Below are 223,616 nucleotides of genomic sequence, written 5' to 3'. Positions count from 1 at the left end.
TGGACCTGTCGCTGGCGCAATTGCGGCTCCATCATCGACAGGGACGATGCCAGCGCCGCGCCCATGTCGACCGGAGAGAAAGCCTCCTGCCCCTTGCGGGCATAGGATTTCAGCTGCCGGGTGATCGCACCCATCCGTTCGATCAGATCGTCGATCCGCCCAAAGGACGACAGCGCCTCATCCTGCCGGTTGCGGTTGAGCAACAACCGCGCGCCCGCCAAATAGGTCTTCATCGCGGCAAGCGGTTGGTTCAACTCATGACTGACGGCGGCGGACATCTCGCCCAAGGCGGCGAGTTTCGATGACTGTTCAAGCGTTTGTTCGGCCACGGCAAGGGTCTGTTGCACGCGCTTTCGTTCGGCAATCTCACGTTGCAGGGCAAGGTTCAGCGCCCTGAGTTTTGCCGATTCCCGTTGGAAGATCGCCAGCCTTCCGGCCGTGCGGCGGCTGAGGAAGTAGAACGCCAAGGCCAGCAGGATCGCAAAGCCCATCACCTCAAGCGCCAGCACCCCGTTCACCTTTTCGCGCACGGAAGCATAGGTGGTGTAGCTGCTCATCCGCCAGCCCCGGAACGGAATCCGGTTTTCCAGACGCATCACCGCTTCGCCCTGCAAATAGGCATCGGGCGGCAGCGCGGTCCAATCGGTGGTGGCTTGGATGGCGCGCTCAATGGCGCTTTGCGGCGTGTGGTTGGCCAAGGCTTCGGGTTCGGTCAGGCCACGCCAGCGCGGCTCGGTGGCGAGGATGATCTGCCCGGTGCTGTCCATGACAATCACCGCATCGGAAATCCCGGCCCATGCGCGTTCGAACTTCTGCAAGTCGACCTCGACCGCGATCACGCCAAGGGTCGTGCCGCCCGACTGCATGCGCCGCGAATAGAGGAAACGATAGCCGCCCTGCTCCCGCTCAATCGTCGAAAAGATCGTCGCGTTGGAGCGGATGGCGTCCACGAAATAGGGCTCGGATTTATGCGCAGAGCCCAAACGGTTGCGGTCGGTCGCCGCAACGGTACGCCCGTCGATGTCATAAAGCATCAAAGAGGCCGCGCCAATCTCTTCCACGAAGGAGATAAGCCGCTGCGTCGATAGGGAATAATCCGCCGTTTGTAGCGCCCCGATCAAGGTTGGGTCGCGGGCCAAAAGCTGCGGGACGATGGCATTCTGGCGCAGTTCCGCCAACAGGTTGCCGCTATAAAGCGCGATGCGCAGTTCGGCGCGGTTGCGGGTGCTTTCGGTAAAACGGTCGGTCAGCAGTTTGTTGGTGATCGAAATGGTCACCACGGCGAGGATCATAAGCGCCGCGATGGCGAACCGCACCCGCCAGGATACGGCCATGCTATTGCCTTCGGAACCGGATGTATCACTCATCGCGGCAACCTACGCGCTCCGCGCGCCGCACTCAAGTCAGGCGGTTTGCAAAGCACCGGTCAATGCGCGGAAGAGCGCCGCCCCATCCGTATTGCCATGCGCCGCTTCCGCCGCCCGCTCAGGATGCGGCATCATGCCCAGCACCCGGCGGTTTTCCGACAGGATGCCCGCGATGTCATCGCGCGCGCCATTCGGATTCTCGGCATAGCTAAAGGCCACGCGATCTTCGCCGCGCAGTTTCGCAATCGTCTCGTCATCCGCGAAATAGTTGCCGTCGTGGTGGGCGATCGGAATGTCGATGACCTGACCGGCAGTGTAGCCGCTGGTGTAATCGCTCGCCGTAGTCTCGACCTTGAGACCCACGGTCTTGCAGATGTATTTCAATCCCGCGTTCCGCAGCAGCGCGCCCGGCAGCAGGCCGGTTTCGGTCAGCACCTGAAAACCGTTGCAGATGCCCATCACATAGCCGCCACGCTCCGCATGGGCGGCCACTGTGCGGCAGATCGGCGAATTCGCGGCGATGGCCCCGCAGCGCAGGTAGTCGCCATAGGAGAACCCGCCGGGGATCCCCACGATATCAACGCCTTGCGGCAGTTCGCTGTCCTTGTGCCAGACCATGGAGACCTTGGCACCCGCGGCTTTGAAAGCCACGGCAAGGTCGCGGTCGCAATTGGACCCGGGAAAGACAACCACCGCTGCGTGCATCAGGCCAGCTCCACCGAATAGGATTCGATCACCGTATTGGCCAAGAGCTTTTCGCACATGGCGTTCACATCAGCCTCGGAGGTGCCTTCGGCGAGGTCAAGTTCGATCACCTTGCCCTGACGCACACCGTTCACCCCGTCAAAGCCCAAGGCTCCGAGCGCGTGGCGAACCGCTTCGCCCTGAGGGTCGAGCACCCCGTTCTTCAGCATCACATGCACCCGTGCTTTCATGGCGCGACACCCCTTTGTAACATCTGCAAATTGAACGGCGAAGCCGCGTTAGTTGATCAGCGTCGGCTTGGTCACCGGCGCGTTGTTCTTGGGCATGACGCCAAGGCGTTTGGCCACTTCGGTATAGGCATCGGTGAGCGACCCCAGATCGCGGCGGAACACGTCTTTATCGAGCTTCTGGCCCGTTTCGATGTCCCACAGGCGGCAGCTGTCAGGGCTGATCTCATCGGCGACGATCAGACGCTGGAAATCACCGTCGTAAACGCGGCCAATCTCGATCTTGAAGTCCACCAGCTTGATGCCGACGGCCATCATAACGCCCGACATGAAGTCATTGACCCGCAACGCAAGGCTCAGGATATCGTCCATATCTTGCTGGCTGGCCCAGCCGAATGCGGCGATATGCTCTTCTGTCACAAGCGGATCGCCGAGCGAGTCGTCCTTGTAGCAATACTCGACAATCGGGCGCGGCAATTGCGTGCCCTCTTCGATGCCAAGGCGCTTGGACATGGAACCGGCGGCGTAGTTGCGCACGATCACTTCCAGCGGAATGATCTCAACCTGCCGCACAAGCTGTTCGCGCATGTTCAGGCGTTTGATGAAATGCGTCGGCACGCCGATGCTGTTCAGGCCAGTCATAAAGAACTCGGACAGGCGGTTGTTCAACACGCCCTTGCCTTCGATCGTGGCTTTCTTCTCGGCGTTAAAGGCCGTGGCATCGTCTTTGAAATATTGAACGATCGTACCGGGCTCGGGACCTTCATAGAGGATCTTTGCCTTGCCTTCGTAGATCTTGTTGCGCCGGGCCATGGGCATCCTTTCCAACAGGGGGCCGGGAACATCCCCGCCGCTTGCGCTTCTCTTAGTGCAAGCACCCCGCTGCTGCAAGCATGGCCCGCCACCTTTGCCCCGCCACTTGCGAGAACGGACCTGCGTTCGCATATCGAAAGGGTAACCGCAGCAATCGGAGACCCGCCATGAGCAACTTTGACGACCGTGCAAATGCCTTTGAAAGCAAGTTCGCCCACGACGCGGACATGCAATTCCGCGCCGAGGCGCGGCGCAACAAGCTTCTGGGTCTCTGGGCTGCTGAACTTTTGGGCAAATCCGGCAGCGATGCCGAGGACTATGCCAAAGAGGTCGTGAAATCCGATTTCGAAGAGGCGGGCGACGAAGACGTTTATCGCAAAGTCTCGGGCGATCTGGGCGACCGCGCGGATGAGGCGACGATCCGCGGCGAGATGCAAAGTCTGATGGCCGAGGCCAAGGCGCAATTGCTGAGCGAAACAAGCTGACACCCTGCGCCCCGGTCTTGGCACCGGGGCGCAGCCTTCCCGCCTGCCCTCATAATGAAGATGAATATTATGAGATTGCCCCCAAGTGGCCCGCGTGACATCAGGCGAAATTCCCAGACCCAACAGGAGCCCCCATGAGCAACGCATTCACCGATCTTCTCGCTGAAAAGGGCACATTGCTCGCCGATGGGGCCACGGGCACCAATCTGTTCAACATGGGGCTGATGTCGGGCGACGCGCCCGAATTGTGGAACACCGACGAGCCCGCCAAGATCACCAAGCTCTATCGTTTCGCGGTGGATTCGGGCAGCGATCTGTTCCTGACCAATTCCTTCGGCGCCAATGCCGCCCGCCTCAAACTGCACGACGCGCAGAACCGCGTGCATGAGCTGAGCCGCGTCTCCGCCGAACTGGCGCGCGAGGTGGCCGATACTGCCGAGCGTAAGGTGATCGTTGCAGGTTCCGTCGGCCCCACGGGTGAGATCATGGAGCCTGTGGGCACCCTGTCCCACTCCCTCGCCGTTGAGATGTTCCACGAGACCGCCGATGGGCTCAAGACAGGTGGCGCGGATATCGGCTGGCTAGAGACGATCAGCGCCCCCGAAGAATACCGCGCCGCTGCTGAGGGGTTCCAGCTTGCCGGTCTGCCGTGGTGTGGCACGATGAGCTTTGACACCGCGGGCCGCACGATGATGGGGCTGACCTCCGAAGGGATGGTCGACTTGGTGCATGGGCTCGACAACATGCCGCTGGCCTATGGTGCCAACTGCGGCACCGGCGCCTCTGACTTGCTGCGCACCGTGCTTGGCTTTGCCGCGAAAAACGGCACGCTGCCGATCATCTCGAAAGGCAATGCAGGCATCCCGAAATACGTCGAAGGCCACATCCACTATGACGGCACGCCCGAGTTGATGGCGCGCTATGCGGTGATGGCCCGCAACGCAGGCGCAAGCATCATCGGCGGCTGCTGTGGCACCCTGCCCGAGCATCTGGTCGCCATGCGTGAAGCGCTCGACAGCACCGAAAAAGGCCCGGCCCCCACGCTGGAGCAGATCCGCGAAGAGATTGGCGATTTCTCTTCCGAAAGCGATGGCACCGATGGCCAAGGCCCGACGCGCGCGCCGCGCCGCGGACGTCGCCGGGGCTGAGGCTCAGAATAAGCTCAATTGATCGCCCTTTTCGGAGGGCGGTCGAAACAGATCACAGCGCAGTGGCACGCCCGCGCGGGTCAGTCCCAGACGTTTGATTGCCAGATCAAAACGTTGCGCCACCATCTGCGCATATGGCCCCTCGCCCCGCATCCGCTTGTGCCAGCCCGCATCGTATTCCTTTCCCCCGTGCATATCGCGCAAGCGCGCCATGATCCGATCGGCCCGGTCGGGGTAATGAGTGGCGAGCCAGTCTTGCACCAGCGGCGACACCTCTCGCGGCAGGCGCAGCATGATCCAGCTTGCATGCCGCGCGCCGGCGTCGCGTCCGGCGGTCAGGATCGCCTCCAACTCCGGGTCGGTCAGCGCCGGGATCATAGGCGATGCCATGATCCGCACCGGGATCCCTGCTTCCGACAGCTTTCGGATCACCTGCAACCGCCGCTGCGGCGCGGGCGCGCGCGGCTCCATCAAGCGGCTCAGCTTCGCGTCCAGCGTGGTCACCGAAATGCCGACCGCCGCCAATCCGCGCCCTGCCATGTCGTCCAAGATGTCGATGTCGCGTTCAATCAGGCTGCCCTTGGTGACGATCGCCACCGGGTGATTGAACGCGGATAACACCTCAAGACATTCTCTCATGATGCCATGGGTCTTTTCGATCGGCTGATAGGGATCGGTGTTGGTGCCGATGGCGATGGGCGCGACCTGATAGCGCTTCGACCGCAGTTCCCGCGCCAGAACGTCCGGGGCTTCGGGGCGGGCGATCAACTGCGTCTCGAAATCCAATCCCGGCGACAGGCCGAGGTAGGCATGGCTAGGCCGCGCGAAACAGTAAACGCAGCCGTGTTCACAGCCCCGATAGGGGTTGATCGAGCGGTCAAAAGGCAAATCCGGCGAGCGGTTGTAGGTGATCACCCGGCGCGGCACCTCGATACTGGTCTGGGTGCGCAGCACCGGAAGCACCTCGTCACGCGCCCAACCGTCATCTTCGGCGACGCGGGTATGACGCTCAAACCGGCCCGCATCATTGCTGCCCGTCGCGCGGCCAAGCACGCGGAATCGCTGGTCTTCCCTATCCATGAAAGAAGGTTAGAACATTGCGCGAACATCGGCAAGTAACCTCGTGCAAACCCTTGTCCTTACACCGCAAAAAGCAGTAGTTTGCCCCCAAGGCGTCGCGCAAGGCGCGGCCGATGTCGCAAACCGCGACCCCGGCGCTAACATTCCGTGAGACAAGGGCTCAAGTGCCATGCACCTGCACGCCCAGCAGAAGGAAACACCATGTCGGAAGAAGACGATATCATCCTGGCCGAGTTGGACGACGAAGAACTGGTCCAGCAGATGTTCGATGACCTCTATGACGGTCTCAAGGAAGAGATCGAAGAAGGGGTGCAAATCCTGCTCGACCGCGGGTGGGAACCCTATGAGATCCTGACTAAGGCGCTTGTCGGCGGCATGACCATCGTCGGCGCCGATTTCCGCGACGGGATCCTCTTCGTGCCCGAAGTGCTGCTGGCTGCCAATGCGATGAAGGGCGGCATGGCCATCCTCAAGCCGCTGCTTGCGGAAACTGGCGCGCCGCGCGTGGGCAAGATGGTGATCGGCACCGTCAAAGGCGACATTCACGACATCGGCAAGAACCTCGTCGGCATGATGATGGAAGGCGCGGGTTTCGAAGTTGTCGATCTGGGCATCAACAACGCGGTTGAAGCCTATCTCGAAGCGCTCGAAGCGGAAAAGGCCGATATCCTTGGCATGTCCGCCCTGCTGACCACGACCATGCCCTATATGAAAGTGGTGATCGACACGCTGGTCGAACAGGGCAAGCGCGAAGACTATATCGTGCTGGTGGGTGGCGCGCCGCTGAACGAAGAATTCGGCAAGGCCATCGGGGCTGACGCCTATTGCCGCGATGCTGCCGTGGCGGTTGAAACGGCGAAAGACTGGATGGGCCGAAAACATAACTCTGCCAACGCCTAACCTACCTTCCCTGCTTTGCGTTGGCATCGCTGCCATGCGATGGTGACGCCATGAGCGACAGTAAACTGCCAGATGATCGGACCCTAACCCAAGACGGGCTCGCGCCAACCCGCGCGGGCCGTATCTTGCTAATCGCCTGTGGCGCGCTGGCGCGTGAGATTCTGGATTTGAAGGCCGCTAACGGTTGGACCCATCTGGACCTGACCTGCCTTCCGGCAAAATATCACCTCTACCCGGAAAAGATCACCCAAGCGGTGCGCGACACGGTCGCCAAACATCGCGCGGATTATGACGATTTCTTTGTCGTCTACGCCGATTGCGGCACGGGCGGCGGGCTGGAACGGGCCTGCGAAGAGATGGGCGTGCAGATGGTCGCAGGGCCACATTGCTACAGTTTTTTTCAGGGCAACGAGAGTTTCGCCAAAACCTCAGAGGATGAGATCACCACCTTCTACCTCACCGATTTTCTGGTGCGGCAGTTTGAGTCTTTCATCATCAAACCCATGGGACTCGACCGGCATCCCGAGCTGCGCGACATGTATTTCGGCAATTACGAAAAACTGGTCTATCAGGCGCAGACGGACGACCCGGCGCTGACCGAAAAAGCCCAAGACTGCGCCGCGCGGCTTGGCCTTGCGTTCGAGCGGCGCTTCACGGGCTACGGGGATTTGGAGAGCGCGTTGCGCGCCCTCTGAGCGTTACGCTTCCTGCGCTGCCGTCTCGCGCACCCGCTCGATCATCGCGCGCAACCCGTTTGAGCGCTGCGCCGAGAGGTGGTCGTTCAACCCCAGCCGCGCCAGTTCCGCCTTGGCATCGACGCCGCCCACTTCACTAGGTGTCAAGCCGTTGTAAAGCTTGCGTAAAACCGCAATTAGCCCTGAGACGATCATCGCATCGCTGGCGCCATCGAAATGCAGCTTCCCGCCCTCGAACTGTGCATGCAGCCAGACCTGAGAGGCGCAGCCATCGACCTTGGTCGCGGGGACGCGCAGCGGCTCAGGCAGCGGCTCCATCGCTTTGCCAAGGTCGATCACATGGCGATAGCGGTCTTCCCAATCGTCCAGAAACTCGAAATCCTCGACCAGTTCTTCAAAGGCGGGCGTGGCCATCTGTGCACTCTCTTCGGGTGAATTCCATTGCCTGACAGGTAGGATGCCCAGGGGCAAAGGTCCACCCCCTTCCCAAGGCTGGCGGGATGGGGTAGCACAAGGCAAGTAAACTTAACGGCGGTTCCCATGCGCAAGACAATCCTCGCTCTTTTGGCTTCGACCCTTTTGGTATCCGCCTGCGGCACGGTCCGTGACAGCCGCATCAACCCGCTGAATTGGTTCGGCCCCGCCCGTTCGGTTGAGACCGCCCCGGCGGAGAGCACGAACCCCCTGATTCCGCAGCGCAGCGGGCTGTTCGCGCGGCGCGCGGTTGAGGTCGACACCTATGAGGGGCGCCCCTTTGAACAGATCACCGATCTGACCATCGAGCCGGTGCCGGGCGGTGCGATTCTGCGCGCCACCGGGCTGGCGGCACGCCAAGGCATCTACAAAGTGCGCCTGACCCCCGCGACGCCGGATGAGATGCCCGTCGACGGTGTTCTGACCTATCGTTTGGAAGGGGTCCGCCCCGATAAGGCCACCCCGCAAGGCAGCCGCCCCACGCGCGAAGTGATTGCCGGGCGTCGCCTGACCGATCAGATGCTGGCCGGGGTGCGTGAGATTCGCGTCGAAGGGCAGCTGAACGCGCTGGTCTTTCGCCGCTAAGACGCCGCCTGCCCTCTATTGAGAAAGAGCCGCCCCTGATCGGGCGGCTCTTTTCGTTTCAGACTTTGACGGCCTTCACGTCATTTCCGTCAGCGGCCAAGGCGATCTTGCCTTCGCAGAGCAGCAGCGCATCGGCACCGAAGACCTCATGCCGCCAGCCGCGCAGCGCCTGCACGTCACGCTCCCCCGCCGAGAGCATGTCGAGATCGCTGGCCGAGGCGATGAGCTTGGCGGCAACGCCCGCGCTTTCGGTCTTGGCCTTGAGCAGCACGCGCAGAAGATCGGCCAAGGCCGGGTTGACTTGCAGCTTGTCGCGCTTGCGGTCGGGCTGGGGCATGTCGGCAGGCTTGCAGGCCACGCCTGCGGCGACCGCTTTCAGTATGCCTTCGGCAATTTCGCCTTTGCGGGCCTCGCGCAGCAGCAGCCGGGCGCGGTTCAACTCTTCGCCATTCGAGGGCTTGAGGCTCGCCAATTCGACCAGCGCGTCATCTTTGAACACCCGGTTGCGCGGGATGTTGCGGCTGCGGGCGTAATCCTCACGGAAAGCCGCCAACTCGCGGACGATCGCCAGAAACTTGGGCGAATTGGTCCGGGTTTTGACCCGTTTCCAAGCATCCTGCGGTTGGGTGACATAGGTGTCGGGGCTGAGCAGCGTCTCAAGCTCTTCGGCCACCCACCGCGCGCGTCCGGTCTGTTCAAGCTTGCGGGCCAGAAATTCGTAGATTTGGCGCAGATGGGTCACGTCGGCCAGCGCATAGGTCTTCTGCGCCTCGGTCAGCGGGCGGCGCGACCAATCGGTGAAACGCGAGGTTTTGTCGAGCGACTGATGCGCGATCTTGCGGACCAAAGTCTCATAACCCACCTGTTCCCCAAAGCCGCAGACCATCGCAGCGACCTGCGTGTCGAACAGCGGCTTGGGAAAGACCTTGGCATCGACATAGAAGATCTCGAGATCCTGCCGTGCGGCGTGGAAGACCTTGACCACCGATGTATCGCGGAACAGATCGTATAGCGGCTCAAGCGAGATGCCATCGGCCAAGGGATCGACCAGCACGGCGTTGCTGTCATCGGCACCCGGCATGGCAAGCTGGACAAGGCAGAGTTTGGAATAATAGGTCCGCTCACGCAGGAATTCCGTGTCGACGGTCACGTAATCATGGCGCGCAGCCTCTTCACAGAATTGCGCGAGGTCGGCGGTCGTGGTGATGGTTTTCATATATGCTCTTTGACATGTTGCACGCCCGGTCATCGGGCTTTGCCAAAGAGGTACATCACGCGAGAGGGTTTGACCAGCGTCAGCCCGTGAGCAGGACCGGCTCTCGCCCACCGGCGGCGAAACGGCGCAGCACGGCGGGGTAGAGGCGGTGTTCCTGCACCAGCACCCGCTCGGCCAAACTCTCGGCCGTGTCGCCGGGCAGGACGGGGATGCGCGCCTGACCAAGGATCGGACCGTCATCAAGTGCGGCGGTCACCTCATGCACGGTGCAGCCATGTTCGGTATCGCCAGCCTCGAGCGCGCGGGCATGGGTGTGCAGCCCGCGGTATTTCGGCAATAGCGAAGGGTGGATGTTGATCATCCGCCCCGTCCAAGCATCGGTGAACCCTTCGGTCAATTTGCGCATGAAACCGGCAAGGCAAATGATGTCGGGCGCATGGGCCTCAATCGCAGCGCTGAGCGCCGCCTCAAAAGCCGGGCGGTCCTTGCCGAAGGGGCGGTGATCGACCACTTCGGTCGCGATCCCCTGCCCCTGCGCCCAAGCGATCCCCCCCGCATCCGCGTTGTTCGACAGCACCAGACAGGGGCGGCCCGCATGGTCGCCAGTCATATCCTCGACCAGCGCCCGCATGTTGGAGCCGCCGCCCGAGACGAAAATCGCAACCCGCTTGGTCAAAGCAGCGCGCCGGAATAGGTGACGCCATTGCCAGTGGTGATGCGCCCGATCTCGATGGCGGCGTGGCCATCCTCGGCAAAGGCGGCTTTGGCGGCCTCGACCTTATCGGCGGAAACCACGGCGACCATGCCAATCCCGGCATTGAAGGTCTTGAGCAACTCGGCCTCGGCCATGCCGCCTTGGGCAGCCAGCCATTTGAACACGGGCGGCAGTTCCCATGTATTGAGGTCGATCTCAGCGGCGAGGCCCACGGGCAGCACGCGCGGCAGGTTCTCGGTCAGGCCACCGCCGGTGATATGCGCCAGAGCCGAGACGGCATCCGCGCGCAGAGCCGCCACAGCGCCTTTGACGTAGAGTTTCGTGGGTGTGAGCAGCGCATTGCCGAGATCACCTTCGCCCCATGGGCAATCGTCACCCCAGCCCAAACCGCTCCGTTCAACGATCTTCCGCACAAGGCTGTAGCCGTTGGAATGCACCCCGTCGCTCGGCAGACCCAAGAGCACGTCGCCCTCTTTCACGTCGCGCGGCAGCTCGGTTCCCCGCTCCATCGCGCCGACCGAGAAACCAGCGAGATCGAAGTCGCCCGCGTGATACATGCCCGGCATTTCAGCCGTCTCGCCGCCGATCAAGGCACAACCGGAATCGGCGCAGCCCTTGGCGATGCCTTCGATGATCCGCGCGGCGCTGTCGAGCTCCAGTTTGCCGGTGGCGAAATAGTCGAGGAAGAAGAGCGGCTCGGCCCCCTGACAGACCAGATCGTTGACACACATGGCGACCAGATCGATGCCGATACTGTCGACATTGCCCGTATCAATCGCGATGCGCAACTTGGTGCCCACGCCATCGGTCGCGGCGACCAGCACCGGGTCGGTGAAGCCTGCGCCCTTGAGATCAAACAGCGCGCCAAAGCCGCCGAGGCCGGACATCACACCGGGCCGCGCGGTGGATTTCGCCGCCGGTTTGATCCGCTCTACAAGCGCATTGCCTGCGTCAATATCCACGCCTGCTTCGGCATAGGTGATTCCGTTGTCGGATTTCGTCATGGTCATGGCCCCCGGCGCGCATTTTCCCTTGCGCGCGGAGTTAAAGTATTGCGCCGCCCACTGCAATCATTTGGTGCAGCTAATGTCTTGACGCTCGGCCTGCGGCGTCATACCCAAACGCCCATGGCGGGCCTGTAGCTCAATTGGTTAGAGCAGAGCGCTCATAACGCTTTGGTTGCGGGTTCAAGTCCTGCCGGGCCTACCATACTTCCGCCCCCCGCCTTTCGTGGCCGTCACCGTTTGGCGCTGACGTGCCAGTTCACCTGCATCTCGACCACCGTTTCACCCGCTTCGTTCTGGATGTCGACCGCCACGTCAAAGGCGACTTTTCCGTTTTCTTGCAGCGCGCTCAGCAGGTCGGACCCGGGGCGCGAGGTTTTGGCATGGGCGGTTAGCGTGCCTTCGGCGATCTTTTTAAAGGTGATCTGCCCCATGGCCGCCACGGGGCGCATGTCCATGATCACCGGCGCGATGGCCCCCGCCATGGCGGCCCCCGAGGCGGCTTCGCCCAGTGTGAACATCGCGCCCGCGTGCTGCGTGCCGATGTGGTTCGAGGTCTCATGCCGCTGCACCAATTCGGCGCTGGCGGTGCCGTCTCCGATCTCGAGCAGTTTCACCCCGACATGGGCGGCAAAGGGCACGGCCGTCTCGAGATGGGCTTTGATCATGTCATAGGGGGTCATCGCTGCGCTCCGTATTAGGGTCACCTCACTGTGACAAAGCCCGGCCCGCGGCACAATCATGCCGCCGGGTCACCGCGCGATGACGATATCGGCGCGCAGCCCGCCAAGGCGGTCCGATTCCCCAAGCCGCAGCACCCCGCCATGGGCGCGGGCGATGTCGGAGGCGATGGCAAGGCCAAGCCCCACGCCGCCGCCCTTGTCCTGGTTGCGCGCAGGATCAAGCCGCGAGAAAGGCCGTGTCGCCTCGTCCCGCCGCGCTTCTGGGATGCCGGGGCCGTCGTCTTCGACCCGGATGCGCAGGGTGCGATCGCTCAGCATGACCGAGACTTCGGCCTGCGTGCCATAGCGCACGGCGTTGGAAATAAGGTTGTCCACCGCCCGGCGCATCGCGACCCTGCGCAGCTTCACGATCCCCTCGCCCGCGCCCTCGGGCGGCAGCAGCGTGACCTTGCGCCCGGCCCGCTGCGCGTCTTCGACGATGGCGCTGACGAAACCATGCGGGGCCACCTCTTCAGGCACACCCTCGGCGGCGCCCTTGGCGAAGTTCAGGAATTCGTCCAGCATCCGCTGCATATCATCCACATCGGCCAAGAGCGGGGCTGCGTCCTCCTCGTCGATCATCGACAGGCCGAGGCGCATCCGGGTCAGCGGCGTGCGCAGGTCGTGGCTCACGCCTGAGAGCATCAGCGTGCGTTGCTCGATCTGCCGCTCGATCCGGGCGCGCATATCGACAAAGGCATTGCCCGCCGCGCGGACTTCGATGGCGCCGGTGGGGGTATAGGGCTCATGCCGCCCCCGGCCAAAGGCCTCCGCCGCGCGGGCCAGACGTTTGATGGGGCGCAGCTGATTGCGCAGATAGATCGTGGCGATATAGCTCAAAAGCACGCCGAAAAACACGGTGTAGACGAAGAGCTGATGCGGGTTCGAGGCCGATATGCGCCGCCGCTCGAACTGGATTCGCAGCGGCCCGTGCACGCTTTCGATATAGAGCACGACGAAATCGTCATCGCTGAGGTCGACCGCTTCGATCCCGTCCATCTTGCTGCGCAGCCGCGGGATGAGGACGCGCCCCGAGTAATCGTACCACAGCATGCTGTCTTCTTCGGGCAGCGGACGGTTGGCGGGGGTCACCACGAAATCAAGCGGACCCGCCCGTGCCTCAACCGCCGTGGGCACGGATTGCGCATCGGGGGCCGTGCCGACCGCCAGCATGACCAGCTCCAGTTCCCGCAGGACCGTATCGGTCATCTGGCCGGTGACACCTTCGAAATGCCTCTGCGCAAAGATTACCACGACGACCAACTGCAAAAACACCACTGGTAACAGCAGGATCAGCGCGGCACGTCCGTAGATGCCGCGCGGCACATATCGTTTGAGCCAGGCAAAATTCATGGCTAGACCTTAGCCAGCCCCCTGCCCCAGCGAAAGGTGAAACCATGCTGCCGCCCGACAACTTCGACCCCGAGATTGGCCTTGCCGAAACCTTGGAACCCGGGCTGCGGCGGATCGTGGCGCCGAACCCCTCACCGATGACCTATCGCGGCACCAATACCTATCTGTTGGGCGAAACCGACGTGGCGGTGATCGACCCCGGCCCCGACAGCCCCGCGCATCTTGAGGCGATTCTCGCCGCGATCCAGCCCGGGCAGCGGATCAGCCATATTATCGTGACCCATACGCATCTGGATCACTCCCCCCTTGCCCGCCCGCTGGCCGCGCGTACGGGGGCCGAGGTCTGGGCCTTTGGTGAGGCCACGGAGGGCCGTTCGACGGTGATGCAGGGGCTTGCTGAGGCGGGGTTGATGGGCGGCGGCGAAGGTGTGGACCACGGGTTTCGCCCTGATCACACTTTGGCCGATGGGGATGTACTGAAGGGGGACGGCTGGACGCTGAAGGTGCTGCACACGCCGGGCCATATCGGTAACCACATCAGCCTCGCTTGGGGGGATGCCTGTCTGACCGCGGATCACGTCATGGGCTGGGCGACCTCCCTCGTCTCGCCCCCTGATGGGGATCTGACCGATTTCATGGCCTCCTGCGATACGCTGGGCGCGCGGCAATGGCGGGTGTTCTATCCCGGTCACGGCGCCCCGGTGAGCGATCCCAACGCGCGGCTCGACTGGTTGGTGGCGCATCGTCGCGCGCGGGAGGTGTCGATCCTCGACGCACTGGCCGCCGGACCCGCGACGGCTGAGGACCTCGCCCGCGCCATCTATACCGAAACACCTGCCGCGCTTTTAGGCGCGGCCACCCGAAACGTGCTGGCGCATCTGGTCGATCTGACCGGCCGGGGGCGGGTGGCCCCAGAGGGCACCTTGCAGGCAGAGGCGCGTTTCACTCTCAACTCATAGGGGAATGCGGGCCCTTCCGTCGCAAAATCGCAACAAATGCCCCATTCTGGGCGCAATCTGGCCCCTTTATGGACCCGAACCGCGCCCAAGCTGGTTGCGGGGGTGAGAGACATCAAACCCCAGCGAGCAGCAAAGGAGCTACCCGATGGCCCGACTAGACAGAACGCCGCAACCGCAAAAACCGAAGCCCGCGCCGAAGCCGAACGGCACCTCGGCCCAACCACCGCAGCGTCCCACGCCGCTGATCACCGACTACGCCAGTCTTTGAACGGCGCTCCCCGCGCACCGGATGGGGCCGGTGGATGGGGGAACTTTGGGGCCGGACCATGCGTTTGCCGCCTAGAGCAACACGCAAGGACAGACATGAAACCCCATACCCCCTCTCACGAAGCTGACCTCGCCCGTCTGCGCCGTTTGGCCGTCAGCATGGACAGCGCCTATAAGCTGCCGATCGTCGGCGTGCGGATGGGATGGGATTCGATTCTGGGCCTGGTGCCGGTGGTGGGTGATACGCTCGCCCTTCTGCCCGCGGCCTACATCCTGAAAGAATCGCACCGCATGGGCGCGCCGAAAAGCGTACTGGCGAAAATGCTGGTGAACACCGGGGTCGACTATGTGATCGGCTCCGTCCCGCTGGTCGGTGACCTTTTCGATATCGGTTGGAAGTCGAAGCTGCGCAACGTCGACCTGCTGGAGCGTCACTTGAAAGACCAAGCTGCTAAAGCCCCGCCGCTGGGCAATGTCGAAGGGCGCATGTCCTCGCACCACCCGACGCTCAACAACTGATCGCCAAAGAAAAAGGGCCGCCCCAAGGCGACCCTTTCAGTCTTTCCGAAGAACGGGTGGCTTAGCCGACCAGCTCCAGACCGGAAAAGAAGTATGCGATCTCAACCGCTGCGGTTTCCGGCGCGTCGGAACCGTGCACGGAGTTTTCGCCAACGCTTTCAGCAAATTCTGCGCGGATGGTGCCCTCTGCCGCATCGGCAGGGTTGGTCGCGCCCATCACTTCGCGGTTTTTCGCGATGGCATTTTCACCTTCGAGAACCTGAGCCACGATCGGCGCGGAAGCCATGAACTCACACAGTTCGTCGTAGAAGGGACGCTCAGCGTGCACTTTGTAGAACTCGCCCGCCTGCGCTTTGGTCAGGTGGATGCGCTTTTGCGCCACGACGCGCAGGCCGGCGTCTTCGAATTTCTTGACGATGGCACCGGTCAGGTTGCGGCGGGTTGCGTCGGGCTTGATGATCGAGAAAGTGCGTTCGAGGGCCATTGGCTGTACTCCATAGCGGGTGTTGATTTGCGCGCTCCCTAGCATGGGGTCTGGCCCATGAAAAGCCGTGATTGACCTTCGGCCCCGCTTGCTCCAAACGGCTTTCATGTTACGCATTTCAGAAATCAACTACTCCGTCGAAGGCCGCCCCCTGTTCGAGGAAGCCTCCGCCGTGATCCCCGAGGGGCATAAGGTCGGCATCGTCGGGCGCAACGGCGCGGGCAAGACGACGCTGTTCAAAATCATCCGTGGTGAGCTGTCACTCGACAGCGGCGATATCTCTTTGCCCTCCCGCGCCAAGATCGGCGGCGTCGCACAAGAGGTGCCCTCGTCCGAGACCTCGCTGATCGACACGGTGCTGGAGGCCGACGTTGAACGCGCCCGGTTGATGAAAGAGAGCGAGACCGCCGAAGACCCTGCCCGCATCGCTGACATCCAGACCCGTCTGGCCGATATCGACGCTTGGTCCGCCGAAGGCCGCGCAGCGTCGATCCTGAAGGGGCTTGGTTTCGACGACGAAGAGCAGCAGATGCCCTGCTCCGCCTTCTCCGGTGGCTGGCGGATGCGCGTGGCGCTGGCTGCCGTGCTCTTTGCCCAGCCCGACCTGCTGCTTCTGGACGAGCCGACCAACTACCTCGACCTTGAAGGGGCGCTCTGGCTGGAAAGCTATCTGGCGAAATACCCCCATACGGTGCTGATCATCAGCCACGACCGCGGCCTGTTGAACCGCGCCGTGGGCGGCATCCTGCACCTCGAAGACCGCAAGCTGACCTATTACCAAGGCCCCTACGACCAATTCGCCCGCCAGCGCGCTGAGAAACGCGCGTTGCAGGCGGCGATGGCCAAGAAGCAACAGGCCCGGCGCGATCACATGCAGGCCTTCGTCGACCGTTTCAAGGCCAAAGCCAGCAAGGCCAAGCAGGCGCAATCACGCCTCAAGATGATCGAGAAGATGGACATGATCACCGCGCCCGAGGACGTGGCGCGCAAGGTCTTCACCTTCCCCGAGCCCGAGGAACTCTCGCCTCCGATCATCAACATCGAGAACGGCGCGGTGGGCTACAGCGACGACAACCCGGTGCTTACGCGGCTGAACCTGCGCATCGACCAAGACGACCGGATCGCCCTTCTGGGCAAGAACGGTCAGGGCAAATCGACGCTGGCGAAACTTCTGTCGGACCGCCTGCCCCTGATGGCTGGGCGGCAGATCAACTCCTCCAAGCTGCGCGTCGGTTTCTTCGCCCAGCATCAGGTGGATGAGCTGATCGTCGAGGAAACCCCGCTGCAGCACATGATCGCAGCCCGCCCCGGCGTGTTGCAATCCAAGCTGCGCGCGCAGCTTGCGGGCTTCGGCCTCGGCCCCGAACAGGCCGAGACCGAGGTCGGGCGGCTGTCGGGCGGGCAGAAGGCGCGGCTCTCGCTGCTCTTGGCAACGCTGCACGCGCCGCATCTGCTGATCCTCGATGAGCCGACCAACCACCTTGATATCGAAAGCCGTGAGGCGCTGGTGGAGGCGCTGACGCGCTACTCGGGCGCGGTGATCCTCGTCAGCCACGACATGCACCTGCTGTCGCTGGTGGCCGACCGGCTGTGGCTGGTGTCGAAAGGCACGGTCAAACCCTATGAGGAAGACCTCGAAGCCTATCGCAAAATGCTGCTGACGCCGGAAAAGCCGGTTAGCAAGAACCCCGCCAAGCCGAAAGAAGCGTCCAAGCCCAAACGCGCAAGCCGCGATGAGGTGTTGGCGCTGCGCAGCGAGGTCCGCAAGGCCGAAGCGCGGATGGAAAAGATCAACGAGATGCGCGACAAGCTCGCCAAGAAACTCGCCGATCCCGCGCTCTATGAGGACGCCAAAACCGGTGAGCTTGAGGTCTGGAACAAGAAATACGCCGAGGTGATGGAGGCGCTGGACCGCGCGGAATCGCTTTGGATGGGCGCACAGGAAAAGCTGGAGAAGGCCACGGCCTGACCCGGAAGCGTTCACTTTATCACATCGCAGGGGTCGCCTAAGGGGCGGCCCTCGTGCATTCTGGCAAGAAGCCCCGCGCCAAGGAAGTCCCATGACCCTCGACACCGCCTATATGATCACCGCCCTCGTCACGATGTTCGTGGTGATCGACCCCATCGCCATCGCGCCGGTCTTCCTCGCGCTCACTCGCGGGATGAGCAACGCAGAGCGGCGCAAGATCGCTTGGCGCGCGGTCGGCGTGGCCGGGTTGATCTTGCTGATCTTCGCAGCCTTCGGCGAGGCAGTGCTGGGTTTCATCGGCATCTCGATGCCCGCCTTCCGCGTCGCGGGCGGCATTCTGTTGTTCATCACCGCCCTCGACATGCTTTTTGACCGCCGCACCAAGCGGCGCGAAGACCGCGCAGATGAGGATGACCACGACGACCCTTCCGTCTTCCCCATGGCCATTCCTTTGATTGCGGGCCCCGGCTCCATCGCCTCGGTCATCCTGCTGACGGGGGAAAAACCGGGCGGCGAAGGGCTGTTGACCATCATCGTGATCACCGCGCTGACACTGGTGGTCATGGCGCTGACCATGCAGGTCAGCGGCGCGCTTGAGCGGGCGATGGGCAAGACGGGCATCAATATCGTGACCCGTCTGCTCGGCATGTTGCTGGCGGCGCTTTCGGTTCAATTCGTGCTCGACGGCTTGGCGGCCTTTGGCTTTGGCCCCGGCCCCACGTCCGGCTGACATTTCCGCGCGGCCTTCCTATATGAGATCTAAGGGGGCGCGTTCATGGCCGAAATCGACACAGCACATCTGATCTATCTCATCGTTCTTCTGGCGATGGTGGCGGGCTGGTTTTTCATGCACAGCCGCCCGAATATGAACAAGACCCTGCAACAGGCGGCGGTCTGGGGGCTGATCTTTACCGGCGCCGCGGCGGGCGTCGGCCTGTGGCAAGACATCACCCGCGACAGCGCCCGCAAACATCTCACCATCAGCGAAGAGGGTGACATCGTCCTGCCCCGCGGGCGCGATGGGCACTATTACCTGACCGCGCAGATCAACGGCGCGCCGGTGCGCTTTGTCGTCGATACCGGCGCGTCGGACATCGTGCTGACGAAATCCGACGCGACCCGCATCGGCATCGACCTCGAGGGGCTGGACTACCTTGGCCGCGCCGGCACCGCCAATGGCGAGACGCGCACCGCCTTCGTGCGCTTGGACGAGGTGGTGGTGGGCCATGCGGTCGATCACGACGTTCCCGCGGTAGTGAATGACGGGATCATGTCGCAATCACTGCTCGGCATGGGCTACCTGCAACGCTGGGGCCGGATTGAGATCAGCGGCGGAGAGCTACGCCTAAGCCGATGAGTGATTGAGGCAAGACCTTGCCGGAAATGCGCTGTAAAACATCAAACTCGCCGCGAAATAACGCCGCATTCGCCGCGAATTGAACAGGTTTCCGCCCCTTTGGCCGGATATCTGCAAGGCACAACTGTACCCAATTTTGGAGAAAGTGCTGCTATGCTGACGAACATTTTTGGTGGGTCATCTTCCTACCAACAAAGCAACAAACCCGCCAAGGCGGAGAAGGCTGAAAAGCCGGAGAAGGCCGAGAAGACCAAGGACAACAACGCGCAGGCGCAGGCGAAACCTGCCGGCGACGGGCAGACCACACAAAACAGCGCGGCGGCGCAAGAGGCGTCGAAACCTCAATCCGTGCAAGCGCCTGCCAAGACCGAAACGGTGCAAGCCGTGGCGCAGGCAAAATCGGTCGAGACGGCCCAAAAGGCCACGAGCGCGGATGACGAAGCCTTTGCCCGCGCCGCAGCACAGCGCAGCGTCGACAGCCAGCGCACCCGCGCCTTGCTGGATACGATCGCGCCGGTGAACAACAGCGCGGTCGAAGCCGCGAAGTCCTACGTCAGCAAGGTAGAACCCAAAGCGGCAGAGGCCGAAGCTGGCTCAGCCACCGGTGTCGCGAAACCCGCGCTCGACAAAGCGGCCTGATCCGCATTCAGGGGCGGCGGGCTTGCGGCCCCTGCCCCTGCACTGCCGCCCTTTAAGTCTCGGCCTTCTTTTCCCAGCGGCCGCTTTCCTCGGACCAATATTGGGCCGAGGCGCCGTCGGATTTCAGCCGCTTCCACAGGCCGCGCGCCTGATCCAGCGCGACGGGATCATGCTCGTCGAACAAGACGCAGACCCGCTGGTGCGCTGCCACTTCCGCAGCGGTGACATCGGCCCCATGCACCGTCATCAGACAATCCGCGCGATTGGGGGCACCATCCTCCAGCGTCAGCAGCACGGGCTGATCCGCGTCCTGCGGCCCGCCCGCCATGCCATGGGGCAGAAAACTGTCATCCGCATAGGTCCAAAGCGCCCGGTCCAGCGCCTGTAGCCCCGCCCGGTCCGTCCCGCGCAGGGCCACGCGCCAGCCATTGGCGAGCGACTTTTCCAGCAGCATCGTCAGCGTCTCGACCAGAGGTCGCTGGGTCAGGTGATAGAAGTAAGCCGCCCCCATCAGTCGCTCAGCCCTTCTCGAAACGATCGGCGACGAGACGGTTCAGCGCCGCCACGCCCCAGCCCGTCGCGCCCGCAGGCGCCAGCGTGCTTTCGGATTTCAGTGAGGCGACGCCGGCAATATCGAGGTGAATCCAAGGTGTCTCATCCTTGACGAAACGCTTGAGGAATTGCGCCGCGGTGATCGACCCCGCCGGACGCCCGCCGATGTTCTTCATGTCGGCCACGCGGCTTTTCAGCAGGTCATCATAGCCCTGCCCCAGCGGCATCCGCCACGCGCCCTCGCCTTCGCTCTCGGCGGCTTTTAGGAAATCGTTGCACAGCCCGTCGTCATTCGAAAAGACCCCGGCGTTCTCATGGCCCAGCCCGATGATGATGGCCCCGGTCAGCGTCGCCAAATCAATCATCGCCGCGGGTTTGAAACGATCTTGCGCGTACCACATGACATCGCAGAGCACCAAACGCCCCTCGGCGTCGGTATTGATCACTTCCACCGTATCGCCCTTCATCGTGGTGATCACATCGCCCGGGCGGGTGGCATTGCCCGAGGGCATGTTTTCAACGATACCCACAAGCCCCACGACATTCGCCTTAGCCTTGCGCAGTGCAAGTGTGCGCATCACGCCCGAGACGACGCCCGCGCCGCCCATGTCCATGGTCATGTCTTCCATGCCAGCCCCGGGTTTGAGGCTAATGCCGCCGGTGTCAAAGACCACACCCTTGCCGACCAGCGCCAGAGGGGCTGCGTCATCCGCACCACCTTCCCACCGCATCACGACCACTTTCGATGGGCTGTCCGACCCTTGGCCTACTGACAAAAGCGTGCGCATTCCGAGCTTTGCGAGTTCTTCCTCATCCAGAACTTCAACTTTCAGGCCCAAGCTCTCCATCTCGGCCAGTCGTTCGGCAAAATTGGTGGTGGTCAGGATATTGGCGGGCGCGTTGGTCAGATCGCGGGTCATGAAGGCACCCTCGGCCACGGCCATGAGCGGTGCGGCGGCCTCGCAGGCGTCATCGGGTTTGGAACACATGACGTCGACCGTGCCTTTGCGCGCCTTGGGCGCCGATTTGTGATCTTCGAACCCGTAGTCCCGCATTGCCAGACCAAAGGCCACATCGGCCACCCGGCGTGTCGCGGCGGCGAGCATCAGCAGATCGCTGTCACCCCGGCGCTTGGCCAGCGCGGCCCCGGCTTTGCGCGCGGTCATCACCTCGGCCCGGCGCGGCATATGAACCACGTCCACCGCCTCTGCCGCCATGCCTGCGGGGTAGCCCATGCTGAGAACCTCGCCGGGTTTCAGCGCCGCGAAACGCTCACTCTCTACCAGCCGCTGTAAAGCGCCTTTGGTCAGACGGTTCACCCGGCGCGCCCCGGCATCCAAACGGCCCTCAGGCTCCAGAAACACCGCAATCCGCCCGGAATGCCCCGCGATACGGTCGATGTCGGTCTCGGCGAAGGTGATGGGGGTCAGATCGGTCATGGCATGCCTCATGGTTGATTTTGCCCCAGACCTAGCGCGCCGCGCGGCGCATGGCCAGATAGCAGTTTTCCCGCCCCACGAATTGCTTTAAGATCCTCGCAAAGGCCGTCAGAGCATCTCGGGGGATCAGAGTGGCAAGAATTGACCGCTACATGCTGTCGCAACTTCTGGTTATGTTCGGCTTTTTCGCTTTGGTGCTGGTGGCGCTTTTCTGGATCAACCGCGCGGTTGTCTTGTTCGACCGTTTGATCGGCGATGGCCAATCCGCCTTAGTGTTTTTGGAGTTCACGGCCCTCGGCCTGCCGAAACTCATCGTCACCGTCCTGCCCATCGCGACCTTTGCCGCCTCGGTCTATGTGATCAACCGCATGTCGGGCGAATCCGAGTTGACGGTGCTCCAAGCCGCAGGCTCCGGCCCGTGGCGGCTGGCGCGGCCCGTCTTCGTCTTTGGCCTCTGCGTGGCGGCGATGATGACAGTGCTGAGCCATTTTCTGGTCCCCATGGCGCAGGGGCAGCTGAAGCAGCGCGAGGCCGAGATCTCGCGCAACCTCACCGCAAGGCTGCTGACGGAGGGGACTTTTCTGCATCCCTCCGACGATGTCACCTTTTATACTCGCGCCATCGACAGTGACGGCGTGCTGCGCGATGTTTTCCTGTCGGACCGGCGCAAGGCTGACGAAGGCGTGATCTACACCGCCGCCGAAGCCTACCTCGCCCGCAACGGCGACGACACGACGCTGATCATGCTCAACGGCATGGCGCAACGGCTGGACACCGAGAGCAACCGTTTGGCCACGGCCAAATTCCGCGACTTTTCGTTCGATATCTCCCCGCTGGTCAGCAGCGGAGACGAAATCGACCTGTCGGTCAGCGCAATGGTCACGCCTGATCTGCTTTGGGATTGGGACGGGGTCGCGGCGGCGACCGACACCTCGCCGGGCGTGGTGGCCGAAGAGCTGCACGGCCGCTTCGCGCAGCCGCTGTTCTGTCTCGTCGCCGCGATGATTGGCTTTGCGACTTTGATCCTCGGCGGTTTCTCCCGCTTTGGCGTCTGGCGCGAGGCGGTGATCGCTTTTGGCCTGCTCATCGCCATCGACGGGCTGCGGGGCACGATGGTCGTGCAAATCCGTGAGGCGGCGGCGCTCTGGCCGCTGGCCTATCTGCCCTCGCTCATCGGGGCCGTGCTGACGCTGGCGATGCTTTGGCAAGCCGCACATCCGCGCTGGATAAGGCGGCGTCTGCGTGGCAAGAGGGCCGCCACATGATCCTGCATTTCTATTTCGCCCGCCGCTTTTTTATGAGTTTTCTCGTCATCACCGGGGTGCTGGCCGCGCTGGTGATGCTGGTCGACGGTGTGGATCAGGCCCGGCGTTTCGCGGATGACGATGTGGGCTGGGATCAAGTGCTGGGCATGACGCTGCTGCACATGCCCCAGACCATCAACATGATCCTGCCGCTGATCATGATCCTCGCCACGGTGGCGCTTTTCATTGGGCTTGCCCGGTCCTCCGAACTGGTGGTGACCCGCGCCGCGGGCCGCTCGGCCCTGCGCGCGCTGGTGGCCCCGGTGGTGGTGGCCTTGATCATCGGCACGCTGGCCGTGGCCATGCTCAACCCCATCGTGGCGGCGACAAGTGAGCGGGCCGAGCAATTGACCCAAGAATACCGGTCCAATGGCCGCGCGGCGCTCTCGGTCAGTGACGAGGGGCTGTGGCTGCGGCAAGGCACGGAGGAAGGCCAATCGGTTATTCGCGCATGGCGCACCAACGCCGACGCCTCCGTGCTCTATAACGTCACGATTATCAGCTATGATGCCGAGAAGGGCCCGGTCCGGCGCATCGAAGCCGAAAGCGCAAAACTCAGCAGCGGCGACTGGGAGCTTACCGGGGCAAAGATTTGGCCGCTGGCGGCCGGGGTGAACGCTGAAGGCGCGGCGGAGGTGCATGAGACCCTGACGATCCCCTCTTCCCTCACCGTCGAGCGTATCCGCGAGAGCATTGGCCGTGTCGCCGCCGTCTCGATCTATGAACTGCCCGAGTTTATCCGACAGTTGGAACAGGCCGGGTTCAGCACGCGCCAGCATGAGGTCTGGCTTCAGGCCGAGCTTGCGCGGCCCTTCTTTCTGGTGGCCATGGTTCTGGTTGCGAGCGCATTCACCATGCGCCATACCCGCTTTGGGGGGACCGGCGTCGCTGTGCTGGCCTCGATTTTGCTGGGGTTCGGTTTGTATTTCATTCGCAGTTTCGCACAGATCCTTGGCGAGAATGGCCAGATCCCCGTGATCCTTGCCGCTTGGGCGCCGCCCGTGGCGGCGATCTTTCTGGCGCTAGGCCTGCTACTGCATGCGGAGGACGGCTGACATGCGCGCGGCCCTTGTTGGACTTGCCCTTTCATTCGCGCCTCTGAGCCTTGCCGCCCAGACCGCGCCTGCCAGCGACCGCCCCGCCGTTCTGGTGGCCGATCAGGTCTTCATTACACGCGATAAGGTCTTGGTCGCGCAAGGAAATGTCGAAGCCTTCCAGGGGGAGACGCGGCTGCGCGCCACGGCGATCCGCTATGATCAGGCCACCGGCGCACTTAGTATCGAAGGGCCGATTGTGCTGTCTGAGGGTGAGAATACCACGATCCTCGCCGATGCGGCCTCACTTGATGCGGGCTTGCAGTCCGGCCTTTTGCGCGGCGCGCGGATGATCCTTGAACAGCAGTTGCAGCTTGCCGCCGTGCAGATCAACCGGGTCGAAGGGCGTTATAGCCAACTTTACAAAGCCGCCGTAACCTCTTGCAAAGTCTGCGAAGATGGCGAAACACCACTTTGGCAAATCCGCGCGAAACGGGTGGTGCATGACCAAGTGGCGCAGCAGCTTTACTTTGACGAGGCGCAGTTCCGGATCAAGAACGTGCCCATTGCCTATCTGCCCCGCCTGCGCCTGCCCGACCCCACGTTGGACCGCGCGACTGGTTTTCTCGCGCCCACGGTCCGCTCGACCTCGCAACTGGGCGTGGGGCTGAAACTGCCCTACTTCATCAAGATCGGCGATCACCGCGATCTGACGCTGACGCCCTATCTTTCTGCCGAAACCCGCACGCTTGAGTTCCGCTACCGTCAAGCTTTCGTTTCGGGACGGATCGAGTTCGAAGGGGCGATCACCGATGATGAATTGGATCCCGGCAAGACCCGTGGCTACCTCTTTGGCACCGGCAGTTTCGATCTGCGGCGCGACTACAAACTGTATTTCGATATCGAGACCACGAGCGACAGTTCCTATCTGAGCGACTATGGCTATTCGGGTAAGGACCGTCTGACCAGCGAATTGACCGTCAGCCGCGCACGGCGCGATGAATATATGCGGGCAACCCTGCTGAACTACCAATCGCTCCGCGATGGTGAGGACAATGATCTGCTGCCCAACCTGGTCTTGGATGGTGAATTCCAGCGGCGCTATTTCCCGACTTCCGTGGGCGGCGAACTCCGCCTGACGCTTGAGGCCCATAGCCACCGCCGGTCGTCGGACCTCAGCACCGATGGTAATGGGGATGGCGAAGCCGACGGGCGCGATGTGTCGCGGCTTAACGGGGAGGCCGCTTGGCTGCGGCGTTTTACCTTCGGCAATGGTCTGGTGACCGACGTCGAAGCGGGGGCGAGCTTTGGTTTGTTCAACATCGCGCAGGATGCGGTCTATGACGGGCGCTACTCCGACCTCGTGCCCCATGCTGCCGTCACCATGCGCTACCCCATGCAGCGCCGGGAGGCCGCAGGCGTGGTGCAACAGCTTGAACCGCTGGTGCAATTGGGTTGGACCGGCGGTGATCGGCTCGATATTCCGAATGAGGAAAGCACGCTGGTGGAATATGATGAGGGCAACCTTCTGTCGCTCAGCCGCTTCCCCCGGCCCGACCGGCGCGAACGGGGTGCCGTGGCGGCCATCGGGGTGAATTGGGCGCGGCTCGATCCCAATGGCATGGATGCCAGCCTGTCTTTCGGTCAGGTGATCCGCGCCGATGTGGATGATGCCTTTAGCTTTAGCTCTGGCCTGCAAGGCACCTATTCCGATTTCCTGCTGGCCGGACAATTGCGCAGCGACAACGGTTTGGCGCTCATCGGGCGCGGGCTGGTCGATGATGACTTCGAGGTCGCCAAGGCCGAGCTACGCGGGGTTTGGGATTTCAAACGCGGGCAGATCTCGGGCAGCTATGTTTGGCTACACGAAGACGCCGCCGAGGACCGCAACGAAGACGTGTCTGAGATCACCTTCGACGGCAACTATTCGATCAACAGCCAGTGGCAGGCGTCCGCCGAATGGCGGTTCGACCTTGCTGACGAACGCGCGGCGACGGCGGGTCTTGGCCTGAGCTACAACAATGAATGCGTGCAGGTCGACCTTTCCGTGAACCGCAGCTATTCATCCTCAACAAGTGTTGAGCCCTCAACGGATATCGGTTTTAACATCGGCCTCAGGGGCTTTGCCGCAAACACCGGAACAGAAAGATACGTACGCTCATGTGGGAAGTAACGAAACAGACCGTCCGCGCCGGGATCCGTGGGACTGCGGCACTCGCCCTTGCTCTGGTCATCGGCCAATCCGCAGCGGCGCAGAACCTCTTTGCCCCCGTGGCCCGTGTCAATGACGAGGTGATCACCGGCTACGAAGTGCAGCAGCGCCAGCGCTTTATGCAGCTGATCGGCGCCCCCGGGGCCGATACCGACAGCGTGATCGACAGTCTGATCGACGACCGCCTGCGTGGGCAGATCCTTGATCAAGCCGGGCTTGAAGTCACCCCCGAGGGCATTCGATCCGGCATGGCGGAATTTGCCAGCCGCGCGGATCTGACGACCGAGGAGTTTCTGAAAGTCCTTGGGCAAGCCCAGATTTCCGAAGAAACCTTTCGCGACTTTATCGTGATCAGCGCCGCTTGGCGTGATCTTATTCGCGCGCGCTATAATGGCCGCGTTGACATCACCGACGAAGAGGTCGACCGCGCCCTTGGCAGCAGCCGTGGCAACAATGGTCTGCGCGTGCTGTTGTCGGAGATCATCATCCCCGCCCCGCCGCAGAACGCCGATCAGGTGAACGCGCTGGCCGAACGCATTTCGGAAAGCCGCTCTGAGGCCGAATTCTCGTCCTATGCCAGCAAGCATTCCGCAACCGCCTCGCGCGGGCGCGGGGGCCGGATGCCTTGGACACCGCTTGAAAAACTGCCCGCCAGCCTGCGGCCCATCCTCTTGGCCCTCGCCCCGGGTGAGGTGACAGCGCCGCTGCCGATCCCCAATGCCGTGGCCCTGTTCCAACTGCGCGGCATCGAAGAGACCGGCAAGCCGAGCGTCGAGTATTCCGAGATCGATTATGCCGCCTATTACATCCCCGGTGGCCGTTCCGAGACTGCCCTGTCGCGCGCGGCTGAGCTGCGCGGTCAGGTGGATCAATGTGACGACCTCTATGGCGTGGCCAAGGGCCAGCCCGCCAATGTGCTGGACCGTGGCACCAAGGCCCCGGCGGAGATCCCGCAGGACGTGGCGATTGAACTGGCGAAACTCGACCCCGGCGAAGTCTCCACCGCGCTGACCCGTGCCAATGGGGAGACTTTGGTCTTCCTGATGCTTTGCAATCGCACCACGGCGGCCAATGCCGATGTCAACCGCGAGGCAGTGGTCAGTTCGATCCGGCAGCGCAAGCTTGAGGGCTATGCCACACAGCTGCTGGAACAGGCCCGCGCCGAAGCCCGTATCACCCGCCAATGAGCCGCCCGTCCCGGCCGGTGGCCATCACCTGCGGTGAACCCGCCGGGATCGGCCCCGAGATCGCCGCCCGCGCTTGGGCGGCGCTCTCGAAGGACATCCCAATGGTCTGGATCGGCGACCCTCGCCATCTGCCGCAGGATGTCCCGCACCGCGTGATCGACAGCCCGGATGAGGTGAGCGCGCCGAGTGCCGATGCGCTGCCCGTGCTCCCCCATCCCTTCGACAGCGCTGCCCTGCCCGGCGTGCCGCAGCCCGGCCATGCGCAGGGGGTGATCGATGTGATCGCCCGGGCGGTCGATCTGGTGCAGACTGGCGCCGCCTGCGGCGTCTGCACCGCGCCGATTCACAAGAAGGCCCTGCAAGACGGGGCCGGTTTCGCCTATCCGGGCCATACCGAATACCTCGCAGCGCTGGCAGGTGTCGACGACGTGGTGATGATGCTCGCCTCTGACCAATTGCGCGTCGTGCCCGCCACGATCCATATCGCGCTCGATAAGGTGCCGCAGGCGCTGACCCCTTCGGGCCTGCGCCGCACGATTGAGATCACCGCGCAGGAATTGCAAAGCCGCTTCGGCATCCCCCGCCCCCGCATCGCCGTCGCCGGGCTGAACCCGCACGCGGGCGAAGGCGGCAGCATGGGCCGGCAAGAGATCGACTGGATCGCGCCGCTGATCCTTGAGATGCAGGGCGAAGGCTTTGCGCTGACCGGGCCGCTGCCTGCCGATACGATGTTCCACGCCCGCGCCCGCGAGGGCTATGACGCGGCGGTGGCGATGTATCACGACCAAGCGCTGATCCCGATCAAGACCTTGGATTTCGACCGGGGCGTGAACGTGACGCTGGGGCTGCCCTTTGTGCGCACCTCGCCCGATCACGGCACCGCCTTTGACATCGCGGGCCAAGGGCGCGCCAACCCGACCAGCATGATCGAAGCGATCAAATTGGCATGGCAGATGGGCAAGAAGACATGAGTGCAATCGACAATCTCCCGCCGCTGCGCGAGGTGATCAACACCCACGAATTGGCCGCGCGCAAGTCCCTCGGCCAGAACTTTCTGCTGGACCTGAACCTCACGGCCAAGATCGCGCGGCAAGCCGGGGATATGGCCGATTGCGACGTGTTGGAGATCGGCCCCGGGCCCGGCGGCCTCACCCGTGGGCTGCTGGCTGAAGGCGCGCGTCATGTGCTGGCGATCGAGAAGGACCGCCGCTGCCTGCCCGCGCTGGCCGAGGTGGCGGAACATTACCCCGGTCGCCTGACCGTGATCGAAGGCGACGCGCTTGAGATCGACCCGCTGAGCCATCTAACCCCGCCCATCCGTGTGGCCGCCAACCTGCCCTATAACGTCGGGACCGAACTGCTGGTCCGTTGGCTCACCCCGCCCGAATGGCCACCGTTCTGGCAAAGCCTGACGCTGATGTTCCAACGCGAGGTGGCCGAGCGGATCGTGGCAACGCCCGGCTCCAAAGCCTATGGGCGGCTGGCCGTGCTGGCGCAGTGGCGCAGCGATGCGCGGATCGTGATGCAGTTGCCGGCGGGCGCTTTCACCCCGCCGCCCAAGGTCTCGTCGAGCGTGGTGCATCTGACCGCCCTGCCCGAGCCGCGCTTCCCTGCCGATCCGAAGGTGCTGAGCCATGTGGTCGCGATGGCCTTCAACCAGCGGCGCAAGATGCTGCGCTCGGCGCTCAAAGGTGCCGCGCCGGATATCGAGGACCGTTTGACCGCCGCGGGGCTGAAACCCACCGACCGGGCCGAACAGGTGCCGCTTGAGGGGTTCTGCGCCCTCGCCCGCGAGATTGCCAAGAGGTAACCATGTTCTACCGACTATTGCTCGTCTTTGCCCTGTTGCTGGGGCTTTCCGCCTGCGCCCTGCCGCGCAACGGCCCACCGCCTCTGGGCACCGAGGGCGAGATCGCGGAACTCGCTCGCGCCATCGAAGACCTTTCTTCGGAGGTAAATCCCGAAGAGGCCGCCCGTGCCGCACGGATCGCTTACCGGCATACCCATGAACTGGCGATCGCCTATCAAATCACCGACCCACCGCTGATCCATAACGTGAAGGTCAACAATGGCAGCAAGCCGCGCGGCCTGTGTTGGCATTGGGCTGAGGATCTGGAGAACCGCCTGAAGGCCGAGGGTTTCGCCACGCTCGACCTTCACCGCGCCATCGCCAATGGCGACTCGCGGATCCTGCTGGACCATTCCACCGCCATCATCTCAGCCGGCGGGGCACCGATGCAGGCGGGGCTTGTCCTTGACCCTTGGCGGCGCGGGGGCGAGTTGTTCTGGTCGCCGGTCACCAGCGATCCGCGTTATGACTGGGCGCCGCGCGAAGAGGTGCTGCGGCGCAACGGGCGGATCAGATATGTGCAGGCGGGGATGGAAGGGTAAATCTGCCCCGCGCTGCCACCATCACCGCTTACGAAAAAGCCCCGCAAATCGCGGGGCTTTTCTTATTCTGCGACCTTTGCGGTGTCGCTCTTGCTGTCGCCACCCTCCTGCGGCTGTGCCTCCGCCACTTTCGGCTTGGGCTTGCGGCGCGGGGCGCGTTTCGGCTTTGGCTTGCTCTCGGGCGTGTCGACCAGCGTGCTCTCTTCGCTGTTCGGCTCGGCCTCGGCCTGCTGTTGCGCGGGCTCTTGCTGCTCGGGCTGTTTGTCGGCTTTCGGCTGCTCGCCCTGCGACTGGCCGCCCTGCTGTGCCTCGCGCTCCTGACGCTCGGCCCGCTCGCGATCCCGCTCGGCCTGACGCTCACGGTTCTGGCGCTCCTGCTCCTCGCGGCGCTGGTCCACTTCGCGCTGTGCCTCGCTCAGCAGGCGCAGGTAGTGCTCGGCATGCTGTTGAAAGTTCTCGGCGGCCACACGGTCATTGCTCAACTGTGCATCGCGGGCCAGTTGGTTGTATTTCTCGATAACCTGCTGCGGCGTGCCGCGCACCTTGCCCTCGGGGCCGGAGCTGTCGAAAACACGGTTGACGACATTGCCGCCGCCACCTTGCGACGAGCGTTTGCGGTTATTCTTCGACCGGGAGCGTGATCTGGGAGAATTCATGGAATGATGTCAGCCTTGTGTGCTGTGTGTCGTTCACCGGGGGTGCAAAGCACGTCTTGAACCCGGCCTAAGCGATATGTTGGGCATAGTGCCGCGCGGGACCGCCTGTGGCATCCACCGCTGCAACACCCCTGACTAACCATGCCAGAAAGGCTTGGGCAAGAAGAAACTGCCACTTAGCCCGCCAAATGGCGGTTTTTTCGCGATTTCACGCCGGTTTATCGGCTGAAACGACCCGTGGCCGCCCATCGAGATCATGCGCCAGCGTGACCCGGCCCCAGCCCGCCGCGGCAAAGATTTCCTGCACCGCTTCGCCCTGTTGCCAGCCGATTTCGACCATAACGCGGCCTTGAGCCGTGAGGTAGCCCTGCGCCTCGGCGGCGATAATGCGGTAGATGCTCAGCCCGTCTTGGCCATCGGTCAGCGCCATTTCCGGCTCATGCTGCCGCAATTCGGGAGAGACATCGGCCATTTCCTCGGCGGCCAAATAGGGCGGGTTCGACAGGATCAGGTCAAACCGCCCCTCAATGGCGCTGAACCAGTCGGACTGCCGGATATCGGCGCGGTCGGCCACCCCGTGCTGCACCGCATTGGCGCTGGCCTGAAGGCAGGCGGCTTCCGAGAGGTCCACCCCCAACCCCGTCGCCGCTGGCCGTTCTGCCAGAAGGGTGACGAGGATACAGCCCGAGCCGGTGCCGAGATCCAGAATGCGGGTGAAATCCTCGCCGAGCGCGAGGTCAATCAGGGTCTCCGTTTCGGGCCGCGGGTCAAGCACATCGCGGCTGATCGCGAAATCGCGGCCATAAAAGGCCCGCCGCCCGATCAACTGCGAGACCGGCACGCGCACGGCGCGCAGGGAGATGAGCTGGTCAAAGCGTTCGGCAACCTCGGGGGCGATTTCCTCGGGCGCGATGAGGGTCACGCGGGCGGCATCGACAGCGGCGGCATGGGCGAGCAACAGCCGCGCATCCCGCGCCGGATCCGGCACACCGGCGGCACGCAACCGTCCGGCGGCGGCGGCCATGGCTTGGGCGGCGGTTTGGGGGCTCACCCCTCCATCTCCGCCAGCTGACGCGCATGGGCATCGGCAGTGAGCGCGTCGACGATCTCATCCAGATCGCCCTGCATCACGGCTTCGAGCCGGTAGAGGGTCAGGTTGATCCGGTGGTCCGTCATACGCCCTTGGGGGAAATTATAGGTGCGGATCCGCTCAGAGCGGTCACCGGAGCCCACCTGCGCTGCGCGGTTGGCAGAGCGCTCGCTGTCCATCCGGCTGCGCTCCATATCATAGAGCCGTGCTTTGAGCACCTGCATCGCCTTGTCGCGGTTGCGGTGCTGGGATTTCTCTGACGAGGTGACGACGATCCCGGTCGGGATATGGGTGATCCGCACGGCGGAATCGGTGGTATTGACGTGCTGCCCCCCCGCGCCGGAAGAGCGCATCGTGTCGATCCGCAGGTCATTTGCGTTGATCTCGATATCCACGTCTTCGGCCTCGGGCAGCACCGCCACGGTCGCCGCCGAGGTATGGATACGCCCGCCGCTTTCGGTAGTGGGCACGCGCTGCACGCGGTGCACGCCGCTTTCGAACTTGAGACGGGCAAAGACATTCTGACCGGTGATATGGGCCACGACCTCTTTCACGCCGCCGAGTTCGGACATCTGGCTTTCGATCAGGTCGAACCCCCAGCCCTGCGCCTCGGCATAGCGTTGGTACATGCGCAGAAGGTCACCGGCGAAAAGCGCCGCCTCATCGCCGCCCGTGCCGGGGCGGATCTCCAACATCGCGGGTTTCGCATCCGCCGCATCGCGCGGAAGAAGTGCAAGTTGCAACCCCTGCTCGACCTCCGGGAGACGGGCGCGCAGGCGCGGCAGTTCATCCCGCGCAAGCTCGGCCATCTCGGGGTCTTTCAGCATCTCTTCGGCCTCTTCAAGGTCGCGCTGGAGCTGCTGGTAGAGGTCGATCTGATCGACCACGGGCTTGAGATCGCTGTATTCTTTCGCGAGGGCTGCAAAATCGGCCCCATCAGAGCCCGCAGACATGCTGGCCTCCAGAAACTGGAAGCGTTGCGAGATTTGCGCGAGGCGGTGCATCGGGATCATGGGGTTCCTGTCGCTTATGCAAATGCTTTGGTCAAGAGGCGGCTTGTGCTATCATCGGGTATGACACGTCTTATGCCGCTCATCTGCCTTATGGGCCTGACGGCCCTGCACCCTGCCCTTGCTGATGTCAAAGCGCCGGGCGGCAAGACAATTGATTGCTATTGCACCAACAGCAGCGGCGCCCGTGTGGAACTGGGTGAGACCATTTGTCTACAAGTGGATGGGCGCATGTTCATGGCGCAATGCCAGATGTCGCTCAACGTGCCGATGTGGCGGGAGGTGCAGCAAGGCTGCCTGTCATCGCGCCTCGATCTGATCAAGCCATCCGTTGACCCGCTTGGCGTTGACCCCCAGATCTGATCGGCCAAAGCGCGAGCGGCCATAGACTTCGACATAGCGCGGGTTGTCACCGTAGACGCCGATGGTGGTGAAATCAGGATAGCCCATCAATTTGGTGCGGGTGACATAGGTGACCTGCCCCTCGGCGAGCGATCCGGCGACGACTTCGGTGCGCGGCGTTTGCAGGATCACCCGGTCAAGCTGGGCCAAGGTCTCGGCCCCGTCGCCCTCGACGGGCACGCGCCAGATATAGCTGTTGGTGCCTTGGGTCTTGCCCATCTTCTGCCCTTCGGCCTGCGCATGCCAACGCGCGGTGTCGATGGGCGCAAGGCGGACATAGGCCACCAAGGCGACGAGGGCGATCACGATGATCCAGAACAGCATTTTAAGCACCTTTCAAAGCTCGGCGGTCAGGGGCGACGGAGGTCGCAGTAAGCAAGCCGGCCCGCCTTTCAGCGGACTGGCGCGTGATGTCGTGGCTCTCGCTCACGCGGTTCTCATGCGGTGACCCAGCAGCGACAGGATCTCGGTCGCGACATGGGCACCCGCCACCGCCGTGGCGCCGGTGGTGTCGAAGGGGGGCGAGACTTCGACAACGTCACCGCCCATGATGTTGATCCCCGCCAGATCGCGCAGCATGATCGACGCCTGCGCCGAGGTCAGCCCGCCCCACACCGGGGTGCCGGTGCCGGGGGCAAAGGCCGGATCCAGCGCGTCGATGTCAAAGGTCAGATAGCAGGGGCGATCGCCGAGGATCTCCTTGATCTTGGCAACGGTGGCCTGCGGCCCTTTCTCATGCACCTCACGCGCGTCGATGATATTGACGCCCATCGTGTCCTCATTGGTGGTGCGGATGCCGACCTGCACGCTGGTCGACGGGTCGACGATGCCGGACTTCACGGCCTTGTAGAACATCGTCCCGTGATCGATCCGGTCCATGTCGTCGTCTTGCCAAGTGTCCGTATGCGCATCGAACTGTAACAGGCTGATAGGCCCGTATTTTTCCGCATAGGCCTTGAGGATCGGGAATGAGATATAGTGATCCCCACCCAACACGACCGAGGCCGCGCCAGCATCCAGAATGGTCTTGATATGGGCGGTCAGGGCGGCGGGAAACTGGCTGACATGACCATAGTCGAAGGCCAGATCGCCATAGTCCGCGATGGCAAATTCGCTCAGCACGTCGAAATCCCAGCCATAAGGCGCGTCGGGCGCTTGCAGCGCGCTGGCCTCGCGGATGGCGCGGGGGCCAAGGCGCGTGCCGGGGCGGTTGGTCACCGCTTGGTCGAAGGGCACGCCGGTCACCGCGATGTCGACGCCGGTCAGATCCTTGGTGTATTTCCGTCGCAGGAAGGAGGTCGCCCCGCCAAAGGTCAACTCATAGCTCGGCCCTTTGAGGTCCTCGCGGGTAAAGGCCATATCCATCTGTTTGGCCGCGTCTTCCAATGCCATTACTTGCCTCCTGCTGGCTGTGCCCGCTCAACGATACGGGCGAAAAAGGATGCGCCAAGCGGCGCGATCTCGTCGTTGAAGTCGTATTCCGGGTGGTGCAGCCCCGCGCCTTCCCCGGCTCCGAGGAAGAGATAGGCGCCGGGGCGTTTTTCAAGCATGAAGCTGAAATCCTCCGCACCCATCTCGCGGCCATAATCGCCGTGCACTTGGGCCGCGCCCACCACTTCGGTCGCCGCCGCGATGGCGGCCTCGGCCTTGGCCGGATCATTGACCGTGGCGGGATAGCCGACCTCATAGTCCAACTCGGCGGTGACGTCATAACTCGCCGCCTGCCCGTCCACGATCTGCTGCATCCGGCGCATCACCATGGCCTGCACCTCACGGTCAAAAGTGCGCACGGTGCCGTTGATATAGGCGGTTTCGGGGATGATGTTATCGGCGGTGCCCGTGTGAATCTGCGTGACCGAGACCACCAAATCCTGCGCCGCGACATGGTTGCGGCTGACGATGGTCTGAATGGCCGTGGCGATGCCGCAGGCCGCCACAACGGGGTCGCGGCTCTCATGGGGCATCGCGCCATGACCGCCCTTGCCCTTGATATGAATGTGGAATTCATCCACCGCCGCCATGATCGGCCCCGGCGTGGTATAGAATGCGCCTTCGTCAAAGCCCGGCACGTTGTGGATGCCGTAAACCTGCGCGATCTCGAACCGCTCCATGATGCCCTCTTCGACCATCACGCCCGCGCCGCCGCCCGCCTCTTCGGCGGGTTGAAAGATCAGCGCCACCCGGCCTGCGAAATTGCGTGTCTCGGCCAGATATCGCGCCGCGCCCAGAAGCATGGTGGTGTGCCCGTCATGGCCGCAGGCATGCATCTTGCCCTCTCGCGTGCTTGCATAGTCCTTGCCCGTCGCCTCTTGGATCGGCAGCGCATCCATATCGGCGCGCAGGCCGATGGTCGGGCCTTCGCCCTGCCCCTCGATGATCGCCACGATGCCGGTTGTCGCGATGCCCTCGTGCAGCTCATCCACACCAAATTCGCGCAGCCGCTCGGCCACGAAAGCTGCCGTCTTATGGCAGTCGAACGCCAGTTCGGGAATTCCGTGCAAATGGCGCCGCCATGCTGTCATATCCTCCGCAAAGGCGTTGATGCGGTTCACCACGGGCATGGGCTGGACTCCTTGGGGTTGGTTTGGTCAGGGTGCATCTGACACCAGACATACGGGGCCTGCAATGCCGGACAACACAAAAGCCGATCTCATTCACGATTCAGATGCCGGGATCGAACGGTTGCTCGAAATCATGCGCCGCCTGCGCGACCCCGAGACGGGCTGCCCCTGGGATATCGAGCAAGATTTCGACAGCATCGCCCCCTATACTATTGAAGAGGCTTACGAAGTTGCCGATGCCATCGCCCGGCGTGATTGGGGCGAGCTTGAGGGGGAATTGGGCGATCTGCTGCTGCAATCGGTCTATCACACGGCGATGGGTGAAGAAGCGGGGCATTTCACCTTTCAATCCGTGGTGCGCAACATCAGCGATAAGATGGTGGCGCGGCACCCGCATGTCTTTGGCGACGAATCCCGCGATAAGAGCGCCGAACAGCAGACCGCCGATTGGGAAAAGATCAAAGCCGCCGAACGCGCGGGCAAGGCACAGAGGGGCACCTTGGACGGGGTGGCAATCGGCCTGCCGGCGCTGTTGCGGGCGATGAAGCTTCAAAAACGCGCGGCACGGGTGGGCTTTGACTGGCCCGAAACGACGCAGGTGCTCGACAAGATCACCGAAGAGGCCGGCGAACTGGTCGAGGCGAAAGACCAACTCAGCCAAGCGGAAGTCGAGGAGGAATATGGCGATCTCCTTTTCGTCATGGCCAATCTGGGCCGCCATCTGGGGCTGGACCCGGAGGCCGCTTTGCGCGCCGCCAATGCCAAATTCACCCGCCGGTTCGAGGGGGTCGAGGCCCGGCTCGCCGCCATGGGCAAAACCCCGCAAGACAGTGATCTGGCCGAGATGGACGCGCTGTGGGATGCGGTGAAACTGGCGGAACGCGGCTAATCCCCCGGGCAGCGGCTGGACAAAGACCCGCCCCTCCGGCAAGGCTCTGCCCCAAGCAATTTGACGAAAGTAAGCCCATGACCCCGCGCAAAATCATCATCGACACCGACCCCGGCCAAGACGACGCCGTCGCGATCCTCCTCGCGCTAGCAAGCCCCGAAGAGATCGACGTTCTCGGCATCACCTGTGTCGCGGGCAACGTGCCGCTGGATCTGACTTCGAAAAACGCGCGGATCGTTTGCGAATTGGCGGGGCGGGATGATGTGAAAGTCTTTGCCGGTTGCGACCGCCCGCTGGGGCGTGATCTGGTGACGGCGGAACATGTGCATGGCAAGACCGGCCTCGACGGCCCCGACCTGCCCGATCCAACCATGCCGCTGGTCGAAGGGCATGGGGTGGATTTCATCATCGAACAGGTCCGCGCCCATCCCGCAGGTAGCGTAACCCTTTGCCCCTTGGGGCCGCTGACCAATATCGCGACTGCCCTGCAAAAAGCGCCCGACATCGCCGAGAAGGTGCAAGAGATCGTGCTGATGGGCGGCGGCTATTTCGAGGGGGGCAACATCACGCCCACGGCGGAATTCAACATCTACGTCGACCCCCATGCCGCTGATATCGTTTTCAAATCTGGCATTCCGATCGTCGTGATGCCGCTCGATGTGACCCATAAGGCGCTGGTCACCAAACCGCGCAACGATGCCTTCCGCGCACTTGGCACCAAGGTCGGCGTCGCCGTGGCCGAGATGACCGATTTCTTCGAGCGGTTCGACAAAGAGAAATACGGCTCCGAAGGCGCGCCGCTGCATGATCCTTGCGTCACCGCCTATCTGATCAACCCCGATCTTTTCCAAGGCCGTCATATCAATGTCGAGATCGAAACCCAGTCGGAGCTGACCATGGGCATGACCGTCGCCGACTGGTGGCGCGTGACCGACCGCACACCCAACGCGCTTTTCGTAGGCGACCTTGATGCCGACGGGTTCTTTGCCCTGCTCACCGAAAGGCTGGCCCGCCTATGAGCGCCCATCTCACCCTCGGCGCGCCTGAGCATCTCGACAAGCTTGTAGCACTTGTCGCGGCATTCCACGCCGAAGCGGGGATCGAGATGAGCGATGAACAGCGCCGCCGCGGGCTGGCCCCGCTGCTGGATGGTATCCCCCATGGCGCCGCCTATCTGATCGGCCCGCCCCGCGCGCCTATCGGCTATGTGGTGATCTGTTTCGGCTGGTCGGTTGAATTCGGCGGGTTGGACGCCATCATTGATGAAATCTACGTCCGTCCCGGCGTGCGGGGTCGCGGCATCGCCTCGGAGGCGCTGATCGCGCTGCCCCGGGCGCTGGCGGCGGGCGGGCTGCGGGCCGTCCATCTTGAGGTGGATCGCAACAATGCCGCGGCGATGAAACTCTATACCCGGGCGGGCTTTCGCCCGCGCGAGGATTACATGCTTATGTCCCGGATCCTGTGATGCGTATTCCTTTCGATAATAGCTATGCCGCCCTGCCAGAGGGGTTCTTTACCCGGCTGGCTCCCACGCCTGTCAAAGCGCCCCAGCTTTTGGCATGGAACGCCGAATTGGCGGCGGAACTGGGTATCGAAGGGGCGGAGCCCGCGGAAATCACGCAGATCTTTGCCGGCAACGATGTGCCTGCGGGGGCCGATCCCCTGGCGCAGCTTTACGCCGGGCATCAGTTTGGCAACTTCAACCCGCAGCTTGGCGATGGCCGGGCGATCCTGCTGGGGGAAGCCGTCGATCAGAGCGGCCAGCGCCGTGACATCCAGTTGAAAGGCTCAGGCCCCACGCCCTATTCGCGGATGGGCGATGGCCGCGCATGGGTCGGGGCGGTGCTGCGCGAATATCTGGTGAGCGAGGCGATGCATGCCCTTGGCGTGCCCACCACCCGCGCCTTGGCCGCCGTCGCCACCGGTGAGTCGATCCTGCGCGAAAGCGGCCCCCTGCCCGGTGCCATCGTGACCCGCGTCGCCGCCAGCCACCTGCGCGTCGGCACCTTTCAGGTCTTCGCCCATCGCGGGGAGACCGAAGCGCTCAAAACCCTCACCGACTATGCCATCGCGCGCCATTACCCCGAGGCCGATGGCCCGCTTGGCCTTTTGCGCGCGGTCTGTGCTGCGCAGGCGGAACTCGTGGCGCAATGGATGTCGGTGGGCTTTATCCACGGCGTGATGAACACCGACAATTGCAGCATCTCGGGCGAGACGATCGACTATGGCCCCTGCGCCTTTATGGATGCCTTCCATCAGGGCCGTGTTTTCAGCTCCATCGACCGGCAGGGCCGCTATGCCTATGGGAACCAGCCGCAGATCGTGGTCTGGAACATGGCGCAGCTTGCGACCTCGCTTTTGCAGCAGATGGACGACAAAGAGAGCGCCGTCGAAGAGGCGACCGAGATCGTCCACGATATGCCCGACTTGATCGAAGCCGCATGGCTGCGCCGTTTTGCAGCCAAGGTTGGCATCTCGACACCGCGGGCCGAAGATGTCGACCTCATCAACGAATTGCTGGGGCTGATGCAAAAGGATGGTGCCGACTTCACCAATGCCTTCCGCGCGCTTCCCACAGATCAAGCCCGCGACCAGTTCACCGACCGAGACGCTTTTGACACATGGGCCAAAGGCTGGCGCGCACGGATCGAACGGGAACCCGATCCGCAAGCGGTGATGAATGCGGCGAACCCCGCCGTGATCCCCCGCAACCACCGGATCGAAGAGATGATCGAGGCCGCCGTCGCGGGCGACATGGCCCCTTTCGAGCGGCTGATGAGAGCGCTGGCCACCCCCTTTGTCGAGACGGACCCCGAGCTTCAGCGCCCGCCGACCGAGGACGAGATCGTGCCCGCCACATTCTGCGGCACCTGAGCTTAGTGGCTGCGGGGTTTACGATTAATCAGGTAAATCCCCGCCGCCACCAGCAGCAATGCGGCCCAAATGCTCAGCCCCACTTCTTCCGAAAGGATCAGCCAGCCCAGAAGCACGGCAAAGACCGGCGACAGAAAGCTAAACGAGGCGACAGAGGCTGCGGGATAGATTGTCAGCAGCCAGAACCACGCCAAAAAGCCGAAGCTCGCCACCGCGATGATCTGATAGGCAAGCCCCGCCAGATGCACCGGGGCCACTTCGCGCAGCAAGGGACCGAAGAGCGGCGCAAGCAGCAGAAGGATCGGGGCAGAAATCACCAGTTGCATCATCAGTTGCTGCGCGGGCGGCACTTTGGCCAGCGGCGTGACACGAACGCAAAGCGCGATGCCCGCCCAGCAGAGTGCTGCGAAAAGCGCCAGAAGATCGCCCAGCCAATGCGCCCCTTCGGTTCCGCCATCGCTCAACGCCAGCACCACGCCGCCCATGGCCAGCCCCATGCCGATGAGCCGCGCCCCGCTTAGCCGCTCTCCCGGTAGCCACAGATGCGCGGCGATGCCAAGCCAGACCGGCATGGAATAAAGCAGGATCGACGCGCGGCTGACCGTGGTCAGGTCGAGCGCGAGGAACAGGCAGACAAACTCTAGCGTAAAGAAAAGCCCCGCCGCCACACCGCCCCATAGCGCAGCACGTGGGATCGACAGGCTGACGCCCCGCCGCCGCATCCAGATCAGCAGCAAAAACACCGCCCCGAGAGAGCGCAGCCCGGCCAGAAAGACCGGGTTGAAGCCGCCAGTGCTGACCTTGATGACGACTTGGTTAAAACCGAGGTTCAGCGCGAAGAGCACCAGCGCCACGGCGCCGAATGTATCAATGTGTGATTTGCGTTCCATCCCGCCAGAAGCGCTGCCCGGATCAGATAAGTCAATGGCGCGCCGCGGTTTTCCGGGCGCGCCATTTCGCTGTCCTAGGGAGGTGCCTCGGCTCAGGCCGCCTGCTGGCCGCCCGGCTTGCCACCGCCGCCACCGCGCCTGCGACGCCGCCCGCCGCTTGGCTTGCCCGCGCCTTCACCACCGCCGCCGCCGCCACCGGGACGACCGCCACCACCACCGGGGCGGCCACCGCGTCTGCGGCCCCGGCCCTTGGGTTTCGCAGGCTCATCAATCACTTCCCAAGGACGGCCCGAGGCCACGGGGATCGAAATGCCCATGGTCTTTTGGATCGCCTTCAGTTCGCCCATTTCATCGGGGGCGCAGAAGGCCACGGCGGCCCCATCCTTGCCCGCCCGCGCGGTCCGGCCGATGCGGTGGACGTAGTTGTCCGGCACATTCGGCAGGTCGAAGTTATAGACGTGTTTCACATCCGGAATGTCGAGGCCCCGCGCCGCCACATCGGTGGCCACCAACACGGTGATGTCGCCATTCTTGAACCCCGCAATCGCGCGGTCCCGCTGACCTTGGCTTTTGTTGCCGTGGATCGAAGCGGCGTCAAACCCGGCCTTCACCAGCGTCTTCATCAGCCTTTCCGAGCCGTGTTTCGTGCGGCCAAAGACCAGCGCGCGTTCGCCCTTGTGCTTGGCCAGCAGCTCTTTCAGCAGTTCGGTCTTCTCGGCCTTGGCGATGAAATGCACCTCTTGCGTCACCTTATCCGCCGCCTTGCCCGGAGGCGAGACTTCGATGCGGATCGGGCTGTTGAGATAGCTGTTGGCGATCTCGTTCATCAGCTTGGGCATGGTCGCCGAGAAGAGCATCGTCTGCCGCTCTTTCGGGATCATGTTCGAGATTTTGCGCAGGTCATGGATGAAGCCCATGTCGAGCATCTGGTCGGCCTCATCCAGCACGAGGAAGGTCGTCGTATCGAGTTTGACCGCGCGCCGGTCGAGCAGGTCCAGCAGACGGCCCGGTGTGGCGATCAACAGATCGACACCACGCTCCAGACGCTTGATCTGCGTGTTGATCGACTGGCCCCCCACCACCATCGCCACTTTGATCGGCGTGCCTTCGGCATAGCCGCGCAGGTTCACGGCGATCTGCTGCGCCAGCTCGCGCGTAGGCGCAAGCACCAGCCCGCGCACGGAACGCGCTGCGGGGCGGCCCTCGATCTCCATCATCTGGGCCAGCAGCGGAACGCCAAAGGCGGCGGTCTTGCCGGTGCCGGTCTGGGCAAGGCCCATCACGTCGCGCCCGTTCAGCGCATGGGGGATCGCCTGTTTCTGGATCGGGGTCGGCTCGTTCAGCCCCATCTCTTTCAGTCGGGCCACCAGTTTGGCAGGCAGGCCCATCATGTCAAAATCGCTCATTCGTTCACTTTCCGGCCCGCGAAAACACGCGCCATGTTCTTTCGCCGCGCCACTCAACAGGCGCCACGGGGTCGCGCAAGCCAGATCGCGGGCGCAGGCCACATGCCTCACACCCGTCTGTCGCGCTTGGCCCCACGCGTGATTTTGGGAACATCGGCGGGCCTTGTCGTCAGCGTCCCAGAGACCCCTCATGGGGCTTGGCGCTGATACTGCTCACGCGGCAGAAGGCTTCGCTTGATCCTCACATGGGCGCTACGTGCGCAAAAGTCAACCGGCGCGGTCAATTCCGGTGGCGTCCGGCGGTGCTAAAATGCTAGGACCGTAGTCCGACGGACGAAGGGCGAGACGATGCGCAACCCGATCATCAAACGCTGCGAGGCGATGGGCCTGCGCATGACAGGTCAACGCCGGGTCATCGCTCAGGTGATTCACGACAGCGAAGACCACCCCGATGCCGAAGAGATCCTGACCCGCGCCAGCGTGATCGACAGCGGCATCTCCATCGCCACGGTCTACCGCACGGTGAAGCTGTTTGAGGAAGCGGGCATCCTCGACAAGTTGGAGTTCGGCGATGGCCGGGCGCGTTACGAAGATGCACAGCGGGCGCATCACGATCACCTTATCGACGTGAACTCGGGCGAGGTGATCGAATTCGTCGATGCGGAAATCGAAGAGCTTCAGGAACGGATCGCGCGCAAGCTGGGTTACAAATTACAGGGCCACCGGATGGAACTCTACGGTGTGCCGATCAAGAAGGATGACCCATGACAGAACGTGACCGCCCTTTGCTGGCCGTGTTGATCGACGCCGATAACGTGCCCGCAAAACATGCCGCAGCCATCATGCGGGAGGTCACGACGATTGGGGAGCCTGCCCTGCGACGGGTCTATGGCGATTGGTCGAATGACCACCTCAAGGGCTGGAAAGCGCCGATCCGCGAGTTGGGTTTGGTGGCGCATCAGGAAACCGCGAACACCAAGGGCAAGAACGCCAGCGACATCGGGCTGGTCATTCAGGCGATGGACATCCTGCACAGCCGCCGCTTCGATATTATCGTGATCGTTTCCTCCGACAGCGATTTCACCGCGCTGGTGAACCGCCTGCGCGAAGATGGGGTGACCGTTATCGGCATTGGCGAGAAGAAGACCCACGATTCGCTGCGCAATGTCTACAACCGCTTCATCCTGATCGAAAACCTCGACGAGGTAGAGCCCGACACCCCCTCGCGGGCCAAGGCCAAGGTGGGCGATGCCCTGCCCCTGTTCAAAGCCGCGATGGACAAGATCGACACCGAAGACGATTGGTATAACCTCGGCCAGATCGGCCAGACCATTCAGGCAGCGCATCCCGATTTCGACAGCCGTACCTATGGTCATGGCAAGCTGAGCGCCTTGGCCGCCGACCTCAAAGCCTTGGAAACGCGGAAGGACGGCAACCGCTTGATGGTCCGCCTAAAAAGCTAACGCCGGATCACTCGGCGGCGCGCTGCTCTTGCTTCGCGACGCGGGCGAGCATGGCCGGCAGCAGTACGCTCAGCACCACCAGACGCATGATGTGGCAGGCGGCGACAAAGCCCGGCACCACCGCCAGCACCGCGCCAAGGGCGATCATCGTCTCCAGCCCGCCGGGTGCGAAGGCCACCAGCACATGCCCCAGCGGCATGCCAAGCGCCCAGGCCACCGGAACGGCGCCAAGTCCCGCCAGCCCCACCGCAACGCCCGTGATCGCCAGCCCCGCGCCAAGCCCGCTTGCCAGACGCGCAGGCGTGATGCCGGAAAACCGCGTACCGATGAGGCTGCCGAGCACGAGATAGGCGACAAGGGTCAGCCAGCCCGGCAGAACGCCAGTCTCTAGCCCAGTCAGATGCGCGATGGACGAGACCACCATCGCCCCCATCAAAAGCGGCGCGGGCACGGAAAGACGGGCAAAGATCATTCCCACGACGACGGAGACGCCGATCATCACGAGGATCGACAGCAGGCTCATCCCCGCCCCCGCGGGGGCGATATTGCCGGTCATGTCGACGCCCATCAGAAGGGCGGCGAAAGGCACGACGATGGTCAGCGCCAAAAGCCGGACCGACTGCGTGATCGAAATGCGCGGCATGTCCGACCCGCTGTCGCTGGCAATCGCCATGACGAAACTCAGATGTCCGGGGGCCGAGGCCAGAAGCGCGGAACGTGCGTCAAAGCCAAAATACCGCGCGAGCATCCAACGGCAAAGCGCCATGATTCCCCAAATCACCCCGGTCATAAAGACAAAGGCCAGTGGCCAGCGCAGCATGGCGTTCACCGCATCTTGGTTGAACCCTGCCCCCACGGCGATGCCCAGCACGACGAAACAGGCATCCCGCAGCCGCGGATCGACCGCCGTGCGCACCCCCATCAGGCCTAAGACACTCACCGCGATCACCGGGCCAAGCAACATATAGACCGGCGCATTCAGCCACCAGAACAGCAGCGCACCAAAGCCCCCGGCCGCAAGGGTCAGCACTGTGTCGCGCGGGGCGAGCGAGGGGATCGGCCATCTCATGCGGTAGGGCTAGCACTCCGGTAGAGCCTGCGCCAGTGGCACACGCATGACGCGCATCGCGCGCCCTTGCCCTTTCGTCGCAAAAGGTTCATGGGCGACTGGCAATACCACGGGATGAAGGGGCGTGATCATGGACAATCTGCGCGGCGCGATGCTGATGGTGCTGGCCATGGCCGGTTTCGCGGTCGAGGACATGTTCGTCAAACTGACGAGCGATGCGCTCCCCGTCGGCCAGATCATCGCGCTTTTGGGCGCGGGCGGCGGGGCGATCTTTGCCGTGACCCTGCGCATTCAGGGAAAGCGCCTGTTCTCTGCCGATATGCTGACCCAGCCGATCCTGCTGCGTGCCGTGGGCGAAGTGCTGGGCACGCTTTGTTTCGTCACCGCCATCGTGCTGACGCCGCTCTCTTCGGCCTCAGCTATTTTGCAGGCGACCCCTCTGGCCGTCACCCTCGGTGCGGCGCTGTTCCTTGGCGAGCCGGTCGGCTGGCGCCGCTGGAGCGCGATCATCGTGGGCTTCCTTGGCGTGCTCTTGATCGTGCGCCCGGGGCTGGAGGGGTTCAACGCGCTGTCGCTTTTCGCCGTGGCCGGTGTCATCGGCCTCGCCTTGCGGGACTTGGCGACGCGCAAAGTTCCCAAAAGCATCAGCTCCATGCAGCTTAGCTTTCTGGCCTTTATCGTCTTGGTCCCCGCAGGGCTGATCCTGATGCTGGCCGCAGGCACGCCCGCCGCCATGCCCGGCGGGGCCGAGGTGCTCTATCTCGCCGGGGCGATGGTGATCGGGGTGCTGGCCTATTACGCCATCGTCGCCGCCATGCGTGTGGGCGAGGTGAGCTTTGTCACCCCCTTCCGCTATACCCGCATGCTCTTTGCGCTGGTGGCGGGGATCGTGGTTTTCGACGAATCCCCCGACACGCTGACGCTGGTCGGGGCCGCGATCATCATCGCCTCGGGGGTCTATACCCTGCTGCGCGAACGCAAAATCACCCCCCGGCCCCGCCGCGGTCTTTCCAAGCCGGGCCTGCCGGGGTAAACCGCCACAAACCCGAACATGAGGACAAAGCCCATGAGCACGATCATCGACATCCACGCCCGCGAAATCCTCGACAGCCGGGGCAACCCGACGGTCGAAGTCGACGTTATCCTCGAAGACGGCACCATGGGCCGCGCCGCTGTCCCCTCCGGTGCCTCGACCGGTGCCTATGAGGCGAACGAGCGGCGCGATGGCGACAAGTCGCGCTATCTGGGCAAAGGCGTGCTCGAAGCCTGCGCCGCCGTTAATGGCGAGATTGCCGAGGCGCTCGTGGGGGTCGAGGCGACGGAACAGGTCGAGATCGACGAGATGATGATCGAACTCGACGGGACCGAGAACAAATCCCGCCTCGGCGCCAATGCGATCTTGGGCGTGTCGATGGCCGCGGCCAAGGCGGCGGCGGACTACTGCGCGCAACCGCTCTACCGCTACATCGGCGGCACCACCGCCCGCGTTCTGCCGGTGCCGATGATGAACATCATCAACGGCGGCGAACATGCCGACAACCCGATCGACATTCAGGAATTCATGATCATGCCGGTCGCCGCGGAAAACATCCGCGAAGCCGTGCGCATGGGGGCCGAGGTGTTCCACACGCTGAAGAAAGAGCTTTCCGCCGCTGGCCTGTCGACCGGGATCGGCGACGAGGGCGGCTTTGCCCCCAACATCAACTCCTCGCGCGATGCGCTTGATTTTATTCTGAAGTCCATTGAAAAAGCGGGCTACAAACCGGGCGAAGACATGTATCTCGCCCTCGATTGCGCGGCGACGGAATACTACAAAGACGGCAAATATGTCCTCTCCGGCGAAGGCAAAACCCTGTCGAGCGCAGAGAACGCCGACTACCTCGCGGCGCTGGTGAACGACTACCCGATCATCTCCATCGAAGACGGCATGGCCGAAGACGATTGGGACGGTTGGAAGGCACTGACCGACCTCTTGGGCGGCAAGGTCCAACTGGTGGGCGATGACCTTTTCGTCACCAACCCTGCGCGTCTGAGCGATGGCATCCAGCGCGGCGCGGCGAACTCCATGCTGGTCAAGGTCAACCAGATCGGCACCCTGACCGAGACCCTCAAAGCCGTGGATATCGCGCATCGCGCGGGCTACACCAACGTCATGTCGCACCGCTCGGGCGAGACCGAAGATGCCACGATTGCCGACCTTGCAGTCGCCACCAACTGCGGCCAGATCAAAACCGGCTCGCTGGCGCGTTCTGACAGACTGGCGAAGTACAACCAGTTGATCCGTATCGAAGAAATGCTGGGCGAGACCGCTCAATACGCGGGCCGCTCGATCCTGCGCGGCTGATGTCGGACCTCACCATCCGCCCTGTCACCACCGCTGCGGACCTCGCGGCGGTGGTGGACCTCTGCTGGGCCTATCGCGACTTTCTCTATCACTTCGGCCCGACCGAACAGCGGATCGTCGAGACTTTCTACCCCCAAGACAAATACAGCGCCCTGATGGCACGCCTGGCCGAGGAACACGCCCGCCCGCGCGGCATCATCCTCTTGGCCGAGCGGGGTGGCATCCCCCTGGGCTGCGGCATGTCCCATGCGCTGACCGAGACGGAGAGCGAGATCAAACGCGTCTTCGTCGCCGACGCGGCCCGTGGCACCGGGGCGGGCCGGGCGATCTGTCAGCGCCTTGTCGATCAGGCGCGGGAAGATGGGTTCGAGAAGGTCTATCTTGATACCTCCGTGGGCTTTGCCCCTGCCCGCGCGCTTTATCGCTCGCTTGGGTTTGTTGAGCGCGGGCCCTATCAACCGATGCCGGATTTCACGCGGGATGCGATCTGTTTCTTTGAGATGCCGCTAAGGGATGTGGCTGCGCCAGCCGAATAACGCAAACGGGGCGGCCAGATTGCCGCCCCGTTTTTCATTGCCGCGCGGTTTACCCGGCGAAGAGTTGTAGGAACTTCTGCTTCGAATACCCCAGCTTCAGCGCCCCACGGTCCGACAGGCGCGGCGCGATGCGCATGCGGATGATGTCCCGGTCCGTATCGAGCGCCGCGTTGAGGCGCAGCACCGCGTCGACCTTGCCGTTTGGCCCCGGGGCGACCTCTTCGATCATGCCGACCAAGACACTGTCTTTGCTCCAGACCGGCGCGCCGATGAGGGTCGCGATGTTGATCGGCCTTGGGGTGGTGGCACTGTTGTCGCCGCCGGTGATCGCCCGGCCTGCGGTCGCCGTGGGGGTACTATCGGGGTCATCCGTCCCGCTGTGCCCGCTGCCCCCGCCGACCGAGACGCCAGCCCCGGCCCCCAGACCGTCACCGCCGCCCACCGAAGCGCCGACGCCTGCGTTCACACCGTCGCCCCCACCGACCGAAGCACCAACTCCGGCCCCGATGCCATCACTGCCGCCGACCGAAGCGCCAACTCCGGCCCCGATGCCGTCACTGCCGCCAACCGAAGCACCGACACCGACATCCGCGCCCCCATGGTCGCCATGGCCCCCGACGCTGACCCCAACCCCGAGGCCGATTTCGGCCTGCGCTGCGGGTGCGAGCATGAGCGTCACTGCCGTAACGGCGAGGCTGTTTTTGAAAGCACCTGTGTGAAAGATAGTCATAGCGAATCTCCTTCTCTAAGCCGGTCGAATGCCTTCGACCCTTGGCCCCCACAGGGAACCTACGCGGGAAGTCGCAACGATGTTTCAAGAAAATTGCGCTGTAGGTGTATTTTTCGCAACTTTGTTAGCAAGTTGGCGTTCTTGCCGATATGACGGCATAGCGGCTGCACGCTGGGGCCTTAAAATCCTTCTCCGGCACCTTTCCGTCAAAGTTAGGCAACGCCCCGGCCACCTCACTCCCGGCTGACGGTGCCCCCGCCCACGGCGGCGCGGACGCCTGTCGTGCCGGGGCACGAGGTGGGCAGCCCGCGCGCCACGCGTACTGCCAGATAGGCAAAGGCCTGCGCCTCCAGCATATCGCCATCGAGCCCGATCTCCTCCACCGGGGTGACGGGGCAATCGAGGCTGACATCCAACATCCGCATCAGCACCGGATTATGCCGCCCGCCGCCCGTCACATAAACGCGTTCGGGCGGGGCTGGGCAATGCTGCATCGCCTCGGCCACGCCAGCGGCGCACATGGCGGTGAGGGTGGCGCAGGCATCGGCATCGGAGAGCTCACCCACAAGGGCCACCATCTCGGCAAAATCATTACGGTCGAGGGATTTGGGCGGCATGCGTGCGAAATAGGGCTCGGCCAGAAATAGTTCCAAGGCGCCCTGCTCCACCCTGCCCCGCGCGGCCAGCTTGCCGCCTTCGTCATAGTCTTGGCCAAGGCGGGTCTGCATCAAATCATTGATCGGCGCATTGGCGGGGCCGGTGTCAAAGGCCAGCAGCGCGCCGTCCTCCTCCGGGCGGGCCACGCGCGGGTCGACCCACGTGAGGTTGCCCACGCCGCCAAGGTTGAGGAAGGCCACCGGCCCTTTTTGCCCGGCGTAGCGCGCGCAGGCGTGGTGAAAGAAGGGGGCGAGCGGTGCACCCTCGCCGCCCAGTTCAACATCGGCGCTGCGGAAATCCCAGACCACGGGCAGGCCAATCTCTCGCGCCAGCAGCGCCCCGTCTCCGACTTGCAGGGTGCCCTGCATGCGTGGGGCATGGGCGAGTGTTTGGCCGTGAAAACCGATGAGGTCGACCTCAGGCGCATATTTCAGCAGGTCGGCCAAAAGCGCCAGATGCGCGGCCTCCACCGCCTTGGCGGCTTCCTCAACCTCGGCCCCGTGCCACTTGCCGAAGCCCGCGGCGATCACGCGCCGCTCTTCGGCGGCATAGCTGCGGTAGCCGCTTTGGCCAAAGCTGGCGATGTCATGCCCATCGGTGCGCAAAATCGCGGCGTCCACCCCATCCAAAGAGGTGCCCGACATCATTCCCAAAGCCGTCACCACTTCGGTTCCGGCATCTTGCCTGTGCTTGGCCCTATTCATGGCCTTTTCCTTTGCCGCTCGTGCGCATATAGATTGCCCCGCAATACAGTTTTGAGGCAAGTCACCATGACATACCATCCCAAATCGGAGTTCATCCACACGATGATGCAGCGCGGCTTTCTGGCCGATTGCACCGATTATCAGGGGTTGGACGAAGCCCTGCTGAAAGGCGCGGCCCCGGCCTATGTAGGCTATGACGCCACGGCCAAATCGCTGCACGTGGGGCATCTGGTCAATATCATGATGCTGCGCTGGCTGCAGAAATGCGGCGGCAAGCCTATCACCCTGATGGGCGGCGGCACGACAAAGGTGGGCGATCCGTCCTTCCGGTCGGATGAACGCCCGCTGCTGACGCCCGAGGCGATCGACGACAATATCGAAGGCATCCGCCAGGTCTTTGCCCAATACCTCGATTACGGCGAGGGCGAGAATGGCGCCTTGATGCTGAACAACGCGGAATGGCTCGACGGGTTGAACTACCTCGATTTCCTGCGCGACATCGGGCGGCATTTCTCGATTAACCGGATGCTGAGCTTTGAGAGCGTGAAGTCCCGTTTGGACCGCGAGCAGTCGCTGTCTTTCCTTGAGTTCAACTACATGATTCTCCAAGCCTATGACTTCATGGAGCTGCACCGCCGCTATGGCTGCATTCTTCAGATGGGCGGGTCGGATCAATGGGGCAATATCGTCAACGGCATCGACCTGACGCGCCGGGTGATCGATGGGGAGGTTTACGGCCTAACGTCACCGCTCTTGACCACCAGCGACGGCAAGAAGATGGGCAAATCGGCGGGCGGTGCGGTCTGGCTCAATGGCGATATGCTGAGCCCTTATGAGTTCTGGCAGTTCTGGCGCAATTGCACCGATGCCGATGTGGGCCGTTTCCTCAAGCTCTATACCGAGCTGCCGGTCGATGAATGCGACCGTCTGGGCGCGCTGGCGGGGTCCGAGATCAACGAGGCGAAGGTGCGTCTGGCCAATGAGGTCACTGGCCTCCTCCACGGGGAAGAGGCCGCCCGCAACGCCGAAGCCACCGCGCGCGAAGTTTTTGAAAAAGGCGGTGTGGGCGATGACCTGCCCACCCTGACCCTGTCGGCGGCTGATGTGGGCGATGGGGTTTCCATCGTTCAATTGCTGGTGAAGTCGGGCCTTGCCGGCTCTGGCAAAGAGGCCAAGCGCCTGATTGCCGAGAACGGCGCACGGATCGACGACAAGCCGCTGACCGATGCGGGCATGATGCTGGATGCGGGCGCGTTGTCCTCTCCGGTCAAACTCAGCGCGGGCAAGAAGCGCCACGCGCTGGTGCAGGTCGGCTAATCTCTCACGGGGCGGGCTTCGGTCTGCCCCGTCTTCCCCACTCCCGCCGCCCTACAGCCGCCGCAACGGCATCCCTTGCATGGGGTGAGACTTCGTGCTGAACTGAACAAGTGTTCATATCGGGGGGGAGCCATCATGAAACTAGACAGTACAGCCGCCATCATCACCGGGGGCGCCTCGGGGCTTGGCGAAGCCACGGCGCGCTATTTTGCGTCGCAGGGCGCGCAGGTCACCCTGTTGGACCGTGACGCCACCCGGGGCGAAGCCATCGCGAAAGAGATCGGCGGCCACTACGTCCTAACCGATGTAACGGATGAGACCTCGGTGCAGGAAGCGGTGGACTATGCCCAAGAAAAGATGGGCTGGATCACCGCGGCGGTGAATTGCGCGGGCATCGCACTTGGGATCAAAACCACGGGGCGCGACGGGCCGCATCCGCTGGACGCCTTTCAACGCACCATCGACATCAACCTCGTCGGCAGTTTCAACGTGGCGCGGCTGGCGGCGGTGGCCATGGCCAAGAACACCCCCGAAGACGACGGCGCGCGCGGGGTAATCATCAATACCGCCTCCATCGCAGCCTTCGACGGGCAGAAGGGCCAAGCCGCCTATGCTGCCTCCAAGGGCGGGATCGCGGGCATGACCCTGCCGATGGCGCGGGATCTGGCCAAGGAAGGGATTCGCGTGATGACCATCGCGCCGGGCATCTTCAAAACGCCGATGCTGGCCGGGCTGCCGGAAGAGGTGCAGGCCGAATTGGCCAAGGATGTGCCCAACCCGCCGCGCCTTGGCGATCCTGCGGAATACGGGCGGCTGGCCGGGTTCATCGTCGAAATGGGCTATCTTAATGGTGAGGTGATCCGCCTCGACGGTGCGCTCAGGATGCGCTGATGCCGCTGCAAAACCGCGTCCAACCGGATGGGGAGATCATCGCCCACCCGGCGCGGGGCAGCTTCATGGGCAACCGTGGCATCCTGCATGACGATCACGGACTGCACCTCAAACGCCGTTGGGCGCATCAGAATTGGGTCTGTTGTCGGCTCAGTTTCTAGGGGCGTCGCCGCAAGCTGATGGCGCCGCGCCATTACACCGAGCTGTTCTTTCTTGACGAGGCCGTGGCCTTTGCCGCCGGTCACCGCCCTTGCGCGGAATGCCGTGCTGCGGATTATCGACGGTTTCGCGCGTGTTGCGACCTCCCCGGCCCCGCCGCGGATTTTGACCGTCAGTTGCACGCCGAACGGGCCGTGCCGCGCGTTTTTCGTCAGCGCCGCCATGGGGATGTAGAAGCGCAGGACCTGCCCGACGGCAGTTTCGCCTTGGATCGCGATGGCCAGAGCGGCATGCTTCTCGGCGATGCCCTTCACCCCTATGCGCCGGAGGGCTACGGGGCTGTGCAGCGACGCCCGCAGGGCCGCGTCACCCTGCTCACCCCGCCGAGCATCGTCGCGGCATTCCGCAACGGTTACCGCCCGCAGATCGCTTTGGCAGAAGCGCGGGGTTAGCCCTGCGCTTTCTCCTCAAGCGCCATCCACTCTTCTTCGGCGTTAGAGAGCTTTTCATGCCGCTGCACCAGCGCATCGGTGGCTTTTTGAAACTTCACCGGCTCACGGGTGAAAAGCTCCGCATCGCTAAGCAGTTCTTCGAGCTTGCCAATCTCGGCCTCCAACCGCTCGATCTCAGCAGGCAAGGCTTCGAGCCGGTGCTTTTCGGTAAAGCTGAGCCCGCCCGCGGATTGCTTTTTCTCCGCTTTCGGCTCGGGTTTGCTCGGCTTGGGTTTAACCACGCTTTGGGCGAAATCATCCTGCCCGCGCTGTGCCAGATAATCGGACCAGCCGCCCGCATAGACCGTGGCGCGGCCATCCCCCTCCATTGCGATGGTGGTCGCCGCCACCCGGTCGAGGAAGTCACGGTCGTGGCTGACCAGCAGCACGGTGCCGTCATAGGTGCCCAAGAGTTCCTGCATGAGGTCGAGCGTCTCAACGTCGAGATCGTTCGTCGGCTCGTCGAGCACCAAAAGGTTCGAGGAGCGCGCCATGATCTTGGCCAAGAGCAGCCGTGCCTTTTCGCCGCCCGAAAGCGAGCGGACCGGCGCGCGGGCCTGTGCCTCGTCAAAAAGGAATTCCTTGAGGTAGCCGACCACATGTTTCGGCTGACCCCGCACCAGCACCTGATCGGCCTTGCCCGAGACGCGCATTTCAGGATCGCCGGTGAGGCTGTCCCAAAGGGTCATGTCCCCGTCAAGCTGCGCGCGCGCTTGATCGAACAGCGCGAGTTCCAGATTGGTGCCCAGTTTGATCTCACCCGCGTCGGGTTCTTCTTTGCCGATCAGCATGTTCAGAAGCGTGGTCTTGCCCACGCCGTTTGGCCCCACCAGCGCAATCCGGTCGCCGCGCTGCACGGTGATCGAGAAGTCGCGCAGGATCTGTTTGTCACCGAATTTCTTGGCGATGCCGCTCGCTTCGATCACCTTGCGGCCTGACTTCGGCCCAGCCTCCAGCGCCATGGCCGCGGTGCCTTGCCGTTTGATCTGCGCCGAGCGTTCGGCGCGCAACTCCTGAAGCGCGCGCACGCGGCCCTGATTGCGCTTGCGCCGGGCCGAGATCCCCTCGACCGCCCAACGCGCCTCGGCCTTGATCTTCCGGTTCAGCTTGTGGCGCTGCATGTCCTCTTCTTCCCAGACCTGATCGCGCCATGCCTCAAACCCTTCAAAGCCGATGTCCTGACGGCGCACGGTGCCGCGGTCGACCCAGAGGGTCGCGCGGGTCAGCTCGCGCAGGAAGGCGCGGTCGTGGCTGATGATGACAAAGGCGGTGCGGGTGCCCTTTAGCTCGGATTCGAGCCATGCGATGGCTTCGATGTCGAGGTGGTTGGTCGGCTCGTCCAGCAGCATCAGTTCCGGCTCTTCGGCCATCAGCCGCGCAAGTGCCGCGCGGCGACGCTCCCCGCCCGATGCGGTGGCCACAGGGCGTGCGGGGTCAAACTTCAACCCCTCGCCAGCGCGCTCCACCTTATACATCTCACCCGGATCGAGCCCATGGGCCGCGAAGTCGCCAAGCGTCTCGAAGCCCGAGAGGTCCGGCTCCTGCTCCATATAGCCGACCGAGACGCCGGGCCCGGCCACAACCGCCCCGCTGTCGGGCTCTACCAGCCCGGCCATGACCTTCATCAGCGTCGATTTGCCCGAGCCGTTGCGGCCCACCAAGGCCAACCGATCGCCGGTCTGAACCACGAGGGAGAGGTCTTCGAAAACAGGATCGCCACCAAAGGTCAGCGAAATGTCGGTGAGTTGTAAAAGGGGTGCGCGTGCCATGCCTGCCAGCTATCTTTCGGCGCGGGCAAGGTCAATGTCCAAAGGCGGTGCGGCTTCAGGCCAGCGCCCGCAAAAGCCGCGCGCGGTTGGGCGGGATCCCGGCGATCTCCAGCCCGGTGAAGACATGCAGCGTGCCCATTTGCCGGTCGATCACGGCGTGGTCGCTGACCCAACCGCCCATCGCCAGATAGCTGCGCAGCAGCGGCGGGATTTGCTGGCGCGCGCGCCGGGGATCGGGGCTGTGGCGGTGCCGGGCATAGAGGTGGACCTCAGCTGCCCTGACGCGGGGGCGCCATTCCGCGGGGGCAAGATGCTGTTGTTTCAACAGGGCAAAGGCATCGCGGTAGCGGGTCGGATCGGTGCCCGTGAAAGAGGAACAGCCAAACAATAGCGCCGCCCCGCTGCCATCGACTTCCCGCGCCAACTGCCCCCAAGCGAGGCGCTGAATGTCGGGGTCTTGCCATTCTGGGTGGATACAAAAGCGGCCCAGTTCCAGCATGGCGCCTTGCGTACGCCCCAGACGGCTCAGATCGTAAAACTGTGCGGCATAGCTCTGGGCCAGCTCCGCGCCCTGAAACAGGGTCAGGCGAAAGCAGCAGACCAATGTGCCGCTGTCGCGATCCTCTATCAGAAAATGCCGTGCTGCCGCGTCGAATGCATCACGGTCGACGGTCCCGGTCTGAAAACACTGCGTCCGCAGCGTGTGCGCCCGGGTGATGTCCCCGGGCGTGAGGGCTTCGCGCGTCAGATATCGGCCCGGGGGCGCTTGGGTCATCTGCGAGGTCGCCTTCGCTTATCCGCGGCCCTGCCCCGCTGCCGGGGCATGGCAAGGGGAACTTAGCTGCCGAAGGCCGACGGGCTGAAGCGGCCGAGGTTGCCCAGAAGCTGGCGCAGGAAGGTGTTGTCGGCCACAGGCGATGTCGTCACGCGGCGCGACAGCGGCACAACCTGCCCGCGTTCAAGCCCGAAGCGTTCGACATTCGACACCACACCGGCCTCGTTGAAACTGACGGTCACCACCTCACGCTCGATCTCTTTCGGGGCCATGAAGCCAAGAGCGCGTTTGCGCATTTTAACGTAATAGTAACTATCATCGCTCAAAACACCCGAAACCGTGGGCACACCGATCTTCTGCGCGACGCTTTCCTTGGTATCGCTGCCCACAACGACCTGCTCAAGCTGGTCTTGCGGCGGCACATAGCCGTGGTTCTCATACTGCGGGCTACAGGCGGTCAGAAGCAGTGCAAGTCCCATACCCGCGATCCGGAGGTGCGTCTTGCCGGTCTGTTTGGTTTTGCGCATTTGGTCTGCCCTCTTGCCCTGACGGATTATGGCTTTTATTTCGCATACACCAAGGCACCCCAAGTGTACAAGAAACGAAAGTCGGATCTCATGTCGCGCAAATCACCTACGCCAACCGCTCTTCGGGTCGCGGACCTGTCCCAGACGGAGCCAAACGCGTTCGCGCTGCGCCCTGAGGCGGAAGCGCTGGCGCAGATCGCCGAGGAACTTGATCTCTCGGCCCTGCGCAAACTTAGCTTTTCGGGCAGCATCAAACCGCTCGGCAAACAGGACTGGCAGCTTGACGGGAAACTGGGCGCGACCGTGGTGCAGCCATGCGTCGTCACGCTTGAGCCAGTGACCACGCGGATCGACGCCGATATTGCCCGCCGCTTCATCCATGATTTCGAACTCCCCGACGAAGAGGAGGTCGAAATGCCCGAGGACGATACGACAGAGCCTTTGGGTCAATGGATCGACCCCGCGCAGGTCATGATCGAGGCGCTGGCGCTGGAAGTGCCGGAATATCCCCGCAAGGGCGACGCCGAACTGGGCCAGATGGTCCATGCCGAACCGGGGCAGAAGCCAATGACGGACGAAGACGCGCGGCCCTTTGCGGGGTTGGGCGCGCTGCGCGATGCGCTGAAGAAAGACGAAACCTAAGGAAACAAGCGGAAAACCGCGGAAATTCGCGCTTGCATCGCGCCGGTTTCGCGTTATTTTGCCGCCCTCACCCGAATTAAGGTTGGACATTGCGCGGCTGCGGCCCTAAAGCGTCGTCACGCCCGAAACGGGGTCCGAATTGAAACACGGTTGCGGCCTGCTTTGCCAAGTCAGCAACCCCGAAGGCAAAGGCACCAGACATGGCTGTCCAACAGAATAAAGTATCCAAATCCCGCCGCAACAACCGCCGCGCCCACGATTCGCTCTCTGCGGCGAACCCGAACGAATGTTCGAACTGCGGTGAGCTGAAGCGCCCCCACCACATCTGCGCGGCTTGCGGTCACTATGACGACGCCGAAGTTGTCGCCCTGACCGAAGAAGTGGACTTGGAAGACGACGCAGCATAAGCTGCGGTAGTTTTTAAGGTTTTCTCTTAGGCAGTGAGGCATTCGCACTGATGACGGCCCAGCCCGATCACCCCAACGCGAAAGCCGGACACACCCTGATCTCGGTCGACGCGATGGGGGGTGACGAAGGCCCGGCAGCAGTTGTTGCCGGGTGTGCGCTTTCTGCGACAGCAAATCCCGATATCGGTTTTATCCTGCATGGTCCCCGTGATCAGTTGGAGCCTTTGATCGCCAAACGTGGTGAGTTGTCGGACCGCTGCGAGATACGTCACGCCACGGATGTCGTCACGATGGACGACAAGCCCAGCCAAGTCGTGCGCACCGGCAAAGACAGTTCCATGTGGTCTGCCATCGAATCCGTGCGGAGCGGAGAGGCGGCTGTGGCTGTCTCTTGCGGCAATACCGGCGCGCTGATGGCGATGTCGATGATACGGCTGCGAAAATTGCCGGGCGTGAATCGCCCTGCGATTGCCGTGCTCTACCCCTCTTCCAACCCGCAGGGCTTCAACGTGATGCTCGACGTGGGCGCCGATGTGCGCGCCGACGCCGATGATCTGTTACGTTTCGCGCTGATGGGCACCTCCTACGCCCGCAACGGTATGGATTTGCAGCGCCCCCGCGTGGGGCTGCTGAATGTCGGCACCGAAGAGCATAAGGGCCGCACCGAACTCAAAGAAGCCTATGATTTGATTCGCGCCCAAGGTGATGCCACCGGGTTTGAATTCGTCGGTTTCGTTGAGGGGGGCGATATCTCGGGCAACCGCGCCGATGTTATCGTGACCGATGGTTTTACCGGCAATGTCGCGATCAAAACCGGCGAAGGCACGGCCAGCATGATTGGCGACAGGCTGCGCGAAGCATTCAAATACTCACCCCTGTCGCGGCTCGCCTCGCTGCTGGCCTATACCTCTCTGCGCCGTCTCAGCAAAAAGATCGACCCGCGCCGTGTGAACGGCGGCGTCTTTCTGGGTCTGAACGGCACGGTGGTGAAATCGCACGGCTCCGCCGATGCGACCGGCATCTCCGCTGCGATCAAACTCGCCGCGCAGTTGTCGCAGAATAAATTCAATGACAAGCTAGCCGCTCGCGTCGCCGCGACGCTGCCAGCTGAGGAGTCCGTCAAATGAGCCTGCGCGCCGTTGTCACTGGTTGTGGCCACTACCTGCCCGCCCGTGTCGTGGAAAATGCCGAATTTGAAGCGACCCTCGACACGAATGACGAATGGATCCGCTCGCGCTCGGGCATTGAACGCCGCCACTTCGCCGCCGAAGGTGAAACGACCTCTTCCATGGCCAGCGCCGCCGCACGCAAGGCGCTCGAAGACGCGGGGCGCGATGTCTCCGATGTTGACGCGATCGTCGTGGCCACCTCCACCCCCGACCTGACCTTCCCGTCGGCGGCAACCATGGTGCAAGCCGAATTGGGCATGACCAATGGTTTCGCCTTTGACGTGCAAGCGGTCTGCGCGGGCTTTGTCTATGCGCTGGCCAACGCCAATGCGCTTATCGTTTCCGGTCAGGCGCGCAACGTGCTGGTGATCGGGGCCGAGACCTTTAGCCGCATCATGGACTGGACCGACCGGTCGACCTGTGTGCTTTTTGGCGACGGCGCGGGCGCGCTGCTGCTTGAGGCGCAAGAAGGGCAAGGCACGCCAGAGGATCGTGGGATCCTCGCGACTGACCTGAATTCCGATGGGCGCTACCGCGAGTTGCTCTACGTCGATGGCGGCGTCAGCACCGGCACGACAGGCTATCTGCGGATGCAGGGCAATCAGGTGTTTCGCCACGCGGTTGAAAAGCTGGCCGCCACGGCCAATACCGCCATGGAGCGTGCCGGCGTCAGCGCCGAAGACGTCGATTGGATCGTGCCGCATCAGGCCAACATCCGCATCATCCAAGGCACCGCGAAGAAACTGAACCTGCCGATGGCGCGCGTTGTCGTGACCGTACAGGACCACGGCAACACCTCTGCCGCCTCGATCCCGCTGGCGCTGTCGGTGGGCCGTGAGCGTGGTCAGATCAACAAGGGCGATCTGATCGTCACCGAAGCCATTGGCGGCGGTCTGGCTTGGGGCTCTGTTGTCCTGCGCTGGTAAGTCCCTGAGCTAACGCGGAAAATCTCTGCCGAATCGTGCTCGATCCGGGCATTGATGTTGACTCTAAAAATCTGAGCAGCATATGCTATTGGAAAGCATGGGGGATATAATGCCGAACAAGACATTGACGCGCATGGATTTAAGCGAAGCTGTATTTCGTGAGGTCGGTCTGTCTCGCAATGAGAGTGCTCAGCTGGTCGAAGCCGTGCTTGAGCATATGTCCGACGCTCTGGTCGACGGGGAACAGGTCAAGATTTCCTCTTTCGGCACTTTTTCGGTACGCGACAAGACCGCGCGTGTGGGCCGCAATCCGAAAACCGGCGAAGAGGTTCCGATCAACCCGCGCCGGGTGCTGACCTTCCGCCCCTCGCATCTGATGAAAGACCGGGTTGCCGAAGGCAACAAGTCCTGACCCATGGTCAAATCGCCGGACGCTTTTCGCACCATCTCCGAAGTCGCTGACTGGCTCGGTATCCAGGCCCATGTTCTGCGGTTTTGGGAGAGTAAGTTCACCCAAGTGAAACCCATAAAACGGGCGGGCGGGCGGCGCTATTACCGCCCCGCCGATATGCTGCTGCTTGGTGGGATCAAGAAACTGCTGCATGACGATGGGCTGACCATCAAAGGCGTTCAGAAGATCTTGCGTGAGGAAGGGATGACCCATGTCTCCTCCCTCTCCGCCCCGCTTGATGAGTTGGATTTCGTGGAGCCGCGCCCTGCGCCGAAGCCCGACATTATCCGGCCCGAGACCGGAGTGGTTCTGAACTTCGGCGCGAAGACGGAAGCGCGCGGGGATGAAGTGAGCGCTGAGACGGTTGAGACGGTCCACACGCGGCAGGAGAACACGGCGGAGGTAGAAGAAACCGCCCCTGCGGTAGCACAGCGCCCCTCGCCCATGCCGCCCGCCGACGATCACCCACGGGCCACGCCCGATCCGCTGGCACCCTCTGACAGCAACACGCCCGACGCGCCGCAACTCCCTGCGTCCGAAGCTGAGCCCGAAGAGGAACCTGCATCAGAGACCGGCCTGCCCGAGTTCCTCAAGCGCCCACTGGCGGCTGAGCCGGAGGAGACCGCAGAGGTTTCACGCGCCCCTGCCGAAGCCGAGGCGGAAGACCCCGAAGACGACACGCCGAAACCCGCGATCATCGACCTTCCCGATTTCACCCCAGAAGCCGATTTTCCCGCCCGTCCGGGGCTGCTCAGCGTAGGTGCGCGTGTCCATCGCCTGCCCCGTGACGTGCAACCGCAGGTCGCCGGTCTGTTGTTGGATTTGGCTGAATTGCGCGCGCGCATGGCCGCAGAAGCCGGCGCGGAAACAAATTTCTAATCGCGATGAAAAGATTGGCAATTCCCTCTTGCACCCCCTGCGAGATCGGGTATGAAGCCCACGTAGTCGGGCTATGGCGCAGCCTGGTAGCGCGTCCGTCTGGGGGACGGAAGGTCGCAGGTTCGAGTCCTGCTAGCCCGACCAACCGACTACAACAAAACGCCCGCGCCGGTAACGCGCGGGCGTTTGTCATTTAAGAAGGCCGCGCCCGATGCCCAATGCGATGAACGGGGTGCTCCCCAACCAGCAGATTGCAGCGATGATCGAAAGCGGCGCCATTGCCGCCGATCCCGCGGTCACCTCTGCCCAGATCCAGCCCGCCAGTCTTGACCTCCGCCTCGGCAGCGTCGCCTATCGCGTCCGCGCGTCTTTCCTTGCCGGGCATGGGGCCAAGGTCTCGGATCGTCTAGCGGAATTTGAGATGCACCGCGTCGACCTCAGCGAAGGGGCCGTACTGGAAAAGGGTTGTGTCTATGTGGTGCCACTGATGGAGCAGTTGGCGCTGCCCGAGGGTGTCTCTGCCGTGGCGAATGCCAAAAGCTCCACCGGGCGGCTTGACCTGCTGACCCGCACCATCACCGATGGTGGCACCGAATTCGACCGCATTGCGCCGGGCTACACTGGCCCGCTCTACGCCGAGATCTGCCCGCGCTCTTTCTCGGTGCTGGTGCGGCCCGGGATGCGGCTCAATCAGATTCGTTTCGGCAGCGGGGATGCGACCCTCGACGACGACGCGCTGCGCGCGCTGCACGATAAGACACCGCTCGTTGACGGGACCGCCGTGATCGATGAGGGCTTGGGCTTCTCCGTCGATCTACGGCTGCCCGGCACCAGCCTCGTCGGTTACCGCGCGAAGCCGCATGCCGGGGTGATCGACCTCGACAAGATTGGCCATTACGATCCCGCCGCCTATTGGGAAGAGGTGCATAGCACCAACGGTCAAATCATCCTCGACCCCGGCGCCTTCTATATCCTCGTCAGCCGCGAAGCGGTGACGATCCCGCCTGCCTATGCCGCTGAAATGGCACCCTATTTGGCGATGGTCGGAGAGTTCCGCGTGCATTACGCGGGCTTCTTCGATCCGGGCTTTGGCCATGCCGAGGCAGGCGGCGCAGGCTCACGCGGGGTGTTGGAGGTGCGCTGTCACGAGGCGCCCTTCGTGCTGGAGCATGGGCAAGTCGTGGGCCGTTTGGTCTATGAGCATATGGCGCAGATCCCCAGCCAGCTTTACGGCGCCGACATCGCGTCGAACTACCAAGGTCAGGGGCTGAAACTGTCGAAGCATTTCCGCTCCGCGTAAAGACGCGGCGCCGGTCAATCCTCGAACAGCTCGCTCTGCCCTTCGGTCGCTTCCGGCTCGTCCTCGCCATCGCCCACGGTGGGCAACAGACCGGCGGGCGGACGGTTCTCCAACAACCCGGCAGAGCGCAGCTCTTTCAGCCCCGGCAGGTCCCGCGCGCTTTCCAAACCGAAGTGATCCAAAAACTCCTGCGTGACGACAAAGGTTACTGGACGGCCCGGGGTCATCTTGCGGCGGCCAAAGCGGATCCACTCCATCTCAAGCAACTGATCCACCGTGCCCCGCGACACCGATACGCCGCGAATCTCTTCGATCTCGGCGCGGGTGACGGGCTGGTGATAGGCGATGATCGCCAAAGTCTCGATCGCCGCGCGGCTGAGCTTACGGGTCTCGACCGTTTCCTTATGCATCAGGAAACCAAGGTCGGGCGCGGTGCGAAAGGCATAGGCATCGCCAACTTTCATCACCTGCACGCCGCGCCCCTGATACCGGTGCCGCAGGAAGGCCATCGCCTCGCCCACGTCTGAGCCGCGCGGCAAACGCTCTTCGAGTTCGCGCAGGGTGATCGGCTCGGAACTGGCGAAAAGCACGGCTTCGATCATACGCTCCTGCTCGGCGAGCGAGGGCGCGTCGAACAGTTTCTTTTCTTTGGTTTCAATCTCTTCCGACACGCATCAATCCTTCTTGCGCAGTTGGATGGGGGCGAAAATCTCTTTTTGCCGGATCTCCATATGCCCCTCTTTGACCAGTTGCAAAGAGGCGGCAAAGGTCGCCGCCGTGGCCGAGCGGCGGCGTTCTGGGTCGCTCTCCCAGCCCTCGGGCAGGTAGCTGTTCAGATCGCCCCAATCGCCCGCATAGCCGATCAGCCCGCGCATGCGGTCCAGCGCCTCTTCCATGGTGAAGACCTTGTCGCGGTCCATCACGAAGGGGCGGAAATCCTCACGCGTGCGGGTGCGCGCATAGCCCTGCATCAGGTCCAACAGGGTCGCGGTATAAGTGACCTTTTTGACGCTGGTGATCTCTTGGGTCTGGCCGCGGGCAAAGAAGTCCCGGCCAAGCTGATCCCGCGCCATCAGACGCGCGGCGGCGTCGCGCATGGCTTGCAAACGTTCCAGTTGGAAGGCCAGATGCGCGGCCATTTCCTCGCCCGATGGGCCCTCTTCGGTCGGGTCCGGGGGCAGCAGAAGACGCGACTTCAGGAAAGCCAACCACGCCGCCATGACGAGGTAATCCGCCGCCAGTTCCAGCCGCAGCTCCTTGGCACGCTCAACAAAAGCCAGATACTGCCGCGCCAGTTGCAGCACCGAGATCTTGCGCAGATCGACCTTTTGCGTCCGGCTCAGCGACAGCAGCAGATCAAGCGGCCCTTCATAGCCTTCGACATCGATGATGAAGGCTTCGGCGGCCAGCCGGTCGGCCACGGTGCTGCCAGCCCCGGCCCGGTCTTCCTGAAATGTCGTGTCAGCCATGCAATATCCCGCCCAGAAGCGTCTCAAGCTGGGCGCTGAGGGCGTCGATGTCAACGTCATCGGGGGTTTGCCGCGCATCCATCGCGCGCAGGGCGCGGGTCTGGGCGGCGGGGGTCATCTCGCCCGCGGCTTCGGCCACGGCGCGGCGCTCTTCGAGCGGCCCGTTGCAGAAAAGTGCCACGTCACAGCCCGCCGCGATGGCGGCGCGGGTGCTTTCCGCCGGGGTCATTTGCAGCGCTTTCATCGAAATGTCGTCGGTCATCACGAGGTTGTCGAAGCCGATCTCTTCGCGGATCAGCCGCATCACCTCGGGCGACAGGGTCGCCGGGGCATTGTCCAGCGCGTCATAGACCAGATGCGCGGTCATCCCCATCGGCAGGTCGCGGAGGCTGCGGAAGGGGGCGAAATCGACCGCTTCCAGATCGATCCGGCGGGCCGCTACCCGGGGCAGATCGTGGTGGCTGTCAAGCGTCGCGCGGCCATGGCCCGGCATGTGCTTCATCACCGGCAAGACCCCTCCGGCCAGCAGCGCATCCGCCACGGCGCGGCCAATCTCGGCCACCTGCCCCGGCGTTTCACCGTAGCAGCGATTGCGCAGAAAACGGTGGGTGTCCGGCCCGGCCACATCGATCAGTGGCGCGCAATTGCTGTCGATCCCGACACTGTGCAGCTCATGGGCGATGATCCGGTACATCAAGTGGAAGGCTTGGCGCGCTTGATCGCCGGCGCGGGCGGCGATGTCCATCGGCGGCATCCAATCCCGCCATTGGGGCGCGCGCATGCGTTGCACGCGGCCGCCCTCTTGGTCGATGGTGATGACGGCATCATGCCCCGCCGCCTCGCGCATCTCTTCGCAGAGCGCGCGGAGCTGGTCGGGGCTGTCGATGTTGCGGGCGAATAGGATAAAGCCAAAGGGCCGCACGTCCCGAAAGAACGCCTTTTCCTCGACGCTGAGCCGATGGCCCGTCGCGTCGAGGATCGTGGCCCCGAAGGGGGGCATCAGCGCATCACCACCGGGATGCAATCCGCGTTTTCGGCCACGAGGGCCGAGCAGAAGCGGCGCGCATCGGCGATGTCGTTAAAGCCCATGGCGCGCAGGCGGTAGAATACCCGCCCGCCGCTGGTGGCCTTTTGCACGACGCGGCTCTTGCCTTCGAGATAGGCACCGAAACGGCCCTGCAAACGGTCCCATTGTTCGCGCGCCACCTCGGGGCTGTCAAAGGCGCCAAGCTGGGCCATGCGGGTGCCAGCGGGCAGCGATGCGGGATCGACTTCTTGGGTGGCCGCGGCCACTGGATTAGGTTGCACGGCGGCGGGTGTCACAATGGCACCGCCCGCCGGGCGGCGGCGCGGGCGCAGGGAGTTGCGCACGCCGGGCGCGTTCAGCACGGCCTTGACCACCTTGGGCTGCACGGATGTATCGGCCAGCGCCATCGCCACGGCGGCATCGACAGGATCGCCAGCGGCGGCCTCCTCACCGGTGAGCGGTGCCACGCCATTGGTCAATTGCGCCACGAGGTCTTGCACATTGCCCGAGCGGATCGCTTCGGAGGCGTCGATCAGGTCGCCGTCATCCTCACGCGCCACGGCTGGCGTCGCCGTACCCTGTGTCTTCGCGGCAACCATTGCCACTTTGACAGGCTGGTCTTCGTCTTGCAATTCGATCTGGCGCGGCGCGAGACGCAGCTCATCCGCCGGGCGCCCGGCGCTGCCTTCGGCGGCGACCACATTGACCGAAAGCCCCTGATGACGGGCCAATTCACCGCCCGGCTCTTCGGGGCGCACGCGCATCTCGCCTTCGATCGCGCGGACCACCGGGATGCCGGTCACGTCGCGGACAAGCAGTTTGTAGCCCCAGACACCGATTCCCGCCACAAGCGCCAAGGAAACCACCGCGCCCGCAATATTTGTGAGCGTTGTCAGGGTCTTGGGCGCGCTGCCCACTGCGTAGCTATGCGCGGAATCGGGCGCATAGCCCGCCGTCGTCGGGGAAGACGTGAAATCTGCCATCTCTGCCTCTTTGCCCGGCGTGATACATCGCCACGCGGGTCTGGTCATGGGGTTGCCTGTTTTCGGCGCGCTGGTGCGGTTACCGCATCTCTTGCGCCGGTGTGACCCCGAGAATACCAAGACCCGCCGCAATTACAATCGCAACGGCACGCGACAGCGCGATTTTTGCCTGCGACGTGGCCGCGTCCCCTTCTTGCAACGCACGCAAGCCGTCTTCGGACCGGCCCAAGTGGTAGAGGCTGTGGAAGTCGGAGGCCAATTCATAGAGGTAGAAGGCCACCCGGTGCGGCTCATTGCTGCGCGCGGCGGTCTCGACCAAACGGGGCCATTCGGCAAGCTTGCGCAGCAGGCCAATCTCGGCCTCGTGGTCGAGCTTGGACAGGTCCGCGTCCAGCAGCGTGGCATCCGCCACCTCGATCCCCGCCTCTTCGGCTTTGCGCAGGATCGACGCGACACGCGCATGGGCGTATTGCACGTAAAAGACCGGGTTCTCGCGGCTTTGCTCCAACACCTTGTCGAAATCGAAGTCGAGCATCGCGTCGTTCTTGCGCGTCAGCATGACAAAGCGCGTCACATCCGGGCCGACCTGATCCACCACATCGCGCAGGGTCACGAAAGTCCCTGCCCGTTTGGACATCTTGAACGGCTCGCCGTTTTTGAAAAGCTTCACCAACTGCGTCAGCTTGATGTCGAGCGGTACATGCCCGTCGCTCAGCGCCGAAACCGCCGCCTTCATCCGTTTGACATAGCCGCCATGATCCGCGCCAAAGACATCGATCAGCATGTCGAAATCACGGCTAACCTTGTCATAGTGATAGGCGATGTCGGGGGCGAAATAGGTCCAAGACCCGTCGGACTTCTTGACCGGGCGGTCGACATCGTCGCCATGTTCGGTAGATTTGAACAGGGTCTGTTCGCGCGGTTCCCAATCGTCGGGCTTCTTACCCTTCGGCGGCTCCAACACGCCTTCGTAGATCAACCCTTTGGCTTCTAGCGAGGCGATGGCCGCTTCGATCTGACCCGTGCCATAGAGCGATTTTTCGCTATAGAACACGTCCATCTCGACACCCAGTGCCGCCAGATCGTCGCGAATGAGGTTCATCATCGCGTCGGTTGCGAATTCGCGGATATCGTCCAGCCATTCGCTTTCCGGCTGGTCGACCAGCTTGTCGCCGTACATCTTGGCCAGCGCCTCGCCCAGCGGGATCAGGTAGTCGCCGGGATAGGTGCCATCGGGGAAGGCCACCTCTTTGCCATTGGCTTCAAGGTAGCGCAGATAGACCGAACGGGCGAGCACATCGACCTGCGCACCGCCGTCGTTGATGTAGTATTCCCGCGTCACGTCATAGCCCGCGAAGTCCAGCAGGCTCGCCAGCGCATCACCAAAGACCGCGCCACGGGTGTGGCCCACATGCAGCGGCCCCGTCGGATTGGCCGAGACATATTCGACGTTCACCCGCTGACCGGCGCCAAGGATCGCGCGGCCAAAGTCGGTGCCTTGGTTCAGCACCTGACGGGCCACGTTCTGCCAGACCGAAGGCGCAAGGCGCAGGTTGATGAAGCCCGGCCCCGCCACTTCGGCGGAGGTGATGCGCGGATCGTTTTGCAATTGCGCGGCCAGTGCTTCGGCGATGTCGCGCGGCTTCATGCCCGCAGGTTTGGCCAGCACCATCGCGGCATTGGTGGCCATGTCGCCATGGGCCGCGTCACGCGGCGGCTCAGCGGTGATCGGGTCAAAGTTCAGGGTCGCAGGCAGGGCTTCCTGCGCGACCATCTGTTCCAGCGTCGCAATGATGAGATGGCGAATTTCGGCAAATAGGTTCATGTCGGGTATCCTTGTTCCCCGCCCGTTTATCATGTGCGGGGGTGCAGTCAATCAAGCGTCGGGCCGTCGCGGCCCAAGATGGGGAGTGGCGTTTGAAGCGGCGCGTTCAGCCGAGGTCCAAACGCCCAGATCGGAGCCGTCGACCCGCCTCGGAGCCGAGGAACAGCGCGCTTTCCGCTGCAAGCTCTGCCTGCCCCTCGGGCACGGTGATGAGGTGGAAATGCAGCCCCCGCGGCCCGAACACCTTGTCGAGCGCGGCATTGGCCGCTTCAAACGCACCGATCATGGCATGCCCGGCCAGCGCCAATGGTTGGCTTGGCCGCGAAAGAACAGTCACCACCGCCCCCTGCCCGGCCACCAGACCCCGGCCCAAGGCACGCATCATGGCTGAAAGCCCGCGGATCTGCGCATCCGTGCCTTTGCAGCAATCGTCGGGGTCGAGCGGCATCAGGTTTAGCACCATATGCAGCGGCGTGCCGCCCCAATTGCGGTGCAACGGCTCAAACCGCGCGACAAGATCGCCGGCCAGCGCCAGCGCTTCGACACGTTCTGTCGATTGGCTCATCAACCGCGCCAGGACCGTAGGGTCGCGGTCCATCGCCACGACTTCCGCCCCCAGTTCTGCCGCGCGTTTGGCCACCGCAGGCCCCGGCGCTTGCCCCGCCGAGAGGATCGCGAATGTCGCGTCACCGGCCAGACTTTCCGGCAGAACGGGGGTTTGTATCATGTCATCTCACCTATGGATCATCAAAAGAAGACTACCATGCCGCGAAGCCTAGCGGAAGCTGCGCAGGTCGCTGTCGAAGAGACGCGCGTGTTCTTGCAAGGCGAAACGGTCGGTCATGCCCGCAATGTAATCAGACACCATCCGCGCCAGCGCGGTTTCATCCTCTGCCGCCTCGATCGCCGCCGCCCAATGGCGCGGCAAGAGGCTGGGCTGGGACAGGAACAGCGGGAACAGGTCCTCGACCACCTTGGTCACCTTCTCGCGATTCTCCATCACCGAGGGGGCGCGATACATGCGGGTGAAAAGAAACTTGCGGATCTCGCGCAGGTCTTGCCAGACCGGGTCTGAGAAACGGATCACCGGGCGGCCCAGATTGCGGATGTCGTCAGGGGATTTCGCCCCCGAGTCTTTCAGCAGTTTGGCCGAGGTTTCGATCACATCGCCGACCATCACCCCAAAGACCCGCCGCAGCGCCTCATGACGGCGGCGGTAGCGGTCGGTCTCGGGGTAGAGCCGGTCAACCTCGGCATAGGCGGGGCCGACCATGGGCAGTTCGGCAATCTCACTTTCGGTAAACAGCCCTGCGCGCAGACCGTCGTGCAGGTCGTGGTTGTTATAGGCGATGTCATCGGAGAGCGCGGCGACCTGCGCCTCGGCGCTGGCATGGGTGTGCAGTTCCAGATCGTGCCGCGCGTCGTAATCGGCCAGCGCATGGGGCACCTCGCCCGTCACTGGCCCGTTGTGTTTCGCGATGCCTTCCAGCGTGTCCCACGTCAGGTTCAGCCCGTCGAATTCGGCATAGTGCCGCTCCAGCGTGGTGACGATCTTGATCGCCTGCGCGTTGTGATCGAAGCCACCGTAGGGTTCCATCAGCTTGTGCAGCGCATCTTCGCCGGTGTGGCCAAAGGGCGTGTGGCCCAGATCATGGGCCAGCGCCACCGCCTCGGTCAGCTCGCCATTCAGACGCAGCGCGCCTGCGATGGTCCGCGCGACCTGCGCCACCTCAATCGAATGGGTCAGACGGGTGCGGAAATAGTCGCCCTCATGCTCCACAAAGACCTGCGTCTTGTGCTTGAGCCGCCGAAAGGCAGAGGCATGAATGATCCGGTCCCGATCCCGCTGATAACAGGAGCGAAAAGTGCTTTCCTCTTCCGGCACCAACCGTCCCTTGGCGGTGTCCGGATCAGAGGCGAATTCTGCGCGCATCACGGCTGGTCCTCTCTCGCGGTCCTTGTGACCTGTCCTTGTGCTTTCTATATGTTAGAGGAACGCGAAAGAAAACCGATGCATCGGAGCCCGCAGATGAACCTGCCCCCCAAAGTCACCCCCCGCGCCTTTGAACGCCTCGCCGAGATCGGGGCCGCAGACGAAGGCAAGGCCCTGCGCATCGCTGTCGAAGGCGGCGGCTGCTCGGGCTTTCAATACGAAATCGCGCTGGACGAGCCCGCCGAAGATGATCTCATTCTCGAAGGCAGCGGTCAGAAGGTGGTGGTCGATAGCGTCTCCCTGCCGTTTCTGGCCGACGCCGTGATCGATTTCACCGAAGAGTTGATCGGCGCGCGCTTCACCATCGAGAACCCCAATGCGACGGCGGCCTGCGGCTGCGGCACGTCCTTTTCCATGTAAGTCTGTCGTGCGCGTTTAACCGCGCGCCCGGGCAAACCCGTCGAAGAATTCGTCGAAATAAGGCCCGGCGCGTTCGGCGCGCAGCAGGGTCGCGTGGCTTTCCGCGCAAAGATACGACAGCACATGCGGGCGCATATGCCCCCAGTCAGCCCGGCGGTTCGCCCCCATGTCGTTGAGGCAAGCCGCCAAGGGGCGCAGGGCCCCTACCCCCTTTCGGCCTTTGTGAAAACGCAATGCGCCTTTTGGGATATCGGTGGATCGCATCGGGCGGCCCGCAATTTGCATGGCCCAGCCAGTGACGAGCCATTCGTGGTAATCATCCTGCAAAGGCGCGCCTACGTCGGCGTAGACCCTCATGACACGGTGGCTGGCGGCAAGGGCATCCTCCCACAGGGGGATGGGGGCCTGCCCGGCAAAACACAGCGCGGCGCAGACCTCGGCCAGCAGGTCCATATCTTGATCGAGAAAAGCCAGCAGCCCCGTGAAATGCAGGCTTTTCAGCGCGGCCTCCGGCAGGTCTGGGGGCTGGCGGCCATAGTCCGACAGGTAGAAAACGATATGGGTCAACTCATAGGCCGCCTTCCGATTGGGCATGGCGAAGGTGGCACTGCGGGCGATAAAATCGCGCAACCGTTGACCGAGCGCCCCATCCTCCACCCGTGGCCCGACGCCCCGGCGACGCAGCAGACGGCGCGCCTCGGCCCGTTGTAGATCCGACAGTTCCGCCCCCTCCAACCCTGCCCGCGCAACCTTGGCGCAAAGGGCCGCGCCCTGGTGCTGTGGCAGTCCGAGGTCTTCGAGATCGAGGCAGATCGACAGGATGAAACGGTAATACTGCGGAAAATCGCGCAGCAGGTTCCGGCAGCCTCGATGGAAGGCCGCGAGTGGCTGAAGCGCCGCAGTGTTAAGCGTGGCCCCCGTGCTCGCCAGCGCCCCGAGCAGTTCGGCGTTTTCCTTCAGCCAAAAAACATCCCCCTGCGTGCGACGCCCCTCTGCAAAGGCTCGGATCAGCCGGGCCGTTTGCACGGTCGGGTCTTGGCTTTCGTCAGGTTTGAGCAGAACAACATTGGTCATCGCATGGCCTCCGACAGGGGGAACGGCGGGCGACAAAGCCGCCCGCTTGAAAGGGCTTCAGCCGCTGAAGGGCAGCACCTCAGCCGGGGCGAGGCCAGTGGTGAACAGGCCGACCCCGCCGCCTTGCGTGATGCTGCTGCCGTCCTGCTGTAGCCCAGTGGTGAAGATCTCGACCCCTTCGCCCAACAACATGTCACCGCCCCCACGGGTGAGGCCGGTGGTGAAAAGGCCAACACCGGCGCCAAGCGCCATGGGATTGTCCTCTGTCTGAGGGGCTGATACGGGGGCGAAGTCGCGTGCAAAAATAGCAGTCATAGTATGGTCCTTTTCAGAGGGCTTTGCAATTTAAAGATGTAGTTCTTCGACTGACGCACGTTAAGCGTGTCAATCCAAGCATTTTTCGGCTAACACATTGTACTGAAAGATTTTTCCACATTCAGGTCGCGCCGCAGTTTCGCCTGAATTCTCGAATTCTCTTGCGCCCTGTGGAGAAAAAGAAATGCCGCCCACAGGGCAGGATCGAGACAATACGGGCAACCGCCTCGCGGACTTTCTAAAATAGCGAGAAATCTGACCCGAGAATCACCTTAAGCGCGCAAGCCTTCCCCTTGCTCCGCGACGCCAATTGCGCGATAGCAGTCGGACGTCGAAAGAGGGCCGGATATGAAGATCGCGAGTTTCAACATCAACGGTATCAAGGCCCGTGCGGCGGCCCTTCCCGATTGGCTAGACGAGGCGCAGCCGGACGTTGTCGTGCTGCAAGAGATTAAGTCAGTGGATGAGGCCTTCCCCCGCGAAATGCTCGAAGAGCGCGGCTATAACGTCGAAACCCACGGGCAGAAATCCTTTAACGGCGTGGCGATCCTGTCGAAACTCCCGCTTGAGGATGTGACCCGCGGCCTGCCGGGCGATGATGCCGATGATCAGGCCCGCTGGATCGAAGCGACGGTTGTGGGCGACGATATGGCGCTGCGGGTCTGCGGGCTCTACCTGCCCAATGGCAACCCGGCGCCGGGGCCGAAATATGACTATAAACTCGCATGGATGGCGCGGCTGCAAGCCCGTGCCGAAACGCTGCTGGCCGAGGAAACGCCGTTCCTTATGGCGGGGGATTACAACATCATCCCGCAGGCCGAAGACGCCGCCAAACCCGACAGCTGGCGCGAAGATGCCCTCTTCCGCCCCGAGTCCCGCGCCGCGTGGCGGCGGCTGGTGAACCTTGGCCTTACGGACGCCTTCCGGGCGCGCACCCAAGGGCCGGGGCATTACTCCTTCTGGGATTATCAGGCCGGGGCGTGGAACCGCAACAACGGCATCCGCATCGACCACTTCCTATTGTCGCCCACCGTGGCCGACCGGCTGCGCGATTGCCAGATCGACCGCGACGTGCGCGGGCGCGATAAGCCGTCGGATCACGTGCCCATCTGGGTCGAACTGGATATCTGAGGTCAGGCCTCCAGTTCGGCATCCCAATAGAGGAAATCCATCCAGCTTTCATGCAGATGGCCGGGCGGGAATTTGCGGCCCATGTTGCGCAGTTCTTCTGCGGCGGGTTGCCGCGGCGGTTTGCGCAGGGCAAGCCCCGTGCGGTGCAGGGGCCGCGAGCCTTTGCGCAGGTTGCAAGGGCTACAGGCGGCGACCACGTTTTGCCAGCTTGTCACCCCACCGGCAGCGCGCGGCACCACATGGTCAAAGGTCAGATCGCCCTTCGCGCCGCAGTATTGGCAGCGGAATTCATCCCTCAGAAATAAATTAAAGCGCGTGAAGGCCACGCGCTTTTGAGGTTTGACATAGTCTTTGAGAACGACAACCGAGGGGATCCTGATCACCGTAGAGGGGCTGCGCACCACCTCGTCATATTCGGCGACGATCTCGACCCGGTCGAGCCATTTGGCCTTTACCGCCTCCTGCCATGGCCAGAGCGACAGCGGGTAATAGGATAAAGGTCGGTAATCCGCGTTGAGCACCAGCGCGGGGTGGTGTTTGAGCGCCGCCGGTTGGCGGGTAAATTCGGTCCTGAAATCGCCGTCCATCTGGTCGCGTCCTCTGCCCGTTTTAGTCACTATATCTCGCGGTTTCGCTCTGGCAAGACAAAGGTGAACCACTAGATGTCGCCGGTTTTGCCCAAAGATTACGACAGAGGCGTGACAGATGGGCAGAGTTTGTTAACCTTGTGGCATGTCGAAAAGCCCCCTCCCCGATGCGCCCGCCCCGCAATCCCTGCTCGAAGCCGCCGTCTATGTCGATGATCTGGACGCGGCGCGGGGGTTTTACCGCGACATTCTGGGGCTGAAACTGTTTCAGGAGGTGCCGGGTCGGCATATGTTCTTTGCGCTCGGGCCCTCGGTCTTGCTGGTCTTCAACCCGACCGCCACGGCGCAGCCGCCCGGCAATCCGAAAATGCCTGTGCCGCCCCATGGCGCGCGCGGCCCGGGGCATGTCTGCTTTGCGATGAAACGCGATGAGATCGCCACAATGGAGACGCGGCTGCAGGCCGCCGGGGTCGAGACCGACACCAGTTTTGATTGGCCCAACGGGGCGCGCTCGCTCTATGTGCGCGACCCCGCTGGCAATTCGGTTGAGTTCGCCGAACCCTGGCTTTGGGACGAGATGAAGGGTTAAAGCCCCAGTTTGTCGCGCATGAAGGCCAGCGCCACGCTCAGCCCATCGGGCGCGATGCCATGGCCGGTGCCCTTCATCACATGGGCGTAAACGTCTTGCCACCCCGCCTCTTGCAGCGCTTCGGCGGCCTGCGGCAAGGATTGCGGCGGCACCACGTCATCGGCATCCCCATGAACCAGCAGCACCGGCGGTTTCACCTGCGCCTCTTCGGCCAGCGCTTCGGGGTTGAGCAGACGGCCCGAGAAGGCCACGATCCCCGCCACGGCATCTTCGCGCCGTGGGGCCACATGCAGCGACATCATCGTGCCTTGGGAAAAGCCGAAGAGCACGACCTGTTCGGGCAGCACGTCTTCGTCGACCATCAGCGCATCGAGGAAGGCATCGAGGTCTTCGACCGCGCTCATCATCCCGCGCATCGATTCCTCTTCGGACGACCCGTCGATCCATGGGATCGGGAACCACTGATAGCCCATCGGCGCACCGGCGCAGGCCTCGGGCGCGTCGGGAGCGACGAAAAGCGTGTCGGGCAAATGCTCGCTCAGCGGATCGGCAAGGCCCAGCAAGTCAGCGCCATTCGCGCCATAGCCATGCAGGAACACCACCACCGACCGTGTGGTGCCAGAGACCGGCGCGCGGCGCTCGGCGTTCAAAACCCGTGTCATGACAATCCTTCCTTTTGTTTCAACACCCGGTAGTAGGCAAAGAGCAGCCGCGCCGCAACCGACCGCCAAGGTGACCATGCGGCGGCCATCGCGGAGAGGTCTTTCGGGCTGGGACGGGCAGGCAGATCGAACAGCCCCCGCGCCGCCTCTTGCAGCGCAAGGTCGCCGCTGGGAAAGATATCGCGGCGGCCAAGGCAGAACATCACATAGATCTGCGCCGTCCATGGCCCGATCCCCGGCATGTCGACCAGCGCGGCGATGGCCGCGTCATCGGGCAGCCCGTGCAGCGCGTCGAAGTCGAAATCGCGTTCCGCCAAAGCCAGCACATAGCGCGCCTTGGGGCGGCTCAGCCCCGCAGCACGCAGGCCGTCGTCACCGGCGCGCAGGACGATTTCGGGCCGATCCAACCCCGCCGCGACAAGCCGCGTATAGATCGCCCGCGCCGAGGCCACGCTCACCTGCTGCCCCACAATGATGTCGAGCAGCCCCGCGAAACCGGGTGGGCGCAGGCGCAGAGGCAGCGGGCCGGTCTGGGCCAGCGCCATGGCGAAACGCGGCTCCCGTTCGGCCAGCCATGCCGCGCCTTCGGCCACATCGGCGTCGCAGGTGATCGGGGGCGCGAGGCTCATAGCTGTGCCACCCAATCGAGCATCGCGTCGAGATCGGCCAGACAGGGCGCGCCCTCTGGCAGTGGCGGTCTGTCGATCAGGATCACCGGCAGGCCGAGCGACAGGGCAGCGTCGACTTTCGGGCGGCTGGCCTGCCCGCCGAGGTTGCGGCAAATCAGCAGGTCGACGCCGAGGTCGCGGAACAATGCCGTTTCACTCTCAACGGTGAACGGCGGCTCGCCAAAGATCAGATCTACAAAGTCATAGGGCGCGGCGCGGTCATGGCGGCTCGTCTGCCGCAGCATGAGGCGCGCGCCCTTGAACGGTTGGAACGCTGGCAGGCTGGCCCAACCGGTCGCGGCAAAGACGCGGGCGGCGAGCGGTACGGCGCGGGCGGCGGCCGCGACATCCGGCACCGATTGCAGCAGCGGGTTGTCCAGCGGCCAGAGGGGCCGCGAAAAGCTGACGAAGGGTTTGCCCAAAGACGTGGCGGCGGCATAGCCTGCGTGGCTCAGCCCCGCATCGAACCCGTGGCTGAGATCGAGCACCGCGTCGAAGCCCGCCATATCGCGCCGCAGCGCCGCGGCATCCCCGGCATCGCGCATCTCAAAGGCCATCGGCATCGGATTGCCGCCGCGCGGCGGCTCCGTCAGCCAAGCGGTGACCCGGTGCCCGGCCTGCGTCAAGGCGCGTGCAAGCTGCCGCGCTTCGGCGGTGCCAGCGAGCAGAAGAAGGGTCAGCGAAGGGCGATCGGGGGCGGTCATCGGCGCGATCATCGGCGAGCTTGCCGCCGGGCGCAAGCGGGATCGGCGGCGCAAAAACCGATGCCGGGCTTGCCCTTACCCAAGGGCAGGGCTACCCCTTGGCGGGAAGTGAGGAATTCAGACATGATCGACGACAGACGCGCGCGGCGCAACGTAGCGGTGCTGGTGGCAGCACAGGCCTTTCTCGGTGCGCAGATGCCGATGATTTTCCTTGTCGGCGGTCTTGCCGGGCAGTCGCTTGCGACGAACGTCTGTCTTGCCACCCTGCCGATCTCGATGATCGTTCTGGGCTCCATGCTCTCGGCCACGCCGGTCTCGGCCATCATGCAGCGCTATGGCCGCCGGGCGGGGTTCTTTCTGGGCGCGGCGGGCGGTGCCTTGGGCGGTGCGGTCGCGGCCTACGGGCTTTATCTCGCGTCTTTCCCAGTCTTTTTGCTGGGGTCGCTTCTGACGGGCATCTATATGTCGGCGCAGGGTTTCTACCGTTTCGCCGCCGCCGATACCGCCTCGGATGATTTCCGGCCCAAGGCGATTTCCTATGTCATGGCAGGCGGACTTGTCTCGGCCACCATCGGGCCGCAGCTTGCCACGGCCACGTCGATGAGCCTCGTGGTGCCCTTCCTTGGCACCTATATGGCCGTGGTGGCGGTTAACCTCATCGGGGCGCTGTTGTTTCTCTTCATCGACATTCCGAAACCGCCGATCCCGGCCCATGACGCGCCCAAGGGCCGCAGCCGGTGGGAGCTTTTGACCACGCCGCGCATCGCCGTCGCGGTGATCTGTGCCATGGTGTCCTATGCCTTGATGAACCTTGTGATGACCTCGACCCCGCTGGCTGTCGTCGGCTGCGGCTATAGCCAAGACAGCGCGGGCTATGTGGTCACCGGCCATGTGCTGGCGATGTTCGCGCCTTCGTTCTTTACCGGCCATCTGATCAACCGTTTCGGGGTTGAGCGGATCATGGGCCTCGGCATCGCGATCCTTGCCGCCGCCGGGCTGGTCGCGCTTCAGGGGGTGGAACTGGGCAACTTCTTTGTCGCGCTGATCCTGCTTGGATTGGGCTGGAACTTTGGCTTTATCGGGGCCACCACCATGCTTGCGGGCGCGCATGAGCCGCATGAGCGCGGGCGGATGCAGGGCTTGAATGACCTGCTGGTGTTCGGCGGCGTGACCGTAGCCTCGCTGGCCTCGGGCGGGCTGATGAACTGTTCGGGCGGCACGGCGCAGGAAGGCTGGGCGGCGGTGAACCTTGCCATGGTGCCCTTCTTAGTGCTCGCGGGCGGGTCGCTGATCTGGCTGGTGCTGCGCAGCCGCAAGGAGACGCAGCTGAGCTAAGCGCCTACCAGCGCGACACCAAGGCCCGCAGCGCGAAATGGCGGCGCGGGTCAGGCAGCGCAGCTTGTGAGACCTTTTCCGGCGCATCCACCGCGGCCCGCAACACCGGACCCGCATGGGCGGCAGGCAGCAGCGCCGCGCGCGCGGCTTTGGGGATCCTGCCTCGATTGGCACGCGCCGATTTCAGCCGGTCGAGCGCCCCCTTGGCAAGGGCCGAGACCCCCTCTGCCGTACCATCCAGCAGCGGCACGCGGCCTGCCTCTTCCAAGTTCGGAATGGCGCAAAGCCATGCGGCGATGCCAGTGGCGTAGGCCGCATCGCGCACCACCGCTTCATCCGTCGCCCCAAGGCGGCGGGCGGCGACCCACATCAGATGGCCTGCGGTCTGGTCGATGTAGCGCTCGAAATGCGCGGCATCCTCAAAGGGGTCTTTGTAGATGTCCCATCGCCGCGCGGCGACGAGTTCATCGAGCAGTTCGGCATCCTGTGGCGCAATCGCACGGGCCAGCGGCGTGGTTACCTCATGCCGCCTGACGGGGCCGCCCTTGGCGACCTCTTCCAGCGCGTCGCGCCACCATTGCAGGCGCATCTCGGCGATCATCGTCTCTTGCGTGACCCATGGGGCGCGGGCAACTTCGACGTTGAAGGCGTAGAGCGGGAAGAGCAGCTTGCGCGTCTCGACGGGGGCGGCCATGGCGGCGCGAAAGCGCCAAGGGTCGGCGCGCTCTACCATGGCGGCGCAGGCGTTTAGATCAGCGTCGAAGGTCATGTGGGGCGTGCCACCGTCAGAAGATAGCCGAACTCATCCCGATGCGCGCGCCAACAGGCGATCTCCGCCTCGGCGGCGTCGAGCATTTGAGCCAAATCATCATCCGCACCCGGGCGCAGCTTTTCAATCCGCGCCTCCAGGGGGGTGTAGTAATTCTCCCAAGCTTCATCCGACAGGACACGGGTCGCCACGACCTCATAGCCCGCCGCGCGGACCCGCTCGGCAATGCCGTTTGCGTCGCTCATCGCGGGGTAGTCCGCCCATTGCGCGCGGGCCTCTTCCGACGGGCTATCCGTCAGCCAGCAGGGTTCGGAGAATGCCACAACCCCGCCCACCCGCAGCGATTTGCGCCAACGGGTCAGCGCCTCGGTCACACCGAGGAAATAGACCGCACCGGCGCACCAAATTAGATCATAGTCATTGGCGATCGCGGCCATATCCGCGCGCAGCAGGGTGACATTGCCATCGGCCACGAAACGGCCCCGCGCGGTGTCGACGAAATGCGCAGTTTGATCGAGGGCCGTCACATGGCCCTGCGGGATCGCCGCGCGCAGGGCGCCGATGTCGCTGCCGGGGCCGCAGGCCACATCGGCAATCTCGGCCCGCGCGGGCAGATCGACCTGTTCCACGGCCCAGCTCACATCCGCAGGCTCCCCCGGCCCTTCGCGCGGCAGATCACGATGGAGAGTGAAAAAGGCGGTCATATCATCTGTCATTGGGCGCGGTCCCGGATCAATTTCCAACGTATCGCATCAAGCAGCGCTTCGAATGAGGCGTCGAGTATGTTGGCGCTGACGCCTACGGTGGACCAGCGCCGTCCCTGCCCGTCTTCGCTGTCGATGATGACGCGGGTGGTGGCTTCGGTGCCGCCTTGGGTGATGCGCACCTTGAAGTCAACCAGACGCATGTCATCCAACAGGCTGCTGTATTTGCCCAAGTCCTTGGCCAGCGCCTTGGACAGCGCGTTAACCGGGCCACGGTCCGCGCCATCCTCGTCCAGCGATTCCGAGACCGAGAGCCGTTTTTCCCCATCCACATCAATGACCACGACCGCTTCGGAAAGGCTGACCATCCGGCCTTCGGCATTGCGGCGTCGTTCGACGGTGACGCGGTAGCGCTCGACCTTGAACAGATGCGGCAATTGGCCCATCACGTCGCGGGCCAGCAGCTCAAAGCTCGCCTGCGCGGTGTCATAGGCATAGCCCTGCGCCTCGCGATCTTTGACCACTTCCAAAATCCGGCCAAGCGCAGGGTCGCCCTTGGCGACCGAGAGGCCCGCATCGCTCAGCCGTTTGCGCAAGTTGGATTGCCCGGCTTGGTTCGACATCGGAATGACGCGCGTATTGCCGACCAGCGCGGGGTCGATATGCTCATAGGTGCTGGGGTCTTTGGCGATGGCACTGGCATGCAGCCCCGCCTTATGCGCAAAGGCCGAAGACCCGACGAAACCCGCCTGTTTCATCGGCACGCGGTTGAGGATCTCATCCAGCATCCGGCTGGTGCGCGTGAGCCCGCGCAGCGCCTCGGGGCTCACCCCGATCTCATAGCGGCTGGCATAGGGCTCTTTCAGCAGCAGGATCGGGATCAGGGTGGTAAGATTGGCGTTGCCACAACGCTCCCCCAGCCCGTTGAGCGTGCCTTGGATCTGCCGCGCGCCCGCGTCGACGGCGGCCAGCGTGCAGGCGACGGCGTTTTCGGTGTCGTCGTGGGTGTGAATGCCCAGATGATCCCCCGGGATGCCTGCCGCGATCACGGCGCGGGTGATGCGGCCAATCTCATCGGGCAGCGTGCCACCATTGGTGTCGCAAAGCACGATCCAACGCGCGCCCGCGTTATAGGCTACGCGGATCGCTTCCAGCGCGTAGTCTGGATTGGCCTTGTAACCGTCAAAGAAATGCTCGGCGTCGAAGAGCGCCTCGCGCCCTTGGGCGACAAGATGGGCGACGGATTTGGCGATGTTGTCGGTGTTCTCGGCCAGCGTGATGCCGAGGGCGGTTTTGACGTGGAAGTCATGGGTCTTGCCGACGATGCAGACGGATTTGGTGCCCGCGTTGAGCACGGCGGCCAGCACGTCGTCATTCTCAGCCGACATGCCCGCGCGTTTGGTCATGCCAAAGGCGGTGAGCCTTGCCTGCGTCGGCGGCGCGGCGTCGAAAAAAGCGCTGTCGGTCGGGTTGGCGCCGGGCCAGCCGCCTTCGATGTAATCCACGCCAAGCGCGTCGAGCGCGCTGGCGATCTGGCGTTTCTCATCGGTGGAGAACTGCACGCCTTGGGTTTGCTGCCCGTCACGCAGGGTGGTGTCGTAGAGGGTGAGGCGCGCGCGGGTCATGGGAGATTGCCTCCTTCCGCGTCACACTCCCGTTCGTGCCCTCGGCACGAACAGCGCCCGACCGCCCCCATGGGCGGGCGCTTCGCTTCCGCCCGCGGTCGAACGCCGTTCTTGGGACGGCGACACATCACAACAACCCCTCCAACTGGCTCCGATCAAAGCCCGGCGGCGGCGTCAGCTTTACCCCATCCTTGCTCATCTGCACCTCGATCCCGACCGAGGTCAGCGCTTTCTTGATCCGGTCCACCTCGGCGAAATCCTTGGTCTCCATCGCAGTGGCGCGGGCATCGCCGAGGAAGGCTTCGATATCGGTCAGATCCAGCGCCTGAACCGCGGCCCATTCGGGGATCAGTTCGTCCAGCAGCCCCAAAAGCGACAGCGCCCCGCGCAAGCCTGCCGTATCACCTGCGTTGGACAGCCGGTGGCATTCGGTCAAAGCGCCGTGGGTGTTGAGATCATCGGCCAATAGCGCCACCAGTTCGGGCCCGGGCGTCGCGGCCTCGGCCTCCGCCGCCTGAAGATACCATTTGCGCAGGGTCTTTTCGGCTTCCTCACGCTTCTTTTCGGTCCAGTCCATCGGCTTGCGGTAATGGGTCGAGAGCATCACGAAACGGATGACCTCCCCCGGCACGCCTTGGTCCAGCAAATCGCGGACGGTAAAGAAGTTGCCCAAGGACTTGGACATTTTCTTGCCCTCGACCTGCAACATCTCATTGTGTAGCCAGTAGTTGGCGAACCCGTGGCCCGCGCATTTCGACTGGGCGATCTCATTCTCATGATGCGGGAATTGCAGGTCGATGCCGCCGCCGTGGATGTCGAAACGCTCCCCCAACAGGTCATGCGCCATGGCGGAACATTCGATATGCCAGCCCGGACGCCCCTCACCCCATGGGGAATCCCAGCCGGGGGTGTCTTCGTCCGAAGGCTTCCACAGCACGAAATCCATCGGGTCTTCTTTATAAGGCGCCACCTCGACCCTTGCACCAGCAATCATATCGTCGACCGACCGGCCCGAAAGCGCGCCATATTCGGCATATTTGCGCACCCGGAACAGCACATGGCCCTCGGCCTCATAGGCATAGCCCTCCTCCATCAGCCCGCGGATCATCGCGACCATCTGGGGGATATACTGTGTCGCGCGAGGCATGTGATCGGGCTCCAAGGCGCCCACGGCGGCCATGTCGTCCAGATACCACTGCGTCGTCTCGGCGGTGATCTCTCCAATGCTGCGCCCGCTCTCAGCGGCGCGGGCATTGATCTTGTCGTCCACGTCGGTGAAATTGCGCACGTAAGTCACATGCTGCGGCCCATAGACATGGCGCAGCAAGCGGTAGAGCACATCGAAAACGATCACAGGCCGTGCGTTGCCCAGATGCGCCCGGTCATAGACGGTGGGGCCGCAGACATACATCCGCACATTCTGCGCATCGATCGGGGTGAAATCCTCTTTCTTGCGGGTGGCGGTGTTGTGCAGCTTGATCGTCAGGTCACGGGTCATGGGCAGGCGTCCTTGCGCGGGTGTGACGCGGGCTTGGCATAGTTTTGTCAGAATGGGAATGACGTGAACAGCGGCCCGCGAGGATGTCTCAGCGGGTAATGCAGCAAATAATGAGCGTTGCGGTGTTCATGACCGGGTTGTAGCAAGCGCGCCGCCCTGCGCCAAGCCCCTTGTCCGGTTAAGTTTTATGCAACCCTGCCTTCCGCCTTGCCGGCGCGGATTGACAAAGCCCCAAGGCTCTGCCCCCTTGTGCGGAGAATTTCGGAGGCATCATGGATAGATCATCGCGCATCAAAGGGGTTCTGGCCGGAGGGTCCGACGGTTGGGAAGTGTTTCACAAATCGCGCGCCATGATCGCGGCGGGGGTGCCGGTGACCGAGCTTACCATCGGCGAGCATGACATCCGCACCGCCGCCCCGATCCTGCAAGAGATGCACCGCAGCGCGCTCGGCGGCCATACCGGCTATGCCGCCGTGCCGGGCACCGATGCCCTGCGCGACCGGATTGCGAAACGTGCCGAAGAGCGGACCGGCGTGCCAACGATGCGCGACAATGTGGTGGTCACCCCGGGCGGGCAAGCGGGGCTATTCGCGGCGTTCATGGCGGTCTGCGACCCCGGCGATGCGGCGCTCTACATCGACCCCTATTATGCCACCTACCCCGGCACCCTGCGTGCTGCCGGGGCACGGGCCGTGGCGGTCGAAGCACGGGCCGATCACGGGTTCCTGCCCCGCAGGGCGGATCTGACGGCCGCCGCCGAGGGCGCAAAAGCGCTGTTGATCAACACGCCCAACAACCCGACCGGCGTGATCTATGGCCGCGAAACCTTGGAAGAGATCGCACAGGTCTGCCATGATCACGACCTTTGGCTCGTCTCGGATGAGGTCTATGACACGCAGATTTGGGAGGGCGCACATCTCAGCCCTCGCGCCCTGCCCGGCATGGAGGAGCGAACGCTGGTCATCGGCTCCATGTCGAAATCCCACGCGATGACCGGCAGCCGCTGTGGCTGGATTATCGGGCCTGAAGACATCATTGCCGACCTGATCGACCTTGCCACCCATACTAACTACGGCGTGCCGGGCTTCATTCAGGACGCGAGCGACTATGCCCTCGCCCAAGGTGCCGCTTTCGAAGAGGAAATCAGCGCCCCCTTCGCCCGCCGCCGCGCGCTGGCGCAGCGGGTCTTGAGCACTCAGAACGTGGTGCGTTCAGTGCCCTCGCAAGGGGCGATGTATCTGATGCTGGATATCCGCGCCACGGGCCTCAGCGGCAGCGAATTCGCCGATGCCCTGCTGGAAGATCAGCATATTGCAGTGATGCCGGGCGAGAGTTTCGGCGCGGCGGCGGCGGGCCATGTGCGCGTGGCCATGACGATCGAAAACAGCGCGTTTGAGGCGGCCCTGCGCGACCTCTGCCGCTTTGCCGAAGGGCGCGCCAGCCGCGCCGCGTAAACAAAAAAAGACCGGCCTCCTTTCGGAAGCCGGCCCTTCATCAAAGCGGGTCATGCCGCCAAGACAGATCAGAAGCGCATGGAGCCGCGCAGGGAGATCGTGGTCGCGTCCAGATCTTCGCCTGTGCCGCCTACGTCATCGAATTTGTGCTGCAGCACTTCGCCACCAACGGTGTAGCGGTCAGTCACTTTATAGGTGACGCCCAGACCGGCGAAGGGGCCGGTTTCATCGCCAACGCTTGTGTCGGCACGGGCTGCACCGGCTGTTGCATAGACAAGTGTCTTGCCGAAGTCGTAGCCAGCCTTGACCTTGGCGCGTGCCACGGAGTCCACATCGCCTGCGCCGTTGCCCAGATCGATGTCGGTCTTGTCGTAGTCAAGTTCGCCACCCAGAACGAATTTGCCGAAGTCATAGTCGTAACCGGCGTGGAAACCGTAGGACGTGTCGTCGCCGTCAAGGTTGCCGCTGTCGCTGTCGACGTCGGTCTGGCCGACCTGAAGACCGGTGTAGAAGCCTGTCCAGTCGCCATCAACGGCCACGGGTGTCGGCGCCGGTGTGAAAACCGGTGCTTCAACGGTGGTGTCTTCCAGCGAACCGGCTGCTGCTGCACCCGCGAAGGCGCTGGATGCGATCAGGGCGATGCTGGCGATTGTTGTCGTGCGTTTCATGTTCTGCTCCTTAAATACAGGTGACCCCGCGATCCTCGCCGCAGGGTCACTCACGCAACGCCCCATTTAGGATTGGGTTTCAGGTTTTTCACATCACAGAATTGCGATGCGCTGATTGTCGCACATTTGCAACACACCCTCGGCTAGGGGCCGCTTAAGTTATGTATCATGTGTCGAATTAGGCGCTGCGCAGATGCATTTTGCCTCGTTAAATCAGAGAGTTGATGCCGCAACACGAATTCCCGGCCATGTCTGCCCTCACCGCAGCGAAAGTTCCGCCAGAGAAACGACCCAGAGACAACCGCGCGAAAGAGGCTCCCCGATCGAAAACCGCTAAAACGCCCCCGACCCCGCACCATTCCCTCACGGTAGACCCCGTCCGAGGCTTGCTGTCACCACTGAACGCGTTATCTGCTCGTATTGTCAGCAAGAAGGAGCAGGCCCCACCCCATGTCTTGGATCACCACCCATCTGGAAGTCGTCATTATCGTGATCCTGACGCTGCTGGCGGCAATCGTGATCTTGCAACAACGCCGCACGCCGCAATCCACCGCCGCTTGGCTGTTGTTCATCATCGTGCTGCCCTGGGTTGCGGTGCCGCTGTTTCTGGCGCTCGGCTTTCGCAAACAATCCTCGCGCTACACGCCGGTGCATTTTCTGAAAGGCGATACCGGCGGCCCGCCGCCCCGCCCTGTGCATACGCTTGACGCGACGATGCAGTATTTCGGTCTGCCCGCCGCTGTCCATGGCCAAGACCTGCGGCTCTTGGGCGACCCCACGGCGGCCCATGAAGCGGTCATGGCACTGATCCAAGGGGCCGAGAAACGGCTCGACGTGCTCTTTTACATCGTAGCCAATGACGACACCGGGCGCATTTTCGTCGACGCGCTAACCGAACGGGCCAAGGCGGGCGTGAAGGTTCGGCTGCTGATGGACCGTTTGGGCACCCTGCGCGGCCCGACAGCCGCCCTGCGCCGCCTGTGCGACGCGGGTGGCGATGTGCGCTTCTACTCTCCGCTGTTGCAACTCCCGGGCTCGGGCCATCTGAACCTGCGCAACCACCGCAAAATGATCATCGCCGATGATGCACGGGTCTTTTCCGGGGGCATGAACATCGGCGCGCATTACCTCGGACCTGCGGCCTTGGAGGATGGCTGGACCGATCTGGCCTTTCTGCTCGAAGGCCGCGCGGTGCAGAGTTTCGGCGATGTGTTCCGCTCAGACTGGGGCGTCGCCAGTGGGGAGGCTTTGGACCCGGCCCCCTCGGTCGCGGCCCATACGGGCGGGACAGCGACAGTGCAGCTCGTGCCCTCCGGCCCCGACATCGCCGAAGACCCGCTGCATGATGGTCTGATCCGCGCAATACATCTGGCCGAGGCACGGATTTGGCTGGTGACCCCCTATTTCGTCCCGACCGAGGCGCTCGGTTCGGCTTTGACCACTGCGGCCCGGCGGGGTGTGGATGTGCGGGTTCTGGTCCCCGAACGCTCAAACCAACGGATGGCCGATTTTGCGCGGGGTGCCTATCTGCGCGATCTGCATGAGGCGGGCGGCCATGTGCTCTATTACCAGCCTGGCATGATCCACGCCAAAGCCGGGATCATCGACGACATGGGGCTGGTCGGCACGGCCAATTTCGACGTGCGCAGCATGCTGCTGAATTTCGAGGTCACGCTCTTTGTCTATGACGCGGCCTCGGTCGCAAAGCTGCATGACTGGTTCGAACATCTCTCGGAGCATTGCGCCATGGAAAGACCGCCTAGCGGGATGTTCCGCAAGGTGGCCGAAGGGCTGTTTCGTCTGGGAGCGCCCGTCCTATGATCCCCGCCGTCGCCCCGCAATCGCTGCGCATCGTCAGCTATAATATCCGCAAGGCCATGGGCACCGACCGGCGCCGCGATCCCGAGCGGATCATGCGGATCATCCGCAGCCTGCATGCCGATGTGGTGGTGCTGCAAGAGGCCGACCGCCGCCGTGCCCCCCGCCCTTCGGCCCTGCCTCTCGACCGGGTCGAAGAGGTGACGGGCCTGCGCCCTGTGCCCACGCCGAGCGACGTGAGCATCGGCTGGCATGGCAATGCCGTTCTGGTCCGCCCCTCGGCCAAGATCGACCGGGTGGCGCATCTGACCCTGCCGGGGGTGGAGCCGCGCGGCGCCATGGTGGCCGACCTGCATCTCGGCGCGCGGCAATTGCGCGTGATCGCCTCGCATCTCGGCCTGCTGCGTCCGTCGCGCAAGGAGCAGCTGAGCGCCATGATCGCCCATCTCGACGCCTGCGCCGCCTGCCCGACGCTGATCGCGGGCGACCTGAACGAATGGTCGCAAAAGGTGGGTCTCGGGCGTTTGGCGAAACGGTTCACCATTCATGCGCCGGGCAAGAGCTATCACGCGCGGATGCCCGTGGCCTTCCTAGATCGCATCGCCTTGGACCAACATCTTACCGTGCGCCAAGGCGGTGTGATCGAGACAGCCCAGACCCGCCGCGCCTCGGACCATTTGCCGATCTGGCTCGACGTGGCGCATCGCTAGACGTCCTCACCCCGTGGCCCAAGCCAATTCGCCCACCATCATGTTGCAGGCCTGCTGCGGGGTCGAGAAAGCGACCTGCATATCAAAGGCCATGCGCACATCCGCCCGCGCCTTGGCGATGGTGGCATCCGTCGCCCCAAGCCGCCGCGCGGTGGCAATATTCTGGTTCGCGTCATGCCGCAGCTTGCGCACGCTTTCATAGCCGCCCGCAAAACCCGCACATTGTTTCGCCGTCAACTCCGCCGCCGCCGCTTTGCGCGCCGCGGCCTCCATCGGTGAGGCCGGAGGCTCCACACAGCCCGCCAGCGATCCGGTGAGAAATCCCAATATAACAAGACGTTTCATCAAATTCTCCCTTTCATGACCTTGATAGGGAGAGACTGGTTTAATTTTGGTTAACGCAGTTTTGACGAGGACGCGGAAATTAACGCTTTGGTAGAGCTACACGCCGACTTCGTCGGGGCGGGCCTTTTGGCCCTGCCCCTGCGCGCCCCTTTCGGGATACATCTTATCAGCTACAGCCCGAAGTGCCGCCGCAGGTGTTGCACTTCATGCAGGTGCCGTTGCGAACCAATGTGTAGTTGCCACATTCACCACAGGCTTCGCCCTCATAGCCCTGCATCTTGGCCTTGGCCCGCGCATCGAGACTTACCGCGCCGGTCGCGGCCGGAGCTGCGGGCTGCACCGCGACCGCCATATCGCCATTGCTGACTTGGGCTGCGTAGGCGGAGCTTGTTTCGACGTTTTGCCCGCCTTGCAGCACAACCAACTCTTGCGGCAGCCGGTTGCGCAGATAGCCGGTGGAGCTGATTTGCTTCAGCACTTCCAACGATTTATTCGCGGCCCCTTCGCTCAACTCGCTGACGTTCGAGAGGTTCTCTTCCTCGCCCCGGCCCAGATCGTCAAAGGTCGCGCCCTCGGGCTTCACATGCGCCAGATCGGTGCGGTCGAGGTAGCTCACCGCCAATTCACGGAACACATAGTCGAGGATCGAGGTCGCCTGTTTGATGCTGTCGTTGCCCTGCACCATGCCCGCCGGTTCGAACTTGGTGAAGGTGAAGGCGTCAACGAATTCCTCCAGCGGCACGCCGTATTGCAGACCGACCGAGACCGCGATGGCGAAGTTGTTCATCATCGCCCGGAAGCCCGCGCCTTCCTTGTGCATGTCGATGAAGATCTCGCCCAGCTTGCCGTCCTCATATTCGCCGGTGCGCAGATAAACTTTGTGACCGCCCACGTTGGCCTTCTGGGTATAGCCCTTGCGGCGCTGCGGCATCTTCTCGCGGTGCGACTTGATGATCTCCTTGACGATCACCTTCTCGACGATCTTTTCGGCCAACACGGCGGCTTTCTCATGGGTGTTGCCGCTTTCCAGCGTCTCGGCGGCGTCTTCGTCGTCCTCCACGAGGGCCGCGGCCAGTGGTTGGCTCAGTTTCGAACCATCGCGATAGAGCGCGTTGGCCTTGATCCCCAAGGACCAGCTGAGTTCATAAGCCTTCTGGCAATCCTCGATCGTCGCGTCATTGGGCATGTTGATCGTCTTAGAGATCGCCCCCGAGATGAAGCTCTGCGCCGCCGCCATCATGTGGATGTGGCTGTTGACCGAGAGATAGCGTTTGCCCTTCTTGCCGCAGGGGTTGGCGCAGTCGAAGATGCCGTAATGCGCCTCGCGCAGATGCGGCGCGCCTTCGAGCGTCATGGTCCCGCAGACGTGGTCATTGGCCGCTTCGATATCGGCCTTGCTGAAACCGAGGGAGCGGAGCAGATCAAAGGTCGGGTCGTTCAGCTTTTCGGTCGGAATGCCCAGCACCTGCGTGCAGAAAGCTTCGCCCAACGTCCATTGGTTGAAGACAAAGCGGATGTCGAAGGCCTGCTTTAGCGCGGCGTCGATCTTGGCCAATTCATTGGCGCCAAAGCCGTGCCCTGCCAGCGTGGTGTGGTTGATCGCGGGCGCATTGCCGATGGTGCCGTGGCCGACGGCGTAGCTGACGATCTCTTCGATCTGGGCCGACCCGTAGCCGAGCTTTTCCAGCGCGGCAGGCACGGATTGGTTGATGATCTTGAAGTATCCACCCCCGGCGAGCTTCTTGAACTTCACCAGCGCGAAGTCGGGCTCGATGCCGGTGGTATCGCAGTCCATCACCAGACCGATGGTGCCGGTGGGCGCGATGACGGAGGTCTGCGCGTTGCGGTAGCCATGGGCTTCGCCCAGTTTCAGCGCCTCGTCCCAGCAGGATTTGGCGATGTCGACCAGCCCCGCCTGCGGGCAGTTGGCGTGATCCAGCGGGACCGGCTTGACCGACAGCTGCTCATAGCCGTCGGCCTTGCCATGGGCCGCGGTGCGGTGGTTGCGGATGATGCGGAGCATGTGTTCGGCGTTCTTGGCATAGCCCGGGAAAGCGCCTAATTCGCCCGCCATCTCGGCGGAGGTCGCATAGGCGACGCCGGTCATGATCGCGGTCAGGGCACCGCCCAAAGCGCGGCCTTCGTCGCTGTCATAGGAATAGCCCATGTTCATCAGCAAGCCCCCGATATTGGCATAGCCCAGACCCAGCGTGCGGAAGTCATAAGACCGCTGCGCGATTTCCTTGGAGGGGAACTGCGCCATCATCACGCTGATTTCCAGTGTCACGGTCCACAGGCGCGAGGCGTGCATGTAGTCCTCGACCTGAAAGACACCGTCCTTGAGGAAGGTCAGCAGGTTCATCGAAGCCAGATTGCAGGCCGTGTCGTCGAGGAACATGTACTCCGAACAGGGGTTCGAGCCGCGGATCGCGCCGTCTTCGGGACAGGTGTGCCAGTCGTTCACGGTGTCGTGGTATTGGATGCCCGGATCGGCGCAGGCCCAAGCGGCGTGGCCGACCTGATCCCAGAGGTCACGGGCGCGGACGGTCTTAACAACCCGGTTCTCGGTGCGGCTGATCAGCTCCCAGTCGGCATCCTTCTCCACGGCCTTCAGAAAGGCGTTGGTGACGCGGATCGAGTTGTTGGAGTTCTGGCCGGAGACGGAGTTGTAGGCCTCAGAATCCCAGTCGGTGTCATAGGTCGGGAACTCGATGCCGGTGTGGCCCTGCTTGGCGTAGTCCAGCACGCGCTTGACGTAGGTCTCGGGGATCGCGACCTTCTTGGCCTCGCGGATCGCCTGTTTCAGCGCGGCGTTCTTGGCGGGGTCATAGGCATCCGCCTCGGCCCCGTCCCATGTCTTGATCGCGTCGAACAAAAGGTTGAGCTTCTGCTCGTGCATCTTGGAGCCGGCGACGATGGAGGCCACCTTCTGCTCTTCGAGCACCTTCCAGTTGATGAAATCCTCGATATCGGGGTGGTCGGCGTCGACGATCACCATCTTGGCCGCCCGGCGGGTGGTGCCGCCGGATTTGATGGCGCCGGCTGCACGGTCCCCGATCTTGAGGAACCCCATCAAACCCGACGACTTGCCGCCGCCCGACAGCTTCTCGCCCTCTCCACGGAGCGATGAAAAGTTGGTGCCCGTGCCCGAGCCGTATTTGAACAGACGCGCCTCGCGGACCCAAAGGTCCATGATGCCGCCATCGCCCACCAGATCGTCGCCGACGGACTGGATAAAGCAGGCATGCGGCTGCGGGTGCTCATAAGAGGATTTCGACCGGGTCAGTTTGCCAGTCTTGTAGTCGACGTAGTAATGCCCCTGCGCCGGACCGTCGATGCCATAGGCCCAGTGCAGACCGGTGTTGAACCACTGCGGGCTGTTGGGGGCCGCGCGCTGGCTGGCGAGCATGTGGCGCATCTCGTCGTAATAGGCGCGGGCGTCTTCCTCGGTGGTGAAATAGCCGCCCTTCCAGCCCCAATAGGCCCAAGCGCCCGCCAGACGGTCGAAGACCTGCTTGGAGGAAGTCTCACCGCCCATCTCGGCACCCTCGGCGGGCTCGGAGCGCCACAGGAACTCGGGCACGTCCTTTTCCTTGACCTTGCGGGTCTTGCTGGGCACGCCTGCCTTGCGGAAATACTTCTGAGCGATCACGTCGCTGGCGACCTGGCTCCAGGATTTGGGCACTTCGACGTTGTCGAGCTTGAACACCACCGAACCGTCAGGGTTGCGGATCTCTGACACCGTGGTGACAAAGTCCAAATCCGCATAGGCATCCTGCCCGGCCTTGGTGAAATTCCGTTCAATCTTCATCGTCGCTGCCCTTTTTCAAACTCTCAAAATCCTGAGCCGACATGCCCACGGCAGGCCGTCTCACCCCTATTGCTGGCAGTTTGAACAAAGCTTCCCCGCGCCACCTGCTGACGCAAGCGGCCCGAAAACGATTAAAACGCTGGTTCTATACTCTGTCCCCGCCGCCGAAGCGCCCCGTTGCGTTAACCACAACATATTGTGGCGCTTTACTTGACCCCCACAAACTGACGTAGATCGCACTAATTGGTCAACGGTTTTTTTCGGAATTATTTCGGGGCGGGTAGTTGACCGAAGCCCCCCGATTTGCCCCGCGCCCTACCCCAGTGATTCAGCCTCAGGATATCCCCAAAGATACCCGCAAGCCCGATTGGTGGGCGGCTTTGAAATAATCCATTGCCGGGGCCGGGTTAGCGGAGGTGTTTGAGAGATTGGTTGAATTCATCCACAGCCCAAGACCACCCGCCGGGCGACAGGCCGCCGCAAGTGAACCCTGTGCCACGATCACCCGGCCCAAGCCCCCTGCCCCATGTCCGCGTCAAGAACCGCGGCAGAATCATCACGATCTTGGCGCGCACAGGCGCAAACCTGCCAATACGGCGGCGGTAGCTACTATATCTTGTGCAGAATGAGGATAGAACAACGGGCGCGCCTCAACCAAAGCGGGAAGCGCTACATCAGCGATGTTAGAAGAAAGTGGTCGGAGCGAGAGGATTCGAACCTCCGACCCCCTGTACCCAAAACAGGTGCGCTACCAGGCTGCGCCACGCTCCGACTGGGGCTTCTTTAGCCATAAGCCCGCCAATTGAAAAGCCCCGATTGACCTTAAAATCGGAAAATCCGCGAAGTCTTTAGCAGGGCCAAGCCGGAGCGTTGCTGGCAAAGGCCGGATGGCGGATTTCGCTGCCTTCGGTGATGCCGAGGCGTTTTGACAAGCCGCCGTTAATCTCCAGCACCGACAGCAGATCGTCGCCGCCCGGGATCGGTGTTTCGTCAAGCGGTTTGGCGGAGTGATGAATCTTCTGCACCACACCCCTTTCGTCGATGAACAGCAAGTCCAGCGGGATCAACGTGTTGCGCATCCAGAAATTCAGGGGCTGAGGTCTTTCGTAGATAAAGAGCATGCCCGCGCTCAGCGGCAGCGAACGGCGGTGCATCAGCCCCTTGGCGCGTTCCGCCGTGTCATCGGCCACTTCGACAGAGAAGCGGGCCTTCCCCCACTCCCCGCGGAGCGTCACAGAATCGATACGGCAAACCTCGGCCACCGCCGCGCCGGTCAGCAGCAGGCCAGCCAGTGCCGCCCCTGACATATACCTTGCCAGTCGCCCGACCTTTAGCCGTCTATCACCGCGTCCCATGAGCTTACCTCCGCCGCCAGATGGCCCCGATCGCCAACAATCACACGCATGGCAAGTGCTTCGCCCGGTTGCAAATCACAAAGTCCGGATTGGCGCAGCACGTCGATATGCAAAAACACATCTTCCGCGCAGCCAAAGACATTTGCAAACCCGAATCCCTTGGCCTTGTCGAACCATTTGACACGGGCGGGCTCAAACTCGGCGGTGGCCAGCTGCTCAGGGTCGAAACCGGCGAATTCCACCACGGCGGCGGGCAATTCACTGGGCGCCTCTACGGAAAGCACTTCGACCGCCTGCGCCCCGCGCTCGGTCTGTTGGACGCGCACCGCCACCCGCGCTCCATCCGCGACAGAGCTTTGGCCGTAATTGCGCAGGACATTGACGTGCAGCAGGATGTCCGCCCCGCCCGCATCCGCAACGACAAAGCCGAAGCCCTTGACCGGGTCGAACCATTTGACCACGCCTTCGAGAGGGTCATCTATCGCCGCTGGTTCCGCTTGGGTTTCAGACACATCTTTCATGGGGTATCGCGCCGTCAGATCAGGGGTTGAGCCGGGTCACGGCCCAGGGTGCCGCGACATCTGCGCGCCGCCATTGGAAACGGTCATGCAGGCGAAACTCGCCATCGGCCCAGAATTCGATTTCCAGCGGGGTGATCCGGTAGCCGCCCCAGAACGGGGGACGCTCAGGGTTCACCCCCTTCTGCGCGGTCACCTTGGCCACCTCGGCCATCAGCGCACCTCGGCCCGAGAGCGGCTGCGATTGGCGCGAGGCCCAAGCCCCCAGACGGCTTTTGAGCGAGCGCGAGGCGTAATAGGCATCGGCCTGCGGCCCGTCCTCTCGGCTGATCAAGCCGCGCACCCGCAGCTGGCGGCGCAGGGATTTCCAATGCATGACAAAGGCCGCCTTGCCCGCGACGTCAAGTTCCTGCGCCTTCTGGCTTTCGTAATTGGTATAAAAGACAAAAGCCTCCGGCTCGATCTCTTTTAGCAGCACCATGCGGGCGTTGGGCAGCCCTTGCGAATCTACCGTGCTGAGCGCGATGGCATTGGGATCATTAGGCTCGGTCGCCTCTGCTTCGGAAAGCCAACGCTGCGCAATTGCAAAGGGATCATCCCCCGCAAAAATACCAGTCCGCGTCTCCATTCGGCATCTCCTTCAGAGTGCTTTGCCTGTCACCGGTTCTACGCCGGGGTCCGATCTCTTCGGTATGGCATTTGTTAACAATCGGCAACTCAAAGGACAACCTCACCCGATTTCCGACAGTTAGCCGCCGATCTTATGGCAATTCTCGGGGGTGAAGGCGCCTGTGCAGTCTTGATGGTAGCGCTGCAATCGCCTAGACCAAGACAACCTCAACGGAACATAGACAAAAACATAGACAAGGCGGCGGAATGGGAAACGAACTGATGCAGGGCAAGCGCGGGCTCATCATGGGGCTGGCGAATGACAAATCCATCGCATGGGGCGTGGCCAAGGCACTGGCCGATGCGGGGGCGGAGCTTGCTTTTTCCTACCAAGGCGAAGCGCTGAAGAAACGCGTAGGCCCGCTGGCCGAGCAGCTTGGCAGCGACATCGTTCTGCCCTGCGACGTGGGCGATGAAGCGTCGATTGATGCGTTGTTCGAGAGCCTGAAAGAACGCTGGGGTGAGTTGGATTTCATCGTGCACGCCATCGGCTTTTCCGACAAGGGCGAGCTGCGCGGCCGCTATGTTGACACCAGCCGCGGCAATTTCGCCATGTCGATGGACATCTCCGTCTACTCCTTCACCGCCGTGATGCAGCGCGCCGAGAAGATGATGTCGCCCGGGGCAAGCGCGCTGACGCTCACCTACTACGGCGCCGAGAAGGTGATGCCGCATTACAATGTCATGGGCGTGGCCAAGGCGGCGCTGGAAGCGAGCGTAAAATACCTCGCCGAAGATCTGGGCAAGGACGGCATCCGCGTCAACGCGATCTCGGCGGGGCCGATCAAGACGCTGGCGGCTTCCGGCATCGGCGACTTCCGCTACATCATGAAATGGAACGAGTATAACTCGCCCCTGCGCCGCAACGTCACCACCGAGGACGTGGGCAAGGCCGCGCTGTTCCTGCTGTCGGATCTGGGCAGCGGCACCACGGGCGAGAACCTGCATGTGGACGCGGGCTATCACGTCGTCGGCATGAAGGCGGTTGACGCGCCCGACATGTCCAAGGAATAAGCCGCCCAAATTAATTCGCGCGGGTGCCCGCGCCAGCTGCTGCAAAGGACCACCATGACCAAATCCAAGGACGCCTCGCGCCTGCCCCATGAAAAGGGCTTTCACATCTCCTGGGATCAGATCCACCGCGACAGCCGCGCGCTGGCCTGGCGGCTGGATGGTCTGGGCCCCGACGATGGCGCTTGGCGTGCGGTGGTGGCGATCACCCGCGGCGGCATGGCGCCCGCGATGATCGTCGCGCGCGAACTCGACATCCGCACCGTCGATACGATCTCGGTCATGTCGTACCACTCGGGCGGCGGCGCCGCCGACCAACGCCGCGAGGCGAAGGTGTTGAAATCCCCCGATGCCGAGATGATGGGCGACGGCACTGGCATCCTGATCGTCGATGACCTCGTCGACAGCGGCAAGACCATCGAACTGGTGCGCGAACTTTACCCCCAGGCCCATTTCGCCACCGTCTATGCCAAGCCCGAGGGCGAGCCGCAGGTCGATACTTTCATCACCGGCGTAAGTCAGGACACATGGATTTTCTTCCCGTGGGACATGGCCCTGCAATACGTCGAACCCTACCGCGGCAAGGACTGACCGGCCCCGCGCCACCTGCCCTGCCTCTATCTGACCGGATACCCCCATGACGCTTCCGCGCACCGCCACCACTTTCTTTCCTCCGGTGATGGAGGCGCGGCGTTGGCTCGACGGGGTCGACTTCCCGCCCGACCGACCGCTGATCAATGTCAGCCAAGCCGCGCCCGTCGATCCGCCCCCCGAAGGGCTGCGCCGGGCGATGGCCGAGGTCACGCTGAACAACGATGAGGCGCATCTCTACGGGCCGGTGCTGGGCCTGCCGGAGCTGCGCGCCGAACTGGCGCGGCAGACGGCAGAGAAATACGCGGGCGTGGTGACCGACGAACAGGTCTGCATCACCTCCGGCTGCAACCAGGCTTTCGCCGCCGCCATCGCCACGCTCTGCGGCGAGGGTGACGAGGTCATCATCCCGACGCCCTGGTACTTCAATCACAAGATGTGGCTTGACATGAGCGGCGTCACCGCGGTGCCACTGCCCGTCGAGGCCGACATGCTGCCCGACCCCGAGAAGGCCGGGGCATCCATCACCCCGCGCACCCGTGCCATCGCGCTGGTCACGCCGAACAATCCCGGCGGCGTGGAGTATCCCGCCGCCCTCGTCCAGGAATTCTTCGAACTGGCCCGCCGCCACGGCATCGCGTTTATCCTTGACGAGACCTACCGCGATTTTCACAGCCGCCCCGGCCCGCCACACGCGCTGTTCCGCGACCCCGATTGGCATGACACGCTCATCCACCTCTATTCCTTCTCCAAGGCCTACCGCCTGACCGGCCACCGCGTCGGCGCGCTGATCGCCAGCCGCGCACGGCTGGCCGAGGTCGAGAAATTCCTCGACACTGTCGCCATCTGCCCCGCGCAGATCGGCCAGCACGGCGCGCTTTGGGGGATGCAGAACCTCAGCGCATGGCTTGCCGAAGAACGCGAGGAAATCCTCGCCCGCCGCGCCGCCATTGCCGACCTGATGCCCCGGCTTGAACCGCTGGGCTGGGAGCTTCTGGGGCTGGGTGGCTACTTCGCCTATATGCGCCAGCCTTTCAGCGTCTCTTCGGCTGATCTGGCGCGCGATCTGGTGCGCGACGCTGGCGTGCTCTGCCTGCCCGGCACGATGTTCCAGCCCGAGGGCGACGCCCGCGGCGAAAGCCAGCTGCGCATCGCCTTTGCCAACCTCGACGCCGCCGGTCTGAAGGTGCTTTTCGACAGGCTTGCAGCCCTGCCACGCAACGCATAGACAGGTCCGAAATCAACGAGGGACCGTGTCATGGCCAAAAAGGGCTTCAGCTTTTCGAAAACCGCCGTCTGGGCCTTGATGGCCCTTTTGATCTTGGGTCTGGGCGGCTTTGGCGCGATCAACCTCAGTGGCAATCTGCGCAGCATCGGCACCGTCGGCGACAAGTCGATCTCGGTCGATCAATATGCCCGCCAGTTGCAGCAGGAAATCCGCGCGATCGAAGCGCAAACGGGGGAGAGCCTGCCCTTCGCCCGCGCCCAAGAGATGGGGCTAGACCGCGCCGTGCTGCAACGGATCGTGCGCAACCGCGCGTTGGACCACGAAGCCGACGAAATGGGCATCTCCATCGGTGACGCCACCCTGCGCGATGAGATCGTGGCAATCTCGGCCTTCCAAGGGATCGACGGCAACTTTGACCGCGAAGGCTATCGCTTTGCCCTTCAGCAAAGCGGGATGAGCGAGGCCGAGTTCGAACGCTCGATCCGCGAAGAAGCCGCGCGTGGCCTGCTCCAACGCGCCATTCTGGGCGGCGTCTCAATGCCCGACACCTATGCCCGCACCCTGGTCGACTATGTCGCCGAAGAGCGCAGCTTCACTTGGGCCCGGCTGAGCGAGGATGACCTCGACGCGCCCCTGCCCGCCGCCACCGAAGACGAATTGCGCGCCTATTACGACGCCAACACCGACGACTTCATGCTGCCCGCCAGCAAAAGCATCACCTACGCTTGGCTCGCTCCCGAAGACCTGCTGGACGAAGTCGAAGTGCCCGAAGAAGAGCTGCGGGCCGAATATGACGCCCGCAGCGACGAATACGACCAGCCCGAGCGGCGTTTGGTCGAACGTCTGGTCTTTGCCGATCAGGAGGCCGCAGACCGCGCCGCCGCAGCGCTTGAGGTCGACGGCACCACTTTCGAGGCGCTGGTCGAAGAGCGCGGCCTGGCCTTGGCGGATGTCGATCTCGGCGATGTCGCGAAATCCGACCTTGATGATGCAGGCGATGCGGTCTTTGCCGCCGAAAGCGGTGATATCGTAGGCCCGCTGGCCAGCTCGCTCGGGCCGGCCCTGTTCCGCGTAAACGCCATCCTCCCCGCGCAGCATGTGCCTTTCGAAGAGGCCCGTGACGTGCTGGAAGAGACCCTCGCCATCTCCCGCGCCACCCGTGCCGTCGAAGCCCGCGCGCAAGAGATTGACGACCAGCTTGCCGGGGGTGCCACGCTCGAAGACTTGGCCAAAGAGACCAAGATGCGCCTTGGCACCATCGACTGGACCCAAGACAGCAGCGAGGGCATCGCCGCCTATGGTGCCTTCCGCGAGGCCGCAGCGGGGCTGAGCGCGAATGACTTCCCGCAGATCGATCAACTCGAAGACGGCGGCATCTTTGCCATGCGGCTGGATGAGACCAAAGAGGCGCGTCCCGAACCTTTCGAAGAGGCCCGCGACGCCGTTGAGACCGCATGGCGCAACGCCCAAATTGTCGAGGCGCTGACCGAAAAGGCCGAGAGCCTGACCGAGACGCTGGCCGAAGAAGGGGGTTTTGAGGCCGCCGGTCTTTCGCCTCAGCTTGGCGAAGGCCTGACCCGCAGCTCCTATGTCGACGGCACGCCCGACGACTTCATGGATCAGGTCTTTGACCTCGACGAAGGCGGTGTGGCCGTCCTGCCTGCGGGCGATAGCGTCGTGGTTCTGCGCCTTGATGCCGTGACACCGGCGGGCGAAGACGACCAGACCCAAGCGCTGATGGACCGCCTTTCGCAGCAGTTGGATCAGGCGCTGGCCCAAGGTCTTTTCGATATCTACAGCAATGCCGTCATGCGCGACGCCGATCCCCAGATCGACCAGCGCGCGATCAATGCCGTGCATGTGAACTTTCCCTGATAGGCAATTTTGATGGCCCTGACCCCGGATTTCGATAGTTTCGCCCGCGCCTATGAGGCGGGCGAGAATCAGATCGTCTACACCCGCCTTGCCGCCGATCTCGACACGCCTGTGTCCTTGATGTTGAAACTCACCGGCGCGGCGGAGAATGCTTTTGTGCTGGAATCCGTCACCGGCGGCGATGTGCGCGGGCGGTATTCGATCATTGGCATGAAGCCCGATCTGATCTGGCGCTGCCGGGGCAAGACCTCCGCACTCAACCGTGCGGCGCGCTATGATGCCGATGCCTTTGAGGATATGCCCGGTGACCCGCTCGACCGTCTGCGCGACGTGATCGCGGAATCGCGGATCACCCTGCCCGACGATCTGCCGCAAGCCGCCGCCGGGCTTTTCGGCTACCTCGGCTATGACATGATCCGGCTGGTGGAACATCTGCCCAATGTGAACCCCGACCCTCTGGGCCTGCCCGATGCCGTGATGGTGCGCCCTTCGGTCGTCGCTGTGCTCGACGGGGTCAAAGGCGAGGTCACCATTGTCTCCCCCGCTTGGGTGTCCGAAGGTCAAACCGCTCGCGCGGCCTATGCCCAAGCCGCCGAGCGGGTGATGGACGCCGTGCGCGATCTGGAACGCGCCATGCCCCAGACCTCCCGCGATTTGGGAGAGGCCGAAGACGCGCCGGAGCCGGTCAGCAATTTCACCCGCGAGGGCTATAAATCCGCCGTGGAAAAGGCGCGCGACTATATCAAGGCGGGTGACATCTTTCAGGTGGTGCCAAGCCAGCGGTGGGCCCAAGGTTTCACCCAACCGCCCTTCGCGCTCTACCGCAGCCTGCGGCGCACCAACCCCTCGCCCTTCATGTTCTATTTCAACTTTGGCGGCTTCCATGTGGTGGGCGCCAGCCCCGAGATCCTCGTCCGGGTCTTCGGCAACGAAGTGACCATTCGCCCCATCGCAGGCACCCGCAAGCGCGGCGCGACCCCGGAAGAAGATCGCGCGCTAGAAGCCGATTTGCTCAGCGACCCCAAGGAGTTGGCAGAACACCTGATGCTGCTGGATCTGGGCCGCAACGACGTGGGCCGGGTTGCCAAGATCGGCAGCGTGCGCCCGACGGAAGAGTTCATCGTCGAGCGCTACAGCCACGTCATGCACATCGTCTCTAACGTGGTGGGTGAGTTGAAAGAGGGCAAGGATGCGCTCGACGCCTTCTTCGCCGGGATGCCCGCAGGCACCGTCTCGGGCGCGCCAAAGGTCCGCGCGATGGAGATCATAGACGAATTGGAGCCCGAGAAACGTGGCGTCTATGGCGGCGGCGTGGGCTATTTCAGCGCGGGCGGCGACATGGACATGTGTATCGCCTTGCGCACCGCCGTGGTGAAAGACGAGACGCTCTACATCCAAGCAGGCGGCGGCGTGGTCTATGACAGCGACCCCGAGGCCGAATTCATGGAAACCGTGCATAAATCCGGCGCAATCCGCCGCGCGGCTGCGGATGCGTCGCGGTTCGGTGGCAAGGGCAACGGCTGACCATGGCCCCCCGCGCGCCTTTCCAGATCGCGGGGCATTCCGTCGCCCCCGGCAGCAGCCTTGCCGTTGATCTGCCCGTTTCGATCCTGCCGGACCACACGCCGGTGCATCTGTCGCTGGAAATCTTCCACGGCAAACGGCCCGGGCCGACGTTGTTCGTTTCAGCGGCGGTGCATGGGGATGAGGTGATCGGCGTGGAGATCCTGCGCCGCCTGCTGCGCGCGCCGCAGCTTTCGGCCTTGCGCGGCACGCTCATTGTCGTGCCTGTCGTGAACTCCTTCGGCTTCCTGAACCGCTCGCGCTACCTGCCTGACCGGCGTGATCTGAACCGCTGCTTCCCCGGCTCGCCTACCGGCAGCCTCGGCGCGCGCCTGGCGCATATCTTTCTGCAAGAGGTGGTGCTGCGCTGCGACTTCGGCATTGATCTGCATTCGGCGGCGATCCACCGCACGAACCTGCCGCAGGTGCGCGTCTCTCCGGCGGATAAGGTGACCCAGAAAATGGCGCTGGATTTCGGCGCGCCGGTGGTGCTGACCTCCCCCCTGCGCGACGGATCGCTGCGCGCGGTCGCCGCGAAACAAGGCACGCCGATCCTGCTCTACGAGGCGGGCGAAGGGCTGCGCTTTGACGAGATGGCCGTGCGGGCGGGTCTGGCGGGCATCTTGCGGGTCATGCGCGGGCAAGACATGCTGCCCGCCAAGGGCATCGCCCGCGCCCGCAGCGCGCCCTATATCTGCACCGCTTCCCATTGGCTGCGCGCCCCCGCAGGCGGCCTGCTGCGCACCTTCCGGGCCGAGGGGGAAACCGTCGCCGAGGGCGATCTTCTGGCCATCGTCTCGGACCCATTCGGCAAGGAGGAGGCCGAGCTTCTGGCCGATGCGCCCGGCATCCTCATCGGGCGGGCGATGCTGCCCATCGTTAACGAAGGGGATGCAGTCTTTCACCTTGCCAAACTTAGCCCCCGCGCGGCGGAGGCGACGGTGGATGAACTCGCCAGCCAGTTGGAGGAAGACCCGCTCTTCGACGAGGACGAGATCATCTAGCGCCACGGCGCGCACCGCGCGGGGTCACTACTCCTCGCGCAGCAGCACCGCCGAGATTGGGACCAAAGCCACGTCGCTCGCGCGGTCTTGCAGCCCCCAGAGCAACAGGGCGGAGACGGTATCGGGGCGCAGGCGGCCCAGCATGATCACAGCACCCTCCTGCCCCGCTTTGAAGGCCGCTTGATCCAGAAAACGCCGGATCACCCGGGCCGATTGATCCTTGCTGTCGAAGTCACGAAACACCGGATCGGCAGGCACACCCGCCTTGCGCGCCAGCTTGGGCATGGTGTTAAGCCCCTTGTCCTGCGTCACCAGCCCGTGGCCGGATTGCGCGAGGATATCGGTCACCTGATCGGCCAGTGCGCGGCTGCCTTGGAAGCCGCTCTCCGTGCCTTCTAACACCCCCACCACCGGGCCAATCTGGTCGAGCGTGGCGCCAAATGTAGTCTCGGCATCGCTTGGCTGCGCGCCCTGCGGCAGGTCGACCATGGCCAAAACCTCGAACCCAGCCTCGCGGTAGGTTTCCACCCGCGCGGCGGCGTCCGGCAGGGTGCTGTCGACGGCGAAACTCAGCGGATAGGGAAAGCTGCGCAATGCGGCCAACCCGGCGCTGCCAGCGGTGACCGAGGTACCATCGTCGATCAGCACCACGCTCATCAGCGGCTTGCCCTCGGGCAGGTCCACGGCGCGGCTGTTGGCCACCACGGGGCGCGGGTCTTCGTTCACGATTTCGTCAGCTTCAGCGGGTTCTGCCGCCACCTCTGCGCCGGGGCGGTTGATCACGACGCCTGTATCTCGCTCGGTCAGGCTGGTCGCGGGCGTGCCGATGGCCGGGCGGCTGTCTGCTTCGGTTTCAGTGGGCTCTGGAGTTGCTTCGGCAACCTCCGTCTCTTCCAGCGGCGCGGGGCTTGCCCCCTCGATGCTCTCCGGCTCAGGCACCGGGGAAGACAGGTCAGCTTCAGCGGCCTCCGCCTCACCGTCAGGCGCGTCTTCAAGCGCATCGGCTTCAACCTCCGGCTCTCCGATCACGACCTCTTCCGCCGGCAGGGTGATCGCCTCCTCCTCTTCGACCTCCGGCGCTTCCATGCCCAGTGGCGCGTCAAATGCCCCTTCGATATCCGCCACATCCGGCGCGGGCGGCTGCGCGGGTTCGGTGCTGATCGAAAGCTCATCCGCCGCGGGCGGCGCATCCGGCGCTGTGGCCTGCGGATTGGGCATGACAGGCTCTTCCGCGCCAGGGGACATCGGCGTCTGCCCCTCGGGGGCCGCGGGGGTGCTGAGCCCCTCCGCACCGCCGGTCTCAGGCAAGCTGGCCGAGGTCTGCGTGTCGGGGTCGAGCGCGGCGAGGCTATCCTGCTGCGGCACATCGGCGCGCGGCGCGGGGGCATTCAACACCGGCGCGCTATCGCGGCTTCGCGCCCGCTCGCCGGCGTCCGTCACATTGATCCGCGCCGGGGCGGGGCCGGATCCGGGCGCATCGCCCACCTGCGGCGGCAGCGGCAAAGGCATCATCAGCGACACCGCACCGGCCACACCGATGCTTGCCACACCGCCCCAAATCAGCCCGCTCAGAACTCCGCGTGCCATCTGCGCTACTCCTGCTGTCTGCGCCATGGCCAGAAAGCCCGGCGTTCCCCTCAATTGGCTTGCCCCAAACTCTTGACGATGGGGTTCAAGCCTGAACATGTATGCGAAAACCTATACCGCGCTCCGGCGCGGTTTCTCCAGTCCTAATACAAAGAAATGCCTGCCTGTGCTGCTGCTCATCGATAACTACGACAGCTTTACCTATAACTTGGTCCACTATCTGGGCAGCCTCGGGGCGGATGTGCAGGTGCACCGCAACGACGCGCTCAGCGTGGGCGAAGCGATGGCCATGAACCCCGCCGGTATCCTGCTGTCTCCCGGCCCCTGCGACCCCGACCAAGCGGGAATTTGCCTAGAGCTGACCCATGCCGCCGCCGCAGCGCGCGTGCCGCTTCTGGGGGTCTGCCTTGGCCACCAGACCTTGGGCCAAGCCTTCGGCGGTAAGGTCGTGCGCGCGGATGATATCGTGCATGGTAAACTGGGCCAGATGCAGCACGACGGGCGCGGCGTTTTCGCCGGGCTCCCCGCGCCCTTCGGGGCCACGCGCTATCACTCGCTGGTGGTCGAACGCGCGAGCCTGCCCGATTGCCTTGAGATTACCGCAGCGCTTGAAGACGGCACCATCATGGGCCTACAACACCGCGAGTTGCCCCTGCACGGCGTGCAATTCCACCCGGAATCGATCCGGTCCGAGCATGGCCACGCCCTGCTGCAAAACTTCCTGAACGAGATGAAGGTCCCGGCATGAGTAGCGCGCTGAAACCCCTGCTTGATGCCGCCGCGAACGGGCCGCTGACCTCGGATCAGGCCGTTGAAGCCTTTGAAATTCTGTTCGAGGGCGAAGCGACCCCCAGCCAGATCGGCGGGTTCCTCATGGCGCTGCGCACGCGCGGCGAAACGGTCACCGAATATGCCGCCGCGGCGCAGGTCATGCGCAGCAAATGCAACGCCGTCCGCGCGCCCGAAGGCGCGATCGACATCGTTGGCACCGGCGGTGACGGCAAGGGTACGCTGAACATCTCGACCGCCGCCGCCTTCGTGGCCGCAGGCGCAGGCGCTGTCGTGGCGAAACATGGAAACCGCAACCTCAGTTCGAAATCCGGCGCTTCCGACGCGCTGTCGCAACTGGGGATCAACGTCATGGTCGGCCCCGCGGTGGTCGAGCGTGAATTGGCCGAGGCAGGCATCGGTTTCATGATGGCGCCCATGCATCACCCTGCCGTCGCCCATGTCATGCCGACCCGGTCCGAACTTGGCACCCGCACGATTTTTAACATCCTCGGGCCACTGACTAATCCGGCAGGGGTCAAACGGCAGCTGACCGGCGCCTATACCCGCGATCTGATTGAACCGATGGCGCTGACACTCAAGCAGCTCGGTTCGGAAAAAGCATGGCTGGTGCATGGCTCCGATGGCACGGATGAGCTGACCATCACCGGTGTCAGCTGGGTCGCAGCACTGGAAGACGGTGTCGTCAACCTGCGCGAATTGCACCCCGAAGACGCGGGCCTGCCGGTCCATCCGTTCGAAGCCATCGCCGGGGGTGAGCCCGCCGAAAACACCAAACATTTCAAGGCGCTCCTTGACGGAGTTCCATCAGGCTACCGCGACGCGGTGTTGCTGAACGCGGCCTCTGCTTTGGTGGTGGCCGATGTGGCCCCGGATCTGAAAACCGGCGTCGAGATGGCCCGCGAAAGCATCGACAGCGGCGCGGCGCGTGAGCGGATCGAGAAAGTGGCGCGGATCAGCCAGTCGGCATGACGCTACCCAGCCTCACCGCCCTTGGCGCATGGGCCGAGCTGCCCTTTTTTGCCGAGGATTGGCCGCGTATCGCCGAACAGCTTGCCGCGGATACGAGGGTGGTCCTACCGCCCGCCCCGCAGATATTCGCCGCACTTGAGCATCTGCAACCATCGGCTGTGGAGGTGGTGATCCTTGGCCAAGACCCCTATCCGACACCCGGCCACGCCCATGGCTATGCCTTTTCGGCCGAGCCGGATGTGCGCCCCATTCCCCGCTCCCTTGTTAATATATTCAATGAGTTAGACGCCGATCTTGGCGCATCACCGCAAGACCCAGACCTGCGGTTCTGGGCCGATCAAGGGGTTCTGCTGCTTAACAGCGTGCTGACCGTTCCGGCGGGCTGCGCACATGGGCACGCCAGGCTCGGATGGCAAAGGTTAACCGCTCAGGTGCTCAACCGTCTTTCTGATCGCCCCCGCGCCTACCTGCTTTGGGGGGCGCATGCGCAAAAGGCGGCGGCAGAGGTCGATCCGGCGCGCAACCTGAAGATAGAGACGCCGCACCCTTCACCGCTGTCAGCAAGGCGCGGCTTCTTCGGCTCACGCCCCTTCAGCCGCGTGAATGACTGGTTGCAGGGCCAAGGCAAGCCCGGCATACATTGGACAAAGCCGTGAGGAAGCCATGACCGCCACAATTCTTGAAAAAATCAAAGCCTACAAGCTGGACGAAATTGCCGCTGCCAAGGCCGAAAAATCGCAGGCAGAGGTCGAAGCTGCGGCCCGCGCCGCCCCGCCGGTCCGCCCCTTCGCGCAGAGCTTGCACAAAGCCTCCCGCGAAGGCTATGGCCTGATCGCCGAGATCAAAAAAGCCAGCCCCTCCAAAGGTTTGATCCGCGAAGATTTCGAACCCGCCGCCCTCGCCCGCGCCTATGCTGCGGGCGGCGCGACCTGCCTCTCGGTCCTTACCGACACCCCGAGTTTTCAAGGCGCGAAGGAATTCCTCGTCGAGGCCCGCGCCGAATGCGATCTGCCGGTACTGCGCAAAGATTTCCTCTACGACCCCTACCAGGTCGCCGAAGCGCGCAGCCTTGGTGCCGACTGCATCCTGATCATCATGGCCTCCGTCTCAGACGCGCAGGCCGCGGAACTTGAGCAAGCGGCAGATGAATGGGGCATGGACGCGCTGATTGAGGTTCATGACGCGGAGGAACTCGCCCGGGCCGAAAAGCTCAACAGCCGCATGATCGGGATAAATAACCGCAATCTCAACACCTTCGAGACCTCTCTTGATGTGACGCGCCAACTGTCAGAGGCCGTCCCTCACGACCGTATGCTGGTCTGTGAATCCGGCCTCTACACCCCCGCAGACCTCGCCGATATGGCTGTCTACGGCGCGCGCTGCTTTCTGATCGGCGAAAGCCTGATGCGCCAGCAAGATGTCGAACAGGCCACCCGCGATCTGCTCGCAAACCCGCTCGTTCCCGGAGGGATGTAATGGCGCTCACCCATTTCGACGCCGAGGGCGACGCCCATATGGTCGATGTCTCGGAGAAAGCCGTGACTTCGCGGGTAGCCAAGGCTGAAAGCTACATCAAGATGACGCCGGAAACGCTTGATATCATTACTGAAGGGCGCGCTAAGAAGGGTGATGTTCTTGGGGTCGCAAGGCTTGCCGGGATTATGGCGGCCAAACGGACGGCAGACCTGATCCCGCTTTGCCACCCTCTGCCGATCACCAAGGTCAGCGTCGAACTGACCCCCGACACCGCACTGCCCGGCATCCGTATTCTCGCCACCGTCAAAACTACTGGCCAAACTGGGGTTGAGATGGAGGCCCTCACTGCGGCCTCCGTCACCGCCCTCACCGTCTATGACATGGCCAAAGCGGTGGATAAAGCGATGGAGATTGGCGGCACGCGGGTCGTTCTGAAAGATGGCGGTAAATCAGGCCGTTACGAGGCGACATGATCAGCGTCGAAGCGGCTTTGGAAGCCGTCCTGAACCTTGTCGATCCTCTGAAAACCGAAGAAGTCGCCCTTCGCGGCGCCAATGGCCGTGTCTTGTCGCAGCCCGTGCGCGCGCAGCGCAGCCAGCCGCCTTTCGCCGCCTCCTCTATGGACGGCTACGCCCTGCGCCGCGCCGAAGTCGAACCGGATGCGATGTTCAAAGTTGTCGGCGAAGCCGCGGCGGGCCATGCTTACGTGGGCACGCTGCGAGCCGGACAAGCCGTGCGCATTTTCACCGGCGCGCCTGTGCCCGAGGGCGCCGATTTCGTGGTGATCCAAGAGGATGTGACCCGGCGCGGCGACCTTATCACCCTCGGCCACCATATTGACGACAAAGACAATATTCGCCCCGCTGGCGGAGACTTCACCAAAGGCGAAAACCTAACCGCCCCGCGCATTTTGCGCCCCGCCGATGTGGCGCTGCTGGCTGCGATGAACGTGGCACAGGTGCCTGTCACCCGCAAACCCATCATCGCGATCCTCGCCACCGGGGATGAATTGGTGCAGCCCGGTGAAAGCCCCGGCCCCGACCAGATCATCGCCTCCAATAGCTACGGCCTCGCCGCGATGTTCGAAGAGGCGGGCGCCGAAGTGCGCATGCTGCCCATCGCGCGGGACACGACAGCGTCGCTCAAACAGGCCTTCGCCTTGGCCCGCGGCGCGGATTTGATTGTCACCATCGGCGGCGCGTCGGTGGGTGATCATGACCTCATCGCGCCCGTGGCGGCTGAGCTTGGCATGGAGCAATCATTTTACAAGGTCGCGATGCGGCCCGGCAAGCCGTTGATGGCAGGCAAGATCGGTGATGCCGCGATGATCGGGCTGCCGGGAAACCCCGTTTCTGCAATGGTTTGCGGTGCGATCTTCGTGTTACCTATGCTACGGCGCATGCTTGGGCTGACCGTAGTCCATGCTGTCAAGCGCGAAGCCCCCCTTGGGCGCGAGATTGGCCCGAATGGGCCGCGTGCGCATTACATGCGCGCCTATCTTCGCGATGGCGCGCTCTACCCGGACGATCGGCAGGATTCGTCTCTTCTATCCGTGCTCGCGCAGGCTGATGCGCTGATGATCCGCCCGCCTAATGAACCGGCGCGCAAGGCGGGCGATTTGCAAAAGTACATTTTGATTTAACGCCAACCCACGGTTGACACAAAACAAGAACATCCCTAGAACAAAAGCAATAAAAGCTTCAGGGGCCGCGCGATGCTGACCAAAAAACAACTCGATCTGCTTTCTTTCATTCACCAACGCGTGCAGCGCGACGGCGTCCCGCCCAGCTTTGATGAGATGAAAATGGCGCTCGACTTGCGGTCGAAATCCGGCATCCACCGGCTGATCACGGCATTGGAGGAGCGTGGCTTCATCCACCGCCTGGCCCACCGCGCCCGTGCGATCGAAGTGGTCAAGCTACCCGAGAGCCTAGGCGGTGCGCCCGGTTTCGCCCCCCGCGTGATCGACGGGGATCGGCCCGACGCCCCGCCGCCGCCTGCGGCGCAACCGGTCACCGCGCATCACGCGTTCGATGTGCCGGTCATGGGCCGGATTGCTGCCGGTGTCCCGATCGAGGCGATCTCCCAAGTTTCCCATAGCGTTACGGTGCCCGGCGGGATGATCGCTGGTCAGGGGGAGCATTACGCCCTCGAAGTGCGCGGCGACTCGATGATCGAGGCGGGTATCAACGATGGCGATATCGTGGTGATCCGTGAAACCTCCGTCGCCGATAATGGTGATATCGTGGTGGCTTTGGTCGAAGATCAGGAAGCGACGCTGAAGCGTTTCCGCAGGCAAGGGTCTTCGGTGGCTCTGGAAGCCGCCAATGCCGCCTATGAAACGCGGGTGCTGCCTTCGGACAAGGTGAAGGTTCAGGGGCGACTGGTCGGGTTGATCCGCACTTACTGACTCTGCGGGCGGCTGTTCCACAAGCGTGTCCCGGCGCGGTCTTTCGCGGTGGTGACTTCCCGACCCTGCGCCGATTTGTTCAGCGCGATTGCGCCAGTTTTCCGCAGCCGCAGGGGATCGTAGACTTGGCAGCCCCAATCTCGGTCGGTCGCCATATCGGCGGACGCGACCACGACATCCTCGGGCTGGCAGCCGCTGAAGGCGGCGACCGCCCGTTTTCCTGACAGATGGATGATACCCTCCTCTTGGCCCGCCCATCTTTGGGCGGCCACGGCTTGATCCGCGCCGTCGCCATCATTCTCCAACCAATTGCGCGCGACGAAACCTGCGGCTTTGTCTTTGCTGAGCGCCCTGCCCGCCGGGGTCATGACGCCCACGAGCGTTCCCGTGTCGGCGACAAGCACGTCCGGGCGTGTGGTTCCTTGCCAGAGGGCGAAAGACAGCACGATCGCGGGCAGGCCGAACCAACGCAAATGCCCTTGCCACAGGACGAGCCAGAGAAACCCGAGTGACAGGAGCGGCAACACCCATCCCCCCGGCCCCGGCACGAAGCTGCGCGCGCCGGGCAGATGTGCCACTACATCCGCGACCGATAGGATCCACTCAAGGCCCAGACCCATCGCCCAAAGCGGTATTCCTTCACCGCCGAAGGGCGCAAGGATCGCCGCCAGCACTGCGGCGGGGATGACCAAGCCCCCCATCAAGGGAACCGAGAGCAGGTTCGCGACCAATCCGTAATGCGCGATCGTGTTGAAATGCGCGGCGGATATGGGCGCGGTGGCAAGCCCCGCAACGGCCGAAGAGATCACCACCGCGGCAACGGGGCGGAGACGTTTGGGAATGACCTCACCTTCGATATCGCGGATCCAGCCAAAGACGGCGACAAGCGCCGTGGTCGCGGCGAATGACATTTGGAACCCCGGCCCCATCAGCGCCTCTGGCCGCAGGGTCAGGACGATGATGCCCGCAATGGCGACGGCGCGCAGAGAGATCGCCCGCCGCCCGATCATCAGCGCGCATAGCGCCACGGCGCACATGACATAGGCCCGCTCGGTCGCGACATTTCCGCCCGACAGCGCGAGGTATCCGGTGGCGGCAATCAGAGCGGCCCCCGCGGCTATGCTTCGGCTGGGCCATCGGGTGGCGGTGACCGGATGCAACGCGAGAAGCAGGCGCGCTGCGCCGAAGACAACTCCGCTGAGCAAGCCCATATGCAGGCCCGAGATCGCCAATAGATGCGCCAAATTGCTGCTGCGCAGGTCTTGCAGGGCGTCTTGCGAAATGGCGCTGCGGTCACCGGTGGTGATGGCGGCGGCGAAACCACCGATATCGCCGGGAAGATGGGCGCGCACCCGCGCGGAGGCGGCCATGCGCAATCGGAAAAGGATCAACGCGATGCCCCCTTCCACAGGGTCCGCCATGCCCAAAAGCGGCACGCGGGTGTAGCCCACCGCACCCAACTCGGCAAACCAAGCATGGCGCTGGAAATCAAAGCCGCCCGGCTCGACCGGGCCTGCGGGCGGCGACAGATGCGCCGTGGTCATCACCTGCATGCCGGGCCGTGGCGTAATTGCGCCGGAGAGCGTCGAATGGAGTGAGACGCGAACCCGGGGCGGCGTGCGCGCGGGCGGCACCCGGTCCAACCGCACCTGATCGAGCGTCACGCGGGGCGCGTCGGACTGGCTTCGGTCAAGTGCCACGACACGCCCCTCGACCGGGCCATAGTAACGCCAGCCAAGAACCGGGGCCGCCACCGAATGCGCCCGAAACGCCGCCAGCAGCACTCCCAGCAAGACCAAAGCCGCGGCGACAGCAAAGGGGGCCGTGACCTCAGGCAGCGCTCGCGCGACGACCGCCAGCACGACCACGACACATGCGACCGCCGCCAACATCACCCCCGAAGGCTCAGCCCGCAGCGAAAAATACCAGCCGATCCCCAAGGCGAGGCAGACCGGCACCCAGCAAAATAGATGCCCGCGCTGGCGCAGCATCACGGCGCTGAACTGGTTCCAAAGGCCCATGCTTGCCCCCGCGGATCGCACTGGGTAGACAGGCGTCAAATCCTAGGACCGGGATGGTTACCAATTGGTAAACGCCGCTCCAAACACCATATCTCTGACCGAAAGGCCCTTCGCCATGAACGCCCCTGTTGTGACCCGTTTCGCCCCTTCTCCCACCGGGTTCCTGCATATCGGCGGGGCGCGGACCGCCCTATTCAACTGGCTCTATGCGCGTGGCCGGGGGGGTAAATTCCTGCTGCGCATCGAAGACACCGACCGCGCGCGTTCCACCCCCGAAGCGACGGCGGCGATTCTTCAGGGCATGTCGTGGCTCGGCCTCGACCACGATGGCGAGATCGTGAGCCAGTTCGAAAATGCCCCGCGCCACGCGGAAGTCGCGCAGGAACTGCTGGCCGCCGGCAAAGCCTATAAGTGCTTCGCTAGCCAAGAAGAAATCGCCGCCTTTCGCGAGGCGGCCAAGGCCGAGGGGCGCAGCACGCTCTATCGCTCCCCTTGGCGGGATGCCGATCCGGCGAGCCACCCGGACGCGCCTTACGTCATCCGCATCAAGGCGCCGCTGGAAAGCACTACCGTGATCCGCGATCAGGTGCAGGGCGATGTCACCATCCGCAACGACCAGCTCGACGATATGATCCTGCTGCGCTCGGACGGCACGCCGGTCTATATGCTGGCCGTGGTGGTGGACGATCACGACATGGGCGTGACCCATGTGGTGCGCGGCGACGATCACCTCAACAACGCCGCCCGCCAGATGATGATCTATGAGGCGATGGGCTGGGACGTGCCGGTTTGGGCGCATATCCCGCTGATTCACGGCGCGGACGGCAAGAAGCTGTCGAAACGTCACGGCGCCTTGGGTGCGCAGGATTATCAGGTGATGGGCTATCCTGCGGCGGGCATGCGCAACTACCTCGCCCGTCTGGGCTGGAGCCATGGGGATGACGAATTCTTTACCGATGCACAGGCGCAGGAATGGTTCGATCTGGACGGGATCCGCAAAAGCCCCGCGCAGTTTGACCTGAAAAAGCTGGAAAACCTCTGCGGTCAGCATATCGCACAGGCCGATGATGCCGCACTGCGGCGCGAGATTGAAGCCTATCTTGAAGCGGCAGGAGAGCCCGCGCTGACCGAAGGTCAGGCCGAGGCGTTGGAACGGGCGATGTACTGTCTGAAAGATCGCGCGAAGAAATTCCCCGAACTGCTTGAAAAAGCGACCTTTGTCTTGGCCGATCGCCCGATCACCCCAGATGAGAAAGCGGCAAAGAATCTCGATACGGTATCCCGTGGCATACTGTCGGAATTGACGCCGCAATTGCAAAATGCTAGCTGGAACAAAGAAACGCTGGAGGAGGTACTGAACGGCTTTGCTGCCGCGCATGACACCAAATTTGGCAAGCTGGCGGGGCCGCTTCGGGCGGCCTTGGCTGGCAGGGCAGTCACCCCATCGGTTTTTGACATGATGTTGGTGCTGGGGCGCGATGAGACCCTTGCCCGACTGACGGACGCCGCGGCCTAAGTTTTGGTTCACCACTTCTTTGGGCGGCAGGTATAACTGAACGGGACAGCCCCATATGGGGCTAGGCCCAGACGGCGGGGGCATCTCCGCAGCCTACATTCGGGAAGGGATTTCATGACCAATAACAATAAAACCGCAACGCTGACGATCGACGATCAAAGCTTCGATCTGCCGATTCACAGCCCCACTGACGGGCCCGATGTTGTCGATATCCGCAAGCTCTATGCGCAGGCGGGTGTCTTTACCTACGACCCGGGCTTCACCTCGACCGCGGCTTGCGACAGCACGATCACTTTCATTGATGGTGACAAAGGCGTGCTGCTGCACCGCGGCTACCCGATCGAGCAGCTGGCGTCGAAGTCGCATTACCTCGAAGTCTGCTACCTGCTGCTTTATGGTGAGCTGCCCTCTCCCAAGGCGCTGGAAGATTTCGAATGTCTGGTGACCAACCACACCATGCTGCACGAGCAGATGATGAACTTCTTCCGCGGCTTCCGTCGCGATGCGCATCCGATGGCGATCATGGTGGGCGTGGTTGGCGCGATGTCGGCCTTCTACCACGACAGCACCGACATCAACGATGAGCACCAGCGCGAGGTCGCCACGATCCGCCTGATCGCCAAGATGCCGACGATCGCGGCGATGGCCTATAAATACACCATCGGCCAGCCCTTCGTCTATCCGCGCAACGATCTCGACTACGCGTCGAATTTCCTGCGCATGTGCTTTGCCGTTCCGGCCGAAGAGCATGAGGTCAACCCGATCCTCAGCCGCGCGATGGACCGGATCTTTACGCTCCACGCCGATCACGAGCAGAACGCCTCGACCTCGACCGTGCGTTTGGCGTCGTCTTCCGGTGCGAACCCCTTCGCCTGTATCGCCGCTGGCATCGCCTGCCTCTGGGGTCCGGCGCATGGTGGTGCGAACCAAGCTTGCCTTGAGATGCTCAAGGAAATCGGCACGCCCGATCGCATTCCTGAGTTCATCGCCCGCGCCAAGGACAAGAACGACCCCTTCCGCCTGATGGGCTTTGGCCACCGCGTCTACAAGAACCACGACCCGCGCGCGACCGTGATGAAGGAAAGCGCCGACGAGGTTCTCGAACTGCTGGGCGTGGAAAACAACCCGATCCTTCAGGTCGCGAAGGAGTTGGAGAAAGCCGCGCTGGAGGATCCGTATTTCGCGGAAAAGAAGCTCTTCCCGAACGTGGATTTCTATTCCGGCATCATCCTCGAAGCGATGGGCTTCCCCACGTCGATGTTCACCCCGATCTTCGCGCTGGCGCGGACCGTGGGCTGGATCTCCCAGTGGAAAGAGCAGATCAGCGATCCGCAGCTCAAAATCGGCCGTCCGCGTCAGCTGTACCTCGGCGAGGACAAGCGCGACTACGTCGATATCGAGAACCGCTGAAGCGACCTTCAGAGACCATGCAAACGCCCCGGATTTCCGGGGCGTTTCGCGTTTCTCCCGCCACTGCCCGCAATACCTATGATTGAGGTTGTTGACCTAAGGGCAACAATGGCGCCGCCGTCGGGGTGACTGATTCCGCGCGCCCGAATCGCGAAAACCGGTGCCCTTATATGCACTGTCAGCAATGGCGTGAAAAATCAGTGAATGTTTCCAAGCGTTTTGCCGGACGCGAAACACCGGAGCCGAAAATACGGCCAAATTACGGCACTGTTTCGCACCTCGTGACAATGCCCCCGCCCCGCTTGACGGGATTCCCCCCGCGGCGGTAGCCTCCTTTCACGATGTCTTTTCGGGGTGGGAAGGGCATCATTGTGGCACTGCCGAAGGGGTTCGCTCTTTCGCAGTCCGGCCGGCGTCCACCCCATTGTAGACGCCCAGCAGTACAGCCGGGCCGCGACGAGAGGATGCAGGATGACCGCAATGGACCGGACCAAAGGGCTTCGCTGGGACTGCGCCACCGGTCTGACGCCTGCAAAGGCCGACGATGTCCCCGGCCCTCAGGGTGCGCTCGTCCCCGATACATTGCATGATTGCGACCAGATCGCCGTGGTCTATGACAAGGGCCAGACCCCGCCGCGCATCACCATCGCGCAGGTTTCGAACTCGGTCCATACGGTTTTGGCGGACGGCGTCGCTGTGGCGGTCGTGGCGCGGGCCAATGGCCCGGCACCTTCGGCCAGCGATGTGCTGCTGGTCGAGCGGAGCTGCTAGCGCTCAGCGCCCCTGAAACTTGGGGCTGCGCTTTTGGGTAAAGGCCGTCACCCCCTCGGCGAAGTCCTGCGACTTGCCGCAGCGGCCCTGCGCTTGGGCCTCCAGCGAGAGTTGATCCTCAAGCCCATTGTCCCATGACGCGCGGATCGCCTTCTTGGCCTCGGCATAGGCAGCCGTGGGGCCACCGGCCAATTGCGCGGCCTTGGCGCGCCAATGGGCATCGAATTCCGCATCCGGCACGGCCTGCCAGATCATCCCCCAATCATCTGCCTGACGGGCGGTGATCTTATCGGCGAAGAGGGCCGCCCCCATTGCCTTGGCCATGCCCATCTGCCGAGGCAACGCATAGGTGCCGCCCGCGTCGGGGATCAGGCCAATGCGGGTGAAAGCCTGCATGAAATAGGCGCTCTCGCTCGCAAAGACGACATCGGCGGCCAGCGCGATATTCGCCCCTGCCCCTGCCGCCGGGCCGTTCACGGCGGCAATGGTCGGCACTGGGCAGTTGATGATGGCGCGCAGCAGCGGGGCATATTCTTCGCGCAGCGTCTTCTCCAGATCGGCCACGCCGCCCGCACGGTCGGCCAAGTCTTGGCCCGAGCAAAAGGCACGCCCCGCCCCCGTCAGGACCACGACCCGCGCCGCGCGCCCGCCTTCGGTCACTGCATGGGTCAGCTCCGCCCGCATCTGCGTGGTGAGCGCGTTCATCTTATCGGCGCGGTTCAGCGTGATCAGCGCGACATCGTCGGTCAGCGCATAGGTGATCGTTTCATAGTCCATCTTGCTATCCTCGATTGCTTGGCCGCAGCATATCAAAGCAATGTGCCGCTGCCAGTGCAACGGGGCGTCAGCGGTCGAGAATATCGCGCAGGCGGGCTTCTTCCTCTGCCGAGAGGGGCGCTTCGCTTGGGGTTTTGCTGCGGGCGCGGCCGCGCAGATAGATCACGCCCAGCCCCCCGGCCAGCAAGAGCATCAGCGGCCCCGCCCCCCAAAGCAGCCAATTGGCCCCCGTCGCCTGCGGGTTCAGCAGGACATATTCACCGTATCGGTCGACGATGAAATCCACCGCCTCTGCGTCGCTGTCGCCCGCTACCAGCCGCTCGCGCAGCAAGATGCGCAGGTCACGCGCAAGGCTCGCGTTGCTCTCATCAATGCTTTCGTTCCGGCAAACGAGGCAGCGCAGACCTTGGCTCAACTCCCGCGCGCGGGCCTCCAACGCGGGATCGTCGAGCACTTCGTCAGGCTGCACCGCCCATAGGGGGCTGGCGAGCAGGGTCAGGATCAGCAGCAGCCGTTTCATTCCGCAGGCACCCCCGCCGGTTGCTTGCGCGCACCCGCCGCGACCCGGAAGCGCCGGTCGCTGAGGCTTAGCACCCCGCCAAGCGCCATGAGCGCGCAGCCGATCCAAATCCAATTGGTCATCGGCTTGATATAGGTTCGCACCGCCCAACCGCCGCCGTCCTGCGCATCGCCGATCACCACATAGACGTCCCGCGCGAGGTTATAGTCGATCGCCGCCTCGGTCGTGGGCATCTGCGCCACGGGGTAGAACCGCTTTTCAGGCCGCAGGGTCGAGATCACCGCGCCGTCCTGCGCCAGCGTAATCTCCGCCATGGTGCTGAGGTAGTTTGGCCCCCGAACCTCGCTCACATCCCGCAGGGTCAGCGTGTAGCTGCCCACGTCAAAAGGCTCACCAATCCGGGCCACGCGGATGTCATCCACGGCCCAAGCCATTAGCCCCGCGATCCCGGCCATGGTGACGCCCAGCCCGCCATGCGCCGTGGCCTTGCCCCAATCCGCACGCGGCAGGCGGCGCAACCGGCGCAGCTTGCCCGGGCCGCGCCCAAGACGTTGCATCACATCCACCACGGTGCCCATCACCAGCCATGCCCCAAGGAACAGGCCCACAGGCCCCAGCAGGCCGCGCCCGGCCTGCATGGCAAAGGCCAGCCCCCCAAGCGCCAGCGCTAGCAGGAAGGCATAGCGCAACGGGTAGAGCGCACGCATGATCTTGGCCCGTTTCCATGGCATCGCGCTGCCAATCGGCAGGATCAGCCCGAGCGCTACCATGAAAGGGGTAAACGCGGCGTTAAAGAACGGCGGCCCGACGCTGAGTTTTCGGTCGAGGAACATCTCAGCCACCAGCGGCCACATGGTGCCGACGAAGACAACGAAACAGGCCACTGCGAGCAGCAGGTTGTTCACCACGAGGGCCGTCTCGCGGCTCAGCAAGCCAAAGACGCCTTTCGCCTCCAGCGCCGAGGCGCGCAGCGAATAGAGCACCAGCGCACCGCCGGTAAAGACCCCCAGAATGGCCAGAATAAAGACCCCCCGCTCGGGGTCATTGGCGAAGGCATGGACGGAAGTCAGCAGGCCAGAGCGCACAATGAAAGTCCCGATCAGCGAAAAGCCGAAGGCGAGGATGGCCAGCAGAATGGTCCAGCTTTTCAAGCTCTCGCGTTTCTCGACCACAATGGCGGAATGCAACAGCGCCGCCGCCAAGAGCCAGGGCATGAAGCTCGCGTTCTCGACCGGATCCCAGAACCAGAAACCGCCCCAGCCCAGCTCGTAATAGGCCCACCAAGACCCAAGCGCGATGCCAATGGTCAGAAACACCCAAGCCGCCAGCGTCCACGGCCGCACCCACCGGCCCCAAGCCGCATCCACGCGCCCCTCAATCAGCGCCGCCACGGCAAAGCTGAAGGCCATGCTGAGACCGACATAGCCGAGATAGAGAAACGGAGGGTGGAAGGCCAAACCGGGGTCTTGCAAAAGCGGGTTCAGGTCTTGGCCATCAAAGGGCGGCGTGCCCATGCGCAGAAAGGGGTTCGAGGTGAAAAGAATGAACGCCAGAAAGGCCACTCCAATCGCCGCCTGTACCGAGAGCACCCGCGCGCGCAGGCGCGGCGGCAGGTTGCCGCCAAACCACGCGGCCATCGCCCCGAAAAGCGCCACGATCAACACCCAAAGCAGCATCGACCCTTCGTGATTGCCCCATGTGCCGCTGATTTTATAAAGCATCGGCTTGGCGGAATGGCTGTTGGCCACCACCAATTGCAGGCTAAAATCCGAAGTGACGAAGGCCCACATCAGCGCGCCAAAAGACAGGGCGATCAGAATAAATTGCGCCGCCGCCGCCGGTTCGGCCACCGCCATCAAGCCCGCGCGGCCCCGCCAAGCACCCCACATCGGCACCACCATCTGTACAAGCGCGACGCCAAAGGCGAGCACAAGCGCGAAATGTCCAAGCTCTGTAATCATGGGCCGGACTATAGGGGGCCGAAGCCCCCTAAGCCATGGCAAATCAAACGTGAAAAACGGTCAATCGGTCGCAGTCAGCCCCGGCTGCGACGCCAAGCATCAAGGGCCGCATTCTCCGACGGCGCGACCGCGGCGAGGGCCAGACAGCTGTCGGCACCGGTGTCGGCCACCTGAGGGCTGTCGGCGCGCATCTCGCGCAAGGTTTCGATATTCTCGACCACCTGCGGCACCCGGGCGATGGTGCCAACGATGGCCCGCTGAAACTCCTGCGATTTCACCTGCTGCCGCGCGCCGAAATAGAAGGAGACGATCACCCCCAACAACCACCAAAGCGGCTCGGGCACCAAGGCGATGCCCTGCATCCGTTCGGCGAACCACAGCGGATTGACCATGGCGGTGACGAAAAGCCCGAGCGTGCCGAGCGCCAGCATCGGGCGCGGCAGCCGGTTGACTCCATCCATGAAGCGGTCAAAGCCACCTTGCCGCGCTTGGGCGAACTCGGCCCCATATTGCGCCATGGCTTGGCCTTGCACCGCATGGGCGCGCTGCGCTCCGGCCTCGGCATTCTCGCGGAACACTTCGACCGTGTCCCGGATGACGTTCCGCTCACCGCCGAAGATTGCCGTGAAGATACGTTCGATCAGCCCCATTGTGCCACCCTCCGTGCAAAATCGGCCTCGCTCATGTGATAGCGCGGCGCGATGAACTCCTCCGCGCGCCGGATCCAGCCGCCCTTGCCCCCTGTCCGGCTGCGCGCGTATTTGCGGCTCGCGGGGCGGCGGTCAGCAAGGCGGAAGTAGTAGTTGCGCCGCGCGATGCCGTAAGCATCCACCAGATGATCCGGGGCGGCCTGCCAGGCGGCATGGGCGGCGCGGATCGTCTGCGGGCCGATGGCTCCGTCAACGGTGATGTCCTGCCCCATCTCGCGCAGCAGGCTTTGCAGGATTTTCACCGCGTTGCTGCCAGCGTTGACATACATGTCGAAAACGCTCGGCTGCAAAGGCGCGGGCAGTTCGGCGATACGCGGCGCGTTGAAGTAATGCCGGACAAAGATATCCACCGCCTGCGCGCGGCCAAGGCGGCGCACATCCGCCACATCGACCGCCCCATCGCCGGTCAGGTCCAGCCCCAAGCGGCGCATGGTATGGATCGTCACCCCGTATTTCGTCGCCCCGCCGGGGTCGTCGGGGTCATTCACAAAGCCGCCCTCGCGGACGACGATGGCGCTGGCGATCTCACGCACGGACTGCATCGCGGCTCTCCTGTTTTGCATGCAAACAGGCTCCGCCGGATTGGTTAACCGATGCTCACGCCCCCGCGCGTTGCGCAGCGGTCAGCCTTCGGATTCGCGATAAACGCCCTGCTCTTTCAGCGCGTCCGTCACTTCCTTAGGCATGTAGGTCTCATCATGCTTTGCAAGGATTTCAGTGGCTTCGAACACGCCGCCGACATAGCTGCCGGTGCCGACCATGCCTTGGTTCTCTTCAAAGAGATCGGGCAAAACGCCGGTGAAAACCACCGGAACAGAGGCCCCGCCATCGGTCACGGCAAAGCTTATCTGCTCCCCCTGCCCGCGCTTGAGCGATCCTTCTTCGACCAACCCGCCGATGCGGAACACCTCTGTCGGGCCGGGCGGCTCGGCGATGACTTGGCTCGGGGCGCGGAAATAGTTGATCCCGTCGCGCAGCGCATAGCCGATCAGTGCGGTCGACAGGACCAAGGCCACCGCCGCCACGGCGATGATCTGGATCCGGCGCTGTTTCTTGAGGCTCTTCATGGGAAGAGCGGGGCCATCATCAGCCCGTCGGTTTCTGGCAGTCCCAGCATCAGGTTCGCGTTTTGCAAGGCTTGCCCGCTGGAGCCTTTGGTCAGGTTATCGAGCGCTGCAACCACCGTCGCCCGCCCGGTCTGGCGGTCGGCCACCACGCCGATATGACAGAAGTTCGAGCCGCGCACATGCCGGGTGCTGGGCGCCTCGCCGAAGGGCAGCACTTCGATAAAGGGTTCATCGGCATAGGCTTTTTGCATTGTCTCATAGATCGCCTGCGCATCACCTTTGACATAGCAGGTCGCCAGAATGCCGCGGTTCGCAGGCACCAGATGCGGGGTGAACTGCACCTGCACGGGCCGTCCTGCAAGGGCCGAAAACTCCTGATCGAACTCCCCCAGATGCCGGTGTGTGCTGCCAAGCGCATAGCCGTGATAGCCCTCGCTCAACTCCGCATGCAGCAGGTTTTCCTTGAGCGAGCGGCCAGCACCGGAAACGGCGCATTTCAGGTCCAGAATGATATCGTCCAAGTCAATCACCCCCGCCGCGATCAGCGGGCGCAGGGCAAACTGCCCCGTGGCCGCATTGCAGCCCGTCCCCGCCACCAGCCGCGCGGCGGCAATCTCTTCGCGGTAGAATTCGGTGAGGCCGTAGACCGCCTCTTTCTGCTGCTCAAGGGCAGCATGTTCATTGCCGTACCACTTGGCATAATCCTCAGGGTCGCGCAGGCGGAAGTCGGCGGAAAGATCGACGATCTTCAGGTCTTTGGGCAGCGCCGCGATCACCTCTTGGCTGGTCTTATGCGGCAATGCGCAAAAGCACAGATCAATCTGCGAAAAGTCGATTTCATCAATCGTGACCAATGTGGGCAGATCGAGATGGCGCAGATGGGGAAAGACCTCGGCCATGGTCTGGCCGGCCTTGGAGTTCGCGCCCAAAGCCTTGATCTGCATAGAAGAATGGCCAGCAATCAGCCGGATGAGTTCTGCCCCGGTATAGCCGGAGGCGCCAAGAATGGCGATGTTCTGGGTCATGGTCTGTCCCCTTGTTCGGAACGAAATGTAATTGGAGTTCAGGCGGCGGTGAATGTGATCTGTCGTCGCAGGAACTGCGTCGCGCGGTCGCTCACCCGGGCGGGATCACCAGTGGTGAGAAAAGCCGCCTCACCCGTGCCTGTCATATCAGGATGCCGCTCAAGGTAATCGGCCAAGGAATCCGCCACCAACTCGGCCTGACTAAAGACTTTGACCTGCCCGCCCAAGGCCGCCTGAAAAGCCTCCTGCATCAGCGGGTAATGGGTGCAGCCCAGGATCGCCGCATCGGGGTTGGGCATCTTGCGCTTCAGCGCGTCGACATGGCTGCGCACCAGCGCTTCGGCAAGGATCATGTCGCCTTCTTCGATGGCATCGACCACCCCGCCGCAGGCCTGCGCCTCAACATCCACACCGATGGCGCGGAAAGACAGTTCACGCTGAAACGCGCGGCTTGCCACCGTGGCAGGCGTGGCGAAGAGCGCCACATGGTTAACCGCCACCTCGCGCGGGGGGGAGTTGTCGCCCCACTGCCGCTCGGTCATCGCTTCGATCAAGGGCACGAAAACGCCCAGCACCCGCTTGTCGCGCGGGATCCACCCCTCTTGCATCCGGCGCAGCGCGGCGGCAGAGGCGGTGTTGCAGGCAAGGATCACCAGATCGCAGCCCGCATCGAACAGCCGCTGCACGGCGGCGCAGGTCAGCTCATAGATGTCATCGGCGTCGCGCACGCCATAGGGCGCATGGGCGCTGTCGGCGAGGTAGACAAAATCCACCTCCGGCAGCCGTTCTTGCACCTTGTTCCAGACGGTCAGCCCGCCCAGCCCCGAATCGAAAATACCAACTGCCATGGTCTGTCGTCACCTGTCGGCTCTATGCCGTTCCTCAAACTCGTAACCGAGGCCCTGATACTGGCCCGGCTTTGGTGACAACTCATAGGTGGCTTTGCGCAGGAAATCCATCATCGCTTTTGCGTCCCCCGCCAGAGGGTCGAGCGTGGCGCGCGGGATCGGCGCGCCGATGGCCACGCGCACGGGCGTATCGACACGGGCACGGAACTCTTTGATCAGCAGGCCCATGCGCAGGTTGGCGTGCAGATGGCTGGCGATCTGGAACAAGCGGCTGGTGTGACCGTCAAAGTAGATCGGCACCACAGTGGCGTCAGACTTGGCGATCATCCGCGCCGTGAAGCTGCGCCAGCCGGGGTCCATCGGCTGCGAAAAGGGCCGCGCGGCGGTGCTGACGGTGCCCCCGGGAAAGATGCCAATCGCCCCGCCCTGCGCCAGATAGTTCAACGCGGTCCGGCGGGTGGCGAGGTTTAGCGCAAGTGCGGCGCGATCTTCGGCAAAGCTGATGGGCAGCAGATGATGCGCCAGATCCGGCGCTTGGCTGAAAACCGCATTGGCCATGATGCGAAAATCGCCGCGCGTCTGGCTCAGGATATGGCCCAAAATCAGCCCGTCCAGAATGCCGTAGGGGTGATTGGCGATCAGAATGACCGGCCCCCGCGTCGGGATATCCGACAAAGCGCCGCGCATCACGTCGAGCGTCAGACCACAGCGCTGCACCATCGCATCGAAGAACCCTAGCCCCGCGGCCAGATCATCTTCGTAGCCTTCGGCCCGTTTCAGCAGGAAAACACGGCCCGTGGTGTTTTCCATCAATCGAATGAGCGCCCTCCCGCCCCGGGTTCGGGCGGAATGGGCATAGCTTATGTCACGGGCGTAGGTCACATCTCGGCCTCAGGGTCGTCTTGGCGGACACTTTAGGGCAGAGATGTAACAGCGATATTACTCCGCCGCCTTGGCCGTGGCCGTGCCGCCCGCGCGGATCACCGCCAGCAGTTCTTCGCGCCGTTTTGCGGCCTTGGCCTCATTGGCTTGTTTGACCGGCCCGAAGCCGCGGATTTGCAGCGGCAGTTCGGCCAGCGCCACGATGGCGTCGCGGGTCTGGTCGGTCAGCTTTGGCAGCACCTCGGCCATATCGGCCTCATATTGCTTGATCAACGCACGCTCCATCTTGCGCTCGGCGGTATAGCCGAAGAGATCGAGCGGCGTGCCGCGCAACCCTTTGAACTTCGCCATGACCCGCAGCGGCCCTTCGAGCCACTGGCCGAACTCGCGCTTCTGCGGACGGCCATTCGGCCCCATCTTCGAGATCAGCGGCGGCGCCATGTGGAAGGTCATGTTGAAATCGCCATCGAACTGAGCCCGCGCCTTGTCCCGGCTGGTGATCAGCAGGCGGGCGACCTCATATTCGTCCTTGTAGCTCAAGAGCTTGTGATACCCCAAGGCCACCGCCGCCTTGACGTCACGGTCCTCGATACCATTAAGCATCTTGGTATAGCGTTTGGCCAAGCCCTTGCCCTGATAGTCGGTCAGGTGGTTCTCACGGAAGGCGATCTTCTCCCCCAGCGATTTGGGCAGTTCGACCACGTTGTCGGGCTGGCTCACCTTCCGCGCGTCCTCGGGGTAGAGCACGGCCCAGCGACCGATCTCGAAGGCCCGTTTGTTGCGCTCCACCGCCGCGCCGTTCATCTCGATCGCCTGCATCAGGCTCTCGAACGTCAGCGGCAGCAGGCCGCGCTGCCACGCGGCACCGAAAATCATCATGTTGGAGAAGATCGAGTCGCCCAAAGTCGCCTTGGCGAGATCCGAGGCATCGAACATCGCCACGTCATCCTTCAGCCGCGCTTCCAACGCGAGGCTCAGCCGGTCATAGGGCATCTGGAACTCGGTATCGCGGGTGAAGTCGCCGGTGATGATCTGGTGCGAGTTCACCACGGCACCGGTGCGCCCGGCGCGCGTCAGCCCCAGCGTCTTGTGGCCAGCCGAAACCACCAGATCGCCACCGATGAGCGCATGCGCCTCGCCGGTAGCCACACGGATCGCGCTGATATCTTCGGGGCGTTCGGCCAGACGACAGTGTATATGCACCGCACCGCCCTTTTGGGCGAGGCCTGCCATTTCCATCATGCCCGCGCCCTTGCCGTCCAACTGTGCCGCCTGCGCCAGCAGCGCGCCGATGGTCACGACGCCGGTGCCGCCCACGCCAGTGATGACGACGTTATGGGTGCCGTCGATCTTGGGCAGGTCGGGCATCGGCAGGTCGGGAATGCTGAGATCGGTTGTCGGGTCCTTGCGAATCTTAGCGCCCTCCAGCGTCACGAAAGAGGGGCAGAACCCGTCGAGGCAGGAGAAATCCTTGTTGCACTGCGACTGGTCGATGGCGCGCTTGCGGCCCAGTTCGGTCTCGTTCGGCACCACGGCCACGCAGTTCGACTGCACGCCGCAATCGCCGCAGCCCTCGCAGACGTCTTCATTGATAAAGACGCGCTTGTCGGGGTCCGGGAACAGCCCGCGTTTGCGGCGGCGGCGCTTCTCGGCAGCGCAGGTCTGGATGTAGACAATAGCGCTGACGCCCTTGTGCTTGCGGTAGGCCTTTTGCACGTTCGGCATCTCGGCACGTTCATGCACCTCCACGCCCTTGAAGCGGGCAAGGTCCACGTCTTCCTTCTGGTCATAGACCACGGCGACGTTCTTCACGCCCATGGCCTTGAGTTCTTCGACGATGCGGTAGGCGTCCAGATCGCCCTCGTTGTGCTGGCCGCCGGTCATGGCGACGGCATCGTTGTAGAGGATTTTGTAGGTGATGTTGGTGCCCGCCGCGATGGCCGCCCGGATCGCCAGCACGCCGGAGTGGTTATAGGTGCCGTCGCCGAGGTTCTGGAAGACATGCTCGGTATTCGAGAACGGCGCCTCGCCGATCCAGTTCGCGCCCTCGCCACCCATATGGGTGAAGCCCGTCGTCTCGCGGTCCATCCATTGCACCATGTAGTGACAGCCAATGCCCGCATAGGCGCGGGAGCCATCCGGCACCTTGGTCGAGGAGTTATGCGGGCAGCCCGCGCAGTAATACGGCAGGCGTGCCGCGATATCCTCGGCATTGTCCGAGCGGCGCGCTTCGTTGAGCGCCTCAAGGCCTGCGCGGATGCCATCGGTCTCGCGGCCCTCCTCCAAGAGGATGCCGCCGATCTTCTCGGCGATCAGGATGGGGTCGAGCGCGCCGCGTGTGGGGAACAGCTCTTCGCCATGCTCCATGCCCGCACCGCCCTTGTGCCAGCCATAGACGCGGCGGTGGGTGTCGTTGAACAGCGCTTCCTTGATCTGCACCTCGATCAGCTTGCGCTTCTCCTCGACCACAACCACCAGATCGAGCCCATCGGCCCAGTCATGGAAGCCCTGCATGTCGAGCGGGAAGGTCTGGCCGATCTTGTAGGTGGTGAGCCCGAGCCGCTCGGCCTCATTCGCGTCGATGTTCAGAAGGCTCATCGCATGCACGAGGTCGAGCCAGTTCTTGCCCGCCGCGGCAAAGCCGATCTTGGCGCCGCGCTTGCCCCAGACGCGTTTGTCCATCTTGTTGGCATGGGAAAACGCCTCGGCCGCGAAGCGCTTGTAGTCGATCATCCGCGCTTCCTGCAGATGCGGCGTGTCGTTCAGCCGGATGCTGAGGCCGCCGTCAGGCATGTCGAAGTCAGGGATCACCAGCTTCATCCGGTTCGGATCGCCGTCAACCACGCTGGTGGCCTCCACGGTGTCCTTCATGGTCTTGAGACCGACCCAAAGGCCCGAGAACCGGCTCAGCGCCCAGCCGTAGATGCCATAGTCGAGGATTTCCTGCACACCGGCCGGGGAGACCACGGGCATATAGGCATCGACCATGGCCCATTCGGATTGGTGCAGCACGGTGGAGGATTCGCCGGTGTGGTCGTCGCCCATGGCCATCAGCACGCCACCATGGGGCGAGGTGCCCGCCATGTTGGCATGGCGCATCACGTCGCCGGTGCGGTCCACGCCCGGCCCCTTGCCGTACCACAGGCCGAAGACGCCGTCGTATTTGCCCTCCCCGCGCAGTTCCGCCTGCTGGCTGCCCCAGAGCATGGTCGCCGCGAGGTCTTCGTTCAGCCCCGGCTCGAAACGCACGTTGTAGTCGGTCAGGAACTTCTGCGCGCGCTGCATCTGCAGGTCCACGCCCCCCAGCGGGCTGCCGCGGTAGCCGGTCACATAGCCCGCGGTATTGAGCCCCGCGGCGCGATCCCGTGCCGATTGCATCATCATCAGCCGGACCAGCGCCTGCGTGCCGTTCAGCAGCACCGGGCTTTTCTCAAGGTCGAAACGGTCGTTCAGTGAAATCTTTTGCGTCGTCATGGCGGGCCCTCCCTAGCACGTCAGTCTTGCATGATTGCCCGGATTATAGGTCACAGTTGCTGACCTGTATAGCAGTTATTCCGCAACGGCAGTCCCGCAGGCGACGGTTTGTGCTGTTTTCTCCCGGCTATTAAGGTAGGAGAAAGGCTGGGCAAGGAAAGTACGGGCCATGGATTGGGACAAACTCAGAATTTTTCACGCCGTGGCCGATGCGGGGTCGCTGACCCATGCGGGGGACAAGCTCAACCTCTCGCAATCCGCCGTCAGCCGACAGATTCGCGGGCTGGAAGAGCAGCTTAACACCAACCTCTTTCACCGGCATGCGCGCGGGCTGATCCTGACCGAACAGGGGGAGCTTTTGTTCGACGCAACCTCGGCCATGGCCAAACGCCTTGACGCCGCCGCGGCGCGCATCCGTGACAGCGAAGAAGAGGTTTTTGGCGAGCTGCGCGTCACGACGACGACCGGCTTCGGCACCCTCTGGCTCGCCCCGCGCCTGCCCAAACTCTACGAGCAATATCCCGACCTCAAAGTCGATCTGATGCTCGAAGAACGCGTGCTCGACCTGCCCATGCGCGAGGCCGACGTGGCGATCCGTATGAAAGAACCAAGCCAGGCCGATCTGGTCCGCAAACGGCTGATGTCCGTGCGCATGGGCCTCTACGCCAGCCCGGAATACCTCGAAAAACACGGCACGCCCGCGCGTATGGAGGATATGACTGATCACCGGCTGATCTGTCAGAACACCGACAGCGATCAGGTCGGCGCGGGGCTGCAACTCGTCAAAGAGTTAATGATGTACGACCTGCGCTCGCTTTTGACGGTGAACAACTATTTCGGCGTGCTCCAAGGCGTGGTGCACCACCTTGGCCTCGGCGTGCTGCCCAACTACCTGATCCAAGACTTCCCCCATATCGTGCAGGTGATGCCCGATATCGAATCCGCCGAAGTGCCGGTCTACCTCGCCTATCCAGAAGAACTGCGCCAATCCAAACGCGTCGCCGCCTTCAAGGATTTCGTTCAAGAAGAGATCATTACCTACCGCAAGCAATGGCGCGAACGGGTGGAGGGCGAAGGCTAAACCGCAACCCATGGCTAGCCATGCAATAGGCGCATATCGGCCATGATGACTTGCCATGTTAATTAGCCTTGATTTGAGCAGCCCTGCCTCCTATTTCACCATCATGAAGATTGACAGCCTGAGGGCGCGTCGCTTCATACCTCCCTGTTGGACTTGGCCGAGCTTTTAGCTCGGCCTTTTTTTTGGCCCATCGCCTTCTTTCAGCCTGCAGGCGGCCAAAGCCACTTCCCCCCCGGCATTTCCCCTTGTATGAGGGCGCAAACGCGCCAGCCGGGGAATTTCCATGCAAGATCCAGCCATCACGCCCGACCTTATCGCCAGCCACGGGTTCACGCCCGAGGAATACGCCGAGGTCGTCAACATCCTCGGGCGCGAGCCGAACTACACCGAGATGGGCATTTTCTCGGCCATGTGGAACGAACACTGCTCCTATAAATCCTCCAAGAAATGGCTCCGCACCCTGCCCACCGACGGCCCCCAAGTGATCTGCGGCCCGGGCGAGAATGCGGGCGTGGTCGACATCGGCGATGGCCAAGCGCTGGTCTTTAAGATGGAAAGCCACAACCACCCCTCCTACATCGAACCTTACCAAGGGGCCGCGACCGGTGTCGGCGGCATCCTGCGCGATGTCTTCACCATGGGCGCGCGCCCGATCGCCGCGATGAACGCGCTGAGCTTTGGCCGCCCCGATCACCCCAAAACACGCCAGCTTGTGCACGGCGTCGTCGAAGGCGTCGGCGGCTATGGCAACTGTTTCGGCGTGCCAACCGTTGGCGGCGAAGTGCGTTTCGACAAAGCCTATGACGGCAACTGCCTCGTGAACGCTTTCGCGGCAGGCTTAGCGGATGCCGACAAGATCTTCTACTCCGCCGCCTCCGGCGTGGGCATGCCCGTGGTTTACCTCGGTGCGAAGACGGGCCGCGACGGCGTTGGCGGCGCGACCATGGCCAGCGCCGAATTCGACGACACCATCGAAGAGAAACGCCCAACCGTTCAAGTCGGCGACCCCTTCACCGAAAAACGCCTGATGGAAGCCACGCTCGAGCTGATGGCCACCGGCGCCGTGATCTCGATCCAAGACATGGGCGCTGCGGGGCTGACCTGCTCTGCCGTGGAAATGGGCGACAAAGGTGGCCTCGGCGTGCGCCTCGACCTTGAAAAAGTTCCGACGCGCGAGCCGCATATGACCGCCTATGAAATGATGCTCAGCGAAAGCCAAGAGCGCATGCTCATGGTGCTGCGCCCCGAGCTTGAGGCCGAGGCCAAAGCCGTCTTCGACAAATGGGACCTCGACTTCGCCATCGTCGGCGAAACCCTCCCCGAAGACCGCTTCCTCATCTGTCTCGATGGTGAGGTCAAAGCCGACCTGCCGCTGTCGAAACTCGCCTCCACTGCACCCGAATACGACCGACCTTGGGTGGAAACACCCGCCGCCGCCGCGCTGACCGATGCGCCCAGCATCGACCCCATCGAAGGCCTGCGCGCCCTGATCGGCTCCGTGAACCACGCCTCCAAAGACTGGGTTTACGAACAATACGACACGATGGTCATGGGCGATACGGTCCGCCTGCCCGGCCTCGGCGCGGGCATCGTGCGGGTGCATGGCACCGACAAGGCGCTGGCCTTCACCTCCGACGTGACCCCGCGCTACGTCAAGGCCAACCCCACCGAAGGCGGCAAACAGGCCGTCGCCGAAGCCTACCGCAACCTCTGCGCCGTGGGCGCCAAACCGCTGGCGACGACCGACAACCTCAACTTCGGCAACCCCGAAAAGCCCGAGATCATGGGCCAATTCGTCGGCGCCATCAAAGGCATCGGCGAGGCCGTGGGCGCGCTCGACATGCCCATCGTTTCCGGCAATGTGTCGCTCTATAACGAGACCGACGGCAAGGGCATCCTGCCCACGCCCACCATCGGCGCGGTCGGCCTGATCGACAGCCTCGATCAGGTCATCAGCAACCAACTGCGCGACGGCCATGTGGCTCTCCTGATCGGCGCGACTGGCAGCCACCTCGGCCAATCCGCCCTGCTCGCCGAAGCCTTCGACCGGGCCGAGGGCGACGCCCCCCATGTCGACCTCGCCACCGAACGCCGCCACGGCGAATTCATCCGCGCCCAAGCCAGCCAAATCTCCGCCTGCACCGACCTCGGCGACGGCGGCCTCGCCCTCGCGGCCTTTGAGCTGGCTGAAACCGCAGGGATCGGCGTCGAAATCGAAAGCGAAGACACCGCCACCCTCTTCGGCGAAGACCAAGCCCGCTACCTCGTCGCCTGCACCGCCGACGCCGCGGAAACCTTGATCGCCGCAGGCAAGGAAGCCGGCGTACCGGTCACCGCCGTCGGCGCCTTTGGCGGCGACAAGATCAGCTTCGGCAACACCTCCGCCACCCTGTCGGACCTGCGCACGATCTACCGGACCACTTTCGCCCAGACCTTCGCCTGAACCTCTGGTTTCGGAGCCGCCCTTGCTTGAGACCAAACGGTCGCGCGCAGGGCGGCGGGGCAGGCTAAATCGCCGAGGGGCCCCTTTAGGGGATACGGCTATTTCGCTTGAACCGACGACAGGCGGGTGACAGGCCGGGATCAATCAAGGGTGGGTCCGAGACCCCTCTGGTTTTGGAGAGACCCGCAGCCCTCCGCCCTCCCCTCATTGGCTAAACCTCTGCGTTCAACCCAGCCAACATCCGCGCCTTCTCCCCCACATCATCGGGGCGCGAGATCGCCTCGGCCAGCGCTTCCAAAGATGCAATCGAATGCCCGGCGCGAAAACTATCGACATGGGGCAGCATCGCGCGAATACCCGCCGCCTTGGGCGCGAAACCGTCCCAGCGAAGCAGCGGGTTCAGCCAGATCACCCGCCGCGCGGTCAGATGTAGCCGCTGCATCTGCCGCGCCAATTCTGCCGGGTCGTCCCGGTCCAGCCCGTCGGTGATCAACAAGACCACCGCCCCCTGCCCCATGACCCGCCGCGACCAGTCGCGATTGAAGGCCGCCAGCGCCGCGCCGATGCGCGTGCCGCCCTCCCAATCCTGCGCCTGCGCCCCCGCCGCGGCGAGCGCCGCATCCACATCGCGGGTGGCGAGATGCCGGGTGATATTGGTCAGCCGGGTGCCAAAGGTGAAACCATGCACCTGCGCCCAGCCTTTGCCCTTGCGGTTGGCCACCGCATGCAAAAAATGCAGGATCACCCGGCTGTATTGGCTCATCGAGCCGGAAATATCGCACAGCACGACGAGGTTGGGATAGCGCGCGCGCGGTGTCTTCCGATAAAGCCGGTCCGCCTCTCCGCCCCGCCGCAGCGCCGCTTTCATCGTGCGCGCCACATCGATCCGCCCCCGCGCCGCGGCCACATTGCGGCGGCTTGGCATCGGCGGTACCGGCAGGTCGAGTTTGGCCAACATCCGTCTCGCCTCAGCCATTTCCGCGAGGCTCATCTGTTCGAAATTCAATGTCCGCAGCCGCTCCCGCGCGGACATGGTCAGGCTTGCATCCACCTCGACGAGACTCTCCTCGGGCTGAGGCGCGTCCTCCCGCTCCGGTGCCTCGGCCCCGTCCAACAGGGCCTCTGCCGCGCGTTTCTCGGCGGGCGTGGCGGGGCGATCCTCTTGCACGCCGCGGATCGCAGGCAGCATCGCGGCCATCATATGCTCCAAATAGCGCGGGTCACGCCAATAAAGTCGGAATATCTGCGCAAAGACCCGCGCCTGTTCGGGGCGGCTCACGAAACAGGCGTGGAGCGTCCAATAGAAATCACGGCGGCTGGTGAAGCCCACGGCAGCGACGGCCTCCACCGCCTCTACCACCCGCCCGGGCCCGATTGACAGCCCCGCCCGGCGCAGGGCGCGGGCGAAATGGGTGATATTCCCCGCCAGCTTGGGGTCCTCGGGCAGGTCCAAAGGTAGGTCTTCGGCCATCGGTTCAGGCAGGCGCCAGCGATGCGCGGGCCTGGTCGAGAATGCGCGCCGCCTCGGAGCCTTGCAGCTTGGCGATGTCATCTTGATACTTCAGCACGGCCCCTAGCGTATCGGCGATAACCTCGGGGCTGAGCGTTGTGACATCCAAAGCCAGCAGGCATTTCGCCCAGTCAATCGTCTCCGCCACGCCCGGCTTCTTGAACAGATCCTCGGTCCGCAATTGCTGGACAAAGGCCACCACCTCGCGGCTAAGCGCCTCTGCCGCCTCAGGCGCGCGAGCCGCAAGGATCGCCATCTCGCGCGAGACATCCGGGTAATCGACCCAGTGGTAAAGACAGCGGCGTTTCAGCGCGTCATGCACCTCACGCGTGCGGTTCGAGGTCAGGATCACGATTGGCGGCTCGGGCGCGCGGATCGTGCCAAGCTCGGGGATGGTCACCTGAAAATCGCTCAACGCCTCCAGCAAGAACGCCTCGAAAGGCGCATCGGTGCGGTCCAACTCGTCGATCAGCAGCACCGGGGCGCCGTTCTCATCCGGGCGCAGCGCCTGCAACAGCGGGCGTTCGATCAGGTAGTCGTCACTGAACAACTCCTGCGTCAGTGCGCGCCGGTCAGCGCCGCCGCCTGCCTCCGCCGTGCGGATCGCCACCATCTGAGCGGGAAAATTCCATTCGTAAACCACGCTGGAGGCGTCGAGCCCCTCATAGCATTGCAACCGGATCAACCGCCGCCCCAGACCGGCAGCCAGCGCCTTGGCGATCTCGGTCTTGCCGACGCCCGCCTCGCCTTCCAGAAACAGGGGCCGCCCTAATGTGAGGCTGAGGAACACCACGACCCCAAGCGCGCGGTCGCAGACATAGCCCTCAGCGCTCAGCATCTCTTGGACCGCGTCGATCGTATCAATGTTTTTCATGGCCCCAGTGGTGCATCCTCGCCCCGCCCCGTCAAGAGGGCAGACCGCGCGGCGGCAGATTGACGGGATTTCCCCGCGCTGGCATAGTCCCACGCAATAAACGACGGCTTCCGGCAACAAGGGGGCCACAGGGGCGGATATGGGACAGAGCATTATCATCGCGATCCGGCGCGGCGGGGTCTGACATGCGCATCACCGCTGTCACCTGCGTCAAGAACGAAGGCCCGTTTTTGCTGGAATGGATCGCCTTCAACCGGGTGATCGGGGTCACGGATTTCCTATTTTACTCCAACGATTGCAGCGATGGCACCGATGCGCTGCTCGACGCGCTTGCCCGCCACGGTCTCGTCACCCATCTGCCCAACCCGGCCACCAATCGGAACTACCAGATGCAGGCGCTCAAGGATGCGCGGCGTCACCCCATCGTCACGCAGGCCGATTGGGTCTGGATCGCCGATGTGGATGAGTTTCTGAACATTCATGTCGGCGACCACCGACTGCCCGCCCTGATCACGGCCTGCAACAACCCGCAGGCCGTTTCGCTGCATTTCCAGTTCTTCGCCAATGGCGGGGTCGAGGATTTTGCCGACGCCCCCGTCATCGGGCAATTCACCCATAGCCATAACCCCGACATTTGGTGCGCCGATACGGCGATTGAGGTTAAGACCTTGGTTCGGAAAGACTTTCCCTTGGGCTACTACGGGGCGCACCGGCCCTTCCACGACGACACGAAGCACCAGCCGCATTGGACCGATGGCGCAGGCCGACAGGTGCCTAAGCCCTTCCGCAGTGCCGCCACCAAACGCCGCATCCGCGCCTTTCCCGCTCGCGGCGCACGGCGCTTTGCCACGCTGAACCACTACGCGCTGCGCTCGCTCGACAGCTATCTCGTCAAGAACGACCGTGGCGACGTGAACCGCGAACACCGCGCTTTTGATGACAGCTATTGGCGCGACCGGAACGATGCAGCTTGGGAGGATCGCTCGATTCAGCGCTACCTGCCCGCCTTGAATGAAGAAATCGACCGCCTGAAAGCGCTGCCCGGCGTCGCCGATCTGCATGCCGCCTCCGTGGCCGCCCACCGCGCCCGCCGCGACGCGCTGCTGACCGATCCGAGCTACCGCGCGATGCAGGCGCAACTGCGCGCAGCCAGCCCGTTCTGCGCCGCCGAGGCGCGGATCCGCGCCGAGATCGGCCTCACATGACGGGGCCGCGGATCGTCAACCTCGGCCTGCCCAAGACCGGCACCACCACGCTCACGGATGCGCTGCGCCACGCCGGGCTCAAGGTCGCGGATTGGCGCATTCGCAAGGGCCAAAGCAACTCGCCCGAGATCACCGGCGCGCATGTAGGGCGGATCATCTATGCCGATTTCTTTGCCAGTGGCGACCCGCTGGCGCGGCTGCATGAGTTCGACGTGATCAATGAGATGAGCGCCGTGCGCCATGACCGCAGCCTTTGGCCGCAGACCGATTGGGGTGTGCTGAGCGCCATCCAGCACCACCACCCCGAGGTCAAGTTTCTGCTTTCGCACCGTGATCCGGCCAAGACGGCCAACAGCATGATGCGTTGGAATAATCTGGGCCGCCGACGCTTGCCGCAGGCCGATGTGCCGGGGCTGCCCCGCGGCTTTGGCCGCGACGAGGCCGAGCTTGCCCGGTGGATCGAAGGACATTTCGCCTTCTGCCGCCGCGTCTTCGCCGGTTGTGCCAACTTTCTGGAGTTCGACATCGAAGACCCCGAGGCGCGCGACAAGATCGCGGATTATCTTGAGATCGACTTGCCGTGGTGGGGCCAAAGCAACACCGGCAAGGCGGAGGCCGGGTGATGCGGCTGACCCTCTTCATCGGTCCGACCGAACGCGCTGCCGCCCGGCTGCGCAACATCCTGCAACAGCAAAAGAACGCGTTGCTCAAGGAGGGGGTTCTCGCCGCTGACTGGAACCACGTCCGCCTCTATGCCGCTTGCGCCGCCCCGGAAGCGGTGGGTCTGCTACGGCACCGCCGCGGCTTGGACAGCCCCCTGATCGGCACGACCCTGCGCGATGAATTTCACGCGCTGATCCCCCATGAGCTGGCCGCGACCCGCGCCGATCATGTGGTGCTGAGCGCGGCGCAACTGGGCAATCTGCTGTCCCGGCCCGAGGAGCTGCGCGCCCTACACGATCTGCTGCGCCCCTATTTCGACGACATCCGCGTGGTCGCGCATCTGGATGAACAGGCGCGGACGCTGGTCGCACATTACGGCTTTGCCGTGGCCGAAAGCCGCCGTCATCCGCTGACGCAGGAATTGGCCTTGGCCGAGCGCGACGACTGGTGGCATGGCGCGCTTGCTCAGAGAGAGACCGCCCCGGATTTCGGCCTTTTCCCCGAGGTGCAAGCCCCGCCCTTTTGGCTCGATTATCAAGCGCTGCACGCCCATTGGGCCGCCGCCTTCGGCGCAGAGAAAATTACGTTTCGCCCGCTTGACCTGCCCCATCTTATGTCCAAGTCCGGGGCCACGGAGATCACCGAGAGCTTGGGCCTTTCCACGCCCCTCGGCCCGGTCGATCCCGGGCGCGCCCTCGCGGCCCTGCCCGCGCCTTGGCTGACGCGGATGCGGCAGTTCAACGATGTTCTGATCCGCTATCAACAGGCCCATGACCTCGCCTGCCCGCGCAGCACATGGAGCCAGATGTTGCAGGCGCTGCAAATCGGCGGCCCCGTGATCAAACCCGGAAGCCTCGCCGTGATCTCCGACCATTTCGCCCGCGACAACGCCGCACTCATCGCCCGTTTTCCCACGCTGGATCAGGCGCTTACCCCCGACGCGCCCGAGGCTCCGTGGCAAGAAGCCGACCCCCAGTTCGGCTTTCGCGCCACCCAATACCTCGCCGCCTTCGCCCACCGCATCCGCAGCACCGCGACCCCGCTCGCGCAAAAACGCGCAGATGCCGAGGAGGCCCGCCGCTCTGCCGCGAGGTTCGAGGCGCTGTTGCACGATCCCGACGCCCCCGAAGAGACGCGCGCGGCCAATGATCGGCTCCTCACCCGGCTAAAGGTCAACCACGAAACCATTCTGCGCGGCCCCTTCCGCCCCCACAACGGCGCGGCCCCTGCGGGCGAAGACGAGCCCGCGCCCGCCTATACCGCCGTGCCCCCGCGCGCATTGCCGCCCGGCAACAGCGGCAATGTCATCGTCGCCTGCATGAAAAACGAAGCGCCCTATATCGTCGAATGGGTCGCCTATCACCGCGCCGTGGGCTTCGATAACTTCCTGATCTACACCAATGATTGCAGCGACGGCACCGATGCCGTTCTGGGGCGCCTGCAAGACATGGGCATTCTCCAGCACCGCAACAACGACGATTGGAAAGGCAACTCCCCCCAACAACACGCGCTGAACCAAGCGCTGGAGGAACCGCTCGTCCGCCAAGCGGAATGGATCGCGCATATCGATGTGGACGAATTCGTCAACATCCGCACCGGCAACGGCAGGCTCGAAAACTTCTTCGCCGCCGCCCCCGAGGCCACGAATATCGCGATGACGTGGCGCCTCTTCGGCCACAACGGCGTGACCGCCCTGTCGGAGGCCCCCGTGATCGACCAATTCAACCACTGCGCGCCGAGCTTTTGCCCCAAACCCCATACCGCATGGGGGTTCAAAACGATGTTCCGCAACCTCGGCGCCTATGGCAGACTGTCCTGCCATCGACCAAACAAATTGGACGAGGCCGCGGTATCCGAGGTCAAATGGGTCAACGGTGCGGGCCACGGCATGACACGTGATGCGCTGCGCAATGGCTGGCGGTCCTCGCGCAGCAACGTCGGCTATGATCTGCTACAGTTGAACCATTATGCCCTCCGGTCAGCCGACTCCTTCCTCATCAAACGCCAGCGCGGGCGCGCCCTTCACGTCGACCGCTCCATCGGGATCAACTATTGGATCCGGATGGACTGGAATGACCACCGCGACCTGTCGATCCAGCGCAATTTGCCCCGTCTGCGCGCCGAGATGGACCACCTCCTCGCCGACGCCCAACTCCGCAAACATCACCAAGCGGGCCTCGACTGGCACCGCGCCAAGGCCGAAGACCTGCGCCAGACACCGGAGTTCCGCGATCTCTACCGCCAAGCGCTTAACATCAAGTTAACCGCGACAGAGCGGGCCGCCTATGCCCTTGCCCTCGATATGGAAAGCTGAGCCGTGACACAGGCCGCGCCCCCGTCTGAACCCAATTTCATCCACTCCCGCGGCATGAAGTTTCCCGACGATCCGGCGATCCTGCGCGGGCGGATCCGCAAGCTGCTGCGACAGAACGCCTATGAAGCCAAGGAGAGTGAGGCTGCGCTGCGCGTCGTCCGCGAAGGCGACAGGGTGATCGAACTGGGCGGCGGGGTTGGCTATATGTCGACGCTGGTGGCCAGCAAACGCAATGTCGCCTCAGTCCATAGCTTTGAGGCGAACCCCAACCTCATCCCCTATGTCCGGCGGGTCCACGCGGCCAACGGGCTGTCCAACGCCCATGTCACCAACGCGATCCTCGGCCCCGCCCCCGGCAAGGCGGATTTCTATGTGCGCGACCGCATCCTGTCGTCTTCCCTGACCCGTTTCAAAGACGAAGACCCGCCTGAGCCCCATCAGATCGACGTGCTCGACGCGGCTAAAGTCTTTGCCGATCTCACCCCAAGCGTATTGATCTGCGACATCGAAGGGGCCGAGGTCGATCTCATTCCCACCCTGCCCCTCGACACCCTCCGCGCCGCGATCATCGAATTGCACCCGCAATGGATCGGCCCCGATGGCGTCAACAAGGTCTTCGCCGCCTTCATGCAGGCGGGCATGGCCTATTATCACCGCGGCTCGCACAACAAAGTCGTGGCTTTCCGCCGTAGGTGGTAACGCGCCTTCGACAACCGCGCCCCCGGAAAACCGTCACATTCTCTTCAATTTCTCACGGATTTTCCGCATTTTCGCCCTAATATCCGGCTACACCCAGCTGAAACGGCGGTTCTGCCCCGCCCCGACAAGCCCGAGGATGCCCGATGCCGCGCGAGACGCCCACGATCGAAAGCTCACTGGCCGATATGCCCAAACGCAAATGGCTGCGCGCGATTGAGGCCGTCGCCGAAGAAGACGGCTATTTCCAATCTCTGGGCAAAAGCCACTTCTCCGCCTTCATCGAGCGTGAGACGACCCTGCTCGTCACCTTCGAGACCTACCAAGGCATGCATGCGCTCTCTGACAAGGCGCAGCCCTTGGGCTGGGACATGGTGCGCAATCACGACTGGTCGCATCTGTGCCTTGCCAGCGACGGTGACACATGGTTCCGCGCCGAAGAGGTCTATGCCTATTTCGACCGGCTGATTGACGACGGCTTCTTCGACGAATTCGATCAAGTGCTCTTCTACGGCGCGGGCCCCTGCGCCTATGCTGCCGCCGCCTATTCCGTGGCCGCGCCCGGCGCGGCAGTGGTGGCGATCCAACCGCAGGCCACGCTGAACCCGCGCATCACCGAATGGGATGAGCGTTTCGCCGATATGCGCATCCTCGATTTCACGTCGCGCTATGGCTATGCGCCCGATATGCTCGACGCCGCCGAACGGGTCTTCGTCCTCTATGACCCGCGCGAGAGGCTCGACGCGATGCATGCGGCGCTCTTCACCCGTGCCAATGTCACCAAATTGCGGATGCCCTTCATGGGCGATGCGCTGCAAACCGACCTGCTTGAGATCGACCAGCTCGACCCGCTGTTGCAAGCCGCCGCCGAGGGCACGTTGGACGCAACCCGCTTCGCCGCCCTCTACCGCGCGCGGCGCGATTACCTGCCCTATCTGCGCAACCTCAGCCAAGCGATCAACACCCAAGGGCGCGAACTGCTGCTCGAAGCGCTCTGCGCCAATGTCTCGGCCCGGATGAAAGCCCCCCGCTTTGCCCGCCGCCTCGAACGCATCCGCGCCAGACGCAAGGCCCGCGTGGCCGAGGCCGCGACCGCCACCGGATAGGTTTTCAATCTGGCGCGCGGCCCCGCTCTGTGCTAGCCCCGCGCCCATGACACAAAGCCTCACGATCCGCCGTCCCGATGACTGGCACCTGCACCTGCGCGACGGCGACATGCTGCGCGCCGTGGTCCAGCACAGCGCCCGCGACTTTGCCCGCGCCATCATCATGCCCAATCTCGTGCCCCCTGTGGTGACAGGCGCCCAGGCTGCTGCCTACCGCGACCGGATCATGGCCGCCCTGCCCGAGGGCGCGGATTTCACGCCCCTGATGACCCTCTACCTGACCGAGGAGACGGACCCCGACGATGTCGCCCTCGCCCATGCCGAGGGGCTGATCCACGCCGTCAAACTCTACCCCGCAGGCGCCACCACCAACTCCGCCAGCGGCGTGTCGAACTTCGACAATGTCGCGCCGGTGCTCGACCGGATGGCCGAAATCGGCCTGCCCCTTTGCACCCATGGCGAGGTCACCGACAGCGAGGTCGACATCTTCGACCGCGAGGCCGTCTTCATCGACCGTGTGCTCGACCCGATCCGCCGCGCCCACCCCGCGCTGCGCGTGATCATGGAACATATCACCACCGCCGAGGCCGCCGACTACGTCCGCAGCAACGACAGCGGTCTTGCCGCCACGATCACCACGCACCACCTCGTGATCAACCGCAACCACATCCTCGCCGGTGGCATCCGCCCGCATTATTACTGCCTGCCAGTCGCCAAACGCGAGACCCACCGCCGCGCCCTGCGCCAAGCGGCCACCTCTGGCGATCCGCGCTTCTTCCTCGGCACCGACAGCGCGCCCCATACCGATGGCGCCAAGCTGCAACCCTGCGGCTGCGCGGGCTGTTTCACCGCGCCCAACACGATGGCGATCCTCGCTCAGGTGTTCGAAGAAGACGGCGCGCTCGACAAGCTCGAAGCCTTCACCTCGCTCAATGGCCCCGCCTTCTACGGCCTGCCGCCAAACGAGACACAGATCACCCTACGCCGGGAAGCGCCCCAACACCCCGACAGCATCGACACGCCCGACGGCCCGGTCACGGTCTTCGACCCCGGTTTCGATCTGCACTGGACCACCTGATCTTCATCCTTTCTTAAATACCGCTCCGACCTCTCCCCACCCAAGGACGCCTGCCATGATCCCCACCAGCCACCCAAGCCCCCAAGAAATGGCCCGCCTCACCGCACGCATGCTGCTAGAGATCGGCGCGGTGCATTTCAACGCGGAGGAGCCCTTCACGCTGGCCTCTGGCCTGCCGTCGCCCACCTATATCGACTGCCGCAAGCTGATCTCCCACCCGCGCATCCGGTCCACGCTGATGGATTTCCTCGCCGTCACCGTCATGCGCGACGCGGGCTTTGAGGCCTTCGACAATATCGCCGGGGGCGAGACGGCGGGCATCCCCTTTGCCGCCATGGTCGCCGAACGCATGGCCCTGCCGATGACCTATGTCCGCAAGAAGCCCAAGGGCTACGGTCGCAACGCGCGGATCGAAGGTGAGATGACGCCGGGCCAACGCGTGCTGCTGGTCGAAGACCTGACCACCGATGGCGGCTCGAAACTCAGCTTCGTCGACGCGATTCGCGAAACCGGGGCGACCTGCGCCCATACGGCGGTGATCTTCCACTACGGCATCTTCCCCCAGACCGAAAAGACCCTTGGCGACCATGGCGTTACGCTCCACGCGCTCTGTACCTGGTGGGACGTGCTAGCCGAGGCCCGCGCCCAAGGGGCTTTTGACGCCGCCACGCTGACGGAGGTCGAAGCCTTCCTGAACGCCCCGCGCGATTGGCAGGAATCCCGCAAAAGTTAACCGAATTTTCGCAAGATGTTGACCGAAGGCCCCACCACAAGGCAAAATGTGGTGGGGCCTTTTGTCGGTAAAGATATCCACAAAAGATACAATTTGCGCCGGACGCACCCACTGGCTATGAGGTCCATCTGGGTAGAAATGGGTGAGGTCATGAACGAGATTACATCGCTGAACGCGAACCAATTGGCCGTGCAGGCACCGGAATCGATGCCGCATTCGATCGAGGCCGAACAGCAGCTTTTGGGCGCGATCCTGACTAACAATGACGTCTACGACCGTGTCGCCTCGGTCATCGGGCCCAAGCACTTCTACGAGCCGGTCCACGCCCGCATCTTCGACATCGCGGCCCAGCGGATCGCCAAGAACAACCTTGCCTCCCCGGTCACGCTCAAGGCCTTCATGGAAGACGACGAGGGGCTGAAGGAGCTGGGCGGCCCGGCCTATCTGGCCCGTCTCGCCGGTGCAGCGATCAGCGCCTTCGCCGTGCGTGACTACGCGCAGATGATCTATGACCTCGCCGTGCGCCGGGATCTGATTCAGCTGGGCCGCGACATCTCGGCCAAGGCCGCACAGGTCGATGTCTCCTCCGAGCCGCGCGAGCAGATCGTTGAGGCCGAGCAGGAGCTTTACAAGCTGGCCGAACAGGGCCAAGTCGAAAGCGGCTTCCAGTCCTTCCTGAAGGCCGTCACCGACGCGGTGAACGTGGCAAATGCCGCCTACCAGCGGGATGGCGGCCTTTCCGGCGTCTCCACCGGTTTGATCGACATGGACAAGAAACTGGGCGGGTTGCACCGCTCTGACCTTCTGATCCTCGCCGGGCGCCCTTCGATGGGTAAGACCTCGCTTGCCACCAACATCGCCTTCAACGTGGCCAAGGCTTACAAGCGCGGGATGAAGCCCGACGGCACCGAGGGTGCTATCGACGGCGGCGTCGTGGGCTTCTACAGCCTCGAGATGAGCGCCGAACAGCTTGCATCGCGGATTCTCTCGGAAGCCGCCGAGATCCCCAGCCACCAGATCCGCTCGGGCGACATGACCGAGGCAGAGTTCCGCCGTTTCGTCGATGCCGCCAAGGCGCTCGAGGCCTGCCCGCTCTTCATCGACGACACGCCCGCCCTGCCGATCAGCCAGCTTGCCGCCCGCGCGCGGCGCTTGAAGCGGACCCACGGCCTCGACGTGCTGATCATCGACTACCTCCAGCTCGTGCGCGGCACCGGCAAATCCGAGAACCGGGTGAACGAGATTTCCGAGATCACCATGGGCCTCAAGGCCATCGCCAAGGAACTCGACATCCCGGTGATCGCCCTGTCGCAGCTCTCGCGTCAGGTGGAAAGCCGCGACGATAAACGCCCGCAGCTCTCGGACCTTCGGGAATCCGGCTCGATCGAACAGGACGCCGACGTGGTGATGTTCGTGTACCGCGAGGAATACTACAAGGAACGCGAGAAGCCGGGCGATCACGAGCTCGACAAGATGGCGGTCTGGCAGGAAGAGATGGAGCGTCTGCACGGCCGCGCCGAGGTGGTGATCGGCAAACAGCGTCACGGGCCCATTGGCACGGTGGACCTCAGCTTCGAGGGCAAGTTCACCCGCTTCGGCAACCTCGTGCAGCCTTGGCAGCAGGGCGGCGGGGACGATCAGGAGTTTTGAGGGGAGAGCCTTCCGTTTTCCCTGAGGAACGATTTTAAAGAACCTAGGGCCATCGCCTGCCCGCGGGTGGGCGATGCAACAAAAGTTCGGTACCACTTTATCTTTCAACTATGATGTGCGTGCCGCGAGGTCTCACCCAGCCTAGCCAAATCGCCTACCCGTCCGGGCGGGCAGGCGATGGCCCGGCGCCTGCGGCTTGATTCCGGGCTGCGTGGCAACCTCGACTGGTGCTTTTGCCGCCATGATCGGTCTTAAGGAACGCCATGCCGAACTTCACCTAGTAGCCCCCCTTTCGCCAAGCAGGCTATGGCCCGGCGCCTGCGGCCTGATTCCGGGCCCGGTGGCAAAAGGGCCCGGCAACGCTACCGGGCCACGCGTTTCACTCAGCCGCCGATTTCTCCTCATACATCAGCCCCTTCGCGGTCCCCTCCGGAAAACCCTTCCAATAGCTGTGGTCCTCCTTCTCGGTCCCATCCTCCTCGACCGACCAGACGCCGTCGTTCGAGTTCTCTACCAGATCGAGATACGCAGCCTTCGCCTCCTCACCCTTCAAATGACTGTCCATCCACGCGGTCACGAAATGCTGCGCGATATTGTTCATCCGCGCTGTGTCCCAGACCGCGTCCGTGTAATGCTCGGAAATGTTGAAGCCCTTGTCCTCGCTGAAGTAATAGGCCTCCTCCGGCGCCGGCATGGGCGCGCCCGCGTTATGGCCCGCGTTCATGTAGGTCAACAGCGCGCGGTCCACGTTCGAGGTGTTCTCCCAGATCGCTCGGATGCCGTTCTCGTAGAGCGAGACATCATCCTGCGAGCCTGCGATGAAGAGCATTGGGATCTGCACCCCCGCCAGCCCCTCGGCATCCCAAAAGCCGCGGTTCATGCCCCAGGGGCCGAAGGCCACGGCGGTCTTGATACGCGGATCGGGCAGCGCGTCATGCGTCTCGGAGCCCGCCTGATGAATGCCCAGCGTTCCATGCGGACCGCCCCATGTATAGCCAACCGATGCCTCCGTCACCCCGCCCCCGGCGGTGATGATCGCGCCGTAGCCGCCCATGGAATAGCCGATCAGACCGGTGTTCTCGGCGTCATAGAGCCCCGCGAAATCACCGCCCTCCGCGGCCTTCTGCGCCATCTGCTCTAGCACGAAAAGCTGGTCCAGCGAGCGGTTCACCAGCGTCGAGCCAAAGGCCGCCTGCGTGCGGTAGGTGCTGTCGGTATGGTCGATCGAGGCCACGACATAGCCTTTAGAGGCGAGGTTCTCTGCCAGATGCGACATGAGGTAACGGTTGCCCGGATAGCCATGGCTGATCAGCACGAGCGGAAAGGTCTCGCCCTCCGCCGGATCGACGTCGCGCATGGCCTGTCCCTCGAGCGTGACCTCGGTGGTGCCGTCGCGGAGATAAGCCTTGAAGGAGGTCTCGCCCTCCGCCCCCTCGGCGGCGGGATAATACATCTCAACCGTGAGCGGCCGGTCATAGCGCGGCATCTCCTCGGGCTTGTCGGCGGCGGGGTCGATGGCGAGGATGTCGATCTGGTCGGGGTTGACCATCTCCAGCGTGCGCACCCCCACGGCATGATCGCCATAGGCCGCAAGCTCGGGCGCATTCGGCAATTGCCGGTCGATCCGGTTCTCCGCCTGCGCCGCGCCAGCGGTAAGGCCCGCGGCAAGCAAGGCTGTGGTGGTCATATGTCGGTGCATGGTTCGTCCTCCCTTGAATTGGGCCAAGCCTACCCGCGCCACGGGGACAGGCAAGCGCCCTTCGGGTAACGTTACGGAAGTTTCACATCTACCCCCGCGCGGCCCGGGCCACTTCGGCCTCGCTCAGCCCGTATTTCCCAGCGTACCGCGCGCGGGCGGCCAGCAACCTCGGGTCATCGGGCTGCATCCCCAAGGTGCGGATAAAGGCGATGCGCTGCTGCTGTTTCAAAGACTCGGTGTCGATATCGGTGCCCATGGCCCGGTCGATGATTTCTCCGCCCGGGCTGACGTGGAACCACTTGTTGAAGTCGCGAAAGTGATGCTGATTGTGCAGCCGGGTGACATGCCGCTCCACCGCAGTTTTCGGCACCGTCAGATGCGCCGTCATGTGAAACCACTCATAGCCCAGAAAGGTCAGCACCCCGCCCAGAGGCACGATCGCCGTGGCGATCCAGATGCTCGCCTCGACCCCCAAAAGCGCCGCGATGCCCCAGACCAGAAGGAAATTCCCCACGAGCATCGGCAGCGCGACCCAGACCGGCACGAAAAACAGCCCGTGATTGGTCGGGAAGTCATGGTGCCCGTAATGCGCGCGGTACAGCAGATCAAAGGCCCACTGCCGCTTCGGCGGGGCAAGGTGAAAGACATGTCGGTGCAGGTTATACTCATTAAGCATCTGCGCCGCGACCCCCAGCGGCACCAGCGCCCAAGACCACAGCGGCGCCCCCCAGAGCATGGCAACGAAAGCCACCACAGCGGCCAGCGCCATGAGCGACACGCCCGCATGGCCGAACATGATCTTGATCCGTGACATCCGTCTGACCTCCCCATCCTGCGCATCCGGTAGGCAAAACTGTAACAAATCCCCCGCCTGCCTGTCGCGCATGACGTTAGGTGCCCTTGGCCGCTTGACCTCCCCCCTCATTCCGGCCCACATCCGCGCATGAGCAAAGCGACCCTGACCATCGACCTACAAGCCATCGCCGACAACTGGCGCGCCCTCGACCGTATGACAAAGGCCGAGACCGCCGCCGTGGTCAAAGCCGACAGCTATGGGCTGGGCGCCGCCCGTGTGGCCAAGACATTGGCCGAGGCCGGGGCGCGGCAGTTCTTCGTGGCCCTGACCGAAGAGGGGGTGGCCCTGCGCCAAGCCTTGGGCGAAGGCCCGGTGATCAATGTCTTTTCCGGGCATATGCCGGGCGATGCAGAGGCGATTGCCGGTGCCGCGCTGACGCCGATGATCAACTCGACAGAGCAGCTGCTGCGCCAGTTTGAGGCCCTGCCCGGCCATGCTTTCGGCATCCAACTCGACAGCGGGATGAACCGGCTGGGGATGGAGCCTGCGGAATGGGCAGCCCTGCGCGACATCGCGCTGAGCCAGAACCCCACGCTCATCATGTCGCATCTGGCCTGCTCGGACGCGCCGGATCACGAGATGAACGACGCGCAACTGCACAGTTTCCGCGACATGACCCAAGGGGTCGAGGTGCCGCGCTCGCTCTCCGCCACGGGGGGCATTCTGCTGGGGCCGGAGTATCATTTCGACGTCACCCGGCCCGGCATCGGTCTTTACGGCGGGCGCCCATTCACAGAGGCGCGGCCCGTGGTCACCCTCGACGTGCCAGTGATCCAGACCCGCAGCGTCACCCCCGGGGAAACTGTGGGCTATGGCAACACCTGGACGGCGGAGAGCACCGTGACGCTCGCCACCGTGGCCGCGGGCTACGCCGACGGCCTTCTGCGCGCGATGGGCAATGCGACCGGCACCGCCTGTTTCCAGCATGAGGGTGTTACCCTACCCATCCTCGGGCGCGTCTCAATGGACCTGATCACGGTGGATGTCTCTGCATTGGACGAGGTGCCCGCGACCTTGCAACTGCTGGGGCAAAGCCAAGGCGTTGATGATTTGGCGGATTGGGCGGGCACGATCGGCTATGAGGTGCTCACCTCTTTGGGCGCAAGATATGCGCGAAACTACGCCGGTTAGGTCGGCGATTTTCCCCCGCATCGCAGCACGCCGCCGAGAGAGTCGCTGCGCGACTCACTGGCGTTCCCCCACGGTACGCCTCGCCCCTGCCCTGCGCTGCCGATCACGAATTGCACGGCGCAGGCGCAAATAACTTCCGAAAAACCTGCGGTTGTGCCATAATCTCGGCAAAACTAGGTTAAATCCTCAGCATAATCCCACAGGGAATGGGAACAAAGAAGGATAAGGAGGCGTTGGTCGGCAGAAACTTGCTTAGTAGCTCTTCCAGGGGGGAGAAAGTATGTCCCAGCTTCGTTCCTTTGCCTACCTCGTTCAATTCGCCTTTCAACGGCTTGCGGTGGTGGTTTTCGCCCTCGCGGCCCTTGCCCTTACCGGTGCCAGCATCATGGCGGCGCTCGGCCTTTGGGATTGGATCAGCCTTGATCTGCAATACGCCGGTGAGCCTGTCGAAAACGCCGGGATGTACGCCCAACTGGCGCTGACCGTCCTTGCTGTGGGCCTGTGCTTTTTCCTGCCCACTAACCGCCGTGTCATGCAGCTTGAGACCTCGCACCGCCAATTCAATGTCGGCATGCAGGACGTGGCCCGCGCCTATGCCGCCGTGCACGCCGCCGACCGGGCCGAAACCTTTCAGATGAGCTCGGAATTCGATTCGGTGCGCGAACGTCTGGCCTATCTGCGCGATCATCCCGACCTCGCCACGCTGGAGCCTGCCGTGCTGGAAATGGCCGCTCAGATGAGCCACGTGGCCCGCGATCTGGCCGAAGTCTATTCGGATGAGAAACTGGCCCGCGCCCGCAGCTTCCTCAAGCAGCGTCAAGAAGAGGTCGAGCTTTTCAATAGTCGTCTCGATCAAGCCAAAGCGATCTCGACCGAGATGAAACATTGGCTGCACGAAGTCGAACTCGAAGAAAGCGTCGCCGTGGCTCAGCTTGAGCGTCTGCGTGAAGAGATGCGTGAGATTATGCCTGAGCTTGGCCTTGAACGTGTGGTCCAGACCGAAACACCCGAGCGCAAGCCTGAGACGACATCGCTCGACAATATCGTGATCGACCTGCCGCCCAAAGCCGCTGAGTAATGCCAGCGGCGGCATCCGGCCCATTGGGTTCCCCCCCGGGATCATCACCCAAGGGCCGGATGCTTTTCCTTTGACGCCATCGGGCACCTGCGCGAAAAGGGCCCATGGCCAAATCCTCCTCCAGTTTTTCCTGTGCCGAATGCGGCGCGAAACATTCCAAATGGTCCGGGCGCTGCGACGCCTGCGGCGCGTGGAATTCCATCGTCGAAGACAAGGGCATCTCCGCAGGCCCGCCCAGCAAATCCTTGGGCGCAAGGCGCGGCTCTGCCATTGAACTCACCGATCTTGCCACACAAGAAACCCCGCCCCCGCGCGCACAGTCGGGCATTGCGGAGTTGGACCGCGTGTTGGGCGGCGGGCTGGTGCCCGCCTCGGCGATCCTCGTGGGCGGCGATCCCGGCATCGGGAAATCGACCCTTCTGCTGCAAGCCGCCGCGCATTTCGCCAACTCCGGCCTCAAGACGATCTATGTCAGCGGCGAAGAAGCCAGCGCGCAGGTCCGCATGCGCGCGCAGCGTCTTAGCCTTTCCGAAGCGCCGGTGAAACTCGCGGCGGAAACCAATCTGCGCGACATCCTGACCACGCTTGAGGCCGAGCGCCCGCAGCTTGCCATCATCGACTCGATCCAAACCATGTGGGCCGACAACGTCGAAAGCGCGCCCGGATCGGTCAGTCAGGTCCGCGCCGCGGCGCATGAGTTGACCAGTTTCGCCAAACGCCGCGGGGTCGCGGTGATCCTCGTGGGCCATGTCACCAAGGAAGGCCAGATCGCTGGCCCCCGCGTGGTGGAGCATATGGTCGACACCGTGCTCTATTTCGAAGGCGAGCGTGGCCACCAGTTCCGTATCCTGCGCGCCGTGAAAAACCGCTTCGGCCCGGCGGATGAGATCGGCGTTTTCGAAATGACGGGGGGCGGTCTGTCAGAGGTGATCAACCCCTCGGCGCTGTTCTTGTCGGAACGCGGACAACCCTCTCCCGGTTCGGTCGTCTTTGCGGGCATCGAAGGCACCCGGCCTGTCTTGGTCGAACTTCAGGCGCTCGTGGCCCCCTCGCCCCATTCCCAAGCGCGCCGGACGGTGGTGGGCTGGGATTCGGGGCGTCTGGCGATGATCCTCGCGGTATTGGAAGCGCGGTGCGGAATTCCTTTCGCGGGGCTGGATGTCTACCTCAATGTGGCGGGCGGGATGAAGATCTCCGAACCCGCCGCCGATCTCGCCGTGGCCGCCGCGATCCTCTCGGCGCGGGAAGACGCGGCCCTGCCCGCCGAAACCGTTGTTTTCGGAGAGATTAGCCTCTCCGGTGCGCTGCGCCCCGCCAGCCAGACGGAAAACAGGTTGAAAGAGGCGCAAAAACTTGGTTTTACGAGCGCTATTGCACCGCGCGGCGGCAAGGCTGTGGGTGTGACCGGAATTGCGCTGAATACGATGAGCGATCTGACCGGATTTGTTGGCGAAATTTTCGGGGCGGGCTGATCCCCCCTTAGACGAGGGCGAGAACGCGCATGGACGGTTTTACCATTATTGACGGGGTGGTCGCGGTTGTCATCGTGCTATCGGCATTGCTGGCCTATGGCCGCGGGCTGGTGCGCGAGTTGATGGCGATTGTCGGCTGGATTGCAGCGGCTGTGCTGGCCTTTCTCTTTGCGCCGCAGGTCGAGCCGCTGGTGCGTGAACTGCCCTATGTGGGCGAATTCTTGGCCGATAGCTGCGAACTGTCGGTGATTGGTGCTTTTGCGCTGGTCTTTGCCGCAGCACTGATCGTGGTCTCGCTCTTCACGCCGCTCTTCTCCTCGCTTGTGCACCGCTCGATGCTGGGTGGCGTGGACCAAGGGCTCGGCTTCATCTTTGGCGTCGTGCGCGGCGTGCTTTTGGTGGCGATTGCCTTCTTCGTCTACGACACCGTCATCACCGGTGAGCGGACCACCATGGTGGAAAACAGCCGTTCCGCCGCCGTATTCTCGCGCTTCACCGGCCAGATCGAAGAAAAAGACCCGCAAGAGGCGCTCGGCTGGATCACCAACCGCTATGAGGCGCTGGTGGGCAAATGTAGCGCCTAAGGCTTTCATAATCTCTTAACACAATCCTTTTAGACAGGCGGCCAGAGCATAATGGCCGCCTGTTTTGCGTTTGGGCTTGGCAGGTTACGGGGGCCGCCTCCTCGGCGGGCAATGCGGCGCTTTATCCTGCCTCATGCCCCCCGCAGGCGACATGCGGGGTGACAGCCGCTTACGAAGCCCCTACATAGGCAGCGACCTCACCCGGATTCGGAGTTGCCCCGTTGTCCAAGCACATGCCGCCCGCCCATCCCTTTGACACTTCCTATCTGCGCGACAGCGGAGATGAGGATAAACTGAAGGAGGAATGCGGCGTCTTTGGCGTGGTTGGCGTTGCCGATGCCGCCACTTTCGTGGCCCTTGGCCTGCACGCCCTCCAGCACCGTGGACAAGAGGCTGGCGGCATCGTCAGCTACGATCCCGCCGCCGGTTTCCAATCGGCCCGCCGCTTTGGCTATGTCCGCGACAACTTCACCTCGCAGGATGTGATGCAAACGCTCCCCGGCGAGCTGTCCATTGGTCACGTCCGCTATTCGACCTCTGGCAACAAGGGCCCCACCGCGATCCGCGACGTGCAGCCCTTCTTTGGTGAGTTCGCCATGGGCGGGGCCGCGATTGCCCATAACGGCAATATCACCAATGCCAACGCCCTGCGCCGTGAGTTGATTGAGCGGGGCTCGATCTTCCAATCCTCATCCGACAGTGAGTGTATCATTCACCTGATGGCCCGGTCCTTGCAGCAAAACATCCCCGAGCGGATGGAAGATGCGCTGCGCCGGGTCGAGGGGGCCTTCTCTGTCGTTGCCATGACGCGCACCAAGCTGATCGGCGTGCGCGATCCGCTGGGCGTGCGCCCGCTCGTGCTAGGCCGTGTCGGCGATGGCTGGGCGCTGAGTTCGGAGACCTGCGCGCTCGACATCATCGGCGCGGAATTCGTCCGTGAGATCGAACCGGGCGAGATGGTGGTGATCACCGAGAAAGGGGTCGAAAGCCATTTCCCCTTCCGCCGTGTCGCCTCGCGTTTCTGTATTTTTGAGCATGTCTACTTCAGCCGCCCCGACAGCATTCTCGGCGGTCGCTCGGTCTATGAAACGCGTGAGAATATTGGCCGCGAACTGGCCAAGGAAAGCCCCGTGGAAGCCGATCTCGTCTGTCCCGTGCCTGACAGCGGCACCCCGGCGGCGATTGGCTATAGCCTTGAATCCGGCATTCCCTACGCCATGGGCATCATCCGCAACCAATACATGGGCCGGACCTTCATCGAGCCGACCGAGCAGATCCGCAATATGGGGGTCCGCCTCAAGCTCAACGTCAACCGTGCGCTGATCAAGGGCAAGCGGGTGATCTTGGTCGACGACTCGGTGGTGCGCGGCACGACATCGCGCAAGATCAAAGAGATGATCCTCGACGCGGGCGCGAAAGAGGTGCACTTCCGCATCGCCTCCCCCCCCACGGCTTGGCCCTGTTTCTACGGCGTCGACACCCCGCAGCGCGAAAAGCTGCTGGCGGCGACCATGTCCGAGGATGAGATGCGCGACCACTTGCAGGTCGACAGCCTCAAATTCATCTCGCTCGACGGTCTCTACCGCGCGGTGGGCGAAGCCGAAGGCCGCCACGCCGACTGCCCGCAGTATTGTGACGCCTGCTTCTCTGGCGACTACCCGGTGACCCCTGCCGATCAGGTTAAGGAAGGTTTCCAGATGAAGCCCGCCGCCGAGTAACCCACCAGAGGGATCAAACCAAAGCAAAGGCCGCGCCCGGTTCCCCGGTCGCGGCCTCTGCTTTTCCGCATTGCGCGGAGCCGCTTAATTCTGCGCCGCAGGCTCCGCCGCGTCATTGGCGCTCTCGGTTGCGTCATCCACGGCATCGCTGATCGCCTCCCCGGCGGCATCCACGCTGCCCGCGATTGCATCGGCGGCGTCTTCAGCGGCGTTGGTCATATCTTCGGCCACCTCGGGCGCATTGATCGCCTCGGAAGCTTCGATGGCCACTTCCTGCGGCCCCTTGCCGGTGAAAAGCATATAGCCCGCCAGCGCAATCAGCGCCGCCACGACCAACCAGACCAGATTCTTCATTCCATTCCCCTTAATCTACGCCCCGCGAGGTTAAAGATTTCCCCCGGAGCCGCATAGCCGTGAATTGCGCTACAATCGCCCCAGATCAAGGGTAAATCGCCCCAAACCCCACGCATAGCGTGATTTTGCGACTTGAAGATGGCCCCACGCGGGTTTACCTTGCATTCTGGAATTAGGTAACAATCAAAGGACCATCACCATCGCTCGCAGACCTCATAACGCGCCGCCCCAACGTGACACCGGCCCGCGCGTCAACGACAAGATCCGTGCCCCCGAAATCCGCCTGATCGGTGCCGATGGCGAAAACGTCGGCGTTGTCTCGCCGCAGCGTGCCATGGAAATGGCCGATGACGCCGGCCTCGACCTTGTTGAAATTTCGCCCAATGCCAAGCCGCCCGTGTGCAAGATCATGGATTTCGGCAAGTTCAAATATGAACAGCAAAAGCGCGAGAGCGAAGCCCGCAAGAAACAGAAGATCATCGAGATCAAAGAGGTCAAGTTCCGTCCCAATACGGACAAGAACGACTACGATGTGAAGATGCGCAATGTCTTCAAGTTTCTTGAAGGTGGCGACAAGGTGAAGGTTACCCTCCGGTTCCGTGGCCGTGAGATGGCGCACCAGAACCTCGGTCGTGAGCTTTTGGAGCGCGTCGCTGCCGACACCAAAGAGATCGGCCGGGTGGAGAACTTCCCCAAGATGGAAGGCCGCCAGATGGTCATGGTGATCGGGCCCCTGCCCAACAAGTGATCAGGCTCAATCGAGTCCGCATAACGGGCCCGACTGACACATGCACTATCCAATAACGCAAAACGCCCCCGGATCGCTCCGGGGGCGTTTTCTGTTTGGGGTGTTGGTCTGCTTAGCGCAGCAGACCTGTAATGTTGCGCACCACGGCACGACGGTTCGCAGGTTCCGCCGACGTGGTCGGCACGCGCAGCTGGCTCTCGCCATAGCCCTGCGTGATCAGGTTGGCGGGCGGCACATCGAAGTACTCGGTCAGCGCCAGCGCCACGGTTTCGGCACGGCGGTCCGACAGGGCGAGGTTATAGCTCGCATCGCCAACCGCATCGGTGTGACCTTCGACAAGGATCACGGTGCGCGGGTCCTTCTGAATCAGGTCACGCAGTGTGGTACCGATATTGGCCAGTGCGCGGGCCTGTTCCGGCTGGATCGCGGCAGAGCCGGTGGGGAAGCGTACGGCATCGAGTTCCAGCTCCGGCGCGAGGGAGCGTACCTCACGGATTTCACGCACCTGACGCAGGGAGAATGTCCGCCCCTGATCGTTGCGCATCTCAGCTTGCAGCGCCTGACGCAGCGCGGCTTCGTCTTGGGTGCTGGCGCGCTGTGCTTGCTGGGTCTGCTGAACCTGCGGCAGATCGTTCACGACAACTTCGCGCTCTTCCACGAGGTCATCTACCAGCACATATTCACGGCCCTGCGCATCGAAGTTCGTCCGGCGCAGCACGGTGCCATCGCGCGAGCGGATGGTCTCGACCCGGCTTCCGTCGCTTTTGGTCACGATGGTCCGGGTGGAGCCGTCGTCGAAGGTCTGGGTCTGCACCTCGTCACCAGGGCGGCGAAGCAGAGCGTTATCGTCCTTCAGCACGCGCAACTCGCCAGTGTCGTCCTGCACGACCACACGGTCACCGGAGCGGCTGACGATCTTCTCACCATTGTTCAGAACCGAGCCGACAGCCACGGCCCCGAGGCCGAGCAGCAGCGCTTTTTCGAAGTCCGACATCCCGCTGTCGTCGTCCTCAGCGGCGGCGGCATCGGCTTCGCCTGCGGCAGTCACTTCGGTCTCGAAGTCTTCGTCCGAACTGCGCACGTCTTCTTCGGTAACTTCTTCGGTCACGACTTCGGCGTCCGCATCGCTTTCGGCAGCAGCAGCGGCGGCGGCGGCAGCTTCACGCTCGGCGCGGCGTTGCTCACGGCGCTCTTCGCGGCGTTCGGCACGGCGGGCTTCGCGGCGCTCTTCACGGGCTTGGATCTGCTCTTCGGTCAGACCGGCGTTGTCTTCCTCGCCGACTGCTTCGCCGCTGGTTTCGGCTTCCATTTCGGCCTCGGCTTCTTCCAAGGTCTCGACGGCAGTCTCATTGGCTTCCGCATCTGCCGCAGCTTCGGCGTTTTCGTCGGTTTCTACGTTCTCGGTCACCTCAGCATCGGACTCGGAGGTCAGCTCGGCATCAGCTTCGGCGGTCGCTTCAGCTTCAGCTTCCACGTCCTGCGCGGTCTCAGCCTCAACGTCTTCTGCAATCTCGGCCTCGGCTTCTTCTTCAACCTCGGCTTCTTCTTCAACCTCGGCTTCGCTATCCTGCTCGGCTTCAACTTCCGCCTCGGTCTCAACCTCTTCGTCGACTTCGACCTCGCTCTCAGTCTCGGCGGTCATTTCGGCTTCGGCCTCGGCGGCCTCCGCTTCCGCTTCGCTTGCGGTTTCCTCTGCCGCCTCGGCTGCGGCTTCAGCCTGCGCTTCCGCTGCGTCGGCGGCCTCTTCGGCCTGTTCGGTCACGTCGTTCACAGCAGGCGCGGCCGCCTCACCCGTCGCTTCAACCGCGCCGGTCGCCTGATCCAGCAGCGAACCCGCCTCGGCTTCGGTTTCTGCCTCGGCCTCGACCTCTGCTTCACCTTCCGCTTCGACTTCCGCCTCGGCCTCACCGCTCAGCCCGGCCATAACACGAAGCTCTTCGGCACTTTCTACCGTCTGATCGTCGAATGCGCAGGGGAATTCGGTCGCTTCGCCCACGGGGCCGCATTCATTCAGATTTTGCTCCTGCGCAAAGGCGCCATGCGGGAAAGCCAAGGCAAGGCTCAGACCCAGCGAAGTCGTAGATCTCAGTAGGTTTTTCATGTTCACGTCCTCATCATTACGGGAACGCCGTTCGGGCAGCGCTTGTCACCCAACGCATGATGGGGGCGCTGGTTCCGCTATCCAATATCAAGAGCTTACCCCATGAAAATACCGCGCCCCCTATAAGGACGCGGCAAAAGTTTACGCTGCTGTTATCGGCTATCAGGCGATGGCGGCCACGGCGCGGCGGGTCATCACGCCGCACAGATGGGCGCGGTAGGCGCCGCTGCCGTGCAGATCGCTGATCATGTCACCCGCGTCGAGTGTCAGCCCCTCCAAGGCTTCCGGCGCGAACCGTTCCGACAGGGCAGTTTCGGCTTCACTCCAGCGGAAGACACCGTCGTTCGACGCACCCGTGATCGCCACGCGCACCCCATCGCCGAGGCGCGCGACATAGGCCGCGACCAGCGGGAAGCGCGAGGCGGGCTGGATAAATTTCTCGTAATGCGCGGCCTCAGGGATGGGGAAACGGACGCCGGTGACGATCTCCCCTTCCTCCAACGCGGTGGTGAACATGCCTTGGAAATAGTCATCCGCGGCAATCTCGCGGCGGTCGGTCTCAATCGTCGCGCCACTGGCCAGAGCGCCCGCCGGGTAGCAGGCAGAGGGGTCGTTATTGGCAAGCGATCCGCCAATCGTGCCCCGGTTGCGCACCGCCGGGTCGCCGATCCGTGCGGCGAGGCTGGCGAGCGCCGGGTAGCTCTCCGCCGCCTCGCGCATGACCGTGGCATGGGTCGTGCCGCCACCGATCCACAGCGCGCCATCGCGCATCTCAACCCCTTTGAGCGCATCGATCCCCGCCAGTGATACCAGAACTGAGGGCATCGCCAGCCGCGCCTTTAGCGTGGGGATCAACGTCTGCCCGCCGCTCAGCGGTTGCGCATCCTCCTGCCCCAAAGCCTTGACCGCATCCGCCACGCTGCCGGGGCGCTCTACTTCGAAATCATACATCTTTCATCCTTCCCAGAGGCCGCCCGAGCGTCGCCTCTTTTCTCAAACCAATCTTCAGCAGGCCCTTAGCCATTCATCGCCTCCCAGACCCGCGCGGGGCTGACCGGCATGTCGATATGGCCGATGTCCTTCCCGCCCGAGCGCATGGCGTGAAGGACCGCGTTAACCACCGCAGGCGGCGAGCCGATGGCCCCCGCCTCCCCGCAGCCTTTCACGCCCAAGGGGTTGTGGGTGCAGGGCGTCTGGCAGGAGTGATCCACGTCATAGAACGGCAAATCGCTGGCGCGCGGCATGGCGTAATCCATGTAGGACGCGCTGAGGAGTTGGCCGTCTTCATCGTAGGCGCAGTTCTCCAACAGCGCTTGACCGATACCTTGGGCCAGACCGCCGTGGACTTGGCCCGTCACGATCATCGGGTTCACCACATTGCCAAAATCATCGGCAGCGGTGAAACGTTCGACAGTGACATGGCCGGTTTCGGGGTCCAACTCGACCTCGCAGGCATAGGCCCCCGCTGGATAGGTGAAGTTCGACGGGTCATAAAAGGCAGTTTCCTCAAGCCCCGGTTCGATCTCTTCCAACGGGTAGTTATGCGGCACATAGGCGGCAAGCGTCACATCGCCCCAAGCCACGGATTTATCCGTCCCCGCAACGCTAAAGGCCCCATCCTTCAACTCGATATCCGCTTCCGAGGCTTCGAGCAGGTGGCTTGCGATCTTCTTGGCCTTGGCGATAATCTTTTCGGTCGCGCGCACCATGGCGCTGCCGCCCACGGCCAGCGAGCGCGAGCCATAGGTGCCCATGCCCATCGGCACCTTAGAGGTGTCGCCATGGACGATCTCGACCATATTCTCGTCGATGCCGATCATATCGGCCACCACCTGCGCGAATGAGGTCTCATGCCCCTGCCCGTGGCTGTGACTGCCGGTCATCACGACCAGCCCGCCGGTGGCGTTGACCCGCACCGTCGCGCTTTCATAGAGCCCTGCCCGCGCGCCGAGTTGGCCCACAAGGTTCGACGGGGCAATGCCGCAGGCCTCGATATAGCAGTTCACGCCGAAGCCGCGCAGCTTGCCCTTCGCCTCACTCTCACGGCGCCGCGCTTCAAAACCCGCGTGGTCAGCGATCTCTTCGAGCTTGTCCATCGTGGCGTTGTAATCGCCCGTGTCATATTCCACCGCCACCGGGGTGGCATAGGGAAACTCCGTCACGAAGTTTTGGCGGCGCAGTTTGATCGGGTCGACCTGCAACTCATGCGCGGCCTTGTCGATCAAACGCTCCAACTGATAGGTCGCCTCGGGCCGACCGGCCCCGCGATAGGCATCTACTGGCACGGTATTGGTAAAGACCGCCTTAACGTTCACGTAGATCAGCGGCGTTTTATAGTTCCCCGCCATGAGCGTGCCGTGCAGCCAAGTCGGCACCGAAGGCGCGAAGGTCGACAGGTAGGCCCCCATATTGGCATAGGTATCGGTGCGCAGGGCGGTGAAGTTGTTCTCTGCATCCAGCGCCAGTTCGATCTTGGTCACATGGTCGCGGCCATGGGCGTCGGACATGAAGGCTTCCGACCGGCTCGACGTCCATTTCACCGGACGCCCCACCGCCTTGGCGGCGAAGGTGCAGAAGGCCTCTTCCTGATAATGGAAGATCTTGGTGCCGAAGCCGCCGCCCACGTCAGGTGCCACCACGCGCAGCTTGTGCTCGGGGATGCCCAGCACGAAGGCGCCCATCAGCAGGCGGATCACATGCGGGTTCTGGCTGGTGGTATAGAGCGTGTGTTCCCCGTCCGAGCGGTTGTAGTCACCGATGGCGACGCGCGGCTCCATCGGGTTGGCGACGAGGCGGTTGTTGACCAGTTCCAACGTGGTGACATGGGCGGCCTCGTCAAAGGCTTTGTTCACCGCCTCCTTATTCTCTTCCACGAAACCCCAGTCGTAGCAGAGGTTGCTGGTCAGGTCGTCATGCACCTTGGGCGCATCGTCTTTCACCGCGTCTTTCATGTTCACCACGGCGGGCAACTCGTCGATATCGACGACAATCGCCTCGGCGGCGTCCCGGGCCTGTGCCAGCGTTTCGGCCACCACGGCGGCGATGGGCTCGCCCACATGGCGGACCTTTTCATGGGCCAGCACGGGGTGTTTCGGCTCCTGCATGGGTTGGCCGTGTTTGTCGGTGATCTGCCAGCCGCAGGGCATCCCGCCCACTTCGGCGAAATCCGCGCCGGTGAAAATCTTCAGCACGCCGGGCATGTCTTCGGCGGCAGAGGTATCGACCCCGGTCAGCCGCCCATGGGCCACATCCGAGCGCAGGAAAAACACATGGGTCTGGCGGCGCAGGTTGATGTCATCGGTATAGCGCCCCGCCCCGGTGAGAAAGCGCACATCCTCCCGCCGTTTGCTGCTGGCCCCAATGCCGCTCGTCGGTTCAAAATCCTTTGGCATAATATCCTCCCGTTTGGTGGCGGTGCGATGCACCTGATCCGTCACGCGGCCTCCGGTTCTGGCGGTCCTCCCTCCGCCATCACCGGCCTGCCCGGCGTGACGCCGTTACTCTGCCGCCAGCGCGCTGACCTCTTGGCCGCTGGCCGCCATGATCGCTTTGACGATATTGTGGTAGCCGGTGCAGCGGCAGATGTTGCCGTCAAGGTAATGGCGTACCTCGGCCTCCGAAGGTTTCGGGTTTTCCTTGAGCAGGGCCGCCGCCGACATCACCATCCCCGGCGTGCAAAAGCCGCATTGCAGCCCGTGGTGATCTTGAAACGCCTGTTGGATGGTGCTGAGCGTGCCATCGGGGGCCGCCTGCCCTTCGATGGTCTCGACTTCGGCGCCATCGGCCTCGACCGCGAACATGGTGCAGGCTTTGACCGCATTGCCGTTCACATGGACCACACAGGCGCCGCATTGGCTGGTGTCGCAGCCCACATGGGTGCCGGTCAGTTCCAGATCATCGCGCAGGAAATGCACCAGCAGCGTGCGGCCCTCGACCTCTCCCGACGCGGGTTTGCCGTTCACGGTCATCTTGACCTGTGTCATGTTCTTCCTCCCAGTCTGACGCTTGTTGAGATCAGTTAAGCACGACAAGCCCTAGTTGAGAACATATATTTTCCTAAGGTTTTGCCTCAGCCGTTGCCCGCGCTTTTGCCGGGGTTGCGCGGCTGCGGGCGCGTGGGGATCTCTTTCAGCAAGCCGCCCACCCCCATCGCCGCGATATCCGCGCTGGTGACGGGAATACCGCAGACCAGCCGCGACAGCACCCAATCCGCCCCGTTGAGCGCGGGCGAACGGGCGCAGCCCGGCAGGCCGATCACGGCGCGGGCGCCAAGTTGGCCGAGAAAGAGCAGATTGCCCGGATCGACCGGCATGCCAAAGCGCGTCACCTCGCCCCCCGCCGCGCGCAGGGCGGAGGGGGCGACGTCATTGATGTCCGACGTGGCGGAGGCGGTGAGGATCAAGACCAGATCGGTCTCTGCCGCCGCAATCGCCTCGGCCAGCGGGGCGCTACGGTGGGGAACGGTTACGACATCGCGAAGGGTCACGTTGAGCGCTTTCAACCGCCCCTCCACCGCGGCGCGGCCCTTGTCCCCGGCCCCGCCGGGCACGTCTGTGATGATCAGCGTGGCATCGCGCAGCACAGGCGGCGCGAGGCGCAAGGCGCCCTCTCCCGCCGCCGCGCAGGCGGCCTCGACTGTGCTTTCAGGCAGGGCGTAGGAGATGATCTTGATCGTCGCCACCATGCCGCTCTCGCCCATCTGCTGATAGGGTGGCACGGTGGCCAGCGTGATCATCGGGTCCACCGCATTGACCGCCTCAAGCGCCGCGCGGTCCATCACCACCACCCCCGGCCCATCGGCCAGCAGGTTCACCCGCCCGGTAAAGGGTTTTGACATCCGCAGGCCCGAACCGCAGAGGCTTTCGGCCAATCGCGCGGCACCTGCGTTCTCGTCAATATCACCGGGGCCGAGCCGGGCGACGATCACCTCTTCGATGCCTGCGCCTTCCAGTGCTGCGATATCCTCTTGGGTCAGCACGCGGCCCTTGCGCAGCCGCCCCGCCGTCACCGCGACGGAATGGGCCAGCGTCGCGCCCAAAGCCGCGCTTAGAGGGACCGGGCCAAACCTCATGGTCGGCGCAGGCTTTGGATCATCTGGGCAAGGATCGACACGGCGATTTCAGCTGGGCTGGCCGCACCGATATCGAGGCCGACCGGCCCGTGGATACGCGCCGCTTGCTCTGCCGCCACACCTGCTTCCGCCAGCCGATCAAGCCTGCTGGCCTGCGTCCGGGTCGAGCCGAGCGCGCCGATATAGAAAGCCCCGGACCCGAGCGCCACATGCAGCGCCGGATCGTCGAGTTTCGGGTCATGGGTCAGCAAGACCACGGCGGTACGCGCATCAACCCCGATCTCCCGCAGGGCGGCGTCGGGCCAATCGTTCACCACTTGGCAATCAGGGAAGCGGGCGGGTGAGCCAAAAGCCTCCCGCGGGTCGACGACGATCGGGTCGAACCCCGCCTCTGTCGCCATGCGCACCAGATGCTGCGCGATATGCACGGCGCCCACGATCACCAGCCGCAGCGGCGGGTTGTGGATGGCGATGAACCGCCCTGTGTCATCCTCGACGCCAGAGCGGTCGCGGCGAAAGCGGTCGTCATGCCCCGCCTCTGTCAGCCGACGGTCGCTGCCGTCCAACGCCACCTCATAGGCCACCGGCTTACGGGCCGCGCGCCTTGCCACCAATTCGCGCAGCATCTCGAGGCTCAGCGCCTCCGACCCCACCGGCTCCACCAGCACCTTGATCGTGCCGCCGCAGGCCAGCCCCACGGCAAAGGCATCGCCATCGCTGACGCCATATTCCAACAGCCGCGTGCGGCCATCCTCCAGCGCCTCCAAAGCCTCGACCACCACCGCCCCTTCGACGCAACCGCCCGAGACGGACCCCATCATCGTGCCATCGCCCGCCACGACCAATTGCGCGCCAGCGCGCCGGGGGGCGGAACCCCATGTCTCCACCACCGTGGCAAGGGCCACGGGCTGTCCGGCTTCGGCCCAGTCGAGCGCTTGTTCGGGGATCCGGTCCATCGGTTGTCCTTTCAACGTGAGGGCGCAAAGTGTGTCGCAATAGGGGCAAAGGTCAATGGCCGATCCGGCCTTCGGCTTCGCCTTGCACGCCGTGGCCTGCGGCACTACATCTAGCCCAAGCACTCACAACAGCCGGAGCCACCCCATGCCCATGCAAGCCAGCGAAATCGAAGATTTGATCCGCGCGTCCTTTCCGGATGCCAAGATCACCGTCGAAGGCAATGATGGCGTGCATATGGCGGCCATGGTCGTGGACGAAAGCTTTCGCGGCATGAACCGGGTCCAACAGCAGCGCGCCGTCTATGCGGCCCTCAAGGGCAAGATGGACGGGTCAAACGGCGAATTGCACGCGCTGGCGCTGACCACCCGGACCCCGGACTAACCATGTGGGGCTGGGTCGCTGCGGCTGTCGTGGGCGGGATCGCCGCCACCGCCTATGCCCAGCACCGCGCCCGGCGCGGCCAGCATGTGCCGCTGTCGCAGCGCCAGCCACCCCGGCCTGAGACCGGCAAGGTGCCGCTGGGGATGGAGGCGCTGGATTTGGATGCCGTGGCCCGCACCGCGCGGCGCAACGAAAGCCTAGAGCGCGGGCATACGAATTGGACCAAGAAACGGGGCGGCTTTTTCCTCGGCGGGGCCGAAGTTGAGGTCAAACCCTGGGCCGACGATGAAACCTATGCGCGGCGCTATCACGCTGCGTTCAAGAAACCAGATACGAAGGACGAATGACATGAGCGATGCCGCAAGCCAGATTAAGGAACAGATCACCGAGAATGACGTGGTTCTGTTTATGAAAGGCACGAAAGAAATGCCGCAGTGCGGCTTCTCCAGCCGCGTGGCCGGGGTGCTGAACTACATGGGCGTGAACTACAGCGACGTGAACGTGCTGGCAGATGAGAACCTGCGCCAAGGGATCAAGGATTTCTCCGACTGGCCAACCATCCCGCAGCTTTACGTCAAAGGCGAATTCGTCGGCGGCTGCGACATCATCACCGAGATGACGCTGTCGGGCGAGTTGGACACCCTGTTCGACGAGAACGGCGTCGCCTTCGACAAGGAAGCCGCCGACAAGATCCGCGAAGCCAACGGCTAAGCCGGGCGCCCGCGTCAAACAAAACACCCCGGAGCGGTTTCGCGCTCCGGGGTGTTTTTGTATGTAAGGCCGGGGGGCAGCTCAGTCTTCGATGGCCGTGATCATATCGACACGGCGGCCATGCCGCCCGCCTTCGAATTCGGTGTCGAGAAAGGCATCCACGATCTCAAGCGCGAGACCGCCGCCGATCACCCGCGCGCCCATCGACAGCATATTCGCGTCGTTATGCGCCCGGATCATCTTGGCCGAGAAGGTATCGCTGCACACGCCGCAGCGGATGCCCTTGACCTTGTTGGCCGCCATCATGATGCCCTGCCCCGTGCCGCAGATCAGAATGCCCAGATCGAACTCCCCCGCCACGATGCGCCGTGCGGCGGCTTCGCCATGTTTGGGGTAATCGGTGCTTTCCGCCGTCGCGGGGCCGATGTCTTCGACAGTGAACCCGCGTTCGACCACATGGCGCGCGATGTCTTGGCGCAGGGCGATGTCGGCGTGGTCACTTGAGATGATGATGCGGGGTTTGGTGGTCATCTGAGGGCTTCCTGATTTTGCGTCATGGAGGGTCGCCCCGTAGGGGCGCGTTAGGTGGTCGCCCCGTAGGGCGCGTTTGGTGGTCGCGTCGAAAGGGGCACTTTTCGCGCCCCCCAGAGCATATTGCAGCCCGCGCCGCAATCCCGCCCCTTCAATCTTGCGGCAAACAGTCAGTGTAGATCGGGGTCACTTCGCCATCGGTCGTTGCCCGCCAAGCCAGCGAAGCGCGGCCCTGATGCTCCCACCACTCATAGCCCGCGCCGTCCGAGGGCCAGCCATAGCGCGCGCCAGAGGCGGACGGCAGGCGGCCCAACTGGATCAACCGCCCCTCGACATAGAGCACCACCACGCCCGGATCGGCACCGGGCACATAGACCACCGGCACCGAAACCCCGCGCTCACAAATGTAAGTAGCGGCGGAGGTTTCGGCGCCCGCAGGCGCGGCCCAGAGCAGCGCGCAAAAGGCTGCCCTGAGGACCCGGCTCATTTGCCCGCCTTCTCCTCGATCTCGGCGGCCAGCGCCTCGGCCCGGGCGGCGATTTCAGCAAGGGTGTCTTTCACCCCCTGCGGCACCACCGGCACTTCGATCCGCTCAGGCTCGACCTTGACGTTGCGCAGGCTGGTGAGTTCGGCCTCACGCTCGGCCAGTTCCGCGCGCAGCTCTGCGATGCGATCCTCGACGCTGGCGGTCTTGTCGGCCAAAAGCAGGCCCGCCATCAGCAACATCCGCGCCTCGGGCATGCGGCCCACCTGATCGCTCAGCACGCGGGCTTCGTCGTCCAGCATCTTGGCGGCGGCTTGCAGATAGCTTTCTTCACCCTCCTGACAGGCGACTTCGAAATGGCGGCCGCCAATGGTGATCCGTACCTCGGGCATCAGTCGGCCCCTCCTGACTTGGGTTCTTCTTCGGCGCTGTCGTCTTGCGCAGCGCTCTCGTGCGCGGGCGCTTCGGCTTTGGCCTCTGCCCCCGTTTCATCCGCAGCTTCAACTTCCGGCTCGCCTTCTTCGACCAAGGGGGCCAGCGCGGTCAATACCGCGTCGATCTCGGCCATCTCGATCGCGCGGGTGGCGCGCAGGCTCTCCAACTCTGCAATCACGGCGGTGTCGATCAGTTTGGGATCGGCCAGCCCCTCCGCATTGGCCAGCCGCAACTGCTCGCAAGCCGCCGACAGCTGCTCATTCGCCTGACGCAGACGCTGCACGTCCATATCAAGCTGGGTCACCCGGTCGTTGTTGAAGTCCATCTGCGCGCGCAGGTCGTTCAATTCGTCCTTATGGCTTTCCTTCAGCGTCTTGACCCGGTCGGTCAGCTGAGCGTTGGCTTGACGCTCCTCTTCCAAGGCCTGCACAATATCCTCATCCGGCTCTGCGGGCGCGGCGCTCAGCCGGTCCACCCCCTTGGCCATCTGGTCCATCGCGGCCGTGATGCGGCGCTGATAGTCTTCAAGTTCACTCATCCGCATGAATTCTCCTCACTCGTCCTGCTCTCTCGGCGGCGTTTTCGCCTGCCGTGCCCCGGGCTGCGCCCTGTTGCGGCGGCCCGTCCCGCAGATAGCGCGCGCCCCGCCCAATGTCACGCGCGCGAATCGCCCGTATCAGCCGGTTTTCGCAATCCTAGCCAAAGCGCGCTCAAATTGCGCCCCCCCTTTCGTTTCAGCGACTTGAGCCGCCAAGTTCACTCTCGCCCCCGCTATGGGCCGCCCCGGACCCGCCCGCGCACCCCAGTTGTGCTTGAACTTTGCCCCATCGCTGGTATGCACGAGCCCAATCTGCCACAGCCCCAAAGGAAGCCCCCGTGGATCTGACAGCCCTCGCAAGCGCAAACCCCGACCACTGGTCCAAGGCCACCGCCATTCGCGCGCTGACCCTCGATGCCGTGGCCGCCGCCAATTCCGGCCACTCCGGCATGCCGATGGGCATGGCCGATGTGGCCACCGTCCTCTTTGAGAAGCACCTGAAGTTCGACGCGTCCAACCCGCTTTGGCCCGACCGCGACCGCTTCATCCTGTCGGCAGGCCACGGCTCCATGCTGCTTTATTCGCTGCTGCACCTGACCGGCTATGAGCAATTTCCCATCGAAGAGTTGAAGAACTTCCGCCAAATGGGCGCGCGCACCGCGGGCCACCCAGAGAACTTCCTCGCCGATGCGATTGAGACCACCACCGGCCCGCTGGGCCAAGGCATCGCCAACTCCGTCGGTTTCGCCATGGCCGAAGAGATGCTGCGCGCGCAGTACGGGGCAAAGGTCGTGGACCATTACACCTATGTCATCGCTGGCGACGGCTGCCTGATGGAAGGCGTCAGCCAAGAGGCAATCACGCTGGCCGGCCGTCACAAGCTGAGCAAGCTCATCGTGATGTGGGACAACAACAACATCACCATCGACGGCCCCGTCACCCTGTCGGACAGCACCGATCAGGTCACCCGCTTCAAGGCCGCAGGCTGGCATGTGATTGAGATCGACGGCCACAACCCTGATGAGATCGACGCGGCCTTGACCGAGGCGAAAGCCTCTGACCTGCCCACGATGATTGCCTGTAAGACGCATATCGCGCTCGGCCACGCCGCGCAGGACACCTCGAAAGGCCACGGCGCGCTGACCGACGCCGACCAAATGGCCGAAGCCAAAGCCGCCTATGGCTGGACCACCGGCCCCTTCGAAGTGCCCGCTGACGTGAAATCCGCTTGGGAAGAGATCGGCAAACGCGGCGCCGATGCCCGCCGCGACTGGGAAGAGCGTTTCGACAAACTGCCCCGCGCCAAGCGCGAGACCTTCAACCGTGCCCTCGCCCTCGACGCGCCGAAAAAGATGAGCGCGACGGTCAAGGCCTTCAAAAAGCAGATCACCGAAGGCGCGCCCAAGATGGCGACCCGCGCGGCAAGCGAGAAAGCCCTCGAAGTGCTGAACCCGATCCTGCCGGAAACCGTTGGCGGCTCGGCGGACCTGACCGGTTCGAACAACACCAAGACCAGCGATCTCGGCATCTTCGACACCGACAACCGCGGCGGGCGCTATGTCTACTGGGGCATTCGCGAACACGGCATGGCGGCGGCGATGAACGGCATGGCGCTGCACGGCGGCCTGCGCCCCTATGGCGGCACCTTCATGTGCTTCACCGACTATGCGCGCCCCGCGATGCGTCTGGCGGCCTTGATGCAAATCCCCACGGCCTTCGTCATGACCCATGACAGCATCGGCCTTGGTGAAGATGGTCCGACCCACCAGCCGATCGAACATCTGGCGATCAGCCGTGCCACACCCAACACCTACGTCTTCCGCCCCGCCGACGCGGTGGAAACGGCAGAGGCTTGGGAAATCGCCTTCACCGCGAAAACCACGCCATCGGTTCTGTCGCTGACCCGTCAGGGCCTGCCCACCGTGCGCCTGGAGCACAAAAACAACAACCTCACCGAGAAAGGCGCCTATGTGCTGGCCGATGCCGAGGGCAAACGTCAGGTGATCCTGATTGCCACCGGCTCTGAGGTGCATGTCGCATTGGCCGCGCGCGAGCTGCTCCAAGCCGAAGGCATCGGCACCCGCGTCGTCTCCATGCCGTGCATGGAACTCTTCGCCGCGCAGGACGAAGCCTACCGCAAGCGCGTGCTGCCCGGCGGCGCCGTGCGCGTCGGGATCGAGGCCGGTGCCCGTCAGGGCTGGGACCAGTGGCTCTTTGGCGAGCGTGGCAAATACGGCAAGGCTGACTTCGTCGGCATGGACCGTTTCGGCGCCTCCGCCCCGGCGGAAGAACTCTTCGAGCGCTTCGGCTTCACCGCAGAGAACGTGGCAGAGAAGGCCAAAGCGCTGCTCTGATCTGCGGATCATACAATACAAAAAGGGGGCGACGGTTCATCCGTCGCCCCCTTTTTCATTTGCGAGACAAGGTCGCTCTCAAACGGCTGCCTTATGAAACACCTTGCGCCAGATCGGCGTCACGATCTTCTCCCCGATCGGGATCAGCACCAGACCAAGCGCCAAACCAAAGAGCCCGTCGATCCCCGCCGTGGTGATCCATTCGACCGCCCCTTCGAACTGAGCCGGAACCGCATGGCCAACGGTCACGGCGATGTCGTGGATCCATTTATAGGGCGCGGCAAAGCCCATCTGCTCCAACCCGTGAATGATGATCGACCCGCCAACCCAAAGCATGGCCGCCGTGCCAACGATGGTGAGCAGCTTCAAAAACCCCGGCATCCCGCGCACCAGACCGCGGCCCAGGCTCCGCGTCAGGCCAAAACGCCCCTTGTTCGCCATCACTAGACCCACATCGTCCATTTTGACGATCAGGGCGACAGAGCCATAGACCGCAACGGTGATCATGACCGCCACCGCCGCAAGCGTCGCCGCTTCCATCCAAAAGTTGCTTTCGGGGATCGCGGAAAGGGCAATGGTCATGATCTCTGCCGACAGGATAAAGTCAGTCTTGATCGCGCCTGCGGCCTTCTTCTCTTCCAACTGCGCAGGGTCTTCGACCACCTTCTCCTTATCGGGATAATCCTCATGTCCATGCCCCCAACCAAGCGCATGGGCGACCTTTTCGGCCCCCTCGAAACACAGGTAAGCCCCGCCCAGCATCAAAAGCGGCGGGATCGCCCATGGCGCGAAATTCGCCAAAAGCAGACCTACGGGCAGCAAATAGACCAGCTTGTTGCGCAACGATCCTTTGGTGATCCGCCAGATCACCGGCAATTCACGCTCGGCCTTGAACCCATGCAGATATTTCGGCGTCACGGCGGCATCGTCGATCACCGCGCCCGCGGCTTTGGAGCCCGCCTTGGCCGCTTGCCCGATCACGTCATCCACGCTCGCCGCTGCAACCTTGGCGATGGCCGCCACGTCATCCACAAGTGCCAGTAAACCGCTCATTCCTTGCCCCTTTTTGCGTGCTGCATCCGAAGTAGCATGTGCAGCCCATCTGGCAAGTCCGAAGCCGCTGCGACCTTTACCGCTAACATGTAAGTTTAACGCTAACATATGGAAATCATTTGGTTTTGCCCCTTTCCCCTGACCGCCCCTGCCGGATATAGAACCCGCGACCCCGACATACGGCCCCCACCCGCGCGGCCCGAGACAAGGAATGCACCATGACCATCAAAGTTGGCATCAACGGATTTGGCCGCATCGGCCGCTGCACGCTCAGCCATATCGCGGCCTCGGGGCGCGATGATATCGAAGTGATCAAGGTCAACGCCACCGGCCCGCTCAGCACCGCGGCGCATCTCATCAAATACGATTCCGTCCATGGCCGTTTCCCGGGCGAGGTTCAGATCGACGACGGCTACATGAACCTCGGCCAAAACGACATCGAGATGATGTCGACCTACAACCTCGAAGAGCTTGACTGGTCCGGCTGCGACGTGGTGCTGGAATGCACCGGCAAGTTCAACGACGGCAACAAGGCCAATGTGCACCTCGAAAACGGCGCAAAACGCGTGCTCCTCTCGGCGCCCGGTAAGAACGTCGATAAGACCATCGTCTACGGCGTCAACGATGACCAGCTCGAAGTCTCCGACCAAATGATCTCCAACGGGTCCTGTACCACCAACTGCCTCGCGCCGCTGGCCAAGGTGATGCATGAGGCCGTAGGCATCGAAAGCGGTCTGATGACCACGATCCACAGCTACACTGGCGACCAGCCAACGCTCGACCGCCGCCACAACGACCTCTACCGCGCCCGCGCCGCCGCCATGGCGCTGATCCCCACCTCCACCGGCGCCGCCAAGGCCCTGGGCGAAGTGCTGCCCGCGCTGAAGGGCAAACTCGACGGCACCGCAATGCGCGTGCCCACCCCCAATGTCTCCGCCGTCGACCTCACTTTCCAAGCCAGCCGCGACGTGACGGTCGAGGAAATCAACGCCGCCGCCCGCGCCGCCGCCGATGGCCCGATGAAACGCGTGCTGGCCTACGACCCCGAGCAGAAGGTCAGCATCGACTTCAACCATACTGAGGAAAGCTGCATCTTCGCCCCCGACCAGACCATCGTCGTGGCAGGTCGCACGGTTCGCGTGCTGGGCTGGTACGACAATGAATGGGCCTTCTCGGTGCGCATGGCCGATGTTGCCGTCGCCATGGGCAAACTGGGCTGAGGCTTGCACGGCGGGGATGTGCCTGTAATATCAGGCCATTCCCCGGCCGGAGCCACACTATGACCAATCCCATCGCCATCGTGCTGGCCCTCGTCATCGCCGGGGCGATGGCGGTCGACCTCTATGTCTATGGGGCCGACCATATGATCTATCTCGGCAAAAAACTCTTCGCGCTGATCGAATGGATGGCCTTCTGGCGGTAACCTCCCCCCAATCGCTCCCCCCACAGAACCCAAAAAGGACGCGGCCACCAATCAAGCGCCACGCCCCTCCCCCTTCATCCTTTTAAAAATACCTCGCAGAACCGCGCCTCACGCGGCCCACTCACCACCCCAAACGCTACTTCTGCGAAAACCGCTCAATCAGCACCTTATTCACCGCCGGCGTCACGAATTTGCTGACATCCCCATCCAACCGCGCGATCTCTTTCACCAATTTGCTGGCAATCGCCTGATGAGTGGCCTCGGCCATCAAGAAGACCGTCTCGATGGAATCGTCCAACTGCCGGTTCATGCCGACCATCTGGAACTCATATTCGAAATCGGACACGGCGCGCAGGCCGCGCACGATGGTCTGGGCGCCCACGTCGCGGGCACAGTCAATGAGCAGGTTTTCGAAAGGATGCACCACGATCTCGACGCCGGTCTCTTCGGCCAATTGCGCGCATTCCGCTTCGATCAAGGCGACCCGTTCTTCGAGGGTGAACAACGGCCCCTTGTCGCGGTTGATGGCCACGCCGATCACCAGCCGGTCGACCATACGGGCCGCGCGGCGGATGATGTCGATATGCCCCAGCGTGATCGGGTCGAACGTACCGGGGTAAAGGGCTATGCGCATGTAATTGTCCTGCGTATCTGCTGCGTTGCGGCACAGCCAATCATTTCACCGCCCCAAGCGCAAGTCGGTTAGCGGTAGCATTGCCCCGCCGTCAGTCGGCGGGGGCCACAGTTTAATGGCCGCTTCAGTGGCCCATGATCATGCCTTCAAGGGCCTGTTTCTCCATCGACAACTCTTGCAATTGTGCTTTGACCACATCGCCGAGGGAGATCAGCCCCACCAGCACGCCGTCCTCAAGCACGGGCATATGGCGGAACCGCCCATCGGTCATCTTTTGCAGCACCGCATCGGACCGGTCGTCGCGGCTACAGGTCACCAATTTGCGGGTCATGAGGGTTTCGGCCGCCTGCTCCAGACAGCCCGCGCCCGCGCGGCCCAGCTCGCGCACGATGTCCCGCTCGGACAGAATCCCATCCGGCGTCTTGCCATCGGCCGAAATCACCAGCGTCCCGATCCGTTTCTCGGCCAGCATCGCCGCCGCTTCGGAGATCGCCAATCCGGGTTTGGCCGTCACCACCTTGTCATCGGGCTTGGTCTTGAGAATCTGCGATACGAGCATCTGGCGCCTCCTTGGGTACAGGGCAAAGTCACCTCCAGCGTCACCGCGAAATCCTTTTCTGTCAAGCTTTTGGCGCAGTCCGGCCCGAGGTCAGCGCCTCCAGCCGCGCGGTCTCGGCCCGCAGTCCGGTGGCCAGCGCCTCGGCAAAGGCCGCCAACCGCGCGTTGCGGCGGTCATCGGCGTGGCGGATCAGATAGAAGGCGCGTTTGAGGCTCACGGCATCGGTAAGGATGCGCCGCACCCCCTGCGTCGCGGCAAGCGAGAAGTCATGCGCGACCCCAATCCCCCCGCCCTGCTGGATCATCCGCACCTGCACGGAGACGGAATTCGACGCCAGCGCCACCCGGCTGATGCCAAGGTCCGCAAGGTAGTCCAACTCACGGTCAAAGATCATATCGGGGATATAGCCGACCATCCGGTGCCCTTGCAGATCGCCCACGGCGGTCACCTCAGGATGCTGCGCCAGATAGCTTTCCGCGGCGGCGAGATGGAGGTGGTAGTCCGTCACTTTCTGCACCACCAGCCGCCCCGCCGTGGGCGCGCTCACCCCGATGGCCATATCCGCCTCGCGCCGGGACAGGTTGAAAACGCGCGGCAATGCAATGATCTGCACGTCCAGATCGGGGTTCTTCGCGGCAATCGCCGCACAGACCTGTGGCAGCAGATAGTTCGCCGCCCCGTCGGGCGCGCCGACACGGATCTGCCCCGATAGCTGATCGCTTTGCACCTGCACCCCGGCGGTGGCCGCGCGCATCGCCTGTTCGGCCCGCTCTGCCCGCTGCATGAGGTCTCGCCCCGCTTCGGTCAGCATATAGCCCTGCGGCGATTTCACGAAGAGGACGGTCTGCAACGCCTTTTCCAACCGTGCCATGCGGCGGCCCAGCGTTGCGGGGTCGAGCCGCAGCAGCTTGCCCGCGCCAGACAGGCTTTCCTCTCGTGCGACGGCCAGAAACAGCCGCAGGTCATCCCAATTCTGATCCATCTACCTGCCCTCCTACGCTTTGCAAAAATGCAAGACGGTTTTGCCATCCTTCCTCTGTTCCGGTTCTTTTTGCAAGGCTATCGTGCCGCCAACCATAGAGGAGACCGATCATGCAAGAGATGACGCATTACCTGAACGGCGAACACGTGAAGGGCACCTCCGGGCGCTTTGCCGACGTGATGAACCCCGCCACCGGCGAGGTGCAGGCCAAGGTGCCGCTCGCCAATGGCGATGAGCTGAACAAGGCCGTGGAATACGCCCAAGCCGCGCAGCCGAAATGGGCCGCCACCAACCCACAGCGCCGCGCGCGCGTGCTGATGAAATTCGTGGCCCTGCTGAACCGCGACATGGACAAGCTGGCCGAGGCGCTGAGCCGCGAACACGGCAAGACCCTGCCCGACGCCGCAGGTGACGTGCAGCGTGGCCTCGAAGTGGTGGAATACTGCATCGGCGCGCCGGAACTGCTGAAGGGTGACTTCACCGACAGCGCAGGCCCCGGCATCGACATGTACTCCATGCGCCAACCGCTGGGTGTCACCGCGGGCATCACACCCTTCAACTTCCCGGCCATGATCCCGATGTGGATGTTCGCCCCCGCCATCGCCTGCGGCAACGCTTTCATCCTGAAACCGTCCGAGCGTGACCCCTCCGTCCCGCTGATGCTGGCCGAACTTCTGGAAGAAGCCGGTCTGCCCAAGGGCATCATCCAGGTCGTCAACGGTGACAAAGAAGCGGTCGACGCGATCCTGCACCACGACGTGATCCAGTCCATTGGCTTCGTCGGCTCCACCCCGATCGCCGAGTACATCTACGCCACTGGCTGTGCCAACGGCAAACGCGTGCAGTGCTTCGGCGGCGCCAAGAACCACATGATCATCATGCCCGACGCCGACCTCGACCAGGCCGCCGACGCGCTGGTGGGTGCAGGCTACGGTGCCGCGGGCGAACGCTGCATGGCGATCTCGGTCGCCGTGCCGGTGGGCGAGGAGACCGCCGACCGCCTGATCGAAAAGCTGGTGCCGCGCATCGAAAAGCTGAAAGTGGGCCCCTACACCGCGGGCAACGATGTGGACTACGGCCCCGTGGTCACCGCCGCCGCCAAGGCCAACATCGAACGTCTGGTTCAGACCGGCATCGATCAGGGTGCGGAGCTTGTCGTCGACGGGCGCGACTTCAAACTGCAGGGCTACGAGAACGGTTACTTCGTCGGCCCGCACCTCTTCGACCGCGCGACCAAGGACATGGACATCTACCAGCAGGAAATCTTCGGCCCCGTGCTGACCTGCGTCCGCGCCAAGGACTACGAAGAGGCGCTTGGCCTTGCGATGGACCATGAATACGGCAACGGCACGGCGATCTTCACCCGTGACGGCGATGCGGCGCGGGACTTCGCCAACCGCATCAACATCGGCATGGTCGGTGTGAACGTGCCGATCCCGGTGCCGCTGGCTTACCACACCTTCGGCGGCTGGAAGAAATCCGTCTTCGGCGATTTGAACCAGCACGGCCCGGATGCGTTCAAGTTCTACACCCGCACCAAGACCGTCACGGCCCGTTGGCCGAGCGGCATCAAGGAGGGTGGCGAGTTCTCCATCCCCGTGATGGAGTAAATCATCACGCCGGCTGCCCCCGGGCAGTCGGCCTCAAAGAACGAGGCCAGCGCCATGCAAAAAGAATTCACCATCGGAATTGAAGAAGAATATCTTCTGGTCGACAAGGATTCACTGGCGCTGGCTGACACCCCCGAAGGGCTGATGGAGGATTGCCGCAAGGACCTCGGCGATCAGGTCAGCCCGGAACTGCTGCAATGCCAGATCGAGATCGGCAGCAAGCCCTGCAAGACCGTGGCCGAGGCCCGCGATGATCTGAAGCGTCTGCGCAGCACGATCTCCAAACATGCCGCCAAGCACAACCTGTCGCCCGTGGCCGTCTCCTGCCACCCCTTCTCGGATTGGAAGCACCAGCACACCACCGACAAGGAACGCTACGACCAGCTCGAAACCGAGCTGGGGGACGTGGCCCGGCGCATGCTGAGTTGCGGGATGCATGTCCATGTGGGGATCGATGGCGACGACCTGCGCGTCGACCTGATGCCACAGTTCTCCTACTTTCTCCCGCATCTGTTGGCGCTTTCGGCTTCCTCGCCCTACTGGCAAGGTGAAGACACCGGGCTGGCATCCTACCGACTTGCCGTGATGGAGAGCATGCCGCGCACCGGGCTGCCCCCGCTGCTGCACAGTTGGAGCGAATATGAGCGCAGCACCCAGACGCTCATCGACCTCCACATCATTCCGGACCAATCGAAAATCTGGTGGGACCTGCGGCCCTCGACCCATTACCCAACGCTGGAAAGCCGCATTTGCGATGTGCAGCCGCGCCTGTCGCATGCGCTTGGGCTGGCGGGTCTGACCCAGTCTATCGCGCGCTTCCTCCTGCGCCTGCGCGATAGCAACCTGCGCTGGCGTGAGTATGACCGTTTCCTGATCGAGGAAAACCGCTGGCGCGCGCAGCGCTACGGCGTGAACGAGACGCTGATCGACTTTGGCGGGCCGACCCTCAAACCCTTCGACCAACTGTTCGAAGAGATCATCGGCCTGATCGCCGAAGACGCTGAGGCGCTTGGCTGTTTGGACGAGGTCTGCGCCCTGCGCGATCTCGTCAAACAGGGCACCTCCGCCGACCGGCAGCGCAAAGTCTGGGCCGACGCCCCCGAGGGCAAAGGCGGCGAAGCGGTCGTGCGCCAGTTGATAGAGGAATACCACGCCGATCTGTGACGCTTGTTGCGGCTCCTTTCGGCTGATAGAATTAAACAAGTGTTCAGTTCCAAGGACACATGACTTCAGGGAGGAGCCGCGATGGATTTCGCATTGAACGAGGAACAGACCGCCATTTTCGACATGGCCCATGCCTTTGGGCAGGACAATATCGCCCCCCATGCCCATCAGTGGGAAAAGGACGGCACCATCCCCAAGGAGCTTTGGCCGCAGATCGGCGAGTTGGGCTTCGGCGGGCTTTACGTCTCCGAGGAAACCGGCGGCGCGGGGCTCACGCGCCTCGACGCCACGCTGGTCTTCGAGGCGCTCTCGATGGCCTGCCCCTCGGTCGCGGCGTTCCTCTCGATCCACAACATGTGCGCCAAGATGCTCGACACCTTTGCCAGTGACGAGATGAAAGCGTGCGTGATGCCCAAGGTGCTCACCATGGAGACGGTTCTGAGCTACTGCCTGACCGAGCCCGGCTCCGGCTCCGACGCCGCTGCGCTCAAGACCCGCTGCGAGCGCACCAACGAGGGCTATACCCTGAACGGCACCAAGGCCTTTATCTCGGGCGGCGGCTATTCGGATGCCTATGTCACCATGGTGCGCACCTCCGACGACGGCGCGCGCGGCGTCTCCACCGTCTATGTCGAGGACGGCACCCCGGGCCTCAGCTTCGGCGGTCTGGAAGACAAGATGGGTTGGCGGAGCCAGCCGACGGCGCTGGTGCAGTTCGACGATTGCAAGATCGGGGCCGAGAACCTTGTCGGCGAAGAGGGCAAGGGCTTCAAATACGCCATGGCGGGCCTTGACGGCGGGCGGCTCAATATCTCGGCCTGCTCGCTCGGTGCCGCGCAGACCGCGCTGAACAAGACGCTGGAATACATGGGCGACCGCAAGGCCTTTGGCCAGACCATCGACCAGTTCCAGGGGCTGCAGTTCCGCCTTGCCGACATGGAGATCGAGCTTCAGGCCGCCCGCACCTTCCTGCGTCAGGCGGCATGGAAGCTCGACACCGGCGCGCCGGACGCCACCAAGTTCTGCGCAATGGCCAAGAAATTCGTGACCGAGACCGGCAGCAAGGTTGTCGACCAGTGCCTGCAACTACACGGCGGCTACGGCTACCTTGCCGACTACGGCATCGAGAAGCTGGTCCGCGACCTGCGCGTGCACCAGATCCTTGAAGGCACCAATGAGATCATGCGCGTGATCGTAGCCCGCGACATGCTCAAGAACCGCTGAGGCCCCCATGAGTGACATCGACATCCGAAAAACGGGGCGCGCGGGCCGCATCACCCTGACCCGGCCCAAGGCGCTGAACGCGCTGAGCTACGACATGTGTATCGCCATTGAGAAGGCAATCGACGACTGGCGCGACGACCCCGAGGTTGCCGTAGTGGTGCTGGATGCCGAGGGTGAAAAAGCCTTCTGCGCCGGTGGTGACGTGGCGCAACTCTACCAAACCGGCAAGGACGGCGACTACGACTTCGCCCGGCAGTTCTGGTCCGATGAATACCGGCTCAACAACAAGCTGCATGGCTGCCCCAAGCCGGTGATCTCCTTCATGCAGGGCTTCACCATGGGCGGCGGCGTCGGCATCGGTTGCCACGGCTCGCACCGCGTCGTGGGCGAGACGAGCAAGATCGCCATGCCGGAATGCGGCATCGGACTGGTGCCAGACGTGGGCGGCACGCTGCTGCTGGCGCAGGCACCGGGGCGGATGGGCGAATACCTCGGCCTCACCGGGGCGCGCATGGGCCCGGCGGATGTGCTGCACGCAGGCTTTGCCGACTACTTCATCCCCGAGGACCAATGGCCCGAGCTAATCGCGCAACTGGAAGAGAACGGCGATCCCTTCACCCTCGACCGCGCGGCGACGACCCCGCCCCCATCCAAACTGGCCGAAGTTCAGGATGAGGTGGATCACCTTTTCGCCCCGGAGAATTTGGAAAAGATCGAAGCCACCTTTTCCATATCGGAAAGCGCCTTCGCCGCCGAGACGCTGAAGACCCTGCGCCGCAACTCCCCCCTGTCGATGGCCTGCACGCTGGAAATGCTCCGGCGTCTGCGCGGCCCGGGCATCGGCATGGTCCCGGCGCTGCAACAGGAATACCGCTTTACCGCGCGGTCACTGGAGAAAGGCGACTTCATCGAAGGCGTGCGCGCTGCGATCATCGAGAAGGATCGCAGCCCCAACTGGCAACATGCCGATTGGAACGTACCGCAGGCCGATGTCGAAGCCATGCTCGCCCCCTTGGGCGACAACGAATTGAAGTTGGAGGAAAATTCATGAGCAATCTCACAATCGGTTTCATCGGTCTGGGCAATATGGGCGGCCCGATGGCGGCCAACCTCGCCGCCGCGGGCCATACGGTGCGCGGCAATGACGTAGCTGGCACCACCGCCGAAGGGGTCACCGAAGCCAAGACCATCGCCGAAGCAGTCGCCGACGCCGATGTCGTCATCACCATGCTGCCCAATGGCGCGATCCTGCGCCAAGTCGCCGAAGAAGCTGTCGCCCATATGGCCCCCGGCGCGCTGCTGATCGACTGCTCCACCGTCGACGTGGAAAGCGCGCGTTTCGCGGCAGAGGCGGCGCAGAAAGCAGGGCTGCTCTTTGTCGACGCCCCCGTCTCCGGCGGCATCGGCGGGGCGCAGGGCGGCACGCTCACCTTTATGGCAGGCGGTGCGGAAGCGGCCTTCGAGAAGGCCAAACCGCTCTTCGACATCATGGGTCAAAAGGCCGTGCACTGCGGCGACGCGGGCGCAGGCCAAGCCGCAAAGATCTGCAACAACATGATCCTCGGCGCCACGATGATCGCCACTTGCGAAGCCTTCGCACTCGCCGACAAGCTGGGCCTCGATCGTGAGCGGATGTTCGACGTGGTCAGCACGTCCTCCGGCTACTCATGGTCAATGAACGCCTACTGCCCTGCCCCCGGCGTCGGTCCGCAGTCGCCCGCCGACAACGACTACAAACCGGGCTTCGCGGCGGAGTTGATGCTGAAAGACCTCGGCCTCGCGCAGCAAGCCGCTAAAATGGCCAATGCCGACACGCCCATGGGCGCGCTGGCGAAAGAGCTCTACACCCGCTTCGTCGAAGAGGGAGGCGGCAAGGGCAAAGATTTCTCTGCCATGCTACCTCGCTTCGAACAGCGCGGATATCAGGGCTAAGCCCCTAACATAACTGACACAGTGAAGTGGCGGCGGTTATTCCGCCGCCACTTTTGTTTCCTTGCGCAACATGGGCTTAAGGTACTTCCCCGTATAGCTCTCTGCCACTTCCGCGACCTTTTCGGGCGTACCCGTGGCCACAACACGGCCCCCGCCATCACCGCCCTCGGGGCCGATATCGATGATGTGATCCGCAGTTTTCACCACGTCGAGGTTATGCTCAATCACCACGACGGAGTTGCCTTGATCAACCAATTCATGCAGCACTTCCAAGAGCTTACGGACGTCTTCAAAATGCAAACCGGTGGTTGGCTCATCCAGAATGTAAAGCGTGCGCCCCGTCGAGCGTTTACTCAGCTCCTTGCTGAGTTTCACCCGCTGCGCCTCACCGCCCGAAAGCGTCGTGGCCTGTTGACCGACCTTGATATACCCAAGACCGACCCGCATCAGCGCATCCATCTTCTCACGGATCGACGGAACCGCGGCAAAGAAGTTCTGCGCATCTTCCACAGTCATATCAAGGACATCTGCGATGCTCTTGCCCTTGAACTTCACCTCTAGCGTCTCGCGGTTGTAGCGGGCACCCTTACAGGTCTCGCATTCCACATAGACGTCCGGCAGGAAATGCATCTCAATCTTGATGACCCCGTCGCCCTGACAGGCCTCGCAACGCCCCCCTTTGACATTGAAGGAGAAGCGCCCGGGCTTATAGCCGCGCTCCTTGGCCTCCGGCAGCCCGGCAAACCAGTCGCGGATTGGGGTGAAGGCCCCGGTGTAAGTCGCTGGATTAGAACGCGGAGTCCGCCCAATCGGGCGTTGGTCAATGTCGATGACCTTATCGAGATGCTCCAACCCTTTGATCGTTTGACACGGCGCAGGCGTCTGTCGCGCACCATTCAGATTCATCGAAGCGGTCTTGAACAGCGTCTCAATCGTCAGGGTCGATTTACCACCCCCTGACACGCCCGTCACGCAGACGAATTTCCCCAGCGGAAAGTCCACCGTCACATTCTGCAAGTTGTTGCCGGTGGCCTTTACCACCTGCAACTTCTTCTTATTCCCCTTGCGCCGCTTCGCCGGGACGGAGATTTCGCGAACGCCGGTAAGGTATTGACCCGTGACAGAATTCGGATCGGCTGCAACCTCTTGCGGCGTGCCATGGCTGATAACCTGCCCGCCGTGCACCCCGGCCCCCGGCCCAATATCAAAGACGTAATCCGCCTCGCGGATGGCCTCCTCATCGTGCTCAACCACGATCACAGTGTTCCCCTGATCGCGCAGGTTCTTCAGTGTATCGAGGAGACGGTCATTGTCGCGCTGGTGCAGACCAATCGACGGCTCATCAAGAACATAGAGAACGCCCGTCAACCCCGAGCCGATCTGGCTCGCCAAACGAATGCGCTGACTCTCACCACCACTTAAAGTACCGCTTGAACGTGACATCGTAAGGTACTCAAGACCAACGTTATTAAGGAAGCCGAGACGCTCCCGGATTTCCTTCAAAATGGCCCGGGCAATCTCGTTCTTCTGATCGGTCAAATGGTCTGGCACCGTCTTGCACCAGTCGAAAGCCTCGCGGATCGACATCTCGACCACTTTGCCGATATGCAGCAATTCATCTTCACCGCCGTCCCGGGGGCCAATCCGCACCGCCAGCGCTTCGGGCCGCAGGCGATAGCCGCCGCAAGTACCACAGGGGCGGTTATTCTGATAGCGTTCGAACTCCTCGCGCACCCAATTACTATCGGTTTCGCGGTAGCGCCGCTGCATGTTGGGAATGACCCCTTCGAACACCCGCTTCACCTCATAGACGCGACCGCCCTCGTCATAGCGGAAGGTGATCTCCTCCTTACCGGAGCCGTGGAGGAAGACGTTCTGCACCTTCTCAGGGAGGTCTTTCCAGCGCGTCTTCTGGTCAAAATTGTAATGTTTCGCAATGGCTTCGATGGTCTGCTTAAAGTAAGGTGACTTCCCCTTACGCCAGGGCGCCAGCGCCCCATCATAGATCTTTAGGTTTTGATCTGGCACCACCAAACGTTCGTCGAAGAAAAGCTCGACGCCAAGGCCGTCGCAAGACGGGCAAGCCCCAAAAGGTGCGTTGAAAGAGAACAGACGCGGCTCAATCTCGGGGATGGTGAAGCCACTGACGGGACAGGCGAATTTCTCGGAGAACGTGTGGCGTTCTGCCTCTCCTTCGCTGGGGGCCGTTTCCAGCACAGCGATCCCGTCGGCAAGGTCGAGCGCGGTGCGGAGCGAGTCCGCAAGCCGCGTTTCCAAACCTTCGCGCACCACGATCCGGTCGACGACGACGTCGATGTCATGACGGAATTTCTTATCCAAGGTCGGCGGCTCATCCAGATCGTAGAAGTCGCCATTTACCTTGACCCGCTGGAAGCCCTGCTTGCGCAACTCAATAAATTCCTTGCGGTATTCACCCTTGCGGTCGCGGATGATGGGGGCCAGCAGATAGGCCCGCGTGCCCTCTTCCATCGTCATGATCCGGTCGACCATGTCCTGCACCTGCTGGGCCTCGATCGGCTTGCCCGTGGCGGGGCTATAGGGCGTGCCGACGCGGGCGAAGAGCAGACGCAGGTAGTCGTAGATCTCGGTCACAGTGCCGACGGTCGACCTCGGGTTCTTCGACGTGGTTTTTTGCTCGATCGAGATGGCGGGGCTGAGGCCGGAGATGTGATCCACATCCGGCTTTTGCATCATATCAAGGAACTGCCGCGCATAGGCCGAGAGCGATTCCACATAGCGCCGCTGCCCTTCGGCATAGATCGTGTCGAAGGCAAGGCTCGACTTGCCGGAACCAGAAAGCCCGGTGATTACAACCAGTTGGTCCCGTGGAATATCCACGTCGATGTTCTTCAAATTGTGCTCGCGCGCGCCGCGCACTTCAATATTCTTCAGCTCAGCCATCACATGCCCCTCTTAACGATTTGTACATAGGTGCTGATGCAGTGTTTTCCAACGGAAAAGTAAGAACTAAACAGGAACACGTTGCCTGCGACGTCGGGCCGCACCGAGGAGGAGATGTGCCACAAGCCCCATAACGAAAGCCCCGCCCGCAAGTAGCGGCAGCGCCGCACCGCCGAAGCTTGCCAGGCCGAAGGCCATGACCGGCGTGCCAAGGCTGTTGCCGAGGTTGCCCATCTGCGCCACCGCGCCGTTGGCCTGTGCCTGCGCGGCGGGGCCGGTATTCAGCTGTGCCACAGCGGTGAAACTTGCCCCTTGGATCAGCCCCATAGCCCCTGCAAGCGCCAGACAGGCCAGCGGGGTGCCGGGGGCGAGCCAGAGCCAAACCATGGAAAGGGCCGAGAGGCCAAAGCCCGTTTGCACGACGTAGACCGCTGGCAGGCCGCGCAGCAGCGCCACGCCAATGGTCATTGACACCGCGATACTGGTGAGCGGCATGGCTGCCATGGTGACCGCCCGCCATGCCTCGGGGAGGTAGGGCGGCAAGACAGTGAGGATGGAGACGAAGCTGAATGTATAGAATAGCCAACCCGCCGCCGGGGCAGAGAGGAAGGGTGACCGGTAGATCGCAAGGTGATCGCGGAGTATCTGCGGCAGGGAGAAGGGCGGCTGCGCGCCCTCCTCCGGCAAGCTGCGCAGACTGGTGGAGAGCACCAGCGCGCAGCCCGCCATATAGACCGCGTGAACGGCGAAGAGCGCTGGCACACCCCAGTTCAATGCGAGCGGGCGGCCGAAAAGCGTCAGGACCGCGAAGGCGACGCCAAAGAAGGTGCCCCAGAGGGTCAGGGTAAACCCGCGGTCTTTCACAGCGCTAAGCTGCGCGATGAGGGTCGGCGCGGCGACGACGATGGCCAGGTGCGACAGCCCTTCGACGACGCGGCTGGCCAGCATCCAACCAAAGCCCGGCAAGAACGCCTGAAAAGCCGACACGGCCGCGCCAAGCCAAAGGGCGAAGAGGAGCGCGCGGCGATAGCGGACCCGGGCGACCACCAGCCCCGCCACGACACCAAGGAGGATACCGACACCGCCCACCAAGGAGACCAAGAACCCAAGTGCCGCCCCGGCCTGCGGGTAGATATCCGGCAGCAGGTCGAAGATGACGCTCATCTTGCCATATTGCGCCGCCGCCCCCAGCCCCGCGGCCCAAAGCGCAAAGACGCGCAGAAAGGAGGTGTGTTCAGCCATCTGCCCTCAAGCCTTCTGGGCCAGCGCCCAAGCGCAGAGCGGCATCTCGGGGTCGTTGGTCAGATCATCTGTGGCCTTGTCGAAAGCCGGGGGCCAGTCGGGTTCTAGATTGAGTGCGGCGGCGGCACGGTTGCCCCATTGTTTGGCGGTGATCCGGTGCGTGTCGAACCCGGCCTCGATCAGCAGGTTCTTCAGGCCCCGGGCGGACCAACGGGAGTTGTCATTTGGGGCGGCATGAAAGGGGATGAAAAACGGCACGGCGATCCAGAAATATCCGCCCGGCCTGAGCATCTGTTGAACATGGCCCAGTGCCGTATAAGGCCGGTCGAGATGCTCCCAAACCTGATTGGCGAGGATCAGATCGAACTGCCGCACGGCACCGCTCGCCGGATCGGTGAAGGGACCTGCGCAGATGTCATAGGTTGGATAGACGAACTGGGTGTAGCTCTTGAACGTGAACCGTTTGCCGAACTTGCCGGAGATTTCGGCGGCGTCCAGCGTTTCAGGGGTCAAACGGTCAATCATCCGGCGGGTGCTGCGGTGCATGACGACACGGTTTAGGCTGACCACGACATGGCTCCCGACGGTTTGGCCGAAGTACGGCGGGGCGAGGCGCGTTGGGCGCGCCCCGCCCCGTCGCGCTTTACATATGAATCACGCGGTCGAAAGCGTCGAGGACGGATTCATGCATCATCTCGCTGAGCGTCGGATGCGGGAAGACGGTGTTCATCAGGTCTTCTTCCGTGGTCTCCAACTGGCGGCCCACGACATAACCTTGGATCAGTTCCGTCACCTCGGCCCCGACCATATGCGCGCCCAGAAGCTCGCCGGTCTTGGCGTCGAAGATGGTTTTCACCAGCCCCTCAGGCTCCCCCAAGGCCACGGCCTTGCCATTGCCGATGAAGGGGAAACGCCCGACCTTAATGTCATAGCCCTGCTCTTTGGCCTTCGCCTCGGTCAGGCCGACGGAGGCGACTTGGGGGTGGCAATAGGTGCAGCCGGCGATGCTTTCGGGTTTGACGGGATGGGGTTTCTGGCCCGCGATCAGCTCAGCCACCATGACGCCCTCGTGGCTGGCCTTATGCGCAAGCCAGGGCGCGCCCGCGATGTCGCCAATGGCAAAGAGCCCATCGATCCCGGTGCGGCAATATTCATCCGTTACGACATGGGTGCGGTCAACCTTGACGCCAAGCTCTTCCAGCCCCAGCCCTTCGGTATTACCGACGATGCCAACGGCTGAGATCACGGTGTCGAACTCAAGCTTCTCGACCTTGCCGTCCCGTTCGATATGGGCGGTGACCTTATCCTCGGCACGGTCGAGTTTCTTGACCGTGGCCTTTTGCATGATGGTCATGCCCTGTTTTTCGAATGCCTTTTTGGCGAATTTCGAAATCTCTTCGTCTTCGACCGGCAGCACGCGGTCCATCACCTCGACCACGGTCGTGTCGGCGCCAAGGGTGTTGTAAAAGCTCGCAAATTCGATGCCGATGGCACCGGACCCGATGACCAGAAGTTTCTTGGGGTCGTGCACAGGTTGCAGGGCGTGGCGGTAGGTCCAGACGCGCTTGCCGTCCGCCTCTAGCCCCGGCAATTCGCGGGCGCGGGCACCAGTGGCCAGCACGATGTTCTTGGCCGTCAGCTCCTCGCTGCCCTTGTCAGTCTTGGCGGCGACCTTTCCCTTCGCGGGGATCGAAGCCTCGCCCATGAAGACATCGACCTTGTTTTTCTTCAGCAGGTGTTTGACCCCGCCTTCCATCTGCTTGGCAACGCCGCGCGAGCGTTTGACCACGGCGGCAAGATCATAGTCGATCTTATCCGCAGCCAGACCGAAGTCCTTGGCCCGGTGCATCAGGTGGAACACTTCGGCAGAGCGCAGCAGCGCCTTGGTGGGGATGCAGCCCCAGTTCAGGCAGATGCCGCCGAGGTTCTCCCGTTCGACCACCGCGACCTTTAGGCCAAGCTGTGCGCCGCGGATCGCAGCGACATAGCCGCCCGGCCCCGCACCGATCACGATCAGATCAAAGGATTTGGCAGCCATGGCAAGGACCTCGCGTTAGGGTTTGCAAATATAGTTTACCGCTAAACCATATTTGCAATCGCCACAACCACGCGTGTTGCCCCGGCCCGCCGAAGGCTCAGGCCGCTTGAAGTTCCGCGCGCAGATCCTTGACCGTCCGGCCATAGCCGCCCGCGTCGAGATAGGAGGTCTCCTGCGCGGTGAAACTGCGTGACAGCGCCTTATTGCGATAGGGAAAACGGCCAAACTGGCGGATCACTTCACGGTGGGCGCGGGCATGCAACAGGTTGCTGCCGTCGCTTTTCGGCATCCGCTCGCACATCAGACGCACGCAGCGGTCCTGATCGCAGAGGTTCTCGGAATGCATCAGCGGCAGGTAGAAGAACTGCCGCGCGGGCGCCTCAACGCGCATGTCCCAGCCTTTTTCGATCGCCAGTTTTGCCGCCGCCAGCGCGATACGGTCGCTGGAAAACGCCTTGCCCGTGTCGCGGAACATGTTGCGCGGGAATTGATCGGTCAGGATCAAAAACGCCAGCGCATCGGTGGGATTGGTCAGCCAGTGGTTCAGCTTGCCCGCTTGCGCCTCATCCCAAAGCCCCTCGAACCGCGCGCGGATATCGGCATCCAACGTTTCAGAACTGTTGTACCAGCCGGCCTGACCTACGTCTTCGAGCCAGAAATTCAGTACATCCTGGGGTTCTGCATTTGTGGCAGCCATCCAGCACACTCCTTTGCCGCAATCTGGGCGTTTCGTTAAAGTTAAGAACGTCTTACCGCAAAAGCCTAGTCACGTTTTATGTCATCCGCGACATCGTTATCGCTATCAGGGGCGTTTTTCTCTGCTTCGGCGTTTTCTTGGGCAGCCTCTTCGGCGGCTTCCTGTTCCGTTTCAATGATATATTCCTGCGCGATCTCCACGGCCACGGCAGTCGCTGAGGGGTAGATCGGCACGTAGTTGCCCGTCTCATCGACCGGTACCGCGGCCCGCTGTGTCTTACGATAGGAGGCATAGGCGGCCAGAGCGGCGAAAAGCACGGCGGTGAACAGATAAAAGCCCCCCGGCCCGAGCGCCGTGCCCATCATCCAACCGGTGATCACCGGACCCAGAACCGCGCCCAAGCCGTTGATAAATATCATCCCACCCGAGGCCGAGGCCATGTCCTCATGCTCAAGAAAGTCGTTGGTGTGGGCCATGAGCAGCGAGTAGAGCGGGTTCGACATGCCGCCCACCAGAAAGGCCGTGGCCAGCAGAATCGGGAAGATATGGCCCAGCGTCATCCCGATGACCGAGCCGATACCGCCGAGCGTGGCAACGATGACGATCAGGCTGCGGCGGTCCATGCGGTCCGAGATCCAGCCGATGGGGTATTGGAGGATCACGGAGCCGACGAAGAACATGGCCACGAAAAGTGAAATCTGCCCGACACTCAGCCCGGCCTCGGCGCCGTAAACCGCCGCCATGCCGAATTGCGCCGAGAAGACGCCGCCGAGAAGAAACATGCCGACACAGCCCAGCGGCGAGAAATCCATCAACTCGCGCAGGCTCATCGGTTTGGTGGTGTCGAAAGGCGGTGTCGGGCTGATCGACAGAAGGATCGGGGTCACCGCGATGCTCACCAGCACCGAGGGGATGACGAAGAGCACGAAGCCCGAGGGATCGGCGGTCAGCAAGAGCGCCTGCGCGATCACGATGCCCAGCGTTTGCACGATCATATAGGCCGAGAGCGCCTGCCCTCGGTTTTCGTTCGTGGCGGCGTTGTTGAGCCAGCTTTCCGCTGTGACGTAGACGGCGGAGAAGCAGAAGCCGATCAGCACCCGGCCCAGCGACCAGACGATGGTGTTTGGAAATGTCGGATAGATGATCATCACCGCCGAGATCAGCGAGGCCAATGCCGCGAAGACCCGCACGTGGCCCACCCGCCGGATCATCCCCGGCGCCATGCGCGATCCGCCAAGGAAGCCCACGAAATAGGCCGACATGACGATCGACATCTGGAAGGTTGAAAACCCTTCGATGCCGCCACGGATACCCAGCAGCGTGCCTTGCATGCCGTTGCCGACCATCAACAGGCACATGCCCAGCAAAAGCGCCCATGCGCTTGAAACCACTTGAATCATCAGTCAATTCCTTGTTCGCCCAAGCCCTCCCATGGACGGCAATCGCAGGCTAGTCACCCCCTGGTGCGACATTCAAGCGGGTTTTTGCGCCTCGGGCAGCAGAAGGGAAGAGTCCCCATAGGAGAAAAAGCGGTACTTCTCGCCGATGGCATGGGCATAGATGTCTTTCACCCGCTGCACCCCCATGAGGGCCGAAACCAGCATCATCAGCGTGGATTTGGGCAGGTGGAAATTCGTCATCAGACCGTCGGTGACGTTGAACTGGAACCCGGGCGTGATGAAAATGTCGGTATCCCCTTCCCAGGCGGTGATCTCACCCTCGCGCGCCGCCGTCTCAATCAGGCGCAGGGCGGTGGTGCCCACGGGGATCACGCGCCCTCCGGCGGCGCGGGTGGCGGCAATCTCTTCAGCGGCCTTTGCGCTAACCCGGCCCCATTCGGCGTGCATCTTGTGTTCCGAGATGTCGTCGACCTTGACCGGCAGGAAGGTGCCCGCGCCGACATGCAGGGTGACATGGCTAAAACTCACGCCCTTCGCGGCCAGTGCTTCAAGCAGCGGCTCGTCGAAATGTAGCGAGGCCGTAGGCGCCGCGACCGCGCCCGCGTGGCGAGCAAAGACGGTTTGGTAATCGGTCATGTCCTGCGCATCAGCGGCACGTTTGGCGGCGATATAGGGCGGCAGCGGCATCGCCCCCGCGGCATTGAGCGCCGCGTCGAAATCATCGCCCGCGCAGTTGAACCGCAGATGCCCCTGCCCGTCTTCCACTGCTTCCAACGTGGCGCGCAGATCATCGGAAAAGACGACCTCTTCGCCGATCTTCAGCTTGCGCAGCGGCTTGATCAGCGCCGACCAAGTGCCGTTCCCGCGCGGCTCCAGCAGGGTGACTTCGATCTTGGCCTGCACCGCCCCTTGGGCCGAGGTGCGGTGGCGAATGCCGCTCAGCCGTGCGGGGATCACGCGGGTATCGTTCAGCACCAATCGGTCGCCGGGGCCCAGCCAGTCGGTCAGGTCGGTCACGCGCCGGTCGTGCAGAGCGTCGCCCTCGGCCACCAGCAACCGCGCGGAAGAGCGCGGGTTGGCGGGACGTGTGGCGATCAGGGTCTCAGGCAGGTCGAAATCGAAATCGGAAAGCTTCATCGGCGCGGCTCCGGGTCTGGCGGCAGGGTCGCTTCGGCGCTTAGCGTTCCTCCGGCACCCGGGCAACCGGATTCGCTTGGCCCTGCACCTGTGGCGGCTGGGGCGGCGGGCGGCGGAACAGCTCGCGGAACATGCCAGGGGTGAGTGCCGAGAGCGGATTGACCGAAACGCTGGGCTCTTTCGCGGCCCCCGTGAGCCGGTAGTTGAACCCGATCAGCCCCTCGCCCTTGCGGGTAAAGAGCGACCCGATCCCGTTGAACATATAGACCGGAGAGATCACGCCCTGCATGTCGATCAACCCGCTGTCGAGCGCATAGACCCCATCCATCGACAGGCCCAAGGAAGCGCCCACGGCGCTGGCCTCGGTCAGGGTCAATCGGTTCGGGGTCAGGCGAAAGTTTGCCTCCACATCGTCAAAGTAAATCCCGTCGCCGTTGAGTTCATTGATCAACCCGACGACCGAGATGGCATTGACCAGCGCCGCGATCCCCGGCGCGTCCTGAATAGCGACGTCACTGACCGTGAGCTGCCCGTCAAAGGCACCGCCCGAGCCGACCGGCAGCAGGGTGAGCGACAGGTTGCCCCCGACCACCTGTTTCACCAACCCGGCCGAGCGCAGAACCCCGCCCGCGTCGTCCGAGACCACGCGCACCGCACTGCGCCCCGCTTGGGGCAGCACCCGCCCCTGCACCGGCGTGCCGCCATTGAGCCGGGCGGTAAAGGCGCCGTCCATCCCCTTGGCGGTGTCGAATGTGCCCGAAAGATCGGTTAGGTAAATCGTGTCGGTGATCTGCAACCGGTCCAGCGCCACGCGCATCGGCGGCCCAGCTTGCCCCTCGGCCCCGCCGAACTCGGCCCGGCGCATGTCGAGCGTGCCGCCGCCCAGCACCACCTGCACTGGGTTGCCCTTGCCCTGCCCGATCAGTTGCAACGGGATATCCAGCCAGTCGCCCCGCCGCAGCCGGTCGATCCGCACCCGGTCCAATGCGCCGCCGGGGGCAAGGTCGATGGAGCCCGCCACCCGCAGCCCCGGCGCGTTCAATTGAAAGGCGTCGATATTCGGCGTCTCGCCCAAACGCCCCGCCAATCGCAACTCGCCCTTGGTGCCCGGCGCCTTGCTCCATGACAGTTGCGGGACGGAGACGCCCAAACCCGCCAGATCGCTTTGCAACGTGAAGCGCGGCGCTTCGCCTTTTTTGAGGTCCACGGCAATCCGCCCGCGTCCCTCGCCACGAAGGCTGCCGGGGGGCAGTGCCACGCCAAAGGCTTCGAGCCCCGCCGGGGTCAGCGCCACCTGCGCGGTCAGGCGGCTTTCATCCGAGCCGGGGCCGATCGCCTGCGACCATTCCCCGTCGAAGCCCACCCCGTCGATACGCCCTTCACCGCCGATGGTGATACGATCATTGCTCGCGGTAATGGCCAGCCTGTTGGCCTGAAGGCTGCGGTCTTTCACCAGCGTATCGGTCGAGAGCGCCAGCAAATCCCCCGCAAAGTGATAGCGCACGTCTTCGGGCTTGCCGCCCTTTTTCAACGGCAGCGCCAGCGTACCTTTCAACACCGCCTCCCCATCCGCGAGCGTCACAGGCAGCCCTGCCTTGTCCATCACCCGCATCGGCGGCTGATTGAGCAGCGACAGCGCCGCGGTCAGGGTGGAGCGGGTGTTGAGCCGGATCACCGAGGGGCTGCCGTCTTTCACCCGCACGTCGGGAATGATGAAGGACGAGCCATCCAGTGTCACCGCCCCGCCCTGCGGCGCGATGACCTCGCCCGCGTCCACCGTGACGACAAGGCGGTTGTCGAGCAGGCTCATATGGCCGCTGCCGTCAGTGATATGCGGCAAGGTTTTGAGAAACCGGACCTCGGCCCCGGCATAGTCAAAGGCCACATAGGTCTGCGGCGCCTGCCCCGGCGCCATGCGCAGCGCCAGATCGAGGTTGCGCATCCGGCCCGCGTGAAGGTTCTCATGCAGCCATTTGCGGGTCTTGGGCTTCACCCCCTCGGGCCAGAGCGCCAGAAGGCGTTCGGGGCTGAGCCGGTCCATCCGCCCATCGAGGGACAGGTTCCAGCCCTCAGGCTCGGCCACCAGCGCACCATCAAGGCGCAGGTTGCGGCCCTGATCGCTGATCTCCAGACGGCCCAGTTTCAGGTGAAACGGATTAAGGCTGAGTTCAAAGTCGATATCCGCCTGATCCAAGGCCACCGTCTCGGGGTAGACTTCCGCCGGATTGGCCCGCAGGTCGCGCAGGCTGAACTGCCCCACCATCCGCCCCGGAATGCCGCCCGTGACATCGCCCAGTTGCGAACTGCCGGTGATATTGCCCGAGACCCAAGGGCTGTCGAGCGACATCTCGTCAAAGCGCAACAGCTGGCGCGCGGGGTCGTAGCTGAAATAGCTCTGCGCCCCATCGAAGGGGATCGGCTTGGTCTGCGGATTAGGCTGCAAGACGCCCTTGCCGATCTGCAAAGAGGCGTTGATCGGTGCGAAACGGCCCGCGCTGTCGATGCCGCTGCGCACCGCGCCCGAGATATTGGTCCGCAGCACTTCGAGCCACGAAAAGGCAGGCCCCTGCGCCGCGATGTCGCGTGCATCGACCCCGTCGAACGTGACGCCAAAGGTCGCGGCACTCTCACCGATTTGGCTGCTGTAATTGGCGGTGAGCGTGGCCACCCCCGCGCCCCCGCTGAGCACCGCGAGGTCCGCCGAGAGGTCAAGCGCGTCACCAATGCGCGACAGGCGCAGCCGCCCGCCATCTCCGGTCCAAGCGCGACCCGCGCGGGCATCCTCGAACCGCAGCGTCAGCGCGCGCAGCTCGACCGAGCGGAGGGCGGAAAGCGCGGGGGCGGCCAGCACCTCGTCGATCTGGCCGATGAGTTGCGGCAGGGTCGCCGCCTCCCGCTCGGGTGGCGCAATCCCGGCCCCGGCGCTCAGGCTCACCCGGCCATCCGCCCCGCGGCGCAGATTTGCCACCACGCCCGAAAGCGAAATCGCCCGGGGCTGCGCCACACCGCGCAGCAGGGACCGCATCGACAGGCTGGCCTTGAACTCATTGAAACTGACGATCTCATCGCCCTCGGGCGTGGTGACAAAGATGTCTTGCAAACGCACGCGGGGGCGCCATCCCTCGTCGACGACGAATTCCATCGCACCGAAGTCCACCCGCGCCTGTGGCAGGGCGCTCGCGATCCGCGCCTCGATCCGTGTCTGCACCCAAAGCGGCGCCGGGATCGGACGCCCGGTGAAATAGACCGCCGCCCCGGTGGCCAGCGCCGCCAAGAGCACCAGCACCACAGCCGAGACGATCCCCGCGCGGCGGCGCGACCGGCGGCGCGGCGGCCCTTCGCCATCTGGCGCAGGGGGGCTGGAAGGGGACGGGTCGCGCATCGTGCTCCGGTTCGACTGGGGCGGCTTTCTGGGGCGGCTTTGACGTTGTCAAATCAGATGCAGTATGACAGCCCTGAACGACCCTTCACAAGCCAAAGGAACCGCCCCATGTCGCAGATCGGACCCCAGCCCGGCCAACCGGCCCCGGATTTCACCCTTCCCGTGACCGGCGGTGGCGAGATCACGCTCTCTGCCTTGCGCGGCGCGCCGGTTGTTCTGTTCTTCTACCCGCGCGACGACACGCCCGGCTGTACCAAGGAATCGATCGGCTTTTCCGAGCGTTTGCCTGACTTCGCCGAGGCAGGCGTGCAGGTCTTTGGCATTTCGCGCGACAGTATGGACAAACACGACAAATTCGCCGCCAAACACGCGCTGACGGTGCCGCTTTTGTCAGACACCGATGGCGCGGTGACCGAAGCCTATGAGGTTTGGGTCGAAAAGAACATGTACGGCAAGAAATCCATGGGTATCGAACGCGCGACCTATCTGATCGACGCCGAAGGGCAGATTGCGCAGGTCTGGCGCAAGGTGAAGGTGCCCGGCCATGTGGATGCCGTGCTCGACGCGGTGCGCGGCGCATGATGCCGCTGGCGGAAATGGCCGAGGCGGTGCTGCGCACGGCGGATGGGCGCGAGAAGACCGCGCTGTCGCGGAAATATGCGGCCCAGTGGCTCTCGGCCCGGGAGGCCGGTGAACGCCCTGAGGTGGGCCGCGCCGACCCGCCGCTGCACCCTGCCCGGCCCGCAAAGCCCGAGTTGCTCTCGCCCCGCGACGTCCCGCGCCGCCGTCCCGGCACGCCCGAAGGCCGCGCGGCGCTGCTCCATGCCGTGGCGCATATCGAGTTGAACGCGGTCGATCTGCATTGGGATGTGATCGCGCGTTTCTCTCATGTGCCGCTGCCCTTGGGCTTTTATGACGATTGGGTCAAAGCAGCGGATGACGAATCCAAACATTTCAACCTGATGTGCGATTGTCTTGAGGAAATGGGCAGCCATTACGGTGCCATGCCCGCCCATGCCGGCATGTGGCGCGCCGCCGAAGACACGGTGGACGATCTGATGGGCCGCCTCGCCGTGGTGCCGATGGTGCTGGAGGCCCGCGGCCTTGATGTGACCCCCGGGATGATCGAGATTTTCCGCAAAGCGAAGGCCGACAGCGCCGTGGCCGCGCTTGAGACGATCTATGCCGAAGAGGTCGCCCATGTGGCCTATGGCAGCAAGTGGTTTCACTTCCTCTGTGGCCGCCATGACGACGACCCAAAGGACCGTTTTCATGCCCTCGTGCGCAAGTATTTCCACGGCGATCTCAAGCCGCCCTTCAACGAGGAAAAGCGCGCCGAGGCGGGAATCCCGCCCGATTTCTACTGGCCTCTGACGGCGGATGGCGGGCCAAGCTGATCCGGTCTGAAAACAGCAAGTGCTTGGTATCGGCGGTTTTTTGCCAATGAAAAAGCGCTTTTTTGGACGAATGGGGGAATGCCGCGCAGGCGCGGGTCAATAGGGTTGCCCCATTCGCGGGCACTGGCTATTGACGTTGGGCGCGAAGGGGCCGAGGCCCCCGCACCGACGGGACGGGACAAAGGACGAAAACGTGCGCACACGGATTGCCATCAAGACGCATGCTCTGCTTGAGCATTACTTTCCCGAACGCCGCGTCTTTTTGAAATCCGACAGCGACACACGTTTCATCCGCCTGCGGCCCGGCACCCAGATCCTCGGGCTGGCGGGATCGGCCTTTCTGGTCTCTTGGGCCATCATTGCCACCGCCATCATCTTGATGGACAGCATTGGCTCCGGCAATTTTCGCGAACAGGCCAAACGCGACCAGCGCACCTATCAGGCCCGGCTGAACGAGCTTTCCGCACAGCGCGATCTGCGCGCCGAAGAGGCGCTTGCCGCGCAAGATCGCTTCAACGCCGCGCTGACGCAGATTTCCGTCATGCAGTCCGAACTGCTGGCCTCCGAGACCCGCCGCCGTGAGTTGGAGACCGGGATCGAGGTGATCCAATCCACCCTGCGCGACACGATGAAAGACCGCCAGAAGGCCCGGCTGAAACTGGCCGAACTGGAAGGCAGCCTTGAGAATGGCGAAGCGGGCAGCCTGCGCGCCGATGCCGATCAGGCGCCGGTCGATTTCCTTGCCCAAGCCCTTGCCCGGACCGCGGCGGAGCGCGACAAGGTCGTGGTCGACGCGCAGGATGCGCTGTTGCAAGCCGATGAGATGGCCCAAGAAATCGCCCTGATGCGCGATCAGAACGACGCGATCTTCCGCCAGCTTGAAGAAGCGATGAGCGTTTCCGTCGCCCCGCTTGACAAGATGTTCCGCAGCGCGGGCATGCCGACCGACCGTATCCTCGCCACCGTGCGCCGGGGCTATTCGGGCCAAGGCGGGCCGATGACGCCGCTGTCCTTCACCACCCGCGGCGAAGAGCTGAGCCCCGACACACTGCGCGCCAACCGTCTGCTGAGCCAGATGGACCGGCTGAACCTTTACCGGATCGCCGCCGAAAAGGCGCCTTTCGCAAACCCGGTCAAAAACGCTTTCCGCTTCACCAGCCAGTTCGGCTATCGCCGCGATCCCAAGACCGGCGGCCGCCGGATGCACAAGGGCGTCGACTTTGCCGCCGGGATGGGCACGCCGCTTTATGCAACCGCCGATGGCGTGGTGATTCACGCAGGCTGGTCCTCGGGCTATGGCCGTCTGGTCAAGATCCAGCATGAGTTCGGCATTGAGACCCGTTATGCCCACATGTCCAAGCTGCGCGTGAAAGTTGGTCAAAGAGTCTCGCGCGGGCAACATATCGGTGATATGGGTGCCTCAGGACGGGTCACCGGAGTTCATCTGCACTATGAAGTCCGCGTAGGTGGCAAAGCTGTCAATCCCATGATCTATATCAAGGCTGCAAACGATGTTTTCTAAAAGCAAAATCAACGATCCCGCCCCTCAGGATGCAGATGTGTCCAAACCGGCACCCTCCGGTGCATCCTCGGCCCCCGCGCCCTCTAAGCAGAGCGAATTCAAGGCCAGCGCGCCCAAGGCAAAGCCGCCCGCATCCGTTCTGTCTTCGGATCTGCATGTGACCGGCAACATGAAAACGACGGGCGACGTTCAGGTTGAAGGCACAGTCGAGGGCGACATTCGCGCCCATCTGCTGACCATCGGTGAGACGGCGACGATCAAGGGCGAAGTGGTTGCCGATGACGTGGTGATCAATGGCCGTATCGTGGGCCGCGTGCGCGGCCTCAAGGTGCGTCTGACATCGACCGCGCGGGTCGAGGGCGACATCATCCACAAGACCATCGCGATCGAATCTGGTGCGCATTTCGAAGGTTCCGTGCAGCGTCAGGATGACCCGCTGAACCCCGGCGCGAAATCCGCACCCGCGCAGAAGCCGAACCCGGCGTCCTAAGCTTCGGCAGGCTGAACATTCGCAGGCGTCGCAGATAATGCGGCGCCTGTTTGCTTTTGGGGGCCGGTCTATGCTGCGCCCTGCCCGCTTCGCCAATATCAATAGCTCGGAATATGCGCCGCGCTGCGCTGATGGCAGACCACTGGCGATAACGCTCATTTCATCACGGCCTGAGCTGGCCGATGCGTGGGGAGAGCAAGCCCACCCCACACGATGCTCGTCTGGACGTTACTCGGTCACCGTGACCGTTTTCATCACGTCCGGCGTGCCCACGACGGCGCCGTTCGGGCCGGTGCCGCGCTTGATGGCATCGACCACGTCCTGCCCTTCGGTAACCTTGCCGACAACGGTGTACTGACCGTTGAGGAAGGGTGCTTCGTCAAACATGATGAAGAACTGGCTGTTGGCACTGTCGGGGCTCTGGCTACGGGCCATGCCGACGACGCCTTTCTCATAGGCGATGTCCGAGAATTCGGCCTTGAGGTCGGGCTTCTCGGACCCGCCCATGCCGGCGCGTGCGGTGTCGCCATCGGCGCGGCCGAACTGCACGTCGCCGGTCTGGGCCATGAAGCCGTCGATCACGCGGTGAAAGACCACCCCGTCATAGGCGCCTTCCTCGGCCAGTTCGGTGATCTGCGCCACATGGTTGGGCGCCACATCTTCGAGCAGGTCGATCTTAACGATGCCATTGGCCTCGCCCGCGACCTCAATCTCGAGCCCGGTGGCCATGGCCGCCGAGCCGAGAAGCGCGAGAACTGCGCTGGAGGTGGCGATCTTACGCATCTGCGGCCACCTTGACGGAGATCATGCGGTCAGGGTTCGCAGGCGGCTCGCCCCGGGTGATCGCATCGACATGCTCCATGCCGGAAATGACCTGCCCGTAAACGGTGTATTGACCGTTGAGGAAGTCATTGTCCTTGAAGTTGATGAAGAACTGGCTGTTGGCGCTGTCGGGGTTGGCCGAACGGGCCGCACCGATGGTGCCACGCGCATGGGGAACCTTGGAGAATTCCGCCGGCAAGTTCGGCAGGTCGGAGCCGCCGGTGCCCGCTGCGCGCAGGTTGAAGTTATCTTCCATGTTGCCGTTGGCCACGTCGCCGGTCTGGGCCATAAACCCTTCGATCACGCGGTGGAAGGCGACATTGTCGTATTTCCCGGCGCGGGCCAGTTCCTTCATCCGCTCCACATGTTTGGGCGCAAGGTCGGGCATCAGTTCGATGGTGACGGTGCCGCCTTTCAGTTCCATCAGGATGGTGTTCTCGGGGTCTTTGATCTCGGCCATGGGGCAATCCTTTGATTTGTCTTTGCCAGATACCTAAGGAGCTTGGCCGCGATTGCCAAGCCGCGCATTGACCTGAGGCCAGATAACAGCAAAACACAGCGCAAGAGATTGGATTGGGAGAAGACCGATGGGCTGGAAATCACTGGACGATATGGAACTGGACGGCAAGCGCGTGCTCTTGCGTGTCGACATCAACGTGCCGGTCGAAGAGGGCCGCGTCACCGATGCCACGCGGATCGAGCGGATCGTCCCCACGGTGAACGACATCCTGTCGCGCGGCGGCAAGGTGACGCTGCTGGCGCATTTCGGACGCCCCAAGGGCAAGGTCGTCGAGGAAATGAGTCTGCGCCAAGTCCTCCCCGCGTTGGAAAAGGCACTTGGCCGCGACGTGGCATTCCTGCCATCGCTGGACGCCGCAGGCGACGCGCAGGCCGATCTGCAACTCATGGAAAACATCCGCTTCTACCCCGGTGAGGAGGCCAATGACGAAGATTTCGCCCGCCAACTGGCCGCGCTCGGCGATATCTATTGCAATGATGCCTTCTCTGCCGCGCACCGCGCCCATGCCTCGACCGAGGCGCTGGCGCGGCTGCTGCCTGCCTGCGCGGGGCGCTTGATGCAGGCGGAGCTCTCGGCGCTGGAGGCGGCACTTGCCAAGCCCGAACGCCCGGTGGGCGCTGTCGTGGGCGGGGCCAAAGTCTCGACCAAGATCGCGCTTTTGGAAAACCTCGTGAACCGGCTCGACGTTTTGGTCATCGGCGGCGGCATGGCGAACACCTTCCTCGCCGCACTCGGGGCCGATCTGGGCAAATCGTTGGAAGAGCCGGACTATTACGACACGGCCAAGGACATCATGGCGCAGGCCGAAAAGGCGGGTTGCCGGGTCATCCTGCCGGTCGACGGTCTGGTCTCGCGGGAGTTCGCCAAGGGTGCGGCCCATGAGGTCGCCCCGCTTGGGCCTGATGCAAAACTCGCGACAGATCAGATGGTGCTCGACGCCGGCCCCGAGACTGTCGCATTGGTTGAGACGGCCTTTGCCGAGCTGCGCACCCTGATCTGGAACGGCCCCATGGGAGCCTTTGAAATCCCGCCCTTCGACACCGCCACCGTCGCCGCGGCCCAAGCCGCAGCCGCCAAGACCCGCGACGGCACGCTGATCTCCGTCGCCGGGGGCGGTGACACGGTCGCGGCGCTGAACCAAGCGGGCGTGGCGGATGATTTCACCTATATCTCCACCGCCGGGGGCGCCTTCCTTGAATGGATGGAGGGCAAGACCCTGCCCGGCGTCGCCGCTTTGGGCGGCTAAGTCGCGCAAAAACGCGATTTACCGCTAAAAACAACGGGTTTCCCGCAATTGTGGGATTCCCATGACGAATCGCCTGTGGCATACTGGTGTCACGTCCGCCAAGAGACGCAGAGGCAGAACCATGACACGCAACACCCGTCCGGCTTTCGGCACATTGCTGTTCTTCGCAATCGCTTTCGCGCTGAGCCTGTATTTCACCTTCGCCGCCGTGCAGGGGGATTTCGGCCTGTTCCGCCGGACCGAGATCGTGGCCGAGAACCAAAAGCTGAGCGACCGTCTGGCCGAGGTCCGCGCCGAGGTGGCCCGGATGGAGAACCTGACCCGCCGCCTGTCGGACGACTATCTCGACCTTGATCTTTTGGACGAACGCGCGCGCAAGGTGCTGGGCATGGTCCGCACCGATGAGATCGTCATTCGCTGACCTTTCTCGGCCAATCGCCCTACTGTCCCCTATCCCGCGCCTGCGGCCTTGCAATCACACCAAATCTCTGGCCTCCTTCGCCTTGTCAGCCGTGGTGCGCGCATCACGTCACAAAGTCTCTCGCAATCCATTCTGGAATGCGTTAGGGAATAGTTTAACGCTAAACTACTTTTGGCACCTGACCAAAGCCGACGGAGGAGACGTCCATGGCCGCGAGGAAATCGAGCAAGAAACCCAATGTCTCGGCGGAGGAGCTGACCAGCTACTACCGCGACATGCTGCTGATCCGGCGGTTTGAAGAGAAAGCCGGACAACTTTACGGCATGGGGCTGATCGGGGGGTTCTGTCACCTCTATATCGGACAAGAAGCGGTCGTTGTCGGCCTTGAGGCCGCTGCCGAGGAAGGCGACAAGCGCATCACCTCCTACCGCGACCACGGCCATATGCTGGCCTGCGGCATGGACCCTAACGGCGTCATGGCAGAGCTTACGGGCCGCGAGGGCGGTTATTCCAAAGGCAAGGGCGGCTCGATGCACATGTTCTCGAAAGAGAAGCATTTCTATGGCGGTCACGGCATTGTGGCGGCACAGGTGCCGCTTGGCGCGGGCCTTGCCTTTGCCGATCAATACAAGGGCAATGGGCGCGTCACCTTCACCTATTTCGGCGATGGTGCGGCGAACCAGGGCCAGGTCTATGAGACCTTCAATATGGCCGCTCTGTGGAAACTGCCGGTGATCTTTGTCATCGAGAACAACCAATACGCCATGGGCACCTCGCAGCAGCGCTCGACCTCCTCGGCGGAAATCTGGGAACGTGGCCGCGCCTTCGGCATCCCCGGTGAGGCGGTCGATGGCATGGACGTGCTGGCGGTGAAGGAAGCCGGTCAGAAGGCCGTGGAACACGCCCGCAAGGACGGCCCCTATATTCTGGAGATCAAGACCTACCGCTACCGCGGCCACTCCATGTCTGACCCCGCGAAATACCGCACCCGCGAGGAAGTGCAGAAGATGCGCGACGAACGCGACCCGATCGAGGCCGTGCGCAGCCTGCTCTTGGAGGGCAACCACGCGAGCGAGGAAGATCTCAAGGCCATCGACAAGGAGATCAAGCAGATCGTGAACGAAAGCGCCGATTTCGCCAAGGAAAGCCCGGAGCCCGACCTCGACGAGCTCTGGACCGACATCTACGCAACCGAAGTTCCGCAGGAGGCCTGAAGCAATGGCAACCGAAATTCTCATGCCCGCCCTCAGCCCTACCATGGAAGAAGGCACGCTGGCGAAATGGCTGGTCAAGGAAGGCGACGAAGTCTCCTCCGGTGACATCCTCGCCGAGATCGAGACCGACAAGGCCACGATGGAATTCGAGGCCGTGGACGAAGGCACCATCGGCAAGATCCTCGTCGAGGAAGGCACCGAAGGCGTGAAGGTGAACAGCCCCATCGCCGTGCTGCTCGAAGAAGGCGAAAGCGCTGACGACATCGACACCGCGAAATCCGCCCCCGCCGAGGATAAGGGCGAAGAGGCTAAGCCCGCGCAGGTTAAATCCTTGGACGATGACCGCGAAGCGCCTGCCGAGGGCAAGAAGCAGCCCGAGCCCGACACCAGCCCCGACTGGCCCGAGGGCACCGAGATGAAGCAGCAGACCGTGCGCGAGGCGCTACGCGACGCCATGGCCGAGGAAATGCGCCGCGACGAGAACGTCTTCCTCATGGGCGAGGAAGTCGCCGAGTACCAAGGCGCCTATAAGATCTCCCAAGGTCTGCTGGACGAATTCGGCGCCAAGCGCGTGATCGACACGCCGATCACCGAACATGGCTTTGCCGGCATCGGCGTCGGCGCGGCCTTCGGCGGTCTGCGCCCGATCGTCGAATTCATGACCTTCAACTTCGCCATGCAGGCGATGGACCAGATCATCAACTCCGCGGCCAAAACACTCTACATGTCCGGCGGCCAGATGGGCGCGCCCATGGTCTTCCGCGGCCCCAACGGTGCGGCTGCCCGCGTCGGCGCCCAGCACAGCCAGGACTACGCCGCATGGTTCATGCAGATCCCCGGCCTCAAGGTCGCGATGCCCTATTCGGCAAGCGACTACAAAGGCTTGATGAAGTCCGCGATCCGTGACCCGAACCCGGTGATCTTCCTTGAGAACGAGATCCTCTACGGCCGCAGCTTCGACGTGCCGGACATTGAGGACTATACCGTCCCCTTCGGCAAGGCCCGCATCTGGCGCGAAGGCGCGGATGTCACCATCGTCAGCTTCGGCATTGGCATGACCTATGCGCTGGAAGCGGCGGAGAAACTGGCCGAGGACGGTATCGAGGCCGAGGTCATCGACCTGCGCACCCTGCGCCCGATGGACACCGAAACGGTGCTTAAATCCGTGATGAAAACCAACCGCTGCGTAACGGTCGAAGAAGGCTGGCCGCAGGGCTCGGTGGGTGGCTACATCAGCGGCGTGATCATGCAGGAGGCGTTTGACTACCTCGACGCCCCGGTCATCACCTGCACCGGCAAGGACGTGCCCATGCCCTATGCCGCCAACCTCGAAAAACACGCGCTGGTCACCACCGACGAGGTGATTGAGGCCGTGCGCAAAGTCACCTACCGGTAAGGAGCGGATCATGCCCACAGAAATTCTCATGCCCGCCCTTTCGCCCACGATGGAGGAAGGCACGCTCGCCAAGTGGCTGGTCAAGGAAGGGGACGAGGTCGCCTCGGGCGACATCCTCGCCGAGATCGAAACCGACAAGGCCACGATGGAGTTCGAAGCCGTCGACGAAGGCACCATCGGCAAAATCCTGATCGAAGAAGGCAGCGACGGCGTGAAGGTAAACACGCCCATCGCCGTGCTGCTGGAAGAAGGTGAAAGCGCCGACGCCATCGACAGCGCCGCCCCGGCCAAAGAAGAGAAACCTCAGGCCGAGGAAGCGCCCAAAGCAGCCGAGGCCGAGACGCCCGAAGCGGGCTATGGCCGCGGTGCGACGCACGCGAATGACGCGCCGACCAACAGCGACGCCAAAGCCCCCGCCGCGCCCAAGGACGGCAAGGGCGGGCGCATCTTCGCCTCCCCCCTCGCCCGCCGGATCGCTGCGGACAAGGGGCTGGACCTCACCCAAATCGAAGGCAGCGGCCCGCGTGGTCGGATCGTCAAAGCCGATGTGGAAAGCGCCCAGCCGACGGCTGCCAACACCGACAGCCCCGCCGCCGCCAAGGACGCCGCGCCGGTGACACAGCCTGCCCCCGCTGGCCCCTCCTCAGACGCCGTGCGCAAGATGTACAAGGACCGCGAGGTCGAAGAGGTCAAGCTCGACGGCATGCGCAAGACCATCGCCGCGCGGCTCACCGAGGCCAAGCAGACGGTCCCGCATTTCTACCTGCGCCGCGACATTCAAATCGACGCGCTGCTGTCCTTCCGCAGCGACCTGAACAAGCAGCTCGAAGCCCGCGGCGTGAAGCTCTCGGTTAACGATTTCATTATCAAAGCCTGCGCGCTGGCGCTGCAATCGGTGCCGGATGCCAATGCAGTCTGGGCCGGGGATCGCATCCTGAAGCTCAAGCCTTCGGATGTGGCCGTGGCCGTGGCCATCGAAGGCGGGCTCTTCACACCGGTCCTACAGGACGCCGACACCAAGTCGCTCTCGACCCTCTCGGCGCAGATGAAAGACCTCGCCACCCGCGCTCGCGACCGCAAGCTCGCTCCGCATGAGTATCAGGGCGGCAGCTTCGCCATCTCCAACCTCGGCATGTTCGGGATCGACAACTTCGACGCGGTCATCAACCCGCCGCATGGCGCAATTCTCGCCGTGGGGGCTGGTGTCAAAAAGCCCATCATCGGCAAGGACGGTGAGATCACGGCGGCAACGGTAATGTCCGTGACCCTCTCGGTCGATCACCGCGTGATCGACGGGGCGCTCGGGGCCCAACTGTTGAATGCGATTGTCGAGAACCTTGAAAATCCGATGATCATGCTGGCCTAAGGGCGGCACCACCCAAACGAAGAAAGCCGGGGCATGCCCCGGCTTTTTTATTGCGATACTGGCATCTGCCGTTATTCGGCGTCTGGCCCGAAAAGATGGTTCATCGACATCGACGGCTGATCACAGCCCGCCTCCCCAACGATCCGCGCCGGTATCCCGGCAACGGTCTTGCAGGCGGGCACAGGCTCCAGCACCACCGACCCCGCCGCGATGCGGCTGCAATGGCCGATAGAGATATTGCCCAGAACCTTCGCGCCTGCGCCAATCAACACGCCATTGCCGATCTTGGGGTGACGGTCCTCTTCCTCTTTGCCGGTGCCGCCAAGGGTCACCGAATGCAGCATCGAGACGTTGTCGCCCACCACCGCCGTCTCACCGATGACGATGGAATGCGCGTGGTCGATCATGATGCCCTTGCCCATCTTGGCCGCCGGATGGATATCCACGCCAAAAATCTCGCTCACCCGCATCTGGATGAAATAGGCCAGATCGCGCTTGCCCTTGGCATAGAGGTAATGGCCCACGCGGTAGGCCTGCACCGCCTGATAGCCTTTGAAATACAGAATCGGCTGCAACAGTCGGTGGCAGGCCGGGTCGCGGTCATAGATGGCCACGAGATCGGCACGCGCCGCGGCGACGAGATCGGGGTCTTCGGCATAGGCTTCTTCGACCATCTCGCGCACGACCATCATCGACATCTCGTTCGACGAAAGCTTGGCCGCGATGCGGTAGGAAAGCGCATTCTCGATCGATTTATGGTGCAGGATACAGGCATGCACAAAGCCGCCGATCAACGGCTCATCACGCACCGCATCCTCGGCCTCTTGCTGAATCTGGTCCCAAACCGGGTCCACTTTCGAGATATTTCTGCGTGTCTGCGCCATGGCACGGGCTCCTTCACTCTGCCGTAAGGGTAGCTCATGCAATAGCGTAGGACCATTTGTAAATCCGCACATGCTCAAAATCGTGATAACCCGCGGGTCTATCCGGGGATGGTCAAAACTGTGGCCGGCCCCGCGCCATATGTGGCCGAGATCTGCGCCACCCTCACGTCAAACGCCCCGCTGACGCCATCGGCCGCCCGTGCCGCGGTGCTGTAGGTCCACCGCGGCGTATCGAGCAGCACCTCCCGCCGCTGCTCGTTGCCTTCGTAAACGCGTAAGAGATAGCGTTCACTTTCCTCGCCAAGCGGCACCTCCGGCCCCTCCCAAGCGTCGCCGTCGATCCGCGTTCGGCGAATCCAGCTAAGGGTGATATCGCCACTGGCCCCAGCCTCGGCCCGCAGATGACAGGGGCTGTAGGGCCGCAGACCATTCCCGTCAAAGGCATGAACCTGATGCAGGTAAGAGGAGTCATCCACCGGTCGCCGCGCAGGCCCGATGCGGTAATGCTGCGCCACGCGGCGCAGATGCGGGCTCAGCTCCAGCTGCTGTGGCGTCCCGTTCATCAGCACAAAGCGCGACCCGGCGGGCCAAACCTCGGGCATCAACCCATCGCTGCCCGCCTGCCCGCGCAAACGACCGGTCAGCCAATAGGTCATGGGGGCGACAAGCTGCGCTTCCTCAAACTGGAACAACTCCCAACGATCCGCGCTCCCATCCCCAATGGCGGCAAGGTTCGCCCCATTTAAAAGCGCCTCTCTGCTAACAGACTGAAGGCTGCCACTGGTTAATTTGACCTCCAGCACCGGCCCCGCGTCGATCAATCCCGACCGTGCTGCGTGCAGCGGCGTTTGGGTAACGCCCATGATCGACCGGTTCGCCACGATGGCGTTCAGCGCATAGTCCGAATCCACGGCAGAGCGGTAGACCGCGACGGACCCCGGCCAAGGGGTCGCCGTCACCGCCAGATGCGGCGCATGGGGCACCTCATCCCCACGCAAAAGCGGCAGGTCCATGAACTGCGGCAGAACCGGCAGCGGCGGGACGAAGGGGCGCAGCGCTGCAAGCTCTTCATCAAGCGGTGCGGGATCATAGACTTCGGGCTCAATCCGAACGGCGTCGATCAGCAGGGAACCGGCCTGTTCCACCCGGTCGATGCGGTAGCGCCCCGGCCCCTCCGCCCCATCGCCCGGCAGTTCGATCACATCCCCCGCCCCGACAGCCATCCGCGACGGCGGCAATGCCAGCCGCAGCGTCTCACGCGCGACACGCGCTTCGGTCAGCCAGCGTTCGGCCACCTGCCGCCCCTCGCCCCGGGTCAAGGCCATGTTCAACTCGGTCCCGGTGACCGCATGGGTCGCCTCATCCGCCAGAACCGCCTCTTCGGCAATCGCGTCGAAATCCCCATCGGCCTGAATGAACCGCAGCCGCACACGGCCCGAGACTTCGGCCTCCGCCTCACGCAACTGCTCGGTCAACCCGCTCAGGTCGGGGTGAACCGCCAAGTGATCGGGGTCGAGGGGCAACGCATCTGCCCCGTCACGCATCCGAAACTGCAAGACCCCATCGCGTTCGATCGCGTCAAAACCATACCGCAGCATCAGCGGTTGCAGCGCGGCCCGCGCCTCGCCAACCTCGGCAACCGTATAGCCGCGCACATAGCCGAACAGCGCGGAGGTATCGAAATGCACCACACCCGCGCGGCGGCAAATCTCGCCCACGACCGAGGCCAGCGACCGCGCCGAGGCGCGCCCGTTCAGCCAGTGGCCCCGGCTGTAATTCTCTCCATCGCTCCAGAGATCGACATTATTGGGGAAGAAGGGAAAAGGCCGCGTGTCCCATGCCCAGACAAAAGCGCGCGTCATATCAAGCATCGGCGCGCCATATTCCTCCGAGATCGGATTATGCGCCGGATCGCGCCAGTAGTCCGAGATCGCGCGCAGATATTGCATCTGCATCAGATCGTCCCGTGCGCCGGTGGAATAATGCGGCAAGGCGCTTTCCGAGCTTTTCAGATCGAGGAACTTGTTGGGCTGGTTCGCCCCTTTGTCGATGGCCGCGCAGCCGTATTCCGTGAACCAGATCGGTTTCGACATCGGCTGCCATTCCGTTGGAGCCGCCTGCCGCTGCCCGCCGATACGGGGGTGGTGCGGGCTCTCCCACCATTGGCGCAGGTCTTTGTAGCGGTACACCCACGGCTCATCATGCGCGCCATCGCTGATCGGCGTGCGGATCTGCGCGTCGCGGGCGTCGGGCGAATGGTAGTACCAGTCATAGCCCTCGCCGCCCTCAATGTTGGATTTCAAATAGCCAACATCATAGATCGCGGGCCAGTCCTCGCCGTCCAGATGCCCCTCCTCATCGCGCCAATCGGACAGCGGCATGTAGTTGTCGATCCCGATGAAATCAATCTGCGGGTCGGCCCATAGCGGATCAAGGTGAAAGAAGACATCGCCGCTGCCATCCTGCGGGTGATAGCCGAAATACTCAGAGCAATCAGCGGCATAGCTGATCTTGACCTCCGGCCCCAACAAGGCGCGCACCTCTCCGGCCATGGCCCGCAGCCCGGCCACCGCGGGAAAGCTGTTGCCCGCTGCGCGTATCTGCGTCAGCCCCCGCATTTCGGAGGAGATGCAGAACGCCTCGACCCCGCCTGCCGCTGCGCAAAGCGCGGCATAGTGCAAGATGAAGCGCGACAGGGTCCATTCCTCGGGGCCGTTGTAGATGACCGAGCCTTCGCCCACCGCGAAATCCGCAGCCGTGACGGTTCCGAAAAACGCCGCCACCTCGGCTTCTGCCGCCGCCGTACCGTCCGGGCTGCCCGGCCGCCCCGGGGACACCGAAAGCGTGATCCGCCCGCGCCACGGCAAGCGGGGCTGGTCCTCGGAATCGCTATAGGGGTCCGGCAGCCCGTTGCCTTCGATCTGATCCATCAAAATGAACGGGTAGAACATCACCGCCTTGCCCGCTGCCTTCAGCGCGTGAATGGCCTCAATCACCGCAGCATCGGCTGGCGTGCCGCCGTAGATCGGGCGCGCCTCTTGCTGGGTGATCACCTCCGCCGTGCCACGCGTCACGCCAGACACCCGCCAAGGCATATTCTCCCCATCGATATCCGGGTCTTCGACCTTGGGCCGCAGGCGACAGTCGCCGCAGCGCAAATCGCCGCCAAACCACGACACGACGAGAGAGGCCGCTTCCAACCGTGGCAATTCCTCGGTCAGGCTTTCCAAGGAAACCGCAAAATCGGTCTTGGCGGCGGGCGAGTTCACATTGGCGCTCCACCGGCTGCCGGGGCCATCGGTGTAATGGACCGGGGTCGTCGCCAGCGCGTATTCTCCCGTGCCGGGGATCAGGGCGACCCCCTGAACACCATAGGCGGGCGCATGCTCCCACCCCGGCGCTTGCGGCTGCTCGGGGCGCAGCGCCTCGAAAGAGAACTGCGGCACCCGGTTCCCAAATTGCGCAAGCGAAAGGTCTTCCAGCACCACATAGGCCGTGCCGCGATAGGCGGGCACCCGGTCCGCGCCCTCGATCGCGGCGATGGTCGGGTCGGGCTGCTGGTCCGCCGCGCCCCGGTAAACGCGCATGTTCAGATCGTCCGGGGCAATCTCCTCCCCATCCGCCCAGATACGCCCGAGGCTGGTGATCTCCCCTTCGCAAAGCGCGATGGCAAGGCTGACGGTATAGCTGTACTCGGTGGTCTTTGGCGTCGGCGGGCCGCCCTTGCCGCCGCCGCTGACCTCGGTGACTTCTTGGAACTGCGAGGCCCAGATTACATGCCCCGCCAGTCGCATCCGCCCGTAAAGCTGCGGGATCGCGGCCCCCTCGCCCGAGCCTGTCAGGCGAAAGCGATCCACCTTACCGGTCTCGACCGCCTCCCCGCCTTGGCCCAGCAAACGTTGATCCAGCAATCGCCCAAGGCTCGCCCCCACCGCGCGGCCCACCGCGACCGAAGACAGCCCCGCCAGCGTGCCTCCGATAGAGCCGCCAACTGCCGCCCCCGCTGCCGAAAGAACAATCGTCGCCATCAGGAGACCTCCTCAGGAAATACAAAACGCGCTACGATGCGCCGTTCCCATGGCGGGCTGAGCGGGCTTTCCACCACTCCATGCCGCGCATAGGCGTGGATGAAACTGGCGCTGGCCCCGACGCGCGCCTGCAGCCCGAGGTGCTTTGCCACCGCACCCTGCCGCATTCGGAAAAGCAGCACGTCACCGGGGGCCGCATCACCGCTGTCTTTCATCGCCATATGACGCAGCCCCGCCGCCCAGAGCCGCTCCTCCCCCTGCGGCTCGGACCAATCCATCGAATAGGCCGGCACCGCCTCAGGCTCCGCGCCCAGCAACTCCCGCCAAAGCCCCCGGATCAGCCCCAGACAATCGCAGCCCGCCCCCTTAGTCGCAGCCTGATGCACATAGGGCGTGCCGATCCATCCGCGCGCGGCCTGCACCAAACGCTCTCCCGTAGCACTCATCGGCGTGACCCGCCGCCGTTCGCACCGTCCGACCGGGGCACCGCCATCATCCAATCCTCCCCCGGCAAATCGGGAAAGCCGCGATAGTTCAGCAGGTTGTTGAACTTCAGCCGACAGGTCTCCATCCGCTTGTCGCAACCTGCGGTAAGCCGGACACGGGTGCCCGCCGCCACCGCCCCGCGGATCGACTGCCAAAGCTCGATCACGCGCTGCCCGTCCTCAGGGTAGTCACGTTTGACCATGCCCCAGAGCCCCGCCGCTGGCCCCTCCAGCACATCGAGCCGCCCCCGGGCAAACCAACCTTCCTCGTAGCCCGGGAACGCGGTCCAACGGAAATACTGCGCCTCCGCAATCGCCTCGACCACACGCGTCTCAGCATAGCCGGGCGCGGTGAGATCGAACCGGCACTTGCCATCTCCCAACACCGCCGAACAGGGCTTTTGATAGACCCGCCCCATGGGCCGGTTGAGCGGTTCCGTCAGCCCGCGCAACTCGGCGCGAAAGCTGCCCCCCGCGCGGTGCAACTCACCGATTGAGCCGCGAAATTGCAGCCGCCGCTGCGCGGGCTCCGCCCAGTTCACCAGCCACGCCTGCACCTCGGCGCCGTCAAAGCGCCCCTGTTCGATTTCATCCTCGCGGATCGCATCATCGCTGAGCGCGCCAAGCGCTTCCGTGTTATCAACCGACAACCCGCTGGTCTGGGCCAGCGCCCGCGCGCTCAGCCCGGTATCGGCGCGAAAAGTGACCCCGTCGAACATCAGCGGCATGTCGTGGTCGGTAAAGGCAAATACCACCCCATCCGCGCGCGTCACCTGCCAGCAATGGCAGAGCGTCGTCACCCCCTGCGCGATATGGGCTGCAAAGCCCCTGTCCAGCCCCGCCATCAGACCCGCACCTCGACCACCGGCACGTCGGGCACCTGTCCGGCCTGAAAACTCTCGACCGAGACCAGAATGCGGTCAGTGTCAAAGCGCACCGGCACGTCGAACTCGAAGCCCGCAAAAACCTCGATCTCAGGGTCGGGCGGATGGGCAAAGGTGATGATCCCGCTCTCTGCGTCGACCTCATATTCGACACCCTCGCGCAGCTCATCCTGCTCCAGCCCCACGCGCACGGTCCCGGCCACCGGTTTGGTGATCGGACGGCGATAGAACTGCGCCCCCGAGCGGTAGGTCTTGGTCAGTTGAAAAGCCGCCTGAACCCCATCCCCATAGCCGATGCTCTGGTCGTCGAAAGCCACCGGAAGCGCCATTTTGCCCGACTTATAATCGGCCCAATCCTTCCAGCGAAACCCGTGCATCTGTCCCATGCGTGCCTCGAAAAAGGCAATCAGCACCTGTAGATCGTCGATCGAGCGCATCCCCAGCCCGGCATCATAGACCCGCCGCGAATGGGCCCAGGGCGTGTTACGCTCCTCATGACCGTTGGCCAAGGTGACCACATCTGTCTGCCGTTGCGGCCCCCCGACCGAGCCAAAGCTCAGCGACGGGGGAAATCTGACCTCGTGAAACTGCATGATCTGCTCCTTTATCCGCCGCGCGGCCTATCGGTTGCGGTTGCCGGTGCTGAGGGCACGGCTCAACTGTGCGGCGATCTGGCTTTGGCTGCGCTGAAACCCCTGTACATCGGGGGTAGTGATGTTCATCACGATGGTCGTCGCGCCGCCGCCGTTGCCGCGCACGCCCAGCTTGCCATCCGCCCCCCGCGCCAAGGGCATGATCGCCTCCGGCCCGACTTCACCCATCAGCCCCGTGCCGCCGCGCATGGGAAAGGCGGTCGCCGAGGTGACCACCCCACCCTGCGCGAAGGGCATGACCTTACCTTGCGAGAAAGGCGGGCCATCGGCGAAGGGCAATATCCCCTCCACAATGCTGCCCACGCCCTCGCTGATCAGCCCGCCGAAATGGTCCGTCACCGGGCGCATCGCGGCATTGTAAGTCGTGCGGATCATCGACTGCGCCAAGTCGCTTAGCGCGTCCGAGAGTTTGGCCCCGTCAAAGACCACCCCATCAAAGGCCCGCCTCAATCCACGGCTGAGCCCTTTCTCAAGGGTCGCCACGTCTTTGCCCGCCGCGGCGAGCGCGCCGCGCATTCGCCGCAGCTCACCGTCGAACCCGGCCACCAAATCGCTGGTCTGCGCCAGCGTCTCATTCAGCCCCTCGGCCCGGCTCTCAAGGTTCTCGAAATCGTCAAAGTCAGCCATCACCGGCCCCTTTCGTCTCATCTGGATAGGCCGCCATCAGCGCGGCGAGACCGTCGCTCAGCAGCGGCGTGGGGCCAGACTTCGGCCCCAGCATCAACTGCAACTCCGCCGGCGTCAGCGCCCAGAATTGATCCGGCGGCAGCCCCAATCGCGACAGCCCCACCCGCAGCAACGCGGGCCAGTCAAGGCCGCTTGCCGCGCTCACGCCTGCACCGTAAAGGCCCGCGCCAACAATTCCGCCGCCGCCCGTGCCGCCGTCATCGGCCCACCCTCGATCTGCGCGTGCTCAAGCGTGGCGGCATCCATCTCCGCCCCGCCCCCGCGCAGCCCAGCCAGCAACAGGGCCACGACATCGCGGCTGGAAAAACGATTGTTTTCAAACCGCTCGACCAGAGCCACGAGGCTGTCGGCCTGCAACGCCGCCTCCAACTCCGCCAATGCCCCGAGGGTCAGCCGCGCCTCATGACGTTCGCCATCAATCACGAGGCTCACCTCGCCGCGCCATGGGTTCGTCATGCTCACACCACCACATCGGGGGTAAAGATCAGCTCCCCCGCCGATTGCAGGCTAAGCTCAAAGGTGGCCTCCCCATTCAGCGACCCCGCGTATTCCAAAGCGGAGACCTGAAACGGCCCCTGCACCACGCCGAAATCCGGAATGATCACCTGAAAGTCCGGCGTCAGCCCGTTGAAAAACAACTGCCGCGCCCGTTCATCCGTGCCCGCATCGCGAAACACCCCCGACCCGCTGATCGCGGCCGAGCGGACACCGGCCCCCGCCAGCAACTCCCGCCAACCGCCGCTTGAATCGAGCGAGGTCACATCCACCGTTTCGGCGTTGAAACTCACCCGTTTGGCCCTGAGCCCGGCGATCGTCTCGAATTGTCCGTCGCTGGTCATATCCACTTTGACCAAAAGGTCCTTGCCCGCTTGAACTGCCATCACTGTCTCCTCGCACCAATCTGAAATCTAAAGTCTTATGCGTCCGCGACCCGGGCGCGGAATTGCAGGTCGATCCGCCGGGCAGAGGCCCCGTCGATCCGCCGCGCCGTCGCTTTGAGAAAGGCCATATCCACCACGCGCCCCCGGCTGAGCGCCGGCTCCGCCCGATGCAGCAGGTCTGAGATCACCGCCGCGCAGCCCTTCGCCGTGCTGAACCCCGGCGCGCTGGTGACCACCGACAGGGTCAGGCGATGCTCCGCCCCCGCGCCCTGCGGGTCCGACAGGTCCTTCGCCACCTCTTGGCCCAAGAGCACATAGGTCTCTGGCAGGCTCCCCCCCGGCACGGCGTCAAAGACCGCGTCACCAATCAGCACGGTGAGGCCCGGATCGCTCTGCAACAGGTCATAAACCGCCGCCTGCAATGCCCCTGAAAGCGCATAGGTCATACCGCCACCTCCTCATCGGCAAAGCAGGTCAGATAGCGCCCGCCCGCATCGCTCTCGGCCACGGCCCGGATCACGAAGACCCGCGTGCCCTCGCGAAACCGCTGCTCGGGGGTTGGTCGCTGCGGGGCACCTTCCGGCGCCGCACGCACTGTGATCTTGACCCCCATCCGGCTGACGGCCACCCCGCCCTGCGCAGTCTCCCGCCCCGTCCGCGCGCGCACCTCGGCCCAGAGGGTGCCCAAAGGCTGCCAGACCTCGCGATGCCCCCCCGCGCCATCGCTCACCCGCTGCGGCGCTTCCAATACAAGGGGCCGGTTCAACTGCGGGCGGCTCATGCCGTCCCCCCAAAGCCGAGGCGCACTCGGCGGTAGCGTTCGATCAGGCTGCTGACGCCAAAGGGCATGCACCCTTCGCCGAGCGCCGTGTCGTCGCGGTATTCATAGTAATGCGCCGCCAGCAGCATCACCGCTTGGGCCAAGTCATCTGGCAACCCGCCCCAATCAGCGGCCATGCCCGCGTCAAAACTAATCAGCGCGGCCCCGGCGCTTGGGATGCGCGGCAGGGCGGCGGTGCTGGCCCGAAGACGCGGCGCTTGCGCATCGCGCTCCAGCCAATAGCGCTCGGGGTCCACCGCCGTCTCCACCCCATCCCGCGCCACCAGCGCCAGCCGCGCGATCTCTTGCACCGGCGCCACGGGCAAGACCTGCGCCGCCGCATCGCGCCAAAAGGTCAGCGACAGGGCAAAGCGCCGAATGATCAACACCTTGCCCGTCCGGGCCTCCACCGCCGCCATCGCCGCGCGCAGGAAACTGCGCAACACCGGATCTTGAAGGCCGTCCTGCGCAAAGCCGGTGCCAAGGCGCAGATGCATTCTGAAGGCCTCAACCGGCAAGACCGCATCCGGCACATTTGTCTCTTCGATCAACATCATCGAACGTCTCCAAAAATCGCTCCCGCGCCCCTTGGGGCCATGCGGTTATTCCCGGACGCGCACCGGTTGCATTGCTCGGTCGGAGGGGAGCAGCTAGACAACGCAACCTCGCAGGCGCACGTCCGGACCGGGGCCAAGTTGCCCCGGCCCCGGCTTCGGCACCGGCTTACGCCAGGCCGAATTTCATCAGCTTGATCGCCGCGAAATCGCTCACGTCGCCGCCGACACGTTTGGTGGCATAGAACAGCACATGCGGCTTGGCGCTGAACGGGTCGCGCAGGATCCGCAGATCGGGGCGCTCAGCCACGGTGTAGCCTGCCGAAAAGTCGCCAAAGGCGATGGCCATCGCATCGGTCGCCGGATTGGGCATGTCCTCGGCCACCAGCACCGGATAGCCCATGAGCCGCGCAGGCTCGCCTGCCGCCAACCCGTCGGACCACAGGAACCGCCCATCGGTGTCTTTCAACTTGCGCACCTTGGCCGTGGTCTTGGAATTCATCACGAAGACCGCATTCTTGCGGTAAGCCGCGCCAAGGGCATAGACCAACTCGATGATCGCGTCGGCTTCGGGGTTGGCGTTGGTGCCGCTGGGGACATAGCCCAGATTGCCCCAGGTCCAGATGTCGTTGTCCACCGCAGGGTGGCTCAGAAAACCGGTAGGCTTGTCGATGCCGTCACCGCTGACGAAGGCCGCCGCCTCGGCCCGTGCAAATTTGTCGGCGATACGCCCCGCCAGCCAACCTTCGATATCAAAGGCGCTGTCATCCAACAGACGTTGGCTCGCCTTAGGCAGCGCGCTCAGCTCATGCAGCGGCACGGTGATCCGGTCGATCTGGGGCGTGTCCGTCTCGGCCTGCGCGCCGCTTTCGGTCGCCCAACCAGCGCCCACATCGGCGTGATCGACCAGTACGTCATAAGAGGTGGCCTCCACCTGCACCACCGAGGCAATCGCGCGGATCGACGCCCCTGCGTTCAGCACAGATTGCACCCGGTCTGCCGTCTGCGGGTCCACCAGATAGCCGCCATCCGAATTGACCGCCGTCGACATCGATTTGCCGTCCAGTTCCAGCCCGCGCAGCCCGTCGTCATCGCCGTTGCGCAGATAGGCGTCAAAGGCTTTCTTATGCGGCGCATCGTGATCGATCGCGCCTCCCAAGGGGCTGCGGGCAGGCAGGGTCATCTTGCGGTCCATCATGGCAATTCGCTCTTCTGATTGTTGAAGTTTCGTATTGATATCGGCCCGAAAGCCGTTGAAGTCACTGACAAAACCGCTCACGGCCTGCCGCACTTCCTCCGCCGGGGACAGGTCTGTGCCCGCCTTTGTGCTCATCTCACTCTTGGTCATCGCTTTTCCTTCGATCTGCTCAGTCAAACTCAGGCTCAGCCCCGCGCCATCTCGTTTCGCGCGGCATCAAAGGCCGCCGCCATCTCACGCAAGACATGGCCCACGGCCCTGAACTCCCCCTTCGCCCCGACCCGCGCCGATGGCAGCATCGGAAAGGTCACCAAAGACACCTCCCAAAGCTCCAGTTCCGACAGCAGCCGCTGCCCTTTGGTGGTCTTGCCCGCCTTCACGGTGCGGTAGCCGATGCTGAGCCCGTCGATGGCCCCCGCCTCAATCAGCGCCGCCGCCTCCCGGCCCTTGGCCACAGTGCTAAGGATGCGCCCCTTGACCCAAAGACCCCGGCCATCCTCGCGCACCTCGTCCCAAACGCCGATGGGCTGGGCCGGATCGTGCTGCCACAGCATCTTGACGCTGCGTCCCGCCTTCGCGACCGCCGCAAGGCTCGCCGCATAGGCCCCCGCCTCAACCACATCGCCGCCCTGATCGACCGCGCCAAAGAGGCTGGCATAGCCGCTGATCTCCAGCCCTTCCTCGACCGGCGTCACGCTGCCGAAGCGGGCAAATTTATGCTCCAACCCGCCGCCCGCAGGCACAGCTTCCCCGTTCTCCGGCCAGCCGCCGGAGGCATCCAATTGATAAGTCATCGTATTTTCCCTCGTTCAGCCCGCTACGGCGCCACCGCCAGAAAGGATTGCACCGCCTGCGCCAAGATCACCGCCACCACGCCGTAGACCGTCAGCCACAGCCGCCGTTCCAACCGCTCCATCATCTGCTCGATCCGGTCGAGCCGCTTTTGCATGTTCTCGCGATGCACCGCGCTGAGCGTCTCATGCGCCTGAAGCCGCAACCCCGGCGCGCATTCGAAGCGCTCGATCTCACGCAGCTCAGGCATCATCGGCCTCCGCCGGAAGCCCCAACAGGCTGCGCTTCTCCGCATCGCTCAGAAACGCCGCCGCAGACACCCGCGCCCATTGCGCATCACGCTCCGCCGCCAATGCAGGCACTTGGTCGAGGTCCGGCTTTAAACTCACCGCCGCCCCCAAATACCCGCTCAGCCACTCCGCCAGCGCCGCCGTCACCCGTGTCGCCAAAGGCAGCACTGTCAGACGATAGAACGCCCGATGCGCCTCTTGATAATTTGCGTAAGTGGCATCGCCCTGCACCCCGATCAGCATCGGCGGCACCCCAAAGGCGAGCGCGATCTCCCGCGCCGCACTCTCCTTGGTCTTTTGAAACTCCATATCCGAGGGCGAAAAGCCCATCGGCTTCCAGTCGAGCCCGCCCTCCAGCAGCATCGGCCGCCCGGCATTGCGCGCGCCTTGGTGGTGGCTCTCCATCTCGCTCACCAGCCGGTCATACTGATCCTCGCTCAGCTTGCCCTGCCCCTCGGCGCCGCGATAGACGATCGCACCAGAGGGCCGCGCGGCATTGTCCAACAGCGCCTTCGACCAACGGCTCGCCGCGTTATGCACATCCATCGCCATGGCCGCCGCCTGCATGGGGCTGAACCCATAGTGATCGTCCTGGGGGTGAAAGTTGCGGATATGACAAACCGGCGTCGCCGCACCGCTCGCATCAAAACGATGCTTACGCCCGCCCACCGCATATTCATAGGCGACAGGCCAGCCATCCGCCCCCGGCACCACGCTCATCCGGTCCGAGCGCAGCACATGCAGTTCTACCGGCAAACCGCTCTCACCGCCCACGGATTCGACATAGCCATCGCCGCTCAAAAGCATCTGCCCATACAGCGCCTCAAGCATCTCCGCCCGGCCTTGCCCCGCATTCGGGCGGCGCATCAGCTCGATCAGCGGGTGTTCCTCGTAGCGCCGCACGCTGTCCTGCACGACCAGCGGCAGTGCCGCCGCAGCCTCGGCAATCAGCTTGACCGAGCGGAACCCCACCGGATTGCCGCAGAACCCGGCGCGCGTCAGGCTCACGCAATCGCGCGGGCTCCAAGCGACACGGCCCGAGGTCTGATAGGCGACGACCGGCCCCGTGGCGGATGCTTTGCGCTCCGCTGTCTCACCTGCCGCGCCACGCCGTAGAAAATCGAATACCATGTCGTCGCTCCTCATTCTGCCCGGCCCCGGCGGCGAAGACCTGCCTCGCATTGCCCGGCGTTGTCAGACTTTCCCTGAAATCCCTTAACGCTGGAGAAACCCACCGTGCGCTGTCCCACGCAACAGCCCGCTCACAGGCTCCGCACCCCCGGGCTGCGCCACTGCGCGGCAGGCTCGATCATCAGCTCATGCAGCGCCCAGACCAGCGCATCGACCCGGTCCGGGCTGCCCTTGCCCTCGTACCCCCGCGCCGTCATCAGACACATCTGATCCTCCAACGCATCAAGCCCCGGCAAATGGCTCACCCGCCCCTGCTCATAAAGCGCGGCCACAGGCTCGGCCCGCGCAACCTTGCCCCGCGCCGCATGCACGGTCTTGAGCGAGACCAGCGGATCGACCTGTCGCAAGACCTCGGCCACCAACTGCCCGCCCTGATTGACCTCGGCCACCAACCGATCCGCCCCGTAGCGCGTCATCGCCGCAATCGCCGCCTGTGCCCAGCCCATCGGCGTGGCCCCCTGCACCGTGCAATCGGCCAGCACCACCGCCCGCCAATTCTGCGGCGGCCCCTTGGTCTGCGCCCCCACCACCACGATCCCGCACTCATCCGAGCCCGCTCCACTCGTCGTCGCCGGGTCCAAACCCACCACGATCCGGTCCAGATCCGGCACCTCTCGCACCCGCCCCGCCTCCAACAAGGCCGAGGTCCAGAGCGCCCCCTCCGCGTCCGCCAAGAGCACGCCATCCAACTCCTGCCGCCCCAGCCGCGTGCCACGGTAGCGCGCCCGCACCTCTTCCAGGAACGACCCCGCCAAATTGGCCGCATTCGCCTCCGTCGGCGCATGGGTCGTCACCGTCGAAGGCGCGGCCAAAAGCGCCTTCAACACATCCACATTGCGCGGCGTCGTCGTCACGCAGACCTGCGGGCGCTCCCCCAAGCGCAGCGCAAACTGCAACTGGTCCCAAGCCTCCTGCCCGCGCTTCCACTTCGCTAATTCATCCACCCAAGCCGCGTCAAACTGCGGCCCGCGCAGCCCTTCGGGATCATGCGCCGTATGCACCGTGGCAATCGCCCCATTCGGCCAGACCAACCGCTTGCGCGTCGCCTCCCAATCGGGCCGCCGATCCGGCGGGCTACAAGCCAGAATGCCGCTGTCGCCAAAGATCATCACCTCGCGCACCTGCTCGATGGTCTCCCCCACCAGCGCCACGCGGCTGCACTCCCCAGCATCCAACGGCCTACTCCCCTCAACCTTGCTACGCACCCATTCCGCCCCGGCCCGGGTCTTGCCCGCGCCGCGCCCGCCCATGATCACCCATGTCCGCCAATCGCCCTCAGGCGGCAGTTGGTGGTCCAGCGCCCAGAACTCAAACAAAAAAGGGAGAGCCAGAAGCTCTCCCTTACCGAGTTCATTCAGAAACTGCGCTTGGGTCTGAGCATCGGCGCAGGCGATCCAGCTTGCACCCGATGTCAGCCCGCGCTTTGTCCATGTCGAGGGCATAGCCCCCGCGCGCGATTCCAGCTTGTCGGTTTCGACAGTCATTCAGCGTGTTCTCCGCTTTCAGGCAATGCGCCAGCAATCCCGCCACTTTAGACGTTTTGCCAGACACCGCAGTTTCCTTGAGTTCCCCCCCGGACCGGGCCTGTTCCGTCAGACCTTCGATTTCCCGACGCAGCGCGCCGATAGCTTCTTGAAGACCGCGCAGGATTTCCGCGCTGTCTTCCGTCTCTTGCTCCGGGGTAATGATCGTCATCGCTTTACCTCTCGTTGGTTATCCCCAACCGAGCAGACACAAAAAAACGACCACCGGGTCACCCCGGGGCCGTTCGCCCATGTCCTCTAGCGTGCCACAAGTCCTACGTCAGACCGTGCGCAAAGTCAAGAAAAACTGTGTTAACAAGACCTTACAGCGCCGCGCGGCAAGCTCTCCGCGCAAATAAGAACCCCGCTGTCTCCAGCGGGGTTTTCAGTGGTCTCAGTTTCCGCCCGTTGAGGCATTCCCCGCCGCTTCCGCGCCGCGCTCCGCCTCGATCTGACGCCAACGTGCGACATTGCGGTTATGCTCGTCCAAGGTTTCCGCAAAAGCGTGCCCCCCGGTGCCATCCGCCACGAAAAAGACGTAGTCCGTCTCCGCCGGTTGCGCTGCGGCCATCAGGCTCGCCCGGCCCGGGTTGGCGATGGGCGTGGGCGGCAGACCATCGATCACATAGGTGTTCCACGGCGTCTCTGCCCGCAGTTCCGAGCGGCGCAGCCCGCGGCCCAGCACGCCCTTGCCCTCGGTCACCCCGTAGATCACCGTGGGGTCGGTCTGAAGCCGCATCCCTTGGTTCAAACGGTTCACGAAAACGCTCGCCACCTGCTCACGTTCGGCGGCGACACCGGTTTCCTTTTCGATGATCGACGCAAGGATCAGCAGGTCCTCGGGCGTCTCGATCGGCAGATCGGGGTCGCGCGCTTCAAAGGCTTCGGCCAAGAGCACCTCCTGCGCCGCGGCCATCCGTGCAATCACCTCGGCGCGGTCGTCGCCCGGACGCACCTCATAGCTATCGGGCGCGAGGCTGCCCTCTGCTGGAAGCTCCGCAACCTCGCCGGTCAATTGCTCGACCTGCTTCAGCGCTTCGACAACCTGCCAGCTGGTCACCCCTTCGGCCAATGCCACGCGGAACCGCGTGTCATTCGCACTCGAGATTTCGGTATAGGCTTCGGGAGCCTCTTCCTCACTCGGGGTGAATTCCGCGCGTTCAACAAAACGGCTGGTGACCGGGTCCAACTCACGGACCTGCACGCTCACCCGGTTCACCCCGATGCGATAGACTACCTCAGTACCGCAGGTGCTGGCCCCGCCTTGGGTCACGATATCCACGATCCCCTGCATCGACGTGCCGGGCTGAACAAGAAAGCTGCCCGCCTTCAGGCTGCTCGATTTCTCCTCGTAATCCGCGCCCATGCGAAAGATCGCGGGCGAAGAAACCGCGCCCTGCTCCTCAAGGTTCTGGCTGACCTGCCGCATGTTCGAGCCGCGCTCGACCTGCACACAGATCGCCTGTTCCAACGGCCCTTCAGAGACATAGGTCGACTTGCCCCAGAGGATGATCCCCCCAAGCAGAAACAGGCCGACCAACAGAAACGTCACGGCGTTAGAGGCGATATGACGCCACATTTAGCTGACTTTCCCGAAGAGAACCGATGCATTGGTGCCACCGAAACCAAAGGAGTTGCTGAGCGCCACGTCGATCTTGCGCTCGACCTTCTTGTTCGGCGCCAGATCAATCGGGGTTTCCACCGCCGGGTTGTCGAGGTTGATCGTCGGCGGCGCCACCTGATCGCGGATCGCGAGCATGCAAAAGATCGCCTCGATCGCACCCGCCGCACCCAAAAGGTGCCCGGTGGCGGATTTGGTCGAGGACATGGTCACATTGCCCGCTGCATCACCCATCAGACGCTCGACCGCGCCCAACTCTATGGTATCGGCCATGGTCGAGGTGCCATGCGCGTTGATGTAATCCACATCCGCAGGCTCCAGCCCCGCGTTCTTCAGCGCAGCCCGCATGGAGCGTTCGCCGCCCTCACCATCCTCGGAAGGGGCGGTGATGTGATGCGCGTCGCCCGACAGGCCATACCCCAGCACCTCGGCATAGATCTTGGCACCGCGCGCCTTGGCGTGCTCATACTCTTCCAGCACCACGATGCCCGCGCCTTCGCCCATGACGAAACCGTCACGGTCCACATCATAGGGGCGGCTGGCCTTTTGCGGATCGTCGCCGCGTTTGGTCGAGAGCGCCTTGCAGGCGTTAAAGCCCGCCATGCCGATCTCACAGATCGCCGCCTCGGCACCGCCTGCGATCATCACATCCGCATCACCGTATTTGATCAGCCGCGCCGCATCGCCGATGGCATGGGCGCCGGTCGAACAGGCTGTGACGACCGAGTGGTTCGGCCCCTTGAAACCATAGCGGATCGACACCTGACCCGAGATCAGGTTGATCAGCGCGCCCGGCACGAAGAAGGGGCTCACGCGGCGCGGGCCCTTCTCATGCATCATGACGGCGGTATTGGCGATGGAGTTCAGCCCCCCGATGCCCGAGCCGATCAGAACGCCGGTGCGTTCCTGATCTTCCTGCTCGGTCGGCTTCCAGCCCGAATCCTCAACCGCCTGCTGGGCGGCAGCCATGCCGAAGAGGATGAAGGTGTCGACCTTGCGCTGCTCTTTCGGCTCCATGTATTTATTGGCGTCGAAGGTGCCATCGCTGCCATCGCCCAAGGGCACTTCGCAAGCGTATTGAGTCACCAGTTTGCTGGCATCAAAGCCGGTGATCGGCCCGGCCCCGGATTTCCCATCAAGGATCCGTTTCCAGCTTTCTTCCACGCCGTCCGCGAGCGGGGTAACCAAACCCAAACCCGTTACTACAACTCTGCGCATCTCAGTGCCCCTTGCCGATAATGTCTCGGCGAACCTCTTACCCTGCAAAAGCCTGTAGGCACAAGCATATCGGCGGCGGTCCGCAGGCAGAGCGCAAAAACGCCGATGGGTCGAATCTCAGGGGCCTTCGCGGCTCGTGGGCTCAGCCCGGCGGGCCGCGCCGGGTCATCAGATGCACCGCACCGCCCGCCGTCTTGACGTCGCGCAGCCCCTGATAGCCAAGCGCCCCCGCGATCCGCAAAGCGGCCTCATTCCCCGCCGAGATCATACAGACCGTGCGGCCCGTGATCACCCGATCAAACCACTCATGCGCCGCCCGGGCGGCCTCGGCCCCAAGCCGCTGGTCTTGGGCCTGAGGGGCCAAGACCAGCCGCGCCTCGGGGTAAGTGTCGAAATCCTCGCCGAAATTGCGGGAGCCAAAGACGAAACCGGTCTGACCCAACATCTCGCGCTGGCGGTGGAGCTGCACCGCCCACTGCCCAAAGCCGGTGATCTGCCAATGGCCCGCGTTGCGCAGAAAAGCGTCCCATGACTGCCCCTTGGGCCGGGGCTGATCGAGGATCCGGTCCGCCACATCGGGCATCGCCCAAATCTCGGCATAGCGCTGAAAATCCTCGGCGCGCATGGCGCGCAGGGTCAGTCTGGCGGTGTTGATGGTCGGGATCGTGCGGGACATGGGGTGAATTGCCTTCACGCTTGAAACTTCTTGGCGCAGACATGCGACCTCAGCTCCAAAGGGACAAGCCCGCCCCGTTCAGGCAAATAAAAACGGCGTCATTCCGCTAGGAACAACGCCGTTCTCAAAACTCAAATCCGCCGGTTGCCCGGCAAAGCCTTAGGAGGCTTCTTTGATGAACTTGACCGCATCGCCAACGGTCTGGATGTTCTCAGCCGCGTCATCGGGGATCTCGATGCCGAACTCTTCTTCGAACGCCATCACCAGTTCCACGGTGTCGAGGCTGTCTGCGCCGAGATCGTCGATGAACGACGCATTCTCAGTCACTTTGTCCTCTTCCACGCTCAGGTGTTCTACAACGATCTTTTTCACGCGGTCTGCGACGTCGCTCATAATAAGTCCTCATGTCTTCGGGCCATTCAAGGCCCCTTTTGGTTTCCGCCCGCCGATGATCAGCGTTTGGAGGATGCCCCAAAAGGGGCGGCTATTTCCTTGTTCGCACAAGGCGCAGGGGGTGATCAAGCACCCTCCGTTTCGATTCTGCGCCCCCTTTAGCACATGCGCCGGGCTTGGCAAACGCTATTGAGGCGCAGGGTCACAACATGGCCATACCGCCGTTCACATGCAAGGTGGTCCCTGTCACGTAAGCGGCCTCGGGGCTGGAAAGATAGACAACAGCGGCAGCGATCTCATCCGGGTCGCCCATGCGGCCAGCGGGAATTTGCCCCATGATTCCAGACTTTTGCTCGTCCGTCAGCTTGTCGGTCATGGCGGTGGTAATGAAGCCCGGGGCAACGGCGTTCACGGTGATCCCGCGGCTTGCCACCTCATAGGCCAGCGACTTGGACATGCCCACGACACCCGCCTTGGAGGCCGCGTAATTCGCCTGACCGGGGTTACCGGTGGCGCCCACCACGCTGGAGATATTGATGATCCGGCCCCAACGCGCCTTCATCATGCCGCGCATCACCCCTTTGCAGAGCTTGAAGGTCGCGGTGAGGTTCACGTTGAGCACCGAATTCCACTCGTCATCCGACATGCGCATGAAAAGATTGTCGCGGGTGATGCCCGCATTGTTCACCAGAATATCGACCGAGCCCATGGCTTCCGCCGCCTGTTTCGGCAGCGCGTCGACCGCCTCCATATCGCTGAGGTTGCACGGCAGCACATGGGCGCGTTCGCCCAACTCGGCCTTCAGCGCCTCAAGCGGTTCGGTCCGCGTGCCCGACAGGCCAACGGTAGCCCCTTGGGCGTGCAGCTTGCGCGCGATATCCGCGCCGATGCCGCCCGAAGCGCCGGTGATCAGGGCACTCTTTCCTGTAAGATCGAACATGTCTCTTCCTTTATTCTCTCACGAGGCGCTGTGCCCCGGCGCGGCGAGATGCCACTTTTCTATGTCTTAGGATTCGGCTGCGACCTTCACCTCATTCGGCGTGCCGATGCTGCGGGTGGCCACGCTCTTGTCGATGCGCCGGATCATGCCCGAAAGCGCCTTGCCCGCGCCGATCTCCCACGCCTCTGTCACGCCCCGCGCGGCCATCCACTCGACCGAGGAACGCCAGCGCACCCGGCCCGTGACCTGCTCGACCAGCAACTCGCGAATGCGGGCGGCGTCCGACACCGCCTCGGCGGTGACATTGGCCACCAGCGGCACGGCGGGATCGTTGAAGGTCACCTCGCCCAGTGCTTTCGCCATCTCTTCCCCAGCCGGCCCCATCAGCGGGCAATGGAAAGGGGCGGAGACGGGCAGCAGCAACGCGCGCTTTGCCCCGGCCTCTTTTGCCATGGCGACGGCCCGCTCTACCGCGGGCTTCTCGCCCGAAAGCACGTTCTGGCTCGGGTCGTTCTCGTTGGCGACCTGACAGACCGCGCCCTCGGCAGCGGCTTCGGCCAGTTTCTCGGTCTCTACGATGCCGAGGCCGAGAATCGCCGCCATGGCGCCCTCACCCACCGGCACGGCGGCCTGCATGGCCTTGCCGCGGATGCGCAGCAGCCGCGCGGTGTCAGCCAGTGACAGCGCGCCCGCAGCACAGAGCGCAGAATATTCGCCAAGGCTGTGCCCGGCCACGAAGGCCGCTTTCTCGACACTGACACCTTCGGCCTTCAGCGCGGCCATAGCAGCCAAAGAGGTCGCCATCAGCGCGGGCTGGGCGTTCTCGGTCAGGGTCAGCGTCTCGATGTCGCCCTCCCAGATCAGCTCCGACAGTTTCTCGCCCAAGGCCGCGTCGACCTCGTCGAAAACGGCGCGGGCTTCGGGGTAGGCTTCGGCCAGATCGCGGCCCATGCCGATGGTCTGGGCACCCTGCCCGGGGAAAACGAATGCGATGCTCATGGTTGCAGCCTCTTATTAGCGATTTGGCCTGATGTATCGCGTCCCGTGCCGTAAGGGCAAGCCTTGCGCCGCACCGCCGGTCTCTGGCGCGGCGGGCATCGGGGCTTGCCGTGGCCGGGAAACCGTGTATACGGGCGCTTCCTTGCACAGCATATGAACCGCGCAGACTCTCGTGGTGGGGAGCAAGGATCAACGCCCCGCCTATGAAATGCGCCTTGATACAAATAGGAGTGCACATGCCGCTTTATGAGCATGTTATGATTGCGCGTCAGGACCTGTCCAACACGCAAGCAGAAGGCCTCATCGAACACTTCGGCACCGTTCTCGCGGACAACGACGGCAAGCTCGTCGACAGCGAGTACTGGGGCGTCAAGACGATGGCCTACAAGATCAACAAAAACCGCAAGGGCCACTATGCCTTCCTGCGTTCGGACGCACCCGCGACCGCCGTGCAGGAAATGGAACGCCTGATGCGCCTGCATGATGACGTGATGCGCGTTCTGACCATCAAGGTCGACGAGCACAAAGAACTGCCCTCCGTGCAGATGCAGAAACGCGACGAACGCGACAACCGTCGCGAGCGCCGTTGATCGCCAGCTTGAAGAAGAGGACATAAACCATGGCTGCAAAACCATTTTTCCGCCGTCGCAAAGTCTGCCCCTTCTCGGGCGACAACGCACCTGCGATCGACTACAAGGACACACGTCTGCTGCAACGCTACATCTCTGAGCGCGGCAAGATCGTTCCTTCCCGCATCACCGCCGTATCGGCCAAGAAACAACGCGAGCTGGCCCGTGCCATCAAACGCGCCCGTTTCCTCGCCCTGCTGCCCTACGCCGTCAAGTAAGGAGAGAGCACATGCAAGTTATCCTTCTGGAACGTGTGGCCAAACTGGGCCAGATGGGCGAAGTCGTGGACGTAAAGCCCGGCTATGCCCGCAACTACCTGCTGCCGCAGGGCAAGGCGCTGTCGGCCTCCAAAGCCAACGTCGAAGCCTTTGAAGGCCAGAAAGCCCAGCTCGAAGCACAGAACCTCGAAACCAAGAAAGAAGCCGAGAAATTCGCCGAGAAGCTGAACGGTCAGCAGTTCGTCGTGATTCGCTCCGCTTCCGACGCCGGTGCGCTTTATGGCTCCGTCACCACCCGTGACGCCGCCGATGCTGCAACCGCCGAAGGTTTCACCATCGACCGCAAGCAGGTCGTTCTTGGCAACCCGATCAAGGAACTGGGCGTGCATGATGTGCGCATCATCCTGCACCCCGAAGTCGACGCCACAATCGAGCTGAACGTTGCACGTTCGCCCGAAGAGGCCGAGCTTCAGGCATCGGGCAAATCGATTCAGGAACTGGCCGCCGAAGAGGAAGCCGCCGCTGAATTCGAGATCTCCGAACTCTTCGACGACATCGGCTCTGCCGCTGACGAAGACGGCGACTCGGACGTGGTGCGCACCCCCGAGGGCGACGCACAGGACGACAGCAACAGCTGATCCGGCCTGTCCGATCTGACATGAAACGCCGCGCGGTTCTCCGCGCGGCGTTTTCTTTTGCGCAGCCCCTCCAACCGCCCCGCGCGCGCCTCTGACGCAACCCCCTGCAAAAACAGCGCGATTTATGCTATGCTACCTCCGTTCAGCATGGAGGATGACACATGCGTTACATCACCATCACCACTTGGGAACTCGCTGACGGGGCGGATTACGACGTGGCCCTGCGCGCCATCGAAGAAAAGCGCCTGCCCGCTCTCAAGGGCTTTGGCGCCAGCCGCATCACCGTGGTCCGCACCTCTGAGCGCACGAGTGCCGCAATCACCGAATGGCCCGACAGGGCCACGCGCGACGCCGCCGAACTCAAAATCGACGAGGTCCGACGTTCGGTAAAACGCGAAGATCAGAGCCGCATGACCGGCGAAATGAAAGGCGAAATCGTCGCCGACGTTTAAGCATGGCGAAAAGCCGCGCCTGAGGGTCCAAGGCTTGGGCAAGGGGCCGCGTATCCTGCGCCTGCGCTCTTGCCCGATGGCCCCCTTGGGGCGATCCTCGGGGCGAGATAACAAGCTCCGGTGCATCATGCCTCAGACCACACGCCGCATGTTCCTTTCCCTCATCGCCGCCAGCACGCTCACCGCCTGCAACGCCGCGCCCGAAGTCTCCTCCACGCCGCCGCAGCGCCCCGCCCTGCCGCTGCACCCGAATGAGACGCCCGAGTTGCGGCGCAAGATCAACCACTGGGCCGACTTCTACGACCTGCCGCGCCCCTTGGTACACCGTCTGGCCATCCGCGAAAGCACCCACAATCCCCGCGCCCGCAACGGCCCCTATTACGGTCTGCTACAAATCCTGCCCGCCACCGCACGGTCGATGGGGTTCCGGGGCAAACCTTCCGATCTCTTGGACGCCGATACCAATCTGAAATACGCGCTAAAGTACCTGCGCGGGGCGTGGCTCCTGTCGGACGGTGACCATGGCACCGCCATCAAATGGTACGCCCGCGGCTACTATTACGAGGCCAAGCGTCGCGGCATGCTTGTGGAAACCGGCCTACGGGACGGGTGATTAATTTTCGGGCTTGCGCGGCCTCTCGCTTCGCCTCAGGTAGGTGTTAATCACGTCAAGAAGGAACGCCGCATGACCCTCCGCCTCAACCGCCGTCACTTCCTCGCCGGCACTGCCGGATTGCTGGCCCTCCACCCCTTTTCTCTCCGTGCCGCGGCCAATCAGGCGCATCTGCGGTTGATGGAGACGACGGACCTGCATGTGCATGTCTTTCCTTACGACTATTACGCCGACAAAGAGGTCGACACCGTGGGCCTTGCCCGCACCGCCAGCATCGTCAAATCGATCCGCGCCGAGGCGACCAATACCCTGATGCTCGATAACGGCGACTTTTTGCAGGGCAATCCGATGGGCGATTACATCGCTTATGAGCGCGGCATGAAAGAGGGCGACATGCACCCGGTGATCCAGGCGATGAACGCGCTTGGCTATGACGCCTCGACCCTGGGCAACCACGAGTTCAACTACGGGCTCGACTTCCTGATGAAATCCCTCGCCGGGGCCGACTTCCCGGTGGTCAGTGCCAATGTCGTCAAAAAGGTCGGTGCCAAGCCGAGCGACGATGAAACACTGGTCAAACCCTATGTCCTGCTCGACCGGATGTTGACCGATGGCGCAGGTGAGACGCATCCGATCAAGGTCGGCATCATCGGCTTCGTTCCGCCCCAGATCATGAGCTGGGACCGCCGCCATCTCGAAGGCAAGGTGCAGGCCCGCGACATCCTTGAGAGTGCCCGCGCATGGGTGCCCCAGATGAAAGAGGCAGGCGCCGACATCATCATCGCGCTGTCCCACTCGGGCATCGGAGCGGCCAAGGAAGAGGATATGATGGAAAACGCCTCTGTCCCCCTCGCCGCCGTAGAGGGGATCGACGCCATCATGACCGGACACAGCCACCTCGTCTTCCCCTCGGGCAGCTATGCGGACTATCCGGGCGTGGATGTCAGCGAGGGCACGATCCACGGCAAGCCCGCCACCATGGGCGGCTTCTGGGGCAGCCACCTCGGCCTGATCGACCTGATGCTGGAGCGTGACGGCAGCGGCTGGCGCATCGCCAGCCATAGCGCCGAGGCCCGCGCGATTTCGCAGCGCAACGAAGACCGCTCTGTGATGCCGCTGGTGGAAAGCGATGCCGAGGTGCTTGCCTCCGTCCAACAGGAACATGATGAGACGCTGGCCTATGTTCGCCGCGCCGTGGGCAAGACCGACGCCAATCTGCACAGCTATTTCGCGCTGGTGGCGGATGACCCTTCCGTGCAGGTCGTCTCCAACGCGCAGCGTTGGTATATCGAACAGATGCTGGAAGGGACCGAACATGAGGGGTTGCCGATCCTCTCTGCCGCCGCCCCCTTCAAGGCCGGTGGCCGTGGCGGGCCGGAGTATTACACTGACGTCCCGAAGGGCGATGTAGCGATCAAGAATGTCTCCGACCTCTACCTCTACCCCAACACAGCCCGCGCGGTGCGCGTGACCGGGGCGCAGGTGAAAGACTGGCTCGAACGTTCCGCTGGCATGTTCAACCAGATCACCCCCGGGAAGGCCAACCAACCGCTCTTGAACCCCGAGTTCCCCAGCTACAATTTCGATGTGATCGACGGGGTGACCTATCAGATCGACCTTAGCCAGCCTTCGAAATTCGGGCCCAAGGGCACCGTTGCAAACCCTGAGGCAAGCCGGATCGTAAATCTTGAGTTCGAAGGGCAACCCCTTGATCCCGAGGCCGAATTCATCATCGCCACCAACAACTACCGTGCCAGCGGCGGCGGGGCCTTCCCCGGCGCGATGGGCGATACCATCGTCTTTGAAGGGCCCGACACCAACCGCGATGTGATTGTGCGCTATATCGTCGAAAAAGGCACCATCAGCCCCCGCGCCGATGGCAACTGGCGCTTCGCGCCGTTGGAGGAAACGAGCGTGATGTTCGAAACCGGGCCAAAGGCGGCGGACTACGTCGATGAGGTGACAGGGGTAGAGATGGAACAGGTAGGCGACACGGTAGACGGCTTCGCGCAGTTCCGGATTATTTTGTGACGTACCCGGTGCGTATCAGCATCTGACATTGCCACATGGAGCAGCGCCTTCCCTGGGGGCGTTGCAACGATGGTGGCCTGCGGTTGCCCCCATCGCACGCGACTGTTGCGAATTTCCGAGAGCTTGCAAATCGCCCCCCCCGGGGGGAGGGAGGGCGATGCCCGGGGTGCCCCCGGGCGGGACATCCACAGTAGGTTCGGTAACCCTTCAAGCCCATCCAGAGTGACAGGCAAAGGCCACGCTTCTCATCCAGCACAAACGAAACAGGGGCGACGGTTTCCCGTCGCCCCCGCTCCAAAATCCGATCCGGTAAGACTTACTCGTCTTCCAGCTCTTCAACAGCTTTCTGAAGCTCTTCTTTCGAGATCTCTTTCTCGGTCACCTTGGCCTGCTCGACCACGTGATCGACGACCTTGTCCTCGAAGATCGGCGCGCGCATCTGCTGCTGCATCTGCTGGTTCTGCTGTACGAATTCAAAGAACTGACGCTCCTGACCCGGGTACTGACGCGCCTGGTTCATGATCGCTTGGGTCATCTCGGCATCGGTCACCTGAACGTCGGCTTTCTGGCCCAGCTCGGCCAGCAGCAGGCCCAGACGGACACGGCGTTCGGCCAATGTCTTGTGCTCGTCTGTCGGCTCGATCTCGGGGTGGTCGTGGCCTTCCACATCGGGGTTTTCCTCGTGCCACAGCTGATGCGCGATCTGCTTGGCTTCGGCATCGACCAGCGACGGAGGCAGATCAAAGCTGACCTCTTTGTCGAGCGCGTCCAGCAGGTTACGCTTCATCACGGCGCGCGATGCACCGGCGTATTCCGCTTCCAGACGCTCAGCGATCTGACCTTTCAGCGCGTCGAGATCCTCGGCACCGAATTTCTTGGCCATCTCGTCGTTCACTTCAGCGGCGACGGGCTCTTTCACTTCTTTCACAGTGCAAGCGAAGGTCGCTTCCTTACCGGCCAGATGCGCGGCCTGATACTCTTCGGGGAAGTTCACGACGACGGATTTCTCTTCACCCGCTTTCACGCCAACCAGCTGCTCTTCGAAGCCGGGGATGAAGGAGTTGGAGCCCAGCACCAGCGGGTAATCTTCCGCCGCGCCGCCTTCGAATTCTTCGCCGTCGACGGAGCCTTTGAAGTCGATCACAACCTGATCGCCATCTTCGGCCTTGGCACCCTCTTCGCGGGCTTTGAAGTCCTGCGCGGTTTCGGCAAGGCTTGCCAGCGCTTCTTCGACAGCCGCATCGTCTGCTTTGACCACCATCTTTTCCAGTTCGATCTTGCTCAGATCAACTTCGGGAATCTCAGGCAGTTTTTCGTAGGACATGGAGACTTCGACATCGTCGCCTTCTTTCCAGTCCTCATTGGTCATCTTGACCTCGGGCTGCATCGCGGGGCGGTCGCCGGTCTTTTCGAAATGCTCGTTCATGGCGCCGTCGATGCTTTCCTGCATCGCTTCGCCCATGATCCGCTGGCCGAACTGCTTTTTCAGCAGCGCCATCGGCACCTTGCCCTTGCGGAAGCCCTTCATCTCGACTTCGGGCTGCGCTTCGGCCAGCTTCTCGTTGACCTTGGCTTCAAGCTCATCGGCGGTGACGGTGATGTTGTAACCGCGTTTCAGACCTTCGTTCAGCGTCTCGTTGACCTGCATGTGTGCTCCATAGGGTAAGGCCGCGCGGCGGGGGCGCGGGCGAAAATTTGTGTCCTTCTATGGGTGTTGAACCGCCTGCGCAAGGGGGTCCGCGGCCCATCGCGCCACATCCGCAGAAATCGCCCCCACCCCCGCCGGGCAGCCCAGTGTCGGGCTAGACTAAAAGCACTGCGGCATAAGCCACATAGGCCAGCGCAAAGAGCGCCCCCTGCCCGCGTGTCACGCGCCCGCCAAAGGCGCAGGCGATCAGTGCCACCGTGGCCCCCAGCATCACCCAGATGTCGAGCGTGGCGATCTGCGCAGCCACCCCCACCGGCTGGATCAGCGCGGTGATGCCCAGCACGCCGAGGATGTTGAAAATGTTGGAGCCGACCACGTTGCCCAATGCCACATCGCTCTGCCCGCGCCGTGCGGCGATCACCGATGTGACCAATTCCGGCATGGAGGTGCCAACGGCCACGATGGTCAGGCCGATCACCGCCTCGGACAGCCCCACGGCCTGCGCGAGCGCTACAGCCCCAGTGATCAGAAACCGCGCCGAGAGAATGGTCAGCAAAAGCCCACCCAGCAGCCAGACGAGCGCCAGCCAAGACGGCGCTTGATCCGGCAGCGGCTCCATCGGCTCTGCCCCGCTTCGATCGCTGCGAAAGGTGTAAATCAGATAGGCCGCCAGCCCCACGAGGGCGACGCCCCCCGCAAGCCGATCCACCTGCCCCAGCAGCACAGTGCCGAGGCAGAGCAGGCTCGCCGCCAGCATGACCGTCCCGTCCCGCGCGAAACTACGCCCGGAGATGGCCACCGGGGCGATCACCGCCGCAAGGCCGAGAATCAGCAGGATATTCGCGATGTTCGATCCCACGACATTGCCAAGAGCGATGTCCGGCGCGCCCAGCAAAGCCGCTTGAACCGAGGTCACCAATTCCGGGGCTGAGGTGCCAAAGCCCACCACCGTCAGCCCGATCACCAAAGGCGACAAGCCAACCCTCTGCGCCAGCGCCACGGCGCCGCGCACCAGATACTCACCACCGAGCACGAGCCCCAGCAGACCACCAAGGACAAACAGAATGTTCACGGGAAAAATCTCACCGGCCTCAGACCATCGGGCGCCGCGGAGACCGCGCAGACGCCCGATGCAAATGGGGATGGGCCGGAGGCATTCAAGGCCGCGCGGAAAATTCAGTCCCGCCGCGGCAGGGCGCTCACATGCCCAAGGCTTCTTTGTACATTTCCATCACCGCTTCTTCTTCGGCGATGTCGTCCTTGTCGCGTTTGCGCAGGGCGATCACCTTGCGCAGCACCTTGGTGTCGTAACCTTCCCCCACCAGTGTCAAAATGTACTATTGTTTTGACTACCGCCATTCTACACAACATAATTCCTTAA

General features: G+C 63.4%; 223 protein-coding genes, 3 tRNA genes and 1 pseudogene (1 of these 227 running past the window's edge). 107 read left to right on the top strand and 120 right to left on the bottom strand.

Annotated features, from left to right (window positions below; translation table 11 throughout):
- The 4 genes in view from ACGYLO_RS15695 to purC are tightly spaced (at most 48 nt apart) and all read right to left on the bottom strand, a layout consistent with a single transcriptional unit that may run on beyond the window.
- Nucleotides 1-1,367, bottom strand: the 5' portion of a protein-coding gene (locus ACGYLO_RS15695; RefSeq protein WP_067266661.1) for an ATP-binding protein. Its footprint begins 394 nt before the window's first position; the window shows 1,367 of its 1,761 coding nt (coding positions 1-1,367); the start codon lies at nt 1,365-1,367; its stop codon lies beyond the left edge, outside the window.
- Between the two features lie 36 nt (nt 1,368-1,403).
- Nucleotides 1,404-2,072 carry a phosphoribosylformylglycinamidine synthase subunit PurQ gene (gene purQ, locus ACGYLO_RS15690; protein WP_271687233.1) on the bottom strand — a complete coding sequence of 223 codons (669 nt, stop codon included), beginning with the start codon at nt 2,070-2,072 and terminating at the stop codon, nt 1,404-1,406.
- Nucleotides 2,072-2,302: a phosphoribosylformylglycinamidine synthase subunit PurS gene (gene purS, locus ACGYLO_RS15685; RefSeq protein ID WP_067266658.1), complete on the bottom strand. Its 231-nt coding sequence runs from the start codon at nt 2,300-2,302 to the stop codon at nt 2,072-2,074. Before purS ends, purQ begins: the two co-directional genes overlap by 1 nt.
- A gap of 48 nt (nt 2,303-2,350) precedes the next feature.
- Entirely contained in the window at nt 2,351-3,112 is a 762-nt protein-coding gene (gene purC, locus ACGYLO_RS15680) for a phosphoribosylaminoimidazolesuccinocarboxamide synthase (protein WP_067266657.1), read from the bottom strand.
- 167 nt (nt 3,113-3,279) lie between these two features.
- Here purC and ACGYLO_RS15675 point away from each other — a divergent pair, with 167 nt between their 5' ends.
- The gene (locus tag ACGYLO_RS15675) at nt 3,280-3,597 is read left to right on the top strand and encodes a DUF1476 domain-containing protein (RefSeq protein WP_271687232.1); all 318 of its coding nucleotides are present in this window, start codon (nt 3,280-3,282) and stop codon (nt 3,595-3,597) included.
- A 134-nt stretch (nt 3,598-3,731) separates the two neighbouring features.
- Nucleotides 3,732-4,745 (top strand): betaine--homocysteine S-methyltransferase, encoded by a 1,014-nt coding sequence (gene bmt / locus ACGYLO_RS15670; RefSeq protein WP_271687231.1) that lies wholly within the window; start codon nt 3,732-3,734, stop codon nt 4,743-4,745.
- A gap of 3 nt (nt 4,746-4,748) precedes the next feature.
- Here the strand turns inward: bmt and ACGYLO_RS15665 are convergent, their stop codons facing one another.
- A complete protein-coding gene (locus tag ACGYLO_RS15665; RefSeq protein WP_271687230.1) occupies nt 4,749-5,825 on the bottom strand; it encodes a PA0069 family radical SAM protein in 1,077 nt (358 codons plus the stop codon).
- 201 nt (nt 5,826-6,026) lie between these two features.
- Between ACGYLO_RS15665 and ACGYLO_RS15660 the strand changes: the two genes are divergently transcribed.
- Both ACGYLO_RS15660 and ACGYLO_RS15655 read left to right on the top strand, forming a co-directional pair.
- Nucleotides 6,027-6,725 carry a B12-binding domain-containing protein gene (locus ACGYLO_RS15660; RefSeq protein WP_271687229.1) on the top strand — a complete coding sequence of 233 codons (699 nt, stop codon included), beginning with the start codon at nt 6,027-6,029 and terminating at the stop codon, nt 6,723-6,725.
- A gap of 50 nt (nt 6,726-6,775) precedes the next feature.
- Entirely contained in the window at nt 6,776-7,420 is a 645-nt protein-coding gene (locus ACGYLO_RS15655) for a DUF1638 domain-containing protein (RefSeq protein ID WP_271687228.1), read from the top strand.
- 3 nt (nt 7,421-7,423) lie between these two features.
- Here ACGYLO_RS15655 and ACGYLO_RS15650 read toward each other — a convergent pair whose 3' ends face one another.
- The gene (locus ACGYLO_RS15650) at nt 7,424-7,834 is read right to left on the bottom strand and encodes a SufE family protein (protein WP_067266648.1); all 411 of its coding nucleotides are present in this window, start codon (nt 7,832-7,834) and stop codon (nt 7,424-7,426) included.
- A gap of 126 nt (nt 7,835-7,960) precedes the next feature.
- On the opposite strand from ACGYLO_RS15650, the gene ACGYLO_RS15645 reads away from it, so the two are divergent.
- Nucleotides 7,961-8,479, top strand: coding sequence for a hypothetical protein (locus ACGYLO_RS15645; RefSeq protein WP_271687227.1), 519 nt, complete (start codon nt 7,961-7,963; stop codon nt 8,477-8,479).
- Between the two features lie 58 nt (nt 8,480-8,537).
- Here the strand turns inward: ACGYLO_RS15645 and rnd are convergent, their stop codons facing one another.
- From rnd to purM, 3 genes are all read right to left on the bottom strand, one after another.
- The gene (gene rnd, locus ACGYLO_RS15640) at nt 8,538-9,695 is read right to left on the bottom strand and encodes a ribonuclease D (protein WP_271687226.1); all 1,158 of its coding nucleotides are present in this window, start codon (nt 9,693-9,695) and stop codon (nt 8,538-8,540) included.
- Nucleotides 9,696-9,774: 79 nt separating this feature from the next.
- On the bottom strand, nt 9,775-10,371 hold the full coding sequence (gene purN, locus ACGYLO_RS15635; RefSeq protein ID WP_271687225.1) for a phosphoribosylglycinamide formyltransferase: 597 nt from the start codon (nt 10,369-10,371) through the stop codon (nt 9,775-9,777).
- The gene (purM, locus tag ACGYLO_RS15630; RefSeq protein WP_271687223.1) at nt 10,368-11,414 is read right to left on the bottom strand and encodes a phosphoribosylformylglycinamidine cyclo-ligase; all 1,047 of its coding nucleotides are present in this window, start codon (nt 11,412-11,414) and stop codon (nt 10,368-10,370) included. The genes purN and purM overlap by 4 nt, the downstream gene beginning before the upstream one ends.
- 128 nt (nt 11,415-11,542) lie before the next feature.
- Here purM and ACGYLO_RS15625 point away from each other — a divergent pair.
- A tRNA-Ile gene (locus ACGYLO_RS15625) sits at nt 11,543-11,619 on the top strand.
- A 28-nt stretch (nt 11,620-11,647) separates the two neighbouring features.
- Here the strand turns inward: ACGYLO_RS15625 and ACGYLO_RS15620 are convergent.
- Nucleotides 11,648-12,097, bottom strand: coding sequence for a DUF4442 domain-containing protein (locus tag ACGYLO_RS15620; protein ID WP_276154405.1), 450 nt, complete (start codon nt 12,095-12,097; stop codon nt 11,648-11,650).
- Nucleotides 12,098-12,166: 69 nt separating this feature from the next.
- Entirely contained in the window at nt 12,167-13,489 is a 1,323-nt protein-coding gene (locus tag ACGYLO_RS15615; protein ID WP_271687221.1) for an ATP-binding protein, read from the bottom strand.
- Between the two features lie 44 nt (nt 13,490-13,533).
- Between ACGYLO_RS15615 and ACGYLO_RS15610 the strand changes: the two genes are divergently transcribed.
- The 3 genes from ACGYLO_RS15610 to ACGYLO_RS15600 all read left to right on the top strand — a co-directional run bounded on the left by ACGYLO_RS15610 (nt 13,534) and on the right by ACGYLO_RS15600 (nt 15,234).
- Nucleotides 13,534-14,448 (top strand): MBL fold metallo-hydrolase, encoded by a 915-nt coding sequence (locus ACGYLO_RS15610; protein WP_271687219.1) that lies wholly within the window; start codon nt 13,534-13,536, stop codon nt 14,446-14,448.
- Nucleotides 14,449-14,593: 145 nt separating this feature from the next.
- Nucleotides 14,594-14,716: a hypothetical protein gene (locus ACGYLO_RS15605; RefSeq protein WP_269451603.1), complete on the top strand. Its 123-nt coding sequence runs from the start codon at nt 14,594-14,596 to the stop codon at nt 14,714-14,716.
- Between the two features lie 95 nt (nt 14,717-14,811).
- Nucleotides 14,812-15,234 carry a DUF4112 domain-containing protein gene (locus tag ACGYLO_RS15600; RefSeq protein WP_271687216.1) on the top strand — a complete coding sequence of 141 codons (423 nt, stop codon included), beginning with the start codon at nt 14,812-14,814 and terminating at the stop codon, nt 15,232-15,234.
- 61 nt (nt 15,235-15,295) lie between these two features.
- Here the strand turns inward: ACGYLO_RS15600 and ndk are convergent, their stop codons facing one another.
- On the bottom strand, nt 15,296-15,718 hold the full coding sequence (gene ndk, locus ACGYLO_RS15595) for a nucleoside-diphosphate kinase (RefSeq protein ID WP_067266630.1): 423 nt from the start codon (nt 15,716-15,718) through the stop codon (nt 15,296-15,298).
- Between the two features lie 106 nt (nt 15,719-15,824).
- On the opposite strand from ndk, the gene ACGYLO_RS15590 reads away from it, so the two are divergent.
- The 4 genes from ACGYLO_RS15590 (at nt 15,825) to ACGYLO_RS15575 (ending at nt 19,683) form a co-directional block, all read left to right on the top strand.
- Nucleotides 15,825-17,687, top strand: a complete 1,863-nt coding sequence (locus tag ACGYLO_RS15590; protein WP_271687214.1) for an ABC-F family ATP-binding cassette domain-containing protein — start codon at nt 15,825-15,827, stop codon at nt 17,685-17,687.
- 91 nt (nt 17,688-17,778) lie between these two features.
- Nucleotides 17,779-18,417 carry a MarC family protein gene (locus ACGYLO_RS15585; protein ID WP_271687213.1) on the top strand — a complete coding sequence of 213 codons (639 nt, stop codon included), beginning with the start codon at nt 17,779-17,781 and terminating at the stop codon, nt 18,415-18,417.
- Nucleotides 18,418-18,462: 45 nt separating this feature from the next.
- On the top strand, nt 18,463-19,044 hold the full coding sequence (locus ACGYLO_RS15580; RefSeq protein WP_271687212.1) for a TIGR02281 family clan AA aspartic protease: 582 nt from the start codon (nt 18,463-18,465) through the stop codon (nt 19,042-19,044).
- A gap of 153 nt (nt 19,045-19,197) precedes the next feature.
- The gene (locus ACGYLO_RS15575; RefSeq protein ID WP_271687211.1) at nt 19,198-19,683 is read left to right on the top strand and encodes a hypothetical protein; all 486 of its coding nucleotides are present in this window, start codon (nt 19,198-19,200) and stop codon (nt 19,681-19,683) included.
- 52 nt (nt 19,684-19,735) lie between these two features.
- Here the strand turns inward: ACGYLO_RS15575 and ACGYLO_RS15570 are convergent, their stop codons facing one another.
- Both ACGYLO_RS15570 and ACGYLO_RS15565 read right to left on the bottom strand, forming a co-directional pair.
- Nucleotides 19,736-20,194, bottom strand: coding sequence for a DNA polymerase III subunit chi (locus ACGYLO_RS15570; RefSeq protein ID WP_271687210.1), 459 nt, complete (start codon nt 20,192-20,194; stop codon nt 19,736-19,738).
- 7 nt (nt 20,195-20,201) lie between these two features.
- Entirely contained in the window at nt 20,202-21,674 is a 1,473-nt protein-coding gene (locus tag ACGYLO_RS15565; protein ID WP_271687209.1) for a leucyl aminopeptidase, read from the bottom strand.
- A gap of 131 nt (nt 21,675-21,805) precedes the next feature.
- Between ACGYLO_RS15565 and lptF the strand changes: the two genes are divergently transcribed.
- From lptF to ACGYLO_RS15530, 7 genes are read left to right on the top strand one after another with little or no spacing between them, the layout of a single operon-like run.
- Nucleotides 21,806-22,939 carry an LPS export ABC transporter permease LptF gene (lptF, locus tag ACGYLO_RS15560; protein WP_276154406.1) on the top strand — a complete coding sequence of 378 codons (1,134 nt, stop codon included), beginning with the start codon at nt 21,806-21,808 and terminating at the stop codon, nt 22,937-22,939.
- Nucleotides 22,936-24,033, top strand: a complete 1,098-nt coding sequence (gene lptG, locus ACGYLO_RS15555) for an LPS export ABC transporter permease LptG (RefSeq protein ID WP_271687207.1) — start codon at nt 22,936-22,938, stop codon at nt 24,031-24,033. The genes lptF and lptG overlap by 4 nt, the downstream gene beginning before the upstream one ends.
- A 1-nt stretch (nt 24,034) precedes the next feature.
- A complete protein-coding gene (locus ACGYLO_RS15550) occupies nt 24,035-26,185 on the top strand; it encodes an LPS-assembly protein LptD (protein ID WP_271687206.1) in 2,151 nt (716 codons plus the stop codon).
- On the top strand, nt 26,173-27,411 hold the full coding sequence (locus ACGYLO_RS15545; protein WP_271687205.1) for a peptidylprolyl isomerase: 1,239 nt from the start codon (nt 26,173-26,175) through the stop codon (nt 27,409-27,411). The genes ACGYLO_RS15550 and ACGYLO_RS15545 overlap by 13 nt, the downstream gene beginning before the upstream one ends.
- Nucleotides 27,408-28,382: a 4-hydroxythreonine-4-phosphate dehydrogenase PdxA gene (gene pdxA / locus ACGYLO_RS15540; RefSeq protein ID WP_271687204.1), complete on the top strand. Its 975-nt coding sequence runs from the start codon at nt 27,408-27,410 to the stop codon at nt 28,380-28,382. Before ACGYLO_RS15545 ends, pdxA begins: the two co-directional genes overlap by 4 nt.
- Nucleotides 28,379-29,221 (top strand): 16S rRNA (adenine(1518)-N(6)/adenine(1519)-N(6))-dimethyltransferase RsmA, encoded by an 843-nt coding sequence (rsmA, locus tag ACGYLO_RS15535; protein WP_271687203.1) that lies wholly within the window; start codon nt 28,379-28,381, stop codon nt 29,219-29,221. The genes pdxA and rsmA overlap by 4 nt, the downstream gene beginning before the upstream one ends.
- Before the next feature lie 2 nt (nt 29,222-29,223).
- A complete protein-coding gene (locus ACGYLO_RS15530; protein ID WP_271687202.1) occupies nt 29,224-29,802 on the top strand; it encodes a hypothetical protein in 579 nt (192 codons plus the stop codon).
- Between the two features lie 62 nt (nt 29,803-29,864).
- Here ACGYLO_RS15530 and ACGYLO_RS15525 read toward each other — a convergent pair whose 3' ends face one another.
- From ACGYLO_RS15525 to prfA, 3 genes are all read right to left on the bottom strand, one after another.
- Entirely contained in the window at nt 29,865-30,458 is a 594-nt protein-coding gene (locus tag ACGYLO_RS15525; RefSeq protein WP_271687201.1) for a DUF4167 domain-containing protein, read from the bottom strand.
- Nucleotides 30,459-30,666: 208 nt separating this feature from the next.
- Complete coding sequence (gene prmC, locus ACGYLO_RS15520) at nt 30,667-31,509, bottom strand: peptide chain release factor N(5)-glutamine methyltransferase (RefSeq protein ID WP_276154407.1); 843 nt, start codon at nt 31,507-31,509, stop codon at nt 30,667-30,669.
- Nucleotides 31,506-32,561 (bottom strand): peptide chain release factor 1, encoded by a 1,056-nt coding sequence (gene prfA, locus ACGYLO_RS15515; RefSeq protein WP_271687200.1) that lies wholly within the window; start codon nt 32,559-32,561, stop codon nt 31,506-31,508. The genes prmC and prfA overlap by 4 nt, the downstream gene beginning before the upstream one ends.
- Nucleotides 32,562-32,621: 60 nt before the next feature.
- On the opposite strand from prfA, the gene ACGYLO_RS15510 reads away from it, so the two are divergent.
- Nucleotides 32,622-32,921, top strand: coding sequence for a hypothetical protein (locus ACGYLO_RS15510; protein ID WP_271687199.1), 300 nt, complete (start codon nt 32,622-32,624; stop codon nt 32,919-32,921).
- On the opposite strand, the gene ACGYLO_RS15505 is transcribed toward ACGYLO_RS15510, so the two are convergent.
- The 3 genes from ACGYLO_RS15505 to ACGYLO_RS15495 all read right to left on the bottom strand — a co-directional run bounded on the left by ACGYLO_RS15505 (nt 32,859) and on the right by ACGYLO_RS15495 (nt 35,521).
- The gene (locus ACGYLO_RS15505) at nt 32,859-33,284 is read right to left on the bottom strand and encodes a DUF1499 domain-containing protein (RefSeq protein ID WP_271687198.1); all 426 of its coding nucleotides are present in this window, start codon (nt 33,282-33,284) and stop codon (nt 32,859-32,861) included. The two genes, ACGYLO_RS15510 and ACGYLO_RS15505, sit on opposite strands and share 63 nt — an antisense overlap.
- A gap of 102 nt (nt 33,285-33,386) precedes the next feature.
- Nucleotides 33,387-34,352, bottom strand: a complete 966-nt coding sequence (speB, locus tag ACGYLO_RS15500) for an agmatinase (protein WP_271687197.1) — start codon at nt 34,350-34,352, stop codon at nt 33,387-33,389.
- Complete coding sequence (locus tag ACGYLO_RS15495; RefSeq protein ID WP_271687195.1) at nt 34,352-35,521, bottom strand: M20 aminoacylase family protein; 1,170 nt, start codon at nt 35,519-35,521, stop codon at nt 34,352-34,354. Before ACGYLO_RS15495 ends, speB begins: the two co-directional genes overlap by 1 nt.
- 64 nt (nt 35,522-35,585) lie before the next feature.
- Between ACGYLO_RS15495 and mazG the strand changes: the two genes are divergently transcribed.
- The 4 genes from mazG to ACGYLO_RS15475 all read left to right on the top strand — a co-directional run bounded on the left by mazG (nt 35,586) and on the right by ACGYLO_RS15475 (nt 39,284).
- A complete protein-coding gene (gene mazG / locus ACGYLO_RS15490) occupies nt 35,586-36,410 on the top strand; it encodes a nucleoside triphosphate pyrophosphohydrolase (RefSeq protein WP_271687194.1) in 825 nt (274 codons plus the stop codon).
- A 77-nt stretch (nt 36,411-36,487) separates the two neighbouring features.
- A complete protein-coding gene (locus ACGYLO_RS15485) occupies nt 36,488-37,429 on the top strand; it encodes a nucleoside hydrolase (protein ID WP_271687192.1) in 942 nt (313 codons plus the stop codon).
- Complete coding sequence (locus tag ACGYLO_RS15480; RefSeq protein ID WP_271687191.1) at nt 37,426-37,875, top strand: N-acetyltransferase; 450 nt, start codon at nt 37,426-37,428, stop codon at nt 37,873-37,875. Before ACGYLO_RS15485 ends, ACGYLO_RS15480 begins: the two co-directional genes overlap by 4 nt.
- Nucleotides 37,875-39,284, top strand: a complete 1,410-nt coding sequence (locus ACGYLO_RS15475; RefSeq protein ID WP_271687190.1) for a YdiU family protein — start codon at nt 37,875-37,877, stop codon at nt 39,282-39,284. Before ACGYLO_RS15480 ends, ACGYLO_RS15475 begins: the two co-directional genes overlap by 1 nt.
- A gap of 2 nt (nt 39,285-39,286) precedes the next feature.
- Here the strand turns inward: ACGYLO_RS15475 and ACGYLO_RS15470 are convergent, their stop codons facing one another.
- Both ACGYLO_RS15470 and ACGYLO_RS15465 read right to left on the bottom strand, forming a co-directional pair.
- Nucleotides 39,287-40,174 (bottom strand): DMT family transporter, encoded by an 888-nt coding sequence (locus ACGYLO_RS15470; RefSeq protein WP_271687189.1) that lies wholly within the window; start codon nt 40,172-40,174, stop codon nt 39,287-39,289.
- 92 nt (nt 40,175-40,266) lie between these two features.
- Nucleotides 40,267-41,580 (bottom strand): DEAD/DEAH box helicase, encoded by a 1,314-nt coding sequence (locus ACGYLO_RS15465; protein ID WP_276154408.1) that lies wholly within the window; start codon nt 41,578-41,580, stop codon nt 40,267-40,269.
- A gap of 348 nt (nt 41,581-41,928) precedes the next feature.
- Here ACGYLO_RS15465 and ACGYLO_RS15460 point away from each other — a divergent pair, with 348 nt between their 5' ends.
- The gene (locus tag ACGYLO_RS15460; RefSeq protein ID WP_067265902.1) at nt 41,929-42,348 is read left to right on the top strand and encodes a Fur family transcriptional regulator; all 420 of its coding nucleotides are present in this window, start codon (nt 41,929-41,931) and stop codon (nt 42,346-42,348) included.
- On the top strand, nt 42,345-43,043 hold the full coding sequence (locus ACGYLO_RS15455; protein ID WP_209217720.1) for an NYN domain-containing protein: 699 nt from the start codon (nt 42,345-42,347) through the stop codon (nt 43,041-43,043). Before ACGYLO_RS15460 ends, ACGYLO_RS15455 begins: the two co-directional genes overlap by 4 nt.
- A gap of 7 nt (nt 43,044-43,050) precedes the next feature.
- On the opposite strand, the gene ACGYLO_RS15450 is transcribed toward ACGYLO_RS15455, so the two are convergent.
- Nucleotides 43,051-44,112 (bottom strand): AbrB family transcriptional regulator, encoded by a 1,062-nt coding sequence (locus ACGYLO_RS15450; protein WP_271687187.1) that lies wholly within the window; start codon nt 44,110-44,112, stop codon nt 43,051-43,053.
- Nucleotides 44,113-44,242: 130 nt separating this feature from the next.
- On the opposite strand from ACGYLO_RS15450, the gene ACGYLO_RS15445 reads away from it, so the two are divergent.
- Genes ACGYLO_RS15445 through ACGYLO_RS15435 form a run of 3 tightly spaced genes read left to right on the top strand, consistent with a single transcriptional unit; the run spans nt 44,243 to nt 46,992 of the window.
- Entirely contained in the window at nt 44,243-45,145 is a 903-nt protein-coding gene (locus tag ACGYLO_RS15445; protein WP_271687185.1) for a DMT family transporter, read from the top strand.
- A gap of 33 nt (nt 45,146-45,178) precedes the next feature.
- Nucleotides 45,179-46,456: a phosphopyruvate hydratase gene (gene eno / locus ACGYLO_RS15440; protein WP_209217717.1), complete on the top strand. Its 1,278-nt coding sequence runs from the start codon at nt 45,179-45,181 to the stop codon at nt 46,454-46,456.
- The gene (locus ACGYLO_RS15435; RefSeq protein WP_271687183.1) at nt 46,456-46,992 is read left to right on the top strand and encodes a GNAT family N-acetyltransferase; all 537 of its coding nucleotides are present in this window, start codon (nt 46,456-46,458) and stop codon (nt 46,990-46,992) included. Before eno ends, ACGYLO_RS15435 begins: the two co-directional genes overlap by 1 nt.
- A 49-nt stretch (nt 46,993-47,041) precedes the next feature.
- On the opposite strand, the gene ACGYLO_RS15430 is transcribed toward ACGYLO_RS15435, so the two are convergent.
- Nucleotides 47,042-47,722 (bottom strand): hypothetical protein, encoded by a 681-nt coding sequence (locus ACGYLO_RS15430; RefSeq protein ID WP_271687182.1) that lies wholly within the window; start codon nt 47,720-47,722, stop codon nt 47,042-47,044.
- Nucleotides 47,723-47,955: 233 nt separating this feature from the next.
- Nucleotides 47,956-49,083: an anhydro-N-acetylmuramic acid kinase gene (locus tag ACGYLO_RS15425; protein ID WP_271687181.1), complete on the bottom strand. Its 1,128-nt coding sequence runs from the start codon at nt 49,081-49,083 to the stop codon at nt 47,956-47,958.
- 66 nt (nt 49,084-49,149) lie between these two features.
- On the opposite strand from ACGYLO_RS15425, the gene tyrS reads away from it, so the two are divergent.
- The 4 genes from tyrS (at nt 49,150) to ACGYLO_RS15405 (ending at nt 51,902) form a co-directional block, all read left to right on the top strand.
- Nucleotides 49,150-50,400 (top strand): tyrosine--tRNA ligase, encoded by a 1,251-nt coding sequence (gene tyrS / locus ACGYLO_RS15420; RefSeq protein ID WP_271687179.1) that lies wholly within the window; start codon nt 49,150-49,152, stop codon nt 50,398-50,400.
- A 135-nt stretch (nt 50,401-50,535) separates the two neighbouring features.
- Entirely contained in the window at nt 50,536-51,291 is a 756-nt protein-coding gene (locus ACGYLO_RS15415; protein ID WP_271687178.1) for a 3-hydroxyacyl-CoA dehydrogenase, read from the top strand.
- Entirely contained in the window at nt 51,291-51,452 is a 162-nt protein-coding gene (locus tag ACGYLO_RS15410) for a hypothetical protein (protein WP_271687177.1), read from the top strand. The genes ACGYLO_RS15415 and ACGYLO_RS15410 overlap by 1 nt, the downstream gene beginning before the upstream one ends.
- Before the next feature lie 18 nt (nt 51,453-51,470).
- Complete coding sequence (locus tag ACGYLO_RS15405; RefSeq protein ID WP_271687176.1) at nt 51,471-51,902, top strand: hypothetical protein; 432 nt, start codon at nt 51,471-51,473, stop codon at nt 51,900-51,902.
- Here the strand turns inward: ACGYLO_RS15405 and ACGYLO_RS15400 are convergent.
- The 3 genes from ACGYLO_RS15400 to ACGYLO_RS15390 form a co-directional block, all read right to left on the bottom strand.
- On the bottom strand, nt 51,899-53,710 hold the full coding sequence (locus tag ACGYLO_RS15400; protein ID WP_271687175.1) for an ABC-F family ATP-binding cassette domain-containing protein: 1,812 nt from the start codon (nt 53,708-53,710) through the stop codon (nt 51,899-51,901). The genes ACGYLO_RS15405 and ACGYLO_RS15400 overlap by 4 nt on opposite strands.
- 55 nt (nt 53,711-53,765) lie before the next feature.
- Nucleotides 53,766-54,485, bottom strand: a complete 720-nt coding sequence (locus tag ACGYLO_RS15395; protein WP_271687174.1) for a GNAT family N-acetyltransferase — start codon at nt 54,483-54,485, stop codon at nt 53,766-53,768.
- A gap of 62 nt (nt 54,486-54,547) precedes the next feature.
- On the bottom strand, nt 54,548-55,012 hold the full coding sequence (locus ACGYLO_RS15390) for an outer membrane protein assembly factor BamE (RefSeq protein WP_067265877.1): 465 nt from the start codon (nt 55,010-55,012) through the stop codon (nt 54,548-54,550).
- 90 nt (nt 55,013-55,102) lie between these two features.
- On the opposite strand from ACGYLO_RS15390, the gene ACGYLO_RS15385 reads away from it, so the two are divergent.
- From ACGYLO_RS15385 to ACGYLO_RS15350, 8 genes are all read left to right on the top strand, one after another.
- Complete coding sequence (locus ACGYLO_RS15385) at nt 55,103-55,654, top strand: DUF177 domain-containing protein (RefSeq protein ID WP_271689965.1); 552 nt, start codon at nt 55,103-55,105, stop codon at nt 55,652-55,654.
- 200 nt (nt 55,655-55,854) lie between these two features.
- Entirely contained in the window at nt 55,855-56,061 is a 207-nt protein-coding gene (gene rpmF, locus ACGYLO_RS15380; RefSeq protein ID WP_067265873.1) for a 50S ribosomal protein L32, read from the top strand.
- Nucleotides 56,062-56,111: 50 nt separating this feature from the next.
- The gene (plsX, locus tag ACGYLO_RS15375) at nt 56,112-57,188 is read left to right on the top strand and encodes a phosphate acyltransferase PlsX (RefSeq protein ID WP_271687173.1); all 1,077 of its coding nucleotides are present in this window, start codon (nt 56,112-56,114) and stop codon (nt 57,186-57,188) included.
- The gene (locus ACGYLO_RS15370; RefSeq protein WP_271687172.1) at nt 57,185-58,156 is read left to right on the top strand and encodes a beta-ketoacyl-ACP synthase III; all 972 of its coding nucleotides are present in this window, start codon (nt 57,185-57,187) and stop codon (nt 58,154-58,156) included. Before plsX ends, ACGYLO_RS15370 begins: the two co-directional genes overlap by 4 nt.
- A gap of 109 nt (nt 58,157-58,265) precedes the next feature.
- Entirely contained in the window at nt 58,266-58,568 is a 303-nt protein-coding gene (gene ihfA / locus ACGYLO_RS15365) for an integration host factor subunit alpha (protein WP_067265868.1), read from the top strand.
- Nucleotides 58,569-58,571: 3 nt separating this feature from the next.
- Entirely contained in the window at nt 58,572-59,486 is a 915-nt protein-coding gene (locus ACGYLO_RS15360; protein ID WP_271687171.1) for a MerR family transcriptional regulator, read from the top strand.
- A 67-nt stretch (nt 59,487-59,553) separates the two neighbouring features.
- Nucleotides 59,554-59,630 (top strand) — tRNA-Pro (locus ACGYLO_RS15355).
- Between the two features lie 79 nt (nt 59,631-59,709).
- Complete coding sequence (locus ACGYLO_RS15350; protein ID WP_271689964.1) at nt 59,710-60,786, top strand: 2'-deoxycytidine 5'-triphosphate deaminase; 1,077 nt, start codon at nt 59,710-59,712, stop codon at nt 60,784-60,786.
- A 14-nt stretch (nt 60,787-60,800) separates the two neighbouring features.
- On the opposite strand, the gene scpB is transcribed toward ACGYLO_RS15350, so the two are convergent.
- The 7 genes from scpB to ACGYLO_RS15315 form a co-directional block, all read right to left on the bottom strand.
- A complete protein-coding gene (scpB, locus tag ACGYLO_RS15345) occupies nt 60,801-61,457 on the bottom strand; it encodes an SMC-Scp complex subunit ScpB (RefSeq protein WP_067265864.1) in 657 nt (218 codons plus the stop codon).
- A 3-nt stretch (nt 61,458-61,460) separates the two neighbouring features.
- A complete protein-coding gene (locus tag ACGYLO_RS15340; protein ID WP_271687170.1) occupies nt 61,461-62,255 on the bottom strand; it encodes a ScpA family protein in 795 nt (264 codons plus the stop codon).
- Nucleotides 62,248-63,255, bottom strand: coding sequence for a beta-N-acetylhexosaminidase (gene nagZ / locus ACGYLO_RS15335; RefSeq protein ID WP_271687169.1), 1,008 nt, complete (start codon nt 63,253-63,255; stop codon nt 62,248-62,250). Before nagZ ends, ACGYLO_RS15340 begins: the two co-directional genes overlap by 8 nt.
- Nucleotides 63,255-64,265 carry an SPOR domain-containing protein gene (locus tag ACGYLO_RS15330; RefSeq protein WP_271687168.1) on the bottom strand — a complete coding sequence of 337 codons (1,011 nt, stop codon included), beginning with the start codon at nt 64,263-64,265 and terminating at the stop codon, nt 63,255-63,257. The genes nagZ and ACGYLO_RS15330 overlap by 1 nt, the downstream gene beginning before the upstream one ends.
- Before the next feature lie 79 nt (nt 64,266-64,344).
- A complete protein-coding gene (argS, locus tag ACGYLO_RS15325) occupies nt 64,345-66,090 on the bottom strand; it encodes an arginine--tRNA ligase (protein WP_271687167.1) in 1,746 nt (581 codons plus the stop codon).
- A gap of 106 nt (nt 66,091-66,196) precedes the next feature.
- A complete protein-coding gene (locus ACGYLO_RS15320; protein ID WP_271687166.1) occupies nt 66,197-66,817 on the bottom strand; it encodes a hypothetical protein in 621 nt (206 codons plus the stop codon).
- A 48-nt stretch (nt 66,818-66,865) separates the two neighbouring features.
- Nucleotides 66,866-68,023 carry a deoxyguanosinetriphosphate triphosphohydrolase gene (locus ACGYLO_RS15315; protein WP_271687165.1) on the bottom strand — a complete coding sequence of 386 codons (1,158 nt, stop codon included), beginning with the start codon at nt 68,021-68,023 and terminating at the stop codon, nt 66,866-66,868.
- 96 nt (nt 68,024-68,119) lie between these two features.
- Here ACGYLO_RS15315 and ACGYLO_RS15310 point away from each other — a divergent pair, with 96 nt between their 5' ends.
- Nucleotides 68,120-68,443: an iron-sulfur cluster assembly accessory protein gene (locus tag ACGYLO_RS15310; protein ID WP_271687164.1), complete on the top strand. Its 324-nt coding sequence runs from the start codon at nt 68,120-68,122 to the stop codon at nt 68,441-68,443.
- A gap of 15 nt (nt 68,444-68,458) precedes the next feature.
- Here the strand turns inward: ACGYLO_RS15310 and ACGYLO_RS15305 are convergent, their stop codons facing one another.
- On the bottom strand, nt 68,459-69,517 hold the full coding sequence (locus tag ACGYLO_RS15305; protein WP_271687163.1) for a DUF6902 family protein: 1,059 nt from the start codon (nt 69,515-69,517) through the stop codon (nt 68,459-68,461).
- 57 nt (nt 69,518-69,574) lie between these two features.
- Nucleotides 69,575-69,832, bottom strand: coding sequence for a DUF6749 family protein (locus tag ACGYLO_RS15300; protein ID WP_271687162.1), 258 nt, complete (start codon nt 69,830-69,832; stop codon nt 69,575-69,577).
- Nucleotides 69,833-70,180: 348 nt separating this feature from the next.
- Here ACGYLO_RS15300 and xth point away from each other — a divergent pair, with 348 nt between their 5' ends.
- The gene (xth, locus tag ACGYLO_RS15295; protein WP_271687161.1) at nt 70,181-70,963 is read left to right on the top strand and encodes an exodeoxyribonuclease III; all 783 of its coding nucleotides are present in this window, start codon (nt 70,181-70,183) and stop codon (nt 70,961-70,963) included.
- Between the two features lie 2 nt (nt 70,964-70,965).
- On the opposite strand, the gene ACGYLO_RS15290 is transcribed toward xth, so the two are convergent.
- On the bottom strand, nt 70,966-71,550 hold the full coding sequence (locus ACGYLO_RS15290) for an HNH endonuclease (RefSeq protein WP_271687159.1): 585 nt from the start codon (nt 71,548-71,550) through the stop codon (nt 70,966-70,968).
- Between the two features lie 145 nt (nt 71,551-71,695).
- Here ACGYLO_RS15290 and ACGYLO_RS15285 point away from each other — a divergent pair, with 145 nt between their 5' ends.
- A complete protein-coding gene (locus ACGYLO_RS15285) occupies nt 71,696-72,139 on the top strand; it encodes a VOC family protein (RefSeq protein ID WP_271687158.1) in 444 nt (147 codons plus the stop codon).
- Here the strand turns inward: ACGYLO_RS15285 and ACGYLO_RS15280 are convergent.
- From ACGYLO_RS15280 to ACGYLO_RS15270, 3 genes are read right to left on the bottom strand one after another with little or no spacing between them, the layout of a single operon-like run.
- Nucleotides 72,136-72,801: an alpha/beta hydrolase gene (locus tag ACGYLO_RS15280; protein ID WP_067267442.1), complete on the bottom strand. Its 666-nt coding sequence runs from the start codon at nt 72,799-72,801 to the stop codon at nt 72,136-72,138. The genes ACGYLO_RS15285 and ACGYLO_RS15280 overlap by 4 nt on opposite strands.
- Nucleotides 72,798-73,430, bottom strand: a complete 633-nt coding sequence (locus tag ACGYLO_RS15275; RefSeq protein ID WP_271687157.1) for a DNA-3-methyladenine glycosylase — start codon at nt 73,428-73,430, stop codon at nt 72,798-72,800. The genes ACGYLO_RS15280 and ACGYLO_RS15275 overlap by 4 nt, the downstream gene beginning before the upstream one ends.
- Nucleotides 73,427-74,173 carry a precorrin-6A/cobalt-precorrin-6A reductase gene (locus tag ACGYLO_RS15270; RefSeq protein WP_271687156.1) on the bottom strand — a complete coding sequence of 249 codons (747 nt, stop codon included), beginning with the start codon at nt 74,171-74,173 and terminating at the stop codon, nt 73,427-73,429. Before ACGYLO_RS15270 ends, ACGYLO_RS15275 begins: the two co-directional genes overlap by 4 nt.
- Nucleotides 74,174-74,296: 123 nt before the next feature.
- On the opposite strand from ACGYLO_RS15270, the gene ACGYLO_RS15265 reads away from it, so the two are divergent.
- Entirely contained in the window at nt 74,297-75,508 is a 1,212-nt protein-coding gene (locus ACGYLO_RS15265) for an MFS transporter (protein ID WP_271687154.1), read from the top strand.
- A gap of 4 nt (nt 75,509-75,512) precedes the next feature.
- Here the strand turns inward: ACGYLO_RS15265 and ACGYLO_RS15260 are convergent, their stop codons facing one another.
- The 4 genes from ACGYLO_RS15260 to cysS all read right to left on the bottom strand — a co-directional run bounded on the left by ACGYLO_RS15260 (nt 75,513) and on the right by cysS (nt 80,104).
- Nucleotides 75,513-76,277 (bottom strand): squalene/phytoene synthase family protein, encoded by a 765-nt coding sequence (locus ACGYLO_RS15260; protein ID WP_271687153.1) that lies wholly within the window; start codon nt 76,275-76,277, stop codon nt 75,513-75,515.
- On the bottom strand, nt 76,274-76,993 hold the full coding sequence (locus tag ACGYLO_RS15255) for a trans-aconitate 2-methyltransferase (protein ID WP_271687152.1): 720 nt from the start codon (nt 76,991-76,993) through the stop codon (nt 76,274-76,276). The genes ACGYLO_RS15260 and ACGYLO_RS15255 overlap by 4 nt, the downstream gene beginning before the upstream one ends.
- Nucleotides 76,990-78,606, bottom strand: coding sequence for a citramalate synthase (gene cimA / locus ACGYLO_RS15250; RefSeq protein WP_271687150.1), 1,617 nt, complete (start codon nt 78,604-78,606; stop codon nt 76,990-76,992). The genes ACGYLO_RS15255 and cimA overlap by 4 nt, the downstream gene beginning before the upstream one ends.
- Nucleotides 78,607-78,733: 127 nt before the next feature.
- Nucleotides 78,734-80,104 (bottom strand): cysteine--tRNA ligase, encoded by a 1,371-nt coding sequence (gene cysS, locus ACGYLO_RS15245; protein ID WP_271687149.1) that lies wholly within the window; start codon nt 80,102-80,104, stop codon nt 78,734-78,736.
- A 272-nt stretch (nt 80,105-80,376) separates the two neighbouring features.
- Between cysS and ACGYLO_RS15240 the strand changes: the two genes are divergently transcribed.
- A complete protein-coding gene (locus ACGYLO_RS15240) occupies nt 80,377-81,558 on the top strand; it encodes a pyridoxal phosphate-dependent aminotransferase (protein WP_271687148.1) in 1,182 nt (393 codons plus the stop codon).
- Nucleotides 81,559-81,626: 68 nt separating this feature from the next.
- Here the strand turns inward: ACGYLO_RS15240 and ACGYLO_RS15235 are convergent, their stop codons facing one another.
- Nucleotides 81,627-82,226: an outer membrane protein gene (locus tag ACGYLO_RS15235; RefSeq protein WP_271687147.1), complete on the bottom strand. Its 600-nt coding sequence runs from the start codon at nt 82,224-82,226 to the stop codon at nt 81,627-81,629.
- A 450-nt stretch (nt 82,227-82,676) separates the two neighbouring features.
- Here ACGYLO_RS15235 and ACGYLO_RS15230 point away from each other — a divergent pair, with 450 nt between their 5' ends.
- On the top strand, nt 82,677-84,047 hold the full coding sequence (locus ACGYLO_RS15230) for a phosphatidylserine/phosphatidylglycerophosphate/cardiolipin synthase family protein (protein ID WP_271687146.1): 1,371 nt from the start codon (nt 82,677-82,679) through the stop codon (nt 84,045-84,047).
- On the top strand, nt 84,044-84,754 hold the full coding sequence (locus ACGYLO_RS15225) for an endonuclease/exonuclease/phosphatase family protein (RefSeq protein WP_271687145.1): 711 nt from the start codon (nt 84,044-84,046) through the stop codon (nt 84,752-84,754). Before ACGYLO_RS15230 ends, ACGYLO_RS15225 begins: the two co-directional genes overlap by 4 nt.
- Nucleotides 84,755-84,760: 6 nt before the next feature.
- Here ACGYLO_RS15225 and ACGYLO_RS15220 read toward each other — a convergent pair whose 3' ends face one another.
- The 6 genes from ACGYLO_RS15220 to pdxH all read right to left on the bottom strand — a co-directional run bounded on the left by ACGYLO_RS15220 (nt 84,761) and on the right by pdxH (nt 91,411).
- Entirely contained in the window at nt 84,761-85,099 is a 339-nt protein-coding gene (locus ACGYLO_RS15220) for a hypothetical protein (RefSeq protein ID WP_271687144.1), read from the bottom strand.
- A 166-nt stretch (nt 85,100-85,265) separates the two neighbouring features.
- Nucleotides 85,266-88,910, bottom strand: coding sequence for a vitamin B12-dependent ribonucleotide reductase (locus ACGYLO_RS15215; RefSeq protein ID WP_271687143.1), 3,645 nt, complete (start codon nt 88,908-88,910; stop codon nt 85,266-85,268).
- A gap of 694 nt (nt 88,911-89,604) precedes the next feature.
- Nucleotides 89,605-89,681: transfer RNA gene (locus tag ACGYLO_RS15210), tRNA-Pro, on the bottom strand.
- A gap of 77 nt (nt 89,682-89,758) precedes the next feature.
- A complete protein-coding gene (locus ACGYLO_RS15205; protein WP_271689962.1) occupies nt 89,759-90,217 on the bottom strand; it encodes a DUF192 domain-containing protein in 459 nt (152 codons plus the stop codon).
- A gap of 23 nt (nt 90,218-90,240) precedes the next feature.
- Complete coding sequence (locus ACGYLO_RS15200) at nt 90,241-90,786, bottom strand: cold shock domain-containing protein (RefSeq protein ID WP_197470812.1); 546 nt, start codon at nt 90,784-90,786, stop codon at nt 90,241-90,243.
- A gap of 19 nt (nt 90,787-90,805) precedes the next feature.
- Nucleotides 90,806-91,411 carry a pyridoxamine 5'-phosphate oxidase gene (pdxH, locus tag ACGYLO_RS15195; protein WP_271687142.1) on the bottom strand — a complete coding sequence of 202 codons (606 nt, stop codon included), beginning with the start codon at nt 91,409-91,411 and terminating at the stop codon, nt 90,806-90,808.
- A gap of 248 nt (nt 91,412-91,659) precedes the next feature.
- Here pdxH and fabI point away from each other — a divergent pair, with 248 nt between their 5' ends.
- Genes fabI through ACGYLO_RS15165 form a run of 6 tightly spaced genes read left to right on the top strand, consistent with a single transcriptional unit; the run spans nt 91,660 to nt 98,724 of the window.
- Nucleotides 91,660-92,466, top strand: coding sequence for an enoyl-ACP reductase FabI (gene fabI, locus ACGYLO_RS15190; protein WP_067261594.1), 807 nt, complete (start codon nt 91,660-91,662; stop codon nt 92,464-92,466).
- 54 nt (nt 92,467-92,520) lie between these two features.
- Nucleotides 92,521-93,054 carry a xanthine phosphoribosyltransferase gene (gene gpt, locus ACGYLO_RS15185; protein WP_067261592.1) on the top strand — a complete coding sequence of 178 codons (534 nt, stop codon included), beginning with the start codon at nt 92,521-92,523 and terminating at the stop codon, nt 93,052-93,054.
- 46 nt (nt 93,055-93,100) lie between these two features.
- On the top strand, nt 93,101-94,282 hold the full coding sequence (locus tag ACGYLO_RS15180; protein WP_271687140.1) for an aminotransferase: 1,182 nt from the start codon (nt 93,101-93,103) through the stop codon (nt 94,280-94,282).
- Nucleotides 94,283-94,312: 30 nt separating this feature from the next.
- Nucleotides 94,313-96,157: a peptidyl-prolyl cis-trans isomerase gene (locus tag ACGYLO_RS15175; protein WP_271687139.1), complete on the top strand. Its 1,845-nt coding sequence runs from the start codon at nt 94,313-94,315 to the stop codon at nt 96,155-96,157.
- Nucleotides 96,158-96,169: 12 nt separating this feature from the next.
- Nucleotides 96,170-97,681: an anthranilate synthase component I gene (trpE, locus tag ACGYLO_RS15170; RefSeq protein ID WP_209217679.1), complete on the top strand. Its 1,512-nt coding sequence runs from the start codon at nt 96,170-96,172 to the stop codon at nt 97,679-97,681.
- A gap of 2 nt (nt 97,682-97,683) precedes the next feature.
- On the top strand, nt 97,684-98,724 hold the full coding sequence (locus ACGYLO_RS15165) for a succinylglutamate desuccinylase/aspartoacylase family protein (RefSeq protein ID WP_271687138.1): 1,041 nt from the start codon (nt 97,684-97,686) through the stop codon (nt 98,722-98,724).
- Between the two features lie 27 nt (nt 98,725-98,751).
- On the opposite strand, the gene ACGYLO_RS15160 is transcribed toward ACGYLO_RS15165, so the two are convergent.
- The gene (locus tag ACGYLO_RS15160) at nt 98,752-100,311 is read right to left on the bottom strand and encodes a polysaccharide deacteylase family 2 protein (protein ID WP_271687137.1); all 1,560 of its coding nucleotides are present in this window, start codon (nt 100,309-100,311) and stop codon (nt 98,752-98,754) included.
- 166 nt (nt 100,312-100,477) lie between these two features.
- Between ACGYLO_RS15160 and ACGYLO_RS15155 the strand changes: the two genes are divergently transcribed.
- From ACGYLO_RS15155 to lexA, 7 genes are all read left to right on the top strand, one after another.
- Nucleotides 100,478-101,059, top strand: coding sequence for an aminodeoxychorismate/anthranilate synthase component II (locus ACGYLO_RS15155; protein WP_271687136.1), 582 nt, complete (start codon nt 100,478-100,480; stop codon nt 101,057-101,059).
- Nucleotides 101,056-102,072, top strand: a complete 1,017-nt coding sequence (trpD, locus tag ACGYLO_RS15150; protein ID WP_271687135.1) for an anthranilate phosphoribosyltransferase — start codon at nt 101,056-101,058, stop codon at nt 102,070-102,072. The genes ACGYLO_RS15155 and trpD overlap by 4 nt, the downstream gene beginning before the upstream one ends.
- Nucleotides 102,069-102,728 (top strand): uracil-DNA glycosylase, encoded by a 660-nt coding sequence (locus tag ACGYLO_RS15145; protein ID WP_271687134.1) that lies wholly within the window; start codon nt 102,069-102,071, stop codon nt 102,726-102,728. Before trpD ends, ACGYLO_RS15145 begins: the two co-directional genes overlap by 4 nt.
- Before the next feature lie 7 nt (nt 102,729-102,735).
- On the top strand, nt 102,736-103,548 hold the full coding sequence (gene trpC, locus ACGYLO_RS15140; RefSeq protein WP_271687133.1) for an indole-3-glycerol phosphate synthase TrpC: 813 nt from the start codon (nt 102,736-102,738) through the stop codon (nt 103,546-103,548).
- A complete protein-coding gene (gene moaC, locus ACGYLO_RS15135; protein WP_271687132.1) occupies nt 103,548-104,021 on the top strand; it encodes a cyclic pyranopterin monophosphate synthase MoaC in 474 nt (157 codons plus the stop codon). The genes trpC and moaC overlap by 1 nt, the downstream gene beginning before the upstream one ends.
- A complete protein-coding gene (gene glp / locus ACGYLO_RS15130) occupies nt 104,018-105,190 on the top strand; it encodes a gephyrin-like molybdotransferase Glp (protein ID WP_271687131.1) in 1,173 nt (390 codons plus the stop codon). The genes moaC and glp overlap by 4 nt, the downstream gene beginning before the upstream one ends.
- Before the next feature lie 72 nt (nt 105,191-105,262).
- Nucleotides 105,263-105,958: a transcriptional repressor LexA gene (gene lexA, locus ACGYLO_RS15125; RefSeq protein WP_271687130.1), complete on the top strand. Its 696-nt coding sequence runs from the start codon at nt 105,263-105,265 to the stop codon at nt 105,956-105,958.
- On the opposite strand, the gene ACGYLO_RS15120 is transcribed toward lexA, so the two are convergent.
- Nucleotides 105,952-107,979, bottom strand: a complete 2,028-nt coding sequence (locus tag ACGYLO_RS15120) for a ComEC/Rec2 family competence protein (RefSeq protein WP_394376868.1) — start codon at nt 107,977-107,979, stop codon at nt 105,952-105,954. The two genes, lexA and ACGYLO_RS15120, sit on opposite strands and share 7 nt — an antisense overlap.
- Nucleotides 107,980-108,094: 115 nt before the next feature.
- On the opposite strand from ACGYLO_RS15120, the gene gltX reads away from it, so the two are divergent.
- The 3 genes from gltX (at nt 108,095) to ACGYLO_RS15105 (ending at nt 111,676) form a co-directional block, all read left to right on the top strand.
- Entirely contained in the window at nt 108,095-109,495 is a 1,401-nt protein-coding gene (gene gltX, locus ACGYLO_RS15115; protein ID WP_394376867.1) for a glutamate--tRNA ligase, read from the top strand.
- Nucleotides 109,496-109,609: 114 nt separating this feature from the next.
- Nucleotides 109,610-110,905: a citrate synthase gene (locus ACGYLO_RS15110; protein WP_067260690.1), complete on the top strand. Its 1,296-nt coding sequence runs from the start codon at nt 109,610-109,612 to the stop codon at nt 110,903-110,905.
- A gap of 480 nt (nt 110,906-111,385) precedes the next feature.
- The gene (locus tag ACGYLO_RS15105; protein ID WP_271687126.1) at nt 111,386-111,676 is read left to right on the top strand and encodes a hypothetical protein; all 291 of its coding nucleotides are present in this window, start codon (nt 111,386-111,388) and stop codon (nt 111,674-111,676) included.
- A gap of 3 nt (nt 111,677-111,679) precedes the next feature.
- Here ACGYLO_RS15105 and ACGYLO_RS15100 read toward each other — a convergent pair whose 3' ends face one another.
- The 10 genes from ACGYLO_RS15100 to ACGYLO_RS15055 form a co-directional block, all read right to left on the bottom strand.
- Nucleotides 111,680-112,453 carry an enoyl-CoA hydratase-related protein gene (locus ACGYLO_RS15100; protein ID WP_271687125.1) on the bottom strand — a complete coding sequence of 258 codons (774 nt, stop codon included), beginning with the start codon at nt 112,451-112,453 and terminating at the stop codon, nt 111,680-111,682.
- 67 nt (nt 112,454-112,520) lie between these two features.
- The gene (locus ACGYLO_RS15095) at nt 112,521-112,973 is read right to left on the bottom strand and encodes a cytochrome c-type biogenesis protein (protein WP_271687124.1); all 453 of its coding nucleotides are present in this window, start codon (nt 112,971-112,973) and stop codon (nt 112,521-112,523) included.
- Nucleotides 112,970-114,934, bottom strand: a complete 1,965-nt coding sequence (locus ACGYLO_RS15090; protein WP_271687123.1) for a heme lyase CcmF/NrfE family subunit — start codon at nt 114,932-114,934, stop codon at nt 112,970-112,972. The genes ACGYLO_RS15095 and ACGYLO_RS15090 overlap by 4 nt, the downstream gene beginning before the upstream one ends.
- A gap of 74 nt (nt 114,935-115,008) precedes the next feature.
- Nucleotides 115,009-115,584, bottom strand: coding sequence for a holin family protein (locus ACGYLO_RS15085; protein WP_271687122.1), 576 nt, complete (start codon nt 115,582-115,584; stop codon nt 115,009-115,011).
- Nucleotides 115,575-116,186 (bottom strand): holin-associated N-acetylmuramidase, encoded by a 612-nt coding sequence (locus tag ACGYLO_RS15080; protein ID WP_271687121.1) that lies wholly within the window; start codon nt 116,184-116,186, stop codon nt 115,575-115,577. The genes ACGYLO_RS15085 and ACGYLO_RS15080 overlap by 10 nt, the downstream gene beginning before the upstream one ends.
- Nucleotides 116,187-116,267: 81 nt before the next feature.
- On the bottom strand, nt 116,268-116,711 hold the full coding sequence (ccmE, locus tag ACGYLO_RS15075; RefSeq protein WP_067260705.1) for a cytochrome c maturation protein CcmE: 444 nt from the start codon (nt 116,709-116,711) through the stop codon (nt 116,268-116,270).
- Complete coding sequence (gene argC, locus ACGYLO_RS15070) at nt 116,708-117,736, bottom strand: N-acetyl-gamma-glutamyl-phosphate reductase (protein ID WP_271687120.1); 1,029 nt, start codon at nt 117,734-117,736, stop codon at nt 116,708-116,710. The genes ccmE and argC overlap by 4 nt, the downstream gene beginning before the upstream one ends.
- Before the next feature lie 38 nt (nt 117,737-117,774).
- On the bottom strand, nt 117,775-118,584 hold the full coding sequence (locus ACGYLO_RS15065; protein WP_067260710.1) for a glutamate racemase: 810 nt from the start codon (nt 118,582-118,584) through the stop codon (nt 117,775-117,777).
- A gap of 9 nt (nt 118,585-118,593) precedes the next feature.
- Nucleotides 118,594-119,466, bottom strand: coding sequence for a lysophospholipid acyltransferase family protein (locus tag ACGYLO_RS15060; protein WP_276154414.1), 873 nt, complete (start codon nt 119,464-119,466; stop codon nt 118,594-118,596).
- A gap of 57 nt (nt 119,467-119,523) precedes the next feature.
- Nucleotides 119,524-122,940 carry an indolepyruvate ferredoxin oxidoreductase family protein gene (locus ACGYLO_RS15055; RefSeq protein ID WP_271687117.1) on the bottom strand — a complete coding sequence of 1,139 codons (3,417 nt, stop codon included), beginning with the start codon at nt 122,938-122,940 and terminating at the stop codon, nt 119,524-119,526.
- A 169-nt stretch (nt 122,941-123,109) separates the two neighbouring features.
- Here ACGYLO_RS15055 and ACGYLO_RS15050 point away from each other — a divergent pair, with 169 nt between their 5' ends.
- Together ACGYLO_RS15050 and purL are read left to right on the top strand one after the other, a co-directional pair.
- Nucleotides 123,110-124,021, top strand: a complete 912-nt coding sequence (locus tag ACGYLO_RS15050; protein ID WP_067260717.1) for a LysR family transcriptional regulator — start codon at nt 123,110-123,112, stop codon at nt 124,019-124,021.
- Nucleotides 124,022-124,304: 283 nt separating this feature from the next.
- On the top strand, nt 124,305-126,464 hold the full coding sequence (gene purL, locus ACGYLO_RS15045) for a phosphoribosylformylglycinamidine synthase subunit PurL (RefSeq protein ID WP_276154851.1): 2,160 nt from the start codon (nt 124,305-124,307) through the stop codon (nt 126,462-126,464).
- A 211-nt stretch (nt 126,465-126,675) separates the two neighbouring features.
- Here purL and ACGYLO_RS15040 read toward each other — a convergent pair whose 3' ends face one another.
- Nucleotides 126,676-127,935 carry a VWA domain-containing protein gene (locus ACGYLO_RS15040; RefSeq protein WP_271687115.1) on the bottom strand — a complete coding sequence of 420 codons (1,260 nt, stop codon included), beginning with the start codon at nt 127,933-127,935 and terminating at the stop codon, nt 126,676-126,678.
- Between the two features lie 4 nt (nt 127,936-127,939).
- Nucleotides 127,940-128,848, bottom strand: a complete 909-nt coding sequence (locus tag ACGYLO_RS15035; RefSeq protein ID WP_271687114.1) for a MoxR family ATPase — start codon at nt 128,846-128,848, stop codon at nt 127,940-127,942.
- Between the two features lie 185 nt (nt 128,849-129,033).
- Between ACGYLO_RS15035 and ACGYLO_RS15030 the strand changes: the two genes are divergently transcribed.
- The 8 genes from ACGYLO_RS15030 (at nt 129,034) to ACGYLO_RS14995 (ending at nt 138,293) form a co-directional block, all read left to right on the top strand.
- The gene (locus ACGYLO_RS15030; RefSeq protein ID WP_276154417.1) at nt 129,034-130,053 is read left to right on the top strand and encodes a glycosyltransferase family 2 protein; all 1,020 of its coding nucleotides are present in this window, start codon (nt 129,034-129,036) and stop codon (nt 130,051-130,053) included.
- Nucleotides 130,050-130,676, top strand: a complete 627-nt coding sequence (locus ACGYLO_RS15025) for a sulfotransferase (RefSeq protein WP_271687112.1) — start codon at nt 130,050-130,052, stop codon at nt 130,674-130,676. Before ACGYLO_RS15030 ends, ACGYLO_RS15025 begins: the two co-directional genes overlap by 4 nt.
- Nucleotides 130,676-133,030 carry a glycosyltransferase family 2 protein gene (locus ACGYLO_RS15020; protein WP_271687111.1) on the top strand — a complete coding sequence of 785 codons (2,355 nt, stop codon included), beginning with the start codon at nt 130,676-130,678 and terminating at the stop codon, nt 133,028-133,030. The genes ACGYLO_RS15025 and ACGYLO_RS15020 overlap by 1 nt, the downstream gene beginning before the upstream one ends.
- A 3-nt stretch (nt 133,031-133,033) precedes the next feature.
- Complete coding sequence (locus ACGYLO_RS15015) at nt 133,034-133,729, top strand: FkbM family methyltransferase (protein ID WP_331618811.1); 696 nt, start codon at nt 133,034-133,036, stop codon at nt 133,727-133,729.
- Nucleotides 133,730-133,872: 143 nt separating this feature from the next.
- The gene (locus tag ACGYLO_RS15010; protein WP_271687110.1) at nt 133,873-134,832 is read left to right on the top strand and encodes a phosphoadenosine phosphosulfate reductase; all 960 of its coding nucleotides are present in this window, start codon (nt 133,873-133,875) and stop codon (nt 134,830-134,832) included.
- Between the two features lie 46 nt (nt 134,833-134,878).
- Nucleotides 134,879-135,910, top strand: coding sequence for a dihydroorotase (gene pyrC, locus ACGYLO_RS15005; protein ID WP_271687109.1), 1,032 nt, complete (start codon nt 134,879-134,881; stop codon nt 135,908-135,910).
- A 55-nt stretch (nt 135,911-135,965) separates the two neighbouring features.
- Nucleotides 135,966-136,643, top strand: a complete 678-nt coding sequence (locus ACGYLO_RS15000) for an orotate phosphoribosyltransferase (RefSeq protein ID WP_067268253.1) — start codon at nt 135,966-135,968, stop codon at nt 136,641-136,643.
- 150 nt (nt 136,644-136,793) lie between these two features.
- On the top strand, nt 136,794-138,293 hold the full coding sequence (locus tag ACGYLO_RS14995) for a replicative DNA helicase (protein WP_067268251.1): 1,500 nt from the start codon (nt 136,794-136,796) through the stop codon (nt 138,291-138,293).
- Nucleotides 138,294-138,672: 379 nt separating this feature from the next.
- Here the strand turns inward: ACGYLO_RS14995 and ACGYLO_RS14990 are convergent, their stop codons facing one another.
- Both ACGYLO_RS14990 and ACGYLO_RS14985 read right to left on the bottom strand, forming a co-directional pair.
- Complete coding sequence (locus ACGYLO_RS14990) at nt 138,673-139,980, bottom strand: dienelactone hydrolase (protein ID WP_271689960.1); 1,308 nt, start codon at nt 139,978-139,980, stop codon at nt 138,673-138,675.
- A gap of 100 nt (nt 139,981-140,080) precedes the next feature.
- Nucleotides 140,081-140,806 carry a sterol desaturase family protein gene (locus tag ACGYLO_RS14985; RefSeq protein ID WP_271687107.1) on the bottom strand — a complete coding sequence of 242 codons (726 nt, stop codon included), beginning with the start codon at nt 140,804-140,806 and terminating at the stop codon, nt 140,081-140,083.
- 129 nt (nt 140,807-140,935) lie between these two features.
- On the opposite strand from ACGYLO_RS14985, the gene alr reads away from it, so the two are divergent.
- The 5 genes from alr (at nt 140,936) to purF (ending at nt 146,831) form a co-directional block, all read left to right on the top strand.
- Nucleotides 140,936-141,979, top strand: a complete 1,044-nt coding sequence (gene alr / locus ACGYLO_RS14980; RefSeq protein ID WP_271687106.1) for an alanine racemase — start codon at nt 140,936-140,938, stop codon at nt 141,977-141,979.
- Between the two features lie 280 nt (nt 141,980-142,259).
- The gene (locus tag ACGYLO_RS14975; RefSeq protein WP_271687105.1) at nt 142,260-143,057 is read left to right on the top strand and encodes a DNA repair protein; all 798 of its coding nucleotides are present in this window, start codon (nt 142,260-142,262) and stop codon (nt 143,055-143,057) included.
- Between the two features lie 104 nt (nt 143,058-143,161).
- The gene (radA, locus tag ACGYLO_RS14970) at nt 143,162-144,529 is read left to right on the top strand and encodes a DNA repair protein RadA (RefSeq protein ID WP_271687104.1); all 1,368 of its coding nucleotides are present in this window, start codon (nt 143,162-143,164) and stop codon (nt 144,527-144,529) included.
- Nucleotides 144,530-144,558: 29 nt separating this feature from the next.
- Entirely contained in the window at nt 144,559-145,113 is a 555-nt protein-coding gene (locus ACGYLO_RS14965) for a CvpA family protein (RefSeq protein ID WP_067268241.1), read from the top strand.
- Between the two features lie 233 nt (nt 145,114-145,346).
- Entirely contained in the window at nt 145,347-146,831 is a 1,485-nt protein-coding gene (gene purF, locus ACGYLO_RS14960) for an amidophosphoribosyltransferase (protein WP_271689959.1), read from the top strand.
- Nucleotides 146,832-146,915: 84 nt separating this feature from the next.
- Here purF and ACGYLO_RS14955 read toward each other — a convergent pair whose 3' ends face one another.
- Nucleotides 146,916-147,185, bottom strand: a complete 270-nt coding sequence (locus ACGYLO_RS14955; RefSeq protein ID WP_271687103.1) for a hypothetical protein — start codon at nt 147,183-147,185, stop codon at nt 146,916-146,918.
- A 199-nt stretch (nt 147,186-147,384) separates the two neighbouring features.
- On the opposite strand from ACGYLO_RS14955, the gene infC reads away from it, so the two are divergent.
- Complete coding sequence (gene infC, locus ACGYLO_RS14950; protein ID WP_209217843.1) at nt 147,385-147,933, top strand: translation initiation factor IF-3; 549 nt, start codon at nt 147,385-147,387, stop codon at nt 147,931-147,933.
- Between the two features lie 112 nt (nt 147,934-148,045).
- On the opposite strand, the gene ACGYLO_RS14945 is transcribed toward infC, so the two are convergent.
- The 6 genes from ACGYLO_RS14945 to ACGYLO_RS14920 form a co-directional block, all read right to left on the bottom strand.
- The gene (locus ACGYLO_RS14945; protein ID WP_271687102.1) at nt 148,046-150,034 is read right to left on the bottom strand and encodes an OmpA family protein; all 1,989 of its coding nucleotides are present in this window, start codon (nt 150,032-150,034) and stop codon (nt 148,046-148,048) included.
- A gap of 162 nt (nt 150,035-150,196) precedes the next feature.
- Nucleotides 150,197-150,985, bottom strand: a complete 789-nt coding sequence (locus tag ACGYLO_RS14940; RefSeq protein WP_271687101.1) for a xanthine dehydrogenase family protein subunit M — start codon at nt 150,983-150,985, stop codon at nt 150,197-150,199.
- A gap of 65 nt (nt 150,986-151,050) precedes the next feature.
- Complete coding sequence (locus ACGYLO_RS14935; RefSeq protein ID WP_271689957.1) at nt 151,051-153,426, bottom strand: xanthine dehydrogenase family protein molybdopterin-binding subunit; 2,376 nt, start codon at nt 153,424-153,426, stop codon at nt 151,051-151,053.
- Between the two features lie 105 nt (nt 153,427-153,531).
- Complete coding sequence (locus tag ACGYLO_RS14930; protein ID WP_067268228.1) at nt 153,532-154,017, bottom strand: (2Fe-2S)-binding protein; 486 nt, start codon at nt 154,015-154,017, stop codon at nt 153,532-153,534.
- Between the two features lie 86 nt (nt 154,018-154,103).
- Complete coding sequence (locus tag ACGYLO_RS14925) at nt 154,104-155,105, bottom strand: molybdopterin-binding protein (RefSeq protein WP_271687099.1); 1,002 nt, start codon at nt 155,103-155,105, stop codon at nt 154,104-154,106.
- Nucleotides 155,102-156,061: an XdhC family protein gene (locus ACGYLO_RS14920; protein ID WP_271687098.1), complete on the bottom strand. Its 960-nt coding sequence runs from the start codon at nt 156,059-156,061 to the stop codon at nt 155,102-155,104. Before ACGYLO_RS14920 ends, ACGYLO_RS14925 begins: the two co-directional genes overlap by 4 nt.
- 145 nt (nt 156,062-156,206) lie before the next feature.
- Between ACGYLO_RS14920 and ACGYLO_RS14915 the strand changes: the two genes are divergently transcribed.
- The 3 genes from ACGYLO_RS14915 to grxD are packed head-to-tail and all read left to right on the top strand — an operon-like array spanning nt 156,207 to nt 157,154.
- Complete coding sequence (locus ACGYLO_RS14915) at nt 156,207-156,443, top strand: BolA family protein (protein ID WP_067268222.1); 237 nt, start codon at nt 156,207-156,209, stop codon at nt 156,441-156,443.
- A 2-nt stretch (nt 156,444-156,445) separates the two neighbouring features.
- A complete protein-coding gene (locus ACGYLO_RS14910) occupies nt 156,446-156,790 on the top strand; it encodes a hypothetical protein (RefSeq protein WP_271687096.1) in 345 nt (114 codons plus the stop codon).
- Between the two features lies 1 nt (nt 156,791).
- Entirely contained in the window at nt 156,792-157,154 is a 363-nt protein-coding gene (gene grxD, locus ACGYLO_RS14905) for a Grx4 family monothiol glutaredoxin (protein WP_209217636.1), read from the top strand.
- 81 nt (nt 157,155-157,235) lie between these two features.
- On the opposite strand, the gene rpiB is transcribed toward grxD, so the two are convergent.
- From rpiB to ACGYLO_RS14885, 4 genes are all read right to left on the bottom strand, one after another.
- The gene (gene rpiB / locus ACGYLO_RS14900; RefSeq protein WP_271687095.1) at nt 157,236-157,685 is read right to left on the bottom strand and encodes a ribose 5-phosphate isomerase B; all 450 of its coding nucleotides are present in this window, start codon (nt 157,683-157,685) and stop codon (nt 157,236-157,238) included.
- Between the two features lie 151 nt (nt 157,686-157,836).
- A complete protein-coding gene (locus ACGYLO_RS14895) occupies nt 157,837-158,172 on the bottom strand; it encodes an MliC family protein (RefSeq protein WP_271687094.1) in 336 nt (111 codons plus the stop codon).
- Nucleotides 158,169-158,561, bottom strand: a complete 393-nt coding sequence (locus ACGYLO_RS14890) for a cell division protein ZapA (RefSeq protein ID WP_067268217.1) — start codon at nt 158,559-158,561, stop codon at nt 158,169-158,171. The genes ACGYLO_RS14895 and ACGYLO_RS14890 overlap by 4 nt, the downstream gene beginning before the upstream one ends.
- The gene (locus tag ACGYLO_RS14885) at nt 158,561-159,148 is read right to left on the bottom strand and encodes a hypothetical protein (RefSeq protein ID WP_271687092.1); all 588 of its coding nucleotides are present in this window, start codon (nt 159,146-159,148) and stop codon (nt 158,561-158,563) included. Before ACGYLO_RS14885 ends, ACGYLO_RS14890 begins: the two co-directional genes overlap by 1 nt.
- A gap of 332 nt (nt 159,149-159,480) precedes the next feature.
- Between ACGYLO_RS14885 and tkt the strand changes: the two genes are divergently transcribed.
- On the top strand, nt 159,481-161,496 hold the full coding sequence (gene tkt / locus ACGYLO_RS14880; RefSeq protein WP_271687091.1) for a transketolase: 2,016 nt from the start codon (nt 159,481-159,483) through the stop codon (nt 161,494-161,496).
- A gap of 78 nt (nt 161,497-161,574) precedes the next feature.
- Here tkt and ACGYLO_RS14875 read toward each other — a convergent pair whose 3' ends face one another.
- Nucleotides 161,575-162,549 (bottom strand): DUF808 domain-containing protein, encoded by a 975-nt coding sequence (locus tag ACGYLO_RS14875; protein WP_271687090.1) that lies wholly within the window; start codon nt 162,547-162,549, stop codon nt 161,575-161,577.
- Between the two features lie 218 nt (nt 162,550-162,767).
- Here ACGYLO_RS14875 and gap point away from each other — a divergent pair, with 218 nt between their 5' ends.
- Both gap and ACGYLO_RS14865 read left to right on the top strand, forming a co-directional pair.
- Nucleotides 162,768-163,769: a type I glyceraldehyde-3-phosphate dehydrogenase gene (gene gap / locus ACGYLO_RS14870; RefSeq protein WP_271687089.1), complete on the top strand. Its 1,002-nt coding sequence runs from the start codon at nt 162,768-162,770 to the stop codon at nt 163,767-163,769.
- Nucleotides 163,770-163,828: 59 nt separating this feature from the next.
- Nucleotides 163,829-163,972, top strand: a complete 144-nt coding sequence (locus ACGYLO_RS14865) for a hypothetical protein (RefSeq protein WP_169306043.1) — start codon at nt 163,829-163,831, stop codon at nt 163,970-163,972.
- Between the two features lie 136 nt (nt 163,973-164,108).
- On the opposite strand, the gene coaD is transcribed toward ACGYLO_RS14865, so the two are convergent.
- The 3 genes from coaD to ACGYLO_RS14850 form a co-directional block, all read right to left on the bottom strand.
- Nucleotides 164,109-164,606: a pantetheine-phosphate adenylyltransferase gene (coaD, locus tag ACGYLO_RS14860; RefSeq protein WP_168613531.1), complete on the bottom strand. Its 498-nt coding sequence runs from the start codon at nt 164,604-164,606 to the stop codon at nt 164,109-164,111.
- A gap of 124 nt (nt 164,607-164,730) precedes the next feature.
- Nucleotides 164,731-165,165, bottom strand: coding sequence for a CBS domain-containing protein (locus ACGYLO_RS14855; RefSeq protein WP_271687088.1), 435 nt, complete (start codon nt 165,163-165,165; stop codon nt 164,731-164,733).
- A 61-nt stretch (nt 165,166-165,226) separates the two neighbouring features.
- A complete protein-coding gene (locus ACGYLO_RS14850) occupies nt 165,227-166,147 on the bottom strand; it encodes a LysR family transcriptional regulator (RefSeq protein ID WP_271687086.1) in 921 nt (306 codons plus the stop codon).
- A 110-nt stretch (nt 166,148-166,257) separates the two neighbouring features.
- On the opposite strand from ACGYLO_RS14850, the gene ACGYLO_RS14845 reads away from it, so the two are divergent.
- From ACGYLO_RS14845 to mmsB, 5 genes are all read left to right on the top strand, one after another.
- Nucleotides 166,258-167,757, top strand: a complete 1,500-nt coding sequence (locus ACGYLO_RS14845; RefSeq protein ID WP_067265442.1) for a CoA-acylating methylmalonate-semialdehyde dehydrogenase — start codon at nt 166,258-166,260, stop codon at nt 167,755-167,757.
- A gap of 54 nt (nt 167,758-167,811) precedes the next feature.
- The gene (locus ACGYLO_RS14840) at nt 167,812-168,921 is read left to right on the top strand and encodes a carboxylate-amine ligase (protein WP_271687085.1); all 1,110 of its coding nucleotides are present in this window, start codon (nt 167,812-167,814) and stop codon (nt 168,919-168,921) included.
- Nucleotides 168,922-169,002: 81 nt separating this feature from the next.
- Nucleotides 169,003-170,145, top strand: coding sequence for an acyl-CoA dehydrogenase family protein (locus tag ACGYLO_RS14835; protein WP_276154419.1), 1,143 nt, complete (start codon nt 169,003-169,005; stop codon nt 170,143-170,145).
- Between the two features lie 7 nt (nt 170,146-170,152).
- Nucleotides 170,153-171,196: an enoyl-CoA hydratase/isomerase family protein gene (locus ACGYLO_RS14830; protein WP_271687082.1), complete on the top strand. Its 1,044-nt coding sequence runs from the start codon at nt 170,153-170,155 to the stop codon at nt 171,194-171,196.
- On the top strand, nt 171,193-172,077 hold the full coding sequence (gene mmsB / locus ACGYLO_RS14825) for a 3-hydroxyisobutyrate dehydrogenase (protein ID WP_271687081.1): 885 nt from the start codon (nt 171,193-171,195) through the stop codon (nt 172,075-172,077). Before ACGYLO_RS14830 ends, mmsB begins: the two co-directional genes overlap by 4 nt.
- A gap of 36 nt (nt 172,078-172,113) precedes the next feature.
- Here mmsB and uvrA read toward each other — a convergent pair whose 3' ends face one another.
- The 8 genes from uvrA to ACGYLO_RS14785 form a co-directional block, all read right to left on the bottom strand.
- Nucleotides 172,114-174,999, bottom strand: a complete 2,886-nt coding sequence (gene uvrA, locus ACGYLO_RS14820) for an excinuclease ABC subunit UvrA (RefSeq protein ID WP_271687080.1) — start codon at nt 174,997-174,999, stop codon at nt 172,114-172,116.
- Nucleotides 175,000-175,065: 66 nt separating this feature from the next.
- Entirely contained in the window at nt 175,066-176,241 is a 1,176-nt protein-coding gene (locus tag ACGYLO_RS14815; protein ID WP_271687079.1) for an MFS transporter, read from the bottom strand.
- Nucleotides 176,242-176,247: 6 nt separating this feature from the next.
- Nucleotides 176,248-176,811: a methyltransferase domain-containing protein gene (locus tag ACGYLO_RS14810; protein WP_271687077.1), complete on the bottom strand. Its 564-nt coding sequence runs from the start codon at nt 176,809-176,811 to the stop codon at nt 176,248-176,250.
- A gap of 73 nt (nt 176,812-176,884) precedes the next feature.
- Nucleotides 176,885-178,279, bottom strand: coding sequence for a dihydrolipoyl dehydrogenase (lpdA, locus tag ACGYLO_RS14805; RefSeq protein ID WP_271687076.1), 1,395 nt, complete (start codon nt 178,277-178,279; stop codon nt 176,885-176,887).
- Between the two features lie 97 nt (nt 178,280-178,376).
- Nucleotides 178,377-178,976 (bottom strand): DUF924 family protein, encoded by a 600-nt coding sequence (locus ACGYLO_RS14800; RefSeq protein WP_271687075.1) that lies wholly within the window; start codon nt 178,974-178,976, stop codon nt 178,377-178,379.
- A gap of 65 nt (nt 178,977-179,041) precedes the next feature.
- Nucleotides 179,042-180,376: an MFS transporter gene (locus ACGYLO_RS14795; protein ID WP_271687074.1), complete on the bottom strand. Its 1,335-nt coding sequence runs from the start codon at nt 180,374-180,376 to the stop codon at nt 179,042-179,044.
- Between the two features lie 72 nt (nt 180,377-180,448).
- Complete coding sequence (queA, locus tag ACGYLO_RS14790) at nt 180,449-181,513, bottom strand: tRNA preQ1(34) S-adenosylmethionine ribosyltransferase-isomerase QueA (RefSeq protein ID WP_271689907.1); 1,065 nt, start codon at nt 181,511-181,513, stop codon at nt 180,449-180,451.
- Nucleotides 181,514-181,553: 40 nt separating this feature from the next.
- Entirely contained in the window at nt 181,554-184,895 is a 3,342-nt protein-coding gene (locus ACGYLO_RS14785; RefSeq protein WP_271689906.1) for a DUF3971 domain-containing protein, read from the bottom strand.
- Nucleotides 184,896-185,003: 108 nt separating this feature from the next.
- Between ACGYLO_RS14785 and ACGYLO_RS14780 the strand changes: the two genes are divergently transcribed.
- The 4 genes from ACGYLO_RS14780 (at nt 185,004) to ACGYLO_RS14765 (ending at nt 188,304) form a co-directional block, all read left to right on the top strand.
- Nucleotides 185,004-185,477 carry a peroxiredoxin gene (locus tag ACGYLO_RS14780; RefSeq protein WP_271689905.1) on the top strand — a complete coding sequence of 158 codons (474 nt, stop codon included), beginning with the start codon at nt 185,004-185,006 and terminating at the stop codon, nt 185,475-185,477.
- Complete coding sequence (locus ACGYLO_RS14775; RefSeq protein WP_271689904.1) at nt 185,474-186,292, top strand: ferritin-like domain-containing protein; 819 nt, start codon at nt 185,474-185,476, stop codon at nt 186,290-186,292. The genes ACGYLO_RS14780 and ACGYLO_RS14775 overlap by 4 nt, the downstream gene beginning before the upstream one ends.
- Nucleotides 186,293-186,485: 193 nt before the next feature.
- Nucleotides 186,486-187,814: a M23 family metallopeptidase gene (locus ACGYLO_RS14770; RefSeq protein WP_271689903.1), complete on the top strand. Its 1,329-nt coding sequence runs from the start codon at nt 186,486-186,488 to the stop codon at nt 187,812-187,814.
- Nucleotides 187,804-188,304: a polymer-forming cytoskeletal protein gene (locus ACGYLO_RS14765; RefSeq protein WP_209217613.1), complete on the top strand. Its 501-nt coding sequence runs from the start codon at nt 187,804-187,806 to the stop codon at nt 188,302-188,304. Before ACGYLO_RS14770 ends, ACGYLO_RS14765 begins: the two co-directional genes overlap by 11 nt.
- 228 nt (nt 188,305-188,532) lie before the next feature.
- On the opposite strand, the gene ACGYLO_RS14760 is transcribed toward ACGYLO_RS14765, so the two are convergent.
- A complete protein-coding gene (locus ACGYLO_RS14760; protein ID WP_271689901.1) occupies nt 188,533-189,087 on the bottom strand; it encodes a peptidylprolyl isomerase in 555 nt (184 codons plus the stop codon).
- Entirely contained in the window at nt 189,080-189,586 is a 507-nt protein-coding gene (locus ACGYLO_RS14755; RefSeq protein ID WP_174858656.1) for a peptidylprolyl isomerase, read from the bottom strand. The genes ACGYLO_RS14760 and ACGYLO_RS14755 overlap by 8 nt, the downstream gene beginning before the upstream one ends.
- A 127-nt stretch (nt 189,587-189,713) precedes the next feature.
- Between ACGYLO_RS14755 and ACGYLO_RS14750 the strand changes: the two genes are divergently transcribed.
- From ACGYLO_RS14750 to ACGYLO_RS14730, 5 genes are all read left to right on the top strand, one after another.
- Nucleotides 189,714-190,892: a phosphoglycerate kinase gene (locus ACGYLO_RS14750; RefSeq protein WP_271689900.1), complete on the top strand. Its 1,179-nt coding sequence runs from the start codon at nt 189,714-189,716 to the stop codon at nt 190,890-190,892.
- Nucleotides 190,893-191,013: 121 nt separating this feature from the next.
- A complete protein-coding gene (locus ACGYLO_RS14745; protein WP_067265383.1) occupies nt 191,014-191,313 on the top strand; it encodes a septum formation initiator family protein in 300 nt (99 codons plus the stop codon).
- A gap of 206 nt (nt 191,314-191,519) precedes the next feature.
- Nucleotides 191,520-192,527, top strand: coding sequence for a pyruvate dehydrogenase (acetyl-transferring) E1 component subunit alpha (gene pdhA / locus ACGYLO_RS14740; RefSeq protein WP_271689898.1), 1,008 nt, complete (start codon nt 191,520-191,522; stop codon nt 192,525-192,527).
- 4 nt (nt 192,528-192,531) lie between these two features.
- Nucleotides 192,532-193,923: a pyruvate dehydrogenase complex E1 component subunit beta gene (locus ACGYLO_RS14735; RefSeq protein ID WP_271689897.1), complete on the top strand. Its 1,392-nt coding sequence runs from the start codon at nt 192,532-192,534 to the stop codon at nt 193,921-193,923.
- 10 nt (nt 193,924-193,933) lie between these two features.
- Complete coding sequence (locus ACGYLO_RS14730; protein ID WP_271689896.1) at nt 193,934-195,289, top strand: pyruvate dehydrogenase complex dihydrolipoamide acetyltransferase; 1,356 nt, start codon at nt 193,934-193,936, stop codon at nt 195,287-195,289.
- Between the two features lie 71 nt (nt 195,290-195,360).
- On the opposite strand, the gene cysE is transcribed toward ACGYLO_RS14730, so the two are convergent.
- The 24 genes from cysE to fabD form a co-directional block, all read right to left on the bottom strand.
- Nucleotides 195,361-196,173 (bottom strand): serine O-acetyltransferase, encoded by an 813-nt coding sequence (gene cysE, locus ACGYLO_RS14725; RefSeq protein WP_209217607.1) that lies wholly within the window; start codon nt 196,171-196,173, stop codon nt 195,361-195,363.
- Between the two features lie 98 nt (nt 196,174-196,271).
- The gene (locus ACGYLO_RS14720) at nt 196,272-200,201 is read right to left on the bottom strand and encodes a glycoside hydrolase/phage tail family protein (protein ID WP_271689895.1); all 3,930 of its coding nucleotides are present in this window, start codon (nt 200,199-200,201) and stop codon (nt 196,272-196,274) included.
- Entirely contained in the window at nt 200,201-200,647 is a 447-nt protein-coding gene (locus ACGYLO_RS14715; RefSeq protein WP_271689894.1) for an NlpC/P60 family protein, read from the bottom strand. Before ACGYLO_RS14715 ends, ACGYLO_RS14720 begins: the two co-directional genes overlap by 1 nt.
- Nucleotides 200,644-201,531: a DUF2163 domain-containing protein gene (locus tag ACGYLO_RS14710; RefSeq protein WP_271689893.1), complete on the bottom strand. Its 888-nt coding sequence runs from the start codon at nt 201,529-201,531 to the stop codon at nt 200,644-200,646. The genes ACGYLO_RS14715 and ACGYLO_RS14710 overlap by 4 nt, the downstream gene beginning before the upstream one ends.
- A complete protein-coding gene (locus ACGYLO_RS14705; protein ID WP_271689892.1) occupies nt 201,531-202,163 on the bottom strand; it encodes a DUF2460 domain-containing protein in 633 nt (210 codons plus the stop codon). The genes ACGYLO_RS14710 and ACGYLO_RS14705 overlap by 1 nt, the downstream gene beginning before the upstream one ends.
- Nucleotides 202,164-202,190: 27 nt before the next feature.
- A complete protein-coding gene (locus tag ACGYLO_RS14700; RefSeq protein ID WP_271689889.1) occupies nt 202,191-202,850 on the bottom strand; it encodes a phage tail tape measure protein in 660 nt (219 codons plus the stop codon).
- The gene (locus tag ACGYLO_RS14695) at nt 202,843-203,055 is read right to left on the bottom strand and encodes a rcc01693 family protein (RefSeq protein WP_168612778.1); all 213 of its coding nucleotides are present in this window, start codon (nt 203,053-203,055) and stop codon (nt 202,843-202,845) included. The genes ACGYLO_RS14700 and ACGYLO_RS14695 overlap by 8 nt, the downstream gene beginning before the upstream one ends.
- Complete coding sequence (locus tag ACGYLO_RS14690) at nt 203,052-203,366, bottom strand: gene transfer agent family protein (RefSeq protein WP_271689888.1); 315 nt, start codon at nt 203,364-203,366, stop codon at nt 203,052-203,054. The genes ACGYLO_RS14695 and ACGYLO_RS14690 overlap by 4 nt, the downstream gene beginning before the upstream one ends.
- 2 nt (nt 203,367-203,368) lie before the next feature.
- Nucleotides 203,369-203,791, bottom strand: coding sequence for a phage major tail protein, TP901-1 family (locus ACGYLO_RS14685; protein ID WP_067263135.1), 423 nt, complete (start codon nt 203,789-203,791; stop codon nt 203,369-203,371).
- A 35-nt stretch (nt 203,792-203,826) separates the two neighbouring features.
- Entirely contained in the window at nt 203,827-204,237 is a 411-nt protein-coding gene (locus ACGYLO_RS14680) for a DUF3168 domain-containing protein (protein ID WP_271689887.1), read from the bottom strand.
- Entirely contained in the window at nt 204,234-204,572 is a 339-nt protein-coding gene (locus ACGYLO_RS14675) for a head-tail adaptor protein (protein WP_271689886.1), read from the bottom strand. Before ACGYLO_RS14675 ends, ACGYLO_RS14680 begins: the two co-directional genes overlap by 4 nt.
- Entirely contained in the window at nt 204,569-205,168 is a 600-nt protein-coding gene (locus ACGYLO_RS14670; protein ID WP_168612783.1) for a head-tail connector protein, read from the bottom strand. Before ACGYLO_RS14670 ends, ACGYLO_RS14675 begins: the two co-directional genes overlap by 4 nt.
- A gap of 166 nt (nt 205,169-205,334) precedes the next feature.
- Nucleotides 205,335-206,513 carry a phage major capsid protein gene (locus tag ACGYLO_RS14665; RefSeq protein ID WP_271689885.1) on the bottom strand — a complete coding sequence of 393 codons (1,179 nt, stop codon included), beginning with the start codon at nt 206,511-206,513 and terminating at the stop codon, nt 205,335-205,337.
- 35 nt (nt 206,514-206,548) lie between these two features.
- Nucleotides 206,549-207,157, bottom strand: coding sequence for an HK97 family phage prohead protease (locus tag ACGYLO_RS14660; protein WP_271689884.1), 609 nt, complete (start codon nt 207,155-207,157; stop codon nt 206,549-206,551).
- Between the two features lie 23 nt (nt 207,158-207,180).
- The gene (locus ACGYLO_RS14655) at nt 207,181-207,408 is read right to left on the bottom strand and encodes a hypothetical protein (protein WP_394374191.1); all 228 of its coding nucleotides are present in this window, start codon (nt 207,406-207,408) and stop codon (nt 207,181-207,183) included.
- Entirely contained in the window at nt 207,398-208,576 is a 1,179-nt protein-coding gene (locus ACGYLO_RS14650; protein WP_271689883.1) for a phage portal protein, read from the bottom strand. The genes ACGYLO_RS14655 and ACGYLO_RS14650 overlap by 11 nt, the downstream gene beginning before the upstream one ends.
- Nucleotides 208,577-208,707: 131 nt before the next feature.
- Nucleotides 208,708-209,934: a DNA-packaging protein gene (locus ACGYLO_RS14645; RefSeq protein WP_271689956.1), complete on the bottom strand. Its 1,227-nt coding sequence runs from the start codon at nt 209,932-209,934 to the stop codon at nt 208,708-208,710.
- Between the two features lie 52 nt (nt 209,935-209,986).
- Nucleotides 209,987-210,331 carry a hypothetical protein gene (locus ACGYLO_RS14640; RefSeq protein WP_271689882.1) on the bottom strand — a complete coding sequence of 115 codons (345 nt, stop codon included), beginning with the start codon at nt 210,329-210,331 and terminating at the stop codon, nt 209,987-209,989.
- A gap of 222 nt (nt 210,332-210,553) precedes the next feature.
- Entirely contained in the window at nt 210,554-211,738 is a 1,185-nt protein-coding gene (mltG, locus tag ACGYLO_RS14635) for an endolytic transglycosylase MltG (protein ID WP_271689880.1), read from the bottom strand.
- Nucleotides 211,739-212,998, bottom strand: coding sequence for a beta-ketoacyl-ACP synthase II (fabF, locus tag ACGYLO_RS14630; protein ID WP_271689878.1), 1,260 nt, complete (start codon nt 212,996-212,998; stop codon nt 211,739-211,741).
- A gap of 142 nt (nt 212,999-213,140) precedes the next feature.
- Entirely contained in the window at nt 213,141-213,674 is a 534-nt protein-coding gene (locus tag ACGYLO_RS14625; RefSeq protein WP_271689877.1) for a GNAT family N-acetyltransferase, read from the bottom strand.
- Nucleotides 213,675-213,833: 159 nt separating this feature from the next.
- Entirely contained in the window at nt 213,834-214,067 is a 234-nt protein-coding gene (locus ACGYLO_RS14620; RefSeq protein WP_067261852.1) for an acyl carrier protein, read from the bottom strand.
- A 202-nt stretch (nt 214,068-214,269) separates the two neighbouring features.
- Nucleotides 214,270-215,007, bottom strand: a complete 738-nt coding sequence (fabG, locus tag ACGYLO_RS14615; protein WP_271689876.1) for a 3-oxoacyl-ACP reductase FabG — start codon at nt 215,005-215,007, stop codon at nt 214,270-214,272.
- Between the two features lie 66 nt (nt 215,008-215,073).
- A complete protein-coding gene (fabD, locus tag ACGYLO_RS14610; RefSeq protein ID WP_271689875.1) occupies nt 215,074-216,006 on the bottom strand; it encodes an ACP S-malonyltransferase in 933 nt (310 codons plus the stop codon).
- Nucleotides 216,007-216,242: 236 nt separating this feature from the next.
- Here fabD and rpsF point away from each other — a divergent pair, with 236 nt between their 5' ends.
- From rpsF to ACGYLO_RS14580, 6 genes are all read left to right on the top strand, one after another.
- Nucleotides 216,243-216,596, top strand: a complete 354-nt coding sequence (gene rpsF, locus ACGYLO_RS14605; RefSeq protein ID WP_067261847.1) for a 30S ribosomal protein S6 — start codon at nt 216,243-216,245, stop codon at nt 216,594-216,596.
- A gap of 29 nt (nt 216,597-216,625) precedes the next feature.
- Complete coding sequence (rpsR, locus tag ACGYLO_RS14600; RefSeq protein WP_005852865.1) at nt 216,626-216,853, top strand: 30S ribosomal protein S18; 228 nt, start codon at nt 216,626-216,628, stop codon at nt 216,851-216,853.
- 11 nt (nt 216,854-216,864) lie between these two features.
- Nucleotides 216,865-217,491 (top strand): 50S ribosomal protein L9, encoded by a 627-nt coding sequence (gene rplI / locus ACGYLO_RS14595; RefSeq protein ID WP_271689867.1) that lies wholly within the window; start codon nt 216,865-216,867, stop codon nt 217,489-217,491.
- A 161-nt stretch (nt 217,492-217,652) separates the two neighbouring features.
- Entirely contained in the window at nt 217,653-217,943 is a 291-nt protein-coding gene (locus tag ACGYLO_RS14590; RefSeq protein WP_168612589.1) for a hypothetical protein, read from the top strand.
- A gap of 127 nt (nt 217,944-218,070) precedes the next feature.
- The gene (locus tag ACGYLO_RS14585) at nt 218,071-218,556 is read left to right on the top strand and encodes a lytic transglycosylase domain-containing protein (protein WP_271689866.1); all 486 of its coding nucleotides are present in this window, start codon (nt 218,071-218,073) and stop codon (nt 218,554-218,556) included.
- A gap of 72 nt (nt 218,557-218,628) precedes the next feature.
- Nucleotides 218,629-220,587, top strand: coding sequence for a bifunctional 2',3'-cyclic-nucleotide 2'-phosphodiesterase/3'-nucleotidase (locus tag ACGYLO_RS14580; RefSeq protein WP_271689865.1), 1,959 nt, complete (start codon nt 218,629-218,631; stop codon nt 220,585-220,587).
- A 316-nt stretch (nt 220,588-220,903) separates the two neighbouring features.
- Here ACGYLO_RS14580 and tig read toward each other — a convergent pair whose 3' ends face one another.
- From tig to ACGYLO_RS14565, 3 genes and pseudogenes are all read right to left on the bottom strand, one after another.
- Nucleotides 220,904-222,235 (bottom strand): trigger factor, encoded by a 1,332-nt coding sequence (gene tig, locus ACGYLO_RS14575; RefSeq protein ID WP_067261839.1) that lies wholly within the window; start codon nt 222,233-222,235, stop codon nt 220,904-220,906.
- A 154-nt stretch (nt 222,236-222,389) separates the two neighbouring features.
- Nucleotides 222,390-223,307: a calcium/sodium antiporter gene (locus ACGYLO_RS14570; protein WP_271689864.1), complete on the bottom strand. Its 918-nt coding sequence runs from the start codon at nt 223,305-223,307 to the stop codon at nt 222,390-222,392.
- Between the two features lie 127 nt (nt 223,308-223,434).
- Nucleotides 223,435-223,548: pseudogene (locus tag ACGYLO_RS14565) on the bottom strand (GapR family DNA-binding domain-containing protein); the annotation flags it as partial.
- Between the last annotated feature and the right edge of the window lie 68 nt (nt 223,549-223,616).

The organism is Sulfitobacter sp. 1A13353, assembly GCF_043557255.1.
Taxonomy (GTDB): Bacteria; Pseudomonadota; Alphaproteobacteria; order Rhodobacterales; family Rhodobacteraceae; genus Sulfitobacter; species Sulfitobacter faviae.
The sequence above is the reverse complement of the archived record's forward strand: the minus strand, read 5'-3'. Positions and strand labels throughout refer to the sequence as shown.

Bases quoted from the DNA above. Each gene is read 5' to 3' on its own strand.
- ACGYLO_RS15050 (WP_067260717.1), top strand. From the start codon at position 123,110: ATGGATTGGGACAAACTCAGAATTTTTCACGCCGTGGCCGATGCGGGG.
- pyrC (WP_271687109.1), top strand. From the start codon at position 134,879: ATGACACAAAGCCTCACGATCCGCCGTCCCGATGACTGGCACCTGCAC.
- bmt (WP_271687231.1), top strand. From the start codon at position 3,732: ATGAGCAACGCATTCACCGATCTTCTCGCTGAAAAGGGCACATTGCTC.
- ACGYLO_RS14835 (WP_276154419.1), top strand. From the start codon at position 169,003: ATGGATTTCGCATTGAACGAGGAACAGACCGCCATTTTCGACATGGCC.
- trpC (WP_271687133.1), top strand. From the start codon at position 102,736: ATGACCGCCACAATTCTTGAAAAAATCAAAGCCTACAAGCTGGACGAA.
- plsX (WP_271687173.1), top strand. From the start codon at position 56,112: ATGACGGCCCAGCCCGATCACCCCAACGCGAAAGCCGGACACACCCTG.
- ACGYLO_RS15095 (WP_271687124.1), bottom strand. From the start codon at position 112,973: ATGAAACGGCTGCTGCTGATCCTGACCCTGCTCGCCAGCCCCCTATGG.
- ACGYLO_RS15025 (WP_271687112.1), top strand. From the start codon at position 130,050: ATGACGGGGCCGCGGATCGTCAACCTCGGCCTGCCCAAGACCGGCACC.
- prfA (WP_271687200.1), bottom strand. From the start codon at position 32,561: ATGATCCCGATGCACCGCCTCGCGCAAATCTCGCAACGCTTCCAGTTT.
- pdxH (WP_271687142.1), bottom strand. From the start codon at position 91,411: ATGGAGACGCGGACTGGTATTTTTGCGGGGGATGATCCCTTTGCAATT.
- rpsR (WP_005852865.1), top strand. From the start codon at position 216,626: ATGGCTGCAAAACCATTTTTCCGCCGTCGCAAAGTCTGCCCCTTCTCG.
- ACGYLO_RS14745 (WP_067265383.1), top strand. From the start codon at position 191,014: ATGACACGCAACACCCGTCCGGCTTTCGGCACATTGCTGTTCTTCGCA.
- mmsB (WP_271687081.1), top strand. From the start codon at position 171,193: ATGAGCAATCTCACAATCGGTTTCATCGGTCTGGGCAATATGGGCGGC.
- radA (WP_271687104.1), top strand. From the start codon at position 143,162: ATGGCCAAATCCTCCTCCAGTTTTTCCTGTGCCGAATGCGGCGCGAAA.
- ACGYLO_RS15230 (WP_271687146.1), top strand. From the start codon at position 82,677: ATGTCTTGGATCACCACCCATCTGGAAGTCGTCATTATCGTGATCCTG.
- ACGYLO_RS15565 (WP_271687209.1), bottom strand. From the start codon at position 21,674: ATGACCGATCTGACCCCCATCACCTTCGCCGAGACCGACATCGACCGT.
- ACGYLO_RS15435 (WP_271687183.1), top strand. From the start codon at position 46,456: ATGTCGGACCTCACCATCCGCCCTGTCACCACCGCTGCGGACCTCGCG.
- ACGYLO_RS15100 (WP_271687125.1), bottom strand. From the start codon at position 112,453: ATGGACTATGAAACGATCACCTATGCGCTGACCGACGATGTCGCGCTG.
- ACGYLO_RS15675 (WP_271687232.1), top strand. From the start codon at position 3,280: ATGAGCAACTTTGACGACCGTGCAAATGCCTTTGAAAGCAAGTTCGCC.
- moaC (WP_271687132.1), top strand. From the start codon at position 103,548: ATGGCGCTCACCCATTTCGACGCCGAGGGCGACGCCCATATGGTCGAT.
- rpsF (WP_067261847.1), top strand. From the start codon at position 216,243: ATGCCGCTTTATGAGCATGTTATGATTGCGCGTCAGGACCTGTCCAAC.
- grxD (WP_209217636.1), top strand. From the start codon at position 156,792: ATGAGCGATGCCGCAAGCCAGATTAAGGAACAGATCACCGAGAATGAC.
- ACGYLO_RS15225 (WP_271687145.1), top strand. From the start codon at position 84,044: ATGATCCCCGCCGTCGCCCCGCAATCGCTGCGCATCGTCAGCTATAAT.
- trpD (WP_271687135.1), top strand. From the start codon at position 101,056: ATGAGTAGCGCGCTGAAACCCCTGCTTGATGCCGCCGCGAACGGGCCG.
- fabG (WP_271689876.1), bottom strand. From the start codon at position 215,007: ATGTTCGATCTTACAGGAAAGAGTGCCCTGATCACCGGCGCTTCGGGC.
- ACGYLO_RS15040 (WP_271687115.1), bottom strand. From the start codon at position 127,935: ATGGCCGAAGACCTACCTTTGGACCTGCCCGAGGACCCCAAGCTGGCG.
- ACGYLO_RS14640 (WP_271689882.1), bottom strand. From the start codon at position 210,331: ATGACGATCATTACCCCGGAGCAAGAGACGGAAGACAGCGCGGAAATC.
- ACGYLO_RS14780 (WP_271689905.1), top strand. From the start codon at position 185,004: ATGTCGCAGATCGGACCCCAGCCCGGCCAACCGGCCCCGGATTTCACC.
- ACGYLO_RS15600 (WP_271687216.1), top strand. From the start codon at position 14,812: ATGAAACCCCATACCCCCTCTCACGAAGCTGACCTCGCCCGTCTGCGC.
- ACGYLO_RS15175 (WP_271687139.1), top strand. From the start codon at position 94,313: ATGGCCAAAAAGGGCTTCAGCTTTTCGAAAACCGCCGTCTGGGCCTTG.
- ihfA (WP_067265868.1), top strand. From the start codon at position 58,266: ATGCCGAACAAGACATTGACGCGCATGGATTTAAGCGAAGCTGTATTT.
- ACGYLO_RS15650 (WP_067266648.1), bottom strand. From the start codon at position 7,834: ATGGCCACGCCCGCCTTTGAAGAACTGGTCGAGGATTTCGAGTTTCTG.
- ACGYLO_RS15065 (WP_067260710.1), bottom strand. From the start codon at position 118,584: ATGGCAGTTGGTATTTTCGATTCGGGGCTGGGCGGGCTGACCGTCTGG.
- purL (WP_276154851.1), top strand. From the start codon at position 124,305: ATGCAAGATCCAGCCATCACGCCCGACCTTATCGCCAGCCACGGGTTC.
- ACGYLO_RS15430 (WP_271687182.1), bottom strand. From the start codon at position 47,722: ATGACTATCTTTCACACAGGTGCTTTCAAAAACAGCCTCGCCGTTACG.
- ACGYLO_RS14685 (WP_067263135.1), bottom strand. From the start codon at position 203,791: ATGGCAGTTCAAGCGGGCAAGGACCTTTTGGTCAAAGTGGATATGACC.
- rpmF (WP_067265873.1), top strand. From the start codon at position 55,855: ATGGCTGTCCAACAGAATAAAGTATCCAAATCCCGCCGCAACAACCGC.
- ACGYLO_RS15575 (WP_271687211.1), top strand. From the start codon at position 19,198: ATGCTGACGAACATTTTTGGTGGGTCATCTTCCTACCAACAAAGCAAC.
- ACGYLO_RS14760 (WP_271689901.1), bottom strand. From the start codon at position 189,087: ATGCGTAAGATCGCCACCTCCAGCGCAGTTCTCGCGCTTCTCGGCTCG.
- argS (WP_271687167.1), bottom strand. From the start codon at position 66,090: ATGAACCTATTTGCCGAAATTCGCCATCTCATCATTGCGACGCTGGAA.
- ACGYLO_RS15585 (WP_271687213.1), top strand. From the start codon at position 17,779: ATGACCCTCGACACCGCCTATATGATCACCGCCCTCGTCACGATGTTC.
- ACGYLO_RS15405 (WP_271687176.1), top strand. From the start codon at position 51,471: ATGGCGCCGCGCCATTACACCGAGCTGTTCTTTCTTGACGAGGCCGTG.
- argC (WP_271687120.1), bottom strand. From the start codon at position 117,736: ATGACCCAGAACATCGCCATTCTTGGCGCCTCCGGCTATACCGGGGCA.
- ACGYLO_RS15105 (WP_271687126.1), top strand. From the start codon at position 111,386: ATGGACCGGACCAAAGGGCTTCGCTGGGACTGCGCCACCGGTCTGACG.
- ACGYLO_RS15160 (WP_271687137.1), bottom strand. From the start codon at position 100,311: ATGGCACGCGGAGTTCTGAGCGGGCTGATTTGGGGCGGTGTGGCAAGC.
- ACGYLO_RS15090 (WP_271687123.1), bottom strand. From the start codon at position 114,934: ATGATTACAGAGCTTGGACATTTCGCGCTTGTGCTCGCCTTTGGCGTC.
- rnd (WP_271687226.1), bottom strand. From the start codon at position 9,695: ATGAAAACCATCACCACGACCGCCGACCTCGCGCAATTCTGTGAAGAG.
- ACGYLO_RS15165 (WP_271687138.1), top strand. From the start codon at position 97,684: ATGGCCCCCCGCGCGCCTTTCCAGATCGCGGGGCATTCCGTCGCCCCC.
- ACGYLO_RS15450 (WP_271687187.1), bottom strand. From the start codon at position 44,112: ATGAGATGGCCGATCCCCTCGCTCGCCCCGCGCGACACAGTGCTGACC.
- ACGYLO_RS14995 (WP_067268251.1), top strand. From the start codon at position 136,794: ATGAACGAGATTACATCGCTGAACGCGAACCAATTGGCCGTGCAGGCA.
- gpt (WP_067261592.1), top strand. From the start codon at position 92,521: ATGACCAAATCCAAGGACGCCTCGCGCCTGCCCCATGAAAAGGGCTTT.
- ACGYLO_RS14710 (WP_271689893.1), bottom strand. From the start codon at position 201,531: ATGGCGGGGCTGGACAGGGGCTTTGCAGCCCATATCGCGCAGGGGGTG.
- cysS (WP_271687149.1), bottom strand. From the start codon at position 80,104: ATGACCCGTGACCTGACGATCAAGCTGCACAACACCGCCACCCGCAAG.
- ACGYLO_RS14680 (WP_271689887.1), bottom strand. From the start codon at position 204,237: ATGACCTATGCGCTTTCAGGGGCATTGCAGGCGGCGGTTTATGACCTG.
- ACGYLO_RS15315 (WP_271687165.1), bottom strand. From the start codon at position 68,023: ATGCGCGCAGAATTCGCCTCTGATCCGGACACCGCCAAGGGACGGTTG.
- ACGYLO_RS14920 (WP_271687098.1), bottom strand. From the start codon at position 156,061: ATGGACCGGATCCCCGAACAAGCGCTCGACTGGGCCGAAGCCGGACAG.
- fabF (WP_271689878.1), bottom strand. From the start codon at position 212,998: ATGCGCAGAGTTGTAGTAACGGGTTTGGGTTTGGTTACCCCGCTCGCG.
- ACGYLO_RS15620 (WP_276154405.1), bottom strand. From the start codon at position 12,097: ATGACCCCCTATGACATGATCAAAGCCCATCTCGAGACGGCCGTGCCC.
- ACGYLO_RS14700 (WP_271689889.1), bottom strand. From the start codon at position 202,850: ATGGCTGACTTTGACGATTTCGAGAACCTTGAGAGCCGGGCCGAGGGG.
- ACGYLO_RS15280 (WP_067267442.1), bottom strand. From the start codon at position 72,801: ATGACACGGGTTTTGAACGCCGAGCGCCGCGCGCCGGTCTCTGGCACC.
- ACGYLO_RS15460 (WP_067265902.1), top strand. From the start codon at position 41,929: ATGCGCAACCCGATCATCAAACGCTGCGAGGCGATGGGCCTGCGCATG.
- ACGYLO_RS15110 (WP_067260690.1), top strand. From the start codon at position 109,610: ATGACCAATAACAATAAAACCGCAACGCTGACGATCGACGATCAAAGC.
- coaD (WP_168613531.1), bottom strand. From the start codon at position 164,606: ATGCGCATAGCCCTTTACCCCGGTACGTTCGACCCGATCACGCTGGGG.
- fabD (WP_271689875.1), bottom strand. From the start codon at position 216,006: ATGAGCATCGCATTCGTTTTCCCCGGGCAGGGTGCCCAGACCATCGGC.
- ACGYLO_RS15385 (WP_271689965.1), top strand. From the start codon at position 55,103: ATGTCGCGCAAATCACCTACGCCAACCGCTCTTCGGGTCGCGGACCTG.
- ACGYLO_RS14865 (WP_169306043.1), top strand. From the start codon at position 163,829: ATGACCAATCCCATCGCCATCGTGCTGGCCCTCGTCATCGCCGGGGCG.
- rplI (WP_271689867.1), top strand. From the start codon at position 216,865: ATGCAAGTTATCCTTCTGGAACGTGTGGCCAAACTGGGCCAGATGGGC.
- ACGYLO_RS14840 (WP_271687085.1), top strand. From the start codon at position 167,812: ATGCAAAAAGAATTCACCATCGGAATTGAAGAAGAATATCTTCTGGTC.
- ACGYLO_RS15655 (WP_271687228.1), top strand. From the start codon at position 6,776: ATGAGCGACAGTAAACTGCCAGATGATCGGACCCTAACCCAAGACGGG.
- ACGYLO_RS14775 (WP_271689904.1), top strand. From the start codon at position 185,474: ATGATGCCGCTGGCGGAAATGGCCGAGGCGGTGCTGCGCACGGCGGAT.
- ACGYLO_RS15610 (WP_271687219.1), top strand. From the start codon at position 13,534: ATGCTGCCGCCCGACAACTTCGACCCCGAGATTGGCCTTGCCGAAACC.
- ACGYLO_RS15465 (WP_276154408.1), bottom strand. From the start codon at position 41,580: ATGAGCGATTTTGACATGATGGGCCTGCCTGCCAAACTGGTGGCCCGA.
- ACGYLO_RS15145 (WP_271687134.1), top strand. From the start codon at position 102,069: ATGACGCTACCCAGCCTCACCGCCCTTGGCGCATGGGCCGAGCTGCCC.
- ACGYLO_RS15330 (WP_271687168.1), bottom strand. From the start codon at position 64,265: ATGGCAGATTTCACGTCTTCCCCGACGACGGCGGGCTATGCGCCCGAT.
- ACGYLO_RS15425 (WP_271687181.1), bottom strand. From the start codon at position 49,083: ATGAATAGGGCCAAGCACAGGCAAGATGCCGGAACCGAAGTGGTGACG.
- ACGYLO_RS15480 (WP_271687191.1), top strand. From the start codon at position 37,426: ATGAGCGCCCATCTCACCCTCGGCGCGCCTGAGCATCTCGACAAGCTT.
- ACGYLO_RS15260 (WP_271687153.1), bottom strand. From the start codon at position 76,277: ATGACCTTCGACGCTGATCTAAACGCCTGCGCCGCCATGGTAGAGCGC.
- ACGYLO_RS15205 (WP_271689962.1), bottom strand. From the start codon at position 90,217: ATGTCAGGGGCGGCACTGGCTGGCCTGCTGCTGACCGGCGCGGCGGTG.
- ACGYLO_RS15030 (WP_276154417.1), top strand. From the start codon at position 129,034: ATGCGCATCACCGCTGTCACCTGCGTCAAGAACGAAGGCCCGTTTTTG.
- ACGYLO_RS14885 (WP_271687092.1), bottom strand. From the start codon at position 159,148: ATGCGGATGAGTGAACTTGAAGACTATCAGCGCCGCATCACGGCCGCG.
- ACGYLO_RS14720 (WP_271689895.1), bottom strand. From the start codon at position 200,201: ATGGCGACGATTGTTCTTTCGGCAGCGGGGGCGGCAGTTGGCGGCTCT.
- speB (WP_271687197.1), bottom strand. From the start codon at position 34,352: ATGGCATTGGAAGACGCGGCCAAACAGATGGATATGGCCTTTACCCGC.
- ACGYLO_RS15550 (WP_271687206.1), top strand. From the start codon at position 24,035: ATGCGCGCGGCCCTTGTTGGACTTGCCCTTTCATTCGCGCCTCTGAGC.
- glp (WP_271687131.1), top strand. From the start codon at position 104,018: ATGATCAGCGTCGAAGCGGCTTTGGAAGCCGTCCTGAACCTTGTCGAT.
- ACGYLO_RS14655 (WP_394374191.1), bottom strand. From the start codon at position 207,408: ATGATGCCTGAGCTGCGTGAGATCGAGCGCTTCGAATGCGCGCCGGGG.
- ACGYLO_RS14590 (WP_168612589.1), top strand. From the start codon at position 217,653: ATGCGTTACATCACCATCACCACTTGGGAACTCGCTGACGGGGCGGAT.
- ACGYLO_RS15475 (WP_271687190.1), top strand. From the start codon at position 37,875: ATGCGTATTCCTTTCGATAATAGCTATGCCGCCCTGCCAGAGGGGTTC.
- ACGYLO_RS14845 (WP_067265442.1), top strand. From the start codon at position 166,258: ATGCAAGAGATGACGCATTACCTGAACGGCGAACACGTGAAGGGCACC.
- ACGYLO_RS15510 (WP_271687199.1), top strand. From the start codon at position 32,622: ATGACACGTCTTATGCCGCTCATCTGCCTTATGGGCCTGACGGCCCTG.
- ACGYLO_RS14955 (WP_271687103.1), bottom strand. From the start codon at position 147,185: ATGAAGAATCTGGTCTGGTTGGTCGTGGCGGCGCTGATTGCGCTGGCG.
- xth (WP_271687161.1), top strand. From the start codon at position 70,181: ATGAAGATCGCGAGTTTCAACATCAACGGTATCAAGGCCCGTGCGGCG.
- ACGYLO_RS15605 (WP_269451603.1), top strand. From the start codon at position 14,594: ATGGCCCGACTAGACAGAACGCCGCAACCGCAAAAACCGAAGCCCGCG.
- ACGYLO_RS14945 (WP_271687102.1), bottom strand. From the start codon at position 150,034: ATGAAAAACCTACTGAGATCTACGACTTCGCTGGGTCTGAGCCTTGCC.
- ACGYLO_RS15350 (WP_271689964.1), top strand. From the start codon at position 59,710: ATGAACGGGGTGCTCCCCAACCAGCAGATTGCAGCGATGATCGAAAGC.
- ACGYLO_RS15020 (WP_271687111.1), top strand. From the start codon at position 130,676: ATGCGGCTGACCCTCTTCATCGGTCCGACCGAACGCGCTGCCGCCCGG.
- ACGYLO_RS15470 (WP_271687189.1), bottom strand. From the start codon at position 40,174: ATGGAACGCAAATCACACATTGATACATTCGGCGCCGTGGCGCTGGTG.
- ACGYLO_RS14940 (WP_271687101.1), bottom strand. From the start codon at position 150,985: ATGTATGATTTCGAAGTAGAGCGCCCCGGCAGCGTGGCGGATGCGGTC.
- ACGYLO_RS15505 (WP_271687198.1), bottom strand. From the start codon at position 33,284: ATGCTGTTCTGGATCATCGTGATCGCCCTCGTCGCCTTGGTGGCCTAT.
- purM (WP_271687223.1), bottom strand. From the start codon at position 11,414: ATGACGAAATCCGACAACGGAATCACCTATGCCGAAGCAGGCGTGGAT.
- mltG (WP_271689880.1), bottom strand. From the start codon at position 211,738: ATGTGGCGTCATATCGCCTCTAACGCCGTGACGTTTCTGTTGGTCGGC.
- tig (WP_067261839.1), bottom strand. From the start codon at position 222,235: ATGCAGGTCAACGAGACGCTGAACGAAGGTCTGAAACGCGGTTACAAC.
- ACGYLO_RS14715 (WP_271689894.1), bottom strand. From the start codon at position 200,647: ATGAGTGCTACGGGAGAGCGTTTGGTGCAGGCCGCGCGCGGATGGATC.
- ACGYLO_RS15240 (WP_271687148.1), top strand. From the start codon at position 80,377: ATGGATAGATCATCGCGCATCAAAGGGGTTCTGGCCGGAGGGTCCGAC.
- eno (WP_209217717.1), top strand. From the start codon at position 45,179: ATGAGCACGATCATCGACATCCACGCCCGCGAAATCCTCGACAGCCGG.
- ACGYLO_RS14705 (WP_271689892.1), bottom strand. From the start codon at position 202,163: ATGCAGTTTCACGAGGTCAGATTTCCCCCGTCGCTGAGCTTTGGCTCG.
- ACGYLO_RS14985 (WP_271687107.1), bottom strand. From the start codon at position 140,806: ATGTCACGGATCAAGATCATGTTCGGCCATGCGGGCGTGTCGCTCATG.
- ACGYLO_RS14925 (WP_271687099.1), bottom strand. From the start codon at position 155,105: ATGAGGTTTGGCCCGGTCCCTCTAAGCGCGGCTTTGGGCGCGACGCTG.
- ACGYLO_RS14765 (WP_209217613.1), top strand. From the start codon at position 187,804: ATGTTTTCTAAAAGCAAAATCAACGATCCCGCCCCTCAGGATGCAGAT.
- ACGYLO_RS15660 (WP_271687229.1), top strand. From the start codon at position 6,027: ATGTCGGAAGAAGACGATATCATCCTGGCCGAGTTGGACGACGAAGAA.
- nagZ (WP_271687169.1), bottom strand. From the start codon at position 63,255: ATGCCCCCCTTCGGGGCCACGATCCTCGACGCGACGGGCCATCGGCTC.
- ACGYLO_RS14755 (WP_174858656.1), bottom strand. From the start codon at position 189,586: ATGGCCGAGATCAAAGACCCCGAGAACACCATCCTGATGGAACTGAAA.
- ACGYLO_RS15220 (WP_271687144.1), bottom strand. From the start codon at position 85,099: ATGAAACGTCTTGTTATATTGGGATTTCTCACCGGATCGCTGGCGGGC.
- ACGYLO_RS14785 (WP_271689906.1), bottom strand. From the start codon at position 184,895: ATGCGCGACCCGTCCCCTTCCAGCCCCCCTGCGCCAGATGGCGAAGGG.
- lptG (WP_271687207.1), top strand. From the start codon at position 22,936: ATGATCCTGCATTTCTATTTCGCCCGCCGCTTTTTTATGAGTTTTCTC.
- trpE (WP_209217679.1), top strand. From the start codon at position 96,170: ATGGCCCTGACCCCGGATTTCGATAGTTTCGCCCGCGCCTATGAGGCG.
- alr (WP_271687106.1), top strand. From the start codon at position 140,936: ATGAGCAAAGCGACCCTGACCATCGACCTACAAGCCATCGCCGACAAC.
- lexA (WP_271687130.1), top strand. From the start codon at position 105,263: ATGCTGACCAAAAAACAACTCGATCTGCTTTCTTTCATTCACCAACGC.
- purS (WP_067266658.1), bottom strand. From the start codon at position 2,302: ATGAAAGCACGGGTGCATGTGATGCTGAAGAACGGGGTGCTCGACCCT.
- ACGYLO_RS15320 (WP_271687166.1), bottom strand. From the start codon at position 66,817: ATGATACAAACCCCCGTTCTGCCGGAAAGTCTGGCCGGTGACGCGACA.
- ACGYLO_RS15235 (WP_271687147.1), bottom strand. From the start codon at position 82,226: ATGAAACGCACGACAACAATCGCCAGCATCGCCCTGATCGCATCCAGC.
- ACGYLO_RS15340 (WP_271687170.1), bottom strand. From the start codon at position 62,255: ATGGCTGACACGACATTTCAGGAAGACCGGGCCGGGGCTGGCAGCACC.
- ACGYLO_RS15570 (WP_271687210.1), bottom strand. From the start codon at position 20,194: ATGGGGGCGGCTTACTTCTATCACCTGACCCAGCGACCTCTGGTCGAG.
- ACGYLO_RS14965 (WP_067268241.1), top strand. From the start codon at position 144,559: ATGGACGGTTTTACCATTATTGACGGGGTGGTCGCGGTTGTCATCGTG.
- ACGYLO_RS15275 (WP_271687157.1), bottom strand. From the start codon at position 73,430: ATGAGCCTCGCGCCCCCGATCACCTGCGACGCCGATGTGGCCGAAGGC.
- ACGYLO_RS15400 (WP_271687175.1), bottom strand. From the start codon at position 53,710: ATGGCACGCGCACCCCTTTTACAACTCACCGACATTTCGCTGACCTTT.
- ACGYLO_RS15485 (WP_271687192.1), top strand. From the start codon at position 36,488: ATGACCCCGCGCAAAATCATCATCGACACCGACCCCGGCCAAGACGAC.
- ACGYLO_RS14935 (WP_271689957.1), bottom strand. From the start codon at position 153,426: ATGCCAAAGGATTTTGAACCGACGAGCGGCATTGGGGCCAGCAGCAAA.
- ACGYLO_RS14670 (WP_168612783.1), bottom strand. From the start codon at position 205,168: ATGATGTTGATCGAAGAGACAAATGTGCCGGATGCGGTCTTGCCGGTT.
- rsmA (WP_271687203.1), top strand. From the start codon at position 28,379: ATGAGTGCAATCGACAATCTCCCGCCGCTGCGCGAGGTGATCAACACC.
- cimA (WP_271687150.1), bottom strand. From the start codon at position 78,606: ATGACCCGCGCGCGCCTCACCCTCTACGACACCACCCTGCGTGACGGG.
- ACGYLO_RS14585 (WP_271689866.1), top strand. From the start codon at position 218,071: ATGCCTCAGACCACACGCCGCATGTTCCTTTCCCTCATCGCCGCCAGC.
- ACGYLO_RS15270 (WP_271687156.1), bottom strand. From the start codon at position 74,173: ATGACCGCCCCCGATCGCCCTTCGCTGACCCTTCTTCTGCTCGCTGGC.
- ACGYLO_RS15180 (WP_271687140.1), top strand. From the start codon at position 93,101: ATGACGCTTCCGCGCACCGCCACCACTTTCTTTCCTCCGGTGATGGAG.
- ACGYLO_RS14875 (WP_271687090.1), bottom strand. From the start codon at position 162,549: ATGAGCGGTTTACTGGCACTTGTGGATGACGTGGCGGCCATCGCCAAG.
- ACGYLO_RS15080 (WP_271687121.1), bottom strand. From the start codon at position 116,186: ATGCAGTCCGTGCGTGAGATCGCCAGCGCCATCGTCGTCCGCGAGGGC.
- ACGYLO_RS15615 (WP_271687221.1), bottom strand. From the start codon at position 13,489: ATGAATTTTGCCTGGCTCAAACGATATGTGCCGCGCGGCATCTACGGA.
- ACGYLO_RS15010 (WP_271687110.1), top strand. From the start codon at position 133,873: ATGCCGCGCGAGACGCCCACGATCGAAAGCTCACTGGCCGATATGCCC.
- ACGYLO_RS15390 (WP_067265877.1), bottom strand. From the start codon at position 55,012: ATGCGCAAAACCAAACAGACCGGCAAGACGCACCTCCGGATCGCGGGT.
- tyrS (WP_271687179.1), top strand. From the start codon at position 49,150: ATGACATACCATCCCAAATCGGAGTTCATCCACACGATGATGCAGCGC.
- ACGYLO_RS15645 (WP_271687227.1), top strand. From the start codon at position 7,961: ATGCGCAAGACAATCCTCGCTCTTTTGGCTTCGACCCTTTTGGTATCC.
- ACGYLO_RS14665 (WP_271689885.1), bottom strand. From the start codon at position 206,513: ATGACCAAGAGTGAGATGAGCACAAAGGCGGGCACAGACCTGTCCCCG.
- ACGYLO_RS15290 (WP_271687159.1), bottom strand. From the start codon at position 71,550: ATGGACGGCGATTTCAGGACCGAATTTACCCGCCAACCGGCGGCGCTC.
- ACGYLO_RS14990 (WP_271689960.1), bottom strand. From the start codon at position 139,980: ATGACCACCACAGCCTTGCTTGCCGCGGGCCTTACCGCTGGCGCGGCG.
- ACGYLO_RS14930 (WP_067268228.1), bottom strand. From the start codon at position 154,017: ATGACACAGGTCAAGATGACCGTGAACGGCAAACCCGCGTCGGGAGAG.
- ACGYLO_RS15580 (WP_271687212.1), top strand. From the start codon at position 18,463: ATGGCCGAAATCGACACAGCACATCTGATCTATCTCATCGTTCTTCTG.
- ACGYLO_RS15300 (WP_271687162.1), bottom strand. From the start codon at position 69,832: ATGACTGCTATTTTTGCACGCGACTTCGCCCCCGTATCAGCCCCTCAG.
- gap (WP_271687089.1), top strand. From the start codon at position 162,768: ATGACCATCAAAGTTGGCATCAACGGATTTGGCCGCATCGGCCGCTGC.
- ACGYLO_RS14660 (WP_271689884.1), bottom strand. From the start codon at position 207,157: ATGACTTATCAATTGGATGCCTCCGGCGGCTGGCCGGAGAACGGGGAA.
- ACGYLO_RS14855 (WP_271687088.1), bottom strand. From the start codon at position 165,165: ATGCTCGTATCGCAGATTCTCAAGACCAAGCCCGATGACAAGGTGGTG.
- lpdA (WP_271687076.1), bottom strand. From the start codon at position 178,279: ATGGCTGCCAAATCCTTTGATCTGATCGTGATCGGTGCGGGGCCGGGC.
- ACGYLO_RS15255 (WP_271687152.1), bottom strand. From the start codon at position 76,993: ATGACAGATGATATGACCGCCTTTTTCACTCTCCATCGTGATCTGCCG.
- cysE (WP_209217607.1), bottom strand. From the start codon at position 196,173: ATGGCGCAGACACGCAGAAATATCTCGAAAGTGGACCCGGTTTGGGAC.
- ACGYLO_RS14915 (WP_067268222.1), top strand. From the start codon at position 156,207: ATGCCCATGCAAGCCAGCGAAATCGAAGATTTGATCCGCGCGTCCTTT.
- ACGYLO_RS15085 (WP_271687122.1), bottom strand. From the start codon at position 115,584: ATGGGGCTGATCGAACGTATCTTCACGGCAATCTTCGGCGGTGAGCGG.
- ACGYLO_RS14795 (WP_271687074.1), bottom strand. From the start codon at position 180,376: ATGATTCAAGTGGTTTCAAGCGCATGGGCGCTTTTGCTGGGCATGTGC.
- ACGYLO_RS14730 (WP_271689896.1), top strand. From the start codon at position 193,934: ATGCCCACAGAAATTCTCATGCCCGCCCTTTCGCCCACGATGGAGGAA.
- ACGYLO_RS15055 (WP_271687117.1), bottom strand. From the start codon at position 122,940: ATGACGACGCAAAAGATTTCACTGAACGACCGTTTCGACCTTGAGAAA.
- purF (WP_271689959.1), top strand. From the start codon at position 145,347: ATGCCGCCCGCCCATCCCTTTGACACTTCCTATCTGCGCGACAGCGGA.
- ACGYLO_RS14690 (WP_271689888.1), bottom strand. From the start codon at position 203,366: ATGACGAACCCATGGCGCGGCGAGGTGAGCCTCGTGATTGATGGCGAA.
- ACGYLO_RS15665 (WP_271687230.1), bottom strand. From the start codon at position 5,825: ATGGATAGGGAAGACCAGCGATTCCGCGTGCTTGGCCGCGCGACGGGC.
- gltX (WP_394376867.1), top strand. From the start codon at position 108,095: ATGAACGCCCCTGTTGTGACCCGTTTCGCCCCTTCTCCCACCGGGTTC.
- ACGYLO_RS15415 (WP_271687178.1), top strand. From the start codon at position 50,536: ATGAAACTAGACAGTACAGCCGCCATCATCACCGGGGGCGCCTCGGGG.
- ACGYLO_RS14675 (WP_271689886.1), bottom strand. From the start codon at position 204,572: ATGAGCCGCCCGCAGTTGAACCGGCCCCTTGTATTGGAAGCGCCGCAG.
- ACGYLO_RS15265 (WP_271687154.1), top strand. From the start codon at position 74,297: ATGATCGACGACAGACGCGCGCGGCGCAACGTAGCGGTGCTGGTGGCA.
- ACGYLO_RS14620 (WP_067261852.1), bottom strand. From the start codon at position 214,067: ATGAGCGACGTCGCAGACCGCGTGAAAAAGATCGTTGTAGAACACCTG.
- ACGYLO_RS14735 (WP_271689897.1), top strand. From the start codon at position 192,532: ATGGCAACCGAAATTCTCATGCCCGCCCTCAGCCCTACCATGGAAGAA.
- ACGYLO_RS15545 (WP_271687205.1), top strand. From the start codon at position 26,173: ATGTGGGAAGTAACGAAACAGACCGTCCGCGCCGGGATCCGTGGGACT.
- ACGYLO_RS14910 (WP_271687096.1), top strand. From the start codon at position 156,446: ATGTGGGGCTGGGTCGCTGCGGCTGTCGTGGGCGGGATCGCCGCCACC.
- ACGYLO_RS15360 (WP_271687171.1), top strand. From the start codon at position 58,572: ATGGTCAAATCGCCGGACGCTTTTCGCACCATCTCCGAAGTCGCTGAC.
- ccmE (WP_067260705.1), bottom strand. From the start codon at position 116,711: ATGAAGAGCCTCAAGAAACAGCGCCGGATCCAGATCATCGCCGTGGCG.
- ACGYLO_RS15120 (WP_394376868.1), bottom strand. From the start codon at position 107,979: ATGGGCCTTTGGAACCAGTTCAGCGCCGTGATGCTGCGCCAGCGCGGG.
- purC (WP_067266657.1), bottom strand. From the start codon at position 3,112: ATGGCCCGGCGCAACAAGATCTACGAAGGCAAGGCAAAGATCCTCTAT.
- ndk (WP_067266630.1), bottom strand. From the start codon at position 15,718: ATGGCCCTCGAACGCACTTTCTCGATCATCAAGCCCGACGCAACCCGC.
- rpiB (WP_271687095.1), bottom strand. From the start codon at position 157,685: ATGACCACCAAACCCCGCATCATCATCTCAAGTGACCACGCCGACATC.
- ACGYLO_RS15590 (WP_271687214.1), top strand. From the start codon at position 15,825: ATGTTACGCATTTCAGAAATCAACTACTCCGTCGAAGGCCGCCCCCTG.
- pdhA (WP_271689898.1), top strand. From the start codon at position 191,520: ATGGCCGCGAGGAAATCGAGCAAGAAACCCAATGTCTCGGCGGAGGAG.
- ACGYLO_RS15395 (WP_271687174.1), bottom strand. From the start codon at position 54,485: ATGACCCAAGCGCCCCCGGGCCGATATCTGACGCGCGAAGCCCTCACG.
- ACGYLO_RS15305 (WP_271687163.1), bottom strand. From the start codon at position 69,517: ATGACCAATGTTGTTCTGCTCAAACCTGACGAAAGCCAAGACCCGACC.
- ACGYLO_RS14830 (WP_271687082.1), top strand. From the start codon at position 170,153: ATGAGTGACATCGACATCCGAAAAACGGGGCGCGCGGGCCGCATCACC.
- ACGYLO_RS14815 (WP_271687079.1), bottom strand. From the start codon at position 176,241: ATGGCTGAACACACCTCCTTTCTGCGCGTCTTTGCGCTTTGGGCCGCG.
- ACGYLO_RS14975 (WP_271687105.1), top strand. From the start codon at position 142,260: ATGTCCCAGCTTCGTTCCTTTGCCTACCTCGTTCAATTCGCCTTTCAA.
- ACGYLO_RS14800 (WP_271687075.1), bottom strand. From the start codon at position 178,976: ATGGCTGCCACAAATGCAGAACCCCAGGATGTACTGAATTTCTGGCTC.
- ACGYLO_RS15445 (WP_271687185.1), top strand. From the start codon at position 44,243: ATGGACAATCTGCGCGGCGCGATGCTGATGGTGCTGGCCATGGCCGGT.
- ACGYLO_RS15525 (WP_271687201.1), bottom strand. From the start codon at position 30,458: ATGAATTCTCCCAGATCACGCTCCCGGTCGAAGAATAACCGCAAACGC.
- ACGYLO_RS14580 (WP_271689865.1), top strand. From the start codon at position 218,629: ATGACCCTCCGCCTCAACCGCCGTCACTTCCTCGCCGGCACTGCCGGA.
- ACGYLO_RS15310 (WP_271687164.1), top strand. From the start codon at position 68,120: ATGAACCTGCCCCCCAAAGTCACCCCCCGCGCCTTTGAACGCCTCGCC.
- queA (WP_271689907.1), bottom strand. From the start codon at position 181,513: ATGAAGCTTTCCGATTTCGATTTCGACCTGCCTGAGACCCTGATCGCC.
- ACGYLO_RS15285 (WP_271687158.1), top strand. From the start codon at position 71,696: ATGTCGAAAAGCCCCCTCCCCGATGCGCCCGCCCCGCAATCCCTGCTC.
- ACGYLO_RS14890 (WP_067268217.1), bottom strand. From the start codon at position 158,561: ATGCCCGAGGTACGGATCACCATTGGCGGCCGCCATTTCGAAGTCGCC.
- ACGYLO_RS15530 (WP_271687202.1), top strand. From the start codon at position 29,224: ATGTTCTACCGACTATTGCTCGTCTTTGCCCTGTTGCTGGGGCTTTCC.
- uvrA (WP_271687080.1), bottom strand. From the start codon at position 174,999: ATGGCTGAGCTGAAGAATATTGAAGTGCGCGGCGCGCGCGAGCACAAT.
- ACGYLO_RS14750 (WP_271689900.1), top strand. From the start codon at position 189,714: ATGGGCTGGAAATCACTGGACGATATGGAACTGGACGGCAAGCGCGTG.
- mazG (WP_271687194.1), top strand. From the start codon at position 35,586: ATGCCGGACAACACAAAAGCCGATCTCATTCACGATTCAGATGCCGGG.
- purQ (WP_271687233.1), bottom strand. From the start codon at position 2,072: ATGCACGCAGCGGTGGTTGTCTTTCCCGGGTCCAATTGCGACCGCGAC.
- ACGYLO_RS15370 (WP_271687172.1), top strand. From the start codon at position 57,185: ATGAGCCTGCGCGCCGTTGTCACTGGTTGTGGCCACTACCTGCCCGCC.
- ACGYLO_RS15215 (WP_271687143.1), bottom strand. From the start codon at position 88,910: ATGAAGATTGAACGGAATTTCACCAAGGCCGGGCAGGATGCCTATGCG.
- pdxA (WP_271687204.1), top strand. From the start codon at position 27,408: ATGAGCCGCCCGTCCCGGCCGGTGGCCATCACCTGCGGTGAACCCGCC.
- ACGYLO_RS15495 (WP_271687195.1), bottom strand. From the start codon at position 35,521: ATGCCCGTGGTGAACCGCATCAACGCCTTTGCGGAGGATATGACAGCA.
- ACGYLO_RS15455 (WP_209217720.1), top strand. From the start codon at position 42,345: ATGACAGAACGTGACCGCCCTTTGCTGGCCGTGTTGATCGACGCCGAT.
- ACGYLO_RS14625 (WP_271689877.1), bottom strand. From the start codon at position 213,674: ATGTCCCGCACGATCCCGACCATCAACACCGCCAGACTGACCCTGCGC.
- fabI (WP_067261594.1), top strand. From the start codon at position 91,660: ATGGGAAACGAACTGATGCAGGGCAAGCGCGGGCTCATCATGGGGCTG.
- ACGYLO_RS15035 (WP_271687114.1), bottom strand. From the start codon at position 128,848: ATGAAAAACATTGATACGATCGACGCGGTCCAAGAGATGCTGAGCGCT.
- ACGYLO_RS14850 (WP_271687086.1), bottom strand. From the start codon at position 166,147: ATGGATCAGAATTGGGATGACCTGCGGCTGTTTCTGGCCGTCGCACGA.
- ACGYLO_RS15000 (WP_067268253.1), top strand. From the start codon at position 135,966: ATGATCCCCACCAGCCACCCAAGCCCCCAAGAAATGGCCCGCCTCACC.
- ACGYLO_RS15410 (WP_271687177.1), top strand. From the start codon at position 51,291: ATGCCGCTGCAAAACCGCGTCCAACCGGATGGGGAGATCATCGCCCAC.
- ACGYLO_RS15200 (WP_197470812.1), bottom strand. From the start codon at position 90,786: ATGAAAGATGTGTCTGAAACCCAAGCGGAACCAGCGGCGATAGATGAC.
- ACGYLO_RS14895 (WP_271687094.1), bottom strand. From the start codon at position 158,172: ATGAGCCGGGTCCTCAGGGCAGCCTTTTGCGCGCTGCTCTGGGCCGCG.
- ACGYLO_RS14650 (WP_271689883.1), bottom strand. From the start codon at position 208,576: ATGGTATTCGATTTTCTACGGCGTGGCGCGGCAGGTGAGACAGCGGAG.